Source organism: Paenibacillus sp. FSL R5-0475 (assembly GCF_038004585.1).
Classification (GTDB): Bacteria; Bacillota; Bacilli; order Paenibacillales; family Paenibacillaceae; genus Paenibacillus_AQ.
This window is the reverse complement of record NZ_JBBORK010000001.1, coordinates 5,015,557-5,246,242: the sequence shown is the minus strand read 5'-3', so window position 1 is coordinate 5,246,242 and position 230,686 is coordinate 5,015,557. Positions and strand designations below refer to the sequence as shown.

Here is a 230,686-nt window from a genome sequence, read left to right as displayed (position 1 = left end):
GGTTCACCGGTTATATGAAGGGAGGTGCCTTTTTCCTACTGGGTTTACTGATGTTAGGGGGCGGGGAGTGGCTATACCGGAAAGGAAAAGGGACGTTCGCTTTAGGGCTACTTGGCGGCGGGATTTCAGTGCTCTACGGCTCTATTTTCTATAGCTATTTTTTACTGGATATTATCAGTATCTATGTAGGGCTGTCCTTATCCGTGCTCGTCACATTGACTGCGGTGCTCCTGTCTTTAAGGTATGAATCACGAAGTATTTGTGCGTTGGGTTTAATCGGAGGGTACCTGCCGCTATATTCTTATCTTGGGGCTTTCGGGCTTTCAGGCAACGCAGTTTATGTGGCAATGGGCTACTTATTTCTTCTGAATTTATTCATTCTACTAATTTCCTTCCGCAAACGCTGGAACGTGGTCAATTACATCAGCTACTTATTTAATACACCCTCCATGCTGATATTAATAGCGTTATCGGATAGCAACGGAATGAATATGATTTATGCGGTGCTGACTTTTGCGATGTATTTGGGCATTACGTTATGGTACCCGTTCAAGTATCGCTCCAAGTTGTCTTGGTGGGATTTCTCTCTACTGGGATGCAACACGTTTATTAGCTGTCTTACCTTGTATCTTCTATTTCTGGATGCAGGGCTCAAGGATTACAATGGTGCGCTAGCGCTGCTCTTCTGTCTGCTGTATCTAGGGCTTGGACGAGGGCTTGAAAAACTGATGCCACAAGAAAAAGAAAGCATGCTGCTGTTCTACGCTACTTCGCTGACCTTTGGTATTCTGATGATTCCGTTCCAATTTGGAGCGGCTTGGTGGTCCATTGGCTGGTTGGTTGAAGGCGTTGTGCTTACCTTGTTTGGTAATCTGAATCGGTTTAAAGGGATGGAAAGGGCAGGCTGGGGGATTTTAACGCTTTGCCTTGCGGTGTTCTTCGGATTAAATGTACCAATGCAGCTCAGTATAGCCAATGAATGGTTGAATTCCGCAGACGTCTATTTTCCGCTAAAATATGTCTTCATTACTGCAGGCATGCTGATCATTGCCGTATGGTACGCCGTTCAGCATAATCGAAAGGATGTCCTACAGCGCAGTGAGCCTTACGAAATTACCTTAGCCCTGTGGTTTAAATACGCGGCATTATTGAATTTCTGGATCTATGGTTTGTATGAATCGAGAAGACTGTATCGTCTGGCTGTACCGGAGGATTTCTCGCATAGAACCTTCTATAATTTGCTGCTGTCCGCTCTGTTAACTATTGTTCTGGCCTATGTATTGCCAAAGTTGAAGGTGCTTTATGACACGATTGTTAAGTATTTTGTGAGACTTCTCTTTGGGATCGGCTACGCTATTTGTTTGGTGATTACAGTAGGCTTGCCAAGCCTGCAGAATGATCTTTCACGTAATACTGGTGCTGATTATATCGCGCTGAGTGTACTTATCATCTTCAATATCTTCGTATGGTTTAGTGGACGTGATCTGTTGATCACCTTGCTCAAACGTGAGTATAAAAGTATGGAGATCTATCCTGTTTTCATGGGAATGTATCTACTCGGAATCATCACCGCTTTTCTAGGGGTACAGCTGCAATTAAGCGATGCGGGATTAATATTTAGTCTTGTGTATCTGTTGATAGCAGTTCTGTTCATCATGTACGGCTTCCGCAAAAGATATGTGTATATCCGGCGCTTCGGCCTTGGATTAACGCTTCTGGCGACAGGTAAGCTGCTGCTATACGATCTGGGACTACTGAATACCGGAAGTAAAATTATCGCTTATGCCAGCTTTGGGATTTGCCTGCTCGGGATCTCCTATCTCTATCAAAAGGTGTCAAACAAAATGGAGGAGGGGCAGGCAGCGACGGAGAATGTGACTAAGGGGTAACTTACAATGTGAATCATGGGAAGGAAGACGGGGATGTATCAGACTTATATTTTCGATCTGTACGGTACACTGATTGATATTGAGACAGATGAGGAGCAATCTGAGGTATGGGAAAGGTTAGCTCTCCATTTCGGATATCAGGGACTCTCTCTATCAGGTGGTGAACTGCAAGAACGGTTTTTACGGGAGCGGGATCTTCAACTTGGTGAAGCCGCACGGAGCTGCGAGTATCCGGATTTCGTAATGGAGGAAGTGTTTCGGTCTGTGGCCCGTCAATTAGGTGGAGAACCGGATCAAAGGTGGTTATATGAAACCGTGAGGTGGCTACGGACGTTATCAATGGTCCATATCTCTCTATATGAGGGTGTGACTGAAATTCTACAAACGTTAAGAGAACGTGGCAAAAAAGTATTCTTGCTCTCTAACGGGCAGAAGACATTTATTGAGGCAGAGTTAACTATGCTCGGAATCATACATCTATTTGATGGCATTGCGATCTCTTCGGAAGCAGGGGTGAGCAAGCCTGATCCGCTATTTTATCGCTATTTAGTTGAAAGGTATGGAGCGGATTTGAGCTCAGCCATTATGATTGGAAATGATCCTCGTACGGATATTGAGGGTGCTCTGAAGGCAGGGATTGATTCCTGTTACATTCACACGGCTCCTTCACCGTCCGATATGGTTGTGAAGAGTACGTATTCTATATGGGATGGTGGTTTGCGGCAAATCCCAGGTTGGAACTCATAGTTGAATTAAAAAGTCCCCGTCCCCGGCTTCTTACTCACCGGTTACGGGGACTTCGTATGATCACAACGCCGTTTGTTTATGCTTGATTAGATTACGCCTTCAGCCAACATAGCATCGGCTACTTTCTTGAATCCAGCGATGTTAGCTCCTGCAACGAGGTTGCCGGACTGTCCATACTGCTCGGATGCATCTACAGACTGTTGATAGATGGAAACCATGATCTCATGCAGCTTCGTATCAACTTCTTCAAAGCTCCAGGACATACGCATGCTGTTTTGGGCCATTTCAAGCGCAGATACAGCTACGCCGCCAGCATTAGCAGCTTTGGCAGGCGCGAATAGCACGCCAGCTTGTTGGAACTGGTGAATAGCTTCAAGGGTGGATGGCATGTTGGCGCCTTCGCCTACTGCTTTAACACCATTCTCAATCAGTTTCAAAGCCATAGCTTCATCAATCTCATTCTGAGTAGCACTCGGAAGGGCGATATCACAAGGAATAGTCCAAATTTGTGTGGAATCTTCGGTATACACTGCGTTAGGGTGTTCATTCACATATTCACTAATCCGTTTTCTTTCGACTTCTTTCAGGCGGCGGACAGTTTCGAGGTTAATGCCGTTTTCGTCATAGATATATCCAGCGGAGTCACTACAAGCTACGACTGTTGCACCTAGCTGTACAGCTTTTTCAATCGCATAGATCGCTACGTTACCAGAACCGGAAACAACAACGCGACTTCCTTCAAAGGAAAGGCCTTTTGCTTTCAGCATCTCGTTTACGAAATAAACTGTACCGTAACCAGTAGCTTCTGTCCGAGCCTGACTTCCACCGTAACCAATACCTTTACCAGTCAATACGCCAGCCGGATATCCTCCGCGGATCCGCTTGTATTGTCCGTACATGTAACCAATCTCACGACCACCTACACCGATATCTCCTGCAGGAACGTCTTGGTCAGGACCGATGTAATTTTGCAATTCAGTCATGAAGCTTTGTGCAAAACGCATGATTTCGCCTTCGGATTTTCCTTTAGGATCAAAGTCGGATCCGCCTTTACCTCCGCCGATGTGTTGGCCGGTAAGAGCGTTTTTGAAGATTTGCTCGAAGCCGAGGAATTTGATAATACTAGCATTAACGGAAGGGTGAAAGCGAAGTCCACCTTTGTAAGGTCCAATGGCACTGCTGAACTGTACACGATATCCACGGTTAACTCTGACCTTGCCTTGATCATCTGTCCAAGGAACACGGAACATAATCAAACGTTCTGGCTCAACCAATCTTTCCAGAATGGCATTTTCCTGATACTTAGGTTCAGCAGCCAGGATTGGAAGCAAAGATTCAAGGATTTCCTTTACAGCCTGATGGAATTCGGGCTCGAAAGGATTACGCGCAACAACCTGTGCGTATACGTCTTCGATATAACGATGTGCCTTGTTGCTGTTTGTGTCTAATTGCTGGGAAGATACAGAGCTCATGAATTCAACCGCCTTTTCTAGTATTCAATTTGGTCCAACACTTTTTTTATATTTTGGCACAAGTCAATGTTCCTCACAACTGTTTTTATTAAATAACTTACCTGAAGTGGAATGTTGCAGAGCCTGTGATAGCAAGAAAAGTGTGAACAAACCGCGGTATACTTCGCGTAATGACGCGTTAAAGCGTGAAATATGCTACAATGGAGATGTAATAATTGTAGGGAGATGAAATTTGAAAAATGAGTGACAAATTAAACGAGCAGGAATTAGTAACCGTATTATCTGCCAAGACCAAAGTAGATCCTAAATTAATTCGTTTAGTATTGAAGCATGAACAGACCTTTATCAATAACGCCAAGGCCAATGCCAAAGGCGAGGTAGACATCGACAATGATGATCTGGTTGATTATGTTGTTGGCCAGCGTGATGTGAAGCTGGATGAAATCACAGTAGAGACGATTCTTGATGCGGAGATGGATTACTTAATGGATAAAGGGCTGGCAGGATACATCGATTAACCCTTGTGCATTTCCGGCTCTAAAGCCTTTAATATAAGAGGATATAGAGCCGGAATGAAAAAAGTAGGCATTTACATTGCATTCAATGATTTAGTGTGGTACAATGAAGTTAATCATAAATTTAACCCTTAATTCACATATTGTAAAAGGTTATCATTTGTGCGTATGAGTCCTTTTCCAATGTGTGAATTTTTATTTGTTCGTACACTACGTAGGAATAAAAGGACATGTGTTAAATAAAATATTGGAGGTAATATCATGCAAACAGGTACAGTTAAATGGTTTAATGCAGACAAAGGATTTGGTTTTATCGAGGTTGAAGGTGGAAGCGACGTATTCGTACACTTCTCCGCAATCACAGGCGACGGATTTAAATCTTTGGACGAAGGCCAACGCGTTGAGTTCAACGTAACTCAAGGCGCTCGTGGACCACAAGCCGAAAACGTTGTAAAACTGTAATTCGAAAATTAGGCTGCCCTTAACACAAGTTGAGGGCAGTTTTTTTATTTTTCATCTTATGAATCTGCCCCTAATAGGGTGGCGAAATCGTCTCGATTCGATCCAAGGAGGGGTACTTATGTATTTTCGTAAAAAAGCACTGGAGGATCTTCCGCAGGAAGACACAGCCATTTGGTCTTGTACCAAGGAAGGTTGCACCGGTTGGATGCGCGATAACTTTGCATTTCAGTACGTACCTACCTGCTGGCAATGTAACTCTCCCATGACGAGAAGTATGAAGATACTACCAATGCTTGTGAACACGAATTCAGATATGAAGGCTATGAAGAAAGGCATCACGATTAAGTAACAGCCTTTACTAAAACCATGCTAGAGATGGTTAAATAGAAGCAGCTAACATACTCAAACAGCTGGACCCTTGATGGTGGGCAGCTGTTTTTTGTTTGAGTATTTTTATTTATGGTCGAGCAATTTCTCCCACTCGGTTAAGATGATATTCTCTGAGAGATGCTTCAAATGTTCAGGAACCTCTACATGGCACATCAATTCCAGGCTGTTGCCGTCCGGGTCGTTGAAGTACACAGAAGCATTCCCTTGATAAGCTCGAATAAAAGGCTCAACGGAAGTTCGATTACGGAACGGAACAGCCTCTACCCCAATGGATTCCAGCCATTGCAGTGATTGCTTCAGATCCTCATAAGTTACGCGGAAGGCAATATGCCGTAAAGATGGGTGGTATGGCGTTGCTACTTCCTTTCCTTGCCAAATGCCGATCCAACTCCGACCTTCCTCCATCCAGAAGAATGCAGTTTCCTCATCCCGCCAGGCCATTTTTAATCCCAATTTCTCATAAAATTCGATAGATACCTCAAGATTACTTACAGGTAAATGTGCTTCGTATAGTCCTTTTATCATATTCTCGTCTCCTCGTGCAGGATTAGCCTGAATTCTTTCAATAACTACCAGGTTCTTCCATGTATTAGTTCCCATTCTTTCCAAGGTATCATTCCTAGCTCAGGCCTGGGCGGATCAGGCAGTACAGATAGGAACTCTAAGGAATGACCATCTGGATCACTGAAATACACGGATACGGCTGGCATCCAGCCAAATACATACAATTGTCCCTTATCATCATCGAGGAAGTTGGAGGCTTCAATCCCCTTGGCCTTTAGGCAGGATACTGACTGCTTCAAATCCTCAAGCGTTACTTGAAAAGCAAAGTGCTGACGCACAACCTCGGAAGGTGCCTTCTCCCAAATCCCCAGCATGGCCTGATTACGATCTTCTCCAATCCAGTAAAATCGCCGCTTGCGGCCTTCAGTATTCTCCGAATGTGCTAAGGGTAGTCCCAGAACATGTTCATAGAAATGAGCAGATTGTTCAAGGTTAGTCACGTTCAGATGGGTTTCAAACAGTCCTTTGATCATAGGGCGGCACCTGCCGGGCTATTGATTTTGCGGGCTAAATTTAGGAATGATTCTAAGACTAGGCGAATGCGATCTTCAATTTCTTGACCGCCCTCGTACCCGTCGTATTCAATCTCGAACCGCTTGCGCTGCATCCCGCCGATGGAGATCCAGTCTGGCGTATTAATCCCATGTAGATTGCGTACAACCGCCTGCAATTGAAGCAATGAGCTTACACCTACAGCTCCACCTGCAGAGCTAGCAGACAATACCACTTTGCCGTTGAAGTGCGTCTGGCCTAGATGGTCGAGAGCATTTTTCATCACGCCGCTCATGGAACCGTGGTATTCCGGGGTAATCAGGATGATTGCGTTCGCAGTTAGCATCTCTTGATGGAGGGCGCTTAGATGCTCATGCTCCGCGTAAGACTCATCTGGTGAATAAAAGGGCAGTGGGCGTTTATGGAGATTAAACAGGGTGACTTGTTCGCCTTGCTGATTAATAAAATGTGCGGCATGCTCTGCCAACTTTGTGCTGGTCGCTTCTTTTCGATTGCTGCCTGTCAGGATCATGACTTTCATCTGTATCCACTCCTATAAGGTCGATTGCTATAAACCAATGATAGCTGAATCGACATTTGTTGACGTCAGCACATGGAATGAACCTGCATAATAAAAACGCTCAGCAATTGTGCTGAGCGTCTAAGACTATAGTTGTAGATGAGCTGTGGCGCTAAGAGTTGTAGCCGCTTTTCAATGCAAAAATGGCAGCTTGAGTCCGATCCGATAAGTTCAGCTTTCCCAGTACATGACTGACATGTGTCTTAACAGTCTTCTCGGTGATGACCAGCTTACTGGCAATCTCTTTGTTGCTCATACCTAGTGCAATGAGGTCTAACACTTCCTGCTCTCGCGGAGTAAGAAGCTCAGATCCGGTGATTGTAACCGATGTAGTACTGGATCCATTCAGATCTGAGTTGCTAACATTCAGTTGTTCTGGTGTAGAAGCTGCCATTAGATCCATCAGTTGGCTGGCAGCTGCGGAATGCAGCTCAACTTGACCACTTTGTACCTTACGGATGGCGACTACCAGCGCTTCTGGTTCTATGTCTTTTAGCAAATATCCTTTGATCCCTACGCGGATAGCAGGGAGTACATGATCCTGATCTGAAAAGGAGGTCAACACAATGATTTTGACCTGTGGATGGGAGATCCGTAGCTGTTTAGCCGTCTCGATGCCATCCATAACGGGCATGTGCAAATCCATTAATATGATATCCGGATGGAGCTCAGCCGTTCTCTCTAGTGCCTCGCGGCCGTTCGATGCTTCTCCGATAACCTTGATGTCCGGTTGTGTCGAGAGAAACACTTGTAGCCCTCGACGAACCATTGCATGATCGTCAACCAGTAATAAACCTATTGTCATTTGTGATCACCCGACTTCATGTGGATTGGAGGGGCAAAGGGATGGTTACCTCAATCGTTGTGCCTTGGTGCTCCTCACTGTAAATATGAATATGGCCGTAGAGCGCCTCAGCTCTTTCCTTCATAATATGCAGGCCGAGAGATTCATTGGTGTCTATGTTACAGCGCCGTTTGGCACCGCCCTTGCCCTGATCGGCAATGCTCAGTATCACCTCGGTAGCGTTTAAATGTAGAGATACTTCAGCTTTAGAAGCTCCGGAGTGCTTACGTACATTATTAAGTGCTTCTTGACCAATGCGCAGCAGTCCTTCTTCCACATTGCGGGGAAGTTCGAGTACACCGCTGCGTTGAGTCTGTATCAACAGCCCTAGTTGCTGACCATGAGCCTGCAGCGCGGTCAATAACCCGGCTTCCAGTCCTGCAGGACGAAGCTGCATGATTAAAGCACGCATTTCTTTGAGTGCAGATTGAGAGAGCTCTTGAATATCGCGGACAGCCTCAGCAGCCGGATGTGAGGTATGCTCTTGCTGCAGCATCCTTTCTACACCTTTGGCCGTCATCGAGAGGGAGAACAGAATCTGGTTCACCGAGTCGTGGAGGTCACGGGCCAGTCGATTCCGCTCGTCCAGACGCGCGATTTCGCGGCGCTTCTCTCCGAGCTGTACACTTTCCAGTGTAGCTGAAATATGCTCAGCAATCGCTTCGAGTACTTCTCCATCTGCGGTTGCGGAGGCGAGTGCTTTAGGCGAGGTGATGAGTAGAATGGCTGAACCATGTGCAGTAATCTGCCGAAAGGGGACGGCAAGCATTACAACTCGCTCTGTAACAGGCTGTTCGGAACAGCATGAGTTCGTAATTTCCTGTTCTTCGTCAGAGGTTAATGTTGCGAAGCGCTGTCCTTTTGCAATATCCCTTAGACGATTCTTAAAGGAATCCGAGAGCTCAAAAGGAGCTAATTCAGGTGTTATATTAGCTGCATGAGCGGCTGCATGTACTTCGAATTTGCCCGCGTGTTGTCCAATGAACGCTGCAAAAGGCCAATCGAAATATTGACCAATCAGGGCGGTGGTTTTCTCCACCAGAATGCTTGGGGAGATGCATTCACTAGCCGTTATATTCAAAGCAGCGCTGAACTCCCCTAATTTGGCGTACAGATTGGCACGGCGCTGCTCGGTGCTATATAACTGCATGCGTTCAATGGCACTGCCAATTTGCAGGGCCACGGATTGTAGCAGAGCCAGCTCACTGTCGGGGTAATGTGCTTTGCCCGGTGCAGCTACATTCATAAGTCCTAGGTAGCGATCGCCTGAATGCAGTGGGATAGTGGCGTGGTGGGTGATCCCTAATGTATCGCCCCAGTTATTTTGCCTGGCATTACTCAGCCGCTTGCAGTTTAGAATGTTAACAGCATGCTCTAGCCGTCCGTCCCATAGGCGGTCTAAGCACCAGCAGCTTCCACACTGCATCGGCTGTTTATTGTCCCGCTGCAGCGCTGGCGGTAAACCCCGATCTGCGGCGAATTCATACTCCATTTTCTCTTCGCTCAGGAAGATCCAGCCTGCCGTATTTCCTGTTAGATCTAACAGCTTACCCATAACTGTATCGAGCATCGGTTTGAGCTCATTGGAACTGTTTAAGGTCTCCGCAATCGTCTTGAGCGTCAATAACTCGTGGATTCCGGTTTCTTCCGGCATGAGGTTCTCCCCTTTAGATTAATTACGTTCTATCTATTGTAACGTAGAATGCTTCATTCATTCTAATATTTATGTAATCATGAAGCGACAAAAAAGGTGGACCCTTAAGATCTGGTATGACCTTAGAGAACCACCTAAATAAATTCGTTAATTTACAGCTGCAGGGGTAGTGGAAGGCACGCTGTGTTCTACATCATCGTGCTGAATCAGTCCATGTTTCTCCCAAGCTCGACTCTTCCAGCGGAAATACATAATGACAGCTCTTGTCCACTCATCAGCCGCAGTGGCAATCCACACACCGGCTAATCCTAGGTTAAGCTGGAATACCAGAAAATAGCCAAGGGGTAAGCTCATGCAGACCATGGAGATCAGTCCCATATATACTGGGAACTTCGCATCGCCCGAGGCGCGTAGTGAGTTAATGATGACCAAATTAGTTGTGCGCCCGGTCTCTAGGAAGAAACTAAGCAGTATAACCTGAGCCCCCATCAGAATAATGTTCTCGTTGTCTGTGAAGAGGCCGAATAGTGGTACCCGGAAGACGATCACAAGAGCATCTATTACTACTGTGACCAGAAGTGCCCACTTCACACTGGTGAATACACGCGTATAGGCCTCCTTGGGGCGCCTAGCTCCCACCAGATGTCCTACGATAATGGAGGTTCCCATGGAGACGGCTACACTGAATAAATAAATATAATTGGAAATGTTGAGCGCGTATTGACGAGTGGCCATAGCCTCGGCGCCCAGATAGGTAATATACAGCGTGAATACGAGCTGACAAGATTGATAAATAATCGATTCAAACGCGGACGGGATGCCGATTTTGAGAATTTGCTGCACATATTTTTTGGAAAGATGAATGTAGTAGGTTAACTTTACCCGTACCTCCATCACTCTGTAGAGCAGTAAGAAGAAAATAATAAGACAGATAAACCGACTGACAACCGTTGAGATAGCTGCACCTTCGACACCTAACGCTGGAAGTCCAAAATGACCATAGATGAGTAAGTAGTTACCCACCACGTGAATGATGTTCATCAGCAAGGATACGACCATCGTCTGTTTAGTGAAACCGTGCGTACGGATTGTGGTCGCCAGAGCATTGATTAATGCTTGGAGAAAAATACCGCCCCCGACAATATGAATATAGGATTTAGCGTAAACGAGAATGTCCCCTTTTACATTCAGGGCAGTTAGTAGAGTCCCTCCGAATATCAGCAAAAATGTACTTAGGAGAATTCCTACTAACAGGTTTAGAGTAATGGCATTGCCGGTCACTTGAGCGGCTTCCAGAGGTTTTTTGGAACCGAGGTATTGGGAGACTACAATCGCTGCGCCGTTACCAATTACACTGAGAACTAAAATAGCCATCGCGATAATCTGATTCGCTGCGCCAACACCCGATACGGCATCGTCCGATACGGAGCTGATCATAAAAGTATCCACACTGCCCATGAGCATAAATAGGAACAGTTCCAGGAATATCGGCCAAGTTAGTTTTACAAGGTTAAATTCTTGGTGATTATTGTGCTTCATTGTACACCTTCTTACATCATGATTAAATTGCTGTTATTCCATAAACAAACTGTAATGTTAGCACAGCTTTCATGAAAATGCAGTACTTTTACAAAAATATGACAAAAGGTTGTTAATGTCTGCAAAGATAAAGCTGGCAGCAGCACATTAGTATCCTCCAGGTAACTACATCACAATAAAGTGCCTACTTCCCTTAAAGGATGTAAGGATCTACAATTTGTACATGACTTACTAAAATATATTAACAAGGAGTGCAAATAAATATGAAATTGCAATTAGCATTGGATCTAGTGGATATTGCGGGAGCGAAAGAGATTGTCTCAGAGGTTGCTGAATATATAGATATCGTTGAAATTGGAACACCTATCGTTATTAATGAAGGCTTGCATGCGGTGAAAGCAATAAAGGAAGCTTTTCCTGCTTTGACAGTATTGGCTGATTTGAAAATCATGGATGCTGGCGGATATGAAGTGATGAAGGCGGTAGAGGCTGGTGCTGATATCGTTACTGTGCTTGGTGTATCTGATGATGCTACCATTCGAGGTGCGGTGGAGGAAGCTAAGAAGACAAATAAAGAGGTTCTGGTTGACCTGATCAATGTGAAGGATATCAAAGCAAGAGCGGCTGAAGTGGACGCACTTGGTGTAGACTATATCTGCGTACATTCTGGATATGACCATCAGGCGGAAGGAAAAAATTCTTTTGCAGATTTGAATGCAATTAAAAGTGTGGTTAAACAGGCTAAAACCGCTATCGCTGGGGGAATCAAGCTAAGTACGCTTCCGGAAGTTATCGCAGCGAATCCTGATCTTGTTATCGTTGGCGGAGGCATTACGGGTGAGGCTGATCAAAAGGCCGCAGCGGCAGAGATGAAACGTCTAGTTAACCAGGCTTAAGATTACAATGGACACATTGAAATATGCGCAGCAAATTATAGAGGAGCTTCAGCGCTCCATTTCTCAGCTTGATCATCAAGAGGCTGAACGAATGGCTGAACTGCTTCTTCAGTCGAATAAGGTATTTGTGGCCGGGGCTGGTAGATCAGGATTGATGGGACGAGCTTTTGCAATGCGACTCATGCATGTCGGTAAAGAAGCGTACGTCGTGGGAGAAACGGTAACCCCGGGTATTGAGCCTGGTGATGTGCTTGTGCTCGGTTCGGGTTCAGGAGAGACTAAGGGGCTGATCTCTATGGCGGAGAAGGCCAAAGGAGTAGGTGCAGAGGTTATTGCCGTTACGATTGCGCCGGACTCGACCGTCGGACGTTTAGCGAGCTATGTAGTGAAGCTGCCGGGATCTACAAAAGATCAGACCAGCGGAGGCTACAGCACGATTCAGCCAATGGCTTCTTTATTCGAACAGACGATGTTAGTTTTTTACGATGCAGTGATTCTGCGGATGATGGAGAAGACGGGGCAGACGACTAAGCAGATGTTCGGCAAGCATGCTAATTTAGAGTGAGAGTACAGAAACGAATGCCTTCCTAGTAAGGAGGTTATTCGTTTTTGTGTTAGTATGACAACAGGAGAGAGGAGGCGCTTTAGTTATGGCGACCGAGATTAAAGATCGCATCAATTTGAAGGAAATTAACTGCGAGAAGGAACTGACGCTTGCGGTGATCGGAGGCAAATGGAAGCTGATAATCCTGTGGCATCTTGGGCTTGAAGGGACAAAGCGGTTCAGTGAGCTGAAGAAGCTAATTCCTCATATCACGCAAAAAATGTTGACCAATCAGCTTCGAGAGCTTGAAGAAGATCAGTTGGTTCTTCGGAAAGTGTATGCCGAGGTTCCTCCAAAAGTAGAGTATTCTCTGACTTCATATGGACAGAGTCTGCTTCCCGTCCTTCGATTGATGTATGATTGGGGTAAGAATTACGGGGAAAACGTGATCTGGAAAGACACGCCGCCGGAAGAAAGATGCTGATCGAATAGATTTTGAACATTAATAATCCCTGAGAGGTCTGAATCGACCTTTTCAGGGATTTTTTGTGTTCAATATGGAGTGACGTGAATTACGATTTAGGCTTTTTGTTCGAACAGCTTGGCGATCTCGACGATTACGTTCACCGCTTTTTCCATGTTGTCAGCAGAGGCGTATTCGAATTTGCCGTGGAAATTTTCGCCCCCCGTGAAAATATTAGGTGTAGGTAACCCCATGTAGGAAAGCTGTGAGCCATCTGTTCCCCCGCGAATCGGACGGATGATCGGCGTGATGTTCAGATTCTCCATCGCCTCATGGGCAATATCGACAATATGACGCACCGGTTCGATTTTTTCGCGCATGTTGTAATATTGGTCTTTCATTTCAAGCACGATGTTCTCTTCACCATGGATGCTCTTGAATTCATCTACGATGGCAGAAAGAAAGGCTTTACGTGCCTCGAATTTCTCGCGGTCGAAGTCACGAATGATATATTGAAGCTTGCTGAATTCCGGTGTGCCTTCTATGGAGCTAAGGTGGTAGAAGCCATCATAACCGTCTGTGAATTCTGGAGCTTCCTCAGCAGGGAGTCTAAGGTGGAGCGCCATAGCGATTTTTGCGGAATGAATCATTTTTCCTTTGGCAGTACCAGGATGTACATTGACGCCGTAAACCGAGATTTTGGCTGATGCAGCATTAAAGCTTTCATACTCTAGTTCACCGAGTGGGCCTCCGTCCACAGTGTAAGCATAGGAAGCATTAAAAGCAGCTACGTCAAATTTATGAGGTCCGCGGCCGATTTCTTCGTCCGGTGTAAAGGCAACTCTAATCTTGCCATGTTTGATTTCTGGATGCTGAAGAAGGTAATTCATAGCTGTCATAATCTCGGCAATACCGGCTTTATTGTCTGCGCCAAGCAGGGTGGTACCATCGGTTGTAATTAATGTATGGCCTTTATATTCTGCCAGCTCTGGGAAGCTCGCTTTAGACAATACAACATTTAATTCTTTGTTCAGAAGAATATCTTTGCCATCGTAGTTCTCCACGATCTGTGGCTTTACATTCGTTCCTGTGAAATCAGTTGCTGTATCGAGATGCGCCAAAAAACCAATGGTCGGAACATCCTTCTCCGTATTGGCTGGGAGCGTAGCCATGACATATCCATGCTCGTCCACCTGCACTTCATCCATGCCGATCTCCTTGAGCTCTTCGACCAGCTTGTGGGCCAGCACCATCTGTCCCGGAGTGGACGGACAAGTTTCATTATCCTCGTTCGATTGGGTATCCATTTGAGCATACGAAATAAACCGTTCTATAACCTCTTTTTTCACTGTGGGTCATCTCCTCATTACTGTTGTATCTATATAGTATCACTTTCCATATCCGGTCTCATCCCTGAGGAGGAAGATTAAGAGTTAAGATTAGCTTTAATGAGGCAATATTTCTTGCTTCACTAGCTTCGCTGTAAGTAAATACCGGTCCGGTGCTGATCCCACGTATGAAAAAGGATAACAGGTGATCAAGGTGAGAATAGCCTTATCGCTTAGTTTTATTGCGCCGCGTTCAGTCCCGTCTACAATCGTGCTGCCTGTCACTTCATAGGTGAACGTACCGTCCATGCTTTCCAGTTCGATCAGATCTCCTGCGACAAGTTCTCCTAGATTGCGGAATACGGTATCACGGTGTCCAGCAAGCACGCTATTACCGATGGCGCCGATGGCTGCGCTACCTATATAGTGTCCAGCTCCTTTTTTTAATTCAGGGCTTTCCGTACCCTCCAGAATAGCCACCTTCTTATTTAAGGTGGGGAAGCGGATTTCTCCAATCACTTCACCCTCTTTATAGGAGGGAGGAGAAGATGGTTGTTCTTTTGGAGAACTGACCATTCCCTTGGGGAGAGGGTTCTCTTCATTTGGAAGGGGGCGGGCGATGGCTTCCTCCCTCTTTTTTGCCCAATCATTTAGGGCCTGCTTGGCCTCGATGGGTGCTTTGACGACTTGAACGATCGAATAAATCAGCACAACCAAAGAGAGTATGAAGATTAGCTTCACGGTTAATAAGACACCATTACGCTTCTTCATACTCTCTCCTCCAGACTTAAATTACTAAACGTTATTCTTTCTTCGATTTCAATCTGCGCATGATGATCACGCTGAGTACCGCAATAGCTAAGCTGGCAAGAATTAAGTTATACCAAGGCTCGGCGGTATTTGGAAGCTCGTTGCCTGTCTCTGGTGCTCCCAAAGGAATGTCGCCGTCAGGTAAGGCTACCTCATCGCTTGGCTGAGGTGTTGCACTGGTGGTTTGACTACCAGCACCTGGTGACGCTGCAGGTGTAGGCTCATTACTGCTTCCGCCCATTGGAATCGGTTCTTCAGTAACTCTTATTTCATCGACTGCAGGCGGTGAAGCCGTAGGTGAAAGCGATGGTGTTGCTGTTGCTGTTGGTGGCACTGACTGACCTGGTGTTACGACAGCTGTAGGTGAAGCAGTAGTCGTTGGTGAATCTGTAGGTGTTGTGGTTGGTGCAACCGTAGGTGACGGTGAGGCTTCAGGTGTAGCTGCTGGTGTTTCAGTAGGTGTTTCAGTAGGTGTTGTAGTAGGTTCAGTTGTTGCTGTTGCTGTTGCCGTTGCTGTAGGTGATGGATCAGGTGTAGGTGCAACCGTCGCCGTTGGCGTTGGCGTTGAAGTAGGCTCGGTGGTTGGACCTGGTTCTCCGGAAGCGGAGAATTCAAAAGCTACGGTCGTGGCCTTCCCTTGATATTCGTTGCCGGCTTCCCATGGGAAGGTTACATCCATTTGAATTACACTCTTCTCTCCTCCAGCAAGTGAACCGATGGTTACTCTGCCAGCAGCCTCACTCATCACTCCCGAATAGATGATTACTCCCTCTTTTTCGAGTGTCATTTGGAGAATATTGTACAACTCTACGTCTCCAGAGATGAATTTAAAGTCCACAAAGTAATCAAAGCCTTCTGTGCCATCATTAATAATCGTGTACTCTGAGCTCATTTCGTCACCGGGCTTCATATTGTACATGGTGGCTGTGCTCGTGGTATGAGAATTCACAGTAAGCTTAATGGTATCCTGAGCGCTTACCCCTCCAGCGTGCCATATTACTCCTACCAGAATAATCAGAACGTAAGCAGCTATGAAGACTGAATGGTATTTCTTCTTCACTTTCTTTGCTCCTTTCTCCTGAGCCCATTGTAGCTGTTGAAAAACAAAATCTGCGGGCTTCCGGCAAAATCCTCCGTTTTAAACGATTATTCCATTCTACATTGTCGAAATAAGTGGTATTGTAAAGTACCACTCTTTCATTTGTGGGCGGAATCTTTCTGAATGAACGGAGAAAGAGGGCATAGCCAAAATATAAATCGTTCGTTATAGCGAATATATAAAGTATAATCAAAATGATATCCAAAGAAAAATGATGTATTACAACTAATTAGATCATATTTGCTTAAATAATAAGTATATGGTCTATTTATCTGTTGATTTCTCTCTATATCTCTTTATTTTTATGTTTTTTAATATCTTAGTAGTGTTTTATTAAGAACGGTTTCGAAAACAAAACAAAAAAGGCAAGACGCATATCTGAAACGGGAGAATTCCCGATACTCAGATAACGTCCTGCCTTGTTAAGACTGCAATCTTACAGTTCTTTCATAGCCTCAGCTACAATTTCATAGGAACGAAGACGAGCTTCATGATCATAAATCCCTGCGGAGATAATCAATTCATCTGCTTGTGTCTCTTTCAGAATGTCTTGAAGTCGTTCTTTAATCGCTGCTTTATCGCCAGAGAAAGAATAACGCTGCTTATCGAGCATGATTGCTTTTTCTTGTACCGTCCATAGCCCATCCATACTCTCAACGGGTGGTTGTAACTTGCCTGTACGCCCGCGGATGATATTGAGGAACTGCTGCTGCTGCGAGGTAGCTAGCTTTCTTGCCTCATCTACGGTATCGGCTGCTGTAACCCCTAGTCCGACCATAACATAAGGTTTGTCTAGTACTTCTGATGGACGGAAATTACTGTGGTATATGTGCAGCGCCTGAAGTAAATACTCAGGTGCAAAATGGCTGGCAAAGGCAAAAGGCAACCCTAGCTTGGCTGCTAGCTCAGCACTAAAGCCGCTGGAGCCTAAGAGCCAGATGGGAACATTTAAGCCTTCCCCAGGAACCGCGCGTACTCCAGCTGGGCGCGATCCTGCTCCTGCAGGGTCGAAGTAAGCTCTTAGCTCACTTAGCTGCTCAGGGAATTCACTGCCATCGCTTCCGAGCCCGCGACGCAGCGCACGGGAAGCTGGTTGATCAGATCCGGGTGCTCTGCCCAGTCCAAGATCGATCCGTCCCGGATATAGAGATTCGAGAGTCCCGAACTGTTCGGCAATAACAAGTGGTGCGTGGTTGGATAGCATAATGCCACCAGAGCCAACACGTATGCTTTGGGTGCCACCAGCAATATGTCCGATCAAGAGTGAGGTAGCAGAGCTGGCAACTCCGATCATATTATGATGTTCAGCGAACCAATACCGATGATAGCCCCACTTCTCAGCGTTCCGAGCTAAATCTAGAGAGTTATGAAAAGAGTCTGCCGCGGTCCCTCCTTCCACAATAGAAGCCAGGTCCAGTACGGAGAATCGAATGTCACGAGGTTGTTTCAATGTTATCCCTCCTATAATAAATGCTCTATGCTCATAGAGCAGTATTTGTAGCTACGAATATCGCTACTCGGATAGTATACCATGTAATAAAACTATATACACACTTTAAGTAAGTCGTTTATCTTCCAAGTGAAGAAAGAGGAGGAGAAGATGAATTTTTTAAAATAATGTAAGCGCTTCAAAAATTATATTGTTATTTCCAATCGGGCTTGCTATAATCACATCGAAAAGTTCCCTAAAAAAGGAAGTTATCATTATGAAGCCAACCATAAGAGATGTTGCCAGAATGGCCGAGGTGTCGATTAGCACAGTGTCACGTGTTATGAATGCACCGAATTCGGTAGTGGAGAGCAAACGGAATCGAGTGATGGAGGCTGTAGAACGATTGCGGTATCAACCTAATTCATTTGCACGTGGTTTGATTTACAAGAAGTCCTTTACACTGGGCCTGCTTATTCCGGATATTGAGAACCTGTATTTCGCAGGGGTGATTCGGGGGATGCAGGATGCTTGCATCAAGCTTGGGTATAGTCTAATGATCTGCAATACGGACCGCGACAAAGAACGACTACTGTCCTATATTGATAACTTCCATGAGAAGCAGGTGGATGGGATTGTATTCGCCAGTGATTTTCTTTACCCTGAGTATCATGACAAATTGGTCGGTTGTAGAATTCCATTTGTGCTAGTGTCGTCACATTCCGATGAGTTCGACATTCCAAGTGTGGAGGTGGATGATGAAGCGGCTGCCTATGATGCGGTAAAGTTCCTGATTGATTTAGGTCATAAAGATATTGGTATGATTGGTTTTAACCATGATAATTCGGTATCAGGACCACCACGCTATGAAGGGTTTGTAAGAGCACTAACAGAGTCAGGGTTACAGCAGAATATTGTGAAGAGTAAATATGCCAGTCACCGGTTTGAACATGCTTATCAAGCTGCGCATGAACTATTTACAGATTACCCTGAACTAACTGCTATTTTCTGTGTGGCTGATGAATTCGCGATGGGGACGATTTCTTATCTGAAGGATCGTAATATTCTTGTTCCGGGTCAGGTATCCGTGATTGGGTTTGATAATCTAAGGATGTCGGGTATGTTCATCCCGAAGCTAACTACGATTGCACAGCCAATTTACGAGTTAGGGTATCGTGCGGCCGAGAAGCTGCATGAATTGCTTACAACTGGTGAAGTGCAGGTATTGAATGAGAAGATGGAGCATAAGCTGATTGTGCGGGAATCTACACGAGAAAAATAGGGGTAGTTCACTTTTGTACCACCCTCTGAAAAGCTTTTCAAAATTCAGTGCTCGTCTTAAGCAACATTTGAATATTTGCTTAGACAATAAAAATAATTTTTACCAAAACATTTCAAATACAGATTGGAAACGCTTACTTCATGTGATACTATAACAAATGTAAGCGCTACAATTAATTGGAATTTGTGATTGGATTCTTTTTTAGTATAGATCCTTAGATTCTGAAAAGCTTTGCAAGGAGGTGATCTGCTACAAGCTGCTTATACATGCCAGGGTACCGGATGATTGAGTCAGAAGCAATCTCTAAAACCATTAAAGGGGATGTACAAAAGATGAAGAAAACCTCAGGACGTAAAAAGTCATTGGCTTTAGTGCTGTGTTTATCCTTCACTATGATGCTGAGCGCATGCGGCGGAGGCAATAACAACAATGCAGCGCCTACAGATCCACCTGCGGCGACTACCAGCCCAACAGCAGATAACACTGAGAAAGCTACAACTGCTCCTAGCACCGAGCCATCGGGATCTCCGCTAGAGCTAGCCATGAAGGGCGACTATAAAGGAACTAAAGTAACGATGTTTGGCCCCTTCGTAGATGCTGACCAAGTGAAATTTGAGAATAGTATTAAAGAGTTTGAAGAGAAGACAGGAATTGATATTCAATACGAGGGCTCAAAAGAGTTCGAAGCTACGATAAACATTCGAGTAGACGGTGGAAATGCTCCGGATATCGCTGATTTCCCGCAGCCGGGACTGCTAGCCTCGATTGCTAAGACTGGCAAGGTTATCGATTTAACTAACGTGCTGGATCAAGCCAAATTGACGGCTAATTACAACAAGAGCTGGCTTGATATGTCTAATATGGACGGGAAAGACGGCAAGATCATGGCGGGGATCTGGAACCGCAGTAACGTAAAGAGCTTGGTCTGGTATCCAAAAAAGCAATTTGATGAAGCGGGCTACAAGGTTCCTGAGACATGGGATGAGATGATGGCTCTGACGGAACAAATTGCGAAAGATGGTGATCCTGCTTGGGCTATTGGAATCGAGAGTGGTGCTGCAACAGGCTGGCCGGCAACAGACTGGGTAGAAAACATAATGCTGCGCACAACTACACCTGAGAACTACGATAAATGGGTAAAAGGTGAGCTGCCATTTACCTCTCCAGAAGTGAAGAATGCAGTTGAAACCATGTCGAAAATTTGGCTCAACAAGGATTATGTCTATGGTGGTGCAAAATCCATCGTGACGACATCGTTCGGGGATGCCCCAGCACCAATGTTCAATAATCCTCCTAAAGCATGGTTTAATATGCTCGGCAACTTTATTACAAGCTTCTTCCCTGAAACCGCAAAGGTTGATGTAGATTATGATTGGTTCTACCTGCCGCCTATTGACCCTCAATATGGTAAACCAGTACTAGTTGCTGGCGATATTTACGCGATGTTCAACGATCGTCCTGAAGTTCGTGCAGTTATGGAATTCTTTACTACAGGAGAATCCATTAAGAGCTGGGTGCAATCGGGCGGCGTAATTGCTCCAATGAATGATGCTTCCCTGGACTGGTATACCTCAGAATCCGATCGCCGGATGGCGAAGCTGGTTCAGGATGCTTCCACGCTGCGCTTTGATGGCTCTGACCTGATGCCGGGCAAAGTGGGCGCAGGTACCTTCTGGAAGGGCATGACCGACTACGTAAGTGGTACTGCGACGCTGGATCAGGCGTTGGAACAAATCCAGTCTGGCTGGAACAACTAACCTAATATTGAAAGCACACAGTTAAAAGAGGGGCAGCGAGATTTGAAGGTTCTCTGCCCCTCTTTTTGTTTTCCAAAGCGCGAGTATAGGAGGAGCTGGAGCTAATATGGGTGGACAATCACAACTACAACCACAAATGAAGCCACAATTAAAAGCCAAGCAGACGGTAAGCCTTAGGGTGGTATTGCTGTCTCTTTTAGTATTAATAGCCAATGTTGTTGTTAATGGCTCGATCTTTTTATTCTTTCGGGATTCAACGCTAAATCCGCTACTAACGGCGGTTCTGGCTGTTCTATGGGGGGTTCTGGGTGTTTATCTGATCTATTACACACTTACCTGGGCAGTCGAGCAATATCCTGATTACGTACGCCGAAAGGTATTGCCTTATATTTTTATTGGTCCGGCAGTGATTATATTGGGGTGGCTATTGGTGCTGCCTGCGCTGCGGACGCTGTATTTAAGCTTATTCAATGCTTCTTCAGAGAAATTTGTAGGTCTCAGCAACTATGCAGCGATCTTTAGCGACCATCTAATGGCGACGGCACTGCGTAACAACTTACTTTGGGTTTTCGTTGGTACACTGGCATGTGTAGCTTTTGGGCTCTTGATTGCAATTCTTGCCGACAGAAGCAGCTATGAGAAGCTAGCTAAATCGATCATTTTTATGCCGATGGCTATTTCTTTTGTAGCCGCAGGCGTTATTTGGAAGTTTGTATATTACTATCAACCCGGCGATGAACAAATTGGACTTTTGAACGCCATCGTTACTTATTTTGGGGGAGAACCACAGGCATGGACGAGTATGCTTCAGCCGTGGAATAACTTTTTCCTCATCATCATTCTGATCTGGATGCAGACCGGATTTGCGATGGTGATATTCTCGGCAGCTATTAAGGGAGTTCCTGACGACATATTGGAAGCTGCACGAGTGGATGGTGCTAATGAGGTGAAGATCTTCTTTGGAATCATGATCCCCTACATTTCAGCAACCATTCTGACTGTGACAACGACCATTATCGTCTTTACATTGAAAATATTTGACGTCGTCATGGTGATGACAGGAGGTCAATACGATACAGAGGTAGTGGCTACACAGTTTTACCGCCAATTCTTTATGTACCGGAATTTCGGTTACGGCTCCACGCTGGCTATTGTTCTGCTGATCGCGGTGTTACCTGTGATCATAATCAATCTACGTCAGTTCCGTAAGCAAGGGGGATTCTAATGGCCGGGAAAAAGAAGAGAAAAGGTAGCAAGACGATTGTTAATATCGTGCTGGGTGTGATTTGTTTCATTTGGTTGCTTCCGACCCTTGGGCTGTTCATTTCCTCCTTCCGTCCGGCTGCCGATATTCTGCAGACTGGATGGTGGAAAGCTTTCCCCCATCAGGAGTGGAAGGCTGGAGAGACCCTTCAGCTATCGAAGGATGTGGATCTGCGGGAGCCGATCGAGGTAAACGGTAAAACCTATACCGATGAGCAGCTGAAGGCAGGCGTGAAGGCCGATGGCAGTCGTTTGATGTGGGAGAACCGCAGAGCGCGTACCATAAATCAACAGGAACAAGGCTGGAAAATGACACCAGATCTCACATTGGATAACTACAATAACGTGCTCTCGGGCAAGGAATACAAACTCAAGCAAGCTGATGGCAGTGAAACGGTGCAAAAGGGTACCGGATTGTCGCAGGCCTTCTGGAATACACTGACGATTGCTGTTCCGGCGACGGTCATTCCGGTGTTGATCGCTTCTTTTGCCGCCTATGCTTTTGCTTGGCTACGTTTTCCTGGACGCCGCACGCTTTTTGTCATCATTATCGCAATGCTCGTTATTCCAATACAAGTGGCACTTATTCCAGTGCTTAAAGATTATACGGCTCTTGGGCTGAACGGAAGTTACTTGGGCATTTGGCTGGCGCATACGGCCTTTGGATTACCGCTGGTTACCTACTTTATGTATAACTTTATCAGTCAGCTTCCTAAGGATTTGTTTGAGTCAGCTTTTATGGATGGGGCGAGCCATTTCACTATTTTCAGTAGGCTGATTCTACCGTTATCTGTGCCTGCACTGGCTTCTATCGGAATCTTTCAATTCCTATGGGTGTGGAATGACTATTTAGTCTCGCTGATTTTTATCGGCAATCAACCGTCAGTGCAGGTCATGTCGATGAAGATCGCCGACTTAGTAGGCTCACGAGGCAACGACTGGCATTTACTCACCTCGGCTGCATTTATCTCCATGCTGATGCCGCTTGCGATTTTTTTCCTGCTGCAAAAGTATTTCGTCAGAGGGCTTATGGGTGGATCAATAAAAGGTTGACTTGAACATTGCAGGAATTATAAGGATAAAGTATAGCTAATTGAACAAAACTGTGTCAGGAGGAGCATAGAGAGATGAAGATGAAACCATACGTACATCCGGCTGCGGTGTATCCTTACCGGGAGTGGAGTCTTGATGAGGAGACTTATGATGAAGAGAACAATCAAAGAAGCGAAAGTGTATTTGCTCTGGGTAATGGATACATTGGCATGCGCGGTAATTTCGAGGAAGGTTACCATGGCCACTCGGGCTCATCTGTAATAGGGAACTACTTGAATGGATTTTTTGATTCCGAGCCTATTGTGTATCCAGAGGGAGCTTATGGGTATCCTTCCCGCAACCAAGCTATGCTGAACGTGACGGACGCCAAGATTATTGAACTCAGCATTGAAGGTCATACCTTTCAGTTGAACAGTGGGCAAGTGCACCGTTATGAACGGAAGCTGGATATGCGAAATGGGATCTTGCATCGGCAGGTAGAATGGGAATCTCCTGCCGGACACAGGGTACAGCTGAACATTCGTCGGATGGTGGCCATGCAGCATAAACATTTAGCGGCCATAGATTACGAGGTCAAGGCATTGAATTTTGAGGGAACCCTAACGATTACTTCATCGATCGATGGTGAGATCCAAAGGCCGGAGGTCACGGATGACCCCCGGCTGGGATCAGGGAGTAAGGAACCCAACTTGCTGCTAGTCGAAACCGGTCATGAGCTCGAGCAGTCCTTTTTGTGGATGAAACAGAGGACGCGGCATACCGGGTTTGCTCTTTTAACAGGGATTAGCCACAGTCTGAATTGTAGCTCTGGATATGAAAAGCTCCTGCGGCTAGAAAATCAGCGATTATCCATGCAATGGGTTGTACCAGTGGTGATGGGGGAAAGAATCTCTCTGACCAAGTACATTTCGTATCACACTTCTAAGGATTATATAGAAGACGAGCTGTTGAGCAGGTGCTTAGAAGTACAACGTTTGGCGGAGAATTGTGGGTTTGAGGCTCTTGTTCATGAACAACGGGCTTTTCTGGATCATTTCTGGGCACATACCGATGTAGAGATTCAGGGCGATCTTGCGCTTCAACAGGGTATCCGGTTTAATGCTTTTCAATTGCTGCAATCCGTAGGACGTGACGGGGTTACGAACATCGGGGCCAAGGGCCTGACGGGTGAAGGGTACGAAGGTCACTATTTCTGGGATACCGAGATGTATATGATACCCTTCTTTACATTTACACAGCCGGAGATTAGCCGGAAGCTACTCGAGTTTCGTTATGCTACGTTAGATAAGGCACGGGAACGGGCAGCAGTCATGTCTCAGAAGGGAGCACTGTATCCTTGGCGCACCATAGATGGGGCTGAGAACTCTTCCTATTTTCCGGCAGGAACGGCACAAATGCATATTAACGCGGACATTGCCTATGCCATTAAACAGTATGTACGGGCAACTGGCGATTATGAGTTTCTGGTCCTGGAGGGGGCGGAAATGATATTCGAGACCTCCCGCTTTTGGGTGGATCTGGGTCATTTTAATCCGGCTAGGGAGGGTGCGTTCTGTATTGACGCAGTAACGGGTCCCGATGAGTATACAGCTATCGTTAACAATAATGCATACACTAATCTTATGGTGCGGGATCAACTCTATTATGCATATGAGATAGCCAGACTGTTAGGAAAGCAGTATCCGGAGCATTTTGAACGTCTGAAGGGCAAGATTGGTCTGACTGAGGAAGAGCCTGGTGATTGGCTGGTCGCCGCAGAAAAAATGTATGTCCCTTTTGATGAGGAGCTTGGCATCTATGCTCAGGATGATACGTTTCTGACTAAGAAGAAGTGGGACTTTGAACATACGTCACCGGATAAATATCCACTTCTGCTTCATTACCATCCGTTGGTGATTTACCGCCATCAGGTGCTCAAACAGGCAGATCTGGTGATGGCCATGTTTCTGTTAGGTGATCAGTTCAGCTTGGCGGACAAGATCCGCAATTACAATTACTATGAGCCGCTAACGACACATGATTCTTCTTTGTCACCGTGCATTCACAGTATTATTTCTGCTGAGATTGGTGATTTAACGGGGGCGTACGCCTATTTTGACCGCACGGTACGGATGGATTTAGATGATATTAACCGCAATGTGAAGGACGGGCTGCATACTGCTGCTATGGCAGGATCTTGGCTGTCGATTGTGAATGGGTTTGGTGGGATGCGCTTATGTGGCGGTATGCTGTCCTTTAATCCTGCCTTGCCAGCACAATGGGACAGCTATCGGTTTAAAATAACAAGTGGTGGGCACTTATTGGATATTTATGTTGATAGTAAGGTAGTGATTTATACACTACTGACAGGTGAAGAGATTGAAATTCTACATAAAGGGAGCCTTGTGCAGTTAACTGTAAAGAAGCCGGTGACCCTTTCAAATGTGAAGCAGCTTGAAGCTGTTATTTTCGAGCTGGACGGGATTATTACCGATTCTAGTGAGTATCATTATCTGGCCTGGAAAGCCTTAGCCGATGAGCTGGCGATTTCTTTTGATAGAGAGAAGCATGTACGTCTGAAGGGCCATAGTCGAATGGAATGTTTAGAGATTCTACTGGAGGGAAGCGGTCTGAATTTACCCCAACCGGTAAAAGGAATGCTCTGCAACAAAAAGAACGAAAAGTATAAACAGCTGATTCAACAAATGACACCGGATGATTTGCACCCGGGTATCCATAGTCTTCTGACCGATTTGAAGAAAAAGCGGATCCCTGTCGGACTGGCTTCCGTTAATGAGAATGCAATGCTGATTCTTGAACGATTGAAGATCGGGCGCTTGTTTCAGGCGATTGCTGACCCTAAAAACATCCGTATGGGCAAGCCAGATCCGGAAATTTATTTACAGGTTACCGAGATGCTGGGCATATCACCTGACTGCTGCGTAGCTATCGAAGATACAGTGGAGGGGATAGCTGCCAGCAAAGCCGCTGGTATGAGGTCCGTTGGAGCCGGAAGTCCATCCTTGAAAGAGAGTGCTGAGCTATGGTTTCCTTCTACCGCGGAGTTGCATGTAGAGAAATTGGTACAGCTGTTTGAGTAGTGAAAAGTATTTCTCCCGATAAGCTTAATAAGCAACAAGCCTCCCGGTCATGGGAGGCTTGTTGTTTTGTCTACTTCAATACTTTACGCACTAGCTTGATCTTATTCCCATAGGGTGGGTACACAATCCCAAGGTCGATTCGTGTGCCTCTCTTAACGATGCTTTTGCGGTGGGAAAAGACTTCAAAGCTGTGCTTCCCGTGATAACCGCCGATTCCAGAGTTGCCTACCCCACCAAACGGCAAGCTAGCGTTCGCCACATGCGAGATCGTATCATTGATGCAGCCTCCTCCGAAAGAGACTCGGGAAAGCACCTCTTGTTCAACATTTTTATCCTCTGTGAATAGATAAAGTGCAAGTGGTTTTGGGTGCTCGTTAATACTCCGGATAGCTTCATCCAATTGATGATATTCCAATATGGGTAGGATCGGACCGAAGATCTCATCTTCCATAGAAGCGTCAGTCCAAGCCGCAGGATAGATTAGTGTAGGTTCAATATAACGTTCTTCTGAAATGACGGTTCCGCCCATAACCACCTTTTCCCGATCCCGTTCAATGAGACTGGCGAGTCTTTGCAGCTGGCGCTCATTTACGATCCGGCCATAATCTGTATTCGGCTGCGCATTTTGACCGTAGAATTCAGTAATCTGATATTTGATTTTGGTGATCAATTCATTAGCAATGTCCTTATGAACGAGCAAATAATCGGGGGCGATACAGGTTTGACCGGCATTTAATAATTTTCCCCATACGATTCGCTTCGCTGCAACATCAAGATTGGCTGATGTGTCGACAATGACCGGACTTTTCCCGCCAAGCTCTAAGGTTACAGGCACTAGATTCTTCGCAGCGGCTTCCATCACGATTTTGCCGACCGGAACACTGCCCGTGAAGAAAATATAATCAAACCTGGCATGGATCAGCAGATTGGTGGTCTCTTTCTCCCCCTGAACTACGCGAATATACTGGGGTTCGAAGGTCTCCTGAATGAGCTGCTCTATAACAGCCGTAATGGCTGGTGTGCTCTCCGATGGCTTGAGGACAGCGCAGTTTCCAGCGGCAATGGCGCCTATAAGCGGTTCGATCAGCAACTGAAATGGATAATTAAAAGGACCTATAATGAGCGCGGTACCGTAAGGTTCACTTAAGATATAACTCTTCGCAGGAAATAAGTGCAGTGGTGATCTAACCTTTACGGGCTTCGCCCAACGTCTGAGATGCTTCATCATGTAACCTAGGCTGTCCAAGGTGAAGCCAATCTCTGTGGCATAAGCCTCGAACTCACTTTTTCCTAAATCCTGTTGTAAGGCAGTGATAATACGACTCTCGTATCGTTTAATACTGTCTTTAAGTTTCTGAAGCTGACTAAGCCGAAAGGCAACCTCTTTAGTTGCGCCACGATTAAAAAAGTCCTTATGCTCTTCAAGCATCGCTTGAATGCTAGCCGTTGTATGTGTTGTCATAATACTCCCCTCCTTCATTGTAATAGCTAGATTATGGGAGCCGATAAAAAGCGAAAGGCTCGCCAAAGCGGAAGGAATCACTTGCCTCATCCAGCTTGCTCACTGTTTCTTCGTTAAGCTGAATGGAGGTACTATGCAAATTCTGTTCCAGCTGCTCCACGCGTGTAGCCCCAACAATAACTGTCGAGACGGCAGGACGATTCATGAGCCAAGCTAAGGAAAGTGCAGTAGAAGAGGCTCCCAGTTCTTCAGCGATCTGCCCCACTTTGTTCCCCAGTTCGATCCGTTCATGATTCAGGAATCTTTTGAAATTAGGATCGGTATCTGCTCTGGACCCTGAAGGTGCGGAACCGTTTGAATTATATTTGCCTGTGAGAATTCCGCCCGCCAGTGGAAAATAAGGAATAATCCCTACACCTTGATCAAGACAAAGGGAGAGAAGCTCATTCTCCGGGGTCCGATCTGCTAAGGAATAGCTACACTGAATTGAAATATATTTGGCGAAGCTCCGTGCCTCACTAATTCCAATCGCCTTCATTAATTGCCATGCTGTATAGTTGGAAGCCCCGATATAGCGTACTTTGCCCGAAGATACCATATCGTCCAGGGTCCGTAACGTCTCTTCGAGTGGCGTATTGGGATCGAAGGTGTGAATCTGGTATAGATCGACATAGTCCGTTTTTAGGCGGCGAAGACTATCTTCTAATTCCTGCATCAAATGGTGCCTCGAGGAGCCGCTTCCGTTAGGTCCGTCATGCTTAACTAAGCCTGCTTTAGTGGCGAGAACGGCCTCATGTCTTCTACTTTCCAAGGCCAAACCGATGATTCGCTCAGATTCGGAGCCGGCGTAAATATTAGCGGTATCGATAAAGTTAATGCCATGATCCAGCGCAGTATGTACGATCTGAATGGAGGTATCTTGATCTGCCCTTTTACCAAAAGCGTTTGTGCCCAGTCCCAATGCGGATACTTGTAGTCCGCTATTTCCAAGTCTTTTAAAGTTCATCTTCAGCACTCCTCATCATCCATTTTTTTAGGCTTAGTAAAAAGATCCAGAGCTGTGTCGATGAACATCTTTACAGCAATGGAAGTGTCGGTAAGCGAGCTGACTGCGATATGTATATCTCTGTAGGCGTCAGGCTGCAGTTCACGGGTTACTACATTTGGAGGTAAAGATAACAAAGATAACTCAGACATCACACCCACAGCCAGCCCCTCTTGAACCATATTAAGAGCTGTTGCATAGTTATTAACCACATATTTCACATTCAGATAGCTGCTGCTTCTGCGGAATAAATCTACCACCGGTGGTTCATAACCTGCTTTACAGATCAGCATAGGCTCACCCGCTAACTCTCTCACACCTATGACAGACCGTTTACGCAAAGGATGGTCATCTCTAATTACGGCGTACAGCTTTTCTCTATATAGTGGGATGGTTTCGAACGCCTCGCAAGGAGCGAGTAATAAGCCAACATCAATTTCTTTGGATTCCAGCCATTCTCTGACTTCGGCGATAGAGCCCTCCTGCAGGCTAATCGTAATATTCGGATATCTTTCAGTGATAGAGCTAATAATCTTCGGTAAAAAATAGGCGGAAGCCACTGGAAAAGCCCCAATTCGAATGCTTCCCTTCTCAAGCCCCCTCTCGGCGAAAATCTCCTGATTGACCTTATCAAAGCCCATTAGAATTTCACGAAAAATAACAAGGATACGCTTGCCGATGTCAGTAAGCATTAGACCGTTCCGTCGATCTCGAAGTAATAGCTTTACATCCAGTTCGGCTTCTAGAGAGGAAATTGCTCGACTGACAGCAGGTTGGGTCATATTCAGTTCTACACCAGCTTTGGTAAAACTACCGCTTTCCGCGATTTTGACGAACAAACGAATTTGATTATTGTTCATAACAAATATGATATGCCCCTTATGAGTATTATTCATTTTATTTATATTCTTAATTATTGTATCATTTGTGATGAATCTACACCAAGGAGTGAATACATGAATCAGCAGAAGAAAAGCATCATCCTTCTTATATTTTTGGTGATTGTATGGGGCATAAATTGGCCTATATCCAAAATCGCCTTAGACTACGCTCCGCCCTTATTATTTGCAGGTATCCGAACCGTCATCGGCGGATTCATTTTGATTCTAATTGCACTTCCTAAGATGAAGGAGCTTCGCTTCAAGCAGCTATGGCCGATCTATCTGACCTCGGCTATATTAAGTATCGTGTTTTATTATGGATTTCAGACAATTGGCTTGCAGTATGTACCCGCAGGATTATTCTCGTCCATTGTATTTCTGCAGCCGGTATTGCTAGGCATTTTTTCATGGCTGTGGTTAGGAGAGAGCATGTACGGGCTCAAAATGGCAGGTCTGTTGCTAGGGTTCATCGGAGTAGGCTCCCTCAGTATTGGAGGACTTAACGGAAGCATCTCTGTATGGGGAATTGTGCTTGCTTTAGCCAGTGCTTTGAGCTGGGCATTAGGAACGGTATATATGAAACGAAATGCTGTGCGCGTGGATATGCTATGGATGACCGCTATGCAAATAACGATCGGTGGTATCATTTTGCTGCTTTCGGGATCTGCTACAGAGAAGTGGTCGGATATCACCTGGAGTGGAACGTTTATAGCCGATACGCTGTTTATTGCAGTCTTTGTGATCGCTTTAGGCTGGCTGATCTATTTCAAGCTGATTAACGAGGGCGAGGCAGGGAAGGTCGGATCATTCACTTTTTTGATTCCACTGATCTCGATAGGTACTAGCGTAGTCTTTTTAAATGAGCAGATTACTTTGAATCTTGTGATTGGTCTACTGCTTATTGTTAGCAGCATTGTTCTGGTGAATGTGAGGATAGGACGTGCCGCGAAGCAGTCGGTTTAGTTGATTTATGTGGTGATTGTAGTAATCAGGGGCGTATGAGGGCATATTGATGAATAGGCAAGCATAAACGCCTTCGGCATCCTTATATTTGAACAAAAGGGACACTCCCGAAGCTTATAGCTTCTGGGAGAGTCCCTTTTTAATAAAACGTAAAGCGCGTGCGACTTCAGCCGTTGAGGGCCGAGTGGCTACAACATAAGTAGCAGATTTAGCCCGCTCTACTTCCTCCAACACCCGGTTTAAGTGACTGAAGACCGCACCAAGATCACGAATGCTTGATAGCGAACAATTCCCTTGTAGTTCAGAGAAACTAGCCAGTTGCAGGTCTCGAGCGTGCTCTATACAATCGGCAAGAGAACGTTGGCACTCGGCGTCTGATAAAGTTCTGGTTCCATAAAGCGCAATACAATCTGCAGTTGCTTCCAACACTTCCTTCATCCAGTCAGAAGAGGCATGATGCGCGGGTAGAAGGCGAATTTCGTCTGCAATTTCTTGGACGTAAGAATGAATGCTCTTCAGATGTGAAGTAGCTTGTATGAGTCCCTTCAGTTCACCACGGCACTGATAATGTGTGAGGGTATAGAACATTTCTTTCTGTTCCCGGCTGCTATTCGACAGGAGTTTACCTGCTTCCTCCAGCAAATTATCTTTCGGAGAATCACGTCTTACGCCTACAAGATCTTTTAATGCATCCGCAAGTAGAAGACTTCCTTCGAATGCCAATGCTTTTACCTTGACGAACCTGTTCGGCGGCACGATAATCATATTGATGGCCAGAGCGATCAGCACACCAATGAACGTTTCCCCTATTCTCCAAAGCACGTAGTCATTCTGGTAAAAAGTAAGAGCCAGGACGGAAGTAACACCCACCTGTGAGACAGCTTGAATGTTCATCTTACAGGCCGTAGCGATACCAATCCCGATGAGTAGAATGAGCAGGATAGAAAGTCCACCTACATCAAAAAACTGGCCAACAATTAGGCTAACGACCCCGCCAAGAATAATGCCGATCAGGCGGTAGATTCCTTTTTCTAGCGATGCTTTAACACTGGCTTGGGTGATGAGGATAGCCGCAAGGGGTGCAAAGTATAAATATTGGCTACCATATATGCTGTGTACGGCGACCCATGAAAGTGAAGCGGCCAGCGTAATTCGTATCATGTAAAGTGAGAAACCATATTTTTCAAGGCGGTCTTGTAACCCCTCGTTCATTATCATTCATCTTCTTTCGGAAAAAAATGAAAAAACTGTCTGGTCTTTCAGTTCGTTTTCATTATAACACCTTAAAAAAGGCCTGGAGGACTGGATATTTTACAAAGTTGTTAAGTTTACGCATTCCTTATCCATGTAAGCTATCGCATATAATGGTACAATCTAATATGCTATATCTATTGGAGTGTCGAATGAGAGGAGGAATTGTCGCTTATTAGCGCTGAGCATGCCCATTCGATTGTTCTCCGCGAGATGCGGGTAAAATAGTATTGTGATACTTTAGGCAGGGAGGTTGTTAGCTATAGCTATTCAGGAAGGCACCATTATTTCATTTGAAGAGGTTACCAAGCAATATGACGACGAAGATCCGGTGTTAAAAGGAGTCAGCTTTGAGATAGAGCGCGGCAAATTCTATACACTACTTGGTCCATCAGGCTGTGGTAAAACGACTATTCTACGATTGATCGCTGGGTTCGCAGAACCAACAAGCGGTTCTATCTATTTAAATGGTAAAGTGATTAACCACATTCCAGCCAATGAGCGGCAGGTCAATACGGTATTTCAGGATTACGCATTGTTTCCACACCTGAACGTATTCGAGAATGTGGCTTTCGGACTGCGCATTAAGAAGCTTAAGAAAGACGTCATCACGAAGAAGGTGCAGGAAGCGCTAAGTTTCGTTAACCTTGTGGGCTACGAGCAGCGTGCCATTAACGAAATGTCCGGTGGTCAACGTCAGCGCGTGGCTATTGCTCGTGCGATTGTGAATGAGCCGCAGGTTCTTTTGCTGGACGAGCCGCTATCTGCGCTCGATCTGAAGCTGCGAACAGAGATGCAGTACATACTGCGTGAAATGCAGCAACGACTTGGCATTACCTTTATTTTTGTTACACATGACCAGGAAGAGGCACTCGCGATGTCCGACTGGATTTTTGTCATGAACAAAGGAAAAATCGAACAAAGCGGAACACCTAATGATATCTATGATGAGCCAATTAACCGTTTCGTGGCTGATTTTATTGGCGAGTCCAACATTGTTCCGGGTGTTATGATTGAAGACTATCTGGTAGAGTTTAATGGGCGCCGCTTTGAATGTTTTGATGCTGGTCTTAAACCAAACGAATCTGTGGAGATTGTTATACGCCCCGAGGATTTGGAAATTTCAACGCTGGAACAGGGTAAGCTACGTGTGCGAGTGGATTCCCAGTTGTTCCGGGGTGTCCACTATGAAATCAGTTGTTATGATGAATCCGGACATGAATGGCTTGTGCATTCTACACGTAAGGCTACGGTAGGTAGTGAAATTGGCCTTTATTTTGATCCGGAAGCGATTCATGTTATGCGTTTTGGTGAAACGGAGGAAGAGTTCGACAAACGTCTGGAAGCTTACGGCGAGGTGGAGAGTCATGAAGAATAAGGGCAGATCGTATTATCTCATCCCTTATTACCTGTGGATCGCCTTGTTTGTAATCGCACCAGTGCTGCTTGTCATCTATTATTCTCTATTTGATCTGGATGGGCATCTTACGCTAGATAACTACGTGAACTTCTTTACACCTGTGTACTTAAAAATGACGCTGACCTCATTCTGGTATGCGTTTTTGATTACAGCATTCTCTTTGCTGGTCGCCTATCCGGCGGCATATCTGTTGACGAGAACGAAGCATAAGCAGCTATGGTTATTGCTGATAATTTTACCAACATGGATTAATTTGCTGCTAAAAACTTACGCTTTTATCGGCATATTTGGTACGTTCGGACCAATCAACAATTTCTTTGATCTGCTTGGAATCGGAGAACAGCAAATTTTGTTTACAGGCTTCAGCTTTGTATTTGTATCTGTGTATATCTTCATCCCATTCATGATCTTGCCGATCTACAGCGCTTTGGAGGATCTTAATTTATCCTTGCTGGATGCGGCACGTGATCTGGGTGCTTCAGGCTGGACGACGTTCCGGCGCGTTATTTTTCCATTGACCATTTCGGGTGTACGTTCCGGATGTATGGCGGTATTCATACCAGCGCTGTCCCTGTTTATGATTACTCGTCTGATTGCAGGCAACAGGGTCATTACACTCGGTACTGCGATTGAGCAGCATTTTCTGGTCACACAGGACTGGGGCATGGGCTCCACGGTTGCAGTGTTTCTGATTGCTATTATGGCGCTGTTCATGATTATTACCGGCGGATCGCGGAAAGGGGTGCGGAATGAGAAATAAAAACGGTTTCTCCAATCTGTACCTAGTGCTAGTGTTCGCTGTTCTGTATGCGCCAATCTTCTATCTGATGTACTATTCGTTCAACAGCGGGGGGACGATGCACAAGTTCGAGGGCTTTACGCTGGATTACTACCGTGAGGTCCTTCAGGATACCCGTCTGATTATCATCATGATCAACACGCTTGTAATCGCGCTTCTGTCCTCGGCTATCGCCACGCTTATCGCTATTATTGGTGCACTGGCCATTAAGAGTGTACAGAACCGCCGTGCTAAAAACACCTTGTTATCTCTGAACAACGTGTTGATCGTTAGTCCGGATGTCATTATCGGTGCATCGTTCCTGATCCTGTTCACCATTGCAGGCATCAAGCTTGGCTTCGTGTCCGTCCTGCTTTCGCATGTCGCGTTCAGTGTACCGATTGCCGTGTTGATGATTCTGCCGCATTTACAGGATATGAGTCCTTCACTGACGGATGCCGCACGTGACCTCGGCGCAAGCCGCAAGGATGTTCTGACTAAGGTTATTCTGCCGATTATCAAACCGGGGATCTTTAGTGGATTCTTCATGGCACTTACGTATTCACTGGATGACTTTGCAGTTACGTTCTTCGTAACGGGTAATGGTTATTCGACGCTATCGGTTGAGATTTATTCCAGAGCTCGGCAAGGGGTGTCGTTATCCATTAATGCGCTATCGACACTGATCTTCCTGTTCACGATACTGCTCGTTGTCGGTTATTACTTCCTGACCCTTAAGAAGAACCGTCAGAATACCTCGGAAGCTGTGGCGGAGCCAGTGGCGGAAGCGGGGGTGCCTAGATGAAACAGCTGGTAAATGCTTTTTTGGCGATCATGATCACGGCATTCGCTCTAATGTACTTGGGCTCCTGGATGAACTCGAGAGAGGGCTATTCCGGTGGGAATACACTGACTATCTATAACTGGGGCGACTATGTCGATCCTGATCTGTTGAAGGAATTTGAAAAAGAGACCGGATTAACGGTCATTTACCAAACTTTTGACTCTAATGAAGCTATGCTAACTAAAGTGGAGCAGGGTGGAACTACTTTTGATGTCGTAATTCCTTCGGATTACGCCATTGCTAAGATGAAAGAAGAAAATTTGCTCATACCGCTGGATCATAGCAAGGTTCCGAATCTAAAGAATATTGATCCGCGGTTTATGGACCTTTCCTTCGATCCTGGCAACAAGTATTCCGTGCCTTACTTCTGGGGAACCGTCGGAATTATCTTCAATCCGGAGATGACCAAAGGGATGGATTTCACCAGCTGGGATTCCCTCTGGGACAGCAGGCTGAAGAACAACATTTTCTTGGTGGATGGAGCACGTGAAGTGATGGGTATGGCTTTGAACAGCCTGCACTATTCCGTTAATGATCGGGATGAGGCTCACCTGCAAGAAGCGCTGACCAAGCTGAATAGGCTGTCTCCTAACGTTAAGGCGATTGTCGGAGATGAGATCAAGATGCTGCTTGCCAATGAAGAGGCTGCTGTTGGGATTGTGTGGTCCGGTGATGCTTCTGAGATCATGGATGAGAATGATAAATTGGATTATGTAGTGCCTGAGGAAGGCTCGAACAAGTGGTTTGATAACATGGTCATTCCACGAACTGCGGATAATGTGGATGGAGCTCATAAGTTCATTAACTTCATGCTTCGCCCAGATGTAGCGGCTAAGAATGCAGAATACGTAGGTTATTCCACACCTAACATCCCTGCGCTGGAGCTACTTCCGAAGGAAACTTCCGAGGATACCCGTTTCTACCCGCCTGCTGAGATTACGGATCGGCTTGAGGTGTATGATAATCTTGGCAAACGGATGCTTGCTCATTACAATGAGCTCTTCCTGAAGTTTAAGATGAATAAAAAGTAAGTCGTTTGGAGGTAAAGTCAAACGACTTCAAGAGCGTCTACATGCGGATTACCGTGTTAGACGCTCTTTTTTGAAAGATAAGAAAGTATAAGTTTTGCGCTTTCGTGAAACGATCATCACCCTTTAAATGATGCCGAAGGCGTTCCTTCTTGGCTGGAAGTATATTGTAGTATAATGGCTAGGATGGATAACAGGAAAAGAGGGTACGAATGCCTACTATACTAGTTGCTGACGACGACGCGAACATTCGCGAACTCGTCTGTTTATTTCTACGTAACGACGGATTTGATACAGCCGAAGCTGCAGACGGCAAAGAAGCGTTAGCCGTTTACGCCTCAAAGCAGGTTGATCTTGTTGTACTCGATATCATGATGCCGATTATGGATGGGTGGACGTTATGTAAAGAGCTCCGAAAAGCCAATCCGGATCTTCCCTTACTTATGCTAACTGCGAGAGGTGAAACCTGGGAGAAGGTGAAGGGCTTCGAACTGGGGACAGACGATTATTTGACGAAGCCATTCGATCCGCTGGAGTTGACGGTTCGTGTTAGATCCTTATTGAAGCGATACAAGATTGGTTCCACTCAGACGATCCAGTTCGGCAACGTCGTCCTTGATCGGCAAACCTATAAGGTGATGAGAGGAACAGAGTCATTCACGTTGCCACTCAAGGAGTTCGAATTGCTGTATAAGCTCGCTGGAACACCCGGACAAGTCTATACGCGCGAGCAGTTAATCGATCAGATTTGGGGGATTGATTACGCTGGAGACGATCGAACGATAGATGTGCATATCAAACGTCTGCGCGAACGGTTCGCGTCTACATCTGATTTTCGCATTGAGACGGTCCGTGGACTTGGCTACCGGCTTGAGGTATATGAATGATCAAATCGTTATATACACGTGTTGTTCTGACCTTTCTAGTCTCCGTGATCGGAGGCACACTGATTTCTCTATTTGTGACAACCTGGGTATTTCAAGATAAATTAAACGAAAACCTGCGAATTCCCTTACTTCGCTTTGGTCAGGACATCGCCCGGATATACGAAACCTTACCATCACGTGAAGCGGATGTTCTTATAAGTGGAATGAAGCAGCTTGATTCCTACCATATTCGAATTTACGATGAGAACGGTCAGTTTGAGTCTTACGGAGTGCTTAATGGAGAGAGCCCTGTTACCGTGACTAGGGAGCAACTGAAGAAAGTATTGGCTGGTGAAGCTGTTCAAGTTAAACCGAGTATAGGTTCTTCCAACCTCTTAGGACTACCTTTGAAAACTGAAATGGGAACGAAGGCGATGTTTGTGGAGCCGATTGTGCCTCCTACTTTGTCTTCTACGAGGAATCTGCTATTTAATTTTTTGGCGTATTCGTTAATAACGGGAAGCGTATTGATACTGGTCGCTTCTATGTTCTTAGTGAGACCGATCAAAAGGCTTACAAAGGCAACTAGGCGTATAGCAACTGGGGATTTTAATGTCGAATTGAATATTAAGCAGATGGGTGAGCTAGGTACCTTGGCTAATAGCTTCGAGGAAATGATGCACGATCTGCAGCACCTTGAGCAAATGCGTAGGGAGTTCGTAACGAATGTGTCGCATGAGGTTCAGTCTCCGCTTACCTCGATATCTGGTTATGCTATTGCGCTCAAGAAAGTAGCCCTCACAGAGGATGAACGGAATCGTTATCTCGACATTATTATTGCTGAAGCGGAGCGGATGTCCAAGATGAGCGATAGTTTGTTAAAGCTGAGCTTGCTTGAATCGCAATCCCAACAACTGCGGCTTATCACGTTCAGTCTTGACGAACAGATCAGACGTGTAATCGTGGCGATACAGCCCCAATGGTCGGCACGCAACATTAGTTTTGAACTTGATTTGAAATCAGTAATCGTATGGGCAGACCATGATCTGTTAAGTCAGGTGTGGACGAATCTCCTTGGAAATAGCATCAAGTTCTCCAAGGATGACAGTGTGATTAACGTCAGCATCAAACAAGATTTGGACAATGTAATCGTCCGAATATCCGACACTGGCATTGGTATTTCTCCCGAGGACCAAGAACGTATATTTGAACGCTTCTTTAAAGCTGATCGTTCTCACAGTCGCAAGTATGGCGGTAGCGGGATGGGACTAGCCATTGTTAAACAGATCGTATCACTTCATAAAGGGGATATCCGAGTGGAAAGCGAACCTGGCCAAGGAACGACCTTCATCGTCACCTTACCAATTATAGTGCCGACAGAATAATTATCGTTCAAGGATATTTTGCGAGGGGTTGAACGCGCGCCTCATTGTTCATACTACGGTAGCACAGGTAAGATTTCTTGCTTGGCTGCCGTAGTATTTTTTTTTGCCTATTCATATTTAGTTCATATTGTGGTCATGAGGAGTACATCATCGTTGGTTAAGATCTCATTAGCGAAACGTTAAGGCGACATAATAAATAGATTAGGACAGGAGAAGATGAGGGTGACACAAACAGAGGTAATAAAAACGGGGAATGAAAAGAAAAAGCATAAAGTACGTAACTTGTTGCTTAAAATATTAGGAGCAATAGTGATTTTGATCGTGCTTTTTCTAGCTGTTGTTTATACAGTTAATGTGATTAGCAACAAATCTGATCAGAAAAAAATACATCAATATGGTCAGTTAGTTCCTGTTGACGGAAAAAGTATGAATGTTTTGATCCAAGGACAAGGGAAGCAGACTATTGTACTTATCCCGGGCTTTGGAACTGGAGCGCCAGCACTTGATTTTAAGCCGTTGATTGATGAGTTATCACCATTTTACAAAGTGGTCGCGGTTGAGCCGTTTGGGTATGGATTAAGTGATGAGACCGATAAGGAACGAACTACAGCGAATATCATAAGTGAGGTTCATGAAGCCGTACAGAATCTAAACATTGACCAATATATTCTAATGGGTCACTCCATTGGAGGTATTTACGGATTGGAATATGCAAAGAAATATCCAAACGAAGTGAGTGCATTTGTAGGGGTTGATAGTAGTGTTCCTGAGCAAGGCGGTATGGATGTTAAATTCCCGATAAAAAAATTAAAGCTGCTCAAAGACTCAGGTATCATTAGATTGGGATTGCAATTAAGCGGTGACCCTTATGATGGACTGCCATTTGATGATGAGACCAAAAAACAAATGAAATTGATATCGCTCAAAAATATGAATAATTCCACTACCTTAAATGAAATGGAACATATATATCCTAACTTTGTCGCAGCCAGAGGGTTGAAATTCGACAAGAACCTTCCCATTATATTCTTTATACAAGCGAATAATACAACCGTGAAAGATTGGATTCCTCTGCATGAAGGGCAAGTTAAGGAATCTGTGCATGGAAAAGTGATGACATTCGAAGGCGGACATTATTTACACCATTCCAGATCTAAGGAAATCGTTGAGAACCTAAATTTGTTCATGGAAGAAGTCAAATAAAATAAGAAAACGCTCCGACTTTCCTCCTATAAGGAAAATCGGGGCGTTCTTTGCGCTTAAGGGCGGAAATTATTTGATGCCAATTCTCATTCGGTAGCTGATCAGTACCTCTAAGGTGCGTCCTTGAAAATGGTCTTCAACTGCAGCGCTGAAATCTGCAATGTCCTGATTGAGTAGGGTAGCGTCTTGCTTCAGAACGGTTCTTATACCCCCTTGGCTTAGAGCGAGTCCAACATAGCGCTGTGCATCGCAGGACTCAAGATTATGAAATACGATCTCTCTTGCAAAAGAGAAAGCTCCACTAGCCTGAATCCGTGACAAATGCCCTTCTTTGTCCCATTTATGTGCTCTCTCAGCATCAGGTAAGAGTGAGGCGAGCAGTTCCTCGGATTTGGAGATCAGTTGGTTGTAACGTTCTTCTACCTTCTGTTGAAGGGGGAGAGGCCAGTCGCAATCGTAGGCAGCGAAGACACCACCTGTTCTCAAGACCCGGGAGATTTCTCGAAGTGTGCTTTCAGGATCCATCCAGTGGAATGACTGTGAGCAGGTCACTATGTCTACGCTGTCCACTGCAAGTGGAAGCTGGTTAGAATAACCTTGTACAAAAGTGATGGATTGAGGATCTTCTATCCGGCTTAATTTATCGATTGCTTTTCCCAGCATATCTGGATTCGGTTCAATACCAATTACGTTGTCCGCGACATCCTTCCACAGAAAAGTAGACAAGCCCGTGCCGCAGCCTATATCTGCGACGACTGAAGGTGTGCTGCCTAAGTAGTCGGTCAGCAGCTTGATGATCATGCCAGGAGCTTCAGGACGGTAACGGTCATAGTCCTCTTGAAAGCCGAGAAATCGATCGATGTTTTGTTTGCTATTGTTTTCAGGTATCATGTGATCCTCCTTCATAGAACCTATTTATAGGTCTATTGTATAGCCATCGCTTCGCCATGCCAAATAATGGATCGAAGCAATCGCGGGGAATGTTACTCAGAACAAGCATAAATGCCTTCGGCGTCCTTATAAGGACGGCAAGTGTTTAAGCGAGAAATATAAGACATAAAGTATGGTGTGAAACTTATACTTTCTTATATTTCAAACAAAAATCCCCGGAGAACACCTTATGGTGTACCGGGGATTGTGGGTTATGTCTAGTTTTAAAGTGCGCTAAGAACGTCTAGCAAATGCTACCGAAGTAATGCAGGATCGATGGCAGGTACAAGTCCTTCTGCTGCAGCACGATTTAGTAAGGAGGTGATTGCAGCGTAGCCGTCATCGCCTAGATTCATCGAGAAGTCGTTCACATAGAGATCAATGTGTGATTTAGCCACTTCTGGAGCCAGCTCTTGAGCGTGGCTAAGCACATAATCTCTAGAATCGGTAGGATGATCCCACGCATATTGTAGAGAGCTGCGAATCCAGCCAGTGATGGCATCGGCATCCAGATCGCGGCGAGCAATGATCGCGCCGAGTGGAATCGGCAGTCCGGTATCGCTTTCCCACCAGCTGCCCAGGTCAGTCAGCATATTAAGACCATAAGATGCGTAAGTAAAACGGGCTTCGTGAATTACCAGTCCAGCGTCGATATGTCCATCGCGTACGGCAGGCATGATCTCATCGAAAGGCATGACGACGATTTCGCCAATCCCTCCCGTTATATGCTGTGCTGCCCATAATCTGAAGAGCAGATAAGCGGTAGAACGTTCGCTAGGTACGGCAATTCGGCGTCCAGCTAGCTTCTCGGGACGTTTAATCGCGGTTGGGCCACTTGCTGTAAGAAGCAACGGCCCGCAGCCACGACCCAGTGCGCCGCCGCATGGCAGCAATTTGTAGCGCTCAAGAACCCAAGGTAGAGCGGCATAGGAGATTTTAAGGACTTCAGGTCCCTCTCCATTAGCAGCAAGCGTGTTGGTAATATCAATGTCGGCATAGGTTACATTAAGCTGTGGTGCATTCGGGACAAGCCCGTGTGCCCAGGCATGGAATACAAAGGTATCGTTAGGGCAAGGGGAAAAAGCGATATTAAGCTCAGTTGTCATTACAGCACCTCCAATAGTATAGCGGCTGCCGCCGTTAATGCTTCCATTGCATCGCCGATCTTCCAGGCGGCCCGGTCGCGGGGACCGACCGGGTTCGAGATGGCGCGGAGCTCCAGTACCGGGAGCCCTAGCGCCTCAGCGGCCACGGCAACTCCGTGGCCTTCCATCGCTTCCGCGACGGCACCGGGATGCCGCGCGATGAGGGCGGCGGCCGTCTCCGCGGTGCCGGTCGCCGTCGAGACCGTAAGCACGGTCCCCGTGCTTACGGTCAGTCCGGCCGCTGCCAGCGCGGCCGAAACTGCCTGTACCGTGCCGTGGTCAGCCGGCACGGACACGCTGCCGAAGCCAAGCTCGGCAGCGCTGCGGAAGCCCTCCGGCGTCTCGGCCCCGAGGTCGGCGGCAATCATCTCGCTGGCAACGACCAGCGAGCCTAAAGGTGCCACCCCCGGGAATCCGCCGCCGATCCCGGCGCTGATTACGCAGCCGTAAGATCCGGCTGCGAGTGCCGCGGCGGTTCCCGCCGCCGCTGCTGCCGTACCTGCGCCGGCAGCAATCACATGGAACCTGTCGCTGCCTTTTAGGCCGCGCAGGACCGCGTCCCGCTCTGCGGCTACGGCTGTTACGATCAGCGCGCGCCGCGCACCAGCTTGTTCCTCCACCATCAGGTTGCCTCCTTTGAGAGATGTGAAATCGCTTACTAAATAGTCATTCGTAAAGACAAGAATACGCCGTTTTAAGGGTCAGGTCAAACTTAGAGTGATTTTCATCACGCTCCTAAAAAGTCGTAGAAAGAACATTAACAGCTCGTTAAGCACCTTATGTTATCTTTTTGGAGTGGCGAGGTTGACAAAGGTAGTGTGAGGAAGTATAGTTATCTTAACTTAAAGATATTTAATGTAAAGACATTTACTTTATATTGAACAACATCGCTGTCAAACTGGAGGTGGGCATGATGAGTAATACCGAAGAGAATGTTCGTAATACAGAGAATACTACGGAGATGGATCAGGCGTCTTCTTTAAAGTTATTTGTTGTATTATCTAAGGCTTACAGAAGCTTGATGGATCAAGCTGTGAAGGATATGAAGAGTTATGGGCTGGCATCTGCCGAGTTCATGGTGCTTGAGGTGCTGTATCACCGGACCCGTATTCCACTACAACAGATCGGGGAGAAGATTCTCGTTACGAGTGGAAGCATCACCTATAATATCGACAAGCTGGAGAAGAAAGGTCTGCTGAAACGTGTGCCGTGTAGTGAGGACAGACGCGTGACCTATGCGGAGATTACGGATGCAGGGCGTGAGCTGTTCGATAAGATTTTCCCGCGTCATGTGGCTTCGATTCATGATTTGATGCGTGGACTGGATAAGGATGAGAAGGGTCAGGCGATTGAATTACTGAAGAAGCTAGGCAAAGGTGTGTAGGAGCGCTGGAAGATCGTTATGTAGGGCGCTTCTGTAAGGTCGGAAGCAGCTCGCTGCTTCTTACCGCTGTAAGACAAAAAATTTTATCATATATCTTAATGTTAAGATAATTAAATCAAAGAAAATTGGAGTGGATTAACAATGATAAGTGTAGGAATATTATTGATGAGATTAGTGATCGGGATTGCGTTTATAGGGCATGGTGCCCAAAAGTTGTTTGGATGGTTTGGTGGTTACGGCCCGAAGGGTACAGGTGGCTGGATGGAATCCATCGGTATTAAACCGGGGGTTACTATGGCGGTATTAGCAGGACTAATGGAGCTGGTAGGCGGATTCATGTTCGCGGCAGGCCTTCTGACGCCTGTTGCAGCGGTGTTGATTGTTGCCACTATGCTGGGGGCTATCATTAAGGTTCACGCTCCAAATGGCTTCTGGTCTACTTCGAACGGAATTGAGTTTCCGCTTACGGTACTGGTAGTCGCTGCAGGTATAGCACTTACAGGGCCAGGTTCGATTTCTCTGGATGCATTGATTTTTAACTAAGAAGGGGGTTTATCATTATGACACTTCAAACTGCAGGAATCCATCATATTACCGCTTTTGTTGGAGATGCTCAGCGTAACGTTGACTTCTACGCCGGTATTTTAGGACTACGGCTTGTGAAGAAGACGATTAATTTTGACGCTCCGGAAGTTTATCATTTATATTTTGGGAATGAAGTAGGTGCTCCGGGAACGATTATTACCTTTTTTCCTTCACCTACCGGGCGTAAAGGCAGAATTGGGAGTGGGCAAGTTGGCGTAACAACTTACGCAGTACCAGTAGGCTCTCTGATCTTCTGGGAACAGCGTCTTGCGGCATATCAAATTCCGGTTACTCTTAAGCATAGAATCTCAGAATCTTATCTATCCTTTGCTGATTATGACGGTTTGCGCATTGAACTCGTGGAACGTGAGGAAGGACCGCTTAGCAAGTGGTCTTTCGGGGGAGTTCCCACGGGGCATGCTATCAAAGGGTTCGGCGGCGCTGTGCTCTACAGCAACAATCCGTCGCAAATTGCAGAAACGCTTGTCCATACAATGGGAATGAAGCATATCGCTGATGGAGACGGGTATAGCCGTTATAGAACTACTGGCGATTTGGGTAATATTATTGATCTGAAGACAACACCGGTTCCGCAAGGAGCAGGAGGTACAGGCACCGTTCACCATATCGCTTGGCGTGCACAAGATGACGCTGAGCAGCAGGAATGGGGGCTTCATGTGCAGAATCATGGGCATCATCCGACACCGGTTCAAGACCGCCAATACTTTAATGCGATTTATTTCCGTGAAAGAGGTGGAATCCTGTTCGAGATTGCTACGGACCCTCCGGGCTTTGCTCGTGATGAAGCGGTGGATTCGCTGGGTGAAAAGCTGATGCTGCCATCTTGGTATGAACCGCATCGTGCGGCTATCGAAGAAAATTTAAGTCCTTTTCAAATAAGAGAAATTGAGGTGAAGCAGGGATGATTCATGTATTCCATAAAGGTAAAGATGTAACGAAACCCACGCTTGTATTATTTCACGGTACTGGAGGCAATGAGCAGGACTTGCTGCCGCTTGCCGGGTTGTTATCTCCTGATTCATCGGTGCTGGGCATCAGAGGGAATGTGCTGGAGAATGGTATGCCGCGGTTCTTCCGACGGTTAGCCGAAGGGGTATTCGATGAAGCAGATCTAATCTTCCGTACTCACGAGATCAAGCAGTTTCTGGATGAAGCCGCAGCACAATACGGCTTCGATGCCAACAATCTGGTAGCCGTGGGTTACTCTAATGGTGCGAACATTGCGGGCAGCCTGCTGTTCCATTATAAGGATGTTTTCCGCGCTGCAATTCTACTGCATCCGATGGTACCGCTTCGGAATATTACGCTTCCTTCGCTGGAAGGAGTATCTATCTTCATCGGAGCAGGCACAAATGATCCGCTTATCGCATCCTCGGAGACTGAGGATTTGGAGATTATTTTACAGAAGGCAGGCGCAGAGGTTACAACACACTGGGGGAACCAAGGTCATCGCCTGAGTGTTGCTGAGGCTGAAGCCGCTAGAGATTGGTTGCAAATGCGCAGCACATCTACAAATGCATAAAACAATCAGAATAACCGCCGAATGGCGGTTATTCTTGTTATACAGGCACCTATAACCCTCCATAAAAGGATTGATCAATTCACTTCCTTTACGTTAGTATGAAGAATACAAAAAAAGGCCCAAGGGTTGCTTTAGAAAGGTTGAAGTAAGGATTATGATTGGAATTCAAAATGGTAATAAGCTTGCCGCAGATGGACCTTCACGGAAGCAGAGATTACAGCTGGCTGTGATTCTCGGCTCCATTACAACAATCGGCCCGTTGTCGATTGATATGTATTTGCCGGCACTGCCTACGCTTGTCGCGGATTTCGGTACGACCGCTGCTTTAGTGCAGCTTAGTCTGACCTTCTTTTTGCTGGGGCTTGCTTCAGGTCAGTTGGTCGCTGGACCGCTGAGTGATGTATATGGCCGCCGTCGTCCGCTGCTTATAGGTATGTTCATCTACGCCGTTTCCTCAGTGCTATGTGCTTTTAGTCCTTCGATTGGACTGCTGATCGTTTTGCGGTTTATTCAAGGTCTTGCTGGTTCAGTGGGGGTGGTTGTCTCTAGAGCGGCTGTTCGTGATTTATATAGTGGCTCTGAACTCACGAAGTTCTTCTCACTATTGATGATTGTGAATGGTCTCGGACCGATATTAGCTCCAGTTATTGGGGGCCAGCTGTTAAGGGTGACTACATGGCAAGGGATATTCCTCGTATTATTTGCTGCCGGAATTATTTTTTGTTTAACTATTTTATTGCGCTTGCCGGAGACGCTGCCGAAGGAGCGACGCTCTAAGAGTGGGCTGAAGGGTACACTGCTTACCTTCCGGGTATTGCTGGGCAATCGTAAGTTTGTGGGTTATGCCTTGTCTCAAGGTTTCGTTACGGCATCTATGTTCGCGTATATCTCAGGTTCTTCTTTTGTATTGCAAAATATTTTTGCGGTTACCCCGCAGGTATATAGTCTGATCTTTGCAGTGAATGGGATCGGGATTATTATTACTGGCCAAATAGCCGGTAGACTTGCTGGAAAGGTAAGTGAGACTAAGTTGTTACTTAGTGGACTATTGCTATGTACGATGGGGGGCATCTTGCTACTGCTGACGGTTCTGGTAGGAGGAGGACTGATCCCTATTCTGATCTGTCTATTTGCGGTTGTCTCCAGTGTAGGGATTGTCGGAGCGACCAGCTTCTCACTGGCGATGCAAGATCAAGGTGAAACTGCAGGCAGTGCCTCGGCATTAATCGGATTAATCCCCCTATTGCTGGGTAGCTGTGTAGCGCCACTTGTGGGTCTTGGGGGCGTTGAGTCTGCACTTCCGATGGCGATTGTGATGGCATGTACGGGAATCCTCTCGATTCTATCTTATGTGCTGCTTGTTAGACGAGGAAAAGCAAGCTCCTAGCAGTCTAGCATTGTAACCTGGCAAGTAGTACTTTCAGCAAACTTTCAGCGGGTCTTAACGTTCCTTACTTGCAAAAGGATTATATTGGAGGTAAGGAAGGGAGGGATAACCATGAGTATATCAGCAGTCTCAGGTTCCACATCGTATACTACCTCGACATCTAGCACTACAGATACCAGTACGCTTGAGAAACAAAAAGCGAAACTGGAAGCAGAACTGGACAAGATTAATGCCAGCTCAGACGATGACAAGACCAAGGAAACGAAAACGAAGCAAATTGAGCAACAGATTAAGACTATCGAGGCACAAATCTCACAGAAGTCTCAGAGCAGTGCTTCCTCCGCTAGCAGTGTTGTAGAGGCGCCTGCCAAACCTGCGAACAATACGCTTGCTGCAGCAAGTCCGCAAGAGATAGCTACCGCAACAACGGATAGTAAAGGCAGATTTGATATTCGAGTATAAACGCTAGTTAAACCCGTGCTACATAACAGAGAGGACATCCTTTGCCGTGAGGGATGTCCTTTTTGTTGTGCAATTTTATGTGTAAACTACAGTCTCAATGTTCTTTAGCTAAATAGAATTTCATTAACATTCTTTAACTATTGCAGGGATTAGGGCTGTGCTGGCAGTCTAATGTAGTAGGTGTTGATTATCATGGGTTTTTTATTCCAATAATTGTTATAATGAAATGGTTGTAAAAATTGTCTAGCACAACGTGTGTCGGCGGTAAGGGTAGGTGGCCTAATGCAATCAAAACAACAAACATTAGAAAGATTCAAAATTGTAAGGCTGTTCTTATCCATCTATCGGATTCGGGCGGTGAGAGCTCTCTTTCCAGTAGCTATCATAGCGCTGGTGTATTGGGAGGGGCAGCATGAGCTGAAGCAGGTTCATTTAGGACTTATTATGCGTGAGCTAAGAAGAGTGCCTACATCTGCCGTTTTGCAAATGATCGGATTTGCACTTCTCGCAGTAGCTGTAATGAGTGCTTATGATTATTTGATACGAGCACATTTTCGTTTGAAAGTAGGGCTGTGGGACACCTTCCGTTATGCTTGGATAGCTAATACATTTAATAATTTAATTGGTTTTGCAGGTCTGGCTGGAGTGGGTTTAAGGACGTTGATGTACAAAAAAAGCGGAGTGTCAACTTCCGTCCTAACGCCGGCAATCGTATTTTTATCACCACTCATGATTACCGGATTATCTTTACTTTCTTGGGCAAATATTTTTGGTTTACTCCCGGCAACGGCATTGCTGGAAGAGCATCATTGGTTAGTATTTGCGGTATGGGGGATGGCGCTTTATTTGCCGTTTTTTGTGTTTGTACAGCGCTCTGCTCTTTATGCAAAGTGGATTAACCGGGGACAAGGTAGAACACCCTGGCTTACAGTAGTTGCCTCTGTGGGTGCCTCCTTTCTGGAATGGAGTTTTGCTGGCGTAACGTTTTGGACAATCAGTAGTCATCTTTTGCACGAGGTACACTTTCCAGTCATATTCGGCATCTTTACGATTGCTGCCATCGCAGGCATCTTGAGTATGGCGCCTGGTGGTATCGGTGCTTTTGACCTTATTGCATTGTTGGGTCTTACGCAGCTTGGATTTAAAAGTGATCAGGCCATGGCAGTGCTTGTTATTTTTAGATTGTTCTATTATCTCATTCCATGGCTGATCGGATTGGTGCTGGCGGCACTGGAATTTGGTCTGCAGGGAAAAAAGGGTCAAGATCGTTCAGCTCCAGGGTTCGAACCCGCTCTTAACATTTGGCAGAGGATTTGGGGTTGGCCGGGTCAGTATACCTTTCTGAGCGATCTTGGTGTGTGGGCTCTAGGCAAGCTTGTACTAGCTAGCGGGCTTATTCTCTTACTATCAACAGCTACGCCCGGATTGTTGTACAGACTGAAGATTACAGAGGAAATATTGTCATTCTCGATCATGCAGCTCTCACATCATTTATCTGTACTTATTGGCTTTATGCTCATTTTGTTGTCGAGAGGCATTACATTACGGGTTCGTAGCGCGTACATCTGGACCAGCATTTTATTATTTTCCGGGTCGGTGTTTGCGGTGGCTAAAGGCTTTGATTATGAAGAGGCGCTGTTTCTGCTCCTAGTTGCACTCATTCTGTGGATCTCCAGATCTCGGTTCTACCGGATCAGTGCTCCCGTAAGCAGACAGAGTACGATTTGGTGGCTTGCGCTTACTTCAGTAATTGCCCTAAGCTATTATCTATTGGGCAGCCATGTCCATCGTGGATTTCTAAAGCATCTCCCGCCCGGTGTAGAGCCAGAGTGGCTACAGCGGCATAGTCATGTTGCTTTTACAGCCGTAGGGGGACTAGCTTTCTCTTGGATCATTCTTACTTTGCTGATCACCCTTAGACCCCATCGTAAACCGGAGGAGTTATTCGAAAATTTTGATATGGCAAGGCTGAAAAACTTCCTAGGTGAAGTTCAAGGCAATGCCCTAACTCATATGCTGTTTTTGGGTGATAAAAGCTTCTTCTGGGCGCAAGAAGGCAAGGTGTTGCTCGCTTTCGCTAGGGTTAGGGATAAGCTTGTAGTCCTTGGTGATCCATTGGGAGAGAGAAGTCTCATGAATGAGGCAATCAGTGAATTTAGACAAGCTGCAGATAAGTACGGTCTGGTCGTAGTTTTTTATCAGGCCACACCTGATTTCTTATCGATCTATCATGAACAGGGATATCGCTTTTTTAAGCTGGGGGAAGAGGCATTAGTAACGCTCGATACCTTTACGCTCAGTGGCAAAAAGAACAGTGATTTGCGAAGCGTATGCAACCGTTTTGAACGGGAAGGCTATGCCTTCGAAGTTGTAGAAGCACCGCACGCTGAAGAATTGCTACGAGAGCTGCGATCCGTTTCGAACGAATGGTTGAATGGGCGCACCGAAAAAGGGTATTCGCTGGGTTGGTTTAACGAGGCCTATCTACAGCTGGCTCCAATCGTGCTCCTGAGGAATGCCCAAGGGACGATACTGGCATTTGCTTCTATTGCAAATGGGTATGATCAGGGTATGACCTTATCGATTGATTTGATGCGCCATCGAAAGAATGTGCCAAACGGAACGATGGATTATTTATTTGTTCGTTTGCTAGAATGGGCGAAATCTAAGGGATATCATCGATTCAATCTAGGTAATGCCCCGCTGTCCAGTGTGGGTGAGAATGCTGGGGCCTTGAAAGAGGAGAAGCTGGCTCATCTCGTATTTAAAAGAGGGGGGCATTGGTACGGCTTTGTCGGACTTCGCCGCTATAAAGAAAAATTCAGCCCGGAGTGGGAACCGCGTTATTTGGCTTATCCGGCTTCTATAGCATTGCCGATCTTAACACTCGATCTGGTGAGGTTAGTATCCCGCCATCCTAGGGCGGAGGAATAGAGTGAGACGTGCGTGAAGTCTCTATGTACATTGACCTAACCAAAGAAGAGGGTGCCGTCTCAAAGTAGTTTTAGCTACTTGGGTACGACCCTTTTTTTGCGTTGAAGGTTAATTGAAGTTTCAAATGATGGTTTGAGTGAAACATCAACACAACAATTAGGGAATTTCTCCCTGAAATTCTAAGATTACTGGTCATTAGATTTATAATTAGGGAAAATATCCCTAAAATTCTTCTGATTCGGTGGGAAATCAAGGCATTACCCTAATTTAGTTGATTATAAGCGAATATCGAATATTTTTAGGGAGCTTTTCCCTAATTAGTGTTAAACCCACTCTGCCCACCGCAAAAACGTCCGCCGCACATTCCCGCTGCATATCCTCATCATCGTCTGCCATCATTACCCAATCTGAAAAGGTTTAATGGTTAAGTGAGATCTTTACTTGGACTATTCCATAAAATAGATGAAGCTGCCCCGTAAGCAGCATTCACTACTTTCGAGAGCAGCCTCATCTATTTTGAGTAACATAACCTTTATTTTTCGTCGGCTTTTTCATCAGGCAGAGCCCAGACAGATACGCTGCCACCGTTGACCGGGAAGGTCGCCCAGCCATCTTTTTCAATCGTTATAGTCGCCTTGTGATTATGAGTGAAATCTACCCATGCTTCACCCGCGCGTTGTTCCCCTACGAACATTCTTTTCTGACCGTTCTCACCGTTACTAATCACAACCGCACAGCCGGAGCGTTCGATGTCTTTCACGCCGAGTCGTGTCCAGCCAATCGTGTTAGGATGATCGAAATAATCCTTCTGCTCACCATAGGCTTTGTGATAGCGGGTATATAGCAGCGGGTCAATCGCCTCTTTTTTGCCTGCGACAGGTGTAGGTCCCTCGATCCCATAATAATCTCCATAAAAGACCACAGGATATCCGTCGCGTCGCAGTAGGATAAGTGCATAAGCACTTTGCTTAAACCAATCATCTACCCAAGATTCCAGAGCTTCATGGGGTTGAGAATCATGATTGTCAACGAACGTTACAGCATTGGTAGGATGGGTCTGCACCAGTGTGTCGTCGAGGATTTTGGTTAAATCAAAGTTTCTACCCCCCAAGGAAGCTGAATGCAGCTTGTAGTGAAGGGAAACATCGAAGAGGTCGATCTTATAATCGACGGTATTTAGAAATTGTCGGCAGGATTCTAAATCCGAATTCCAGAACTCGCCCACGATATAGAAATCCTTCTCACATTTATTAAACATTTCTACCGCGAATTGTTTCACAAACTCATGGTTGATATGTTTGATGGCATCTAAGCGAAAGCCGCTGCAGTGGAGCGTGTCCACCAGCCATTTTCCCCATTGGATCATTTCTTTTTTGACTTCTGGATGACTGTAATCAATATTTGCGAACATTAGATAATCGTAGTTGCCGAACTCGTCATCAACATTCTGGTTCCATGTTTTATTCTCGCCTGCGATACGGAATACACCTGTTCGCCCCGACTTGGCGTCGAAGTCAGTGCCGTTAAAATGATTGTGATTCCATTTAAAGGAAGAGTGTTCATCACCGCGGCCGGGGAAGGTGAATTTAGTCCAGCCCTCAATCTCGAAAGGCTTGGAGATTTCTTTCATCCGGTCATTAGGGTCGACCTCGATCACCTGGAAGACTTCCTTTTCATCCGCTCCTGCCTTGTGATTCATGACCAAATCAACGTACACGGCAATGCCGTTTTTTTGACATTCCGAAATGGCTTCAATCAGTGCTTGTTTGGTGCCATATTTGGTGCGTACCGTACCTTTTTGGTCATATTCGCCCAGATCGTATAGATCATACACGCCATAGCCTGTATCGTCGGCGGAGACGGCCTTTGTCACAGGAGGTACCCAAACAGAATCAATGCCTACGGCTTTTAGTGCGGAAGCTGTTTCTTTTAGGCGATCCCAGTGTTTCCCATCCGCAGCGACATGCCATTCAAAAAATTGCATCATTGTATGGTTCCTCATTATTTCTTGCGCCTCCATATCCATAAAGCGAATTTTTTCTACACTCTGATTAGATTTTCAGATAACTCTTATTAAACGTAAAAACAGACTATGAAAAATAAGGCAGGCTGATGAATGCGCTGGGAGGGACAAAGATGCGATTTATATAGGCTTGAAAAGTGTAATTTCTGATCTCTGGGAGAGGTGGACAGCATTGCGTCCGTTTCGTTTGGAACTGTACAGAGCATGGTCAGCCTCTGACAGTAGCTCTTCTAGAGTGGCTTTAGGACTTAGGGCTTCTACTACTCCGAAGCTGGCAGTCACGTTAATGGACCCGATGAGCGTATATAAGACACTTTGTTCAATATCTGCGCGGATAGTTTCACAGAGTTGTGCGGCTTGCTTCAGCGACGTATCTGGCAAACAGATCACAAATTCCTCACCGCCATAACGTCCGAAGATGTCACCCTCCCGGATATGTCTGTTGCATACCTCGACAATGTGCTGAAGGGCTTGATCTCCATATTGATGTCCGAATCGATCATTAATGCTTTTGAAGAAGTCTACATCCAGCAAAATAATCGATAGTGAACTCCGATTGCTCGCGGCCTGAACAAGAAGCCCTCGGCTCAGCTCCAAAAAATAGGTACGGTTATAAATCCCCGTCAGACTATCCATCGTAGCCAATTGACGCAGCTTATCTTGAAGCAGTATTCGTTCAGTTACGTCAATCAGCATGATCATTTGTCCTGCTAAGTATTCCCCTTGTTTCTGTACGGGAGAGGACCGAATTTGGTAGTAACAAATCTCGTCTCCTTTGATCCAAGCAACTTCCCGTTCTTCGCGTTGCAGTGGCTCTGTATCCATAACATAGGACAAGGCATCTTTGCCGGCATTAAGAAACAGTTGAGCCAGCGGTTTACCAATCGCCGAGGAATTAAGTCCTTCTATCATATCCGCGGCTGCGCGATTGTAATCGACGAGCATGTCCGAACGATCGGTGACAAGCACCCCATCTCGCATGCTTTCGAACAGATTCTCACGGGCGATAGGCGCAGCTGTTAGCATACCTCTTGATAGGATAGCCCAGATATATAGGGTGGAAGTGATACTCATAATGATGGGAACGGGATCCATCCCGTAGGGAGTCAGGCCCATTAAATATAAAAAAGAGCCTAACGTTGGAAGGCTTAGTCCAATTAGAATGGTAACGATTTGTCTCCGGTATACCCGTTTCATCCGGTTCCACTGCCATAACATAAGGCAGATAGCTGCCAGTAGACAGCCAAAAGTAAAGCTGCCGTGAACGATATACCAAGGTCCCATCACTACATCAACGAGTGGGGAGGGCGTATTGTCTCGCAAATAAATGGATTTATAGAAGAGGTGGTGGTAATCATTGGTCCACACCATCAGTGTTGTGATGAACGGTATTATATATAGCGCTGCTCGCATGCCCTTTTTAATTAGACTCTCCAGCCCTACGAAATGCATCACCATAATAAGGCTGGCGGGCGCTATAAAAGGCATCCCCAGGTACTCTACTTTAATCCAAAAACTCATTTCCTCCAGTGTTTTCCCCGACAGTTCTAGTGCGAAGCCGAAGGTATAAATCGCGGAAGTGAAGGAGCTTATAACAAAGGCTCTAATTCCTAAGAAATCCGTTTTTTTATAGTAGGCGAAAAGGGCTAGTAAAACGCTCAGGACACCAGATATAGCCACAATAACAATATAATTCGAAATTACAGATCCCATGGGTCTATTGTCTCCTACTGAGGAAAGATATGGATAAATATTACCACAAATCTACAAATATTTAAAAATCACTTCATTTGAAACTTGAATAAATGTCCCCCTAGACAAAATGACGTGATTTAGCGGGAGCTATTTTACTAATTGTCTAATGAGAGTCCAGTGAGCAGCGTGTAACATGTTAGTTAATACTACACAACAGAAGATTTTAACTCGACACACTCTCTAGTGAGTCAGATTAATTAACATTAATTGCATAGCTTATTTTGATAAGGGGGGCTGAGGATGTCATTACTCGCGACAAATATTCCTGAAATTCAGCTGGAAAATGTTGAAATGCGCTATAGGGCAGAAGCTGCGGAAGTGCTTGCACTGCATCAGGTGAGTCTTGATATTGCAAAGGGGGAGTTCGTCTCACTGCTCGGACCTTCAGGATGTGGCAAAACAACGCTTTTGAGACTGATGGCCGATCTCATCGCGCCAACGGGCGGGAACATTGTAGTCGCTGGAAAAAGTGCTAAAGAGGCAAGGCTGGCGCAGAAATATGGCATTGTTTTTCAAAGTCCTGTGCTGTATGACTGGCGGAAGGTGAAGCATAACATCACATTGCCACTGGAACTGATGGGAGTTAAAAAGTCGATCCGTGAAGAGAGGGCGCTGGAGCTTCTTGATCTAGTGGGCTTGCAGAGCTTCGCGGATAAATACCCTTGGCAGCTTAGTGGGGGGATGCAGCAAAGAGTAGCGATTGCCAGAGCGCTATCGATGGAGCCGGAAATTCTACTGATGGATGAACCGTTCTCTGCACTGGATGAGTTTACACGTGAGCGTCTGAACGAAGAACTGTTATCTGTCTGGAGCAAGGTGCAGAACACGATTGTCTTCGTAACACATAGTATTCCTGAGTCGATATTCCTCTCTGACCGGGTGTTTGTTCTTTCCCCGCATCCAGGTCGCTTATCCGCTGTGGTTGAAATTCCTCTGCCACGTCCGCGAACGGCGGAAATGAGAAACAGCCCAGAGTTTTTCGAACTGATCGCAAGTATTCGCGACAGCTTTGAAGGGGTGTAGGGATGAAAGGGGGCAGTATCTTTGTACGGGGTCGCCTGCTGCCGTTGTTTGTCTGGATATTTGGTTTGCTGCTAGTTTGGGAAGGAGCCTCCTGGATGCTGCTCCATGTAGTGGAGACACCGTTAGCTCAGTCCAAGTTGCCCTACGTTCATGAGGTGCTATCCACGCTGTGGAAGTATAGTGGCACGCTTCTGAAGGAGGGGGCTGCCACCTTTGGCAATGCTGGTGTTGGCTTCCTGATTGGTGCGGTGGCTGGTGCTTCACTGGCGGTGCTAATGAGCTTGTCGAAGACGATAGAGCAGTTAACTTTTCCTTACGCTATCGCCTCGCAGATGATTCCGATCCTGGGGCTGGCGCCGATCATTTATGGGATTGTGAGAGATGAGCAGACTTCACGGATTATTATTTCGGGTTATATTACATTCTTCCCAGTGGCTCTCAATATGCTGCGCGGCTTGCGAAGTGTGGATCCTTCCGCGCTGGAATTAATGCATTCTTATGCGGCAAAACCTTGGGCGGTCTATTGGAAACTCAGATTTCCAGCGGCCCTGCCGGGTTTGTTCGGAGGGCTTAAGATTGCTGCTCCGCTCGCAGTGACTGGTGCTATCCTGGTAGAGCTCATGGGTGCGCAGCACGGGATTGGCGTAATCATGCTGCGTAATCTCTACTACGGCAGCTCTCATACCTACATGTTCTGGTCTACGGTGATTGTCGGCGCTTTGTTGGGGATTGTAAGTTACTGGTTGATCAGTCTGATAGAACGTTTGGTGGCGCCGTGGCAGCCTGAATTTCGACCGAAAGGAGGTAACCGCTAATGGAAACCAACTCCGTTCGGGAGACTTCATTTATAGGCTCTACTAGTAAAGAGGTGGCCCAGCCGGTATTAACGGCTACGCAGAAGAATGTTGCAACAGGCTCGAAGCCTGCGGTAATTGCCAAGCGTAAGGGTGGCTCGCATGGCCTGAAGAGGATATTTAGCGCAGGGGTGCTGCTGCCTGTATTGGCGGGGGTGTTGTTTCTTGGGCTATGGGAGTTCGAATTCTTTCATAAGATCTTTGATCTGAAGAAATATCAGCTGCCGTTGCCCACAGCAATTGCCACGACCATGAGGGATAATTTCAGCATGTTGCTATCCTATACCGGATACACCCTTACTGAGGCTGTGCTGGGAATGTTGGTTGGTTCTGCTATCGGATTTCTGATCGCTTTAGCTGCTACGGCGTGGCCGCGTTGGGGAAGTGGAAGTTTAACTTTGGTTGCTGCTCTAAATGCTGTGCCTATCGTCGCCCTCGCGCCCATTATGAATCTGTGGTTCGGGGATGGGATAGGCTCACGAATTGCCATAGTAACAGCAACTACAATGGCAGCGATGGCGATCAACGCCTATAAAGGCATGGCGGCGATTGATCCATTGGCGCTGGATCTGATGCATTCTTATGCGGCGGGTAAACCGGCACTGTTTCGTTATCTGCGGATTCGCAATAGCTTACCCTATGTATTTACAGCACTGAAGATCAACGCAACGGCCAGTATGATTGGGGCGATTGTCGGCGAATTCTTCTTTTCCTCAAAAGGGCTTGGGTACCTGCTCTCCAATTCCATTAAAGTTGCCAAAATGCCACTAGGCTGGTCCTGTATTGTGCTGGCTGCAATTGCCGGCGTGCTCTTCTACCTAGTGGTTGAGCGGCTTGAGAAAGTGTTCATCAAGTGGCATCCTTCGCAACGTAAATGAGCCCTATAACATCATTACATCCGGTCCTAGTGGGAAGGGAAAAGAGAAACCGCCCACGGCTGTATGCATACAACGCACCACGATGATTGTCCATACTGTGCTGCTTGAAATATAAGGATTTATAAGTTTCACACTATACATCATCCTTATATTTCTCGCTTAAATGCTTATCGTCCTTATAAGGACGACGAAGGCGTTTACGCTTGTTACAAACAAAATTACGATAGGGGGAGTTCGATTGATGAACGGGAAAAAACACAAATTTCGTGGTGGTTTGTTGGCGATCGTGATGATGTTGAGTGTTTCTTTAATGGCGGGTTGCGGTGGTAACAATAATAACTCGGCAGCTGAAGCTACGACTGCCCCTGAAGCATCAGCAGCTCCTGACGCAAGTGCTGCTACTGAACCGGCTGCTGATCCAGTTACAGTGAAGCTGCAGTTGAAATGGGTGCCGCAGGCACAATTCGCTGGATATTTTGTGGCGCAGGATAAAGGATATTACAAGGAAGAAGGATTGAATGTAGAGATTTTGCCGGGAGGTCCGGATATTGTTCCGGAACAGCAAGTAGCAGGTGGCTCCGCAGATATCGGTGTGGGTTGGGTAGCCAGCTTGCTGCCGAGTCTTGAAGAGGGAATGCCGCTGGTGCAGATCGCGCAAATCTATCAAAAGAGCGGATTGGTCCTGGTCTCCAAAAAATCGGCGGGCATCAACTCAGCCGCTGATCTTAAGGGTAAAAAAGTCGGTAATTGGATGGGCGGCAACGAGTTTGAACTATTAGCGTTATTCGATAAATATAAGTTCGATCCGAATAAGGATCTAAGTTTTACGAAGCAAGGGTTCACGATGGATCAGTTCTTGGGCGATCAGATCGATGCGGCCTCAGCGATGACTTACAACGAGTACCAAGTAGTGCTGGAGTCAGGTGTTAAGGCTGAGGATCTGAATGTCATCGATATGAATACAGAAGGCGTAGCGATGCTAGAGGATAATCTGTTCGCTAATAAGGAATGGCTTGCGGAGAACAAGGAGACTGCGGCAAAGTTTGTACGTGCCTCCCTGAAGGGCTGGAAAGATGCAATTGCTGATCCTGCGGCTGCGGTGGATAGTGTAATGAAGCAAGCAGAAGACGGCAGTACTACTAAGGAGCATCAATTGACGATGATGACCGAGGTTGCCAAGCTGATTCTGCCTGAGGGCTTTGATAGTGCGAAGATGGGATATACCGATGCAGCGGCGTTCCAGCAAACGGCTGATATTTCGCAAAAGTTCGGTGTTATTAAAGAGCCTGCTAAGGTAGATGAGGCTTATACGAACGAAATCGTAGAAATGGCAGCAAAATAACCAACTGAGCTTAATGTTATAGTGGATGGCCGCCTGATCTGGCGGTCATCTATTATAATCAGCAGTCCATCAGTGCATCTGAAACAGAGAAAGAGGTGCGAGCTATGTCTCTCCTAGTAACGCAGGCTGAAAGAGTTAAGAATTATGTGAATGGAGCTTGGGTAGAATCGTCGTCCGGGCGAGATGAAGAGGTATATAATCCGGCGACGGGTGAAGTGATTGCTTATGTGCCCATTTCCAGTAAGGAAGAGCTGAGTGCGGCGGTAGAAGCGGCTGCTGTGGCATTTCAAGCGTGGAAAAGGGTCGCTGTGCCGCGTCGCGCCCGCTACTTTTTTCAATATCAACAGCTGCTGGTAAAGCATTGGCATGAGCTGGCCCTGCTGATTACGCTGGAGAATGGAAAAAGTCTGGAAGAGGCGCAAGGTGAGGTGCAGCGTGGAATTGAGTGTGTGGAGTTTGCCGCAGGCATCCCCACGTTGATGATGGGCAGCCAGCTTCCGGATATTGCTACCGGAATTGAATCCGGAATGTACCGCTATCCATTGGGGGTTATCGGGGGGATTGCCCCGTTTAATTTTCCGATGATGGTTCCTTGCTGGATGTTTCCGCTCGCCATTGCTTGCGGGAATACCTTTGTGCTGAAGCCTTCTGAGCGTACGCCTCTGCTGGTCAATCGGTTAGCTGAATTATTTGCTGAAGCGGGCTTTCCACCAGGTGTGCTGAATGTGGTTCATGGAGCGCATGAGGTGGTGAACGGGCTGCTGGAGCATGATGAAGTGAAGGCGATTTCGTTCGTCGGTTCGCAGCCGGTTGCGGAATATGTATATAAGGCGGGGACGGCGCAGGGGAAGCGGGTTCAGGCATTGGCAGGCGCTAAGAATCACTCGATTGTGTTACCTGATGCGGAGCTGGATAATGCGGTGAAGAATATAATTGCCGCTGCGTTTGGCTCAGCGGGTGAGCGGTGTATGGCTTGCTCGGTTGTAGTGGTTCATGAGGATATTGCTGACGAGCTAGTGAGTCGTCTGGCTGCGGCTGCAGATGAGCTTAAGATTGGTAATGGTGCCGATGACGGGGTGTTTTTGGGTCCAGTAATTCGCCAGTCGAATAAGGATCGGACTCTTTATTACATTGAGACTGGTGAAGCTGAACAAGCCGAGTTAGTGAGAGATGGGCGGAAAGATGCTGTTGTGGGCGGTGTGGGTTATTTTATCGGACCAACGATATTTGATCATGTGCAGCCGGGAATGACCCTCTGGAAGGATGAGATTTTTGCACCGGTGTTGTCTGTGATCCGTGTGAAGAGTTTAAGTGAAGCGATTGCGGTAACGAATCAGTCTCCATTCGCGAATGGGGCGTGCATTTACACAGATAGCGCTAAAGCGATCCGCGAGTTCCGGGAAGAGATTGATGCAGGGATGTTGGGTGTGAATCTGGGTGTGCCTGCGCCCATGGCCTTTTTCCCCTTCTCAGGTTATAAGAAATCATTCTATGGAGATCTGCATGCCAATGGGCGTGATGGGGTGGAATTCTATACGCGTAAAAAGATGATCACTGCCCGTTATTAGAGAAAATGAGCTGCTGAGAGGAGAAGATGTTATGCAGAGTCTGGGGAATGATAGTGAGCTTGCGGTGAGCAAGGATCGGAAATATTTATGGCACAACATTACACCTTATAGTGAAAAAAATCCGCCTATGATTGCCGCCTCGGCAAGTGGGTCGTGGATCACGGATATACAAGGCAATCGATTTTTGGATGGGATGTCTGGCCTGTGGTGTGTAAATGTGGGATACGGGCGCAAGGAGCTGGCGGAAGCTGCTTACAATCAGTTGCTGACCCTGCCTTATTTTCCTCTGACACAAAGTCATCTCCCGGCGATTGCGCTGGCGGAGAAGCTGAATGAATGGCTCGGAGACGAGTACGTGATCTTCTTTTCCAATAGCGGATCGGAAGCCAATGAGGCTGCTTTCAAAATGGCCCGCCAGTACCAGCAGCAAATCGGCCAGCATTATCGCCATAAATTCATTGCCCGTTATCGTGGGTACCATGGCAGTTCACTTGGGGCATTATCTGCAACGGGCCAGGCCCAGCGCAAATATAAATATGAACCGTTGGCGGGTGGTTTTCTGCATGTAGCTCCCCCGGACAGCTATCGCCGCCCGGTCGGGATGACTGTGGAAGAATTCAACCTCCAGTGTGCACAGTCCATAGAGGATATGATCATCTGGGAAGGCGTGGAGACGGTAGCTGCGGTGATTATGGAGCCTGTAATTACGGGTGGTGGCGTCATTGTACCGCATCAGGTTTATTTGGATCGGGTGCAGGAAATCTGCCGTAAGCACGGTGTGTTGCTCATTATGGATGAGGTGATTTGTGGATTCGGACGTTCTGGACGTAAGTTTGGTCATCACAACTTTAATGTGAAGCCTGACATCGTAACGATGGCTAAAGGACTGACTAGCGCTTATCTTCCTCTATCTGCCACTGCTGTTCGTAAGGATATCTATGAGGTATTTAAGGACAATAGCGATGACTATGGGCATTTTCGCCATGTGAATACTTTTGGTGGTAACCCTGCTTCCTGTGCGCTGGCGCTGCGTAATCTGGAAATTATCGAGCAGGAGAAGCTGGTGGAACGTGCGGATCTTTTAGGTAAAAGAATAAATACAGAATTTACTGAGCTGCTTGATCACAAGCTTGTAGGTGATGTCCGCAGCTTTGGTTTGGTGACAGGGATTGAGCTGGTTGAAGACAAGGTCAGTAAGAAACCGGTTGATCTGAATATTGTGAAGGGGATTATTGCCGAATGTAAGTCCAAGGGGCTTATCATCGGTAAAAATGGCGATACCGTAGCTGGGTTCAACAACGTGCTTACCTTCGCCCCGCCGTTATCCTCCACGGATGAAGATATAGAATTTATTATCGATACCTTTAAATCTGTGCTGAACGGGGGCTAGGTAAAGTGATTTTGTCTGGATATAGAAATTGGTAAGCGCGCAGGGCGACTTGAATGGAGATCCGATTCTCTGGCTGCATGAAGTCTTCACCCAGTAGCTCTGTTATTTTGTCCAGGCGATAATAAAGGGACTGTCTGACAATGAATAGGTTTCGAGCGGCAATTTGTTTGGAACCATCATGATCCAGATAAACACGAAGGGTAAGCAGCAGCTCGCTGCCTTTGGTTTGGTCGTGGTCGATTAGCGGGCCGAGATAACTGCGAATGAAGTTCTGCAACGTTTTTCCGTCATTTAAGCTCAACAGCAACTGGAATACACCCAGCTCTTCATAGAAGAGTAGTGACTTCTGGTAACAGGAGTATAACGACAATGCCTGTAGGGCTTCCTGGTAACCGGAATAGGCTCGTTTTAGGCGCTTATGCGATTTGCTGACTCCAATGACGAGCTGCAAATCCTTGAGCTTCTCATCGGAGCGGATGTTCTGCAGGGCTTCAAGTGCTTGTTGAAGTCGCATTTTTCCAGGCATTTTCGATTGGATATCGAGGGCGATGACGGTGAGGCGATTGTTCTTAAGGGTGATCAGCGGACGTAAAGAATATTTCTCAAAGATGGAACGCAGGATGAGCGAAAGGTGGAAGGTAATGGACTCCCATTCGTTCTCCGAGCTGTTCCATTTTACATCTCTGGGGTTCTTGATCTCTATAAGGCATACACGGTAAGGGAGCTCGTTGACCACGTTGAAATTGGAGCCGATCAGGCCCTTTAAGCGGTTATCATCTTCGATGCGGCCATTGATCAGCTCGTCGACCCATAGATTTTCTGAAAAAAGCTTACGCTCCTCCATATACCGCGTCCGCAGCAGCTCTTGTGCAATGGACAAAGAGGCGGAATCCAGCAGCAGACAGTCGAACTCCTGTGGTTTGTGATTGCATACCATCAGAATGTAAGCCCAGGTTTGATCCAGCGCACCTACAGGCTTGAGCGCGATGGTCTTCTGTCCATATTCCCGGATATAGGGGGCAACGTCAGGTTGAATTCCTTCCAGCTCGTCGCCGAAGGCGGTGAAAAAATTCAGCAATGGAGCCTGCTCTTCCGGCGGAAGTGCCGGGAAAAATAAGGGTTTGCCTTGCAGCTGCATATAGACTATTTGTGTGCGGGTACTTTTGCACAATAATTGCAGCACTTTCAGCGTTCCTTGTGAAGTTAAGGTCAGGCGGTGGAATTCACGTGAGATGCTTTCGAGTTCTTGCAGCATCCGGTGATGCCGATTGATGATGATGGAATGGAGGTCTAGGGTGATATCGACGAAGCGAACCGTGCGGGTGAAGATAATTAGCGGAAAGTCATGCCTGTCGGCTAAGTCGATCATCTCTTGCGGGATGGTGCTGAAATACGTACCTAACTCAATACATAGGCAAGCTGCATTTTTGTCGATCAGGTTCTGCATAAACTCCAAGGAGGAAGGGAGATCGACACTTGCACCAATCCCCGTAGTCAAAATCATTTCTTCGCCATGAATTAGAGTCTCGAAGTTGGCACTTTCCAGTACATGCACCCAGCGAATGGCACGGCTTAGGCCGCTTTTCCCGCCGATCACCTCGGCTTCTGCGAATAGTGGTCTTTTTAAAGCGTCACGAATGGTTAATACAAGCTCCCAGTCCATAGTTACTCCCCCTCGATCTTCTGTGCTCTGGCCTTCGGCTAATGCCCTGTTATTCTCAGCCTATTCTCATACGTAAAAAATACAGTTTTGAAATTAGACAAAGTGTCTAATGCAACGAAAATTCGAAATGACTATAGTTTGATTAACGAATGTCAGTATATATAACCCAATCAGGAAGAGTGTTGAGAGATAATTTCTGTTAATGCTTATATTACTACAATAATTCAATGATGTAAGCAAAATATTCAGAAAAAACTTGGAATAATGTTATATTATATAACACAAATATGAAAAATTACCCATAAGGAGGGACTAGTGATGGAGCATTCATCTCCGTTAACAGCATTTACACCTGATATGTTCAGGCGCAATTTCACCGAGGCTGAGCCGCCTCTGACCCATAAGGGTGCCATGGATGAGTCCAATCGCTGTCTATATTGCTACGATGCCCCATGTATAAAAGCATGTCCGACCAGCATTAATATTCCCTCCTTTATCAAACGGATCGCTACTGACAATTTGAAAGGCTCGGCACAGACGATTATGGATTCCAATCCTGTGGGTGCCAGCTGTGCTCGTGTTTGTCCTACAGATGAGCTGTGTGAAGGAGCCTGTGTGTTAAATGATGCCTCGGCGCCGATCCAAATCGGACTGCTGCAGCGTTATGCGACAGATTGGGCAATGAACAGCGGAGTTCAATTATTTAAGGCTGGCACCCCTAATGGGAAAAAGGTAGCCGTTATCGGCGGTGGTCCTGCGGGATTGTCTGCGGCTAGGGAACTCGCCCGTGAAGGTTTTGCTGTTGTGATCTACGAAGCTAAGGCGTTAGCGGGTGGGCTGGATACACATGGGATTGTATCGTTTCGGCTCCCACAGTCTGTATCTCTTTGGGAAGTAGAGCAGGTAGAGAAGTTGGGTGTGGAAATACGTACAGGTGTAAAAGTCGGAGTGGATGTTTCTGTAGATGAGCTGAAGTCGAACTATGATGCCATCGTTTTGGCAGCGGGTATGGGTTATGTGCCTCCGATAGGGATTGAAGGTGAAAAATTGGCTGGCGTATACGACGCCATTGCACTCGTAGAATCCACTAAGACTGGCATTCCTTTGCTAGAGCTGATGGGTCAGCGGGTCGCTGTCATTGGTGCGGGTAATACAGCTATTGATGCAGCTACATGCTCAGTGCGGCTGGGGGCCTCAAATGTAAAAATGGTCTACCGCCGGACCCGCGAAGAGATGACGGCTTATGAGTTTGAATATGAATTTGCGAAGCAGGAAGGTGTGGAGTTCAACTGGCTTACCTTACCGAAACGTATCGTGGGTGATGAGTTTGGGAACGTAACCGGACTGGAATGTGTGCAGATGAAGCTGACAGAGGAGCTGGGCAAAGATGGACGTCCAGTACCTATGCCGATCGAGGGTTCTGAGTTCTTGATTCCTGTAGATGCGGTTGTAATAGCTATTGGTCAAAAGCGTCGCCTAGATCTAATAGATTCCTTAGGCCTTGTGCATGACCGTGGGGTTGTAAAGGTGGATGAAGCCACCTGTCAAACCTCCGATCCGCAAATTTATGCCGCTGGCGATATCATATTTGGTTCAGGCAAAGGCGAGGCCATGGTTGTATCCGCGGCCCAGCAGGGAAAAGATGCGGCCCATGCGATTGTTAAACAATTCTCAGGTCAGCAGGATGCCGTTATTAGATCTGCGGGTTGAGCGTAGAGATCAAATTGGATTTTACATGACAGGAGGGAACATCAATGGCAGATTTAAGTATTAATCTCGCAGGAATCAAATCACCGAATCCGTTCTGGCTGGCCTCTGCGCCCCCTACGAATACAGGCTATCAAGTGCAGCGGGCCTTTGAAGAAGGTTGGGGTGGTGCGGTGTGGAAGACGCTCGGTGATCCGATCATTAATACCTCATCGCGTTTTGCGGCAGTAAATTTCAATGGGCAACGGGTTGCGGGCTTTAACAATATTGAACTGATCACCGACCGTCCGCTTGAAGTTAATCTGAAGGAAATTTATGAAACGAAGAAAAGATTTCCGAATCATGCGATTATAGCCTCCCTGATGGTAGAACCAACGCAGCATAAATGGCATGAGATTGTTAAGCGGGTAGAGGATGTGGGTGTAGACGGTCTGGAGCTTAACTTTGGCTGTCCGCACGGGATGGCTGAGCGTGGAATGGGTGCTGCTTCCGGGCAGCAGCCTGATCTGGTGCAGGCACAGACCACCTGGGTAAAAGAAGTTGCGACGACCCCAGTGATTGTGAAGCTGACGCCCAACATTACGGATATCACCGTCGTTGCCCGCCATGCGGTTAAGGGTGGAGCGGACGCGATTAGTATGATCAACACGATTAACAGTCTTGCTGGTGTAGATATTCATAGCTGGAACACAATTCCGAATGTTGGGGGTCAGGGTGCGCATGGCGGTTACTGCGGGCCGGCTGTGAAACCAATTGCGCTTAGTATGGTGGCCGAGTGTGCCCGTGACCGGGGAGTTGGCATTCCTATCTCCGGTATTGGAGGGATATCAACCTGGCAGGATGTTGTTGAATTCATGTTGATGGGTGCTACGGGCATTCAAGTATGTACAGCGGTCATGCATCATGGCTTCCGGATTGTGGAGGAAATGATCGATGGCCTGAACAACTATTTGGATGACAAAGGTTTGGCTTCCGTAACAGAGTTAATCGGCAAATCGGTATCCAGATACTCCAACTGGGGTGATCTGGATCTCAACTATAAGGTCGTTGCCCGTATTAATGAGAACAACTGCATCAACTGTAATAAATGCCATATTGCCTGCGAAGATGCTTCACATCAATGTATTGATATGTTAACTAATGCAGATGGGAAAGCTATTCTACAGGTCCGCGAGGAAGATTGTGTAGGTTGTAATCTTTGTTCTATTGTCTGTCCAGCAGACGGCGCGATTGATATGGTTCCAGTGGATACCGGGGCAGCCCCACTGACTTGGAACCAGCGGCAGAAAGTGATCGGCAGTTTGAATGGCACCTATTCGGAAGTGGAGGTGGTGTAAGGATGAAAAAGATTATTAAAAATGGCATCATCGTTACCGCAGCAGATACTTATACAGGCGATGTGGCGATTGAAAACGGGGTTATTACGGAGATTGGCCTTCATTTGGATGTCCCTGGTGCGGAAATTATTGATGCCTCGGGGTGTTATGTTTTTCCTGGAGGCATTGATCCTCATACGCATCTGGATATGCCTTTTGGCGGCACGGTTACAGCCGATGATTTCGAGACGGGAACCATTGCGGCTGCATATGGCGGAACGACCACAGTCATTGATTTTTGCTTAACCACCAAAGGGCAACCGCTACAGCAAGCCGTAGATACATGGCATCATAAGTCGCAGGATAAAGCGGTGATTGATTACAGCTTCCACCTTATGGTCTCAGAATTAAACGATAAAGTACTGGGTGAGCTTCCGGAGATAATTGAGAATGAAGGCATTACCTCGCTCAAAGTATTTATGGCTTATAAGAATACTTTTCAGGCGGATGACGGCACACTTTTTAAGACCCTCCAAGCAGCGAAAAAAGAAGGTGCACTCGTTATGGTGCATGCGGAGAATGGAGATGTCATTGAATATCTTGTAGAGCAGGCTTTGGCCGCAGGCAATACCGACCCGATCTTTCATGCGCTGACCCGCCCACCGGAGCTGGAGGGTGAAGCTACGGGACGCGCAGCTTATCTAACCGAACTGACAGATTCTCAGCTGTATGTTGTACACGTGACCTGTGCGGAAGCTGCTTGGAAGATTGCTGAAGCGCGTAAAAAGGGACTGCGCGTCTACGGCGAGACTTGTCCACAGTATTTAGTGCTGGATCAAACGGCGCTGGAAAAGCCTAATTTCGAAGGTGCTAAATACGTTTGGTCTCCGCCCCTGCGTGAGCAGTGGAATCAGGATGTTTTGTGGGATGCGCTATGGAGCGGCAGCTTGCAGACGATTGGCTCTGACCAGTGCTCGTTTGATTTCAAAGGACAAAAGGATCTGGGGCTAGGCGATTTCTCCAAAATCCCGAACGGTGGGCCGACCATTGAGGACCGGTTTACGATTCTATATTCGGAAGGTGTGCAGAAAGGCCGGATCTCATTGAACAAATTCGTAGACATTATTGCTACCTCTAGCGCCAAGCTGTTTGGCTTGTATCCGCAAAAAGGCACGGTCGCGGTAGGCAGTGACGCTGACCTGGTTATTTTTGATGCTTCTGTTGAAAGAACCCTTTCTGCGGATACGCACCATATGAATGTCGATTATAATGCGTTTGAGGGCTTTGAAGTAAAGGGAGAGCCTGTTTCCGTCCTCAGTCGAGGCGAGTTTGTGATTCGAGATAAGCAATTTGTTGGTAAACCGGGGTCGGGAAAATATTTAAAGCGCAAGCGTTTTGCAGCGGAGGCTCCTCTTCCTTCCAAGGCGGAAATTAGCGGAGGTGTTGTCTGATGTCTGCTTTTGCGGAATATGCCAAAGAACAGCAGGAGATTGATGGGCTGCTTTTTAAAGGATATACGATTGCCAGCATCCAAGAGGATTTGGACGGTGCGCGAATAAAGTTTGTTAGAGGGGAACCGGCTAAGGGCTCGATGGAGTTATTATTGCTGACAGCAGATGCCCGTAAGTACGTGACAACCCTTGTAGTTGCGGGGCTGAGGGTGGAAGGTGAGCAGGCTAGTTGTTACAGTGGAGAGGTTTGAAGTGAGGGGATTTGAAGCTGAGTAGTGAGCCTGCGCAGGATAGGGGGCCTACTGCTCGGCTTTTTATTGTGCGCATGAAAGGGGCTTGGAGATAACTTCCCTGAAAATAGCCGATTATCATCGCGGAATACACTTTTTAGGGAAATCCTCCCTAAAAAGTAGCTGATTATGGTCCCGAATAGACGTTTTAGGGAAATCCTCCCTAAAAATCCCTGAAATACGCCGATTTTGCTCAAATTCGCTCAATATTAGGGAGGTTTTCCCTGATTTGCAGTTATAGGCACCTGAAAGACCAAAAATCAGGGAGGATTTCCCTAATCTATTGCTGTCGCTGCTACTCACGCTCCATATACTCATGCCGTAATATGGACATGATATGCAGAGATTCAAAGTGTTCTCCTACTTTTATACAGTCACGTAGAGTACCTTCCAGTGTAAAGCCACAGCTTTCATAGACATGGCGTGCCCTGTGGTTATGGTCTCTAACATCTAACCATAGGCGATGTGATTCAGTGTGGCGAAAGATCCAGTCGGTCACGAGACAAAGCGACAGCTTACCATACCCAAATCCCTTGGAATGGATGACGATTCTTTTAATACAAACGGTAAGATGAGTGTCTTGAAGTCCTGTAATGATGATATAACCGACTCTTTTTCCTGAACTATCCCAAATTGTAAGATGTAGAATATCTGGGTCTTGGAGGGCTGCAGCGTGTTCCGCTTTAGTCCATTGACCAATATAGATGCGGTTTAGTTCACTTTGTTCGATGGCTAGAACGAACGCTAAATCCTGCACGGTGGTACGTTGTAAATCCAAGGCTTCTGAATGGATGATCATAACCATGCGCCCCTGTCTCATATGTATTTTCTATCTATGGTAACTGACGGTCTGCTCGATGTCATTCATGTAGTTCTAGCTTGTTTTCTTTATATTGGAAGAGCTGTAGGAATGCTCGCAACTTCGTGTATAATTGAGACCAGGTGTTAAGAATTCCAATCGGATGAGGAGATCAGCTGGTTATGTACTTTCTTGATATTATGTCTTGGCTGACAGAGGATAATCTGCGGCATCTGCTTGAACAATATCGTTCGTTTGGGCCCTTTCCGGGCATTGTGTTAACGTTTTTGAAATCATTTATACCACCACTACCAACTATTGCGATCGTCGGATTAAACGGGGCTGTATATGGTTTATGGTTAGGTTTTTTGTATTCTTGGATCGGCTTGGTTGCGGGCTGTGTGACAACATTTTGGATTATTCGCAAAGTAGCTTCGCATCGGTATCTGCGAAAATGGGCAGAACGGCCAAAGGTAGCCAAAAGTATGACATGGGTGCGGCAAAGCGGATTCAGTTATGTATTTCTGCTTAGTATATTCCCGGTAGGCCCCTTCGTTGTAATTAATATGGCTGCTGGTCTTGCTGGGATGAGATTTCGATCGTATCTTCTTGCGCTCACTGTCGGCAAAGCGATCATGGTATTCGCTGTTTCATATATTGGAAATGATCTGGAACGATTTATCCGCCAGCCGTGGGAGATCATCTATATCTTGGTGTTTATTGGATTGTCACTATGGGGAGTTAAAGCCATCGAGGCGCGGTTCGCTAGAACGGTGGAAGATGGAAACAAGGCCGCTTAGTACTGTGAATGGACTATTTTAATAGAACAAAGGAGGAAATGATGATGAAATATCGTAAACTTGGCAGTACAGGGATGAATGTATCGGTGATCGGATTGGGTACTTGGCAGTTCGGTGGAGAGTGGGGCAAGGATTTCACTCAAGCAGAAGTCGATGCCATGCTAGATAAGGCTGGAGAGCTCGGTATTAACCTGATTGATACGGCAGAATGTTATGGAGATCACTTGTCAGAGAAGTTCATCGGGGGTTATCTGGCTCGCCGGAAACGTGAGGACTGGATTGTAGCTACGAAATTCGGTCATCATTTTCAGGGACATTTGCAGCGGGAACAGTTATGGCGTGCTGACGATGTGCTGAAGCAACTGGATGATTCCCTGCGTGCACTTCAGACTGAGTACATCGACCTCTATCAATTCCATTCCGGAACGGATGAGCAATTCGATAATGACAAGCTGTGGAGCATGCTCGACAGACAGAAGCAGGCAGGGAAAATCCGTCATTTAGGCGTCTCGATAAGTGCATCAGGCTCAGGCGTACATCAGACCTCTGCAGCAGCGGATGTGCAAGCAGAGGCCATACAAGTAGTATATAATCGGCTGGATCGTCAACCTGAGGAAGAGATTCTTCCACTCTGCATCGAGCATAAATTAGGTGTGTTGGCGCGTGTTCCGTTAGCGAGTGGTTATTTAAGCGGCAAGTACAAGCCGGATGCGGTATTTGGTCAGGGTGATGTGCGTGCTAACCATAAAGAGGATGTAAGGCAAAAACAGCTGCGCGCTGTAGCTGAAATTGCTGCCAATGAAGTCCCTTCTGGACTCGATATGGCGCAGTGGGCTTTGGCGTGGTGCCTTCAGCATCCCGCAGTAACCAGTGTAATTCCAGGTTGTAAGAATGTAGAACAGGTTATCTCCAACGCTAGTGCTGCCGATCTGGACATGGTGAAGGACATTACACAATAAGCTGGAAACTACACCGAAAAAAGTGCTTTGACCTTCGCCTCAGCGGGATCCTCATTGTAGATATGGGTCCAACTGTTCGTAGAAGCATCATAAAAATAGTCCTGTTTCCATTGTTGGAAATGGATCACGATATTTCGTACAGCGGATACAATTCTCTCTACCTCCTGATTCGTCATAATGGGGTGTAGAGAGATGCGGATCCAACCCGGTCTAAGCGACTGGTCTCCTACAGTAATTGCCTCAGCGATCTGAGCAGATTGCGCCCACCCTAATTCAAGTAAGTAATGCCCATAAGGACCTGCACAAGAGCAACCACCCCGGGCTTGTATACCAAAGCGATCATTTAGTAGTTGAACTGCAAGATTATAATGAATATCACGTAGTGTAAAAGAGACAATGCCATGACGTTCTGTATGATGTCCAGCTAGCAGCGAGCATTCGGGTATGCTACGGAGCCCGTTCATTAATTGCTGGCATAGCTCGTGCTCTCTAATCACCATATATTGACCGTTTCCATTCATCTGTTCCTTCAGCTTCACGCAAAGTGCTGTCCGAAAAGCTTGCAGAAACCCCGGTGTTCCCCCGTCTTCCCGCATCTCTATTTCGTTGGTGTAGCGGCGTCCTCCCCAAGGATTGACCCAAGCCACTGTACCTCCACCCGGTTCGTCAGGAATACGTCCATTACTTAGAGCCTCATCAAAAATTAGAACGCCATTCGTGCCCGGTCCACCCAGAAATTTATGCGGAGAAAAAAAGATTGCATCCAGCTTCTCCAGCGGTGAGACAGGATGCATATCGATAGGCTCATAGGGTGCACTGGCGGCAAAATCTACAAAACATAGGCCTCCGTGGCGGTGCATAATCGCGGCAAGCTTCTGGTAGGGAGTCTGAATTCCGGTCACATTGGAGCAAGCCGTAAATGAACCGATTTTCCAGCGGCGATGCTGATACAATTTCAACTGGGCTTCAAGCTGCTGAAGATCTATATTTCCGTTTTCTCCGGGAGGAACAGTCACAACATCACCAATCCCCTCCTGCCAGGGAAGGATATTGGAATGATGCTCCATATGGCTGGTGAAGATCACAGGACGTTCCTCCATCGAATGGGAGCTATAGTCCTGAATCCACTCAGGGAGTCTTAAGCCCATGATACGCTGCAGCTTGTTTATGGCTCCCGTTGTTCCATTTCCGCAGAAGAGCAGGATGTCCTGAGGGCCAGCATTTACATGCTTTTTAATAATTTGTCGCGCTTCATTATAAGCCAGTGTCATGGTTAAACCGGTCGTGTTGGAGTCTGTATGTGGATTACTAACATATGGACCGAAGGCTTCCTGCAGCTTCCGTTCAATCGGTTCATATAAGCGTCCGCTGGCGGTCCAATCGGCATACAGCAGTGGCTGTCTACCATAGGGTGTGGTGATCTGATGCCGAATTCCAATGGTGTGCTCACGAAAAATCTCGAAATGGTTTTGTAGTGAAGCGGGCGTCTCTGCAGAAGAGGCGTGGATGATGTTTAGCACGGATTTCCCTCCAGCCCGTACGCCGATAGTGGTAAAGTCATAGTTTATTTTCGGCGTGCCAGTAGTTTCTATGGCATCAGTATATGCTTGCTTGGAGAATTGGGTTAAAGCCTATGTGGAGTTTATAGGAATAACAAATAAAGGAGATAGAGGTGAATGGTGTAATTAATATACAACATTGTTTTTTATTTACTTATAATGAAACTTTTTGAGATCTACTGCGTCAAATAATACGATTTGAAATAATGAATGTACCATGAAGCAAAAGCACTGTCTCGTTATATAAGAGGAAGGTAAAGTTAGGGGCCACTTATATTCACAAATGGAGCAGAGGAGTCAAATCATGCATTTAAAAAAACTATCATTAGTTGTACTATTGGCCGTATCTCAGACTGCTGCGGCAGTGCCCGTTTTTGCTGAAGCTGGAAATATTACCTCCAGTAACACCAGTGGAGTAAGAGTGGCTACTACATCTGTTGCGGAAGTAATTCCAGAAGCTACTGATCCATTGCCATCATTGACACGTCCGGTAGCAGAAGGGGCAACAGCAACACCAACACCAACACCAACAGCGACAGTAACGCCAATTACAGGGGTAACAACCGATTCTACTTTAACAACGTTACCATCCCCCACACCGAGTCCAAGTCTTACACTTATACCTGCGACCACCACACCACCGATTACAACTGATATAGTTAATGCAGGGGCTAGCAATCAGCTTGTACTTATGATGAATAGTAACAAAATGTATCAGAATGGCATTGAATATTTGGCTAATCAGCCAATGGCAGTAAAGAATGGCGTTTCCTACGTTTCGATTAGAGCTATGGTTGAACGTGTAGGTGTGAAATACATTTACGATTATAAGACGAAAGAGACTATTGTTACTAAAGGCAGCGACGTTATGCGGTTCAAGACAGACAGTAAGATTTATTCCGTAAATGGTAAGAATGTGACAATGAAAGGTCCAGCATATCAATTCAAAGGAACCTTTATGATTCCATTGACGTCCATTACTGGGGCGCTGGGCATTCCGTATACCGTGGATAATGTGCAAAAACGAGTCATTCTTTCGCTAAATTTGAAGCCTAAAGCTTCTTTTACAGTACCGGCTATAATTTATGCTGGTGATCCAGTGAATTTCCTGACTTCTAGCTCTTCACCGATTGGTTCAGCCATAGTTGAAGAGAAGTGGGAAGGGAAGCAGGATATCTATGATACACCTGGGCAATATGTAGTATCCTACTCTGTTAGGGATGCTAATGGACAATGGAGTGATCCTTACTCCACGACGATCACGATTCTAAAACCGAATACACCGCCGGTTGCAAATTTTACGACCGATAAGAATTCCTACAAAATGGGTGAGATGATCACTTATACGGATATGAGCACCGACCCAGACGGAGATACAATTAAAACAACGACCTGGACAAATAAAGCGGAAGCTTTCTTCACGCCTGGTCCTGCAACAGTTTCTATTCAAGTAGAAGATTCACATGGCGCAATCAGCACTTTTGAAAAAGTCATTAATATTACGGGTGAAGTCTTGTACAGTAAGGAAGATTTCTATAGATTGTTCGCTTCTCCGGGTAGTGTATTTGATATTGACGGATCCAATGTTCCAAACTGGCAGAAGGTAGCTTATACGCTCACTTCTGAGCCTTATAATCTTATTCGCGCTAACAGTCCAGAAACCGTAAATATGGAAGGGATTACTTATCGTGAAACATCGTTCGGTGGAACCCGCTTTTTGATTCACCACAAGAATAATATGAATACTAAAATGAAGGTATATGTGATAGCTAAGAACAACAATCTATCCCCTACGACGATCACAACAGAATATTTAGGAGTTGGAGGCCCACATCCCTTTCCGGAAGCTACGGGTAAACTCTCAGTGCAACGTTACTGGGAATCCATGCAAACGAAAAAAGATTACAAGACAACGGTCCTGCAACCTGGTGAAAGCGTCTCTATCCTGTCTGATCTGAATAATATTGCAATAAAACCGAGCGAAATCGTTTCACTCCAAGCGGACTTATATAGTGATTATCCTATTGAATACAATGTTATGATGATTGATGCGAATAAAGATCCGTTAACCACACTTCCTATGCTTCCAATACTGGATCGTGATGGCGTGCATAACCGAGGGACTTATGCTGATTCTACACGTATCATGACTGTTACGGATGAAGTGGGGAGAACACCTGCGAGACTTCTCATCGGTGATAATTCAAGTGATTTGAATTTGATGGGCACCGACCCTATGTCAGGAACTGGTGCATCCAATGCAGGCAACTTCGGAGTACTATACAAAATCAAATTTGAACATGTTGCTCCAAATTCATTAATTACCTTTAACCCGCGTGGTGGTAATTATATGGGACCTGTTATGGTGAATGGTCAAATTGTTCAAATGCCAAGTACCGGCAGTATTACAAATGCAAACTTGAATAGTGTGGTTTATCGTACAGGTGATGAAGGGGGCTCTGTTGAGATATTGTTCACTGCAGCGTCTGGTAGTAATTTGCCGGTTAACTTCCTGATTACACCGCAACCACCGAAGAGATAGTTATGCAAAGTAATCATTAGGGGGACCAAAAGGCGAGATTCCATTCAGCTATGAATGAGAATTCGCCTTTTTGCTTTTCATTTCATGTGATCTTTTCGATACTCCCTTGCGGTCATGCCTAGATGCGTCTTGCAGTAGGTAGAGAAGTAGGCAGAGGAAGCAAAGCCAAAGATATCACTAATATCCTGAAGCGCCATATTTGTATGGATCAGGAAGTTCTTGATCGCATCCATTCTTTCTTTATGGATGAAGTTGAGGACAGTGCTCCCTGTTTCTTGTTTGAATAGCGTTGCGAGGTAATTCGGATGCAACTGCACGATTTCCGCAACCCGCTCTAGCGTAGGCTTCTCTTCAATGTGCTTTTTAATATAGGCGATTGTCTTATTAATGATGGGTCCATACGAATACGAACGATGGGTTGAGATGACACTAATAAAGCTATTTAGCATGAGGTATTCAATCTCAACGGTCTTCACGATCGAGTCGCTCTCATCAATTAAGTTGATGTAATGGTCACTGAGAATGAACGCGGACTCGGAATCGACTCCCGCCTCAATGATCGCACGCGTAAAAATGGTGCAGCTAGCGACTAGAGAATATTTCAACGACTGCAAAGGCTTCGGTGACAGGTTGGCTCGTTCCAGCAGGTTGATTTCATTCAATATTTTAACAGCACCTTCACGATCAATGCGTTGGATTGCATAGACGAGCTTCTTTTCGTGCTCATAGGAAGGGTGCATATAGTTCTGATAGCGATTCTTCGCCATATTGCGTTCGAGGACGGCAGTAATGTCTAGCATGGATAATCTCCTTTAGGCTACCTGTTTAAGGGAGGATTTTACAATATAATCCGTATTTATAAATCGAAACTAATGTTAAGAATTTATAATTAAGTGTTATATTATCGTGTAATATCAGTTTTGTAAAGGCTTTCAATTTTAGAAATACAAATAAAAATTATGAAATCTTCAGAAGAGGGGTATTGCAGATGAAGAAAAAAGTAGGGGCAGCATTATTATCTGTAGCTATGTTATCCACGTTAGTCGCTTGTGGAGCAAAAAGTGATGATGGAGCAAACAAGGCAAATAGCGCAGACACAACGTCTAAAGGAACTGGTAAAAAAGCGGTTATTACAATCATTCAGAATAAAGTAGAAATCCAAAGTGCACTAGAGGATGCAGTGAAAGAATTCAATAAAACTCAAGATAAATATGAAGTACAAGCATTAGGAGCAGCAGGCGACAACCTGATGACGGTGCTCCAGACACAATTCAGCTCCGCCCCAGAAAAAGCACCAACCATTTTCACAACAGCATCTGGCTCAGAGTTTCAAAAATATCTTCCATATATGGCACCCTTGGATGATATGAAAGCGGCTAGCAAAATTGTTGAAGGACAAGATACAGCAGCGCGTAATGATGGTAAATTATATGGCTTGCCAGTTGCGCTTGAAGGCTTCGGACTTATCTACAATAAGGATATGTTCAAGGAAGCAGGCGTGAATGCGGATGATATTAAGACATGGGATGATCTTGTAGCAGCAAGCACGAAGCTAGAGCAAGTGAAAGGCGTGAAGAAGGCCATAGCGTATGCACAAGAGTCTTACTTCCGTTTCATGCATCCATTTAACTGGCCATTTGCATTAATGAAAGATACATCGGGTACGATTGCTAAGATTAATGCTGGCGAATTGAAGCTTCAAGATATTCCTGAATTGAAAGAGTACGTTGCTGATCTGGACAAGATCAAAGACCATACGAACTTGAGTAAAGATACGTATGATGAACAAGTTGCAGGCTTCGCGGCAGGACAATATGCGATGATTCACCAAGGAAATTGGGCACAAGGTCTCTTGAACGATTATGATGTGAAATTTGAATACGGTTTCTTGCCAGTACCGTTCGAAGGTAATCAAGGTATTGCGGTAGGTAACAGTAACTTCTTCCGCGTGAACAAGCATGCATCGGAAGATCAACAAGCGGGTGCGAAGGCGTTCTTGGATTGGTTGCTAACAGATCCAGCGGGTCAGCACTATGTAACGGATGAGTTTAACTTTATCCCTGTGTACTCCGGTTTTGATACTAGCAAAATGGATCCGTTATCCCAAGAAGTGAACCGTTATGCAAGTGAAGGCAAGACAGTGAAATGGGTATTCGATCAATTCCCAGCGGGAGCAGATCAAGAGTTTGCGAACCAAATGGAAAAATACTATGCAGGAAAATTAACGGGCGAGGGCTTGTTAGAAGCACTTCAGAATGTTTGGATGACTGCGGTTAAAAAATAATCGTATGGCTATGGAGGCTGCTTCTCGAATATTCGTTAAGCGGCCTCTTCCTGTTTTGTAGAAATGGATAAGAGGTGAAACCATTGAAGAAAAGTGTAAAGAGAAATTTAATAGCCGCAGCTTTTATTGTTCCATCATTATTCATCTTTATAAATGTAGTCATCATTCCATTCGTTATGGGGATTGTGTACTCTTTTACAGATTGGGATGGGTTTAAATTTGCAGGTTCTAACTTTGTAGGCTTCGATAATTATGTACGGGTGTTTCAAGATTCAGATTTTCTTACATCCTTCGGCCTGACATTTAAATATGCCGTATGCATGATTATTCTCGTTAACGTTATCGGACTTTCACTCGCGATGCTGGTGACTTCCAAAATTAAGTCGCGTAATCTTTTACGCTCAATATACTTCCTGCCGAACTTGATCGGTGGTCTGATCCTAGGTTTCATCTGGAAGTTCGTATTCACGAAATTCTTCGTACAGGTTGGAGAAGTAATGGGGAATAGCTCGATCTTCTTCAATTGGTTGGATGATCCGACGGCTTCCTTCTGGGCGCTGGTCTTCGTAGGAACATGGCAAATGGCCGGCTACGTCATGATCATCTACATCGCAGCTATTCAAGGTGTTTCGGATGAGGTGCTGGAGGCAGCTGATATGGATGGCGCAGGCGGATGGATGCGATTCCGCAAAATTATGTTCCCACTCATTATGCCAGCCTTCACGATCAGCTTGTTCTTGACGCTGTCGAACGCATTCAAACAATATGATACCAATATCTCACTAACGAACGGTGGTCCTTACGGTACAACCGAGCTTGTTGCAATGAATATCTTTAAAACCGCGTTTAGTATGAATCAATATGCGCTCGCGCAATCCAAGGCGATTATTTTCTTCCTCGTCATCTTAGTTGTGACGGTTACGCAGGTCGTTATCTCGAAGAAAAGGGAGGTTGAACAATAATGAAACGTCGCAATAAATCAACTTCAATATTGCTTGAAGTTATAGCTTGGGTTAGTGGACTTCTTATGCTGTTGCCTATGTATATTATGTTTGTGAATTCGTTCAAAGGACGTGCCGAGATATTCACCGATACGTTCGGCCTACCGAAATCCTTTTCCTTCGAGTACTATGCTGCGGCAATGGACAAAATGAACTTTTTGTCAGCATTTAAAAACTCGCTCTTAGTGAGTGTCATTAGTATTGGGCTTATTATTATCTTCTCAGCGATGACATCTTGGATGCTTGTTCGCATGAAGAATAAATTGTCCAATGGCATTCTCCTCTTATTCGTAGGTACGATGCTCATCCCGTTTCAATCGGTGATGATTCCGTTAATGCAATATTTAAACAAATGGGATATCCCATCACTTAATTTCTCTATGATTAATACACATTATGGCCTAATTTTCATGTACATCGGATTTGGGCTAAGTATGTCGGTCTTCCTCTATCACGGTTTTATTAAAGGGGTACCGATTGCTCTTGAAGAAGCGGCAATGATCGAAGGCTGTAATACGTGGCAGACATTCTGGAAGGTTGTATTCCCAATGCTTACGCCAATTACGATGACTGTAGGAATCTTGAATCTGTTGTGGATTTGGAATGACTATTTGCTTCCATCGTTGACCTTAACAAGCCCGGCGCTTCGTACCATTCCATTATCAACATTCTTCTTCTTTGGAGAATTTACAATTCAGTGGAACCTTGCAATGGCAGGACTTGTCGTATCGATTATTCCGGTTATTATCTTTTATCTGTTCGCACAGAAATACATTATTAAAGGCGTTATGGCAGGTGCTGTGAAATAAAATTGGATGAGGGGGCCTTCATATGAAGTCGGGCTGGATTATTGAGAATCATAGGGATATGCAAGACCTCGGCGTTAGTGAGAGTATTTTTAATGTGGCTAATGGTTATGTAGGTGTTCGAGGTAATTTTGAAGAAGGTTATGAAGGTGACGAGCCAACGGTTCGTGGAACATATATAAATGCATTTTATGATATTACACCGATGCTATATGGGGAGAGCGCGTATGGCTTTCCCGATACACAACAGAAACTTGTGAATGTGATGGATGTACAGGATGTGACCATTCATATCGGGGAGGAGAAGTTCAGTCTTTTCACAGGAACGGTCGTTTCCCAGCGTCGTTATCTCGATATGCGCGAAGGTAAGTACGTACGGCTCGTGCACTGGATTTCACCACAAGGTAAAGAGGTCGAAATTTCATTCACACGCATGGCGTCATTGACAACACTCGAATTGTTCACGATAGATATTGAGGTAACTCGTATCAATTGTCAGGATGAAGTGACGATTACCTCTGGCGTGAATGGCGATGTGAGTAACTATACGAATGCGAAGGACCCTCGTGTTGCATCGGGTCATGCCAAGCTATTGGATATGAAGAATATCGAGGTGTTCGACGAGACCTCCTTACAAATCGTGCTTGAGACAAATACATCGAAGCTACAAGTGGCGGCAACAACAGTTCATCAGACAACGCCTGCGGTGAACGGTGAACTGATCAAGGGTGAGAAAAGTGTAATGGTGCGGTATGCGTTCCCAGCCGGTAAAGATATTGTTCAATTCACAAAATTCAACGTATTTACAGATACACGTCGACACGAAGATCCAGCTGCTCACGGACGTGAGTTGATGGCTTTGGTATTAACGCAAGGGATTCAAGCGGCTTACATGGCACAAGAAGTATATTTACAACATTTTTGGGAAATTGCAAATATCGAGATCCAAGGTGATGAGGTACTTGAGCAAGGTCTTCGATATAACGTATATCAGTTGCTGCAATCTGTGGGCAAAGATAAATACAGTAACATCGCAGCCAAAGGCTTAAGCGGTGAGGGCTACGAGGGACATTATTTCTGGGATACCGAAATCTATATCCTGCCGTTCTTCATCCTCTGTCAACCAGAGCTGGCGAAGCAGTTGCTTCGTTACCGTTATACGATTCTAGGTGAAGCGAAGAAGCGTGCGCTAGAGCTAGGCCACAAGAAGGGGGCCGCTTACGCATGGCGTACCATTACAGGGGAAGAGTGCTCGGGGTACTTCCCAGCTGGTACGGCACAGTATCATATTAATGGTGATATTGCTTATACATATATTCAATATTATCTCGCGACAGGCGATAAAGATTTCATTGCGGAATTCGGTGCGGAAGTCGTATTTGAAACTGCAAGAACTTGGATGGAGCTAGGTCATTATCATGAAGGTCTATTCAAGATTGATGATGTAACAGGTCCGGATGAGTATACGGCCATCGTAAACAATAACTATTACACGAATGTACTTGCAAAATATAATCTAGAGTGGGCTGCATCGTGGTATAAGCAGCTGGCAGAAACTCATCCTGCGGCATGGGAAGCTTTGTGTAGTCGCATTGGCTTAACAACAGATGAGATTACAGCATTTGAAGAAGCGGCTGCGAAGATGTATCTGCCTTTCGATGAGAAGTTGAACATTCATGCACAAGATGATTCTTTCTTAGCGAAGAAGGTGTGGGATTTCGAGAACACACCGGAAGAAAAACACCCACTTTTGCTTCACTATCACCCGCTACACATCTATCGTCATCAGGTGTTGAAGCAGGCCGATACGGTGCTGGCGCATTTCTTGCTCGAGGATGGCATTTCAACCGATGTCTTGCGGAACTCCTACGATTATTACGAGAAGCTGACAACTCATGATTCGTCCTTATCCTGCGCGATCTATAGCATCATGGCTTCGAAGTTAGGTTACTCGGACAAGGCGTACGATTATTTCATTGAAACGGCACGAATGGATTTGGATAACACTCATGGCAACACGAAAGACGGATTGCATATGGCGAACATGGGTGGTACATGGATGTCGATCGTCTATGGCTTCTCGGGTGTAAGGATCAAGGATGATCATTTGGCATTGAACCCGACATTGCCGAAGCAATGGAAGGGATACACCTTCACGATGCGTTACCGTCAAGCGACGATTACCGTGGAAGTGAATCATTTGAAGACGCAATTAATCGTGGATGCACAAGAGCTGATTCATATCAAAGTAATGGAGAAGAGCTTCAAGATTCCAATGGGCAAGACAATCATAACGGTATAATTTATATCCTTTCAATTGAAATCCGAAGCGGCATGAGAAATTCTCCATGTCGCTTTATGTTTTCTTATATTAATTAATTTCAACCGCTAAATGAACAGCTGAACATCACTCTCCAAAGCATCTTTTAAATACGCCGCAGCATCGATAATCTCGACCTCTGGCAGCAGTTCTTCTGTTTTAAAGCCCATGATTTCGACGGAGAGCTTACAGGCATAGAACTTGATGTTTTTTTTACGAGCTCCTTTTAGAAAATGAATCAGCTTCGGCGCGCCTTGCTCCTCCATCATCTCCTCTAGCATCATCCGGCCCAGCCCGCTGAAATTCAAATGGGAGAGTGGCAGCTGCCCAGGGCCCTTTGGCGTAATGACATCCATCAGCTTCTCATAAATACTTTTATCCTCTAGCGTCATCTTCTCCGGATCACGCACCAGAAACAAACCCCAGAAAGAGAAAAACATCGTAACCTCTACATCAATATCTCTTGCGGCATTCGCTAGGATCAATCCCGCCATGGCTTTGTCGTATTCTCCGCTGAACATCAGAAGATTTATTTTTTTACTCACCTGGATAGTCCTCCCGTTACTTATATTGAATTATAAGAAAGTATAAGTTTCACGATATACGTTATCCTTATAATTCTCGCATAAACGTTTAGCCTCCTTAAGAGGACGCCGTAGGCGTTTTAGCTTGGAATGTCATTAGTATGGTTATGGAGGGGAGAAGTATGCGAAGGGACCTTCCGAATTCACAAAAAAAGCCCCCTTACGGGAGCTTCATCACCTTTATTTTGTTACCTAGCTTCTACTAATGTACTTCAGAATCTTTGGATTCTGGATCTAAGGTGCTGCGGATGTCATGGTAACGGGCGGAAAGCCAAATGCTTCCGGTAAATAATACGATGAGTCCAAGAACGATAGAAAATCGCCAGTCGCCTGCTTTGAAGTTCAGCTGAAGTACCGTTAGTACAAGCGAAACCTGGGTCCAGACCAGTGTTCTTTTGCGAAAAGCCGCAATATCTCCAGACATCTTTGGGATATTCCGAATGATCAAATAGGCAATAACTGCGAGAATAAGCGCAAATATAGCGGTTACGGCTAATTCAGAAGAGGATAGGACATGCATGGTCTCAGGCATCCTTTCGGCTTGCAAAAGTTAGGATTCAAAAAAGGTGAATTACTATTTCTTGAAAATACCTAGCGGAGCTCCGATCGGTAAGAAAGTGCGTCCGAAATGAGCGTTTAGCACAGAAGCGCCACATCCGTATAAGGATACGATACCAATTCCAAGTTCGGCACAAGCAGCAAGCTTATGGAAGAATTCTGGAGCGACACCAAAGGAATCGAAGGTTAGTCCAATAAAAAGGAAATCTATCAATACAAAAATGATAAGCAAAACTCTATTAGCCTCAACCGCGCCAATGGTCATAAAGATTGTAAAGATCAAGTAACCCAGAAATACAAATCCGAGCTGCTTAGGATCTACAGCCTCTGCAAGCGTTGGGCCGAATACGCCGAGCTTGATCAGCCAGCTGCTAGCCATGCCGAACCAAAAGAAAGCGTAGGCGCCAAAGGCAGTCATACCAAAGGTGTTGTTGTGCTTAGCATCTTGAATTGCGGCGAATAGTTGAGCAAATGCTCCCAGGAAGATAGCCCAAGGAATGACGTAGCTAAGTCCTGTTGTAAACTCAAGCTTCTGTGAAGAAGCAACCAATGTGACAATAGCCAGTCCGAATAGCCCGATGGCGCTAGGGTCTGCGGTGACGATTTTGACAGATTGGGTGTTAGGGGATTGCGCTGACATGACAGTAAAAGCCTCCATTATTATATATAGTTTTACGCTCTTAAAAACAGCACTCAACGAGCGCTGTTCATAGGCTTGCCTATCATATCATATCGGTATGTGCTTGCCTATAAAACAGCGCTCATTTTTTGTTGTAAAAGGGTGGCCTTATGTCCAATAAGAGGTTATTTACATTTTTAGCTTCAACGAAGAAACCTTTTAGCCAAACAAACCGCGGTATTATGTCAAGATTAGACATTATATGCAGTGATAATCTTCACAATCTGTTGAAAATTGATGTATAATAGTCAGTGATAATTATTATCAAGTCATAATGAAAAGGCGGTAAGCTTGAAGTGAGCAAATGGACATTATTTACGAAGGCGACCCGGTTTTGGAGTTTTTCAGTTATGCTTATCCCGATTGTTTTAGGTACAGTTGGGGCATATGTATGGGAAAGGTCATTCCATCCGGTCTTATTTATTCTAACCTTAATAGGGGCGATTTCGGCGCATCTGTTTTCCAATATGGTGAATGATCTGTGGGATTATCGCAACGGAACAGATACAGAGGCGAAGAATTCCGCTGGTGAAATCAGCACAAACTCCGGGCTACTGACAGGTGGAATCCTCTCGGAGTCTTTTTATGCAAAGATGACCTGGAGTATGTTGGCGATTGCCCTCATCTGTGGTGGAGTCCTAAGTATATATAGCGGTTGGAATATCCTCTGGTTTGTACTTGTAGGTGCTTTAATCGCTTATTTCTATGTAGCCCCACCCCTGCGGTATGGCTATCGCGGCAAAGGTTACAGTGAGATGGCTATCTTTATAGCTTTTGGGATCATGCCTGTGTTAGGTTCCTTTTTCGTACAAACCGGTCATTTTAGCATGAAGCCTGTCATCCTTTCATTGCCGGTTGGATTCTTGACTACATTGCTATTGTTTAATCATCATTTCTTACATTGGAAAGCGGACGAGCAGGCTGGAAAACTTACGCTTGTTGTAGTGTGGGGTGAACAGAAGGCCCTTGTCTTCTCGCGTGTGCTTCTCTTCACCGGTTATGCATCTGTGGTGATCTGTGTGCTAATGGGCGTACTTCCAGTTTATGCACTATTGGCTTTGGTTACGGCCTTCTGGCCGATTCGTATTTATCGTGGACTGAAGCCGCATAATGCTTCACCAGCCTATATCCCGCTCATGGGTGCTTCACAAAAAGCCTCCGTTCGTTGCGGAGTAGTGATGGCAGCAACCTTACTAATTCAAGGATTATTCTGAAAATATAAGAATATATAGGTTTCACGCTATACATTATCCTTATATTTCTCGCATAAACGCTTACCGTCCATTAGGGACGCTGAAGGCGTTTTTGCTTGTACTAATAATTACCATACAGAAGGAGTGAGCTTTCATGGAAAAGAAGGACAAGGAACTGTTGAAGGAAGAACCAAATGTTAAAGGCAATCAAATGGTGCTTGGAGATTTCCACTCCATTTTAGAAGAAGGAAAGGTCTGGAAGACAGGTGGATTTACACTGCCTGATGGATCCTTTTGGGCTTATCGTGAACCGGAAGCGGTAGTTATCGTTCGTAATGATACGCTGTATGTGCGTGCGAAATTATCCCGCGAGAACCATCAAGTACAAATTCTAGACAATGCTAAGCATATGTATTACTCCGCGGAGCCAGTGGTAATTCCTGAGACCGGAGAGATTAGCTTTGAGCTGCAAATTCGTAGCCGTACACAAGGAACAGCACCTGGAGATTTGTACGATGGTTATGTATCGCTGAACTTGCTTGATTTTACGACAGGTGCGGCGCTAGACTTTTTTGCGGGAAATGATAAATATGCTAGTGTATATGGTATTTTGCCGTTCCCGGGGGTACAAGTACCAGAGAGCAAAGGAACGAAATATTTCTGCATCTTTAAAGAAGATACGGATTTCAAACCACGTGAATTTAATACCTACCGCATAACGTACCACCGTGGCAACGATGAGGCTGTATTCTATTTGAATGGCCAAGAAGTGCGCCGTGAGAAAAATATTCCGATCAAGTTCAACAACTTTACAGTCGCGCTTGGAATTATGACAGAGAAGGATCTGAGTCCTGAAGGCAGTGTGTCTGTGCATGGACAGACAGTTATTGCAGAATGGTCCCCAGTGAAGATTACAACGATAGAACAGTAATACCTTGCAGGCTCAATTGATAAATAAGGGTGTATGGTGTGAATATTAAAAGCTTTCTAAGATTTGTGGAGCTGCCGACAAAAGTAGCCAGTATGATCCCCTTTCTGATGGGAACGCTGTATGCCCTGTATCGGTTTGAGGATTTTTATGTGTTGCGTTTTGGTCTGATGTTCGTTTCCCTGCTTAGTTTTGATATGGCAACGACGGCGATTAACAATTATTACGATTTCAAAAAAGCTTCCAAAACCCACGGCTATGGCTATGAGACGCATAATGCGATTGTGCATTTTAAGCTAAAAGAGAGCACCGTCGTGGCGACGATTGTTATTTTGCTGGCTCTGGCTGCAGGGGGCGGGATTGCGCTTGTTACGCAGACGGGTTTACTGGTCTTTTTGCTGGGTGGGCTGTCGTTCTTGATAGGGATCCTTTATTCGTTCGGGCCGATCCCGATTTCGCGGATGCCGTTAGGTGAGTTGTTCTCGGGTTTGTTTATGGGCTTTGTCATTATTTTTATTTCTGCCTATATTCATACGGACGAGCATGTGGTATCGCTGTTGCTTCAGAACGGTTGGGTCAGCTTGAATATCAATATTATGGAAGTGCTGTACCTGTTCTGGTTCTCTGTTCCTGCCATTCTGGGGATTGCAGGGATTATGCTCGCTAATAATATTTGTGATATTGATGAAGATGTGGAGAACCGCAGGTACACACTTCCGGTCTACATTGGCCGACGTAATGCGCTTGTGCTGTTTAAATATCTATACTATGTCTCTTATCTGGATCTTGTAGTGCTGCTGATCTTGGGGATTAACCCTATTCTTGTCTTGGCGATTCTACTTACACTGATCCCATTGCACCGAAATATCGATTTGTTCAAACAGAAGCAGGAGAAGGCGAGTACCTTTATTCTTGCTGTCAAAAATTTCGTGTTGATGAACGCGGCGCGAATTGCTGTACTTGGTGCGGCTGTGCTGTTAAATATGATAATGTAATTTTTCCACTGGATTAAAAAGCAGTATCTATCGGAGTCGAATCTCCTTTGGGTGCTGCTTTTTGCGCTCTGAATGTACTTTTCTATTAGTGATGAGTTTCATTCTATGATAAGGTGTCTTAAAGTATAGTAACTAATCCAAGGGAAGAGGTGTAGCCATTATGGTACAAAAACTTCGGTGGGGAATCATAGGCTGTGCGCAGATTGCGACTGGCTCAGTGATGCCAGCTATCATGAATTCAGATTCGGGAGTGATTACAGCGGTAGCGAGTCGTGGCTTGGAAAAAAGCAGCGCTGTAGCCGCAGAGTTCGGAATAGAGAAAGCATATGGCAGTTATGAAGAGTTACTTGCGGATAAAGAAATCGATGCGGTGTATGTTCCGCTCCCTAATCATCTTCATCGAGAATGGGTGATCCGTGCGGCAGAAGCAGGTAAGCATGTGTTATGTGAGAAACCGATCGCACTGAACAGTGCAGAGGCTGCAGAGATGGTGAAAGCATGCAACGATGCAGGCGTCCACTTAGCAGAAGCATACATGTATCGACATCATCCACGGATTGCTGAACTCCAGGAAATTATCGCTAGCGGTGAAATCGGAGAATTACGCTCGATTCGAGGTACATTTACTTACAATGATGCTACAGACACTTCAAATATTCGTTTTAAATCGGCTTGGGGTGGCGGCTCGCTTTATGATGTTGGCTGTTATCCTTTAAGTGCGGCACGACTGTTATTTGGGACGGAGCCGGAAGCTGTGACCGTGCATGCGAAGTTCTCCCCTGAGCATGATAATGTAGATATGATGGCTTCAGGGCTGGTGGAGTTTCCAAATGGTTTAAGCTTGATCTTTGATTGCGGAATGTGGGCATATAACCGCCAGCTCTTAGAGATTCTTGGGACCGAGGGACGAATTGAGGTGCCTATGCCTTTCAACGCTAGAGACGAGGATGCGGAATTCTTTGTGTACACTGGTGATGAGGTGAGACGGGTCGATGCCACAGGGGCTAATCCATACATTCGGCAGGTGGATGATTTTGCAGCCGCTGTGTTCACAGGTAAGAGACTCATTGCACCGGAGGATCCGGTACTAAGTATGAGGCTGGTTGAAACCTGCCTTGCTTCAGCTAAACAACGGCAAAGAATTAGCATGGTGTAACAGCGAATCTAATATGGATCTACGTTAAAAAAACCTCCGGCTTGCTGCATAAGCAGCTGCCGGAGGTTTATTTGTTTGCATATTCGGATTTTAAACTGTGCTCAAGAGAATATCATCTTCGTCATCATTGCTATTAAAGGCTTCGCGGTCAAATTCACCTTCTGAATTCGCGACCAACAACGCGGTTACAGCTGTTCCTGTTGCATTTACAGCGGTACGACCCATATCGATGAGCGCTTCTACACCTGCAACGATAGCGATTCCTTCAAGCGGCAGGCCAAGAGCGGTTAAGACCACCGTAGTGGAGATTACGGCTGGTCCAGGTACGCCAGCTACACCAATAGAAGAGATGATACTTACTAAGACCAGCGTAATATAGTCAGTCCAGTTCAGATCAATACCGAATACTTGGGCGGTAAACACAGCCACAATCGCCGGCCAAATGCCACCGCACGCATTAAAGTTGACCGATGCTCCTAACGGCGCAATAAAGCTCGCGATCCGCGGGGAGACATGAAGGCGCTTCGTAATCACTTCAAGATTGACAGGAAGTGTTGCGTAGCTGCTTCTAGTCGTGAAGGCAACGGTAATGGTTGGATAGATTTTGCGGAAGAAACGAATTGGATTCACCTTCGCTACTAATAGAACCAACCCGCCAAAGATAAGAACAAAATGTATAATCATTGCGACATATGAGGTAATAATTACGCTGCCCAGCTCCTGCAACGTTTCCCAGCCATAACGTGCGGTAATTCCTGCAATCAGTGCGAAGACACCGTAAGGCGTCAAGCGAATAATGAATTTCACGACCTGATGCAGTATCAGTGTCAGGGATTCAATAAGATCACGTACAGGTTTCACGGCTTCCGGTTTCTTGGAGCCAATTTTGATTATAGCTACTGCTAGGAAGATAGCGAAAATGAGCAGAGGCACAACCTTACCCGTAGCTGCTTCATTCACAGGGTTAGATGGCACAAGGTCTAGAATAACCTGTGAGAAGGTCGGAATTTCCCGGGCGGCGAAATCTGCAGGTACATCCTGTTGTATCCCTTGACCAGGATTGAACAGCAGCGCAACCGATAGGCCGATAATAGAAGCGATACCCGTCGTTCCGAGGAACCAGGCGAAGGTTTTGATCCCTATTTTGCGCAGATACTCCAGATTAGTTAAGGAAGAAATACTGTTTAATACGAGTATGAATACTAAAGGGATGACGAGCATGCGAATCAAGCTGACATAAATGCTGCCGAACGTACTGATAGCTTTGGTCTCTAAATCGAAGTATTGAAAGAATATTCCGGCAATAAGTCCGATGCCAAGTCCGATGAGTACCCGAGTACCAAATCCAATGCGTTTACGTGCCAGTAGAAACAAAATTGCAAAAACAAATATGGAAGCTACAAATCCATACCAGTTCGTTTCGATGGCGGATAACAAGTTGTTATCTATGTTCACTACCAATACCCCCTTAAACCTAGTTTTTTAATGTGATTAATCCTATTGAGATCAATCTATATAGAATTTATAGTAAAGTCAATGTAATAATATGTTAAAAATAATCAATCCCGATAAAAACCATGTGAAAAATAAAAATTGATTGACAAGGCGCATCGTCATGAATAATATGGAACTTAATCACAAGCCAATTGGAATCGACTGGACAGCCGGAGATTCAACGAAAGACGCGTATTTTGCGTCTCGTTGAGTCTCTTTTTTTATTTTAGAGAAGGGAGAGGTAATGGAGGTAAAGTGCAAAAATGTAGTGAAGTGGCATGGATCGACTGGACAGCCAGAGATTCAACAGGTACGTAATACGTGCCGTGTTGGGTCTTATTTTATTTGAAAAGGATGGTACACATTATGAAAAAACTTACGATATCTTTGGTTGCTGCAACTGTTGTCTTTTCCGCACTGACATATGCCGCAGTATCCGCTAATAAAAAAACAGCAGAGGCAGCATCCATTGAAGCAAGCAGTAATACAGCAGTATCCGTTTCAGCAGCAGCGGCACCCGTAGCTACTTCTGCAGCCGTAGTCGTTGTTCAGGCAGAAGCCACTTCGGCTCCTGTTACAGAAACGGTTCAGCCGGAATCTTCAGCTCCAGCAGTGGAGACTGTCTCCGCAAAAGCGACTGCTGCCCCAGAAGCAACCGTTGATTCTGCGGAGAAGGCTGTTGCCTCAGCAGCTCCAGCGGTGGGTGAAACTCAGCCTAAGGCGACCGCAGCTCCAGCCGCGGAGACCGCTAAGGTAGCTACAACTACAACCACGGTAGCTGCGACTGTCAAAACGCAAACTCAAACAGCTACACCGGTTCCAACGGCTGCGCCTACGGCAGCTCCCAAAGCAATCGTAACTGCCAAAGCAGCTCAACCGACATCTGCTCCTGTCGTATCTGCTCAGCCTAAGGCCACTGTGGCTCCTGTAGTAACGGCAACGGAAGCACCTTCGAAATCGAAATCCATTACTTTCTCCACAACTGAGGTGGTTAAAGCGACAGCCGCTCCGGTCGTTGAGTCTGCCCAACCGAAGACATCGTCTTCTGCACCTGCATCATCCACGGTCAGCGCACCAGCAGCTGCTCCAGCGGAAACGGTTCAGGCACCCGCACCGGCACCAGCCGCTGAGGAAGAGGTTTGTCCTTGATGAGCGGCAGGCTCATTCAGGATTCCTTTCAGCCCATACATCACATAAACCTATTTAAGGCGAGGTGCACATAATGATACGACCATTAACCTTTAAAAAAATTCTAACGCTGCTGCTGGCAGCCTCCCTGCTAATTCTGCCTACTCAGGCAGGAAGAGCTTATGCTAATCCGGATAACGCAGAGGCGCTAACTTCTTTTGGCTCAAGTAGTGGTGTAAGCCACTTTGATTATTTCAGTCATGTCTATGACCGTCTGAATGATCCTAACCATGTATTTAAAACGGCAACCTATGAGGATATCGTTCATCTTTTTGAGAGTGAAGGCACTTACGCTGTTCTGGTTGGCGGCGCTTGGAGCGAGAATACACAGGCCGACATCGGCTTTATCAATGAAGTAGCTAAAGAATATGGCATCTCTACGATTTATAACTTTGATACTAAGCTGGACGGTGACACGCTCCAGATTGCAGACAGCAATAATAAATTTGCTTACAAATACGTTGACCTGGTAAACAAATATTTAAAGAATTTGAATCTGTCCTCGAAGGATGTTCCAGAACGCAATGTTAGCTATACCAATAAAAACGGGGATGTCGTAACTGCTAATAAGATCGAATCTCCATTTCTCTTGGTATACAACAAGGATCACAAGGATGCACAAGGAAATATCGCTCCTGTTGTATCCTATCTGGATAAAAGCTACTCGTGGAATGAGTTCCTGACGAACGGAACACTTGATGCTACGAAGGTTAATGCGTATAAAGCATCAGTAAGAGAGGTACTTAGTGCCGCTTCTGGGTATAACACGATCGATGAATCTGCTTATATCAAGGCGGCGTTTAACAAGAACTACGAGGGCGAAAATGAGGGCAAACCTACGATCTTCAACGAATCGGACGGTACGCTCGTGTATGAACATGTGACCTACCATCAGCTGAAGCAAATTTTGGCGAGTGATGGCAACTATGCGATTTTGTTAGGTGGATCATGGTGCCCCAACACGCAAGCGGTTATCAAATATATTAATGAGTATGCCAAAAAGCATAATATCGATAAGGTCTACTTCTTCGATACGAAGCTCGACTCTGGGGTGACGGTTGCTGAACCAAGCAACAACAGCGGCACCAAGGGCAATGCCAATCCGCACAATAATAATGAGCTTCAGATTAGAACAACCAATCACCCATATGCGAAGTTGTATGTTGATTTGGTCCGTACTTATCTGACTAATATCAAGACCGAGAACAATACAGCAGCCAAACCATCTGTGATTAGTTATGTGAATGAGCTTGGAGATACCGTGATTGGAGATAGACTTCAGGTTCCATATCTGTTCACGTACAACAAGGATAACAAAGATGCAGACGGCACTAATGCACCTATTCTAGGGCATATTGAGCTTATGTACAGCTGGACGAACATCCAACCGGATTACGTGCAGGCGAATTACCCAGTCGGAGCCAGATACACTAACACTACAACAGCTCTGGATAAGCTATTCTCTAAACTGGAAGCTGTGCCCGCTGGACTTACAGGTGTTGCACCAACCGCAGCAGACAGTAAGGATGGGCAAATCTTGGGCACAAGTTCGGCCTTGGAATATAAGCTGGCTGGAGATACGGCATATACGCCAGTATCAGGATCAGCAATTACAGGGCTTGCGCCTGGTGTTTATAAAGTAAGATATGCGGCTACATCAGGATATCAAGGACCAACGAACGCAGCGGGACCGACGATCATTCCTTATAATGCTGGAGAAGATGTAAGTGTGGAGGTGCCTGCTTATATCCATCAACAAGCAGCTCCAACAGGTCTATTAGGCGTAGCTCCTACTTCTGAAGCTAACGATGATGGGCAAATTACGGGCTCAGCTGAAGGGCAGGAATATAAGGGTGTTGGAGAAGCTGATTATAAGCCTGTAACAGGCGTAGCCATCACAGGTCTTACTCCGGGCTTTTATAATGTGAGATTTGCGGCAAAAGAAGGATACAGCGTAGGTAAAGATGCTACTGTTGAAGTTCCGGCCTATGGCGAGCAAGCAGCTCCTGTAGGGCTAGTAGGGGTGGCACCGACTACTGCAGCCAATAATGATGGCAAAATCACAGGGACTACGAAAGCGTTGGAGTATAAGCTATCAACAGTTACCGATTATGTCTACGCAACAGATGTAGAGATCGTTGGACTGGTACCGGGGACGTATCAGGTAAGATACGCAGCCAAAGAAGGATTTAATGCAGGCAGAGCAGCAGAAGTGATTGTTCCAGTATTCACTGCAGAGCAAGCAGCGCCATCCGGTTTACAGGGGGTAGCACCTACCTCTACTGCGAACAATGATGGGAAAATTACAGGAACCACAACAGCCTTAGAATATAAGCTGTCCAGTGTGACTAATTATGTGTATGCACCAGATAAAGAGATTACAGGTCTAATACCAGGTACGTATCAAGTTCGATACGCAGCGAAAGAAGGTTATAAGGCGAGTCCAGTAACTAATATTATTGTCCCTGCTTATGTATCTATTTCAGACCCAGGAACAAGTGGGCCTGGCGGCAGCAATCCTGCGCCGAGCACGACCACACCAACACCAACAGCAAGCCCTCAACTGGTTGCTACAACAACAACCGGTAACACTGTGAATTTATCATCAACAGCAGCAACTAAAACGGATAAAACCACAGGAGTAACCACAGCAACAATCACGAAGGAAGCGGCTACCGAGCTTGTGAATCTTGCTAAAAAGGCAGAAGCGGATGGGAAGAAAGCCGTACTTGAAATTAAAGTAGCAGCTACTTCTGAAACCCAAACAGCCGAGCTTACGCTACCGAGAAGCATAATTAACGAGTTGGTCTCTGGTACAAAGGCCGAGATTACCATTCATTATGAGAATGTAGGTACGATTACGCTTGATGCTAAATCTTTGGCAAGTATCAGCTCAGCCTCGGATGCAGGGGATATTGTCATAACCATTGCTAAGGTTTCGTTAACGGCAGAAGGTAAGGCCGTTCTCGGGGACAGACCGGTTTATGATTTGTCGGTAAAAGCAGGTCAGAGTACCATTTCCACCTTTGGTGGGGGCATTATCCATATCAGTGTGCCGTATACACTGCAAGCAGGAGAACAGAAAGATGCGGTCATCGTATACCATATCAATACCAACGGAAGCTTGGAGAATGTACGCGGGAATTATAACGCTGCCAAGGGAACCGTAGATTTTGTTACCACACATTTCTCCCAATATATTATTGGATATAACAAGGTAAGCTTTGCGGATGTTTCAGAAACTTCGTGGTATAGCAGTGCAGTAGGTTATCTTGCGGCACGCAGTATCACATCCGGTACGGATGCAGAGCATTACAGTCCGAATGCTGCAATAACTAGAGGGCAATTCATAGTCTTGCTCTTGAATGCTTATGGCATCACACCCGACGCTACCGCAACTGATAATTTTGCGGATGCGGGCAATACGTATTACACGAACTATCTCGCGACTGCTAAGCGCCTTGGGGTAGCCACAGGTTCTGGAGATAATCAATTCCAGCCAGAGGTTCAGATCACTAGACAGGAGCTATTTACACTCTTGTATCGCTCACTTGTAGCGCTAGGTGAACTGCCATCCGAGAAGAAGGCTGTAGCTCTTTCTGATTTTGGTGATGCAGGGGAAATTGCTGGCTATGCACAGGAAGCCCTTCAGGCGCTGGTGGAAAGAGGTGTAGTAACCGGAGCGAATAGCAAGCTGAGTCCTAAAGAAGTTACTACAAGAGCGCAAGCGGCACAGGTCATTTATAATCTATTATCGAAATGATTGGCGGTAGCTGAATATAACAGTAGAACCCCCCTGCTTTTTTACAGGGGGGTTCTACTGTTAAAACTTAATGCAGATTTTTCCGAAGTGTGTACCCTTAGCCAAGTATTGCAATGCTTCAACAGATTGTTCAAATGGAAATACAGCGTCAATGATAGGGCGAAGTCCATTTTGTTCAACCGCACGGTTCATCGTCTCAAACATGTCACGGCTTCCGACATTGATGGCTTGAAGGCGTGCTTTTCTCAGAATTGCAGGGATGATTTCAAAGCCCTCGACTTGGAAGCCCGACAGACCGCCTACCAGACTGATCCTTCCACCCACCCGCAGCGCCACGATTGACTTATTTAATGTGGATGATCCACCGAGATCAACAATATGGTCTACCCCACGTCCCCCTGTCAGCTCAAGAACAGCCTTATCCCATTCAGGGGTCTTTAAATAATTGATACCAATATCCGCTCCCAATCCCTTTGCACGCTTAAGCTTCTCATCGCTGCTTGATGTGATGATCACCTGTGCACCGTGAAGCTTGGCAAATTGAAGCGCGAATAGTGAAACTCCACCCGTTCCTTGTATCACTACAGTCTCTCCAGCCTTCACCTTTCCTTCTTCAACAATAGCATGCCAGGCTGTAACACCAGCACAAGGAAGTGTTGCCGCTTCTTCATCAGTTAATAGATCTGGAACACGAACCAATCCCTCCTCGGGAAGCACAACATATTCTGCAAGCAACCCATCAAGCGGACTTCCCAATGAGCTCACCCAATTTTCTTGTGTAGGTTCTCCCGAAATCCAGCTTTGAGTAAAAATACCGCTTACCCGATCACCAATCTTGAATCTGGACGTATGCTCACCTAAAGCAACAACTTCACCAACACCGTCCGATACCGGAATTAAAGGAGAGTTCAAAATTGGGTTATAAAAACCATCAATGACACCTAAATCTCTAGCGTTAAGGGAAACTGCCCGCATTTTTATACGAACTTCACCAGAACCAGGATTAGGAATTGGACGTTCGGCTACCTTCAGTTGATCGAGCCCAAATTGACTTTGAATTTCGTATACTTTCATGTGCAATCTCTCCTTCTTGAAGTGCATAGACATACAATAATCCATAAATTACACTTAAGTAAGGAGGCACTTTATAGTGTCCAGGGAACCAAAAAGTGCATGGGAGGACTTTATATGAACAATCCATTTTCGACGAATACCGTAGAGCCTGATATCTCGCTATCGATTTGTGGGTACAGTAAGGTCCTTGACATTATCTCTAATAAATGGACAGCTTTGGTCATCTATGCCATGGAAGATGGAATCATTCGTTACAGTGATATCAGAAGACGAATCGAAGGCATCTCTAAAAAAATGCTAACTCAAACTTTGCGGCAACTGGAACGAGATGGGTTGGTAAAGCGTGAGATTACACCTTCCGTTCCACCCATCGTAGAGTATTCTCTAACACCCCTAGGGGTATCTTTACTTGAGCCTATGAGAGCGTTAAATCGGTGGACGAGTCAAAATTATGTATGGGTTGAAAAGGCCAGAGCTTCATATGATGAAGTGGATCAAACAGAATAATTTGTGTGGGATAGATCTCTACACTCTAAGGGGGAACCAATGGTTCTCCCTTTTGTGTTGAAAAGGGCATTAGCATTCATAGATATAAGATTAGTGAGTTAAATTATGGAGTGGGATTCAGTTGAATGATACAATTATTGTAATTTTATGAAATAGTAATTTTTAACATCGTCAATTAGTCGCTAGAGAGGGGATTAGGATATGGGCCTTGCTGATGATCCAGTCATTGCGATTTCTGGTTTATGGATGAACTACACGGACCGAATGGTGCTAAAGGGCATTGACCTTAAGGTATACAGAGGACAAATTATTGGCTATATCGGCCCTAACGGGGCAGGAAAGAGTACAACTGTTAAGATTATGCTCGGTCTGGTAGAAGGCTATAACGGCAAAGTAGAGATTTTCGGTAGGGATATTGCTGATGGAGATGTTTCTTACAAAAAAAGAATAGGTTATGTGCCGGAAGTAGCCGAATTATATGATAGCCTCACCGCTAGGGAGTATCTAACTTTTGTAGGTGAGTTGTATGGCATGAAGCGTAGTGATGTGGATTACAAGGCTGGAAAATTAATGGCCTTGCTAGGTCTTGAGAAAGCTTATGATTCGCGGATCGCAACCTTCTCCAAAGGGATGAAACAAAAGGTACTGCTGATCTCCAGCATGCTTCATGATCCCGATATTCTGTTTCTAGATGAACCGTTGAGCGGTCTGGATGCCAATAGCGTAATGGTGGTAAAGGAGATTTTTGCATCTTTGGCGGCAAGGGGCAAGACCATTTTCTATTCTTCACACATCATGGATGTAGTTGAGAAGATCAGTAGCCGGATCGTTTTGATCGATGGTGGAGATATCGTGGCGGATGGGAGCTTTGCTGAGCTAAGAGAGAAAGGCCGCGAAGGGTCGCTTGAGGATATTTTTAATCAATTAACTGGATTTGATAAATACCTTGATATTGCTGGGGAATTTGTTGCGGTCATGCAAGAGGTATCTTCTCATGACTGATTTCTATGTGCTGAAGCTTCTGGATAAGCTGCGAGGTGGGTTTAGCCGAATCGGAGTTGATTATGATGTGATGCGGAGTATTCTGCAGGTCAAACTGACGATGGACGGAAGAAGAACACCGACAGTGCTCGCTGGAATGCAGAAGAAGGAGGAGAAGAAAGAGGGCTCGCCGCTGCGGGTGCAATGGATTTATTTACTTTTTGGCGTCATGTTAATTCCTCTTATGATGTTAACGGGGAACTATATGCTGCAGATGAGTCTAGTGTTTGGTGTAGTGATGTTTATGATTACGACCACACTGATCTCTGATTTCTCTTCCGTGATGCTTGATCTTCGGGACAAAAACATACTGGCTTCAAAGCCAGTGAACCGCCGTACCTTAAACATGGCGAAGAGCATCCACATTTTCATTTATTTATTTTCAGTGACGCTGACATTGACCGGACCTTCGCTGATTTTGTGCCTGTTCAAACAGGGAGTACTATTTTTTCTAATATATGCTGTTGAGATCATTCTGATGGACTGCTTTATCCTCGTCATTACGGCGCTGCTTTATTTACTGATCATGAAGTTTTTCGACGGGGAGAAGCTCAAAGATATTATTAATTATGTACAGATCATTTTGACTATAGGGATTACAGTAGGGTATCAGCTCGTTGTTAGACTGTTTGATATTGCTGAATTGAGCCTCTCTTTTAAGCCGGCATGGTGGCAGTATTTGATTTCTCCGATTTGGTTTGCGGCTCCATTTGAGATGTTGATTGGCGGGGCGAGAGATACACACTTCGTGGTGCTTTCAGTGCTAGCTTTAGTAATTCCGGTTCTGCTGATTGTGGCTTATATTAAGCTGATGCCTTTATTCGAAAAGAGCTTACAGAAGCTTTCAGAGCAAGGGAACGTTGGCAAAAGTAACGCCCGAATGGTGGACTGGTTGTCGAAAGTAACTTGTAAGAACCCGGTAGAGGGCATGTTTTTTCGTTTTAGCTGGTCAATGATGAAGAATGAGCGTGACTTCAAGTTAAAGGTATATCCGGCAATCGGTTATTCCATTGTCTTCCCGTTCATTTTTATATTTGGGATATTTTGGGATGGGAATGCATCGTCTATCAAGGATTCGAACACATACCTGATGATTTATTTCGGTGCGACGTTACTTCAGACGGTTGTTCTAATGCTAAGGTACTCTGCGGGTTATAAAGGCTCTTGGATTTATAAGCTGATTCCTCTGCCAAACACCGCACCCATCTATCGTGGAATGCTTAAGGCAGCGATAGTTCGCCTGCTATTACCTTTATTCGCTATAGAAGCGATAGTGTATCTTTGGTTGTTTGGGCTGCGGATTGTGCCAGACTTGGTAGTCGTGCTGTTTGCAATGCTGATCTATGCGGTCATTTGTTTCCGTTCTTATCCCCCGGTACTACCTTTCTCAGAACGTTATGAGGCAGCTAAACAGAAGGATTACACCGCAAACTCCTTTGGGTTGTTATTTTTGCTGATGGGGATGGCAGGCATTCATTATGTCTTCACTTTGTTTATGGGTGGAGTTTATATCTACCTGTTGGTTTTGGTAGTTTTGAATCTATGGATATGGCGAATTACCTTTCCCAAAAATGTATCATCAACAGGTCATGGTTCAAGTTTTCCGGGTTGAGTGATTGTGTCAAATATGGACATTTTTCGCGTAATAAAAAAGGGTATAAATTCCAGTATTTACTTAGACAATCTTCTGAATACAGAGTAGAATACATCTAAAGTTTCTTTTTATGGATAACCTATAATCTTTACGCACTCTTCCATATCTGATATTCGTGTACTGATTTTTTACTTGAGAAATACGCTGAGCGATTACGGGATTCAAAACCGGTGAAGAGGTTAACTAATGGATAAAATGGGAATCCACTATAATGTTTGGATTGTTTTACTATCATTTGTGCTAGCGGCGACAGTTACTTATTCTGCACTGAATCTGATTTCGCAAGTTTCACGTTCTACTGGCAAAATCCGACGTCTGTGGTTGATCTCGGGAGCTTGTGTGTTAGGCTGCGGTATTTGGGCAATACATTATGTTGGGATAATGGCGGGTCGCTTTCCGGCAGAGGTCAATTATTATCCAGGCAGATCTATAATATCACTATTAGTTGGTGTGTTATTCTGCTATTTGGCATTCCGGATCACATCTGTTCCTCAGTTAAAGATATGGAATTTAGTAGTAGGTGGTATTCTCTTGGGAAGCGGCTTTTCGGCTATGCATTATATCGGAATGTCTTCTATGAAGATTGCGACGAGGATTCATTATGATATATGGATTCAAGCCGTTGCTGTAATTCTGGTTTTGGTTTCGTCTTATATCGGATTATTGATGTTTCAAAAGTTTAAAGAATGCGCAGGGTTTCAGCGATGGAAGCTATACTCGGCGTTGTTTATCGGATTTTCAGTTACCGGATTGCATTACACAAGTGTAAAGGCTTGTCATTTTGAATATAACAACTTACCTGGAAGCAACCCTTTTTTTGTAGAGACTGATGTTATACTGTTAATGGCATTTTCGCTGGCAGCGCTACTTATGCTCGCAGTTTCTGCTGGCGCCGTATTTCTGGATCGCCATGTGCTTGAACGAATGGCTTATCAAGATCCGCTAACAGAGCTGCCGAATCGACATGGACTAGAACGCTATTTTAAAGATGAATTTTTTGAAAGTAGATCTGGTGCTGTTTTTATTGTAGATCTAGATCGCTTTAAGTCGATTAATGATACGTTGGGACATGATATAGGTGATATGTTACTACAGGAGGTCGCTGTTAGATTAATTCGTTCTGTAGGGGATAAAGGAAAGATATTCCGTTTAGGCGGTGACGAATTCCTGATTGCTCTTCCAGATTGCACGCTGGAGGGTGCGCAGGAAGAAGCAGGGCATATTATGCATGAACTTAAGGAATTCTATCGTATTCAGGGCAATGAGCTATATGTTACTGCAAGTGTTGGAATCAGTATGACTCCTATGCATGGGACTGATCGCTCAGCGCTAATGAAGGCTGCGGATACGGCTCTTTATACCTCTAAGGATTCAGGTAAGAATAAATGCAGTGTGTTCGACCAGGAAGTAAATCGCCATCAGTTACGGCGGATGTCGCTAGAGAAGGATCTTCGAAAAGCTTTGGCTCGTTCTGAGTTTATGGTTGTGTATCAGCCGAAATGGGATTCATATATGAATGTTACGGTGGGTCTTGAAGCGCTGCTGCGCTGGAGACACCCAGAGCATGGGATCATTTCGCCAGCGGAATTCATTCCTATTGCAGAGGAGACCGGACTGATCGTTCCGATTACCTATTGGATGCTACATGATGTGTGTAGCCAGAACAGGTTCTGGCATAAGGAAGAGATAGCTAACGTACCGGTCTCAATTAATATGTCCGCACGGATGTTTGAGGATGGGAGTCTATACGATGTTGTAGCGGAAGCACTCACATGTGCAGAATTAGAGCCACACTTTCTCGAACTGGAGATTACAGAGTCCATTGCGATGCATAACATGAAAGAGACGGTTGCACAGCTGTCTAGACTTCGATTGCTTGGGGTAAGAGTATCGCTGGATGACTTTGGGACAGGCTTCTCCTCCCTTGGTAATTTGGATGAAATCCCAGTGAACACACTCAAGATTGACCAAGTATTTATTCGTAACAGCAAGATGCACTCCAAGAAAGCTATTATCAGCAATATTATTGCGATTGCGACTCATCTTAATATGGAAGTCGTGGCAGAAGGTGTGGAGACACCAGAGCAGATTGAATTGCTGAAATCACTGGGTTGTAGAGTCATGCAGGGTTATTATTACGGTCGGCCGATGCCTGTACATGAGCTGGGTGAGTGGTTTATAGCGAATACGGCAGCGTCGTGATCTCAATACATAGAAGAGGGGCTAGCGACCAAGCAGAATTTCTCTGCTTGGTCGCTAGCCCCTTTAAGTTTAAGAACTTACATGAATAAGAAGAATTATACTTTGAAACGTTCAATTAGAATCTGTAGCTTCTCAGCTAGCGAGGACAGGAAACCTGCAGCTGACTCCACTTCTTCCATGGCTGCAAGCTGCTCTTGTGAGGAGGCGGATAATGTTTCCGCACCGCTTGCTGTCTGATTAGCGACGTCTACAATATTCTGTAGAGTAGTAACGAGACCATCGGAGATGGAGGCTAGCTCGCGGACTGTTCCGGAAATCTGCTGACTTTGTGAAGCCATCCCAGAGACGGACATCTCAATCTCGGAGAAGGATTGACCTGCCGTTACGATTAATTCCCGGCCTTGATCCATCTCTTCTGTAGAGCGCTTCATGGTTTCTCCTGCTTGGTCCATCTGATTTACGATGATGCTTACGAGTTGTCCGATTTGAGCAGCAGATTGGGCGGATCGCTCGGCAAGCTTGCGTACGGATTGTGCAACTACCGCAAAGCCTCTTCCCTCTTCTCCGGCTCTTGCAGCTTCAATGGCTGCATTCAGCGACAGCAAATTGGTTTCTTCTGCGATGCTCGCAATCGTGCCCACAATATTCTCAATTTCCTTGGAGTAGCCACCCAAGGTTTCAATAATGACAGCTAAATCAGTGATGCTGTCACTGACGATGCTCATCTGTTGTGTAGTAGAGTCCATTGCTTCTCGACCTGTACGAGCCTTTTCGGCGTTACTGGTAGCATTATTCATTGCATTATCAGCATTTCCTGCAATCTCTGTAATGAAGTGTGACAAGTCTTGTACAGACTTATATCCACCCTCCAAATTTTGCAATTGTGTATTAGCTCCATCGGCAAGTTCAATCGAAACGTTGACACTGTACTCACCAGCACGGTTAGTTTCCTGTGCGCTGGCAGAGAGCTCTTCGGATGAAGACGCCACCTGCATGGAGGTTTCATTAACTTCGGTAATGAGCATGCGCAAGCTCTGCGTCATGCCGTTGAAATTTCGAGCTAGTGTACCAATCTCATCCTTGCTGTTGAATGAAATAGGATCATGAGTAAGATCACCCTGTGCAACAAGATTTACGCCTCTGGATAGCTTCGTTAGTGGACTTACCATTCGGCGGATTAAGAGATATGCTGCCACAATAGCAATAACTAGAATGGAAGTCCCGATAATAAAAGGCTGAACAATGATGTCTCGGGTCCGTTCTTGAATTAATGGGCCATCGAAGTTAATAGCCATTAGAGCAACTATAGGCTTGGACGGATCATGATCCTGATAGATGGGGCCGTAACCCGTCTTAAGTGAGGTACCTTCGTATGTATAAACCTTGGAGTAAGCGGAATGCTTAGATTTAGTGATCATTTGTTTCTCTTCATCTGAGAAATAAAAAGTGTCGCCTGCTTTATAACCTCTTGCTTTGAAGCTTGAATCTGCGGCGAGGATCTTTCCGTCTAGCGATAAAATGAACGCCTCTTTAAAAATAGCCTTATGTGCCACAATCCAACCGATCCGGTCTTCGACAGCCTCCAATTTGCTTTGATCTCCTGCAATTAACGCGGTAATATCTGATGGGTCAATCAGCCCGGTTGTAATATTGGCGCATCCTACCAATTCGATACCTGCTGCTTCGTCTACTTGCTTATACGCAGTACGGTATCCGAAGAACCCGATGGATGATCCAACAAGAAGTAACACGATGAACATCATCCAAGTTAATTTAGTTGCCAATTTCATTCTTTGCACCAACCTTGACAAAATATGTTTTCGGAGACAATCGCTCTCACTGCTACGATTATAGCGTATCGTTAAGCCTATGACCTTACATAGAATATAGTATTTTTGTGTCGGATATTGTAAATTGATGGAAAAATTATGGAAATAAACGTGATTATGAAATCTTTAGTAGACAAAAGCATTGAATCCTGACCAGTTCTAGTGGTACGCTTGTGTTATTAAAAAACGGATTGGGAGTTGAAACAAGGATGCCGCATCAATTAGATCCGTTAATAGAGCGTCTTGGATTATCCATGTGGAGAGTACAGCGTAAGATCATGTCTCAAAGGACTTTGCATAAAGAACTCGGACTTACCGTACCTCAGATGGGTCTGTTAAATATAGTAGCGAAAGAGAAAAAGTCGCGGGTGGTACAGCTGGCGGAGTCTATGGAGGTCAAATCCAGTGCCATTACCGTGATGCTCGATCGCCTGGAAGCGCTGGGTTTTATTAAGCGTGAGACGGATGGATCGGACCGGAGAGCGGTTGTGGTGACCATCACCGAGCAAGGTCAGCAAATACTTGAAGAAGGACATTTCCGTTCAAAACAGCTGCTTGCTGAGCATTTATCTATACTGAAGCCGGATGAGCTGCAAAAGTTTGCGGAGTACTACCGTATGATCGAGGATCAGGAACGGTAAATCTCTAGCTTTAGCTTATAGATACAGAAAGAAGGCCACCTTCTCCGGAGAGAAGGTGGCCTTCTTTGAAATATAATAATGATAAGTTCTAAGGTTCAATTGGTTTGTCTGGCAGCTGCGTAATATAGCTATGGGAAAGCTGTAGAAGTCTCAATGCTCGGTTGTATTCATCCTCAGTAGCAGCCGGTGCTTTTCCATTATAAATAGGGTATTGGGTATTATCTTCAAAGCTGTTACCCGGAATAAGCAGTCCTGAGCTGGAAATGAAAGATCCAGAAGGTAAATAATATCTTTCTGGCAGCAAATTATAAGTCTGACTGAGTAGATCTTGACCGAAAACTAGGTTATTCTCTAATGAAATTCCAAGAAGACCAGCAGCAGTTGGCATAATATCCACTTCGCCACCGACTTGCTCTAAGGTCTGTGATGCTGTGCTGTCTCCTGAATGAATGAGCAGAGGAATGTTTAACATATCCGCATAGGAATATTCATGACCATAAATTTCAGTCATTAATTGCTTATCATCATGATCGAGAGAATAAATAGGCAGTCCCATATGGTCTCCATAAATCATGATCACGCTGTTATCCCATACGCCATTCGCTTTAAGCTCTTCTACGAAATGTCCGAAGGCATCATCCGCATAGTTCTGGGAACGGATATAGTCACCCACAAAAGTACCTTCGTAACGCTCTGGTAGCTTCATGCGGTATTTTTCCTCAGGAATTGTGAATGGATGATGCGCTGACATCGAAATGATCTGAGCGTAGAAGGGTTGACCCTCGTTGCTCATTTCTTTCAGTTTGTCAGCAGTTTTACTATAGAGCGTATCATCAGAAGCGCCGAAGAAGAAAACATCATCTTCACCAAAGAATGAGCGATCATAATAATGATCGAAGCCCAGTGAGTCATACAGCTCACCACGGTTCCAGAACTCTACGACATTAGTGTGGAAGGTTGCGGTTTGATACCCATTGTCTTTAAGCAAGCGTGGCAGACTTGGTAGCACCTTATCCACATAGGACATCGTTGCCGCACCACGTGGAGGGATGTAGGCGGATGTGTTCACTACAAATTCTGCATCCGACGTATTCCCTTGACCTACCATTTGATAGAAATTAGGGAAGTAAAGACTATCCTTCATTACCTTGTTCAGATTCGGTGTAATCTCTTGCCCGTCTAGCTCAAGACCCAGCAAGAAGTTCTGGAAGGATTCCAATTGAATGATAATAAGATTTTTGCCTTTAGCCGTGCCATGAAGTGGAGAACTAACTGCAGTATTAATCCCCTTCACTTGGTTGATGGCATCTTGTGTAATGTCACTTGATTGCACAAGCTCTGGTTCTTCTTTTGCAAAGATCGTATAGGCTTCGTAGTTAAGAATACCCATCTCCTGAGCTTTCTTAATTTCGTTCATACTAGCCTTATTAGGCAAAATGTTGAACAAGCATAAACCAAGTGAGACTGCGAATAGAACACTATATTTTATTTTTCCGTTACGACGGTTGATATTCTCTTTTTTATAGACACGGCCTTTCTTATTAAAGAAGAAATAGCCTCCTAGGACAATTATATCTGTAAAGATTAACAGGTAGTAAGGATCCATCAGTGAGAATACGCTGTTGCTGACGGCTGTGACTTGATTCACCTGTTCCGCGGCATGGTAAGTTACAATGACACCATAATATTTAAAATACATAATGGCTGCGAAAAAGATGGCTGTTACTAATAAATTGACTGTCATGTAATATCCAAGCTTTCGTTTGGAGGCGAACCGCTCAATAATACAGAAGAGCGCCCAGGCAAAAGGGATTTCTGTCAGTAATGATTTCCAAGGCAGCACATCATCAAAAATGACGCCCCAAGCCAGAAATGCTTTTAGGATAAAAAGTATTGTGAAAAACACAAAAGGTTTAATGATCCAACGTTTAATATTAAAGGATGACACAGCTTCCCCCTCTTTCTACATGATAAAACGCCATTTCTCAAACAGGACGAAACAGCACCAAGACAAAATGACTCCATAGTAATAAAATTTATTATGCAGGGCTAGCAGAAGAAAGTCAAAAACCGAAAGCGTAAGTATAAGCTTTGTGGAGTGCGTAAAGTTAAAGACGCATAGGTGAAAGATAATGTTTATGCTATCCCATGGGGTTATACAGCGATTAAAGGACCGAAATAGACATTGGGAACAAAAAGGATATATGGCTAATTAAGGGAGGCGAGAATAGTTGGATCATACTGTAACCCTATCCGTTAGAACTCTCGTCGAGTATGTTTTTCGCAGCGGTAGTATTGAGCCTGGATTTCATGGTACTTCCTCTATGGTTGAAGGAACACGAATTCATCAGAAAATCCAAAAGCAATATAAGGAAGGCGACCGCAAGGAGGTCTATCTGAAAACAGAGATCCCTTATGGTAGCTTACTTTATATAGTAGATGGGCGCTGTGATGGACTGCTTGTTTCGGAGGATGGGAGCCTAATCGTCGAAGAAATCAAATCAACCTCCGGACTGCTGGATATGCTGGAAGAGGGACATGAGGTTCATTGGGCTCAGGCGCTGATGTACGCATATATGGTATCGCTGGAGCAGGAGCTTTCTTCTATTCAAGTAAAGCTTACCTATGTCCACCGGGCTACTGATGAGCAAAAAAGCTTGTACCGAACGTTGTCTTTAGATGAACTGATCTCATTTGCTAATGATACCGTAGCCAGATATGCTCCGTACGCTGAGATGATGGTTCGTCATGATGCTAAGAAAGAGCAGAGCCTTCGAGAGTTACAATTCCCGTTTCCTTCTTATCGAAAGGGACAACGGCATTTTGCCGGAGCGGTGTACAAATCCATCGTAGAAAAGGTCAGTCTGTTCGCTCAGGCGCCCACAGGTATTGGGAAAACAATGTCAACGCTGTTCCCGGTCCTTAAAGCAATGGGCGAAGGACAAGCTAAAGGATTGTTCTATTTAACGGCTAAGACGGTTACCCGTTTTGCCGCACAGGAAGCAATCTCGTTACTGCTGACGCAGGGACTCCAGCTGCATGTCATCACACTTACTGCTAAAGAGAAGACCTGTTTTCATGATGAAGGGATTTGCGGTAAGGATTTCTGTCCCTATGCGGAAGGCTATTATGATCGGATTAATGATGCGGTAATGGATCTGTTAGAGCATGAAACGCTGGTGAGCAGAGACACCCTAGCACTGTATGCTCACAAACATAAAGTGTGCCCGTTTGAGTTCTCGCTGGATGCAGCCTATGCCTGTGATGCGGTGATCTGCGATTACAATTATATATATGATCCTCGGATCAGCCTGAAACGGCTAACAGAGGAGAGAAAGAGAGAAACGGTGCTTCTGGTAGATGAAGCACATAATCTGGTAGACCGGGGACGAGAGATGTTCTCTGCCTCTTTGCTGAAGGCCCCCTTTCTAGAAATCCAGCGTCAGTACAAGGAAGTAAACCGTAATTTGAGTACTGCAGCTAAATCGGTGAATGCTTTTTTCATCTCCCTTCGCAAAATTTGTAATGAAGAGGGGCAAGGGCAGTGGGCTTCGTTCCCGGAGGAGCTGCCAGCCTTGCTTGAGATATTTTCTTTGGAGGCGGAACAGGAACTTATTCACCCGAGCGCCAGCATTGTTCCTCAGAATGGAGAAGGAGAGAATGTTCTTCTGGATACCTATTTTGCAGTTCAAGGGATGCTTCGCACCTTTAAGACCTATGATGAACGCTACATAACCTATGCTGAGGTTCGGCGCGGCGATGTGTACTTGAAGTTATTTAATTTGGATCCATCGCATTTACTCCGACAAATGTCTAAGAGCTTTCGAAGCCAGATTCTGTTCTCTGCTACGCTTTCTCCATTATCGTACTATCGGGATATGATTGGTGCGGTGGAGGAAGATTACAGTTTAACGGTCTCATCTCCTTTTCAGAAGGAGCAATGGGAAGTGACCGTGCTGCCTGTCTCCACACGTTATCATGACCGGGAAGCTTCCCTCATCCCGTTAACTCAGGCATTGAATCAAATGGTTTCAAAGAAGGGCAATTATCTGGTGTTTTTTCCTTCATATCTCTATTTACAAAACGTATATCAGGCCTTTACGGAGAATTACCCCGAAGTACGGACTTTGATACAGGATACAGGCATGAGTGAGCAGGCTAGAGAAAGTTTTTTAGCAGCATTTAGTCCAGATAATGACGAGACGCTGTTAGGATTTGCTGTACTCGGAGGGATCTTTTCGGAAGGTGTAGATCTGCCAGGAGACCGTCTCAACGGGGTAATGGTTGTTGGAGTTGGCCTACCACAGCTTGGTCTTGAGCGTAATCTACTGCGTCAGTATTTTAATGCCAGAGGTAAAAATGGCTTTGATTATGCTTATGTCTACCCAGGAATGTGCAAGGTATTGCAAGCTGGAGGCAGACTGATTCGAAGTGAGACAGATACAGGCATTATTGTACTTGCGGATGATCGCTTTTTGCAGAGTCCTTATATGCATTTGCTTCCCGAAGAATGGAGAGATTATCTTATCCGCTCATAAGAGGGTATAATCTATGAAAAGGTATTCATAATCAATCGGCAGGAGGAAAAAGAATGACATTAAAAGTGGGTATTGTGGGTACGGGTTGGTTCTCTAAGGTACATGCTGATTTACTGGCAGAGATGGATGATGTCCGTTTGCAGGCGGTCTGCGGAAGCAGTAAGGCTAAAGGCGAAGATATGGCACGTCCATACGATGCTGCTGGATATGGTGATATTACGGAAATGCTGGATGCTGAGAAGCTCGATGCTGTTTATATTTGTGTGCCTCCACAATCTCATGGTGCGATCGAACGATCATTAATCAAGAGGGATATTCCCTTTTTTATAGAAAAACCGCTTAGTATGACTACTGAAATTCCTGCAAGCCTACTTCAGGATATCAAAGAACATAATTTGTTAACCTCGGTAGGATATCATTTCCGCTATCAGGAGAACATTAAACGTCTGAAAGAAACTTTGCGTGGTGACAAGGTCGGTATGATTATGGGGCAATGGATGGGCGGCATGCCAGGCGTAGCTTGGTGGCGTGATCAGAAGCAATCCGGAGGACAATTCACAGAGCAGACTACACATATCGTCGATTTAGTGCGCTATCTAGCGGGAGAAGTAAAGGAAGTCTACGGTATGTTCGGAAACCGGATTATGCATGAACAGCATGAAGGTGTGAGCGTTGCAGATGTAGGCACCGTATCCCTGAAACTTGAAAATGGAATTGTTGCTAATATTTCAAATACATGCGTTTTACCTGATGAGGTGGGAAGTGTAGGTCTTAGCTTCTATAATGATCGGGGACTTTTGGACTGGAACCCGGATCGTCTCTTGGAAGTGAGAAGCGGCAATAGCACCGAATTTGCGAATACAGGAAACCCATATTTAGTAGAAAGTGAAGCCTTCATACATGCTGTACGGACGGGGGATCGCTCGCGCATTTTATGCGATTATGAGGATGGATACAATACCCTAAAAGTCACCTGTGCGGCCTATGATTCAGCGCAAAGCGGATTGCCTGTTAAGTTCTAAGGTTCAATTCATAGAAAAAGGACATGCTACTTTAGATGTACTAAAGAGACATGCCCTTGGCCCAAGCTGGGTTAGCCTAGTGGAGGAATATCGCGAGCAAAGCTGGCGCCACACCTATAGATAACAGCGCGGACAGAATCATCGCAATACTGGAGATGGTTCCGGTCAGTGAACTAAGCTCGAAGGCTTTGGATGTTCCTGTACCATGTGCAGCGGTTCCCAGAGATACACCGCGCGCAATTTCATTCTCAATGCGGAAGATGCGAAGTACAGTAGGGCCCATCATTGTACCAAGTATCCCGGTAATAATGACGAAGACTGCCGTAATACTCGGTACACCGCCGATACTTTGCGAGATGCTCATAGCGATCGGTGTAGTTACCGAACGCGGGACCAGACTAGCTGCCAGATCGCCGCTAACATGCAGCCATTTGGCGAGCAGAATGGAAGAGATCACCGCAACTATCGTCCCTGATAGCACGCCTGCCGCAATTTCGGCGGCGTGCTTTTTGAGTACCTTGAAGTTCTTATGCAAAGGGATGGCAAAGGCCATGGTTGCTGGTTGCAGCAAATCCGTCAGCCATTTTCCTCCCGCATTGTATGAGTCATAAGTAATGCCTGTTATAAGCAGAAAAATGATCATAATCACTGGTGTGATGATTAATGGAGAGGTGTAGACTTTACCGGTAGAAGCATAGATACGTTTCGCGAGTAAATACACCGCGACCGTGAGGCCAAAGAACAGCAGAGCGTTTAACATGATTCTTTCCGCTCCTTCGCTTTATAAATTCTACTGGTAAGTAATCCGGAACTAGCCATCACAACAAATGTGCCTAAGACAACAACGGCAAGAATGCGTAATCCATCCGTTTCCAGAATATTAGCGTATTTCATTACACCTATAGCAGATGGAATGAAGAACAGTAGGAGCTCGGCGAGTAGCCAAGAAGCACCAACCTCTACCCAATTCAGACGAATGACACCGAACTCAAGCAGGAGAAACAATATAATCATTCCGAGTATGCTTCCGGGAATAGGGATATGCAATAATGGGGTCACAGCATTGATAAGTAAAGAGAATAACATAAGTCCCGCTACCTGCAGCAAGCCTATAACAATCTTTTTCATAAGGCTTCGCTCCTTTCATGATAATGAAAGTTTACATCAATTGTTTTCATAGGTAAAATGAATAGATCGAATAAATGACATTCCTTTTGTCTATGGATTAGGGGGAACATAAATGGATATCCGACAATTAGAATATTTCGTTCAAGCGGCACGAATGAAAAGCTTTACCAGAGCTGCTGAATCATTATATATAACACAGCCCACGATCAGTAAAATGATTCGGAATATGGAGGTCGAACTGGAGGCGGACTTGTTCTACCGTGAAGGGAAGAGTGTAAGGCTTACAGACGCAGGGGAAATTTTGTTCACCAAAGCGCAAAATATCGTGGAGTCTTTCGCCAGCTTGTCTTCCGAATTGGATAACTTACGGAATCTGGAGCAGGGTCACATCCGCATCGGCCTGCCTCCAATGGTAGGAGCGAGCTTTTTTCCATCGGTGATTGGTCAATTTCATAAACGTTATCCGCAGGTTACGATTCGTCTCCATGAGGATGGAGCCAAAAAAGTGGAGGAAGATGTAGAAACGGGACTGCTGGACATTGGAATGGTCGTGTTGCCTGTAGATACGGCCAAACTTCATTGTTTTACCTTTGTTGAAGAGAAGCTGAATCTTATTTTGCCTATGGGACATCGGCTGGCCGAGGCAGAGCTTGTTCCGCTAAGTGAGCTGGCAGAAGAGGAGTTCGTGCTATTTCGAGAGGATTTCACGCTGCACGATCGGATTATTACGGAATGTGTAAAAGCTGGATTTCAGCCGAAGGTTATATATGAGAGTTCACAATGGGACTTAATCAGCAAGATGGTAGCTGCGGGAATGGGGATCGCATTATTGCCGGAAACCATTTGCCGTGACATGGATCGCTCGCGATTGGTAGTCATTCCTTTGACAGATCCGGTAATTCCTTGGCAGATCGCTATGGCATGGCGTAGAGACCGTTATTTATCTTTTGCAGCACGTGAATGGATTTCTTTTGCAAAGGGACTATTGAGAACAGTACCCAAATGAGCTTCCCCACGAGCCTATAGAACATCCGAATAAATATCTGTTTTATTTTTGTGGATGTTCTGCAAATTTTTCTTTTTTTTTGAAAATATGTTTTTTGGTATCATGGATTATGATAGGAAGAGATGTTGATAGAGAGAAGGAGAGAGTTGTGACACTATATCAAGGTTCTTCCGAGAAAGCTTATAGAAGAGACTACAGAGAAGATGAGCTGTTTGTGACTATAGAGAGCCTTAGATGCGAATTGCTGGAAGTCGCGGAGCAACGGAGTCTTAGTGACCATGCTGTCCTAGAGCTAAGCGAGCGATTGGACGGTTATATTTTGCTGGCACAACATAAGATGATGGAGAACTTGCGCAGTCGCAAGGCAAGTGCAACAGCTTACTGCTGAAGCTCAAAAGCCGCTATTACAATAAATTAAACTCGATACATCCATAGAATTACACTATTACAAAGATCCAACCGATAAAGAGGAGAGAAATACGCTCCTCTTTTTGTCGTACAATCTATAAGTTGTACAATCCATAACTTTCACCTATAATGTCAATTAATAGGATCTTTTCAAGTCAAACTTTGGGGGTGCCGAGTGGAGGGAAAGTTAACAACTATACGCTCAGAAATTGAGAAAAATCTGTCCCGCTCCGGCCATAATCTCGCCTCATTCGCAAAAATTTGTGGCCTGAATCGTGGAAGTCTCAGCGCAATCCTGCATGGGAATCCACCGAAGCCTATGTCCCTGGGACAAATAGATGCAATTATTAAGGCCTTTGGTTTTCCGGATGGTTGGTTGTATCCACTGTACGTTGATGAATGCTTCAATGAGGAGAAGGTCTCACGCCGCAGGGTGGAGCCTTTTTTAATACGTTGCGCTGAACTGGGTAAGCAGCAATGCATTGATGATACCTTAAACAGATTGTTGGAATATCCGAAATCGCTAGATATCGTTTATTCGGTAGCTGATAAATTGTTTAATAAAGGTAAAGTAGATGAATCAATATATTTTTATAAAACCGTGACTGAGAATGAGTCCGATAGCTACTCTGAGAGATTGGCGATCAGTCATTTTCGTATATTTAGATCGATGCAATCGATAGTTGATACAGATGAGAAATTACGTGCGGTAATCACTTTTGGACCATTTAGAGGCCGTCTTCCTGAGGATATGCAATTGGATGGTCTGCTAATGCTATCACAACTATGCTACAGTCTACGTAGATGGGCAGAGATGGAAAGCTTTGCTGATGAACTAAGAACCTTGGCAAACGCGGTGTATCGTGACCAACTTCGAAAGAGTGTAGGTAGAAGAGCGGAAGATCTTCGGACGGAGCGTCCGCTCATCGTCTATTATGGTCATGGATATTTGCTTAAAGCGACTGCTCTGACCAAGCAAGGCAAGTATGAAGCAGCGAAAAAATATACTGCAGGCTACGCTGATCTAAGCTGGTTTGAAATGATGGATGATGAAGGTCGTGAAGCTTTAGAGCATTTCCGGTTATTTGCAACGGCCAATAGCTTTACGTTGGAGATGTTAGCGGGTAATGTAGCTGTTCTACCTGAATATACAGCTTTTTTGGCTGATCATCCTGGTGAAATTTTGGTAGGGCTTATTACTATTATGGATGCAGCGAACCGCCATGGCTTCTCAGCCGACAGTGTGCTTTCACGTTTCTCGCGTGAGATGCTGCGATTTGAGGAGTTTCAGGAGCCCAATAATGTGGATCGTGTGTATCGTCTAAACTATCAAGTTGCGATGTATCTTATAACCCGTAAACAGTACAGTACAGGCGTAGATTATATTATTCAATGTTTGGAGTTAGCCATTAAGCAGAACAATGGTAAAGATTTCATTAATTGCGTAACCTTATTTGAGACTAATAGGGATTATGCTACTACTGATCAGCAGACCAAATATAGAAATTTGATAAGGGAGGTGAGACAGCATGAAAAAATCACTATTGATGATGGTAAGTGTGTTAGCATTGTTTAGCTTCATCATTATCGGACCTGTAGGCTCTGGAAGCCATGGAGGTATCACGACTTTAGAGCACGGAGCTAATTGGTAGGATTGAAACGATCTATTCAGTATTCTTATAATACAGAGTAATACATATACGAAATTGGACTCCCTTGCCATTGTGCTGGGGAGTTTTCTTTTTCGTAATAATTGATACCGTATTCAAAATTTGACAAAGCGTTGCACCGAAAATATAATTAGGTAGCCTAAATAATACAGTGTTTAATAATTAGCTGACCTAACTAAATTAGAGGTGAAAGAAATTGGGATAAACGGAGGAAATACAGAAAATACTGAAAATTCAGTCGCACACGAGCTTTTTGCGGCGATGAAACGGCTGCATAAAGGCCAATGGCAAAAGGGTGTTGAAGGCCATAAGCCGAGTGAGATGACTTTAATGATATGCATTGAAAAATGGAATCATTCTGATGATGAGGGTCTAAAGATATCTGAAATCAGCCGACTACTCGGATTCACACCTCCAACTATTACGCAGTTGATTAATAGTCTTGAGGCGAAACAGATGGTGGAAAGACACGCAGATCCTTCGGACCGAAGAGTCGTACGCGTGAAATTGACGGAGAGTGGAAAAAAACTCACACGAAGAGCAGAGCAATACAGAGACGCAATGCTGGATGAGCTCGTACGTTACTTAGGTGAAAAAGAGACTAAGCAGCTCACAGAACTGTTGCTGAAAGTACATGCATTCGTTGAGGATAATCCACCACCTAATTGGGATAGGCTACAAATGAACGGAGATGAGAAGCTTGATTAAATTATTTAAACAACTGAAGCCATTTCGAGTAGCTATTGGTGCTGTATTAATTCTTGTGTTCTTGCAGTCCATGGGCGACTTATACCTCCCTACGCTGATGTCCGACATTGTCGACAAAGGTATTGTTCAGGGAGACCGTACTTATATTTGGAAAATAGGTAGCTTCATGCTTTTAGTAGCAGGGGGCGGGGCCTTATGTTCAGTCATTGCCAGCTATTTATCAGCAAAAGTGGCAGCAGGGTTCGGTAAACTTACCCGTGCTCGTGTGTTTAACCACGTAGAGAATTTCACGCTGCATGAATTCGATAAGCTCGGTACCGCATCATTAATTACCCGTACAACGAATGATATTACGCAGGTACAGACTGTACTTACTATGATGCTGCGTATGATGATCGGTGCACCGATGATGATGATTGGTGGTATCATCATGGCGGTATCTGAAGATGCGAAATTATCATTGATATTTGTAGTAGTTATTCCGGTACTCGTTGGTGCAATTTTCTTTATCGGTATGAAGGGATTACCACTGTTTAAAGCGATACAGGTCAAGCTGGATAAATTAAATCTGGTTCTACGTGAACATTTGACGGGTATCCGTGTTATCCGTTCATTTAACCGGATTGATCATGAGAATAAACGCTTCTCCGAGGCTAACCGTGATCTGACAGACACGGCGATCAAAGTAAATAAAATCATGGCCGGTTTGATGCCTCTTATGATGATTGTTATGAACTTTTCCATGATCGCAATTCTTTACTTTGGTGGGATTCGAATTGGCGATGGCGATTTGCAAGTCGGCTCACTGATGGCATTTATTCAATATGCGATGCAAATCATGTTCTCCCTGATTATGGTGTCGATGATGTTCGTGCTGATTCCTCGTGCTTCAGCTTCAGCCTTGCGTATCAATGAAGTGCTTGATATGCGGCCGGAGTTCACAGATCCATCAGAGAGTGAATTACACACAACGGCTCAAGCAACTAAAAAAGACGGCCGTGATCATATGCGTGGTTTTGTTGAATTCGATAATGTCTCCTTTTCTTATCCTGGCGCGGAACAACCTGCACTTTCGAAAATTAGCTTCAGTGCTCGCCCAGGTGAAGTTACTGCGATTATCGGGGGTACTGGTTCAGGTAAATCTACGCTGCTTAGCTTGATTCCAAGGTTCTATGATGTTAACGAAGGTGCTGTACGTGTTAACGGAGTAGATGTGCGTGAGATGACTCAGGAAGAGCTACGGAGCAAAATTGGTTACATCCCTCAAAAAGCGGTATTGTTCTCAGGTACGATTAACGAAAACATTCGCTACGGTAAAGAGGATGCTACCGATGAAGAAATCATTCATGCAGCCAAGGTAGCTCAGGCCTACGATTTCGTGTCAGCAATGAAAGATGGATTTGATTCGGAAATTGCTCAAGGCGGCAGTAATGTCTCTGGTGGTCAGAAACAGCGGCTGTCCATTGCACGTGCGCTTGTGAGAAAACCTCAAGTTTATCTGTTCGACGACAGCTTCTCTGCACTTGATTTCAAAACAGATGCCAAGCTTCGTGCGGCACTCAAAGATGAAACCACGGAATCCACTGTTCTAATCGTAGCTCAACGGGTTAGTACCGTTATGGATGCCGACCGGATTATTGTTATTGATGAGGGTGAAATCGCCGGAATGGGCACTCACCGTGAACTGCTCGCGAGCAGTGATGTGTACCGCGAGATCGTATCCTCGCAGCTGTCAGAGGAGGAAATAGCATGAGCGAACAAAACAATAAACCTGCTGCTCCGCGCGCCCATAAAGGTCCTGGACCTGGTGGCGGCCCTGGCATGCGGATGCCTGCAGAAAAGGCTAAAGACTTCAAGGGTACACTTCGTCGTCTGATTAAGTATTTAAGACCTCGTATGGTTCAATTGATTATTGTTCTTGTAATGGCAATTGCCAGTACTGTATTCAGTATCTTCAGTCCTAAGGTTATGGGTAAAGCAACAACTAAGCTATTCGAAGGTGCTTACGGTAAATTAATGGGTGTTGAGGGAGCTTCCATTGATTTTGGATACATTAATGATATCCTGATCATACTTGCGGGACTGTATTTGCTTAGTGCTCTATTTAGCTATATTCAGCAGTACGTAATGGCCGGCGTAGCTCAGAAGGTCGTCTACGACATGCGTGAGCAGATCAACAGCAAGCTGGAACGTTTGCCTTTGAAATATTTTGATTCCCGTACCCATGGGGAAATTCTAAGCCGTGCTACGAATGATGTGGATAACATCAGTACTACATTGCAGCAGAGCTTAACTCAATTGATTACTTCTATTGTCACCATTATCGGTGTCATCGTAATGATGCTTACCATCAGCCCATGGCTGACGTTGATTACAATTGTTACATTGCCACTCAGCTTCGTTGTGATTATGGCTATCTCCAAGCGCTCGCAGACTTATTTTGTCGGACAGCAGAAGTCACTCGGTCAGTTGAACGGTCATGTAGAAGAAATGTATACAGGTCACCGGATTATTAAAGCTTTTGGTCGTGAACCGCAGTCCCTTAAGGATTTCGATGAAATTAACGATAAGCTTTACGACTCTGGCTGGCGTGCCCAATTCATGTCCGGTATGATTATGCCGCTCATGATGTTTATCGGTAACTTGGGTTATGTAATGATTTGTGTAGTCGGCGGTATCTTTGTTACTAAAAAAATGATCGATGTTGGGGATATTCAAGCTTTTATTCAGTACTCCCGTCAGTTCACCCAGCCGATTGCACAAACGGCTAATATAGCGAATATTATTCAATCCACTATTGCTTCCGCAGAACGTGTATTTGAACTTCTGGATGAAGAAGAGGAAGTTAAGGAAGTTAATACTACACTTGCGAAGCTTGATGAAGGTACTCCGGAAGGTTCCGTTGAGTTCCGCCATGTGAAATTCGGATATAAAGAAGATGCGATTCTGATTGAGGACATGAATATTGAGGTTAGTCCAGGTCAGACTATAGCCATTGTCGGTCCTACTGGTGCTGGTAAAACCACTCTGATTAACCTGTTGATGCGCTTCTACGAGCTTAATGATGGGGAAATTATCATTGATGGCGTAAATATTACCAACATGAGACGGAGTGACCTGCGCAGCAAATTTGGTATGGTGCTTCAGGATACCTGGCTGTTCAATGGTACGATCCGCGATAACATTGCTTATGGACGTGAAGGTGCCTCAGAAGCTGATGTGGTGCGTGCTGCCAAGGCTGCTCATGCCGATCACTTTATCCGCACACTTCCGCTTGGCTATGATACGGTGTTAAATGAAGAGGCTTCTAATATTTCTCAAGGACAGAAGCAGCTGATTACGATTGCGCGTGCGATTCTGGCTGATCCATCGATCCTCATTCTTGATGAAGCAACGAGCAGTGTCGATACACGGACAGAATTGTTGATTCAAAAAGCAATGAAAGCATTGATGCAAAACAGAACCAGCTTCGTAATTGCTCACCGTCTTTCGACGATTCGAGATGCCGACCTTATCCTTGTTATGAATCAAGGTAGTGTAATCGAGAAGGGAAATCACGAGGAACTGCTTGCACAAGGCGGATTCTATGCTGATCTTTACAACAGTCAGTTCTCCGAAGGAGATTTGGACGCAGGCTAAGTTGAAGTGAAAGAAAAAGTATAGCAAACCATAAACCCCTCTTTTCACATGTTGCTGATTTTATATGTGAAGAGAGGGGTATTTTATATGTGATGAGGTGTTTTGATTTTTCAGAAAAATAAAAAAAGTTTGATTAAAAATTAAAGCATATATATGATAGAATTAAAAATGACCCGCGGCTCATTTTTAAGGCGGGAAGGTAAAGGAGAGGATGAAGGGAATGTCAGGCTACGGTAAATGGGTGGCAGGAAAAAAGACGAAATGGATTACTCTTCTCGTATGGATAGTGCTAGTAGGTGCACTTACCCTATTATGGCCTGCAGTGAATTCTCAAGTTGCTAATAATGCGCCCAATCTCCCAGATGATGCACAATCAATACAGGCAACAGCAATTGCAGAACAAGAGTTTCCAAGTGGAAGCGGAGTACCTGCATTGCTCGTATGGCATAGAGAAGGTGGGCTTTCGCAAGACGATTTAGTACATATCACTGCTGTATACAACAAGTTGGAGCAGCAACCGTTACCCCATCAGAACTTTGTTCCCCCACTAGGGAAGCTGCCGCCGCAGGCACTGCAAGCCTCATTATCTGAGGATCTTAGTACACTGGTAACCCCGGTGCTTTTTGATAAAACGGCAGATAGTGATCAGCTCGGTGAAGCTGTGACAGAAATGAAGAAGATCATAAACACAGAGACGGGTGGAGACCCCTCCGCGGCTAAGGTAGGTGGAAAAGACCTGAGTTTACGTGTTACGGGTCCAGTGGGCATCTCTATAGATGCTTCAGGCCTGTTTCAGAACGCTGACGTTTCCTTGTTAATTGCTACGGTTATGCTTGTTCTGGTGTTCTTATTAGTGATTTATCGTTCGCCGATCTTGGCGTTTATTCCACTTATTGCAGTTGGATTCGCTTATGGTGTAACTAGTCCGATTCTTGGAAAAATGGCGCAAGAAGGCTGGATCACCGTGGATTCACAGGCAGTATCCATCATGACAGTTCTGTTGTTCGGTGCGGGTACGGACTATTGTTTGTTCCTGATCTCACGGTTCCGGCAGTTGTTGAAGGTAGAAGAGAGTAAGAGTCGTGCGCTTCTTCGATCCATTACCGAATCTTCAGGCGCCATCGCTATGAGTGGCTTCACCGTCGTGCTCGCGCTGTTTGCGTTATTGCTGGCTAAGTATGGAGCTTATCATCGTTTTGCAATACCGTTCAGCGTGTCGATTTTCATTATGGGAATTGCTAGCTTAACGCTTGTACCTGCACTTTTGGCGATCTTCGGACGGACCTCGTTCTTCCCATTCATTCCGCGCACGCCGCAAATGGAGGTTGAACGGGCTAAGGCTAAAGGAAAACCAGCTCCAGAACCCAAAGTCTCCCATAAAAAAGGGATTGGCGGATTTGTAGTTTCCAGGCCTTGGGCTATCGTAGGAGTGACTGTCATCGGACTGGGGATTCTGGCTTCATTCTCTAGTGGAATCAAGTTTACGTATGATATCCTCTCTTCTTTTCCTAAAAATATGGAGTCCCGCGAAGGGTTCGACCTCATCGGTAAGCAGTTTTCTCCGGGAGAACTAGCACCCGCTAAACTGATTATTGATACTAAGGGGCAAGCGAGTGGAGAGGATCTTAAAGTCATTCTAGGAGGGCTCACGTATGTGGACACGGTTTCCGATCCGCAGCAGGGCGCTGTGAACAAGGATATTCTGGGTTATGACATCGAATTTAAGAACAATCCTTATTCACTTGAAGCGATGGGGCATATTCCAGCCCTTCTAGCAACAGCAGAGCAAGCGCTGATTGATGTAGGGGTAGAGAATCCTTCAGATCATGTGTGGGTAAGTGGTCAGACAGCGACGCAGTATGATACCAAAAAAATCGGAGATCGTGACACCGATCTGATTATTCCTGTTGTTATTGGATTGATCACGTTGCTGTTGTTGATATATCTGCGTTCGATAGTGGCGACTATTTATCTGGTCGGAACGGTCATTCTCTCCTTCTTCTCTGCACTTGGCTTAGGCTGGATTATCATTCACTATGTGATGGGGGCAGATGCCATTCAGGGAGCGATTCCGCTCTATTCCTTTGTATTCCTAGTGGCGCTTGGAGAAGATTACAACATCTTTATGATCTCGAATATTTGGAAAAAACGTAAGACCATGCCGCTTAAGCAGGCCATCGCGGAAGGCGTGAATGAGACCAGCTCGGTAATTACCTCTGCGGGCCTCATTCTGGCAGGTACTTTTGCTGTATTAGCTAGCTTACCGATTCAGGTGCTTGTGCAATTTGGTATCATCACCGCTCTAGGTATTCTACTTGATACCTTCGTAGTACGTCCGTTCCTTGTGCCCGCTATTACGACACTTTTTGGTCGATGGGCATTCTGGCCGGGGAAACATCAAGAGGTGGAGGAAGCTCTGCCTCGTGGTAGTGAGCAATAAGCGACACACTGTAAAAATAAACAGGGATGTCTCAAAGCCATATTGGCTTAGGGCATCCCTGTTGTTAATGTCGTGGCAGTCGAACTTTTATTCATTGTACGATTCGGCCTACCTCACTTAATTGCTGGTGCCGGGTATTCGGCTGACCATCAGCTTATATTTGTCGATCGAAGCACCAAGAATGGCTTCATTTCCACCAGCACCGCGGTGTGATTGACGGAAGGATTCACTGGATGTCCAGCCTTTAAATGCCTCCTCATTCTCCCACATGGTACAGATTTTTAATTCCTCAACACCTTCTTTGGCACTTCCTTGCCAAACCTCCATGCGGACGAATCCTGGCATATCCTGTACACCATTATTTCCTCCGAAACGTTGAGCGATGGCTTCACCATGACCTTCTTTAACCTTAATAGTATTAGTTACTACTAGCATATTAGGTAAACCTCCGTTCAGTAGTGTGATATCCATACATAAACAATAGGTTGAATATATAATTGCACTTTATACACTTAAAAGTTCTGTTTCGTTAAAAACGAAGGCGATAAGTGTATTCTCTGCAACTAAATTCCATGAATTTGGCGAATGGTTGAAAATTGCCTGCTTTTAGTTGCACAGAGTGCAATTAAAGTGTGAAGGATCCTCTAATTACGCTGAATAGATGTACAAAGTGCAACTATCGTCTATTCGAACGCCAAGTAGTATTCAGAGCCGAAGCGCCCAGCGTAACTACAATACTCAACTACAACACCCAACACCCAACACCCAACACCCAACACCCAACACCCAACACCCAACACCCAACACAACGTAACTATAAGTATCTATAATTAAATAAATACTTAATCTCTATTTACCTACTCTGGCGTTAAAGTAACCTACTCTAGCTTAAAGTGAAGTTTGATTGCAAAATGTGCAACAGAATAGCCAGGAACTAGTCTACAAAAGGTATTCTGTTGCACTCTGTACAATTGAATTAAGGTTAAATCGCCTAAAGTAGTGTTTTTCCCCAGTTTGATTGCACAAAGTGCAATCAAACCAAGTTTTAGCCGCCACCAGAGACATTCTATTGCACAAAGTGCAATCAGAGCATCGAGAGGAGTTAGAGCCTGAGGGATTATCGATCACAAATTGCAACAAAACAATCCAAGCTTCTTCCTCCTACATCCAGCCCCATTCTCCTGAACAAGTGCAATCAGAGCATGGCGTAGAACCAACTGCTCCCTTTTATTGCGGATTAGTGGTCCAGAGTCCAGCTGTTTTTAGGAAGACACGATCCGGCAGCTTCAAGGCTGTTAAAGCCAATTCAGCTACATCCTCAGGCTGCATCATACGGTCTTCGTCACCGATCTTAAGTCCAGCGTTGGAAGCTAATCCGGTGTTAACAGTGCTTGGAGTCAAGGCTACGACGCGGATGTTGTGCTTACGCACCTCTTGTGCGAGAGCTTCGGTCATGCCCATCAGTGCGAACTTGGATGCGCAGTAAGCCGAGCCTGTCGCGAAACCGCGTTCTCCAGCGGTAGAAGAGATATTGATGATATTTCCACCATTTTTCTCAATCATAGCTGGCAGTGCAGCGCGAGTTACATAATACGTACCGTAAAGATTGACTTGGATATGACTTTCCCAATCGGCAGGGTCCATTTCTACTAAAGTGCCGAATTTTGCAATTCCGGCATTGTTGATTAATGCGTCAAATGTTCCTAGCTCGTTTTGCAGGTAAGCAACCGCACGTTCCGCTTCTTCGCGTACAGCAATATCCGCTACGGCGATGCTGACTTTCACGTCGTATACTTCCGTTAAGGCTGATTTTAACGCTTCGAGATCGCCTGAAGTTCTGGAGATCAGGCCCAAATTAGCACCTTCCTTAGCTAGTGCCATGGCTAAGGCTTTGCCGATCCCTTTGCCTGCACCAGTAATCACAACACTCTTTCCTCTCAAATCCATCTCTAACGTCACGCTCCTTTAAACATTTTTGAAGCTAATGCTTCGTTCATGTCCTATTATACCTGAATGCTATAGGGCATTCACAATCGCCGAAGGAAAACGATTTGAAAACTTCCATGTATAGCGATGTTATTTTCCATGAATCCATCATTTGTTTCCACGAATGAAATGATTTATTCGTAAAGCTTCGTCAGCGGCACGGATGCAGGTCCCTCTAAGACTTCTCCATCATAGGAGAAACGGGAGCCGTGGCAAGGGCAATCCCAAGAACGGTCGCCATCGTTCCATTCGCATTCACAGCCCATATGTGTACAGGTTCTGTCTACCAGATGAAGCGTCCCTTCTGGATCCTTATAAGCTCCCACACGTTTACCGTCATGGAAGACAACAGCCCCTTCGTCTGCCTTCAAATCACTTGTCTTTTTATGGACAATTTCTACTTTGCCCGCTACAAGCTCTTTTGCCACATTGGCATTTTGAACGAAGAAGCTTTTTAGGCTGGCGCCAGCTTTGAAGCGGGATGGATCGTATAGCTCTGTGTATGGATTATCCTTACGCTGAATCTGATCGGAGATAATTTGAGCGGATAAGGTACCGCTTGTCATGCCCCATTTTCCAAATCCGGTAGCGATATAAATCTCTTCGCTGTTCGAAATCTTGCCGATGTAGGGGACCTTGTCCAGCGTAATTAAATCCTGTGCTGACCAGCGGTAAGGGATCGATTTGATGCCCAGCAAGTGGCCTGCGAACAGCTCCAGATTCTCATAATGACCTATCGTGCAAATGCCTTGGCCCGTCTTATGATTCTCACCCCCGACGATAACCAGATTCTGGCCTTCCCACTCCACTGCACGCAGAGAACGGGTTGGTTCGCTGGCGCTTAAATACATTCCACCCTCAAAATCCGTTTCAGGCTGGATCGCCAGACAGTAGGAACGTTCAGCATGCAGTCGCGAGAAATATAACGCACCTCCGTCGTAGAAGGGGAAATGAGAAGCTGACACAGCGTAACGGCAGGTGATGCGGTAGTCATTCTTTTCCGTATAAAGCGTAAGCGTATCGTTCTTCTCCACCTTGTCCGCCATCATCGTATGCTCATAGATCACGCCACCTTTTTCCACGATAACCTTCAACAAGGCCTTCAGATATTGCAGGGGGTGAAAGCGAGCTTGTCCTGGTAGTTTAATCGCACCGCTCGCCATTAGAGGGATAGAGACGTTATCCAGCCATTCACCGGGCAGGCCCAATTGTTCATAGGCTTGATACTCTTCTTCCAACTGTTTAAGCGTTTTATGATCTTCAGCATCTGCGTATAAATAGGCCGCTTCACGTTTCATGCCACAAGACACTTCCAGTTCTTCAGCCGTACTTAAGATCCAATTCATAGCCTCATTGTTCGATTGATAATAGCGCCGGGCATTCTCCGCCCCAAAATGTTTCAGCAAATGATGATAGATTAATCCGTGCTGAGTGGAGATCTTGGCGCTTGTAAAACCCGTAGTACCGCTGAGGATTTCCCCTGCCTCCAAGAGTGCGACTTTGTATCCGGCTTTGCTTAAGAGATAGGCTGTTGTAATCCCTGTAATACCGCCGCCCACCACAGCGACATCTGTAGAAATATCTTCAGTCAGCTTTGGAAAGGTCGGTAAATCTGTAGTGTCACGCCATATTGATTCTGGAAATTGCGGAAGACCTTGCGTTATTTTACGGTGTGGATCCATCTTATTATCCCTCCATCTGTACAATGCTCATTTCATTTATTACCACAGTCCCGTTAAAAGAAACTCTGTATTCATATGTGCAGTGCATGAATTCAGAGAAATAGTGCCAAAATAAGGTGGCATCCGGGAAGCGCAGGATAAATAGGAGGGATGATCCATGTCAGTTCAACAGGATAAGCACAATGTTTCTCTGGAATGGATCAAGGATCAGTTAAACGGATTCGCCGATTTAATCGATCGAACGCTCGTTGCACCTTTTGGGCAGATCAACTTAATCTATATTAAAAGCGTTACAGATTCGCAGACGCTCAGTCGCCATGTGATTACGCCGTTCTATGAGATGGGGGATACTAACGCTTACCTTGATTACATTACGACGTATCCGGGCACGGAAGAGGAGACTACGAAGGAAATAGCGATCGATCTTTTGCTTAGTGGCTACGTTCTTCTTAGCATAAATGATGTGATTTGTTTTTTTGACGCGATGAGTACAGAGAGCAGCGGTGTTAGTGAAACGTCTGCAGAAAGCATTTCACAGGGACCTTCAGATGCACTAACGGAGGATATTGCGGTTAATCTGAACATGATTCGCCGTCGCTATCAATCCACTAATCTCAAAATGGAAACCATGATCATCGGCGATGTCTCCAAAACAAAAGTGGCCATCCTATACGACATCAGTCGTGTTGATCATAATGTATTAGCGGAATTAAGGGAGAAGATGAATACCCTAAAGGTTGATATTTTACAGGCTACGGGAGAACTTGAGAAGTTTATAAGCAGTGATAAATTGAGAATTCTCCCTAAGTCTATTATTACTGAAAGACCTGATAGAGTTGTGTTTAATTTGTCTGAAGGAAAAGTAGCGATACTCCTGGATACAACGGGATATGCGATAGTGTTGCCCTCCATATTTAACGATTTTTTTACATCCATGGATGATAAGATCCAATTTCCTATTGTGGGCCGTTTCTTAAAGCTACTCCGAATTATCGGTGTGTGCATGACGTTATGGCTGCCTGCGATCTATGTAACACTTACCTCTTATAACCCAGAGATTATTCGTGTGCAGGTTGCACTACTCATTTCGGGTAGTCGCGCGACCGTGCCTTATCCATCTTTTGTGGAAGTGCTCTTAATGCTTATGATGATGGAATTTCTGACCGAGGCGAGTTTACGGCTGCCCAAAGCGATTGGTCCTACGGCCACGACGGTCGGAGGTCTAATCTTAGGTCAGGCAGCTACGGCGGCAGGGCTTGTAGGTAATATTATGATTATATTGGTCTCTGCCGTTGCGATATCCAATTTTCTGATTCCTCTGAATATGATGAGCTTGTCGATACGCGTGCTGAAGTACATTTTTCTTATAGCTGCCGCTGTTCTAGGAATGGTTGGTGTAGTGGTCTGTGTTGTAGGATTCGCGATGTATTTATGCAATCAGCGTAGCTTTGGACAACCTTATTTCAGATTGTTTTTTCTTGATAACCTTGGTAAGAAGAAGGGCGGGGAACATTGATGGCCAAAAGCCGTTATTTCTACTGTCTTTTTCTGATGAACAGCTTGATCAACATCATTAATTTTGTTCCTAGGGAACTAATAGACAGACGCTTTGACGGTGCTTTGTTCTCCATACTAATTGCAACGGTCCTTGGCACTTTGTTTGTCTATATATTTACTGTATTGATTGCTAAATTTCCTGGAAAGGGGTTTCCGGAAATATTTAACCCTCTTCTTCCTAAGCTGCTAGTCAAACCCTTACTTGTCTTTTTTGCGGGTTTATGGTGTGTGGCTGGGGGGGTTACCTTGCTTTCTTTTGTAGATATTACGCTGAGATATGTCAGTCCGAATTCAAGCCCATATACTGTCGTGATCGGTTTTCTGATATTGGTCTGTATCTGCTGTCGCTTTGATTCACTATCACTTTTGTATGGTCTTGAAATCATTCTTTTCGTTACATTACCGTTAATTGTCTATGGCATTGTAAAGGCGCTGACCAATCCGGATTTCAATTGGGATTCTGTTCTGCAGATCACTACATACATCTGGCATAAGCCGGATCTGATGAGTCTTTCGGCAGCTACCTTTTCTTTTAGTGGTTATATTAATCTAGCCATCTTTAATCGGGTATTTCATGGGTTAAAGCTAAAGCATGTCTGGATTTTAGGGGTGGAAGGACTTCTCGTACTGCTCATAACCTTTTTGGTCCCTATCGGTTATTTCGGTACTGTTGCGATTGAGAGACATGTATATACGTGGTTCTCGACGGCAGACAGTATCCGGATAGAATCCTTTATTATTGAACGGATGCTATTTATTTTTTATTTTGCCTACATGACTTTATCTCTGGTGAGTGTAATTGTTCATTGGCATGTAGGGTTAGGGTTATTCAAAGGTGCTATTTCATCTACGAAAAAAAAATCCCAGAAGGCAGAGCAGTGGAAAGAGTGGCTCATCCTGTGCTTGTTTAGCGGAGTGGTCCTCTCCTTAATATGGATGGATCAATATCAGCTCAACGTGTTGGGCATTTGGTTTCTACAGATCCGCTGGTTTGGTGAGATGTTCTTAATCGCTCTGCTGTTTTATTGTTATCGCAAAGTAAGGAGGCAGAGGTTGTGAGAAAAGCACTTAGTGCAATAGGAATTGTGTTACTGCTACTCCTTGCCGGCTGTGACTTCAAAGAAATTGATTTACGGATATTCGTACTGGCGATCGGTGTTGACCCTGGTGAAGAAGAAGGGACTTTCAAGATCAGCTTGAAACTGGCCATCCCACAGGGGGAAGTTACCAAGATTGATGAGAAGATGCAGATATTAACCGAAGAGTCCCCTAGTATTTCGGAAGCGCTCCGCAGAATGAAGTCAAAAGTGGAGAAGGAGCTTGATTATTCCCATTGTAAATCGATTATTTTGGGAGAAGGGATCGCACGCAAAGATATTCAGCATGTTATGGATTGGGCCGTGCGGCGCAGAGATGTCCAGCTTATTGTAAATTTTGCAGTCGGGCGTCCGGAGGCACTTCAAGTGCTGCAGGTACGACCCGAATCGGAGCGAATTCCATCGAATTCTCTTATTCTGGCGATGAGTGGTCAGGGAACGGAGTCTCCTTTTATTGCTAGTGTGTATTCCTTTCAGTTGATGAGAAATATTTATGAGAAGGGTATTGATCCGATTTTGCCGATTATCGAGGCCAAAGGGAAGAGTGAGTTCTTAATTGATAAAATTGCTCTACTGGATAGCGAGAAAATCAAGATGGTGCTTACACCGAACGAAACCCGGCTATACAATCTGCTGTCGCGCTCCAACTTACGGACCAATTTGCCAGCCTATATCGAGGGGGTCATGTATCAGTATTACACAGAGAGATCATCCTCGGACTACAAGATATTAAATACGGAGAGCGGAAAAGCAACTATTCGATACTATATTAAGATTAAAGGGATCCTCGAAGAGAGTAGCAGCCAGGATTTGGTGACACATAGCTTGTTGAAAAAAATTCAGACGGCCGGCGAGAAAGAATTGGAAGATGATATCTTAGCATTACTGAAAAAAATTCATACGAGCGGTTTGGATCCTTTTGGGTGGGGGCTGCACTATGGAGCTAGACATTTTAATAATGATACCGAAATGGAAGTGTGGAAGGAGCTCTATGCTGGGCTCGATTTTCAGGTCAAAGCTGATGTTAACATCAAATATTCAGGATTGATTAAGTAACTGAGAAAGTAATGAGTGGATAAAAGTGGGATTGACGTTCTTACATTCACGATTTATACTTGATCTAAAAATAAGTTAGAGGATGATAGCAATGAAAAGTCTAAATTTGACTTCCCAACGTCAAGCCGTTTACGATATCGTCCTTAATTCACATGACCATCCCACTGCTGCGGAAGTAATGAACCGGCTAGTAGAACAAGGTCATAGCTTAGCATACGGTACTGTATATAACTCTCTTCGTTATCTTTCAGATAAACAAATGATTCGTGAGCTTAAGCTTGGTGAGGCTGCCAGCAGATATGATGCCCGCATGGATGATCACCAGCATATCATTTGCGAGGTTTGCGGTGCGGTTGATGAGGTAATGAACCAAGTTCCACGAGACTGGATGAACACAGTGGCCAAGGATACAGGTTATACCATTGGTCATGCTCATGTGGTATTCGGAGGCGTCTGCCCGAACTGCAAGAACAAGAACGTGAACTAGGATGAAAGAACCGGAGCCTTTTGCTACGGTAATAATAAGAAATAGGCTTATTTGAGTAGATCGCTCTCTTTGAGGCGGTCTTTTTGTTGCGTTTATATGACAATTTTTAAGAATGATGAGAAAAATGAAGAAAGATAGGAGGAAAATCGGTTCCAAAGGAGGATATATAATTATATAGTAAGTCTGGTAAATAAGTCCTTCTTTAAGACTCGAAGAGAGAGAGTGTGATGACAACTATGAACAAAAAAGCAGGTATGAGTATCCGAACCAAATTAATTCTTACATACCTATTAGTTCTACTGTTGCCCAGTATCATTATCGGTTGGCGAACCTATCAATCTGCTAGCCATGAAGTGGAAAATCAACTGGTGAACAATGCTACCGAAAGTGTTGAGGCAGTAGATGCAATCATCAACTCGAATATTCAATCGAAAATAGATACTATTTCTTATTTTGCTGCTGAGTTCACCGCTGAGGGGACCAACAGTGAGGCAAATGGAGAGACGGTAGCATCTATGAAGGACAGATTAAAGGAATATGCTGTGCTACATCCTGATGTGTTAGATATTTATGTTAGTACAAGCAGAGGGCAATCGATCCATGCTTCGGAAGCCAAGCTGCCCGAAGGCTATGATCCCAGGCAGGAAAGTGCCTATATTAATTCTCTGAAGCACGGGAAAGGTGTTGTGATTTCTCCGGCCTTTCAAACTGTGAATCAGGAAACGGCGATCGCGATATCAACGGTCCTGAAGAGCGGTGACGGGGTGATAACCCTGAATCTCAATCTATCTGCATTAGGAGAATTGACCGCGTCCAAGGTGGGCAAGGAAGGATATATTATTATCCTGGATAACAGCAAGAAATATCTTGTTCATCCAACAGAGGCTATTGGGCTGGAGTCATCCGATGACTTTATAAAGAAAATGTTCGAGGAAGATCAAGGTACTTTTGATTATGTCTACAAGGGTACGCACAAAAAGATGACGTTTATGGTAAATGAGCTTACGGGCTGGAGAATCGGAGGCACGATAAGCATAGATGAAGTGACTTCAGTAACGAGTGGAATCCGCAATACAGCACTGCTTGTAATTGTAGCTTCCGTTCTGCTTGCACTGATCGTAATCTATTTTAATATTCAATCTATCTTGAAGCCTCTGATCCGTTTGCGGAAAGCAACTGCCGTGATAGCCAAGGGGGATCTGTCCGAAGACATGGGGGCTTTCCGCAAAGATGAAATTGGCATGCTAGCCGAGAACTTTCAATTAATGGTGCTCAGCCTGCGCGAGATGATCATAGGTGTGCAGGAGATGACGAGTAATGTCTCCTCTTCAGCCGAAGAGCTGACTGCCAGTGCGGAGCAGAATGCCCAAACGATCGAACAAATGACAATAGCGATTCAAGAGGTAGCGACAGGTACGGAACGGCAGGTGATCGGTGTACGCAAAGGAATGGAAAGTACAGCGGCGACAACAAGCGAAGTGGATCATATTTCCGTATATATGGAGCAGGTGTCTGCGATGATGGACAAGACTTCACTCTCTGCTTCGGAAGGAAATGATTCCGTCATCAGCGTGGTGGATAAGATCAATGGTATCGATAGAACGGTGGGAGAGCTTGGCAGTGTAATCGACAAGCTGAACGAAAGAACCGGTCAAATTGAGGGCATTGTCGGCGTCATCACAGGGATTGCCCGTCAGACCAATCTGTTAGCTCTCAATGCTTCTATTGAGGCGGCCAGAGCTGGAGAGCATGGCCGTGGATTTGCCGTTGTCGCTGCTGAAGTACGTAAGCTGGCAGAGGAATCAGAGAGATCAGCGCATTTGATTGCAGAGCAGATTACCGCCATTAATAGTGAGATGACGCTGGTGACTCATACGATGGAAGACACAAAGCAGCGCGTAACCGAAGGGATAGAGGCCGTGGATACTTCCGGACGTTCCTTCTCCCGTATCCGTAGAGCGGTCAAGAGTGCCGCAGAGAAGATTGAGGCAATGGGTGGGGCTGTACAGACCTTATTAGTGGAATCAGATCACATGGAGAAGGCTATAGGAGAGATTCGTGGCATCTCTGAAGAAGCGGCTGTGAATACAGAGACCATCGCGACGGCAGCGCAAGAGCAGCTTGCTTCTGTTGAAGAGATGGCGTCTTCGTCTACCGACCTTAGCCGTCTTGCGGAGGAACTGCAAAAGCTTGTGAGTAGCTTTAAAATACACTCTTCCTAGTAATAATATATATTTCATATAGGAAAACGATGCTTTTATCTTCCCTTTTGCAGCCCTTTGCAAGTATACTGATAAACAATAATGTTGGGTTAGGCAACGGAGAGAGGAGAGATAATAGTACATGGGAGAGCAACTGAAAGGGTTCACGGTCGCCTTGGCGGGTCCGCGCAAATCGGAAGAAATGGCCAAGCTGGTGCAAAATATGGGGGGGACGGCGTTATGTCGACCTGCTCAAGGTACTGTCTTTCTTGATGATGAGGCATTGGAAGAAGGATTGAATTCATGGATCAGCCATCCGCCTTATTTGGTGATCCTTACCACAGGCATGGGACTGGATGCTCTCTTCCAAACGGCTGAACGCCTTAATATCGCTGAGCGTTTCTTAGAGGTCCTTTCTGGTTCTATTATTGCTGCACGGGGTTATAAGACAGTGAATGCTTTGAAAAAAAGAGGACTTACGCCGGAGGTTCGTGACGACGACGGAAGTACGATCGGATTGATTCGTGGGCTTCAATCTCTGGATTTGAAGGGCAAGGAGGTCGTACTGCAGCTGCATGGCGATCCAGCTCCTCGTATGCTCGCATGGCTGCAGGAGGCTGGGGCGAATACCCGCCAAGTGCTGCCGTATCGTCATACTCTACCAGAACCGGGTGAGCTTGAAAGATTGCTTACAGAAATCATAGAAGGTAAGATTGATGCCGTAGCTTTTACAAGTGCGCCACAATTTCGTTTCCTCTCTCAATTTGCTCGGGAACAGGGCAAGCTGGAGGAGATGCTAAGGTCTTTCGAGGATAAAGTGCTTGCTGTTTCTGTAGGGCGTATTACCTCTGAGGCTCTAAAAGAAGAGGGCCTACAACGTATCATCATGCCTGAGCATGAACGGATGGGAAGCATGATTGTAGAGTTGGGCAAATATGTGGCGGCGAATCGCTAGACCACAGTGTGCGGAAGCTTTACAAGATTTACGTTACTATTCAGAAGCATTCCCGCCGGATTCAATGGGTGGGGATGCTTTTTTACCCGGAAGAGGATGCCTTAAGAGTAGTAAACCTGCCATCTGCATGGACATTCGCAGCAGTTTTCCTTAGAATATAGGCAACATGTGATGAATAATAACAATGAATAAGGAGGAGGATCCCCATGGACAAAAGAAAATGTCTGTTACTTGGTGATTATACCCATCCCCGTTTCCATCCACTTCAAGGAGTGGACCAACAAATTAGCGAGATCTTAAATGATTTATTAACCGTTCAGTGTTCAGAAAATAAAAAAATGATGCGTATTGAGCATTTGGGAAGTTATGACTTATGCATTGCCTACAACGAATTATGGAATGAAACTGTATCTCCTCAGCAAACCGCTGGCCTACTCAGCTATGTGAGCGGTGGTGGAGGACTGATTGTTCTTCATACAGGTGCTTCATTGACGAAGCGTAACGAACTAGCTCAGCTGATCGGTGGACGCTTTAATGGTCACACTGCTTACGAGCCAATGAATTTTAAGGTGCTAGAGCATGACATTACTGAGGGCGTTGAAGACTTTCAGCTGGATGAAGAGCCTTATCATTTCGAATTTGATCCGTTCACAGATCGGACTATTCTTCTTCAGTATGAATCGGAGGGTCAATGGCTTCCAGCTGCATGGTGCCACAGCTATGGTTTAGGACGAGTAGTGTTCCTTATGCCTGGGCATCATGAACCATCCTTCCGCCATCCAGCACTACGTAAACTGATCTTACAGGCAGCTACTTGGGCTGCACGTATTCCGGTAAGTAACTAAGGGATATTGCGTTTTTTTGAAATACGCACACAGTGAGGTATACTTTAATCATCAACTCCGTTTGTAACGAAACGGAATCTTTGGGAGGAAGTACTATGAGTGATTTGTTTAAAAAAGCGATCTCTTTAGGAGTGGGCCTCACCATTGTTAGTAAGGAAAAAGTAGAAAAGGTTGTTGAGGAACTAGTGAAGCGTGGGGAGCTTGCTCCTTCGGAGTCTAAGGCCCTTGTTGACCGTCTGATTGAACGCGGTGAGGAAGAGCGAGGTATGCTCAAGTCTGTTGTACAAGAACAAGTACAACGCGTGTTGAAGGAAATGAAGGTTCCTGTACAAAGTGATATTGACGAGCTGGAAGGCCGAATTGCTGTATTGGAGCGTCGATTGGCCGAGCTGGAGGGCATTTCCCATCTAGAAGGAACATCGGCGGAAACGCGTACGGACTAAATGGCAGTACGTATCAGACATGCCGGACGATACCGGTCCATTGCCATGGCGCTTATGCACCATGGTTTTGGCTATATGGTGGAGGAGCTGGGGCTCTATCATTTATTATCCCTTCCACGCCGTCTTGTAACGCAAGAAGCTCATACAAGTCTTACACTCGGGGAGCGGATTCGGCTCGTATTGGAGGATTTGGGCCCAACCTTTATTAAGCTTGGACAACTCGCCAGTACCCGTTCGGATCTGCTGCCTGATTCTATTATTCAAGAATTGGTAAAACTACAGGATAATGTGCCCCCGTTCCCTGTGGAGCGAGTGCGCACGATTGTGGAGCATGAACTCGATCAACGGATGGATGAAATCTTTAATTCCTTTGAAGATACTCCCCTTGCGGCTGCGTCGATCGGTCAAGTGCATAGAGCTGTTCTTCACAGTGGGCAGGTCGTGGCTGTTAAAGTTCAGCGCCCTGGTATACTGCGAACGATGAGTAGGGATTTGGAAATTCTCAAAGATCTGAGCGCCCTTGCTGAGAAGCAGCTAGGTTGGGCGAGGCAATATCAGTTGTCCCGTATGGTAGAGGAATTCTCGAAATCTCTGCTTGGCGAGCTGGATTACGGCCAAGAAGGACGCAATGCAGAGAAAATTGCTCAACAGATGGATTATGACGGAGTATACATCCCGGATATTTATTGGGACTATACGTCTGCACGAGTGCTGACGATGGAATATGTGGTAGGGATTACGCTAAGTCGTCGCGATGAACTACTGAGTAGCGGCGTTAAGCTTAAGGTTATTGCTCAGCAGCTCGTGGAAATGATGCTAAGACAAATTTTCATTCATGGCTTTTTTCATGCAGATCCGCATCCAGGGAATGTTATGAGAATGGCTGATGGGAAGCTGGCTTTGATTGATTTTGGCATGATGGGGCGGCTGAACGAAGAGATGAAAGAGCAGCTGTCTGCGCTTGTCATCGCACTAATGCGCAAGAATACGGATGCGATGGTCCGGGCAATTTTGCGTCTCGGCGTCATCCCTGAGGATGCTGATCGAGCAGCGTTGCATAATGATATGGATCGACTTCGCGAAGAGTATTATGATGTTCCGTTCAGTAAGATGAGCATAGGCAAAGCGCTAAATGATCTGTTTGGCATTGCTCGCAAGCATCGATTAGTTCTTCCCCCGGATCTAACGATGCTTGGTAAGACGATGCTGACGCTTGAGGGTGTCATTAGCAATTTAGATCCAACGATTAGCATTTTAGAGATGGCAGAGCCTTTTGGACGTGAACTTGTGAAGCAGCGATTTAGTGGTCCCCGATTGCAGCGCAAGTTCCTTGGAGGCGTAGCCGATTTAACGGAGAGTCTTTTAGAGCTTCCTGGGCAGGCAAGGCAGTTATCTGCGCTAATTACTAAGGGAAAGCTAAAGGTAGAGATTGCGGCACCTGAGCTCGAGCATCTGGAGCGAAAGCTGGACCGAGTTGGGAACCGCTTAGCATTTAGTATTGTGATGCTTGCGTTCAGTATCATCATGGTTGGACTCATTATAGGCACTGCGATGCGGGGTCAGCCTTCAGTGTTATGGAATTTTCCTACAGTGGAGATTGGCGGCGTAATAGCGCTTCTGATGTTCCTATGGTTGATCTATGCGATTTTTAAATCGGGAAGGTTCTAACCTGCAGGATAGAATAATTATTATTCTGCAGGTTCACACAAATGCCGTTCTATCAAGTACAATATAAAAGATAACTTTCTAAGCTTAACTTTACTTCTATTGTATAAAGTGGAATGGAACGCAAATGGAGTGCCGTCTAAACGTCCGGTGGATCGCTGCTGCCCAGAAACCGAACTTTGACCGCACTCTTTTAACGGGTCAAGGGATACATGGGACGGAAGAATGCCGGTGACGGGGTTCTTCCGCTTTTGTTTGAATATAGCTGAATCGGAAGCATACGCCCCCAAAAGGACAGTCGGGTTAGGGCTGCCTGAATAGGGCTTTGGAAGACGGAAGTTAAGTAAGAGATGTAATCAAATTTAACTGAGAAAATAGTGAGGTGGAGAATTTGCCGGGATTTAAAGAATTAGGTGTTTCAGAATTACTGTGTACATTGCTTCAAGGTCAAGGCATCGTTAAGCCTACACCAGTGCAACAGGAAGCAATACCGCCATTGGTGCAGGGTTTGGATGTAATTGCAAGAGCGAAGACAGGTACAGGGAAGACATTAGCTTTCTTGCTGCCAATTATGGACAAGATCCACACGGAGCGAGCTTATCCGCAGGCGCTAATTATGGCCCCAACACGTGAGTTGGCTTTGCAGATTACAGAAGAGGCACGTAAGCTGGCGCGTCATACGGATATTAAAATCTTGGCCGTTTATGGTGGTCAGGATGTTGAGAAGCAGCTGCGTAAGCTCGAAGGTGGCAGACATCTTATTATCGGTACACCGGGCAGACTGCTAGATCATATGCGCCGGGAGACGCTCGATCTTAGTGGCGTTAAGATGCTCGTTCTGGACGAAGCGGATCAAATGCTGCATATGGGATTCTTGGAGGATGTAGAGACCATTATTACGGCTGTTCCTTATCGCCGTCAAACGATGTTGTTCTCTGCGACGATGCCAGATCCGATTAAACGTCTCGCAGCTAATTACATGAAAGAGCCTCTGGATATCATTATTAAGAGTGGTTCTCCGATTCCGCTGGATAATATCAAACAGCAAGTCGTGGAAGTCTCGGATCGTAATAAAGAAGAGGCACTCAAAACATTGATTGAACGGGATCGTCCTTACTTGGCTATTATTTTCTGCCGGACCAAACGTCGGGTGTCCAAGCTGAACGAAGCACTCCAAGCAGCAGGTTATGATTGTGATGAGCTGCACGGTGATTTGTCTCAAGGTAAACGTGAAGGTGTAATGAAGAGATTCCGTGATGCGAAGCTGCAGCTTCTTGTAGCCACAGATGTAGCGGCTCGAGGGCTGGATGTCGAAGGTATCACTCATATCTTTAACTACGATATGCCACTTGATGTGGATAGCTATATTCACCGGATCGGCCGGACAGGCCGTGCCGGAGGCAAAGGGCTTGCAATTACGTTCACTTCTCCACGTGAGCAAGATGGACTAGACTTGATCGAGCACGGCATTTCGCAGCGCCTGGATCGCCGTCGTTACGACAAGGATGAATTCGGCGTTGGCGAATTCGTTGCAGTACAAGGCGGCGGACGCCACGGCGGTCGTCAAAGCGGCGGCGCTGAGGCAGCGCGTACGGGCCGCGGACCAAAGACCGGCGGCTCTGGCCGCGGCGGTGCTCCGCGCGGCGAAGGCGGAGCGCGGCAAGGTGGCCGCGGCCGCGGTAAGGAAGCAGGCGGCTGGGGTGCGCCTGCAGAAGGTCGCCGCGGCGGTCGTTCCGATGCGGCAGCTGGCAAGCGTGGCGGCAGCGGCTTTGACGCTGGCGCACCTAAGGGCGGCGGCAAGGCTGCCGGCGTAGTACGAGTAGGCGGCGGCTATGGCGCCTTCGCCTCCAGAGGCGATGCACCTGCTAGCGGCAACGCAGCAGCGCCTAGCAGTGCCGGTTCGCGCGGTGCGAACCGGAAGGGCGGCCCAAGCACTGGCTACAGCGAGAATGTAGCCAGAGGTGCAGACGGCGGCGCTTACGTTGGCGGCACACCACGAGGCGGCTTAGGCAGCGGCTACGGTACGGGCCCGTCTAGAGGCGGCGGCAAAGGTGGTAAAGGTAGCAAAGGCAGCTATAGCGGTGCCAAGGGTGGCGCTGGTAAAGGCGGCCGCAACAGCGGAAATACGGGTTCCTCACGGGGTGGACGTGGTAGCTCCGGCGGCTTTAAAAGCGGCGGCAGAGGCACATCCAGATAATGTGAGTGGAATTTCATAACTAAAACTTGTTACCATAGGGAAGTTAGCGGACAAGCTAACTCCCTATGGTAACTTTATTTTGTAGGCACAATTATCCGAGCGATATTTGTCTAAAAAAGGATCTTAGTGTAACATTTTTGAAGGAAAGCTTGTCTAATAGATAAATAGAGTGTTTCGACTTCGAGGAGGAAGATCTTGCAGATGTCTAAAAAATTGAAAATAATAATCTTGTTAATTGTCGTTATTGCTGTTGGGTGGGGGATTGGGAAATATACGACGCCTTCTCCTTCTGCTTCAGATAGTAGCGGTTCCAATATAAATGTGCAGGATGATCTTCAAGCTAAGCCTGGTGAGGATGGTGATAGCACCGAAGAGGGTATAACAGACCCAGTGGTAGCCAATCCAACTAATACAACGGATCCCTCTGATCCGTCCGAACCGGATAGTAACGGCAAGGGAAATAGCACTGATGATTCTTTTAAAGAGCCTGACAGCATAGCTGTGATGGTGAATAAGGAGTATGGATTGCCGGGGAACTATAAGCCAACGGATCTAGTCTACCCGGAAGTGCGGTTTACATTTAAAGAGAAAATCGAGAAGCGTATGATGCGTAAGGAAGCTGCCGAAGCATTAGAGAAACTGTTCGCAGGCGCAGAGGAAGACGGGATTTACTTGGCTGGCGTTTCAGCCTACCGTTCTAAGGAAACCCAAACGAGGCTGTTCAATCGTTATGTTGAGAAAGACGGAGAAGAACTGGCTCGTACTTACAGTGCCGTGCCTGGCTATAGCGAGCATCAGACAGGGCTTGCTATCGATGTCTCAGGAAGTGACGGGAAATGTGCTGCGGAGAGCTGTTTTGGTGGAACGAAGGAAGCGGAGTGGCTAGCGCAGCATGCAACCGAATATGGTTATATCATCCGCTTTCCAGAAGGAAAGCAGGACATTACAGGATATAAGTATGAGCCTTGGCATATCCGTTATGTGGGCAAGGATATAGCTACTTATATTGCGGATAAAGGGATTACGCTGGAAGAATATTATGATGTCGTACCCGTATCCAAATAACAGAGTGATAGAGAGCAGTCCTAAGAAATACATAGGGCTGCTTTTTTTTATCTTAGTGTTTACAGAAAGTGTCGATAAGTTGCATTCTGTTACAATTCGGGTAAGATACGTAGTGTAGTCTAAGTACATGGAAGGAAGGGGAATTAGGATGTCGATCTACAATTTTTCCGGCGTTACGCCTTCGGGTAAAGAAGTGTCATTTACAGAGTATGAAGGTAAGGTAGTGCTGATTGCCAATACGGCTAGTAAATGCGGACTTACACCGCAGTATGGGGATCTCCAGAAGCTATACGAGCAGTATGGGGATCAGGGACTTGTAGTATTAGGATTCCCCTGCAACCAATTTGCGGGTCAGGAGCCGGGTACAAGTGAAGAGGCAGAAGAATTCTGTCAGATTAATTATGGCGTTACATTTCCTGTGTTTGCCAAAGTGGATGTGAATGGACCGGATGCCAGCCCTCTTTTCAATTATTTAAAAGAGCAGCAGCCGGGTACTGGCGACAGCAGTGATATCAGCTGGAATTTCACGAAGTTTCTTATTGATCGTGGCGGTAATGTAGTAGCTCGTGTGGAGCCAAAGGAATCGCCAGAAACGATGTCAGAACAGATTGAGTCCTTACTGTAGATCATTTAGGGACTGATGAATTGTTATTTTACAAGTATCCTTTCGACCTCGGTCTTTGGCCGAGCCTCGACGGGATTTTCTTTTTTTACATAGGAATATAGAATAGGCGCCTTAAATTTTGTTGTGATAAATTATACTTGACGCTTTACAGAGACCATGTATTCTTTGAAGAGAATGTAATGCCCATGCAAAATATGCATAAAGCGTGGAATACAGCAGGATAATAACGGCAGGAGGGTTCAATACAAGCATGAAGTTAATTACAGAGGTAGCAGCACAAGCGGGAATTGGCGAAGAGCATCTGGAACTATACGGCAAATATAAAAGTAAACTTTCACCGTCCTTATGGGAAGACATGAAGAACAAACCAGATGGTAAGCTGGTATTGGTCACTGCGGTGAATCCAACCCCTGCTGGCGAAGGGAAGACCTTAACAACCATTGGGCTGGCACAGGCATTGAACGCAGCAGGAGTAAAGACCGTGGCTGCCTTGCGCGAACCATCCCTCGGACCATGCTTAGGCATGAAAGGCGGTGCCACGGGCGGCGGCAAGTCACAGATCATTCCGGCAGATGAGATTAATTTGCACTTTACGGGTGATATTCATGCGGTGACTTCTGCACATAATTTATTGTCTGCGATGATTGACAATCATATCTTCCAAGGTAATGAGCTGGGTCTTGATCCGCAGCGTATCGTTTGGAAACGCGTGATGGATATGAATGATCGCAGTCTGCGGAATATAGTGACAGGGCTCGGAGATGGAAATGGAGCCGTGCGGGAAAGTGGATTTCAGATTACAACAGCTTCTGAGATTATGGCTGTATTATGCCTATGCGATAATCTGAGTGATCTCAAAAAGCGTCTGAACCGTATTTTGATTGGGTATGACCAAGAGGGACAGCCTGTAACGGCCGAGCAAATAGGGGCAGTTGAAGCGATGACAGCGCTGCTGAAGGAAGCAGTTAAGCCTAATCTGGTGCAGACCTTGGAGGGCACTCCTGTTATTGTACACGGTGGTCCATTTGCGAATATCGCCCATGGCTGCAGTAGTGTTATCGGTACTCGTTATGCACTCAAGCTGGGGGATGTTGTTGTTACGGAAGCAGGCTTCGGAGCGGATCTTGGTGCAGAGAAATTCATGGATATCAAATGCCGGCAAGCGGGTCTAACCCCTTCAGCGGCAGTGCTTGTCGTGACGGTGAAATCCTTGAAATATAACGGTGGTGTACCTAAGAATGAGCTCCAAACGGAGAACCGGACGGCGCTGCGCTCTGGATTGTCTAATTTGGAGCGTCATGTAGAGAATCTCGGCAAATTTGGGGTACCTGTTCTTGTTGCCATTAATCATTTTGAAGGCGATAGCCCAGAAGAGATTAATGACGTTGTGGAGGCTTGTCGCCGATTGAACGTTCCTGCGGCAATATCCAAGGTATGGGCAGAAGGTAGTGCGGGCGGACAAGAGTTGGCTTCGGAACTAAAGAAACTTCTGGACCATAGCGACACTGAACGTTTTGCTCCTTTGTATGAGAATGAACTCGACATCTCTTCCAAAATCACCAAGATTGTTCGCGAAATTTACCGTGGTGCGGAGGTTAACTTTTCCCCTGCGGCCAAACGCAGCCTAGCGGTGATTGAGCGTCTTGGGTTAAATGATCTTCAAGTATGTATGGCGAAGACCCCTTATTCCTTCTCAGATCAGCCTAGATTGCTTGGCGCTCCAGAAGGTTTCACGGTAGGTATCCGTGATATTACCCTTTCGCTTGGTGCAGGGTTTGCTGTAGTGATTACGGGCAATATCGTTACGATGCCAGGTCTACCGGCTAAGCCAGCTGCTGAGGCACTATGGATGGATGAGGATGGCGTGATTCACGGTTTGGTGTAGATACAGTTATGATCAGGCTTTTCCCTGTTGGTTTAGGGGGAAGCCTTTTTTTGCGCGTTATAAGAAAGTATATCCTGAGGGGGTAGAACATAATGTCCTACGCCCATGGCAAAGCTAACGAGGTCGCAATCGGCAGCAGTGACGGAAAATGCTTAAAATTGTGAACAATCTGAGAATATAGGCGAAAAGACTTGTAATGTGATAAATATCACAATATAATCAGTTTATAAAGTGAAATAAATCACAATTAACTCATCGGTGATCAGATATCTAATTTGGTCAGTCAAGCAATTCGAATATATAACCAGGTTGTCCATTTGAAGGAGGAAGAAAATAATGAAAGTAGCTGTCATTGGATGTACCCATGCCGGAACTGCCGCAATTGTAAATACTGCCAAGCTTCACCCGGAAGCCGAGATTACGGTGTATGAGCGTAATGATAATATTTCTTTCTTATCTTGTGGAATTGCTTTATACGTAGGTGGAGTGGTCAAGGACCCACACGGGCTGTTCTATTCTTCCCCTGAGAAGCTTGCTGAGCTTGGTGTAAAGACCAACATGCGTCATGAAGTGACCGTTGTGGATACGAAGTCCAAAACATTGCGTGTTCGCAATTTGGTAACCGGACAGGAGTTTGACGATACCTACGATAAGCTGATTATGACTACGGGATCATGGCCGATTGTACCGAAGCTCGAAGGGATTGAGCTGGAAGGCGTCTTGCTTTGCAAGAACTATGATCATTCCAATACCATTATAGAAAAAGCTAAACAAGCGAATAAAATCACAGTCGTAGGCGCTGGATATATCGGCGTTGAGTTGGTGGAAGCCTTCCAAATGAACGGAAAGCAAGTTACGCTGATTGATGGTGAAGATCGTATTTTGAATAAATATTTGGACCCAGAGTTTACTGCGCCGATCGAACAATCCTTTAAGGATCATGGTATTAAATTAGCGCTGAATGAGAAGGTAAGTTCTTTTGCTGGTGAAGGTGGCAAAGTTACCAAGGTTATCACAAGCGAAGGGGAGCATGAAGCGGATCTTGTAATTCTCTGCATCGGCTTCCGTCCGAATACTGAGCTGTTAAAAGGTCAAGTGGATATGCTGCCAAATGGCGCAATTCTGGTCAATGATTATATGCAGACTAGTTGCCCAGATGTGTATGCCGCTGGTGACAGCTGCGCGATTCATTACAACCCTACGGGTAAGCACGCTTATATTCCACTGGCAACCAATGCAGTACGGATGGGCACTTTGGTCGCACGTAACTTAGTGAAAGAGACGATTCCTTATATGGGTACTCAAGGGACTTCGGGCATTAAGATTTATGAAGATAATATCGCTGCTACCGGTCTTACTGAAGAAGGGGCTAAGGCTGAAGGAATGGACGTAGAAACTACCATGATTATTGACAACTACCGTCCAGAATTTATGCCAACCTTCGAGCAGGTGCAATTAAAAGTGGTATTTGATCGCGCCACACGCCGCATTCTCGGAGCACAAATCTTGTCCAAGACGGATTTGACGCAATCGATTAACACAGTATCTGTATGTATTCAAAATAAAATGACAATCGATCAGCTTGCCTTTATCGATTTCTTCTTCCAACCTCATTACAACAAGCCTTGGAACTTCCTGAATACAGTAGGACTCGAATCGCTACCGGCATCAGTACCAAGCAAAGAGGCAGTAACCGTATAATTTAATTGCCTGTGAACAATAAAGTTGGGTAAACCGGAGCCATATATGGCTCCGTTTTTTTTGTGATTGATGCTGGTACTATTTACCTTTAAAATAATATGGAGCCTATTCTTACAATTGTAATTATGGATGCGCTTCGTTAAATTTGACATGTCAGTGAAAAGTTTCACTTAGTTTTTCATTAAGTGATAATTATCACGTTAATGTGTTTTATGACACGCTACAATGGTCGTAAATGAACAAATTTTAAGTAAATAGATGAAGGGGATAGGAATCATGGCTTATAATAAACCGCAGCAGATTGCCGCAGTCACGGTCGAGAACGGCATAAAAAAGGCGCATAATCCTTTAAGCACCGTACTAATTCTGGGCTTTCTGGGAGGAGCGTTTATCGCGCTCGGATTTTTACTGGATATTCGCGTCATTGCTGGCGCACCACATGAATGGGGATCCATCGCTAACTTTATTGGGGCAGCTGTCTTCCCTGTCGGATTAATTCTAGTACTGCTTGCAGGAGGAGAACTGCTGACAGGCAATATGATGGCTGTGCCACTTGCTTTTATGGCGAAGAAGATATCCTTCTGGGAAGTGGTTAAGAATCTCGTATTGATTACCCTGAGCAATCTAGCGGGAGCTTTGTTTGTAGCTTACTTTTTCGGTCACGTGGTTGGTTTAACCTCTGACGGTGTGTATTTGGAAAAATTAGTGGAGATGGCAGGACATAAGCTTGAGGCAGACTTCTTGCCGGCATTTGTTTCCGGTATCGGTTGTAACTGGCTCGTAGCTTTGGCGGTATGGCTCTCCTATGGAGCAGATAACTTCAGTGGCAAAATCCTCGGTATCTGGTTCCCAACGATGGCTTTTGTAGCTATCGGCTTCCAGCACGTTGTAGCCAACATGTTCTTAATTCCTGCAGCTATTTTTGAAGGTTATTTTTCATGGGGAGAGTACTTCAACAATTTTGTTCCGGTATGGCTAGGAAACTTGACGGGCGGTGCGATCTTTGTTGCGGCAGCTTATTGGATGGCTTACCTGCGCAAAGAGTCTGCATCTATTCAGTCCGTGGACAGCATGTCCGGCAGCGGTGTAAAAAAACACGCCTAAACCTATCTTATAAAGCACTCCTTAGAATAGTTGAGGGGTGCTTTTTGCTGTATAGACAAATAAAATCCGCCGTGATGTATCCGAACTCGGGGGAACGAATTCGGATGCACAGCGAATTTTAAAAGGGGGAGTGTTTCTAGGCTCTATTACCCCGACTTTGTAATAACGAAACACTTCATTATTGTTTAGTCTACTTTACGGACGACAGCGGCAACTATAAAATATAAATAGATAGTAGAAATAGGGAGGACTGCGGACGTGAAAGGTGCTACTTTTTTCTCAGCTACGGCAGAAGTTAGTCCTAAATAAGAGGTGAAGTATACTCGGACTTTATCACGATAGCACGTCAATGCGTCTGCTTGCCCTGAACCCTGTTTTGGGATAATACTGGATGGAATAATGACACATATATTACAGGGGATGTACACTACTTATGAAGTTTTTACAGAATTATCCTAAAGAAGTTAAGATATTTTTAATTGCTAGTCTTATTAATGCAACGGGTAGTGCACTGATGTGGCCATTGGTTACAATGTATGTTTTTGATGAGCTTGGACGCAGCATGTCGGATGCTGGATTAGTGATTCTTATTCAATCAGTTGGAGGAATTGTGGGTCAACTACTCGGGGGCTCACTCTATCATAAGGTAGGCGTTAACCGGCTGATTGTTGGAGCGCTGGGCATGAATGCACTTGCTCTGTTCACTTTGCCGGCAGCAAGTAACAACTGGACGTTATTTATGGTCGCGATGGGACTGGTAGGGCTCTTTAATTCACTGTCCTTACCTGCGATTCAGGCATTTATCGGCTTTCGTTTTACGAAGCAGCGCGGAGAGTTGTTTAATGTTATTTATGTCGCTAATAATATTGGTGTAGCACTGGGTACGGCGTTAAGTGGTTTTTTGGCCGATATTTCTTATATGCTCAGCTTTGTGATGAACGGCGTAACTTCAGCGGTATTTGCGGTATTCTTTTTTGTATATCTCAAGAAAGTCGGAGGAGATTCTTCACAGGAGGTCGCAGAACACCAGAAGGCTGGTCCTGACAAACAATCTACCTGGAAGCTAATGGGGCATACACGAATTTATCTTTATATGGGTATTGCCTCGATGTTCCTACTATTAGGGAACTCTATCTGGAATACAGGGGTATCTCCGTTCATTATTTCTGAGGGCTGGCCTAAGAAGACTTATGGTTTTCTCTGGACGCTTAACGGAATTCTCATTTTTGCGGCTCAGCCGCTCGTAACAGTAATTAAACGCTGGTTCGCATCTACCTCAACGGCACAAATGACAGTAAGTGCTCTATTTTATTTGGGTGGGTATGCTGTTCTTTTATGGATGCCGACTTATTCAGGTCTAGTGCTTGGGATGGTACTCGCTACGCTTGGGGAAATGCTGATATCTCCGGCCATGCCTTCCTTTATTTCGGACCATGCAGGTCGCAGTGCTCCTTTCTATTTAGGGCTAAGTGGAGGCATGGGGGCAGTCGGTAGGGTGATTGGACCATACTTAATGGGTAGGTTATACGATAGTGGAGGCTTAGCGCCTACCGCATGGTTGGCATGTGCGATGGCACTGCTGTCCGTAGGATTCTTTATCGTTCATGCGTATATCAACCGCCGAGGAAATTCATTGGAGCGGTCAATAGGATAGTTGAGAGTTGAGCATAGTGGATTCAAATGATCTACTGTGAATTCTATAGAGGTGCAAGGCAAGGGGTGTTCATCTTTATGAAACTTAGCAACAGGGATAGGTTTATAATAAGGTTCTCAGAGATTAAAGACGTGCGGGAACTGATTCATCTGGATCATATGATCTGGACGGAGAACACTAGCCCGGGGCCATTACTGTGGCGTTCCCAAGAGGATTATCTACTGAATGCTCCCCCGGGTTCGCAGCTAGTAGCGCTAAAGGATGACAAGCTATGCGGATATGTTGGGTTTGGCTGCCCTAGTCGAATGGAGAGTAACAGGCATGTGTGCGAGGTCAATATTGCTGTTCATCCGGATTATCAACGTTTAGGTATTGGCCGGCAGCTCATAGAGGCTATTAAGGAACATGCCGCAGATAACGCCATTCGTAAGCTGCGTCTACGCGTATTATCCTGTAATGAATCAGCGCTTTCTTTTTATCGTAAATGCGGGTTTGTGGAAGAGGGACGTCTGCGGGAGGAGTTTTATCTTGGCGGTCGATATGTGGATGAAATCTTTATGTGCTGCATGCTGACAGGAGGAGAAGGATATGGAGATCATCTCGCTTAATGTGGGGCGGCCGATAACAGTGGATTATCGGGGGAAACCTTTGGAGACTGGGATTTATAAAATGCCTGTCGAAGGATCAGTTCAGTTAAATACTAATGGTTTTATCGGAGATGGTCAGGCGGATCTGAAACATCACGGGGGCCCTGACAAGGCAGTTTGTGCCTACCCCATCGAGCATTATCCCTACTGGGAGCAGCAGCTTGGGAAGAAACTGGAATACTCTGCCTTCGGAGAAAATATAACAACTGCCGGCTTATTAGAGACAGATGTGTGCATTGGCGATGTGTACGAAATAGGTACCACTGTGCTGCAGGTCAGCCAGCCACGTTATCCTTGCTTCAAAATCTCACAAAAGCATGGCCCGGCAGATCTCCCGGCTCAAGTGCTGGACACTAGATATAGCGGATTTTACTTGCGTGTGCTTCGTGAAGGAAAGATCTCAACCGGAGATGCAATTGTCAAAAAAGAAAGTGGAGCTGGCGGTGCGTCCGTGGCGCATGTACTACATTTAATGCAAGTAGGGCTGCAAGAGGAAGCTGCACTGGCAGCTCTTGCGGAGCTAGAAACTCTCTCCGCCGTAGTGCGGAACAAGTTTCGAAAACAGCTGGGTCTGCCGGAGAGTTAAACACTATCTACAAACCAAAATAAGCCTGGAGGCGTGTGCCTTCCAGGTTTATTTCTATTTATGAGCTTATATGTGCTGCTTGCTTAGCCTAACTTAGCCGAGCAGCTGCCATTCACTACGCAATAAACCGTATACGGCATGGTTGACGTAGCCGTCAGGCAGTTTCTCTGACTGTCTAATCACACCCTCAAGGACAAAACCAAGCCGTTCCGGGATCGCCCGGCTGGAAACATTTCCGGTCGCGCAGCGAATTTCTACACGCTGCAGCTCCATTTCCAGTAGTGCATAGTCTACTAGCACCCGACAGGCACTGGTCATATACCCTTTACCTTCATATCCTTCACCCAGCCAGTAGCCGATCCCAACAGATCGGTTATGCCAGTCAATCTGGTGATACCCAATAACACCGGCGAGCTCACCGCGAACCCATAGTCCAGCGGTAAAAGCACCATTGTCAGTGCTTTGTTTAACCGCATTTTTGATGAAATTTAGAGTGTGGGCCTGTTCCGTAACGGCATCCACCCAAGGGAGCCATTGTCGTAGTCGTTCCCGTGAGTGCTCTACTAACGCAAACATGTGCCGAGCGTGCTCTGGCATTAGCGGCTTTAACATCAGCTCTTCATCGATGACATAATTAAACAAGCGGTTGCCTCCTTTTCGGCACAAGGCCTTATGTATGATTATGGATTATTTCTTATGATTATCATGCTACTCTATCGCCCTGACAGAAGTCAAAAGGTCTAAAGACACTAAAAAATGATCCGTGCCTTGTGCCCCCTTTTATTGAACAATCTACGGTTAACGGGTATATTAGTAGGAAACATGTTTATACAAGAAGTAGTGTAACACTACAGAATGAAAGGTTGATAGCTGTGGAGAACCGTAGCACCCCCTCCAATTTTATTAAGAATGTTATTACCGAAGACCTCCGTACCGGTAAAGTAAAGGAAGTTATCACACGCTTTCCGCCGGAGCCGAACGGTTATTTACATATCGGACATGCCAAGGCGATCTGGATTAACTTTACACTGGCGGACGAGTTCGGTGGCAAGACTAACCTAAGATTTGACGACACGAATCCGGCTAAAGAGGATACGGAATATGTAAACTCGATTCAGGAAGATGTAAAGTGGCTCGGTTATGAATGGGAAGAGCTGCGTTTTGCATCTGATTATTTTGAGGAAATGTACAAACGTGCCGAATTATTAATTACAAAGGGCAAAGCCTATGTCGATGACCTCAGTGCGGATGAAATTCGTCAATTGCGTGGAACGCTGACGGAACCAGGAAAGAACAGTCCGCATCGTGATCGTAGTATCGAAGAGAATTTGGATCTGTTCCGGCGTATGCGTGCAGGCGAATTCAAGGACGGTGAGAAGGTTCTTCGTGCCAAGATTGACATGGCGTCACCGAACATTAACCTGCGTGATCCTGTAATTTATCGGATTACACATGCACATCACCATAACACAGGCGATAAATGGTGTATCTACCCAATGTATACCTTCGCTCATCCGTTAGAAGATGCTATTGAGGGGGTTACTCATTCCCTTTGCTCGCTCGAATTCGAAGATCAACGTCCATTCTACGATTGGGTTGTAGCTGAATGTGAGATGCCAGCTGTCCCTCATCAATATGAATTTGGGCGTCTGAATCTGGCTCAAACGATGACTAGTAAGCGTAAGCTGAAGCTGCTTGTAGACGAAGGACATGTGGATGGTTGGGATGATCCACGGATGCCTACGATTTCTGGTCTACGCCGTAGAGGATATACGCCGGAAGCGATTCGTAAATTCGTGTATGAAGCGGGTATCTCTAAGAGTCAGGGTCTGGTGGACCTGCAAATGCTGGAGCACTTTATCCGTGAGGATCTTAAGCTAACTGTACCGCGTACTATGGCTGTGTTACGACCGCTTAAGGTTGTTATCACCAATTATCCAGAAGGTCAAACAGAATGGCTTGAAGCGGAGAATAATACAGAGAATGAGGAAATGGGCGTACGTCAAATTCCGTTCTCGCGTGAAATTTATGTTGAGCGTGATGACTTTATGGAGAATCCGCCGAACAAATATTTCCGGTTGTTCCCTGGTAATGAAGTACGTCTGAAGCATGCTTATTTCATCAAATGTAATGAGGTTATTAAGGATGAGAATGGCGAGGTAGTGGAGCTGCATTGTACGTATGATCCAGAAACGAAGAGCGGAAGTGGATTTACAGGCCGCAAGGTAAAAGGTACGTTGCACTGGGTAGAAGCTAGTCAAGCGGTTCCTGCGGAATTCCGTCTATACGAGCCTCTGATTTCTGCTGAAGAAGCGGATGAGGCTGTGGAGGTTGAAGGTTTGGATTCCTCGGTAGAGAAATCGGAGCCTAGCTTCTTAGATCAGCTTAATCCTAAGTCCATAGAAATCCTGCAAGGGTTTGTTGAACCTGCGCTTAAGGATAGCGTGGCTCAGGATAAATTCCAGTTCTTCCGTCATGGCTATTTTAATGTGGATAGCAAATATTCGGCGCCTGGACATCTCGTATTCAATCTTATCGTTTCACTGAAGAGTTCATTTCAGCCTCCTAAACAAGGCTAAACAGATAAATTAATCAAGGTAACAGCAAAAAGCAGGCTCAAACGTCCCGAATAGGTACGTTTGAGCCTGCTTTTTGTTGATTATAATGCTTCGATGTCGAAGATCTCTTCATCTTCCTCTGAAGGGGGGCGATACCCTCCACGGCTAACAAAGAGCCACATGAAACCAAAGCCAAGCGTTCCAATAAGCGTCAAGAATACACCCGTCTGATACATGCTTTGTGCACCCAGATACTGATACATCCAACCTCCGAGAATACCTCCAATGAAACCGGATATCCCACTCCAGCTTAGGGTGTAGAGCGCTTGTCCGGAAGAGCGATAAGGCCGTGGAATCAGGAGCATCGTCAATTGGGTACCTACATAGAAAAAGCCGCCGAACGTTATGCAGTGTAAAATTTGAATGAACACCACTTGAAGGGCAGTAGTCGCATCAGCCATAAACCACCAACGCAGAACGAACAAACCACTGACCAATGCAAGCCAGCCGAGCAGAACAGAAATTTTACGTTTCAGGAACCGGTCACAGAGAACGAATACGCCTACCTCCAAAATGGAGGAGAGGAATACGGCAAGACCAATCATTTTTTTAGAGCCGCCCAGATCCGTAATATACAAGGATATAAATGTGGTGTTCATAGTGTTTGGAATGGATACCAGAATACCAAACAATAAAAAACACAAGAAAAAAGGATTGAAAATCAACTTACTTAAGCCCTTATACGGCATCGGAGCTCTCATAATGGTATGGTTAATTTTAGGTAATACAAGAACGGATAGGATTGATGCACCTAGTAACGCTGTAAGCAGATAGGTCAAGATGGATACATCAGCCCAATCCAGGATAAAGCCGGCGACAATCGCAATCAGTGCCCACCCTATTGAACCCCAAAGCCGGAAAGAACGGAAGCGCTGATTAGTTCCGTCAATATAGCTGAGAATCATCGTGTTGCTTTGAGCAAATAGTGGTCCTTGGAAGAAATAGAACAAAATAATGGCGTTGTAGATCGTTTCATATGTATTTGCTCGAAACATAAACTGTGAGAACACTAGCGTTCCGAATAACATTAGCAAAACGATACGCCGTATATTCTGAGAACGGTCTGTTAAGAACGCCCAAAATGGATTTGCAAATATGGATACTAGCGCTCCCATAGAGAATAAGACACCAATCTCTAATTTGTTCATCCCTACATCCAGCAGGTATAGTTGAAAGAAGCTGGTGAAGAGGACCATGGTTCCATATACAAAAAAATTGAACCATTTTAAAGACGTGATAGAAGATGGAATAACGCCTTTTCGCAAATGGTTCACTCCTTTCTCACTAAATATCTTGCATGGAGTAGAGTGGCCAATAGTAGGCCCTTCTATCACTGTAACACGTGTTGAAAAGGGATACAAACACCCTTTTTTACTTTTTTACATTATTTTGGGTTTTATTTATGTTTGAGACGATAAGCGACAAAAAATGCGTGAACGCGTGCGTAGAAGGTACAAACGCTAAGTGTAACGGGCGTTATTTTGGCCTATGACTATTCCCGCAGGATGGGAATGACAAGGCAGTATTGTCTGATCGGCGCGTTTAACTTCAGTTTACAATCTGCAGATAGGATGGGTGTAAGGCGAGAAAGATATTACTAGCTTTTCTCGTAGAGCTATTTAGAAAAGGGGAGTCATTGTCATGAAGAAATCCGAATCCAAGCGAAAGATGGCGCTGAAGCCGTTCTTATCGCTACTAAGAGAAACCAAGCCTTCATACGGCTTATTGGCTATAGCCATTGCGTTAAGCATGATATCGACATTGGTTAGTCTAGTCATCCCGATGTTCACTAAGAACTTAGTGGATGGCTTCTCCCTGGCCTCCGTGAGCAAGCTGCAGATTGCGGGTATAGCAGCTGCGTTTATTGCGCAGACCATTGCGGGAGGGATCTCTATCTATCTGCTCAATTATGCAGGTCAGAAGATGGTTGCAGGTCTGCGGGACCGACTGTGGCGTAAATTTCTAGTTCTGCCTGTGGCTTATTATAATGACAACAGAACGGGAGAAAGTGTCAGCCGCATGACGAATGATACAGGGATCATCAAAACGCTGATTTCTGAACATCTAGCCAGCTTATTTACCGGAGTGATCTCCATTGTAGGTTCGATCTCAGTTCTGCTATTTTTAAATTGGAAAATGACACTTGTTCTATTCACTGTTCTTCCACTTTCGGCGCTGATACTAGTACCACTTGGGCGGCAGATGTACAAAATTTCCAAGGGAATGCAAGATGAGACCGCTTCTTTTACTGCTACACTTAGTGGTGTTTTATCTGAGATCCGTCTGGTCAAATCCTCAGGCGCAGAGAAAAAAGAGTACGAGGCAGGCAAGACTGGAATTATGAACCTGCTTTCCTTTGGTATTCGTGAGGGCAAGATTAGCGCGATGATCAGTCCACTCGTCTCCTTTGTTTTTATGATGCTGCTTGTGGTCATTATCGGTTATGGTGGGATGCAGGTATCTTCCGGCGTCTTGACGGCTGGAGAACTGGTCGCCTTTATTCTTTATCTTATTCAGATTATTATGCCACTTACTCAGCTGACTACGTTCTTCACACAGATTCAGAAAGCTAAGGGTGCCTCAGAGCGTATTATTGAGACCTTGGCAGCAGAAGAGGAAGTATATGAGGGACAGGAAGAGGCAAATGGCGCAGAAGGTCCGATCTCAGTAGAGGGATTAAGCTTTGGATATAAAAATGGTGAGAAGGTATTGAATGATGTAAGCTTCCAGATGCTTCCTGGTCAGGTAACGGCTATTGTCGGACCGAGCGGGGGCGGCAAGACCACTTTGTTCTCGTTGCTAGAACGTTTTTACGAGCCTCAGTCAGGTCTGATAAAGCTGGGTGACAAGCCAGTGTCTACATTCTCATTGCGTTCGTGGCGGAAGCTTATAGGGTATGTCTCACAGGAAAGTCCACTGTTGGCTGGTACGATTGCTGAGAATTTAACCTATGGATTGGATCGTGACGTTAGCAGGGAGGAGATGCACGCAGCAGCAGCAATGGCTTATGCAGATGGTTTTATTGATGCACTTCCTGAAGGATATAATACGGATGTCGGCGAAAGAGGCGTGAAGCTGTCTGGTGGACAGCGGCAACGGATTGCTATTGCTAGAGCACTGCTGCGGAACCCGAAGATTCTTATGCTTGATGAAGCCACTTCCAGTCTGGATAGCCAATCAGAAGCCGTGGTGCAGAAGGCACTGTCCAATCTGATGAAGGGTCGGACTACGATTGTAATTGCGCACCGTTTGGCTACTGTTGTAAATGCAGAGCAGATTATTTTTATGGAAAAAGGTCAAATTACCGGAAAGGGAAGTCATGAGGAACTACTGGAAAACCATGAGCTGTATCGTGAATTTGCCACCCAGCAGCTACAGATGAATAACCCCGAGGTTCAGGACATTGAAGAGGAGGCTCCAGTGCTACATGACAAAAATACTAGTAGTGGACGACGATCCGCACATTCGCGAATTGGTAGAAGTATTTCTGAGAGCTGAAGGAATGGATGAGATCTATGGAGCTTCCGATGGACTGGAGGCTCTTCGGATTCTGGAAGGTAATAACATAGATTTAGCTATTATTGATGTGATGATGCCCAACATGGACGGCTGGGAGCTATGCCGGCGGATGCGCCAGAACTATGATTTCCCGATTTTAATGCTGACAGCCAAAGGAGAAACCTCACAAATTGTAAAAGGCTTTGAGCTGGGTAGTGATGATTATTTGGTCAAGCCGTTTGAGCCGGTTGTACTTATTGCGAGAGTAAAGGCGCTGCTTAAACGATATCAGATTTCTGCCGCGCAAAGTGTGACCGTAGGCCGATTGCGTATGAATCGCAAAACCTACGAGGTCTCTTCAGATTATGGGGAAATTACCTTGCCGCTTAAGGAATTTGAGCTGTTGTTTAAGCTGGGCAGCTATCCGGGGCAAACATTGACAAGAGACAGGCTGATCGAAGAAATTTGGGGTTATGATTTTGAAGGGAATGAGCGGACACTCGATGTGCATATCAACCGTTTGCGTGAACGGTTCAATCAGGATAACTATGGATTCGTTATTCGTACGATCCGTGGTCTAGGGTATCGGTTGGAGGGGCATGCATGAACTTGTTTAAAGATATTGTGAAGCATGTTTTGATGTTTATTCTCTTTCTTGCTGCAGCTGCGCTTTGCTGGACTGCGGCTTATTTTCTAATGAACCAAGTGAATGCTGCATATGGCTGGCCTTCCTCGAAGTATGTTTTGCAATTGGTCACCTTTCTAGTTGGCTTTGTGATTTTACTGCTGGTCTTTTTCTTATTTTCTATTTTCTTTCGTGGCTGGGAACGTGTCTTTTATAAATCGGTTATTGAAGGAATTCGCCGTATTTCCAAGGGAGACTTTGATGTTGTACTTGAACAAAATAGGGAATACCGTGAATTCGGCGAAATTGTAGAGAGTATTAACGAAATGGCCAGTGAACTGAGCCAGATGGAGACCATGCGCCAGGATTTTATCTCCAACGTATCGCATGAAATTCAATCTCCACTAACCTCCATTCGGGGGTTTGCACTTGCGCTGCAGGACGAAACTTTAAGTATGGAGAGTAAGAGGCACTATATTGATATTATTGTGGCTGAGAGTACCCGCGTATCTGGGCTCAGTGATAATTTATTGAAGCTGTCCGCGCTTGAATCAGGCAATTTTCCGTTTGAAAATCAGGTTTATCGTCTGGATAAGCAGCTTAGAGATACAATTTTGGCTTCTGAGCCACAGTGGCTGGAGAAAAATATAGAGGTAGAGGCTGAATTGGAGGAAGTGAATGTAACTGCGGTAAAAGATTTAATGACCCAGGTCTGGACCAATCTTCTTCATAACAGTATTAAATTCACTCCCCGGAATGGATGTATTCATATCAAGCTTCGAACGATAGATGAGCGGGTAGAGGTGGAGATTCAAGATAGTGGAATTGGTATCTCTGAAGAAGACTTACCTCGCATCTTTGATCGCTTCTATAAGGCAGACAAAGCTAGAACAGCGAGCGGGGGAGGTAGTGGCCTGGGCCTATCACTGGTTAAGAAGATCGTTGAGCTACATAAAGGTAAAGTAACCGTAGCCAGCCGACCTGGTGAAGGAACGGCTTTTGTAGTGAGCTTACCAATGCCAAAGAAATAAATCGGCAGTGTTTATGTAAATATGAATATTTACATAAACATGCAACAAAATCCGACATGTCTTTACAATTTTCTACTATTCTAAATATAGAATCTACGAAAATCCAAAAGACATCGGAGGATTAATCATTTTGAAGAAGAACAAAATTCGCGTTTTTCTAACTAGTTCGCTTGCCGTATTATTGTTAGCACCCAACTTTTCATTACAGACAGTCTATGGTGCTTCAGGTGAATCAGCGCCTGATATCACATCTACTGCTTCTGAACATTCAGGAAAATGGATGACAGGTGAATACCATGCACATACGTATGAATCGAACGATGCTCAGGAGTCATTGATAAGTGTGCTCGATGCTGCATTTGAACAAAATGGTTTTGACTGGATGGCATTGGCAGATCACCTTCGGGTATCTGACCGGGATGACGAAGGGGTGAATCTACCTGGCGGCTCCATTCCGATGTCTCAAGGTATTGTGGATTATCAGAATGAGAAAATTAAGAAGTTACAGGCAGAAGGCAAATATGCTGGAAAAATTATTTTTTCCGGCTTTGAGTGGGATATGCCCCAATACGATCATGCTGCAGTTGGGATTGTTACAGATCATCCAGGGTCCGCAGAAGCTTTGAAGGCTATTAATCAATTTGAATATTTATTTACTAATCGTGATGTAAGTATGTTCGATCCGGCAGATGTGGCTAAGTGGAGTGCGGCGGATACCAGAGCTTTTTCTACAAAAGAAGATACTCGCACAGCTATGAAATGGCTCAGTAGTCATTATCCAGATAGCTATGTACTGATCAATCACCCCTCCAGAAAAAATGGTACAAGCTCGGAGCTTAAAATAGAGGATATCCGTGACTTTAACAATATCAATCCGAATCTTGTCTTCGGCTTTGAAGGTATGCTGGGCAATCAGATGGCGAGTGACCGGGGAGAGACGCCTGAGACTTACGGAGGTACAGACGTCAAGGTTGCACAGCTTGGAGGAATGTGGGACGCACTGCTGGGTGAGGGCCGCAGATTTTGGAATTTTGCTAACTCAGATTTTCATTTCAAAACAAAAAATGATCAATTTTCCAGCGGTTACTGGCCTGGTGAGTATTCCAAGAACTATACCTGGGTGGATGGCTCCGATATTAACGCTGTCGTAGATGGCATGCGGTCAGGGAAATCATTCTCTGTTTTTGGGGATCTCATCAACGTATTAGAGTTTAACGTGTCTGGAGATGGACAAGAGGAAGAAATGGGTGGAGAACTGGACGTAAAACAAGGGGACGACCTAGAGCTTACGATCCGTTTCAAAAGTCCACAGCAAAATAATAATGGCGACGCCGTTAAGGTAGACCACGTAGATTTGATCTCCGGTGAAGTCCATGGCAAGGTTGATCCAGGTACACCTGATTACACCAAAGCGACTAACGATACAACAAAAGTGTTGAAACGCTTCACAAGCGAGGACTGGACTACAGATTCCGAAGGCTACAATGTCATTAAGTATAAGGTAGAGGCAGCGGACAAGGATCGTTATTTCCGGTTAAGAGGGACTAACCTTGGAACTGATGTTGCGGGAGAAACGGTTAACGGTGAACCGCAGATTGATCCGAAAAATAATACTGTCGATAACTTAACTCGTTTCGAAGAAATCAACGCCCGTAATTATAGTGATATGTGGTTTTATTCCAATCCGATTTTTGTGGATGTGGAGTCGTACAGCGATCAGCAGGCAGTTAACGATACTATGACTGCATTAGATCTAGGAGACACAAGCGCAGTAACTTCTGATCTAACGTTGCCTACCGAAGGCAAACACGGGACAAGTATTGTGTGGAAAAGCTCCAATCCGGTTCTAATGACGAACGAAGGTAAAATCATCTACCAACCTAAGAAGGATACGAAGCTGACCTTAACAGCTACAATTCAGCGGGGATTGGCTACGGAAACGAAGGCTTTTGAAGTAACGCTAAGCGGAGATGATAGTATCACCCCATTGGCGCTTCATAGCACATTAAAGACTGAGAACGGACAAGCTTATTTAAGTGGTGACTGGACGAATCAGAGTGTTTCGGTAAGCGTGTATGCTAGCGTATATATTCCTGGTGCGGATGTATCCATTCAATTAGCGACTGATGTAAACGGAAATTTCCTGCCCTATGAAAGTGGGAAAGTGGTTGAGATTTCGGAAGAAGGCCAACATCAACTGCAATTCAAGGCAACGGATTCTTTAGAAAATAAGACAACATTGCCGCTTGCTGTGAATATCGATCGTACAGCACCTGTGATTACCCTGAAGGGGGATAGCCGTCTTAGTCTGACCCAAGGGGATGACTTCAAGGACCCGGGCGCAGACGTTACTGACAAGGTTGGGATTGCAGGCTCTATCCTGGTGACGGGAACAGTGGATGTTCAGACTCCAGGAACCTATACACTGAAGTACAATGCGACAGATTTGGCTGGCAATGCAGCTACTGAGATTGTACGCACAGTAGTTGTAACTGCGGGCACTAGCAGTGGAGGGGGGAATAATAACGGAGGAGGCAACGGACCAGTTGCAACTCCAGCTCCTACCGCGACGCCATCTCCTACAGAGCAGCCTTCTACAACTCCGCGTGTGGAATTGGAGGTAAAAGCACAGCAGGGAGGAACGGGCACACTTAAAGATGTGGGCAGCTTTACGATTCCGGCTGGAGCGTTGTCTGGTAACAGCGAAATTGCCTTTTCGGTTATTGCTGCTGATGAGACACCAGCAATGGGCGCTCTTCAGGCTGTGAGTGCAGCAGTAGAGCTTACTAGTGACAAGGCAGGCATGCTCAATAAGCCTGTGGAACTGTCCCTCAATTACGATGCGGCCAAGATTACATCGGGGCATAAAGCAGCTATCTACTATTACAACGAGCAGCTTAAAAAGTGGATTTATGTTGGTGGTCAGAGTCAGACGGGTGGGACTATAACTGCAAGCTTAAATCAGCTTGCCCAATATGCTGTGTTTAATTATCAGGCCCCATTGATTACCGATTTGAATACTCATTGGTCCACGGCGTTTACAGACCGTCTAATCGGTATGGGCGTCATGAAAGGGTACGAGGATCATACCTTCCGTCCGAATGAGGATGTTACTCGGACACAGTTCGCTTCTATGATTGTACGGGCACTTGGTTTGCAATCAACAGGTAGCACAGTGAAATTCACGGATCAAAGTGCGATTCCAGCTTGGGCTGCAGATGATGTAGCAGCGGCGGTAAATGCCGGAATCCTTCGTGGATATGATGTGAACGGCAAAATGTTCTTCGAGCCTTCAGAAAAGATTACCCGTGCAGAAATGTCAGTTATGCTCGCCAATGCTTTGAAGGCTAATGCTCATAAGCAAACGGATGAAGAGGGGAACTTCGCGGATCTTACCTCCATTCCACAATGGGCACAGGCATCTGTAAAAGCGGGGGTTGAAGCGGGTATTTTGGGTGGATTCGAGGATAACACGTTCAGACCAGAGAACAATGCTACAAGAGCGGAGGCAGCAACGACGCTTTACAAGCTGCTCGAGGCTCTATATCTATAATAGTGGATGGCGAAGGCTATCCTTCAATTTCTAAATGAAACGCCGCTTTTCCCAGATGGCTTGGGGAAAGCGGCGTTTTTAATGAGACAGACTAGCCTCCAATTTGAGACATACGCCGAGCCGTCGGCGTGTGGCTTTGTGCTTTTTTCTCCAAGGCTAATGCCATTTCGTGGTTATGTGGCTTGTTACCCAGAGCTTTGCGGAATAAGGCCTGCACTGCTGCGGGATCGCTTATTAGGGGGCGGACATTGTACTCATCTTCCCAATACAGACAAGCTTTGATATGGCCATCTGCTGTTAGTCTTAGTCGATTGCAGTTATCGCAAAAGTGATCGCTTACGGGATGGATTAATCCGAACGTTCCTTGCGCTCCAATAACCCGCCGATTCTGGGAAGGGCCATTACCAGATGGCATCTCAGCTTCCTCGGTTTCCCAACCAGCTGAAGTACAAGCTTCTATTACAGTTTCCAGCGGCAGATAGGATTGGCGCCAAGAATCAGTAGCACTTCCGATGGGCATATATTCAATAAAACGTACATTTAGTGGACTGTTCAACGTAAGGGAGATGAAGTCTTTGATCTCGTCATCATTAATCCCTTTCATCAATACAACGTTAAGCTTGATCGGCTCCAGCCCGGCAGCTTGTGCTGCCTCGATCCCCTTTAGTACCTTGGAGACCTCACCGCCGCGTGTAATCATAGAGAAGCGATCTTGCCGTAAAGAGTCCAGACTGATATTCACCCGTGACAACCCGGCTTCTTTTAGCAGCGCTGCTTTAGCTGGAAGCATTAATCCGTTCGTAGTCAGTGAAATATCGTCGATCCCCGGAATGGCGGATATCATAGTTAATAGCTTCTCCAGGTCTTTGCGTACAAGAGGTTCTCCACCTGTTAGCCGTACCTTGCGTAATCCAAGTGGTGCTAGCGATTCCACAACTGCGGTGATTTCCTCATAGCTCAGAATCTCGTCCTGCGGCTGGAATTCCATCCCTTCCGCTGGCATACAATAAATGCAACGCAGGTTGCAGCGGTCGGTAACCGAAATGCGGATGTAGTCATGTAAACGTCCAAAAGGGTCCGTCAGCGGCTCCATAGCGTTGCTCCCTTCATTTGTTGGTGTTTTGAATGCTTCCCGTCTTAAGAGGAGGCGAAGGTGTTTATACTTGTTTAGAATTTTAAAGATCGCTCGCGGGTACGTCAATGAGCAAACTATTGAACGGGTTAAACTCCCCCTATTTGAATAAGGAGGGTTGTGATTTAATTGCATAATAATGGACAAACTAAATAGAATGACGAAGCCGAAATAGACTTGCGAAAATGTGACAAAAGTACGACAAATGAAGTGATTAGTCATAGAATGCTCACGGAAAGCGTTTTTAATATCCGATATAATCTAGGTGCGGATTACTTTTACGTTCACTTTTGCGAAAACAGAAAGGATACCGGAAATTGCACGTCGATCTTGTGACGGTGTGTGACCGGGAAACCCAATGAGGAGGATTTGCAAAATGACTATGCAAACTGTTCCATCGCTCGCCGTGCCGGAGGCATTTAGCCATTGGTTGGAAAGTCGGGGATTAATATATCAGCTTTTAGTGGATTTTTTGGGTAGAAAACCATCACTCTCACTTGTGGCTCAGTGGAGCCGCAATCGCAAGATGAGTGTTGCTGCAGAGATGACGGAAGGCGGACGGGAACTGAAGCGCTATCTGAGTCAGGAACCGAATAAGTTACCCCATATATGTGAGAAAGAGACTCAAGAGTATAAACGGCTTATGCACGAACAGACAGTAAGCTCTTTTAAATTACGTGAAGCTGCTATTCTGGGTCGTTCTGAAGATTTCTGCAACGTGCTTGCTGATGTGTATACTTCCGCAGGAATTGTATTTAACAAATGTAATGGTGAAGCTGATGATCATATTGCTATTGAGCTGGAATTTATGGCAGTAATGCATGAGCGGATGTTGTACAATAGTTTCTCAATTAGAAGTGCTATGGATCTACTTGATATTCAGGTAGCCTTTTTGGAAGATCATTTACTGCAATGGACTCCACAGTTTTGTGAGAAGTTAAATGCAGCAACGAATAGTACGTTGTATTTGGGGCTTTCCCATATGCTCGCTGAGTTTCTACCCCTTGATCTGCAGATGCTGCGTTCCTGGAGAGCTTCGCTGGAGAGCAGTGCAACAGCAATGGTATAACAACACTATTATGCAGAGCCCGGCCTATAAATTAGGTCGGGTTTTTCTTGCTGTGGAAGTGTAAATAGTGATTTAATTGAAGCTCTAAGTGGAGCGATGAAATGAAGATCTGAGTGAAGTCCCAAATGACGATCCAAGTGAAGCTCTAGAAGAATAATTAGGGAATTTCTCCCTAAAACTCTGAAATTATTGGTCATAAGACATGTAATTAGGGAGAACCTCCCTATAATTCACCTGATTTGGCGCTAAATCAGGTGAATTAGCTATTTTTTAGGGAGGAATTCCCTAATTTCGTACATTTAGAGTGATTATCGGAAATTTTTAGGGAGTTTTTCCCTAATTAGTTTAGACCTACTGTCCACCGCACAACTACCCATCGCAAATCATGCACCGCCTACCGCACAACCGCCTATCGTCAATGCCCCGCCCGTCCAACCACTCATCTCCCACCTACAAAAGTCTACTGGGTTACTTTGCCCATTCCATAAAAAAGAAGCTGCCCCATAAGTAGTATTCACTACTTTGTAGACAGCTTCTTCATTTAGCATGTTTACTTGATATGCATCAAGTGTTCTAGTCAATTACCTTTTTACTGCGGAATTTCATCAGGAATTCATACACGACTGGCACTACTACAAGTGTCAGCAGCGTGGAGCTGATCAAGCCGCCGATAACGGTAACGCCTAGCCCCTTGGAGATGATCCCTGCACTGTTTTCAAGTCCTGTAACCAGTGGCAGCAATGCACCAATCGTTGCAAGTGCAGTCATCAGGATTGGACGTAAACGTGTGCCGCCTGCTTCAAGCAAGGCTTGACGTGTGGTCATTCCTTCTTTTTCCTTATGAATAACGCGGTCGATGAGGACAATGGCATTCGTGACTACGATACCAATCAACATCAGCGCACCCATGAGGGAGGAGACGTTTAAGGTTTCCCCAGCGATCAGAAGGGCTACGAGTACCCCGATAATGGTGAAAGGAAGTGAGAACAGGATAGCAAATGGAGCTAATCCACCGCCAAACGTAACCACAAGCACGAAGTATACGATGGCAATAGCAGCCGCCATAGCAATACCTAATTGACCAAATGTGTCATTGATCTGCTCGGTTACACCACCGAAGCTAACCGTCACGCCATCTGGTAATTCCATAGCATCTATTTTTTCCTTCACGAGGTTTGAAGCACTATTGACGTCACTTGAAATAATCTCGGCAGTGACATCCACCTTCATCTTACCGTCCATCCGAGTAATCGAGTCAGGGGAAGAGCCGTTTTCAATTTTAGCGACTTGCCCGATTGGCACGGAAATGCCTAGTGGTGAAGTCAATGTAGCCTCTTCCATTTCTTTAATGCTCTTATACGTTTCTTTATCAGTTTCGATATAGACTTTGTAGTTCTTGCCGTCCATTTCTACTTCTGTGAGTACTGGACGTGTACCTGCAGGAGCAAGCTTCATCGCAATTTGTCCCGCTGTAAGTCCAAGGGAGCTAAGCTTTTCTTGATCCGCTACAATCGTATATTGATCGTAAGCTTCTTTGAGACTTGTTTCGCCATCCTTGAAATTAGTGGTGTCAGCCTGTACGATCTTGGCGATCTCATCCGCTACCGGCTTAATTTGATCTAGTTCGTCTCCGAATACATTCACGGTTAACGTGCTTCCACCCATACCTCCGCTCATCATCGCGGACATATCGCCCCACACACCATCTGGGACTTCTGCGGTTAAACCTTCGATCAACTTCTCTTTTACATTTTCGAAATCAGGAGTATTACTATCGTAAACGATGAAAAAGAGTCCTGAGTTGCTGGATCCGCCCATACCCATCGGGCCGCCGCCACCAATGGAATATTGCATTTTATCTACATGCTGCTGCGCTAAAATATATTTCTCAGCTTTCAGGCCTTGTTCTTGAACTTCTTCAGTTCTTTGTCCAGCCTTCGGTGAGTAGGTTAGCATAACCGTTTTATCCTCTTGGGAAGGCATAAAGCTAACGCCGATAGGCTTGATCAGGAACAAGCTGCCCGCCAGGAGCAGAACCGCTACTCCGAACGTAACGAGTTTATGGGAAAGACACCAGTTCAGAATCTTTTGGTAACCGGCAGACATTCTGTCTGGTTTCTCACTATGCGTCTTCTTACCTTTCAATCCGTTGCGGAACAGGGAGTGTGCCATTGCAGGAACCAGGGTAATCGCAACTACCAACGAAGCGAGCAGGGCGAAGACCATAGTTAAAGCGAAAGGCAAGAACAGCTCTCCAACCATACCACTTACTAGAGCAAGCGGTAAGAATACCGCGATGGTTACAATCGTAGAGGACATGATTGGTACGAACATTTCACGAGTGGCTGCACTGATTAATTCCCGGCCTTTTAGCTTCTCGCCAGATAACGAGAGTCGCCGGTATATGTTCTCTATGACTACAATCGAGTCATCGACTACCCGTCCGATGGCAACGGTCATCGCACCAAGGGTCATCATATTAAGCGTAATGTCCATTTGACGCAGACATAACACTGCGATCAGCAATGATAAAGGAATAGAGATGATAGAAATGATTGTCGAACGAATATTCCGCAGGAAGACCAAAATGATAATTACTGCGAAAAGGGCGCCAAATACAGCTTTTGACAACATTGTATTTACGGAGTCCTCAATGGGCTTACCTTGGTCAAGCAGAACTGTAAGGTCAATGCCTTTATATTGTGCTTTTAATTCTTCAGTTTTGTCCTTAACACCATTTACGACATCAACAGTGTTGGCATCGTTGGCTTTGACAATCTGGATACCGATCGATTCTTTACCATTCGTACGGGAGATCGATTCAGAATTACCAACAACCTCAATTGTAGCAAGCTCTCCCAGCTTCACGGTTGGCAATCCCATATTTGCAGCTCCGCCAGCAGCGCCTGCACCAGCAGCACTTCCAGCACCTGCATCGGCAGCGCCAGCTCCAGGAGCCCCAACGCCAGCAGCGCTCGCTGCACCAGTTGGCATAACTGGAATGGTCACATTTTTAAGATCTTCAACGGTGGTGATGTTGCCATCCACGACAACTGCCTTTTGAGCTTTGTCCATCTCGAACAGTCCTAGTGGAACACGGAGGGAAGAGCCTTGAATGATCCCTTTAACCGTATCTTCGGTCAGTCCGTATTGCTTGAGCTTCTCTTGATTGAACTTAAGCGAAACTTCTTTGACGTATTGTCCAGAGATTTGAATAGAAGCAACACCCTCAACATCTTCAAGGGCAGGGCGAATATCGTTCTCGGCAATACGGGTTAGTTCCTCGAGATCTTCTGAATCTCCATTCGATAAACTAAGGGAGACGACAGGCATTGAGCTAAGGCTAAAACGTGAAATGGAAGGCTTTTGCACATTGTCTGGCAATGAGACCTCATTCAGCGCTTCGCGAACAGCTGCTGTAGCATTATCCAGATTCGTTCCATAATCAAACTCGATTTGGATACTGGAGGCATTCTCCAGAGAAGTGGAGGTGATTGTCTTTACACCATCCACATTGCGCAGCTTTTGCTCCAACGGTTTACTGACATCATTAACGACGCCTTCTGGTGCAGCCCCCGGATAAATAGTTGTTACGCTAAGATAGGGTATACTAATATTAGGTAAGGTTTCTTGCTTCATTGTCAGTCCGCTATACAAACCGGCAAATACAATAATTATCGTCAGAAGCCAAATGGCAAATTTGTTCCTGAGCGAGAAATTAATTAAGCTTTTCATAAGTGTTGTTTCTGCTCCTCTCGGGCCTTTTCTTTACGAAATAGGGCGCCATTTTGAAAATTTATAATACTCGCTATCCATGTTCTTCTCTCTCATGAACTCTTTATAGAGCAATTAACGAAATACGCATGAATGATTTGAAAAAGAGGTAACCAGCTTCCTCAATTCTTCCAATGGTGTAGTGAGCTCTGAGCAGGATTGGAGGTTGGACAACATCCCCTGTATGATTGCTTTGCGTGGGTGTGGTAAGAGAACTTCACCTTCTAGAATGTTGAGTGATTCCAGCAAATCGGCTGACTCTTCGGGTTCTATACTATCTAATTTACTGACCGCAGTCTTCATGGCCTTAATGATCTGCAGTGGATTCTTGCGCTTACTCTCCTCATTCTCCTCCATCCAGCTTGCAAGAATGGTAGAGTTGATGAGAGGAGCCTGCTTACTTTTAAGAAGACCAGCTACAATAATATCTAGCAGATTCATTAGATGATCAGCCATAACGGCAAGGGACAAGTGGGTATCCTGACGAAAAATAACCGCAATATATGACTTGATTAGTCCATGACCTACGATACATAAATCTCCGGTATAGGGGATGATGTCTTTTCCATAAAGGGTCTCCATCTTCACCTGAAACCAGCGCAAGAAGGAAGCATTGTTTCTACGCAGCCATTCCGGTATCTCAGTATCAAATCCTTTTCCGGCAACTTCCTGAATCTGACGCTGTAAGAACTCACGTAATTCGTACACATGACTCAGTAGAATTTCTATTTGATTTCTAAGCTTCTCACGCGGTGTTCTTTGGGTTTCTTGCTCTTCACGTAATAAGGGATCACGAATCATTCGGTAACAATAGAGAAAAATACTGCGTTCCAGTTCTTCTTTGGATTTGAATACTAGATACAAGCTTCCCTTCGAAATTCCACATAATTCGGCGATCTCTTGCATGGACGTGGAAGAGGAGCCTTTCACAGCGAATAATTGCATGGCGATCTTAATAATCTGTTCCTGCTTGTCCACAGTTTTATCGCTCATTGGGGGGATAACCTCCTTTCTGACTACCCAGTTCTATAATTGACTAATCGGTCAAAATAATTATATTCGATCCATCTTGTCATTACAAATTTCAGAACAGAAGGGTTACAGTTTTGTTGTAAATAGATTTTTACACAGTAATTGTCTAGGAAGATATAGGTTCTTCATGTAATATATAAAATGTGTCATTTTGGTGTTGCTTTTATGAATAAGAAGGTAGGTACAATATGAGAAGAGGACTTCAATCTATAATTATTATTGGGGCTTTCATAGCATTTTATTATTTTGGTTTTGGTATTTTTGGGAGTACTGCTGGAACAATTATTAGTATTTTCTCCACACTGACAGTCGTTTCAATTAGCTTAGCTATTTTTATGGAGAACCGTAATCCTTCTACTACGATGTCATGGATTCTTTTGCTTGCGTTGATCCCGGTGCTCGGTTTGGTCTTTTATTTTCTATTTGGACAGAATGTATTTAAACGTCGTAAATATGATAAAAAAGCACAAAGAGATCTTATGGCCTATGAGCGGATTGAGAATGACGCTTTGCGTACGCATCAAGATTGGTCGGTCTTTGACCCCTCGCGTCAAAAACTACTATTATTATCCAAGACTCTAGCGCGTACTCCTATTTCCTTTGCTTCAGAGACGCGCATCCTTACCAATGGTGAAGAGACGTTTGGAACATTACTGCTAGAGCTGCGACAAGCGAAGCACCATATACATATGGAGTATTACATCTTCCGTGCAGATCACATTGGAACGCGTATTCAACAGATTTTGATCGCAAAGGCGCGTGCGGGTGTATCTGTCCGATTTATGTATGATGCTGTGGGGAGTTTTCAGCTTTCTAAAGCTTTTTTGAAAGAGTTGCTTGATGCTGGAGTACAAGTGGCATCGTACGGTAATTCCACCTCCTTTTTCTCTAGCCGGGTTAATTACCGGAATCACCGAAAAATCGTCGTCATCGACGGTGATGTCGGGTTCATGGGTGGACTGAATGTGGGGGATGAATATTTAAGCCGCAGCAAAACTTATGGATTCTGGCGTGACACCCATATGTTAGTTAGAGGTGAAGCGGTACGGACGATGCAAATCATCTTCTTGCAAGATTGGATGCATACTACGGGTGAAAAAATACTGGAGCAGGATTATCTAACACCACAGCTACACTTTATGACAGGGGACGGAGCAGTACAGATCATAGCGAGTGGGCCGGACAATGAACGCCGTGCACTCAAAAATATATTTTTCTCCATGATCACCTCAGCTGAGAAATCAGTTTGGATTGCCAGCCCTTATTTCATTCCGGACGAGGATATCCTGACTGCGATACGTGTAGCGGCTATATCTGGTTTAGATGTTCGCTTGTTATTCCCTGCTAAGCCAGATAAATGGATTCCGTTTCTGGCTTCGCATTCTTATTTCCCGGCATTGCTGGAGGCTGGAGTGAAGATTTATGAATACGAGAAGGGCTTTATACACTCTAAGCTGTTAATCGTGGATGGTGAAATAGCGACTATTGGTACAGCAAACATGGACATGCGGAGCTTCCATCTTAACTTTGAGGTAAACGCATTGCTTCTTCAGACAGAGAGTGTTACACGAATCGTTGCTGATTTTGAACGCGATTTATTGTCCACCACTCAGATTGTGCATGAGACCTTTATGAATAAACGCATGGTGGTACGTATACTGGAATCTGCCGCCAGATTAATGTCTCCACTGCTATAACTTCATTACAGATTAAACCACCGCGGAGGGTGCTGCCTTCTCTGCGGTGGTTTTTGTTTAAAAAGTAGTAAAGCCCAGGTTAGTCTGCAGCCGGAACAGGATGTACTTGAACCAGGTCACATCGCTCTGATAGGCCTCAAAAGGTAAAGTGAACGTATGACCCTCGTTATTCCATAGCCGATAAAAGTAGGCTTCCATATCTTTGAACAGAGGCTGATCTCGCTTCATAGAAATCCACAGATCATTCTCTAGATTGTAGTCATCTAGATTGCGAGTGGTGAAATTGGTGGAACCGCCAAGAACGATGGAGCTGCCGGTTTGTTTGGCGATAAAGAGCAGCTTTGGATGATATTGCTCTTTGGTTGTATTGTACCAACGAATAGAGATTTCACCGTTCGTGCGTTTGTTCAGATCCATGGCAACTGGACGGTTGGGGATCCCGATTTTATCACGCCCGAAGGCGTTCTGATTTGGATCCAGGATTAGGTTTACCTTAGCCCCGCGTGATGTAGCCTCTACCAACGCATCCAGAATGGCATCATCAGCAAGATAAAACATCCCCATCCATACGGTATCCCCCTTCCGGGCGAACCTAATGCCTTGCAGCGCATATTTGTATACCTTTCCTTCTGTTAAATAGCGAACTTCTAGAGCTTCCGCTGATGGTAGGTTCTTTTCTTGGGTGAAATTGGGCTTATGAAGTAGCAATGGACCTGCATCTGAAAGATTGGCTGCCGCCTGCTCGGTCTGGAGAATATCGGCAATAATTGGACCTTGTACCTCCAAAGCAATATTGGAGTGGTAGGCGCTGGCATCGTGAACATTTCCAGAGGAAATTAGTGCAGTGTTCTCACTGACAATTACTTTGCGATGGTTCGCCTTCACATTCAGCAGCTTTAGATAAGATCTAGCGGTAATATCCGGTCCACCACTGGCCATAAGATTGGGGATAAAGCCCTTACCGGATTGTCCGAACCATTGAATGAAGGTGCGCCAGACGGCTGAATAGGCAGGTGTAGAATCTCGCAGCGCATTAACATCGGTCATGATGACTCGGATCCCCACGGCCTTCATTTCTTCCAGAAGATGATTGGGCGCTGAGTTGTAATTGGTATTGACCTCATCGGTGATGAAGACAATCTCCATTTCGGGATAGGTTTGCTTTTGTGAGATTAATTTATCTGTCAGCATTCGACTGACTGGAGGGAATGACTGATCTTTATGGGTATAATCATTGAACAGGAACAAGTCGATGACTAAGAACTCCCTTGACTCCTCGATAATATGTAGCATTCTCGGAAGAATTTCACTCTCCTGCTTACCTGTGTCCGTACCGTCTGGATAGGTTAGGTCATGCCAGAAGGATATATTATTCACTTTGTATATGGGACTTTCATAGGAAATCCCAACGGGTAGAGGTTTATGTGTCTGGTATATCATGACGCCGATTAACCAGAGAATTAGAATGACGCAAGCCCATATCACTCGTTTGCGGCGTCGTGAAGAGGTGCGTTTCTTTGGAGCAAAAGCATGGGTTCTATCTTGTATCACTTGGGGCTGAACGGGTTGTTCACGATCTGATCTCATCGGAAGTTCCTCCTGAAAGTATTGCAGAGCACTTCCTTTATAATTATTATGCTCCGGCGTGTACCAACCTATTAACACCTAGTGGGTAGAAATGAAGCATCCCTCGTATTTCACTCACTTCATATTGTAAATTCATCTGGAGGGATATGTTATAATAAGTACAGTTTAGGAATAGGAGGAACGGAGCATGAATCATACGCCAGAAGAGGCCGTACCATATGATGCGAATAGGCAGTCTGGCGCGGATCATGGCAATGGCCTACCAATTGTAGAGGTTTCAGACAAGAATTCTTTATTGCCTGCATCAAGGACAGGTGAACGCAAAATAGAGCATGTACGCCTTTGTCTAAATGAAGAAGTCGGTGGCGTCGGTGTGACTACGGGGTTTGAACATTACCGATTTCGGCATAATGCTCTTCCAGAGCTGAATTTCGATGATATATCATTGCAGACCACGTTCCTGGAACGTGAACTGCGTACACCGCTGCTGATCAGCTCGATGACAGGCGGCAGTGCAGCTACAGGAGCCATCAATGCCCGACTAGCAGAGGCAGCACAGCGTCGTGGATGGGCGCTGGGGGTTGGTTCTGTGCGAGCGGCGGTGGAGCGCTCTGAGCTAACCGAAACCTTTTATGTACGGGACAAAGCACCTGATATACCGGTTATCGCTAATATTGGCGCCGTACAGCTGTCCTATGGTTTCGGGATTGAGGAGTGTCGCCGGGCTGTGGATATTGCTGGTGCGGATTTTCTTGTACTGCATCTCAATGGTCTTCAAGAGGTCTTCCAACCGGAAGGGAATACTGGCTTTGCTTCCTTACTATCGCAGATAGCAAAAGTATGCCGTGCACTTGAGGTTCCTGTAGGTGTAAAAGAAGTCGGCTGGGGCATTGACGGTGATACAGCAGCACATCTTTATAATGCAGGGGTAGCTTTTGTTGATGTAGCGGGTGCAGGTGGAACATCCTGGAGTCAGGTCGAGAAGTTTCGGAGTAGAGACCCTATACGGCGCGCAGCGGCTGAAGCTTTCGCTGACTGGGGTACTCCAACCGCAGATTGCATTGCAGAGGTACGTGCTGTCTCCCCGAAGGGGGCATTGATTGGCAGCGGCGGCTTGAAGCATGGTGTGGATGCGGCGAAGGCATTGGCCCTCGGTGCTGATTTAGCAGGCTTTGGACGCAATCTTTTAGGACCGGCAGTAGATTCTGAAGAGGCGCTAGATGCTGCACTGGCTCAGGTAGAGCTGGAGCTTAAGATAGCAATGTTCGGCATCGGAGCTCCCGATTTAGCAACTTTACGTGGGACTTCCCGTTTAATACGTAAATAAAAGTATATGGTAAATATAGAAGTGAGGAAGTGAAAAAAGATGATGATTAAATTGGTTCATATGGATGAGTCTGCTTTTCAATTTTTCTTAGGTCAAGCTACTCGTGATTACGCTGAAGATAAGATTAAAGCCGGCGCTTGGGACCCTGAAATCGCGATGAAGCTGTCTGAGGAAGCTATAACACAGTCACTGCCCAAAGGATTGAACACAGATGGCGCTTATCTATACTCTATAGTAGAGCTAAGTAGTGATAGCCAGGTGGGATATATCTGGTTTAATGTAAGTGAAGGTCGCAGCGGCCGAGAGGCTTTCATTTATGATTTTTACATTTTTGAACCGTATCAGAGCAAAGGCTATGGCAAGCAGGCTCTGATCGCACTTGATGAAGAAGCCCGTGAGATGAACGTCACCAAAATCGGGTTACATGTCTTCGGTCAGAACAATCGTGCATTTGAGCTGTATAAAAAAATGGGATATACCGTAACTGACATTACGATGTCTAAAGATTTGTAATACTTAACGTGGAGACCTCGAAGGAGGTCTTTTTTGTGTTGTTCTAAGAAAACCAATGTAAATAATTGTGATAAATATATTTGAATTAGGAGGAATAGAAAAATATGATTATTAAATAAATTCCTGAAAATGGATTCAGCTATATGGAATATTGGAAGGGGGATTAAGGTGAGACCAAGGTTTGTATTACCAGCGGCTTTATCTGTAGCTGCAATACTGTTACTGGTTAGTTGCAACCGTGGGGATTCGCCAGGGAAAAAGCAATCTGCGTCGGGGCAAGTTCAGGCAAGTCCGGTTGCGCCGGTAGCCTCTTCAAAGGTAGCGGAAGAACAGCTAGAAGCGGCGTTGTCTCCATTGACAGTGGAACAAAGATTAGAGGATTTTGATTATATGTGGAAGATTATTGAGGAGAACTACCCTTTCCTAGAGGTAAATAAGCGTCTAAATGGAGAGGATTGGCTTGCGAACAAAGAGGAGTACCGTAATGAAATTGCAGCAGTGAAGACAGATGATGAGTTTTTTAGACGAATGAAATTCGTACTTAGCAGGTTAAATAATGGGCATACCAATTTTTTATCTAAGGAAGAATATCCATGGTTTCTAAACGCCTATGTTCAGGCAGGTTTTGGTTATGAGCCTTGGATCAACGTGTTTCAACAGCCAAATGTGTTGGCTCGTTACAACCAGAAACCTTTAGCGGAGCAGCAAAGCTCTAATGGCATCGTTAACGATATGAATAGTGGTGAGGCAGGGAGTCAGACAGGAAAGACTTCCGGGAATGTAAAAAAGGTTATTATAGAGCCAGAGCAAATAGCGTATCTAGGCATGCGAAGCTTTGCCGGAAGTCTCATGGAGATGGATAGTTCGGAGATTCGTGATTTTTTAATAGAAGTTAAAGATTATAAGACATTAATTCTAGATATCCGCGGAAATGGAGGAGGAAACAGTAATTACTGGAGAGCTCATATTGCTCCTCTGCTGATCAATAAACCTATCGAATACAATACATACTTACTTTATACAAGAGGCAACTATGCTGAGACCTTTATGCAGGCACGTCAGATCACAAGGGGGCAGCAGCCTATTACCAACATCAAAGACGAACAGTTGCCTAATTTACCATCGGAAGCATTAAAAATGTTCAAGACATATAGTAAAAATACAGATGTAGTAATTCCTCAAGAATCCGTTGGTTTTAAAGGAAAGATCTATTTGCTGGTAGATAGCTCTGTGTATTCATCAGCGGAAGGTCTTGCAGCCTTTGCAAAAGGCACCGGGTTTGCAACGGTTGTTGGTGGCAGAACAGGTGGGGATGGACTAGGGATGGATCCACTTGTCGTTGCATTGCCTAATAGCGGTTATGTATTCAGATTTTCCTTTGAGATGGGACTTAACTCTGATGGAAGCTGCAACGAGGAAGTGAAGACAGTCCCTGATGTGGAGGTTGATCCAGATACTTCTAAGCCCCTATTGGATCAGCCGGCGGTGCAAAAAGTATTGGAACTTGCCAAATCCTATTGAAATGGGTTCGCTTGGATAAGGCTGGATTGACACAACTGTAAGACATCCGGTGTTGCTGGAGAATATGTTCTAATATATAATGGTTTAGATCGTATTACTTATTCGGATGATCAATTTAGCTGAAAATAGGAGTTGTCATATAAATGGCTTTGAAAGCGGGAATCGTCGGTCTTCCTAACGTAGGAAAATCCACATTGTTTAATGCAATAACGCAAGCGGGAGCAGAATCCGCAAACTACCCTTTTTGCACGATTGACCCTAACGTTGGTGTCGTTGAAGTTCCGGACGAACGTCTTGATAAACTGACTGAGCTGGTACAACCTAACAAGACTGTACCTACTGCTTTTGAATTTGTTGATATCGCTGGTCTTGTGCGCGGTGCGAGTAAAGGTGAGGGACTAGGCAACAAGTTCCTAGCTCATATTCGCGAAGTAGACGCTATCGTTCATGTCGTTCGTTGTTTTGAAGATGAGAACGTTACCCACGTGGATGGAAAAGTAAATCCGATCAGCGACATTCAGACCATTAATTTGGAACTGATTCTTGCTGACATTGAGAGCATTGAGAAGCGGATTGAGCGTTCCCGTAAGAACATCAAAGGCGGCGACAAGAAATACGCTCAAGAAGTTGAACTGCTTGAACGCGTCAAAGAAGTGCTCTACGAAGATAAACCTGCACGTAGTATAGAATTGTCCGATGACGAGAAGGTTATTATCCGTGATCTTCATTTGTTAACATTGAAGCCTGTGCTGTATGCAGCGAATGTAAGTGAAGAAGAAGTAGCAAGTGCTGAGAATAATCCTTATGTGCAGCAAGTACGTGAATTTGCAGCAACTGAAGGTGCTGAAGTTGTTCCGATCAGTGCTAAAGTAGAAGCTGAAATTGCCGAGCTTGAGGGCGAAGATAAAGCGATGTTCCTAGAAGAACTTGGGCTAGAAGAATCTGGTCTGAACCGCTTGATCAAAGCGGCTTACAAACTTCTAGGCTTGTATACGTATTTCACGGCAGGCGTTCAGGAAGTTCGTGCGTGGACCATTCGTAAGGGAACTAAAGCACCCGGAGCTGCTGGTGTAATTCACACAGATTTTGAACGTGGATTTATCCGTGCTGAGGTAGTGGCTTACGCAGATCTTTTGGCAGCAGGCTCAATGAATGGTGCCAAAGAACGTGGTCAACTGCGTCTAGAAGGTAAAGAGTATTTGGTGCAGGACGGCGACGTTATGCATTTCCGTTTCAACGTTTAAGAGGACTGAAGCATACTAATGATAAGAGGGTCATCTCAGTCGGTAGAGGGTATCTACTGCTGGGATGATCCTTTTTTTAAAATATAAGACATTTATTAAGGGATTTACGCGTACAGAACTGTAGCCATTTCACAATATCTTTGGTATAATATAAAGTCGTATATCTAATTTTATGACATATGTTTTAATCGCTTTATTTGCGAATTTGAAATTGAACTAGGAGAGGTGAATTCCCTTGTTGGACCGATTGCAATCCCTGGCGGACCGCTATGAGAAGCTCAGTGAACTGCTTTGTGATCCGGATGTTGCAAACGACAGTAAGAAACTGAGGGATTATTCCAAAGAACAATCAGACCTACAGCCTGCATTTGAGGCGTATACTGAATATAAGAGTGTAATGGAAGAGCTTGAAGCTGCTAAGCAGATGCAAGGCGAAAAGCTTGATGATGAGATGAAGGAAATGGTCAAGATGGAAATTGACGACCTTTCCAAACGTCAGGTAGAGCTGGAAGAGCAAATCCGTGTATTGCTACTGCCTAAAGACCCGAATGATGATAAGAACGTAATCGTCGAAATTCGTGGTGCAGCGGGTGGAGATGAAGCTGCATTGTTTGCTTCCGACCTTTATCGGATGTACACCCGGTTTGCAGATTCACAAGGCTGGCGCGTGGAGCTAATGGATGTCAACGCGAGCGATCTTGGTGGATTTAAAGAGGTAATCTTCCTTATTAACGGCCGCGGTGCATACAGTAAGTTGAAATACGAAAGTGGTGCGCATCGCGTACAACGTATCCCAGCGACTGAATCCGGTGGACGTATTCATACCTCTACTTCTACAGTATCGGTGATGCCGGAAGCTGAAGCATTTGAGATTGAAATCCATGATAAAGATATTCGTGTGGATACCTTCTGTTCAAGTGGTGCAGGTGGACAGTCTGTAAATACGACCAAGTCTGCAGTACGTGTAACCCATGTACCTACGGGCATCGTTGCTACCTGTCAGGACGGTAAGTCACAGAACTCCAATAAGGAAAAGGCGCTTCAAGTGCTTCGTGCCCGTATCTCCGATATGAAGCGGCAGGAAGAAGAAGCAAAGTATGCTGGTGAACGGAAGAGCAAAGTAGGTACGGGTGATCGTAGTGAGCGTATCCGGACGTATAACTTCCCGCAGAGCCGGGTTACAGATCATCGCATTGGCTTGACACTGCACCGTCTGGAGCAGGTTATGAACGGAGAAATCACTGAAATTATTTCGGCTCTTTCAATTGCTGAACAAGCTGATTTGATGGATAGTATGGACAATGGATAATAATGCTTTGAACGATGGCGTATTTGTCATGTCGGAAGTGAAAAGCATCCGGGAAGCCTTTGCGGAGGCTTCTTCTTTTTTGAGCCAGAGCGGTTGTAATGAACCGCAACGCAGTGCGCAATTACTGCTTGAGCATGTGCTAGGCTTGTCCGGGGCTGCGTATTATATGGCACTGGCGGATTCTTTTCCAGCTGCGGTCAAGGAACAGTGGGAGGCGGGAGTTACCCGCCGGAGTAAGGGTGAGCCGGTGCAATATATCATTGGCGAGCAAGAGTTCTACGGGCGTCCTTTTGAAGTGACGCCTGATGTGCTTATTCCACGGCCGGAGACGGAGCTGCTCGTCGAGGCGATTTTGCGGTACGGCGCGGAGCTTTGGCCGGACGGCATGGTTGCGCCGAGTGAAGCGGCGCAGGAAGAAGGCGCTGCTTCGTTAGCAGCAGCGCAAGATCGTGCGGGCGGCGCGGAAGGTGGACGCGCCGTACGGCCGCTGACCGCCGTCGATATCGGCGCCGGCAGCGGAGCGATTTCCGTCACGCTGGCGGCGGAAGCGCCGGCGTGGCGGGTCTGCGCCGGCGATATTTCGCCGGCGGCCCTAGCTGTGGCGAAGCGCAATGCGATGCGCTCCGGCACAGCCGTGGACTTTCGGCTCGGCGATCTGCTCGAGCCGTTCGCGGGGATGGAGACGGATATTCTCGTCTCCAACCCGCCGTACATTCCCGGCGAGGATATCGCCGGGCTGCAGCGTGAGGTGCGCGACCATGAGCCGCGCACTGCGCTGGATGGCGGAGCGGACGGGCTGGACCCGTACCGCCGCATGATGGGGCAGCTGGCGCTGCTCCCGGCACCGCCGCGCCTGATTGGTTTTGAACTCGGCTTCGGACAAGCCGAGCAGGTGGCTGCGCTACTGGAAGCGGCGGGTCATTGGAAAGAGATCATCACCATTAATGATCTGGCTGGAATTCCACGTCATGTGCTAGGTATAGCACGATAATACTGCATGCTGTGCAGGGGACTCCTGTTGATCAGGGAGTAAAATTGTATTTTCAACCTGACTTCCTTTACAATAGAATTTAACCGGACTTCTTGGTGAACCATAAAAGAAAGCCCAGATTTAGAGTAGGGAGGCAGAACGTGCTTCAGAAGATTAAAAAAATTGATGGTGCTATCGTAGTCGTTCTGTTATTGCTCATGACTGTCAGCATCTTCGCCATATATAGTGTGACTCATGGAAGAGAAAAGCTGGACGGACATCATATCCGTATGATGATGTATTATGCAATTGGCTTTATTGCTTTTATTGGAATGACCTTTTTAGATTACAGAATTTTAGTGAAATACGCGCTATATATTTATTTGTTTGGAATAGGTATCCTGGTACTCGTCAGCTTTTTGGGCGAGACCAAGAATAATGCCCAAGGCTGGTTGTCCCTCCCTGGAGGACTGAGCCTTCAGCCTGCCGAGCTATTCAAGCTAATATTGATTCTATTTCTGGCAGCGATGCTTGTTCGTAAGAATAAGAGTAAACTCTTGTTTTGGCGGGATGTTGTGCCGCTCGGCCTATTAACCTTATTTCCGTTTCTTATTGTCCTTACACAGAATGACCTTGGGAATGCCTTGTCTTACATCGTGATTCTTGCAGGTCTGTTGTGGATTGGAAATATTAAGTACACTCACGCATTAATCGCTTTGGTGATTGTAGCAAGCTCTGCGATTGCCGGAATTATGAGTTATATCCATTATCATGACGAAATTAAAACGTTTCTTAACGATATTGGCCGTTCGCACTGGATTGAACGTTTCGACCCATGGCTTGTTCCGGATAAAGCGACAGCGAAAGCTCTTTATCATACCAAAAACGCCAAGCTTGCGATTGCCTCAGGTGGGATGAGTGGAGAAGGCTATATGAACGGTAGCTCTGTTCAGACGGATCGGGTGCCTTATACGTATTCAGACTCTATCTTTGTGCAGATTGCCGAGGAATTTGGCTTTGTCGGTTCTGCATTTGTGCTGCTACTGTATTTTATACTGATTCACCGAATGATTCTGATTGCGCTGGAAGCCAGAGATCGAGCAGGTCCATTTCTGATCGTCGGCATTGTCGCGATGATGCTGTATCAGATTTTTGAGAATATTGGTGCGTTTATTGGTCTGATGCCTTTGACAGGTATCACATTGCCATTCATCAGCTTCGGAGGTACCTCCCTGCTTATTAACATGGCCAGCATTGGGCTGGTAATGAGCGTGCGTCTGCATGGTCGAGATGTAGAGGAAGATTTGCCTAAGCCTACTCCTTATGCAGCCGCCAAACAGGTTTAATCACTAAATCAAAAGATAACCGTCAGAAACTCATCTTTTAAGGATGGGAACTGGCGGTTTTTTATTTTGGGATGTGAATCTCTGATATCGGGTGTATTACATAAATTTGGAATTCTGGCCTTGAATGCTCTACAATAGAAAGGAGAGACTTTCCTCAGGTGAGGGTGGTTGGAACCTTAATAGAGTAAGGGGTTTGCGTATGCTTAAAAAGCTCAAGAAGATCGATAGCGTGATTCTTATTGTTCTAGTTATGCTGATGGTGATTAGTATTCTTTCGATATACAGCGTGACTAATGGTAGATTAGTTCAGAAACTAGATGGGTTCCATCTACAAATGCTTAAATACTACATTGTAGGGTTTGTAGCGTTTTTTGTGCTTACCTTCGTGGACTATAGGATATTTGTTAAATATGCTCTTTATATTTACATCTTGGGTATTGGTCTCCTAGTGTCGGTTAGTTTTTTTGGTAAGGTAAAGAACGGTGCGCAATTAGGGCTAGAGATAGGTGGACTTAGCTTTCAACCTGCGGAGCTTTTTAAGTTGATATTGATTCTTTTACTCGCGTCCATACTGGTCCGTAAACAAGGAGCCACGCTAACCTTCTGGAAGGGAGTCGTTCCGCTGGCGCTTCTTACATTGCTCCCTTTTGCCATAGTTATTGTACAGAATGATCTCGGAAATGCGCTAAGCTACATCGTAATATTAATCGGTCTTCTATGGATCGGGAATATCAAAATTTCACATGCACTCATCGGATTACTAATCGTTGGCGGATTGGGTCTTGCAGGAATTCTGAGCTATATTCACTATCATGATGAAGCGGTATATTTTTTTGAGGAGACCCTTGGCAGGAAGCATTTAGTGGATCGTTTTGATCCTTGGCTCGTACCTGATTTGGCGTCAGATGATGCAAGCTATCACACGAAAAATGCTAAAGTGGCTATTGCCTCCGGAGGGATGAGCGGCGAGGGGTACATGCAAGGAAGCTCTGTGCAGAGTAACCGTGTTCCATATACCTATTCGGATGCCATATTCGTACAGGTTGCGGAGGAGTTTGGGTTCGTAGGTTCAGCGCTGCTGTTATTACTCTTTTTTATTCTTCTTCACCGGATGATACTGATTGCTCTAGAGAGTAGGGAGCGTAGTGGCCCGTTTTTGATTATTGGAATTACGGCAATGCTGCTATATCAAATCTTAGAGAATATTGGAGCTTTTATCGGCCTAATGCCGCTTACGGGAATTACACTTCCGTTCATCAGTTATGGAGGCACATCTCTTTTAATTAATATGGCCTGCATGGGGATTGTAATGAGTGTGCATCTTTATGGTCGGGATGTTGAGGAGGATTTGCAGTTGCCTAAGGCGCTTGCTGTAAAATTATAGATTTAATAGATTCATAGGTTTGCAGTCTCTCATCTCTGGACATACTACTAGCATGAGAGTTAAGAGGAGAGGGGCTGCGACAAATGAACGATAATCATATGGATAAAAGAGATTCCTTACGTGTAACTTTTAAGTATACTGCCATTTTAATTTGTTTTTTTATGATCGTTATCATGGCCTGGGAAGGTCAAAAAACCGATGCAGCAGTAGCCGAAGTATCGATTCCGCAGGATTCTATCCGGCTGCGTATTCTGGCGAATTCGGACGGAACACAAGATCAACTAGTGAAGCGGCAAATCCGCGATACAATCGTAGAGCAAATGAACCAGTGGGTAACTGCACTTGAGGACCCACAGAGTTTAGAGCAGGCACGCGCTTTAATTAGAACTCATCTTCCAGAGCTTAATACACTGGTTGGATCGGAGCTAGAGAAACGCGGCATTCAATATTCATATAAAGTTGAGCTGGGTGTAGTTCCTTTTCCGACCAAATTATACGGTGGAACAGTCTATCCGGCCGGAGAATACGAGGCTGTGCGGGTTACGTTGGGCGAAGGAAAGGGTCAGAACTGGTGGTGTGTACTGTTTCCGCCGCTGTGCTTTATCGATGCGGGCTCCGGAGATGCAGCAGCGCCTGCTGCTAATAAAGGGGCGAAGACCGTCTCGGCTGCCGGGGCAGATAGCGGAGTTAAGGCGCAACCAGCAGTAGGAACAGCTGTACAAGCAGATTCTTCGGCGAAGGATGTTGCGGCAGCGGATTCCGCAGAGCCAGAGGTACGGTTCTTCGTTTGGGAACTGCTGCAAAACCTTTGGAACTGGATTAGCGGATTATGGTCGTAATGCTGATGTTAGCCCTTTGGTTTTGTGGAAATGGTCTATAGTTTTGAATCTAGATATGTTACTATTTCATAAGCAGATCGACTGCGGCGCCTTCATTGGGGCCGCTTTTTGGTAGGATTAGAGTTAATGAACCTCCAGAGTATTTATCCTAAGATTGCAAGAAAAGCTATTGTTCAATATATATCCTGTAGAAAGCCTGTGATGAGAATGAATGAACCACACGACCCTTTATTCGCCGTTCAGCGGCGGAGTGGAAATAGAAATGAGACTGTATATTGGGAACTGGATTTGATGGAAGATGCAGCTTCGGATTCCGGTGTACTTCAGCCAAGTGAGGAGAATAAGTTAGCCATCGTGGAGGCGGCAGCCATGCTTCGTGAAGGTGGAACGGTCGCTTTTCCAACCGAAACGGTCTATGGACTTGGTGCGGATGCACGGAATACTGCGGCAGTTGAGGCTGTTTTTGCGGCAAAAGGGCGACCGTCTGATAATCCCCTTATCGTGCATATTGCCGATCCAGGTGCTCTGGACGAGCTGGTTACAGAAGTGCATCCTACGGCTGCGGTATTGATGGATGCTTATTGGCCAGGACCGCTGACAGTTGTTCTTCCTGTTCGTGAGGGTGTTTTGTCACCCTGTGTAACGGCAGGACTGGACACGGTAGGTGTTCGTATGCCTGATCATCCGGTAGCTTTGGCGCTGATCAGTGCAGCGGGCTGTCCCGTTGCGGCACCTAGTGCTAACCGTTCCGGTCGTCCGAGTCCGACCTTAGCTTCACATGTGATGGAAGACTTGGCCGGATACATTGGCGGTGTACTTGATGGCGGCGCGGCCGGAGTTGGACTGGAGTCAACTGTGGTGCAAGTGCAGCCTGATGGAAAGGTTGCCGTGCTTCGTCCTGGTGGGATTACTTTGGAGCAGTTAGCTGCTGTAGTGGGAGCAGAAGCCATTGCTGCTGAGCCAGCTGTGGTTAAAGAATTTGGAGCTTCCGCAGCAGCGGAAGCTCCAGTAGTCACTGCACCGAAGGAGCGCCACGGTGCAGAAGCTGTTTCCGCCAGCTCGGCGCCACGCGCGCCGGGCATGAAGTACACGCACTACGCGCCGCGCGGCTGGCTCGGTGTGGTGAGCGGATCTTCTCCGCAACGTGTTGCGGATGAAGCCGCGAGTCTACTTCAGGCGGCACAGCTGAACGGCGAAGTAACGGGCTTACTCCTCTTCGAGGAGCATAAGCCCCTCTATCCCGCCGATCCTGCCGCCTGCGTTCTTTCCCTCGGCTCGTTATCCTCGCCGGAGGAAGGGGCGCGCTCCCTATATGCCGCGCTGCGGCGCTTCGATGAAGCGGGAGCGACTTACATCTTGGCCGAGGCTTGTCCGTATACGGGCCTCGGCGTAGCTATTATGAACCGGCTTATGAAGGCAGCCGGTGGTTCCGTCATTGATGCCGGATAGCCACGGCGACCTTTCTATCCAGCTATAGTATAGGTTCTTCGAATCTGAAATCTCCTATGAAGTCATGATTACCCCCTTGTCCGCATATCGTTGTTGTACAAGATATTTCGGACTTGGGGGGTTAAGCATGGGCATAGGAGATGTATATGCCGGTTGGGGACAGACAGTTACTATTGCTATAATGGCGATTGCATTAGGGATGGATGCCTTTTCGCTCGGAGTAGGGATCGGGATGAAAGGGATTCGTCTGCTGCATATTCTGCAAATGAGTGTGCTCATTGCTTTTTTTCATATGCTGATGCCTCTTCTAGGTTTATTGACTGGAAGTTATGTCGGACATTTGCTAGGTCAAGTAACAACTTATGCCGCAGGAGGGCTACTTGTGCTGTTAGGCGGACATATGGTGTATAACTCCTTTCGTCCGGAAGTGGTAGGTACGCGAGCTATGAATCACCGAACCTTATGGGGAATGCTGCTTCTATCACTCAGTGTAAGTGTGGATTCTTTTTCCGTTGGGGTATCCTTAGGGATGTTTGTGAATGGTGTACTTCTGACTATACTAGCTTTTGGTGCCTGTGGAGGTCTGATGTCAATTATCGGCCTGCTTCTTGGGCGGCATGTCAGTCGTGGACTCGGGGAATATGGGGAAGCACTGGGTGGGGCTATTTTATTGGGGTTTGGCTTGCTATTCATCTTTTGATACAATAACGGCATTACAATATTTTAATTTCATGGGGGTGCAAAAGCATGCTGCATATTTTATTCGTCTGCACCGGTAATACATGCCGTAGTCCTATGGCTGAGGGGCTTTTACGAAAGCTTGCGAAGGAACGTGGAATCGACCTGGAAGTGCGGTCTGCAGGTGTATCTGCCATTTCTGGTACTTCTATATCGAGACATGCTGCAGCTATTTTGCAAGAAGAAGGCATTCATGATCATTTAGAGTCGTCGCAATTAACGGGGCAATCCGTCGCTTGGGCCGATCTTGTGCTTACCTTAACCAGTGGACATAAACAGCATTTGCTACAGTATTTTCCGGATGCCGTAACAAAAACATATACATTGAAGGAATACGTGCATAACGAAGAAGCTGTGACTGAGGATATTAAAGAATTGGACAGCCTTTATGCAGATGCTGAGTTAAGCATAGCTCTAGGTGGTGAACCCAACGCAACGGATCTACAACGAATGATTGAAATCCGCCAGCGTATCCCAAGCTTTGATATTTCTGATCCATTCGGGGGTACGCGTGAAGATTATGAGCTTACTGCTGCTGAGATTCGCACTTCGTTGTTTAGTTTATTAGATAAACTGGAATCCTTACGCCATTTGTAAATGGTTGATTTTCAGTCGGCTTTGCTTTAAGATGAAAGTACAACTAATCGGTTCCGATGTAACTGGCGACAAATGTGGATCAAACCACGATGGAGCATCGGAATAAACGGCCGGTCGCCTGGGCAAAAGAGCAAATCCGCAGCTACCTGCGGACTGCTCTTTTTTGTTTAAATGAAGCTTGTTTGAAGCTTGAGGAGGTAGGGTGATGGACAAAGTTGTGGAGTTATCTTTAACTGAAGCTACTGTCACTGTGTTAAGGGAGTTGGCGGAAGCTGGTAACCTTGGATCTGGTAAAATTGTTGTCCTAGGAGTTAGCACAAGTGAGGTCGCTGGTGTCCGTATTGGAACCGGTGGTGCGCTTGAAGTCGCACAGCAACTGCTTGAAGGGGCTCGTTTGGTCGCAGCGGAAAAAGGATTTCATCTCGTTTATCAGTGCTGCGAGCATCTGAATCGTGCGCTTGTAATGGAACGCTCTTTGCTAGAGTCGCTTGGGCTAAGTCAAGTTTCAGCTGTACCTATACCTGGTGCTGGCGGTTCGATGGCAGCGGCTGCTTATCGCTCTATGAAAGATCCTGTTCTGGCGGAAACGATAGAAGCGCATGCTGGCTTAGACATTGGTGAGACTCTTATAGGTATGCATTTGCGCCGCGTGGCAGTTCCTTTTCGGCCGACCTTACGGTACATTGGAGCAGCTAGAGTGAACGCGGCATGGGCCAGACCTCCGCTTATTGGCGGCGAACGTGCGGTTTACCGTACTCTTGAACAGAGTGATTCACAGGTTTGTGATTGATGGACTTAGATTTATGTTTTTGCAGAAACGTAGACCTAAAGCTTTTTCGTGGCGGGCAAATCGTTTCTATTTAAATACAACATATCTACACACACTAGGGAGGAAATAAGAACATGGAACAATTACGTAAGAGTGACCCGGCAGTACTGGAAGCAATGGAACTGGAACTGAAACGTCAGCGTGCCAACATTGAGCTTATTGCCTCAGAGAATATCGTTAGCGAAGCCGTAATGGAAGCCATGGGCTCAGTGCTTACGAACAAATATGCAGAAGGCTATCCAGGCAAACGGTATTATGGTGGCTGTGAAGATGTGGATATCGTTGAGAATCTGGCTCGTGATCGTGCAAAAGAATTGTTCGGTGCGGAACATGTCAACGTACAGCCTCACTCTGGAGCACAAGCGAATATGGCTGTATATCTCGCTGCACTTAACCCGGGCGACACGGTTCTTGGCATGAACTTGGCGCATGGCGGACATTTAACGCATGGTAGTCCAGTAAATGCTTCTGGATTACTCTATAACTTCGTAGCTTATGGTGTACAAGAAGATACTTTCCTAATTGATTATGACGAAGTACGCAAAGCAGCCTTCAAGCACCGTCCTAAGTTGATTGTTGCTGGTGCAAGTGCGTATCCGCGCATTATTGATTTCGAAAAACTTGGTGCTATCGCCAATGATGTCGGCGCGTTGTTTATGGTAGATATGGCCCATATCGCAGGTCTTGTTGCTGCTGGTCTTCATCCGAGCCCGGTTCCTCATGCTCATTTCGTTACAACTACAACACATAAGACTTTACGCGGTCCCCGCGGAGGTATGATTATGTGCAGACAGCCATGGGCAGCTGCTATCGATAAAGCCGTATTCCCTGGTTCCCAAGGTGGACCGCTGATGCATGTCATTGCGTCAAAAGCAGTCGCATTCGGTGAAGCTTTGCTGCCATCCTTTAAGACCTATGCTGAGAATGTAGTGAAGAATGCAAATGTTCTTGCAGAAACACTGATTAGCGAAGGGGTTAACATTGTATCCGGTGGTACAGATAACCACTTGATGCTGCTTGATACACGCAACCTGAACATTACCGGAAAAGATGCGGAAAAAGTACTAGATTCCATCGGAATCACTGTGAATAAAAACGCAATTCCATTTGATCCTACAAGTCCTTTCGTAACAAGCGGTATTCGTATTGGTACACCTGCGGTTACTTCCCGTGGTATGGACGAGCAAGCTATGGTGGTTATTGGCCGCATTATAGCTAATGTTCTGAAGAATCCGAAGGATGAAGTGAAATTAGCTGAGGCAGCTCGTCAAGTTGCTGATTTGACGGATCAGTACCCACTTTATCCAGAACTGAAGTACTAGTTCTTATTCTCGTATTCATTAATAAATTCACCTCCACCGAGTCCTGATTTTAGGGTTTGGTGGAGGTTTTTTGTTGTTTATTGTTCACAATATTATCTGGGTAAATTGATGGAAAATCATGAAATCAATCATGAAAGTTCATGGAACTTTCATAAACAATAGTGAAAAAAATGTGAATAGTATGAAAAATGCAAATTTGCACAACCTAATCTAGGTTTTATTCCAGAAAAGGCAATGGAATTACCAATCCTTACCTTTATAAGCGAAGGAAAATACAGGGGTAGGGGTTCAATATGGATACATGTGCCTTTCTAGGTGAAATGCGGCGATGGGAATGCTATAATAGACAGGATTTAGCCATAGAGAAGCAAAAGTGCTTTCTAGGGTTATAGACACGACTTACAATTACCGGAGGGACAGGAAATGGGAAAATTGGTGATTTGCGATCATCCTTTAATTCAACACAAACTAACATTTATTCGCGACGTAAGAACAAACACGAAGGATTTCAGAGAGCATGTTGACGAAGTTGCCACATTGATGGCTTATGAGATAACACGTGATATTCCTCTAGAAACCATTACAGTACAAACACCGGTCACTGAAACGGAAAGCAAAGTGATTTCTGGAAGAATGCTTGGGCTTATCCCTATTCTTCGTGCTGGTCTGGGTATGCTTGAGGGCGTTCTGAAGCTTCTTCCTGCTGCTAAAGTAGGACATGTTGGCTTATTCCGTGATCCGGACACGCTTCAACCGGTTGAGTATTACATCAAGCTTCCTACAGATGTACAGGAACGTGAGCTGATCGTAATTGATCCAATGCTAGCTACGGGGGGATCTGCGATTGCTGCTATTACCTCGCTGAAGAAGCGTGGCTGTACACAAATTAAAATGATGAACCTGATTGCAGCTCCAGAAGGTGTTGCTGCGGTTCAAGAGGCTCACCCAGATGTTGATATTTATGTAGCTGCGCTGGATGATCATTTGAATGAGCATGGATATATCGTTCCGGGACTTGGCGATGCTGGAGATCGTTTGTACGGAACTAAGTAAATAGTAATTCATAATAGGATATAAGAAATTTGTTTATTTTTTGATGAGAGGGTAGGGGTTATGTCCAAAATTAAAGTGATGACTATTTTCGGAGTGCGCCCCGAGGCGATCAAGATGGCTCCTCTAGTTCTTGAACTGAAGAAGCATCCTGAGCACATCGAGTCAATTGTATGTGTAACAGCACAGCACAGGGAGTTGCTCGATCAAGTGTTGGAAGTGTTCAATATCACTCCTGATTACGATCTGGATGTGATGAAGGATCGTCAGACGCTTAATGAGATTACTATTCGAGTACTTGAAGGCCTGGAACCTGTACTCAGAGAGGTTAAACCTGATCTCGTATTGGTGCACGGGGACACATTAACGACGTTCCTTGCAAGCTATGCCTCTTTCCTGCAGCAAATTCAGGTTGGGCACGTAGAAGCAGGACTTCGGACATGGAACAAATTGTCTCCGTATCCTGAAGAAATGAACCGTCAGCTTACAGGTGTATTAGCAGACCTGCATTTCGCTCCAACGGATTGGTCAGCTAGTAATCTGAGACATGAGAACAAAAAAGAATCAAGTATTTATATCACAGGCAACACTGTAACCGATGTGTTTCAATATACCGTACAGCCTGATTACCGGCATCCTGTTTTGGATTTTGCTTCAGGAAAAAAACTTATTTTGATGACTGCTCACCGTAGAGAATCGCAAGGTGAACCACATCGGAATATCTTCCGGGCTGTCAAAAGAATCGCTGATGAATTCGAAGATGTAGCCATTGTTTATCCTGTGCATCCGAGTCCTGCCGTTAAGGAACCTGCACATGAAATTTTGGGTGGACATCCAAGAATTAAGCTGATTGATCCGCTGGATGTCGTGGATTTGCATAATTTTTATCCGCATACCCACTTGATATTGACCGATTCTGGCGGTTTACAAGAGGAAGCTCCTTCATACGGAGTACCAGTACTTGTGCTTCGTGATACGACGGAGCGTCCTGAAGGGATAGACGCTGGAACGCTAGAACTTGTGGGCACGGACGAGGAGAAGGTGTATGCACGGACACATGCTCTTTTGACTGATAATGAGCTCTATCAGTCGATGAGTCGGGCCGCCAACCCGTACGGAGATGGCAAAGCCTCCCAACGAATTGTCAATGCGATTTTGCACCATTTTGGTGTAAATAAGGAGCGTCCTGAAGAGTTTCACAGAATGTTCACAAAAAAATAAATAATTTCATTTAAAGTAATATCTGATCTGATTAAAATCAACATACAGTGAAACTGTACGGTTTATATGGTTTTGGAACATTTTGCTGTGATTATTTTCATGTTTTCAAGGGTTTTTGGGCAATGTTCAATGAATTGACAAAGACTCCAGAAATTCAGTAAAATTAGTTGGGATTGTAGCCATGAAAGAACAAAATAGCAGGGACAGCTTGTTACAGACCGCGCTTATCATTGGAAGTGCAGGCACTATACTCGCCGCTTACATTGTTATTGGTTTTTTTGCGGCAAGGTGGCTGAAAGACTTGATGGAGGGGCCGAAATATTGGCTCGCTATTGGCACTATAACCGGAATGATTCTGGGAATTGTGAACGTCGTCCTGTTAATTAAAAAATTTTTGGGGGAGCAGAATGGATAATATGACTCCCATGATCAATACCGTCACTAGAGTTACGCTCGTCCTTATGGCAGGACTCTTAATGGGCTGGGCGCTTCATCATGAGACCAGGGATTTTACACTGGGCATGACTCTGGGTCTGGTGGCGGGATTGGTAAACTTTCGTTATCTGGCCGTCAAGGTTCGACGGGTAACGCAGTCGATTGCGAGCAACGAAGGGAATGCCTTCAGCCTCGGTTTTGTTACACGGATTAGCTTCGCAATTTTGGTCACTATGTTCGCGGTCAAGATTGAGCATTTCTCCCTGGTAGCAACTATTTCGGGCGTATTCATTCCTCAGCTTCTCGCCATTCCTGCGGGGATATATCTGAGTGTGAAGAACAAACTTTAACCAGATTAAAGAGAAAGGGGGATGATACTATGCATGAGATGCCGAAAATCTTTGTCGGGGGAATACCGATAGATATATCAGCCGTATTGATGCTTCTGATCAGTTGTACAGTAGTATTTGTACTGGTGATGCTGTCGGTTCGTAAGCTTTCGGTTGAGAATCCATCTAAGCTTCAGAATTTTATGGAATGGGTTGTAGAATTTGTAGAGGGTGTCATAAGCAGTGCCATGGACCTGAAGAAAGGAAAACCTTACATATCTTTGGGGCTAACGTTGATTCTGTTTATCTTTGTTTCCAACCTTCTTGGATTGCCCTTCTCAGTTGTAACTGAAGCACATGGACCTGTAACCGTGTTTGGCCATGTGATTGAAGCAACCAGGAACTTGGCGCATGGTGATCATGTTGAGATCTTATGGTACAAGTCGCCGACTGCTGACATTAATATCACTGCAGGATTGGCAATTATTGTGTTTATACTGATGAACTTCCTGGGCATTAAGCTCAATGGCAAGCATTATTTCAAACACTATATTGAGCCGTTTCCAATCTTTTTGCCACTGAACATTATCGAGAACTTGGCAAAACCAGTAGCTCTGGCAATTCGTCTATTTGCTAACATCTTTGCCGGAGAAGTACTGATTACAGTCATTTTGAAACTGGGGATTCTCAGTATTCCTTTCCTGGCTGTATGGCAAGGCTTCAGTATTTTCGTCGGGGCACTACAGGCGTTTATCTTTACGATACTGACGATGGTTTATATCGCACAGATGACGATTCACGAAGAAGAAGCACATTAATGAACTGCTGCGAAGGGAACGGTTATCGTCTGATTTTCTTTCGCGGGAGATATCTTATATCATTAAACACAATATGAACCAAAATTAAAGGAGGATATTTACAAATGGAATATTTAGCAGCAGCAATAGCGGTTGGTTTGGGTGCACTTGGTGCAGGTCTTGGTAATGGTATGATCGTTAGTAGAACAGTTGAGTCCATCGCTCGTCAACCAGAAGCTCGTAATGCGCTTCAAACAACAATGTTTATCGGTGTAGGTATCGTCGAAGTTATTCCGTTGGCAGCAACAGTTATCGCATTCCTAATCATGTTTTCATCTTAATAAACCGTATTTACGGTTTGGCGGGGACGGCCGATGCCATCCGCGCCTTACTTTTGTATACGTCCGCATGACGCGGTAATGGAAGGGAGTGACCTCAGTGGAAATTGTTTGGACAAACATCTTATTTTCAATTGTAGCCTTTGGGATTCTATATTTCTTGCTCAGTAAGTATGCGTTCAGCAAACTGTTCGCAGTTATGGAGAAACGCCGTGAGCTGGTAATGCAGCAAATGGATGAAGCTGCGAAGACTAGAGAGCAAGCGGTCGCGTATGTGGAAGAGCAGAAGCAGGCGCTGAACAGTGCACGCCAGGAAGCTCAACAGATTATTCAACAATCGCAAATTACTAGTAATCAACAGGTAGAACAAGCTTTGGCGCAAGCTAAAGTTGAAGCTGCACGCGTCAAAGAAGAGGCCGTGCGCGATATCGAGAACGAGAAGAATAAAGCAGTGGAAGAGTTGCGCAGCGAAATTGGAACGGCATCTGTTCGTATTGCTTCTAAACTTCTTAAGAAAGAAGTTAGTGCTAGCAGTGAGCAGGAGCAGCTTGTGAACCAATACCTCAATGAGGTAGGAGGCCGATCATGAGCCGCGATACGGTAGTTGCCAAGCGCTACGCTAAAGCATTGTACAGTGCAGCGGTAGAGAAGGGGATTACCCTTGAAGTAGAAGAACAGCTCAAGGCAGTGGTCGAAGTTTTACATTTAGACCAAGAGGTACAGCGGTTTATTCTTGCACCACGTATCTCGGAGTCCGACAAGCTGAAAGTGCTGCGCACAGCACTTCAAGATAAGCTCTCTCCTATTGTAATGAACATTGTAGAACTGTTAGTAGAGCGAGGCAGAACCGATATTTTTGCCGAACTGCTGGATACGTATATCAAGATTGAAGGAGACGCTCTTGGCATTGGTGATGCTAAGGTATACTCCGTTTATTCTTTAAGTGAAGAAGAACAAGCGGCTGTAGCTGCAGAATTCGGCCAGCTAGTAAACCGTAAAATTCGGGTTACGAATGTGGTCGATCCAAGCCTGCTGGGAGGACTGAAGGTTTATATCGGCGATACGCTGTATGACGGAAGTCTTTCTAGTAAATTGGAACGTCTCGAGAAATCCTTTAATGATAAGCATAGAAGATAGGGGTGAGGATATTGGGCATCAGACCTGAAGAGATCAGCACTTTGATCAAAAGTCAAATTGAGCAATATAAAGCCGATATCGAAGTTGCCGAAGTGGGCACCGTCATTCAAGTCGGAGACGGTATCGCTCGTGTCTACGGTCTGGAAAACGCAATGGCAGGCGAGTTGCTAGAGTTCTCCAACGGTGTAGTGGGCATGGCGCTCAATCTGGAAGAAAGCAACGTCGGTGTTGTAATTCTGGGTGAGTACAAGGAAATTCGTGAAGGCGATCAAGTAAAACGTACTGGACAAATCATGCAAGTTCCAGTTGGAGAGGCCCTTCTGGGTCGTGTTGTTAACGCACTCGGTATGCCGCTTGACGGTAAAGGCCCAATTCAAACGACGGAGTTCCGTCCGGTTGAGAATAATGCTCCTGGTGTTATCGACCGTAAATCGGTTCATGAGCCAATGCAAACTGGTCTTAAAGCGATTGATGCGATGGTACCAATTGGTCGTGGACAACGCGAACTTATCATTGGTGACCGTCAAACAGGTAAGACTGCAATCGCAATCGATGCGATTATCAACCAAAAAGGCAACGGAATGAAATGTATTTATGTTGCCATTGGACAAAAACAATCCACAGTAGCACAGGTTGTAGAAACTCTCCGCCGTCATGGCGCGTTGGAATATACAATCGTTGTAACTGCTTCGGCTTCAGAGCCATCCCCACTGTTGTATATTGCTCCATACGCAGGTTGCGCAATGGGCGAGTACTTTATGTACAAGGGCGAACACGTATTGATCATTTATGATGACCTTTCAAAACAAGCTTCGGCTTATCGCGAATTGTCCTTGCTGCTTCGTCGTCCACCGGGTCGTGAAGCGTTCCCTGGTGACGTGTTCTACTTGCACTCCCGTCTTTTGGAACGTGCGGCTAAGCTTAGTGATGAGCTTGGTGGTGGTTCATTAACCGCGCTTCCGTTCATCGAAACACAAGCATCTGACGTATCGGCTTACATTCCTACGAACGTAATCTCGATTACAGATGGTCAAATCTTCCTTGAATCCGATCTGTTCTACTCTGGTCAACGTCCGGCGATCAACGTCGGTATCTCCGTTTCCCGTGTAGGGGGCTCCGCTCAGATTAAAGCGATGAAGAAGGTAGCTGGCTCGCTCCGTTTGGATCTTGCTCAATATCGTGAACTTCAAGCTTTCTCACAGTTCGGCTCAGATCTTGATAAATCCACGCTTGCTCGTCTGAATCGCGGAGCACGTATGATGGAAGTTCTGAAACAAGGTGTAAATCAGCCGTTGTCTGTTGAACATCAAGTGCTTAGCTTGTACACAGCTGTAAAAGGATACTTGGATGATATTCCTGTTAAAGACGTAAAACGTTTTGAAAAGGAATTCCTTGCTTACATGGACAGCAGTGCTGCTGAAGTTGCTCAATCCATCAGAGATACCAAGGATTTGACAGCAGATAACGAAGCCGCTCTTAAAGCAGCGATTGATAAATTTAAAAGAGGCTTTGCTACTAGCTAATATAGATCGTACCTAAACGATTCTTACTAAGTGAGCTTTGGCTATGCCGAAGCTCAGGCTATTACTTATAAAGTTGGCTTTGAATTCGTCAAAGCTAAGAAGATGCTTACGAAGTTAGCTTTAACTCCGTTAAAGCTTTAAGGTGGTGAAATCATGGCAAGAAGCATGCGTGATATTAAACGTCAAATTAAGAGTGTTCAAAACACAAGACAGATCACAAAAGCGATGGAAATGGTAGCCGCCTCCAAGCTGAGAAAAGCCCAGGAGAAGGCAATTGCCGCCCGTCCTTATGCTGAGAAGCTGAAAGAGGTTGTATCGAGCATTGCTGCCGGTACAGAAGGCGTTCAGCATCCCATGCTGGTCAGTCGCCCTGTGAAAAAAACTGGTTATCTTATCGTGACCTCTGATAGAGGGCTTGCGGGAGGATACAACGCTAATATTTTACGTAAGGTGACGATGCTCATCGCGGAACGACATAAATCCAAAGATGAGTACGCCTTGTTCGTTATCGGTCGTAAAGGCCGTGACTTCTTACGCCGCCGTGAATATCCGATTGTACAGGAAGTTACTGAGCTATCGGATGCGCCGAAATTTGCTGACATTAAGTCTATTGCTAATTCGGCAGTACAACAGTTTGTAGATGGTACGTATGATGAGTTGTACGTTTGCTACAACCAATTCGTCAATGCGATTACCCAGATCCCAACCGTTGATCGACTGTTGCCTATGGAAGGCGTAGGAAATCATGAGCATCATGAAGCGACTGCAAATTACGAATATGAACCTTCACCAGAAGGCGTACTCGAAGTACTACTTCCGAAATACGCCGAAACTTTGATTTATAGCGCAATTCTGGATGGCAAGGCCAGTGAGCTGGGTGCGAAAATGACAGCGATGGGCAGTGCAACAAAGAACGCGTCGAAAATGATCGGAGAACTTACCCTTACGTACAACCGTGCCCGTCAGGCGGCAATTACGCAGGAAATTACCGAGATCGTGGCCGGAGCGAACGCTCAGTCTTAAAAATACAAGAACAGTTAAGCAGCGTGCTTGACTTGCCTTGTATTTTACGAGAAACAGTGCCGCATGGAGCGATACATAGTATCGCCCGCTTCTGGAGTATGGCTCCTTAAGAACGGCACTGCAGTTCTTCTTAAAATATAAGTAAGTATAGGTTTTACACTATACAAAATGCTTATATTTCTACGAGAAACGGTTGTCATCTTTATATGACGACAACGTCGTTTCTTCTTGATGTAATAGCTTTCGAGGAGGGAAATGAAGATGAACAAAGGACGCGTTGTAAGCATTATGGGTCCGGTTGTCGATATTGAATTTGAACGCGGCCAATTGCCCGAGATATTCAACGCTATCAAAATTGAAACCGTCTTGGACAATGGTCGCCAGATTAACCTAACACTTGAGGTTTCCAATCACTTGGGAGACAATTTGGTACGTTGTATCGCGATGTCTTCTACAGATGGTCTGGTTCGCGGACTGGATGCGATTGACCAAGGTGGTCCTATTTCGGTTCCTGTTGGGGAAGCGACATTAGGCCGGGTATTTAACGTACTTGGAAATCCAATTGATAACGCTGGTGAAGTTGTTGCTGAAATAAAGAACCCGATTCACCGTTTGGCTCCGACATTTGATGAATTGTCGACACAAGCCGAAATTTTGGAAACGGGTATTAAAGTTATCGACTTGCTTGCACCTTACGCTAAAGGCGGTAAAGTTGGTCTGTTCGGCGGTGCCGGTGTAGGTAAAACAGTAACGATTCAAGAATTGATTAATAACATTGCCCAAGAACACGGCGGTATTTCCGTATTCGCGGGTGTGGGTGAACGTACTCGTGAAGGTAATGACCTTTATCACGAAATGACGGACTCCGGCGTTATTAAGAAAACAGCAATGGTGTTCGGACAAATGAATGAGCCCCCAGGCGCGCGTCTGCGCGTAGCTTTGACCGGTCTTACTATGGCGGAATATTTCCGTGATGTAGAAGGTCGCGATACGCTGCTATTTATCGATAATATATTCCGCTTTACCCAAGCGGGTTCCGAAGTATCCGCTCTTCTCGGACGTATGCCGTCCGCGGTAGGTTACCAACCAACCCTGGCTACTGAAATGGGTCAGTTGCAAGAGCGTATCACTTCTACCAAAAAAGGCTCCGTTACTTCCATTCAAGCAATCTACGTACCAGCGGATGACTACACTGACCCTGCTCCGGCAACTGCGTTTGCTCACTTGGATGCAACAACTAACCTTGAGCGTAAGATTTCCGAGAAGGGGATTTTTCCAGCGGTTGATCCACTGGCTTCCAGCTCGCGTCTGCTAGCTCCGGAAATTGTTGGTGAAGAGCATTATAATGTGGCACAAGGTGTTAAACAATTGCTGCAACGTTATACCGAACTTCAAGACATCATTGCCATCTTGGGTATGGATGAATTGAGTGAGGATGATAAGGTTATCGTAGCTCGTGCTCGTAAAGTTGAGCGGTTCCTGTCACAGCCTTTCCACGTAGCTGAACAGTTTACCGGCTTCAAGGGTAAATACGTGCCAATCAAAGAAACTGTACGTAGCTTTAAGGAAATCCTGGATGGTAAGCATGATGATCTTCCAGAAGCAGCGTTCCTTTTTGTGGGTACAATCGAAGAAGCGGTTGAAAAAGCGAAATCGATGTAACACTGAGCTTATTGAATGCTTTCGAAGCGTGCTTTACTTCGTAAAGCTAAGTGTATGCTTTCGATGAGAGCTTTACTTCGTAAAGCTTTAAGGAGGAATGGAAGTGAATACCTTTTTGTTGGAAATTGTCACGCCGGAGCATCTCGTCTATTCTAAACAAGTGAATAGCTTGACAGTACGGGGAGTCGAAGGCGAGTTGGGTATTTTGCCGGGACACATTCCGCTTGTGACTCCACTTCAGGTTGCTCCGTTATCCGTCAAATCGGACGGTGTTACGATCTCCATCGCCGTTCATGGCGGTTTCGTTGAAGTGCATAAGGACAAAGTAACAGTGCTGGCCGAAAGTGCCGAACTGCCAACGGATATTGATGTTGAACGCGCCGAGGCTGCTAGAGAACGCGCTCAGCGCCGTCTCCAGACTCGTAGCAAACAAGATGATATCGATCACCGCCGTGCGGAGTTGGCGCTGCAACGCGCTGTTACACGGATTAAAGTGTCCACTGGTAAAGGACAACAGTAGGATATAAGCGGTCAAGCTCTAAGCTTGACTGCTTTTTTTGTTATAGTAATCTATGTAGTAAAGGTTAAGATTTCTTCATTTTTTTGGATATTGGCATTGAATTGTTTAAAAATTTGTAAAAGTACTGGATTCTTTTGCCCTGCACAAGTATGATATAAGAGTCGATTTCCGAGTAATACGAACACGGAGGGTTAGCATGGGGGATATATTGTCCAATGGATGGTCTAGTGCCGCTGGAACCAGCAGCATGATCTCAATGATTGTTTCTTTGCTCAGTGTTGTATTATCTTGGTGGGCATTGCAGAACCTTAAGCTGGATTTGGTCATAAGATATCCCAAGAGTCCTCAAGGAAGGCTGCTGCACTTGCTTCTGGCTATTGTACTTGGTCGTTTTGTTGCAGGATTCTTTCTGGATTACCTTAGCTGGAGTGGGATGATCCGCTATATGTTTTAGGAATATGTAGTTTGGTTATAAGTGTCATAGGTCGCAATGGTCAAAAAGTGTCGAATAATAAGGTTTTATTATGTCAACACTGAACTTTAAGGAACATGCCCGGCTGAATGGGCGTATTGATGGAGTATGCGAATTTTTTTGCAATTACTTTTAATCTAAAAAATAATTTAAGAAATAATGGACGCGGAGGGAAACCGAAAATGAGCAAATTTATCGTCCGCGGTGGCAACAGATTGACCGGGAGCGTGAAAGTTAGCGGCGCAAAAAATTCCGTATTACCGATCATAGCCGCCTCTCTATTGGCAGAAGAAGGAGTAAGCGTCATTGTGGACGCACCTCCGCTTGATGATGTAATGACGATTTCAAAAATGTTGGAATCTCTGGGTGCAGGGGTTACATATCAAAACGATATTATCCAGGTGGATGCTACAAACATCACTTCCTGTGAAGCACCTTATGAATGGGTACGGAAAATGCGGGCATCTTTTTTAGTCATGGGTCCTCTGTTATCACGGCTTGGTCATACAAGAATTTCTTTGCCTGGTGGCTGCGCCATTGGCACACGACCGATTGATCAGCATTTGAAAGGATTTGAAGCGCTTGGTGCGGAGATTAGTCTCGGCCAGGGCTACATTGAAGCGAAAAGTAACGGTCGCCTGCGCGGAGCCAAAGTGTATTTGGATGTAGCTAGCGTGGGTGCGACCGAAAATATAATGATGGCAGCGGCACTCGCCGAAGGTGTGACCGTGATTGAGAATGCGGCTAAGGAGCCTGAAATTGTCGACCTGGCCAATTATTTGAATGGTATGGGCGGAATCGTTCGCGGTGCGGGTACAGGTGTTATCCGTATTGAAGGCGTAGAACGTCTGCATGGCGTTAAACATCATGTGATTCCTGACCGTATTGAAGCTGGTACCTATATGGCTGCCGCAGCAATTACAGGTGGGGACGTATATGTGGAAGGTGCAATCGCTGATCACTTGGGACCTGTTATTGCTAAGATGGAAGAGATGGGTGTAACCATTATTCCTGATGAGAATGGGGTTCGTGTAATTAGTGACAAACCTCTTAAAGCTGTTGATTTGAAGACTTTGCCGTATCCAGGCTTTCCAACGGATATGCAGTCACAAATGATGGCATTATTGCTGCGCTCTGAAGGAACTAGTGTCGTTACAGAAACTGTATTCGAGAACCGGTTCATGCATGTGGATGAATTCCACAACATGAATGCTGAGATTAAGATCGAAGGTCGCTCAGCAATCGTTACAGGTAATGCGCAATTGGTCGGAGCCAAGGTTTGTGCTACGGATTTACGTGCGGGAGCTGCGCTTATTTTGGCAGGTCTTGTCGCTGAAGGCACTACTGAGGTAAGTGGAACTCATCATATCGACCGTGGATATGTACATTTGGCTGAGAAGCTGTCTGGACTAGGTGCGGAAATATGGCGTATCTCCATGGAAGACACAGCCGCGCAAACGGTGAAGGACGAAACTCTTAAACCAGAAGTAGCCAAGAGCGAATCAAGCAAAAGCGATGAGGTTAAACCTCGCTTTCAGGTTCAAGCAACTTGGGTATAATATCAGTCATTAGGCGAGAACAGGCTGCAGTGATGCGGCCTGTTCTTTTTTTAAATATAAGAGTTTATATGTTCTACGCTATAAATTATCCTTATATTTCTCGCATAAACGCTTACCGTCCTTATAGGGACAGCGAAGGCGTTTTTGCTTGTATTATTAGAAAGTAAATCTGAATCCTCATCTAATGAGGATTTTTTTTCGTTTGTGATTTTTTAACGCGGGGCATAGTGATAGATACGAGAAAGCTAGTCTCTTTCTCTCAAATATTGTTCTAGTATTTGCTGTAAATTCATATCTATAAGAATCAACAGTGACTCACGGAAGGAGCCATAGAGATGAAAGATTTCCGCTACTTGCGACGTAATAAGTCAACGCGCTGGCACTCGCGTCCCCTTGCTCCCCGGCTCAGGCGCCTCGGTCCCGCCGCCTGGATCGCAGCGCCTATCCTGGCGGCGCTGCTGATTCCACTGGCGGTTGTCCCGCTGCACCGGGGACAACCGGCGCCTCCGGCCTTGCCGACGGTAACGACCTCGCCAGCCGCACCAGCGGGGCCGGAGGCGGCTGCGCAGGAAGCGCCGCAGCCGAAGGTCTCCGTCTATTTGTCGCGTAGCGGACAAATAGAGACGTTGCCGCTGGAGGAATACGTCAGCGGCGTACTTGCGGCCGAGATGCCGGCCAGCTTTGAGCTTGAAGCGCTCAAAGCGCAGGCCGTAGCGGCCCGCACCTTTATCCTTCGCCGCCTGCTGGCTGGCGACAGAAGCGGCGTCCCCGTTCCGGGGGCGGATGTAACAGATACGGTAAGCCATCAGGCTTACGTATCTAAGGATACGCTGGAACGGAAGTGGAAGCTCGGCGGAAGAAGCGCCGACCTTGCAAAGCTTCAGCGCGCGGTCCTTGAGACGCGCGGTGTCATTATGACCTATAAAGGGCAGCCGATTACGGCCTCCTTTTTCGCCTCCAGTGGAGGATATACCGAGAACTCGGAAGAATACTGGAATGCAGCGATTCCCTATCTGCGCAGTGTAACTAGTCCTTGGGAGAAAGAGATTACCCCAAACTATGCGGTGACATCTACATTCACCATCTCGGAAATACTTACTAGACTTGGGCTAAACGACAGAGTAATTCCTGCTTCAAAAAATACTACCCAATCAGGCATGACAAAAAATATCTCTACTTCCTCTGAATTGCCGGTAGAAGTGTTGTCTCTCACCACTGGACATCGGGTTAAGGAAATCTCTATTGGAGGTACTATTTTTACTGGAAGAGAAGTGCGAGAGAAGCTAGGGTTACGTTCCAGCCAATTCAGTTGGGGGCGAAAAGGGAATAAAATCTATATAACTACCTTCGGAAATGGGCATGGTGTGGGAATGAGTCAGTGGGGAGCTAATGGGATGGCGAAGGAAGGCGGAACGGCTACTCAAATTCTCAAACACTATTACAGTGGTATCTCTTTTACGCAAATCTCAACTCTTCTGAAAAAATAACTTGAAAGATACGTATAAAAGATAGAAGCCCGGTAACACTGGTTACTGAGGTGATAACCATATGAATGAACAAGACAAAAACAAAACAAACCATGATGAATCTCTCAAAAAATCGCAGGGAGATTCAGGTGCTAAACCTTCTTCATGGAGCAAGATGTTATCTAAACGTTGGGTGTTCCCAGCAGTCTACACGGCGGCAGCGGCAATTATACTAACTTTGGTGTGGGTCTATCAGGATGCCGGCCAAAAACCGCTGGACACCGCCGCCACATCACAGCAAGTAGGAGCTTCAACTAACGAAGCTGGTACTGCAAACAGTAATCCAGATGCCCTTGAAGTTCTTGCTTCAGCGGAAAGCTTGGTTTGGCCAGTAGCCAATCCAGGTGAAGTAGAAGTGGTCAAACCGTATTATGATGAGAATGGTACAGAGGACAATCACGTTGCCGCAATGGTGCAGTATAACGACAAATTTATTCCTAATGTCGGTATCGATCTTGCCCGTGAAGACAACAATACGTTCGACGTCAAAGCAGCGCTTAGCGGTGAAGTTACTAGAGTGGACGATGTTGCAGTGTTAGGTAAGGTCATTGAGATTACCCATCAAGGTAATATGAAGACCGTCTACCAAAGTCTTGGCGAAACGAAAGTTAAACAAGGCGATGTTGTGAAGCAAGGAGATACGCTTGCAACCGCAGGTCGCAGTGAAATCGAGAAGGACCTTGGCAATCATGTACACTTTGAAGTGTATAAGGATGGCAAAGTAGTTAATCCATCTGAGTTACTGCCAGGTCGATAAGAATATTTACTGCAGGGGGCTAACGCCCCCTGTTATGCTTGTATGTAAATAAGGCTCTTCGTAAGCAGCATGCTTATAAAGAGCCTTATTTTTCTATGAGAAACGGTTATTGTCTTTAAAGGACTAATGACATTCCGCCTTGCTAATAACAAGGCTTCTTGGGTTGTCCATTAAATAAAATGAGCCTTCATAGGCTTGTCATGTCTTGAAAGCGCGAATATATAAGCCCGCCCCTCATATAATGTACCAAACTATCCACAGTTGGGAGGCGGGAGCGTGCACGATTACATCAAGGAACGTACGATCAAAATCGGACGCTGCATCGTGGAAACCAGGCATACGGTCCGGACCATAGCCAAGGAATTTGGCGTTTCAAAGAGCACGGTGCACAAAGACTTGACGGAGCGTCTGCCAGAGATCAACCCTGATCTGGCCGATCAGGTGAAGCACATTCTTGAATATCACAAATCCATCCGACATCTTCGGGGGGGAGAAGCCACAAAAATTAAATATAAAAAAACGACGGGGAAAAAACGTGAGGTTGCTGTAGCATCAAAGCCATAAGATTTTCGGAAATTTAAGGAAATATCCAGCTTTAAAACATTGTGTAGTTCCCCTAAAGTATGTTATTTTTAAATTTAGTACTAACTGCTGTTTTTTCAATTAAAATAACACTTTGGGGGCTCTTTCATTATGTTTAGCAAGGATATCGGAATCGACCTCGGCACGGCCAATGTGCTCATACATGTTAAGGGAAGGGGAGTCGTTCTGGATGAACCTTCCGTGGTCACACTTGAAAGTGATACGAAGAGAGTCCTTGCGGTGGGAGAACAGGCACGTCGCATGGTTGGACGTACACCCGGAAATATAACAACTATCCGTCCTTTACGGGATGGTGTCATTGCAGATTTTGAAGTCACGGAAATGATGCTGAAGTATTTTATCGACCGTGTTGGCGGTCGCACCTGGTATTCACGGCCTCGCATTCTGATATGCGCCCCTACAAATATTACATCTGTGGAACAAAAGTCCATTCGGGAAGCGGCAGAACGTAGCGGGGCTAAGGAAGTATTTATGGAAGAAGAGCCAAAGGCCGCTGCGATTGGAGCGGGAATGGATATTTATCAGCCAAGTGGAAACATGGTCGTCGATATCGGTGGCGGAACGACGGATGTAGCCGTACTTTCTATGGGCGACGTCGTTACCGCTTCTTCGATTAAAGTCGCTGGAGACAAGTTCGATGAGGCCATTTTAAGATATATTAAACAAAAGTATAAATTGTTGATCGGTGAACGGACAGCAGAGGATATTAAGGTTACTATTGGTACGGTTCGACCTGGTTTGATGAAGTCCGAAATGGATATTCGTGGCCGGGACATGGTAAGCGGACTTCCCCAAACGCTCACTATTACGGCGGCTGAGGTAAAGGAAGCATTATGGGATCCGGTTTCTTCCATTGTGGCTGCAGCAAAATCGGTACTGGAGCGTACACCACCAGAATTGTCTGCGGACATTATTGACCGGGGTGTTGTTCTTACTGGTGGAGGCGCTTTGCTTAACGGATTGGACGAGCTACTCTCAGAAGAATTACATGTACCTGTTTGGGTAGCGGAAGACCCTATGCACTGTGTGGTAAAAGGAACAGGAATTATGCTGGACAATTTGGACAAGGTCGTTAAGAAAAAGTTCTAAGCAGCCGATATAAAAGGTAGCATTAGATTCGGAAGGAGACTACCTTCATGATAAGAGGATTATATACGGCCGCTGCAGGTATGGTTGCGCAGCAGCGTAGACACGATACGGCAACACAGAACATCGCTAACTTAAATACAACGGGATATAAGCAGGTTGACAGTGTTAATCATGCTTTTCCGGATGTCTTGATCTCGGCTATGATTAATGGCAATACCACGCCGGTGGGGCGCCTTAACACGGGAGTTTTTGCAGAACAGTCAATATCCCAATATTTACAGGGTGATTTAAGGGAGAGCGGCAAGTCTATGGATTTTGCTTTATCTACAGATTTGCAAGTCGCCGACCCTGTGACGGGTCAAAATATAGCCTTTGATGGTTCAGGGAAATATGTAAGTCCTGAGGGTGAGGTTATTTACCGTCCACAGGCTTTCTTTACTGTTCAGGATGCTGAGGGCAATAACTTATTTACCCGAAATGGAAACTTCTCAGTAAACGCGGCTACGGGAGAAGTGTTGAGCAGTGGAGGCTTCAAGGTTCTGGATTCCACTGGCAAGCCTCTTGTCTTGACAGGAAATCAGGACACCCTTAAAGTGGACGGGCAGGGGAATGTACTAAATCCAGTAACAGGACTTCCGACAGGGACCAAGATTGGTGTGAGTGTAGTTACAAAGCCGCAGGAGCTTGTGCGTGATGGTAAAGGTGTGTTTCACGCTGATGATATAGCGGCGGCAGACATTCGTTACTCCAATGCAACTGATAACTTACAGGTGCGTCAAGGATATTTAGAGGGCTCCAATGTTGACCCTACTCAGGTTACTGTTGATTTGAATGCCGCATACCGGGCGTATGAAGCGAACCAAAAGATCGTCCAATACTATGATAGCAGCTTGCAGAAGGCTGTAACTGAAGTCGGCAGGGTATAAGTGCTGCTTATGAAATGGTTTTACAGGTACAGCTTATAGGAGGTTTGATCTATGAACAACTCAACGATTAGTGCAGCAGTCTCCATGTCCAGCCTTCAGCAGCGGCTTGATATTATAGCGGATAATCTAGCCAATATGGATACAAATGGTTATAAGAGCAAGAAAGGTTCCTTTGAGGATGTGCTGACTCGTGTGCAGCAGCAATCGGATGACTATGATCAGCCGGGCCGCGCTACACCTCTAGGCTTTAATATCGGTTTTGGGACTTATGTGCCTTCGATTACGACTAATTGGGAAGAAGGCCCCCTTAAAGAAACAGGTAATCCAACCGACTTGGCGCTTCAGGGTAATGGGCTGTTTGGAGTTCAGGTCAATGGAACTACAGCTTATACAAGACAAGGTGACTTTCACTTTACGCCTGACACCACCGATGCAACGAAAATGGTCCTTGTAGATAATACGGGGAATCCGGTACTGAATACAGCAGGTAATCCTTTAACGGTCCCTGTGGGCGTGAATGCAGCTATCGATGAATCCGGTCGTGTATTAACGAAACAGTCAGAGAATGGACCTGTTCGGGTAGCAGGTACTATAATGATTGTAGAACCTAAGACACAGAATGCTTTAAAGGCAGTGGACGGGAATTTCTATATGCTTGCCGATGGAGTTACAGCACAGCAGGCTTTTGTACAAAGAGCGGCAGGTGAGGCGTCTGGAATTGGAGTACGCTCAGGGTGGCTGGAGCAGTCAAATGTCGATATGACCACAGAAATGACAGAAATGATGCAGATTCAACGTACGTATCAACTCGCAGCTCGGGCGCTTTCTTCCAGTGATCAGATGCTAGGTCTGGCCAATAACATGCGCGGGTAGAGGTGAAGGAATGGAACGTCAGAAAAAGGTGAAGTCGGAAGACAAACCAGAAGACAAGAAAGAGCCGAAGCGGCGAGGATTATCAAAATGGACACTCATCCAGTGGATTCTTATTCCTTTGCTTCTCATAGCTGCACTTGGAGGCGGACTGGTTGTCGGTTACGTTGTCCTTGGCAAAAAAGAGTTTAGCGATGTTCTACAATGGAGCACGTGGAAACATGTCTATGATTTGGTTTTTGCTCCATAATTTAAGATGATAACGACTCCCTTCTTGCTTAAGGGAGTTTTCTTTTTTATACGGATAAATGTATAATGGTGGGGGGCCTCGGGCAGCAAAAAGGGCCCTCTCCGCCATGCTATCGCATCCGGTGGAGAAAGCCCCTTATCTCAACCTCCACTTCTGCAGGTGGTGAAGGATATATATAGTTTTTACCGAAGCTGCCTAAATTTATGCAGTTCGGCGAAGAATAAATGAAGTAACATCCGAAAGGAGTTTTGTTAATAATGCTGGATATCAACCAAATTCAAGAAATCATCCCCCATCGGCCTCCATTTCTGCTGGTGGACAAGATCACTGAGATTGAAATGGGTAAACGAGCTGTTGGCATTAAAAACGTAACGATCAACGAACCTTTCTTCGCAGGTCATTTTCCAGGTTATCCGGTAATGCCGGGCGTACTGATTACAGAAGCTCTTGCACAAGTTGGTGCGGTTGCTATTCTAGGGGTAGAAGCGAATCGCGGTCGGATTGGCTTTTTAGCCGGGCTCGATGGATTCCGTTTCCGTGGTCAAGTCGTACCGGGAGATACGCTCACTCTTGAAGTGGAGATTACTCGCCTTAAGGGCAGTATTGGAAAAGGACAAGCTACTGCGTCGGTTGAGGGGAAAGTTGTTGCCTCTGGGGAAATTATGTTTGCGCTCAGCTAATATTAATTAGCGAATATATATTATACATGGAGAAGGAGAGATTCTAAATGACTCAATTAAGCCCAAAAACGGCAGAAACCTTATCTCGCTGGCTGGAGAACGCATCTGTTGATGAGTCTACGAAGGCGGAGCTGCGCGCTCTGGAGAACGAGCCACAGGAGCTCGAGGAACGATTTTATAGAGATCTAGAATTCGGTACAGGTGGTCTACGCGGTGTAATTGGTGCAGGTAGTAATCGTATCAATCGTTATACGGTAGGTAGAGCTACACAAGGTTTCGCTAAATATATTCTGGAGACGCATACTGGAGAGGAAAGACCTTCTGTTGTTATCGCTCATGACTCCCGTCGTTTCTCGCCTGAATTCACACTTGAGGCTGCTCTTGTATTGGCTGCTAATGGCATTGAGGCTCATTTATTTACTTCTCTGCGCTCAACACCCCAATTGTCGTTCAGCGTGCGCCATTTGAAGGCAACGGGCGGTATTGTTATTACTGCAAGTCATAATCCGCCTGAATATAACGGGTATAAGGTTTATAATTCTGAAGGTGGACAGCTTGTCCCTGACGAAGCCGAAAAGGTCATTTCTTACATATTAGGGGTTGACACTTTTGATGGTGTGAAGCGGATTTCCCAAGAAGAAGCGGAGCGTCAAGGTCTGCTGCACTGGCTTGGTGAGAAGGATGACGAAGCGTTTACCGATACTGTCGCTGCGGTTAGTCTTGCAAGTGAAGAGATCGCCTCTACGCTTGGAAAAGACTTCAAAATCGTATACACTCCGCTACATGGTACTGGTAACCTGCCAGTCCGCCATGTGCTTGAGAAAATAGGTTTCACACAGGTGCATGTTGTACCTGAGCAAGAACAACCAGATTCCGAATTTTCCACTGTAAAATCACCGAACCCAGAAGAACGCGAAGCCTTTACACTGGCTATGAAGCTGGGCGAAGAGTTGAATGCAGACCTCTTAATTGGCACGGATCCCGATGCAGACCGTATGGGGGCAGTGGTTCGTGACAATGAAGGTAAATTTGTTGTTTTGTCGGGCAATCAATCTGGAGCTTTGATGATTCATTATTATTTGAGCCGTTTACAGGAACAAGGTAAGTTGCCTAGCAATGGTGCAGTAGTGAAGACTATCGTGACGAGCGAGATGGGGGCAGCTGTAGCCTCTCATTATGGTGCAACTGTATTTAATACGCTAACGGGCTTCAAATATATTGGGGAAAAAATGACTCAATTTGAACAATCCGGAGATTACACATATCTTTTCGGTTATGAAGAAAGCTATGGTTATCTTGCAGGTAACTATGCTCGTGATAAGGACGCCGTTCTTGCGGCTATGTTGATCGCTGAAGCAGGTGCTTATTACAAAGCTCAAGGCAAAACATTATATGATGTTCTTCAGGAATTGTATGAGCAGTTCGGATACTTCTTGGAAAGCCTGGAGTCCCGTACATTGAAGGGTAAGGATGGCGTTGCGCAAATTCAAGGTATCATGAATGATTGGCGTACGAATGCACCACAAGAAATTGCGGGATCTACCGTTACAGAGGTGCTGGATTATTCGCTAGGTTTGAATGGTCTGCCGAAGGAAAATGTACTAAAGTATTTGTTGGCTGACGGTTCATGGTTCTGCCTGCGTCCTTCCGGTACCGAACCAAAGATTAAAGTTTATTTTGCGGTTGTGGGTGAATCCTTGCAGAATGCTAAGGATAAGGTAACTACACTATCCAAGCAGGTTATGGCTCGTGTTGACGGGGAACAATAAAATAAGAATATAGATTGCGCTCTATATTGTGAAATTATATTTTTTACGTAGAAACGGGTACCGTCTCTAAAAGGATGACGATCCGTTTCTACTTTTGTAAAAAGAGTTTTGAAGTGAAAGAGGAGGTACTTTTGGTGCAGCAAAAATGGCAACGTTGGAATATTTCTTCCCGAAAGTGGCTGTGGATCATAGTTGTGGTTGGCGTTTTAGCTGCCTTGCCAGTTGTCTATGACCGTCTGCAGACGGAGAAGTCTTCCAAGACAGTGGAATTTGTATTTGATTACCGTGATTTAGTTGAAGTAGCAAGCTATCGTGCAAATCCGCAGGATTATATTTCCGAACAGTTAGATCGTCTAAAAGATGCTGGTGTTCAGAGTATGGCGATTTACGAAAGCACGCTGGAAGATTATCGGAAGGCGCGTCGTCTAATGATGTGGGGTGCGGCTGATATCGCTAATCTTACGGATACAATCATTCCGGTGAATGAGAACTATACTTATGTTCTTTTTACTAATCCTGATTACTACCAGGCCCTGGCGCCTGTCATTAAAGAGGCATTCGGTAATCTTGGGATTACTTCGAAGGAATGGAGTTTCCGCGGACAACAAGGTCTTATTATTGAGACTCCAATAGAAGATGCTACACTGAAGCCACTTCAGCCGGATCCATTTACACTGGAGATGCTGCATGACAAAGGGTTCACCATTGTACCGCGTCTTGTGGATTCTTTGACTTATAATAAAGCAACAGTTAAGAAGCTGTTAGATCGTTATGAAGAATTGGGTGTAAAACGAATCCTATTCGAGGGAGAGTCCGTTAAAGGGTTTAATGATGATGCCGATACGGCTAGTATCACTGACTTTGCAAATCTCCTTAAGGAACGTGGAATCGGAATTGCAGCAATTGAAAATATTAAGAAGCAGCAGAAGGGCTTTAACAAGCTTGCTTATTTGCTGGACTATAACGTAACACGGTTATACTCCCTTAGCGAAGGGGACTCTGCCTTAGATCCAAAAGTGATCTCAGATCGTTTTGCGCTGGCAACAAAGGATCGCAATATCCGCATGATTTATTTAAATACGATTCCTTCACGGAATACAGCTAAGGCACAGATTACAGATACGCTAGACAACCTTGTCACGAGTCTGAGTGATCCTGGTGGTGCCGTTGAGCAGATCAAAGACAATGGGTTTAAGTTAGGACAAGCTACGGCTTTTGAGGTTGTAGATTCGTCTTATCAGCGTTACTTCAAGTTAGTTGCGGTAGTTGGCGCAGTCTCTTTAGTAGCGCTGCTGATTTCTTACTTTATTCCTTGGCTTACGATCCCGGCGTGGGTGCTAGGATTACTGGGAAGTGCAGGCCTGCTGGTCTTGAAACCAGAGCTGTTTGAGCAGGCACTGGCGCTAGCGGCTGCGATAAGTGCACCAACTCTGGCAGTTGTACTTGCCATTCGTAAGGTCAATGAAATGGGACCTCCTCTACGGAGCAATACCCTTACCTATAAGGCTATGAGCCCGCAACGTCGGTTTACGCATAGTCTGGTGCTTTATTTGAAGACTTCATTAATTTCTTTGAGCGCTGTGCCATTCGTGATCGCACTGCTCAACAACATAACCTACAGTCTCGTGCTGGACCAGTTCCGTGGTGTTAGTCTGCTCCATATGGCGCCTATCGGCCTTGTAGCACTTTATGTACTCCTCTATCGTGGAGAGTTTGTCTTTAACAAGACAGGTAAGCTGCTGCGTACACCAATCACATTAGCTATGGTTCTTGCCGCTATGGTTCTTGGGGTCGTAGGTATGTATTATTTAAGCCGTACTGGAAATGGTGGTAACGTAACACCTCTAGAAATGGCCTTCCGTACATTCCTAGAGAATACGGTTGGTGTCCGGCCGCGTAATAAAGAGTTTTTGCTCGCACATCCGTTATTAATTCTTGGTGCATTCCTGGCCTTTAGATATCGGAATGCAGCATTTATCATGATCATTGCCGTAATTGGTCAGCTCTCCATGGTGGATACCTTTGCGCATATTCATTCACCTGTTCTGATCTCGCTGGTTCGTGGATTGCTCGGTCTTGGACTCGGACTGATCATTGGTATAATTGCCGTAATCGTATGGCAGATTGCAGAAGGGTGTTGGAAACGATGGTCGCCACTCCTAAAAAGATAGTTATCTCTGGTTACTATGGTTTCCGTAACAGTGGAGATGAGGCGGTGTTGCAGTCTATTCTAATTGCACTGCAGAAACAGTCTCAAGCTTTGGGTATATCCATTGAGCCTATAGTGCTGTCCATTGATCCTGAGTGGACGAGCGCCACATACGGAGTGAAATCCGTGCACCGGATGAAGCTTGTTGAAGTCCGTCAAGCGATTTATGAGAGCGCTGGTCTGATCAGCGGTGGGGGCAGCTTGCTGCAGGATGTCACAGGTAGCAAGAGTATTCCTTACTATTTAGGTATTATCAAGCTTGCGCAGTGGATGGGGAGACCAACCTTTATCTATGCTCAAGGTATCGGGCCAGTGAATCGCAAGCTTTTTCACCCTTTAATCAAATCCGTGTTTCGTAAATGTACTTATATATCTGTGCGGGATGAACAATCCCGCGAGCTTCTCCTATCTATGGGACTGGAACAGAAAAAGATAGAGGTTGTTCCCGACCCGGTTATGGGCTTGTCTTTGCCAGAGGACACGGATGCTACTACACAATCTTCAGAATTATCTGATTCACTTCCGTTGATTGGGATATCGGTACGTTTTTGGGAGCAAGACCGCAGAGAACTGGAGGCTCTTGCACAAGGCTTGATTAAGGCCAACCGTGAGGTTCCGTTACATTTGCGATTCCTCCCTTTTCACACCCCTTCGGACAATGAGGCTTCACGTTATCTGATGGATAAGCTGAAGGGAAGTATAACCGAGCATGGTGGGCAGGTCAGTATTTGTGAGGATGCCATTCACCCGCAGCATATGCTACGGGAAGTGGGACAATGCGATGTTCTGATTGGTATGCGACTTCATAGCTTGATCTACGCAGCTGGAAGACGTGTTCCACTGATTGGTATTTCTTATGATCCGAAGATCGATCATTTTCTGGACAGAATTCAGTGCCACCCTGTTGGAGCAACGAACACACTTGATGCTGAACATGTTGCTGCCGAGACTGTCCATCTTTTGAATACAGGGCAGGAATGGAGAGTGGCACGGGAAGATGTCATTTCCAAGTTGATTCAAGAAGCAGAGGCACCAGCTCGGCAAATCGTAGAATATTTTCACCATAAAGGATGATCTAAAGTGAAAGCAGAAAGCGCGGTACCTACAGTTCCTATTTTTGGAATTAGAGTCTCGAAAGTTGATATGGCAGCAACAGTTGCCTATTTGACGGAGGCTGTTCATACCCGTATCCCGCATCAAGTGATTACAGCTAATCCAATTATGGTTATGGCTGCACTGGAAGATCCAGCTTATATGGATATTATGAAATCGGCTGAATTGGTTGTCCCCGATGGGACAGGCGTTGTATGGGCTGCTAATTATTGTAATGAGCCGGTATCAGAACGGGTAGCAGGTTATGATCTGTTACATGAATTGATGCGGCAGGGTGAAAGATATAGTTGGAAGGTATATCTCCTAGGTTCTACGCCTGAAGTGATTCGGGAAACCGCTGAAAGGTTACAATTGCAATATCCGGGTGTTATCATTGCAGGATATCACGACGGTTATTTTGGCCCGGATGCAGATGAAGAAATTGTTGCTGGAATTGTTAAAGCTAATCCTGACTTATTATTTGTTGCCAGAGGTGCAGATAGTCAGGAACCTTGGATTGCTAAATATAAGTCCAAACTGGGCGTTCCGATCATGATGGGGGTCGGCGGCAGCTTTGACGTGATCTCTGGGAAGAGCAAAAGAGCGCCAATAGCCTTCCAAAAAATGAGAATTGAATGGTTGTACCGTCTCCTAAAAGAACCTACACGGTACAAACGAATGCTTGCACTGCCGAAATTCGCATTAAAAGTGGTGCGTGAGAAAGATAAAGTAACAAAAGTCTAGCAAAATGCCGATATTCACCTAGAAAATGAGATAAATAGCCTAAATAAAGGATTGGAATTTGTTTTTGTAACAGCGTATAATTCAATGCGGTAGAGAAATGGGGGTCGACTGATCAAATGTTAATCATATACATCGCTGGATTTATCGTATGCATGGGACTCGCACTTGGCCTCACACCTTTGGTGAAGAAATTCGCCATTAAGATTGGTGCAACAGATGTGCCGAATGCTCGTAAAGTGCACACGAAAATTATGCCCCGCCTTGGCGGATTAGCTATTTTTCTAGCGTTTGTGTTAGGCCTGCTTGCCGTATTGCCGATTATTCCATACGAGTTCACTCCGCGGGAGGTCAACTTCATCAAAGCGCTGCTGTGTGGTGGCGGACTGATTGTACTTATCGGGGCACTCGATGACCGATTCGAATTATCAGCAAAAGTGAAGCTACTGGGCCAAATTATCGCAGCCTGTATCGTTGTTTTCGGCTTTGGTATTACTGTAGATTTTGTGAATATTCCATTTAACAATACGTATTCCTCACTGGAGAGCTGGATTGCTATCCCGCTAACGATTTTCTGGATTGTCGGTGTCACCAATGCCGTTAATCTGATCGACGGGCTGGACGGGCTTGCGGCTGGTGTATCAGGAATTGCAATTGCTACGATTGCGGCAATGGCTTTCGTGATGGGAAACACCATGGTGGCAATGCTGTGTCTGTTGCTTCTGGGTAGCATCATCGGATTCCTGTTCTTTAACTTCCATCCTGCTAAGATTTTCATGGGTGATACGGGTTCGCTGTTCTTAGGCTTTTGCTTGGCATTACTTGCTTTGCTAGGATTTAAACAGATTGCAGTGGTTTCGTTTATTACACCTTTGCTTATTATCGGTGTACCATTGTCGGACACGTTCTTTGCGATCGTGCGCCGTAAGCTGCAGAAGAAACCAATCTTCGCACCAGATAAAGGTCACTTGCATCACTGTCTACGCGAGCTTGGCTTTAGCCACCGCCAGACTGTACTCATTATTTATGGTATTGCTGCGTTTTTCGGTATTCTAGCTGTCATTCAATCATCCGCAGCTCTATATGAAGCGAACTGGGTTACGTTCGTAGTCATCTGCATCATGCTATTCTTCCTGCAGATAGGTGCTGAAATTACTGGTTTGATTGGTAAGACTAAGCGTCCAGTAATTAATTTCTTTTTAAGAATGCGCATGAAAGTGAGTCAGGAACGCGGATCTAAGCTGTAAGCTGCACTTTATAATAATTATAGAAACAACTAGTTCTCATTACGTAAAAGCCTATCCTGTTACAGGATGGGCTTTTACGTTCTTAAAATTAGCTGAAAAATGTTTTTTCTATAAAATTATTAAGCAGTATTCCTTCAAATTATCATCTTATGTACCGATAAAATAGTTAACGTCAACAAAAGGGAGAGATTAATGACATGCAGCGCATGAGAAAGACATTTATATGGTCGCTACTGTTTGCTTTGGTAGTAACTTTAGTCCCCACTGGACTCATGAACACCGCAGAGGCGGCAGATAAGCCCACCAGTTATTTTACACCAGATAATAAAGTTTTACGAAATACAGTTGATCTGACACTATTACCGTCAACAACTACAACTACTCAAATCTCCAGAACTAATGTATTGCAAGTAACCGATGCGAGCTTGAAGGTTTCAGGAACCTATACAAAGGTAACCAGCTCTACACTGGGAGCAAATGTACAACTATTGAGCTGGGATCAGCAAGCTGGAAAGTGGGTTGAAGACCCTACACATGTGATGCCAGGTGTTGTTCAGTTGGATGTTGATAGCCCGGATAACCGGTTTACCGCGAATTTGACTCTGTATCCGGGAATTAATCGGATTACGTTGACCGGGTCGCAGGGAAGTAACGATCGTTCTGAGGCTTTTTATGTTCTTTTTGATAAGGTACCTTATGTTGAGAAGCTTCAAGTATTAGGCGGTTCAGATAAGCTTGACCTGAACGAAGGTGCGCAGCTTGTAGTAGCGAACTCAGAAATCACTTTGGAAGGTAAAGCACAAAATGCAACAAAGGTTACTGTTTCCATTAACGGTGAGGGCGCATCAGCTACCTCTCTATTGCAGGACGGAACCTTCTTCTCACAGCGGATGCAACTTAAACCAGGTGTGAATGAGCTGAAGTTAGTCGTAATGAACGGCTCTGATACGCTGTCCTTTCAATATACGATATTTTATTTTGATGAGAAGAATCCCATTGTTAAATTATACTTAGGGGATTCGTCTAATTATGTACAGGATCTGCTTGGCAAAGATCAGCCGATATTTACGGAGAAAGCGGATACCGCCAAAGTATTTGTTCAAATGATGGTTCCGGACAATGCCGGGATTCCATTTGCTGGATCTGCAATTGTAAAGCTTGATAATGCGGTTGTTACCCCTTCTTATGGAAGTGGGATGACTATTGATTCTAGTGGTAAATTGTCTTTAACTACTGGGTCTGAAATTTTGGTCCCTTCTCCGAAGAAAGATTCGCCTTCATATCGTCTAGTTACATTCAGCATTCCACTCACTATGGTGAAAGACACGGCAGCCAATATTTTAGTAGATCAAGTTCACGCTCTTTCGGTCGCTTATGGGACTAAAACAATAAATCGTTCCGTGGATTTTCAATATATGCAGGGGAAAACGGTTATCACTGATATGAGACTGTTAGAAGGATATAATCCCGCAGATACTACTATTCCACCAGGCGTATCGCTAAATGGAGCAAAGGTGAACTCCAGTGAGTTCTATATTCGGGTCAAAACTAATAGTTTACCTAATGATACTACGTTACTTGCTAGCTATTTACCTTTATCCACTAAAAGCCTAGCCCCTGAGTTGGTTAAGACAATTTCAGATACTGAATATATTTACAAAATAAATGATTTTCAAAATGGTAATCAGACAGTCCGCTTTAATTTTAAGGGTTCTACCGCAAATAAAGATGTTAATATTTCCTTTGCATCAAAGAACTACATCTATGTCGCTAACCTCACTGATGGAGAGACTTATACTATTGATTCAAGCGCAAACAAAACACTCACGGTTAAAGGGCAGTACATTGATTTCCAAAATCTAAAAAGTACTTTTTTTGTAGCTGAAATGTATGTTAATGGACTAAAAGTTAAATCAAGCACCGATGCTTGGGTGGACAAACAAACAGGTAATTTTGAAGTTCCACTAGCGGTTAACGCTACAGCAGGTCCGTTGGTATATGGAGAGAACAAAATCATCTTTACTGCAACAGGTATTGATGACAAAGGACAGACAAGAGAAGTGCGCAAGGAATTGCGTATATATATTATTGATGAGAATGTGTCAACGATTAGTAAGTTCCAACCTGCTGTTGGTACAGGAAGACCGGACTTTCCGTCTCGTGATTTTACATCTACCGATACAGGACTCGCCAAACTTTTTAATTTAACACCAGATTTCATTTATAAAGATAATATATATACAACAAGTTTGAAGACGTATGATTTAGTTCTTCGAGGAAGCGGAGCTGTTAAGCTTAATTTGAATTTGGGTACTAAAAATATTGTTTCTATTGATATTCCTACAAATTCACAAACGCCTGAGACTCCTACTTTTCCTCCAGGTACCGCATACACTTATAGCTTTGCAGGAAATCAAAAGGACTTTATTATGCGAATACAAGATCTCACTAATGATGCACCAGGAACGTATATATACACACTTGAGCTGATTAACAGCACAGGAGCTAAGACCAGTCGGAAGCTAGAGATTGTTAGAGAAGTAAGTGCGTATCGCCTTCTTTCACCTCAGCCTTCTGTAGGTACTCAATATGTTGTGAACAAAAACTTCATTCACTTCGATATTGAGGCTGAAGGAGCTACAGATGTTATCGTAGATAAGGAACGCGCGGTTAGACGTACTGACTTGGGGGCTAATAGATTTGTATTAGATTATGTGGGCTTAAAACAAGATAAAGCCAATCCTATTAAGATTTCAATTGTTCGCGGAGGAGCAACCACGACAGATACCATTTCCGTATTCTATACGGGGACTGTAGGTGTCGATTCACAGTACATGGCACCTAAGGTAGCGGATAAATACAGCGTGTTTAACAAGGCATTAGAATTAAATTTCCCTAAAGGAACGGTAATGCAAAGTACAGATAGACGGAACCTCACGAAATATTATCCTGACACGAAGTTGCGTTTTGGGATTGCAGAGCCGAAGACAGGTGTAGTAGAACGCCGTAATGATTATGGAAATGTTATTGGTTTCCCTGAGACGTTTGAGGACAGTGGTATTCCTACATGGAAGATTCCTGATGAGTTTACTCTTCGTTTTAGCTCCGATTATGAGACTAATAACTTTGGACGCATTTCGGAAATGTACTGGATTAGTGGTGGATTAGGAGAGTTGGGCACAGTCTCAACTGCAGGATACATTCCTGCTACAAACGGATTAGCTCCATATTCTGTAGATGGTTTGTTTGGTGATCCGCAGATTCCCGCTGAACGCAGAATTACACCATCCAAACGCGGTACACTGACCCTTTCGTTTGACTCTAATGTAGTAGTGGAGGCAGGTACCCAAGTTACTGTATTCAAATATAATGATAAACGGGAATGGGAAAATATTGGAGGTACTGTAGATACCAATAAACACACAATCACCGTTCCGTTTGATGAATTTGGATACTATACCGTTATGAAGATGAGCCGAGGATACAACGATGTTACGAATCATGCTTGGGCCAGAAATATTTTGAATGCTTTGTACTCTAAAGGAATTATGAATAATCTTCGGTTTGAGCAATTCGGAACAGATGATCAGACGACAAGAGGAGAGTTCGCAACACTTCTTGTTAAAGGATTGAACCTTCCGCTTAATTATGATGATAAGAAGACATATGCGGATCTTGTACCCGGAGCAAGCTCAATAACCTGGGACTATGCCCATATTGAGACAGCGGCAAGAGCAGGTATCGTTACTGGACTCTCTGATGGTGTATTCGGACCAGATCAGCCGATTACCAGGGAACAAGCAGCTGTAATGATCGCCAGAGCACTTAAATTGAAGCTGGCAGTGAATGATCAGAAATTAAAAGACAATGTCGCCAAGTCATTCATGGATTCCGGTAAGATAGAATCCTATGCATTGTCTGCTGTTCAAGCAGTATCGAAAGCCAAAATCATGAATGGAACTGAAGTGAACACTCCAGGACAGAAGAAGCCTTCATATAACTTTAATCCTAAGTCCAACATGACCAGAGCTGAAGCTGGGAAAATTGCTGTTGAACTATTGAAAAAGAGTACTACTATATTCCCTAAAAACCTGAGCTAGAGGGAAAGCTTCATATTGTATGATTTTATTACAGAGGGCTGTTTAGTCGCCCTCTGTTTGTTCATTTATCAGCCACTATATATTCGGTATACTTTATATCTGATTACCATTTGGGTATAATGAAAAAAGAAAAATGCAAAGTTTTGAAGAGCACGTGGATGTATACAGCTTAAATTACCATTTAGACATCTTTGTAATCTGCGCCGATTTACGATACAATAACGTAGAAAATATTATTTTCTGAAAGGTGAAAGCCAACCATGAAACCGATTTTAGCAAAAGCACAGTTGGATTACATGAAAGCCAAGAATATGTTTGAGAATAGAGCAAAAGTGTTAGAAAAGGAAATTGCGGCTAAGCGGGCACTACAGGAGATTACGCAGGAGGTTATGGAGGAGCTTGTTCAGGCTACAGGATTCCATGATTCTTACAATGAGCTTGTCGTTGCTGAGAACGCTTTGATCGAATGGTCTCATACTACAATTAAACATGAGAAGAGCTACCGCGAGAATCGCGCAGCTATTGATGCAATGTATGACAATGTAAACTCAAGTCCTGAAAAGCGTCAGGAATTGATCCAGTTATCTATGAAGATTCGTTAGACCCTGCTGTAATAGAAGTAAGCGCCGGCAACGGCGCTTTTTTGTTGCGTTCAGCATGGATGTTATCTGTATGGGAAGCATCGAATGGTGAAGGTAAATAGTAGCCATTAGCTTACGAATCATCAAAGCAATGAACCAGGAGGCAAACCAAGGAAGAACATGTTTGATCAAACCTATAAGTGAAGGTTTCTAGGTTATAGCTTTAAGAGCCAAGCTCAGAAGGGGGAGCCGCCATATAAACAGCCTACGGTGAATGTGAGAAATCAGGTCTTCCCGCCCCTTTATACTCAAATTTTGTAGGAATGTTTAAATAAATGGCACTAGTGTTAATGATACTTAGTAAATATTGCATAATGACGTTTAGAAAACGACTATGGTATACTATTTTCCGTGGCAACCCATGATTAACAATAGTTAGTAGAACATACATATGTATCTTCTATTGGGATTGTACCGGGAAACAAAAAAAGAAAAGATTTTTTTGAGAAACCGCAACTTTTCCAAATCTTCTGCGTTTAAGGTGTAGAGTCATTTACACAGGCAGTTGAAATTAACCGGTGGTAAAGCGAATTTAACAAAATGGAAAAATTAGCTTTACGTGACTTGAGGCACATTGTATAATACTTAGGTATAATTAGGAATCTAGTATTGTCATGTCCTGATCATTGTTTACCAGTTTCTGTGATACCCGTCACAGACATTATTTATACTTAATTTGCTCAACTCTGGAAAGGGGGTGCATCGGCTAATGAGTGACACGAGCTACTCAACTAAAGAAAAATCTCAGTTTATGAACGTCCAAGGAGGAGAAAAAAAGGTTATGAAGAAAATTTTATCCGTAGCATTATCTACAGCAATGGCATTCTCGATGTTTGCCTCTGTAGCGTTTGGTGACGCAGCAACAACCCCGCAACAAAAATTTGACGCTTTGGCAGCAAAAGGTATTCTCAATGGGTACCCAGATGGTCAAGCTCACCTTGAAAAAGATCTTACTCGCGCTGAATTCGCGAAGATCGTTACTAAATTGTTCGATCTTACTGAAGTAACTAACAAATTGTCTTACAAAGACAAAGGTTACAACGCTAAGAACTGGGCAGTTCCTTACATCGAAGCTGTTACTGCAGCTAACTTGATGCAAGGTAAAGATACTGTTAAAGGTATCTTCGACTACAATGGTAAAGTAACAGTTGAAGAAGTAGCGGCTGTATTGTTCCGCGCTTTGAAACTTGAAACACCAGCTACAACTGACAACACTGCATCTGCATGGGCTAAAGGTTATGCTCAAGCAGTAATCAATGCTGGTCTGATTGCTAAAGACACTAACTTCAAAGCTAACGCTAGCCGTTCTTTGGTAGTTGAAACAGCTTATGCAGTTGATCAACTGACAGCAGCTCCTACTGTAGCTTCTGCTGAAGCAGTAAGCCCAACTAAAGTAGTTGTTACTTTCTCTGACAAAACTACTACAACTGTTGAATTGACTACTGCTCTTGTAGCAGGCGTTGAAACTACAATCAACTTCAAACACAACAACCACGATTACACTACAAAAGTAACTTTGGCAGCTCCTAAGGTTGTTTCCGTAGAAGCTCCAAATGCTAAGCAAGTTGTAGTTAAATTCAACCGTTCGATCGATACTGATACTTTGGCTGAGTCCAGTAAAGTTATCGATGGCGTTGTAAAAGTAACTAAGGTTGGCAACAAAGAAGATGAAGTTGCTAATGCAAATGTTTCTTTCAATGCAGACAACACTGAAGCTGTAATTACTTTGCCGGGCGTTAAAGCACTTAAAGGTAACTACACAGTTGTTGTAAGTGACGCTGTGGCTACTACTGCTGGCGAAAAGATTCCTGCATTCACTTCGTTGTTGACTGTAGCTGATACAGTTGCACCAACTGTTGCATCTGTTAGCTCCACTGCTAAAGCAACAACTAAAGATGTTTATGTTAAATTCAGCGAGCCGGTTAAAACAACTGGTATTATTGCTTACGTAAATGGTAAGAGTGCTTCTGTATCTGTTCAAAATGACACTTACACTGAGTTCAAATTGACTGCAGATACTTTGGAAAGCGGTAAGACTTATGACGTATCGCTTACAAACGTTACTGACTATGCTGGTAATGTAGCTAACCCTAACCCAATCAAAACTACAGTAACTGTAGTGTCTGATGTAGCTGCTCCAGTAATTAAGAGCGTAACAGCTATCAGCGACAAATTTGTCGAAGTTGAATTCGATAAAACCGTTGAGCGTGCTTCCCTAGTTGGTAATGTTCGTTTGCTTAATGCTGTAGGCGAAAGCCAAGGTACTTTCCGTGTAGTTACTTCTGACAATGGTAAGAAGTTCACTTTGGAAACTCCTTTGAGCAGCTTCCCTAGCTCTGGTACATTTACTGGATCAGTTCTTTTCGGAGCAACAGTTAAGGATACTCTGGGTAACATCCTAGGTACTGAAACTAAAAAAGATATCACCTTTACTAAGGATACAGTAGCTCCTACAGTAACTACTGCTACTTACACAACTACTGCAACTAATAAAGGTCTTGTTCTTAAATTCTCCAAAGATGTCGTTTATGCTGGTAAAGGTGATGTATACCTGATCAACGAAAAAACTGGTGAATCCACTAAATTGACACACAGCGCTAGCAGTGTAGTAGGAAGCGGTAAAACATTTACATTGACTGGCGTGAATGTTCCTGCTGGATCGTACTCCGTACGTCTGCCACAAGGACTATTCAAAGATAAGTCCTTCTCGGCTAATGAGTCCACTGCAACTGTATTGACTGTATCTATCGGTAGTGCTTCGAATGATACTACTGTACCAGCATTGTACAGCTTCAATGCTGATAACAGTGGCATCGTGTTCAAAGATAGCCAACTGACTGTAGGAACATCAACTTATGGCGACATCACAATCGAAGTTAATCTGTATGATGCAGGTGGCTTGAATAGTGCTTCCATTAGAGAAATTAATAGTTACACATTAGGTAACAAAGGTCTTCCTAATGGATCTTTCGTAACTATCGATACTTTAAATGCTAGTGGTGCGAAGATTGAAAGTGCAACTAACCCAACATATGCTCGTGCATATGTACACATTCCAAGCTCCAGTGTTGAGAAGACTGATAACTATGAATTCGTAGTTAACGGTGTTACTGATGTAGCGGGCAACCCGATCGATGCTTCCGCTGCTAAGAAGACAGGTAAGTTGACTAGCAGAATTGCTCCAGTATTCAACTCTGCTGTAGTATCCAGCGGTAGTTCTACTGAACTGATCCTCGGATTCACTAAGGATCTGAACGAGAAGACTACTCAAGTTGATATGTTGAGAGACCTGAAATTCTTCATCAACTCCGATACAACTGCTGTTGATCAAAACGATATCGTTTCAATCACTAAGATTGAGTATGGTTCTGACAAAGGCAAATGGTCTGTTAAGTTCAAAAAACATGCCATCGACAACAAAGTAACAACAAATGAAGTACTTGACCTTAATAGTAATGATGTTAACAGAATCGTAGTTAAAGTCATTAAAGACGCTAAACTTATTGATACTGATTACAACGTTATCAAAGGTGAAACAGAAATCTCCGCTAAGTAATCTCCGATTACCGAAGCACAGAATAGCCTCTTCGGAGGCTATTCTTTTTTTATAGGTTTTTACCCCCATAAGAGGAGGAATTTCATTGAAATCTGTATGGAAAGTATCAACAGCAGCTGTATTGCTGGCTGGTGGTGTATGGGCTGGATCACTGTTGAATGTTACTGCTGAAGGTGCAGGTGTGGGTTCACAGCCTGGAACGGCAGATGACCCAGTGGTTACCAAAAGCTATGTTGATCAGCAAATTCAGAAGGCACTTACAGGTGGTACAGGCACAACTCCAGTAGCTACAGCTACTCCGAGTCCAAGCTCAGCTCCAACAGCTACAACAAATCCGACTACTAGCAGTAATGAATCCGTAATTGTCGATGTGAAACCAGGACAAACTTTAATTGCTTCCGCAGGTGCTGAATTTATCGTTCGTGCGGGTAAAGCGGTTATCTACTCACAGGATGCAAATGGTGTTGCTGATTTAACGGATGGTAAAGACCTTGCCAATGGAGTAGCTGCACCGACTAACCATTTATTATCTTTCCCTCGTGATGGTCGTGGTATTACTGTGCAATCAGGACAAACTCTTGGCCTTGTTGTCATGGTTCGTGGTGGATATACACTAAAATAATTTGTAATAATATATATTCATAATGCCCGTAAAAGTACTTAATCATACCTTCAAACTGATTTCCAAAGTTACAAATCATTGGCGCGATTGAAGAGTAGATGTTGTACGCACAATATTCCTGTAATCTTACAAATTCACAGGAGGTGCTGTAACATGGCACGTAACAATCGTACAGTGGTACCGGAAAGTCGGGCAATGCTGAAGCAAATGCAATATGAAATTGCAGCTGAATTTGGTTTATATGGAGCGCATTATGGAGGCGGAGCAGACACGGAGTTTGCTTCTGAATTAGGAGCAATCGGAGGTAGTGGTTCTGGCCGTAGCCAGTATCTTGGACATCTTAGCTCAAGAGATAATGGCTCTGTTGGCGGAGAAATCACGAAGAGACTCATTAAGCAAGCAGAACAGTCTCTTCTTTAATAATATCAGGGGTGAAAGAATTCTTATTAATCCTATCTGATATTTCTTTTTAATACCGTGGAATCAATATTTATACTGTGATGGAGGGGCTTCGGAGTAATTGACACCACCTCCCAAATAAGATAATATGACTTTTGAGGAAAGCCTTAGACCTTTTCCATATGGGAAAGGTTCATTTTTTTGAAGAGTTTAGTGAATATAAACATGAAATACTGCAATCATCCTTCATAAAAAGAACAGGCCCCTGAGTTTCTTTGTTTTATATTTTTTTATTAATTTGGCCTGTGATTATTAAGGAACTCCTTATACAGTGTCAGACTAACCATAAGGGAGGTTGTTATACTTGTCTATTAAAGGGCGTCATTTGTTTACTTCTGAGTCCGTGACGGAAGGGCATCCGGATAAAATCTGTGACCAGATTTCCGATGCGGTACTCGATGCATTTTTAGCTAATGATCCAAATGCACGTGTAGCCTGCGAAGTAGCAGTAGCAACTGGTCTTGTTTTGGTGATCGGGGAAATCAGTACCAAATCTGAGTATGTAGATATTCCTGCCATCGTACGCAATACCATTAAAGAAATTGGCTACACACGTGCAAAATATGGTTTCGATTATAATACTTGTGCAGTGTTGAGCTCACTTAATGAACAGTCAGCTGATATTGCTCAAGGCGTAAACTCTGCTCTCGAGCACCGTGATCCAGCACAATTGGCTGAAGAAACGGCAAATATTGGCGCGGGTGATCAAGGCTTAATGTTCGGTTTTGCTACGAATGAGACACCTGAACTGATGCCGTTACCGATCGCATTGTCTCACCGTATTGCTCGTAGATTATCTGAAGTTCGTAAGAACGGAACTTTGGAATATTTGCGTCCTGACGGGAAGACACAAGTTACGATCGAGTATCAAGATGAGAAGCCTGTGCGCGTGGATGCTATCGTAGTATCTACACAGCATGCGGAAGAAATTTCTCTTGAACAAATTCAAGCAGATATTAAAGAGCATGTAATTATGCCGGTTGTTCCTGAGGAACTGCTTGATACTGAAACTAAATATTTTATTAACCCAACAGGACGATTTGTGATTGGTGGTCCTCAAGGGGATGCTGGTCTGACTGGACGGAAGATTATCGTTGATACGTATGGCGGATACGCTCGTCACGGCGGCGGCGCATTCTCTGGTAAGGATCCAACTAAAGTGGACCGTTCTGCGGCTTATGCTGCTCGTTATGTGGCGAAGAATCTTGTAGCTGCGGGTCTAGCTGATAAATGTGAGATCCAGCTTGCTTATGCCATTGGTGTGGCTACTCCTGTCTCGATTAATGTGGATACATACGGAACAGGTAAAATCAGTGAGGAAAAGATGGTTCAACTGATCAGCAACAACTTTGATCTTCGCCCTGCGGGTATTATCTCCATGCTTGATTTACGTAAACCAATTTATAGACAGACTGCAGCATACGGCCATTTTGGACGGACTGATGTTGATCTTCCTTGGGAACGCGTAGATAAAGCGGAATTACTCAGAGGTCAAGCAGGATTGTAGTTAATTATATGTTCTTATAATTCGTTAAGCCCGCAAGTTGGCACTTAGTGTCAGCTCTGCGGGCTATTTTTATGTAATGGGCAGAATTAGGATTGATTCTAATCATAGAGAAGTAGACTACTAAACTTTGTAAGCCCTTTAACCGAAATATAAGAATATACATAAAGACGTTAGTATGGTTTGAGAGGAGTCTATCACGGCATGAAAAGAAAAATTTCAATATGGACGGCAATTTTTCTAGCGGGAGAACTGGTACTTGGAGCAGGGTATCCTTCTATCGGAATTGGAATATCGGCAGTACATGCTGCAGCGGAATTTGGCATTAGTGTGTCGCCAGCACCTGGAGCAACCTATGTAAATATCGGGTCATCTCTTAAATTAAGCTTTGATCGTCAAGTAAACCCACAGGCTGGAGAAATTACCATCACGGGTCAGGGTGATAGTACACCTTTTGTGACGATTCCTATTGGTAGTTATGGTTTAATTGGTAGTTCAAAAGATTACGAGCTTAAATTAGGGCCAAACCAACAATTCACTCCGAATAAGGCATACACGGTCACAATTCCCAAAGGATTGTTCAAAGATAACGAGGGTAATGAATCAGGACTTACTTCATGGGTATTTACCACCGCTCCCGAGAGTAATACGGCTATCACGGCAGGCAACTTTTCACCGGCTAGTAATGCAAGAGTAGATGCCGGGAGTTTAAAGGAACTTAGTCTGACACTAAATAAGCAGCTGTTAAAAGGTGGGGGCTCTATTAGAATCTTGTCCTCAGCAGATAATACAACCGTGCAAGAGTTCAGAATAAAGGATGATGACACTAGAGTTAACGTTCTGACTGATGCAAACTCTACCACAGTTAAATTAACGTTGGAGAAAGCTTTGGCAGCCGGAGGAAGTTATTATGTTCTAATAGATGCCTACGCTTTTAAAGATGTTGATAATCGAACGTTTGCTGGTATTTCTAGCGGGAATGTATGGAGTTTTTCTACGAAAGGTGTAGCTGAAATTCCAGTAACCCCATCACCGGCTAACGGTTCAGGTGGTATATCTACCACAGGAGCGCTACAGCTCACTTTTGACCGTCCTATGATGCCTGCATCAGGTTATATTACGGTGTCCCCAGGGGCTGCTAACGATGCCAGAACGAGATGGCTTGATGTGAACTCCCCAGCCGTTACTGGAGGAAGCAGCAGAACTATAACATTGAATCCAGCGTCATCAGCCTCACCTCTGCTAAATGGCACGCAATATACAGTTACGATCCCCCAGGGTGCTTTTTATGATCAAGATGGAAATGTATTTCCTGCCTCGGGCCCGTACACTTGGACCTTCACAACGGTATCTTTGACTGGACTTGGCGTAAGTGCTTTGAATCCATCTGATCGAAGTGAATCTATTGCTAACAACAGATCCTTTTCGATCGCTTTTAATCGGGATGTGAATTACAACAGTGCAGTGGCCAATGGTGTGGCTCTATATAAAAGCGGAGGATCTCAGTTGCCGGTTAACGTTACTCGGAGTACCACTACAGCTAAAGAATTTATAATCACACCTTCTGTAGTGTTAGATAGTGATTCAACTTATTACATTGATATCGCTAAAGGGGCTTTTGTAGACGCAAGTGATGCCAACGTTCTATATGAAGGATTAAGTGGTAAGAATTCATGGAGCTTCAAGACCTTGTCTCTGGACAAAACTGCTCCACAGCTCACATCTGCACAGCTTGAGAATAACCGAACGATTCGTCTGAAATATAATGAGTCGCTCAATTCATCCATAGCGTTGTTGACCTCAAGCTTTGGAGTTACGGTGAATGACGAGAATCGAGCGATTGAAAGCGTCTATATTCAGGGAGACAGCGCTTATCTGGTGCTGAGTACAGGAGTAGCTGTTGGGCAGATTGTAAAGGTCAGCTATAATGGCGGACTGCGGACGATTCAGGATCCAAGCGGAAATGCGGCGAGCACTTTTAGCTCTAAACAGATCACGAACTCCATCGAGTCCTCCATGCCGACACCTAAAGATGGGAGAATCACAGGGAGATCCGTAGTATTAAATTTTAACGATACACTAAAATCAGTTTCCTATTACGCTCATAACCAGTTCTCAGTGACTGCAGATGGAAGCTCACTTGGGGTCAACTCGATCAGTTCCAGTGGTAATACAGTATATTTAACATTGGCTAGTGAAGCATCAAATGGACAGAATGTTCGGGTATCCTATTATGCAGGTTCTTATCCTTTGCAAAATTCTTATGGACAAAATATTGCGGACTTTACTGATTTCAATATCCGTAACAGTAACGATACGATTGCGCCAGTGTTTCAAAGTGCAACCGGAGGCGGCACTAAAATCATTTTGAATTATAATGAAGGCTTGTCTACAACCAATCTCCCACTGAATAGCCAATTCTCTGTTTTAGTGGGCAGCACGCCTAATTATGTAACTAATGTATCGGTCAGCGGCACTCAGGTTACTTTAACGCTTCAGAAAGCGCTGACGTTGAATCAGAATGTGACCATATCTTATGTGCCGGGTTCTGCCGGGGTGAGCGATTTGAATGGAAACCGAGCGGCGTATATTAACTTGCAGCCTGTATCCATTTCGGAGAATAGCGGCACCACTGTTCCGGAGATTAATTCAGCGGCCGTGTCGGGTGACGAGCTAACAGTTACTTTTGCAAAAAATATGCAGGCATCCGGTTCCCTCTTCACCAATCAGTTCGGAGTTAGAGCAGATAGCAGCAGCGTAGGAGTGCAATCCTACTATATCTCAGGCAATATTCTGAAGATAACATTATCCTCAGCTGTAAAAACCGGGCAAGCTGTCGACTTATCCTATATGTCTGGTAACGGTATGATTAAGGATTTGAGTGGGAATATACTATCCTCATTCTCAGCATTATCAGTTCAGAATCTAACCGGCGTGACCACCGGATCTGGAAGTCGTCCATCCTATCTGGGAACACTTGCAACGAGTGAGTTTGGAAAAGAGTATCTACTGTTAAAGAGCGACTCCTCACAAATTGTGGATGACCGTTCTTTATACAATCAATCCGTAAAAAGATATACTATAAACGCAGATCGAATAGCTGCAAGTTATGAATATCTGAATAAGATGAACAATGATATATTAGCTTTTGAAGTTCCTTCCACCGAGCAAGCAGCTTTTGTATCCGTTCCGCTAAAACCATTGCTCGATGCGGTAAATCGTAATAAAAATACTAAGTTTATGATTCGTCATGGAGATAACCTATTTAGCGTAGGGCTCAATGATATGGATATGAACGGGCTTGCAAGCAGCCTGAACTCGGAAAGTAAAAATATTTCGCTCGTGTTTCGCTTGGATAAAGTTCCAGCAGGCACGTTTACACCTTTTGAGCAAAAGCTGCAAACGTTGGGAATGCGAACCGTTACTAGTCTCATGGATGTTCGTGTGACGGCGATCGTTGGCGGCAGTAATTCGAATTCCAAGGCACTGGCTGTACCAGGAGAATACACCGTACGTACTACTTCCTCGTTAAATAGTGCGCAGACATCTGTAGTCAGATTAGATCCTTCTTATGACGATGCAGCTTATCTACCCACAAAAATCAGTACGGTAGGCAGCTATACGATTATTCGTGCTCGAACCAATGGTAATCAGGTGCTAGGGACCTTCTTGTCCCTCCGGACTTTCACGGATATGAGTAAGCACTGGAGTAATGCGATTGTAGCTGAGCTTGGCGCTAAGAGTATTATCGATAGCAGCTACGGCAATGCGTTTAATCCGGAGAAAAAAATTACCCGCTCTGAGTTTGCTGTTATGCTTAGTCGGGGTCTGGGTTTGCTTGGAGATCGTGAGACAGCACAACGCTTCCGAGATGTGCGGCCTTTCACACAAACAGGAGATTATATTGGTGCAGCGGCTAAGGCAGGAATTATTACAGGGAATACGGATGGTACTTTCCGTCCGAATGATAATATAACACGCGAGCAGATGGCGATCATGATGATCCGTGCGATGGAATATACCAATCATCCTATTACACTAAGCGGTACTTCTGCCTCAACACTTGCAAGATTCAAGGATAAGGCAAAGATTCAGAATCAAAGTGCGGAGTTCGTCGCAAAGGCAGTGCAATCAGGGATTATTTTGGGCATGACAGTAAGTGAATTTGGGCCCCAAGGCAATGCCACCCGTGCTCAAGCTGCCGTGATGCTACAACGGATGCTGAAACAGGCTGATTACTTGTAAACAACTCTTATATATAACCAAACAATTGGTAAAGCCCGGCAATTATGCCGGGCTTTTTTTGTCGTCTAATTATGACAGTTTTGACTCTATAAAGCTTGAAATCTCTCAATTTCGCAACTTTTTGGCGTATTTTCAGTCTATTAAAAGAGTACTAGAAAAATAGGAACCAGTTTCCAGACATTGATATGGACTGATAGAGTACAAAAGAGATGGGAGAGTTACGTTGAAATGAATGAAGTTTTCATGGAGAAGAAGAGTAGCGAGGTTGTACGGGGAATAAGATTATCTTCCACTAAAAAGTGGATTGCCGCTTCATTGGCTGGTGTGTTATGGATTATGCCGGTCATCGGCAGTGAAGGTATGATGCTGTTTGGTCAGGGGTCTGCACCAATCGCAGCTGCAGCCACAGCTCCTTTTAAAGTAAGTAAGCTGGGAGAAGAAGTGATTACTTCGGGCGCCATTATGATGAAATATAAATATACTACTACACGTTCTGGAGCGAGTGCTTCTGGGCTTGCGGATGTCATTCGTGTAGATCTTAACAATCCATATGTTTCTTTAGATGTAATGACTGGTAAAGGTGGAAACCTGACTACGCGGCAAAGTACTGGCGGGATGGCCAAGGAAACTGGAGCCGTGGCCGCAGTAAATGGCGATTATTTTAATACAGGTGGAGAGGGTGCTCCGATCGGTGGACAAGTATCAGGTGGAGTCCTGGTGTCTACCCCTTCACAATTAGATGGAATGTATGCCTTTGCAGTGACAAAAGATCGCAAACCTATTATTGACGAGTACAGCTTTGAAGGGATGGTAACCGCGCCAGATGGCGCACAGTTTGAGATCTCCGGTATCAATAAAGGCGCTTATAGCCCTGAAGGCGGCAGCTCGACTTATAGTCATGCTAATGCTATGTATATCTACACAGATGTATGGACTGCACTCGACCGCCCTAAAAATAGCTCTACCACTCCAACAGAGGTACTTGTTGAGAATGGTGTAGTTACTCAAATCTCAGAAAATGCTGCACTCCCTATGGCGGTTCCAAAGGGAGCTTATATTTTGCGGGCACATGGCTTAGCCGCACGATATGTTACTGCCCATTTGACGGTAGGACAACCTGTAACAAGTGTGTATTCCCTGAAATCTAAGACTACACAGCAATCGCTAGATCCTGCGAGTCTACAAACAATGATTGGCGGACATACGATTCTAGTAAATAACGGAAAAGCAGCAACGTTCTCTCGTTCTACTAGCAGCATTGGAGGCTATCGTGCTCGTACGGCTTTAGGATATTCCCAAGACGGACGTTATGTATATATCATAGCTACTGAGAAAAATGGCAATAGTTCAGGGATGTCTCTAACCGAATTGCAATCATTTATGACCAATATCGGAGTCTGGAAAGGTCTTAATCTCGATGGAGGCGGCTCTACAACGATGGTAGACCGGCCCCTCGGTGAAACCTCTACTACACTCACTTTTAATACAGAGTATGGCACAGAGCAACGCAGCATCGTTAACGGGCTTGGTGTCTACACTAACGCCCCGCAAGGTGAAGTCAAAGGAATCAAAATTAGCGGAAGTTCCGCACTGCTGGTTGGACAAAAGGCAACATATTCTTTAAAGGGTTATGACACTTACTACAACCCTATTGATGTAGCAGCAGGTAATCCTACATGGGTATCAAGCGGCGGAAGCGCAACGGTAAGTGCAGGTGAAGTAACGGCAGTGAAGCCAGGTACCGTTACCTTAACGGCTAAAAGCGGTTCTGCAAGCGCCTCTACAACTGTTACAGTTCTGGGTGGTAATGATCTATCCAGTATGAGTGTAGGTACAGCTACAGCGCCACTGACAGCCGGAACTACTGTGTCTGTCCCTGTTACAGCGGCAACGAAGAGTGGAACAACTATCAATGTTCCGGATTCAGCACTGAAGTGGGAGTTTGTAGGCTTTAAGGGAGCCGTGAAAGATGGCAAGCTTACTGTAAACGCCGTTGATGCAGGGGTTACTACAGGTTATGCTATTGCCCGTTATGATGGATTTAGTGCAGTGGTTGTATTATCAACAGCAGCAGCTACAACATGGGAAGATTTCGAAAAGGTAAGCTATCCAATCGACTTTACTACCAATGTTCCAGCGGTACAGGGTACTGCAACGATAGTGGATGGAACGGCTGAAAGAGTAGGCTCCAAGGTGCTGTCACTCAGTTATGATATGACGGCTGGCAGCGGCAAAATGTATGCTTATGCTCAGCTTAATGGTACAAGCGGCAAAACAGTTCCAGCGCTTGCAACTTCGATGTCGGTTGATGTGATGGGCGATATGAGCTTGAATTGGCTGCGTGCTGAATTTGTAGACAACAGTGGAGCTACAGCTTATGTGGATCTTGCGAAGATCATCGATTGGAATGGTTGGAAGAACATTAACATTGACTTGTCAGGCTCAGGCATTAAATTCCCAGCAACGCTGAAGAGACTCTATGTAGTCAACGTAGAGGAAGGCCAGGATGAACGGGCGAAGACGGGTACAGTTGCCTTTGATAATATCACCTTTACAATGCCTTCACTTTCCAGTGATGCAGGCTTACCAAAAGGGACAGCTTCTATGAGCATTGGCTCGAAGGCAATGACCGTAAACGGAAATAAGAAAGCTATTGATGTAGCTCCAATTGTAAAAGACGGCAGTACTTATGTGCCAATTCGGTATGTCCTTGATGCTTTCGGAGGCAGTGCTAGTTGGGATCAGGTGAACAAGAAGATCATGGTATTACGCGGGGCCAAGGCACTGGATCTTACCGTAAATAAAAAAGAATATCTGCTGAACGGTAAACGTCAGAGTGCTGAAGTAGCACCAATCATTTTACAAGGTAGGACTTTAGTACCGTTAAGACTAGTTTCTGAACAGCTAGGATTAACTGTAAAATGGGAACAGAAAACGAAGACCGTAACTATCGAATCGTGATATGTTAATATAAAGGAAAACCTTTAAAACGATTCGATAGAAAAGGGGCAAGCATCCGTGGAATTTCAAGCCGATGCGATTGATCGCGTCATTAAAAATACCATCGACGTGATGGAGAGCAGCAAGTATCAGATTTTTGAAATATTGCAGGTTGCGCGTGATGAACTTGCTGCACTCAACAAAGAACTGCAGCGGGTCATGGACGAAACGGATGAAACATTGAAAAAAGTAGACAAGCTGGAGCTGCAGTATCACCGCTCCAGAATCCGGCTGACAGAGGTCAGCCGGGACTTTGTCCGCTACTCGGAGAAGGATATCCGTATTGCCTATGAGAAGGCAACGGAGCTACAGCTCGAACTCATGATGACGCGTGAGCGAGAGGTCTATCTTCGATCAAGACGTGATGAATTACAAATGCGAGTGCGCAGTGTCGAAAATTCTGTAGAGCGCGCAGAGTCAATTGGTTCACAAATGAGCGTAGTGCTCGAATATTTGTCAGGAGAACTAGGTCAGGTGACGAGAATTGTCGAATCTGCGAAGAACAGACAGATGATAGGACTCAAGATAATCCTGGCTCAAGAGGAAGAACGGAAGAGAATTGCCCGGGAAATTCATGATGGTCCTGCTCAAATGCTGGCGAATCTAGTCCTTAGGACGGAAATTGTAGAAAGAATGCTGGTAAAGCAGGAATTTGGGTTGGTGCAGGACGAAGTAATAGATTTGAAAGGACAGGTTCGATACAGCCTGGAAGAAATGCGTAAGGTCATCTTTAATTTACGACCGATGGCTCTCGATGATTTGGGATTAATTCCGACTTTGCGGAAATATGTGCATGATTTTGAGGAGAAGACGAAGCTGAGGACGACCTTGGAAACCAGAGGTCAGGAACATCGACTATCTTCAGCCATGGAGGCAGCGGTATACCGATTGGTCCAGGAAGCTTTGTCTAATGCAGCTAAACATGCCTACCCGAGTTTCGTATTGGTAGAGATTACTTACCAAGCGCAGTTAATTAAGATTGTGATTAAGGATAATGGATTAGGTTTTAATGTGCAGAAATTAAAAAATCCGCAGGGCAATCGTGAAAGCTTCGGGCTAGTAGGTATGCGGGAACGTGTAGAGCTGCTTGAAGGCAGAATGGAAATCATATCAGCCGAGAATCAGGGGACAACAATCGTGATCCACATTCCGACGAACGTGGAGAAAGGGAAGGAGTAATGTGATGGAGAACTTAAACTCTACTAAAACGCCCATTAAAGTTCTTTTGGCGGATGATCATCAGCTTTTTCGTGAAGGGCTGAAACGTATTTTGAATATGGAGGAGGATATCGAAGTCATCGGTGAATGTGGTGACGGTATCCAGGTATTAGAGTTCTGTAACGGAACTAAACCAGACATCGTACTGATGGATATTAATATGCCTATTGAGAATGGCGTGGAGGCCACTCAAAAACTGCGGGAAATGTTCCCGGAGGTTAAGGTAATTATTTTATCGATTCATGATGATGAGAGTTATGTGTTTGAAACCCTTCGTAAGGGTGCCAATGGTTATTTATTAAAGGATATGGAGGCTGAATCCCTTATTAATGCGATCCGTTCGGTCTGTGAGGGACACGCTTTTATTCATCCAAAGGTTACCGGAAAGCTAATCAATCAATTGCGGCGCATGACTTACCTTAATGAGACTGGAGTAGCTGCTGATACGGTAGTGAAGGAAGCCGGTGTTAAGTTTGTGGCCGGTGACAACAATCCTCTAACACGTCGTGAAGCAGAAGTACTGCGGCTGATGGCGGAAGGTAAGAGTAACAAAATGATCGGTGAGTATTTGTTTATTAGTGAAAAAACGGTCAAAAACCATGTTAGCAGTATTTTGCAAAAAATGGAAGTGGATGATCGTACGCAAGCAGTAATCAACTCGATCAAATATGGTTGGGTAACTTTATAAAAATATCTACAGATTTACGTTACATATAGGAATGAAATCAAGGAGAGCTCAGCTTGTTTCTTTAAAATATAAGAAAGTATAAGTTTCACATCATACTTTATGTCTTATATTTCTCGCTTAAACGCTTACCGTCCTTACAAGGACGCCGAAGGCGTTTATGCTTGATAGGAACTCTGGGCAGTCACCGACCTTTTAAAGCCGGCATATAGTGTTGGTATACAGAGGAGGTGCATCTCCATGGTAGCCCAGTTGATATGGATTGCGGCTGTTTATGTATCCGCTGCAGTGATTATTCATATGCTGCATAATCGGCAGAAGGTGCGGCAGACACCGCAGTCCGTGAAATGGATTCATTATATTTTGATTACCCGCAATCATGCATCTGTTGTGGAATGGTACATTCGGGCGCTGACATTTCAAGCATTTTTAACCGGAAAACGATTTCGAGTAACGTTCATGGATGATGGCTCGAGCGATGGAACCCTTGGAATTGTTTCCAGGCTGGCTGATAGTGGCTGCTCTATCGATCTTGCAACATCTATGTACACTTTTCAGGTGAGTGAAGAAGAGTTGCAGCAACAAGGGATTGTGGTAGACTTGCGGTTGTCAGGGCAGTCTGTTTCGTTGCCTTTTATGGGGATGGCAGGAAGTAGGGGATGCGAATCAAAGCGCGACAGATTTTAAGTGAATATGTGAGTAACGGGTGAAGCACACTCTCCAAGAAATGGAGGAGTGTGCTTTTTGCGTTAGAGGCTGGGAAAGTGGTGTGGGCAAGAGTGATTAATGGTGAGACTTAAAGGAGGCCGATTTTATGCGAGCTGCTGTATATGCCTTGGAATGTAGGGGGATCTGGAGTGTTTGGATTTCTTTAGATCTTACAGTAGATAGATGGTGGTGGTCTGGCGCTGGGCTGGAGAGTCAAGGAAGAGGCTTAGTAACGGAGGACAAACTGGTCTTATTATCTCCTGCGCTGCCGCTGGGGTGGGCGGTGAAGCTGCGCGATTATTTTAAACAAAGGGACGGAATGAGGAACTGGGGGGCAAAGGAGTGGGGGCAATACGTAAGCAGTGTTCTTGAGCCTGAGTTGAAGGAGGAAAGGGAAGCAGGAGGAACGGGAAAGGAAGGGTGGCTTAGTGATGGGGTATCGCTATGGCGACCTTATGAATTAGGTTGGGTAATAGAACAGGGTAAGAAGAACATTGATAGCAGAAGTTACAGTAGAAGAAATGATCTCGATTATGCTTTGCTTGAATCGGAGGCAGAACAACTATCGTGGGCTGTGGCCGGCCGCTCTTTACTGCAGCCGGAAATTGAGGCGCTGCTGGCAGAAGGATTGCCAGAGCTGACAGGTCGTTGGCGCCAGGCGGCACAACTGGCGCATTTGCAGGGGCGGCTTACGTTTGCCGCCGCCGTTGGTAGTCACGCCCCGGCTGCGCCCGGGTCGCGGGCCCGCCAACTTCCTGCGGGCGCTGGCGCTCTGGCGCGTGCGGCGGCTAGGCTACCGCACGTATTGTGGCGCGGCGCTGTCGCCCGCCGCGCGGTTTCGCGCTGCCTGCGCTGCGGCAGCGCTCCCACCGGCCGCACGGCATGCGCCGCGTGCGGCCTTATGGGCTGCGCCTATTGCGAGGCCTGCCTCGCACTTGGGCGCAGCCGGGCTTGCGCGCTGCTGCTGCGCAGCGCAGCGCTTCCGGCCGTGCGGTGCACGGCCGCCCTTGACCCCACCGCGGCCGCAGGCCGGTGGGGGCTAAGCCCAGCGCAGGCGGGAGCCGCCGGCGCTGCGCTGGGTTTTCTGGCGGAGCGGCGCGAGCGCTCCACCAAACTGTGCCCAGAGCGGTTCCTGCTCTGGGCGGTGACGGGAGCCGGGAAGACGGAGATGATCTTCCCGCTCCTAGAGGCCGTGCTTGCCGCCGGTGGGCGGGCGCTCGTAGCGACGCCGCGACGCGATGTCGTACTTGAGCTCGCTCCGCGGCTCGCCAAAGCTTTCCCGGCGGAGACTCTCGCCGTGCTTTACGGCGGCAGCGCAGAACGCTGGGTGAGTGGTCGCTTAACGCTCGCGACCACCCATCAGCTGCTGCGCTTCCATCGAGGCTTTGATCTCGTAATCATTGACGAGCTGGACGCATTTCCCTATCACAATGATCCTATGCTGGCTTATGCCGCTGAACAAGCCTGTAAGGTAGATGGCTCTTTTATCTACTTATCAGCTACTCCACCACAAGAAATGCAGCGGTTGGTCCGGTTAGGCAGACTTCCACATGCCAGAGTACCTGTTCGCTTCCATGGTCATCCCTTGCCTGTGCCACAGCATCTGACCATGACATCCGTTCAAACATGCCTAAAGCGTGGGATGTTACCTAGATCTCTCATACATACGCTTCGTAAGTCGCTCGAGCGCGAGGCGCAAATCTTTTGTTTTGTGTCGCGTATTGCACATATTGAAGGATTACTGGTTCTGCTTCGTCGGAGCTTTCCCGGCGTAGTTATCGAGGGTACTTCCTCCAAAGATTCCTTCCGGGCAGAGAAGGTAACTGCTTTTCGCGACCGGGCTATCTCCCTATTAGTAACGACTACGATTCTGGAACGAGGAGTTACAGTCCCACGCAGCGATGTATTTATTTTGGATGCGGATAGCGATCTTTTTGACGAAGCCTCCTTGGTTCAGATGGCGGGGCGTGCCGGGCGATCTAAGGATGATCCTGCTGGGCGTGTTGTATTTGCCTCTCCCCAATGGACCCGATCACAGCGAGGAGCGATCTCTCAGATCCGTACTATGAACATCATCGCTCGCCGCAAAGGATACATTAGCAAGGAGGCGCCGAGATGAGCTCTCTGTTCACATGGTTAACCAAATCTCGGGCACTCTTGTCACCTTCCGTAACTCCATGCTTAACCTGCGGCAAGCGTATTCCTGGATCCTCACAATTTCCTGGAGTTTGCAGAATATGCGTAGAATCCATTCCTTGGATAAGTTCCCCTCGTTGCATGAAATGTGGTCGGCATGTGGGCTGTCCTGACTGTACCCGCAGTAGTGAACCATCACCGATTATTTGTAATCGGAGTGCAGTGGCCTACACTAGTGTTATGCGAGAATGGTTGGGTCAGTATAAATATCGCGGGAATGAACGGTATGCCCCTTTACTAGGCCTCATGCTGGATAGAGCCTATCTAACCCTTAAAAAAGAGAAGCAGAGCGCTCTTTTATCACGAAAACCATCCAACATCCATCGTTCTTGGTCTGCTGATTTGTTAGTGCCAGTGCCTGTCAGTGCTTCCCGGCTTATGGAGCGGGGGTTTAATCAAGCAGAAAGATTAGCTGATGTGCTATCTAGACGTAGGAAGGTTCCACAGCTTCCGCTACTGATCCGCACACACCATACGGGAAAACAGAGCTTTAAGAGTCGGGCAGAACGACTAGTGGATATGAAACACGCTTTTGCAGAGAATCCGGCAGTAACAGCACAATTTGCAGATTGGATGAAAAGGAAGGTACCTCTAAATCGTCCTGTCCGGATTATTATTGTTGATGATATTTATACAACAGGCAGTACCATTCGTGCATGCGCTGAGATCATACAACAAATAGGCTCAGATTATGGTTATGCGGTAGAGATATATAGCTTAACTTGGGCACGTTCTTAAGTGGGAACAAAATGCATAATTGTGAACACTACTATTCACTTTTTGAAGAGGAAGCTACCCTTAATAGGGTTTCTTCCGTCCCATAGACGAATTCCCTGCAATCATGTAATCTAGGAGCATAAGAATATTATGCGTTGTACAGAATGTACGGAGAGGAGCGGCTGCTTGTTATGAATCTAGACAATTGTCCAAGGTGCGGCCGGTTGTTTGTTAAGAATCTTATGGGGTTGTGCCAGCCCTGCATCAAAGAGCTGGAGCATGAATATGAGACCTGCGTGGAATATTTGCGGGAGAACAAAGGAACCAACATTCAAGAGCTGTCCGATGCTACGGGAATTTCGATAAAAGAGATCACCCGATTTATTCGAGAGGGCCGGATATCTATAGCAAATGCTCCTAATATGATGTATCCCTGCGAGGTGTGTGGAACGCTGATTCGCGATGGGCATATGTGTGATAGCTGCCGTTCTCGGCTAAGGAAGGATCTCTCCAATGCCGCCAAGGAAAGTGCTGCTGAGGATTCTACCAAAAAGACAACAGACGGTGCATATCGTGCCATAGACAAGTTGCGTGACCTATAAAATCTGCAAAAAAACGTTTGCAGCTATAAAGAATGTTTCAGTCTACGCCGATAAACTTAGTAAAGATTATCGGCTTTTTTATATTAGAAGGAAGGTGAAGTTATGAAAATTAACGAGACCGGACGAATTAACGCAATGAATCC

189 protein-coding genes and 1 riboswitch (2 of these 190 running past the window's edge) are annotated in these 230,686 nt (G+C 45.3%); of the genes, 146 read left to right on the top strand and 43 right to left on the bottom strand.

The features are described from left to right. Window positions 1-1,889, top strand: the 3' portion of a protein-coding gene (locus MKX41_RS23475; protein WP_340973372.1) for a DUF2339 domain-containing protein. 679 nt of this gene lie to the left of the window's left edge; the window shows 1,889 of its 2,568 coding nt (coding positions 680-2,568); the start codon falls outside the window, past its left edge; the stop codon is at window positions 1,887-1,889. A 33-nt stretch (window positions 1,890-1,922) separates the two neighbouring features. Next, window positions 1,923-2,636 (top strand): HAD family hydrolase, encoded by a 714-nt coding sequence (locus MKX41_RS23470; protein ID WP_340973370.1) that lies wholly within the window; start codon window positions 1,923-1,925, stop codon window positions 2,634-2,636. An 86-nt stretch (window positions 2,637-2,722) separates the two neighbouring features. Here the strand turns inward: MKX41_RS23470 and gdhA are convergent, their stop codons facing one another. Further along, window positions 2,723-4,108: an NADP-specific glutamate dehydrogenase gene (gdhA, locus tag MKX41_RS23465; RefSeq protein ID WP_042192743.1), complete on the bottom strand. Its 1,386-nt coding sequence runs from the start codon at window positions 4,106-4,108 to the stop codon at window positions 2,723-2,725. Between the two features lie 239 nt (window positions 4,109-4,347). Between gdhA and MKX41_RS23460 the strand changes: the two genes are divergently transcribed. From MKX41_RS23460 to MKX41_RS23450, 3 genes are all read left to right on the top strand, one after another. Further along, on the top strand, window positions 4,348-4,626 hold the full coding sequence (locus MKX41_RS23460) for a hypothetical protein (RefSeq protein ID WP_042192741.1): 279 nt from the start codon (window positions 4,348-4,350) through the stop codon (window positions 4,624-4,626). Window positions 4,627-4,884: 258 nt separating this feature from the next. Beyond that, entirely contained in the window at window positions 4,885-5,085 is a 201-nt protein-coding gene (locus tag MKX41_RS23455) for a cold-shock protein (protein WP_019914790.1), read from the top strand. Between the two features lie 118 nt (window positions 5,086-5,203). Then, window positions 5,204-5,434 (top strand): cold-shock protein, encoded by a 231-nt coding sequence (locus MKX41_RS23450; protein ID WP_042131520.1) that lies wholly within the window; start codon window positions 5,204-5,206, stop codon window positions 5,432-5,434. Window positions 5,435-5,538: 104 nt separating this feature from the next. Here MKX41_RS23450 and MKX41_RS23445 read toward each other — a convergent pair whose 3' ends face one another. From MKX41_RS23445 to MKX41_RS23420, 6 genes are all read right to left on the bottom strand, one after another. Next, window positions 5,539-6,000 carry a VOC family protein gene (locus MKX41_RS23445; protein WP_340973367.1) on the bottom strand — a complete coding sequence of 154 codons (462 nt, stop codon included), beginning with the start codon at window positions 5,998-6,000 and terminating at the stop codon, window positions 5,539-5,541. A 44-nt stretch (window positions 6,001-6,044) separates the two neighbouring features. Next, on the bottom strand, window positions 6,045-6,512 hold the full coding sequence (locus MKX41_RS23440) for a VOC family protein (protein WP_340973365.1): 468 nt from the start codon (window positions 6,510-6,512) through the stop codon (window positions 6,045-6,047). After that, the gene (locus MKX41_RS23435) at window positions 6,509-7,072 is read right to left on the bottom strand and encodes an NADPH-dependent FMN reductase (protein ID WP_340973363.1); all 564 of its coding nucleotides are present in this window, start codon (window positions 7,070-7,072) and stop codon (window positions 6,509-6,511) included. Before MKX41_RS23435 ends, MKX41_RS23440 begins: the two co-directional genes overlap by 4 nt. A gap of 151 nt (window positions 7,073-7,223) precedes the next feature. Then, window positions 7,224-7,916: a response regulator transcription factor gene (locus tag MKX41_RS23430; protein ID WP_340973362.1), complete on the bottom strand. Its 693-nt coding sequence runs from the start codon at window positions 7,914-7,916 to the stop codon at window positions 7,224-7,226. A gap of 16 nt (window positions 7,917-7,932) precedes the next feature. Beyond that, on the bottom strand, window positions 7,933-9,609 hold the full coding sequence (locus tag MKX41_RS23425) for a GAF domain-containing sensor histidine kinase (protein ID WP_340973361.1): 1,677 nt from the start codon (window positions 9,607-9,609) through the stop codon (window positions 7,933-7,935). A 147-nt stretch (window positions 9,610-9,756) separates the two neighbouring features. Continuing rightward, window positions 9,757-11,148, bottom strand: coding sequence for an MATE family efflux transporter (locus MKX41_RS23420; protein ID WP_042192729.1), 1,392 nt, complete (start codon window positions 11,146-11,148; stop codon window positions 9,757-9,759). Between the two features lie 263 nt (window positions 11,149-11,411). Here MKX41_RS23420 and hxlA point away from each other — a divergent pair, with 263 nt between their 5' ends. The 3 genes from hxlA to MKX41_RS23405 all read left to right on the top strand — a co-directional run bounded on the left by hxlA (window position 11,412) and on the right by MKX41_RS23405 (window position 13,072). Next, window positions 11,412-12,044 (top strand): 3-hexulose-6-phosphate synthase, encoded by a 633-nt coding sequence (gene hxlA / locus MKX41_RS23415; protein ID WP_340973359.1) that lies wholly within the window; start codon window positions 11,412-11,414, stop codon window positions 12,042-12,044. A gap of 7 nt (window positions 12,045-12,051) precedes the next feature. After that, entirely contained in the window at window positions 12,052-12,609 is a 558-nt protein-coding gene (gene hxlB, locus MKX41_RS23410) for a 6-phospho-3-hexuloisomerase (RefSeq protein ID WP_076284915.1), read from the top strand. Between the two features lie 85 nt (window positions 12,610-12,694). Next, window positions 12,695-13,072: a winged helix-turn-helix transcriptional regulator gene (locus tag MKX41_RS23405; protein WP_036682121.1), complete on the top strand. Its 378-nt coding sequence runs from the start codon at window positions 12,695-12,697 to the stop codon at window positions 13,070-13,072. Window positions 13,073-13,167: 95 nt separating this feature from the next. Here the strand turns inward: MKX41_RS23405 and pepT are convergent, their stop codons facing one another. From pepT to MKX41_RS23385, 4 genes are all read right to left on the bottom strand, one after another. Then, complete coding sequence (gene pepT, locus MKX41_RS23400; protein ID WP_042192723.1) at window positions 13,168-14,400, bottom strand: peptidase T; 1,233 nt, start codon at window positions 14,398-14,400, stop codon at window positions 13,168-13,170. A 96-nt stretch (window positions 14,401-14,496) separates the two neighbouring features. Beyond that, window positions 14,497-15,150: a sortase gene (locus MKX41_RS23395; protein WP_340973356.1), complete on the bottom strand. Its 654-nt coding sequence runs from the start codon at window positions 15,148-15,150 to the stop codon at window positions 14,497-14,499. Between the two features lie 31 nt (window positions 15,151-15,181). Continuing rightward, window positions 15,182-16,249 carry a hypothetical protein gene (locus MKX41_RS23390; protein WP_340973355.1) on the bottom strand — a complete coding sequence of 356 codons (1,068 nt, stop codon included), beginning with the start codon at window positions 16,247-16,249 and terminating at the stop codon, window positions 15,182-15,184. Between the two features lie 475 nt (window positions 16,250-16,724). Continuing rightward, complete coding sequence (locus MKX41_RS23385; RefSeq protein WP_339267762.1) at window positions 16,725-17,738, bottom strand: LLM class flavin-dependent oxidoreductase; 1,014 nt, start codon at window positions 17,736-17,738, stop codon at window positions 16,725-16,727. A gap of 256 nt (window positions 17,739-17,994) precedes the next feature. On the opposite strand from MKX41_RS23385, the gene MKX41_RS23380 reads away from it, so the two are divergent. From MKX41_RS23380 to pgmB, 5 genes are all read left to right on the top strand, one after another. Next, complete coding sequence (locus tag MKX41_RS23380) at window positions 17,995-18,999, top strand: LacI family DNA-binding transcriptional regulator (protein ID WP_339267760.1); 1,005 nt, start codon at window positions 17,995-17,997, stop codon at window positions 18,997-18,999. A 332-nt stretch (window positions 19,000-19,331) separates the two neighbouring features. Then, a complete protein-coding gene (locus MKX41_RS23375) occupies window positions 19,332-20,756 on the top strand; it encodes an ABC transporter substrate-binding protein (protein ID WP_076285069.1) in 1,425 nt (474 codons plus the stop codon). Window positions 20,757-20,892: 136 nt separating this feature from the next. Then, window positions 20,893-21,981 (top strand): carbohydrate ABC transporter permease, encoded by a 1,089-nt coding sequence (locus MKX41_RS23370; protein WP_340975036.1) that lies wholly within the window; start codon window positions 20,893-20,895, stop codon window positions 21,979-21,981. After that, window positions 21,981-23,072, top strand: coding sequence for a carbohydrate ABC transporter permease (locus MKX41_RS23365; protein WP_094868352.1), 1,092 nt, complete (start codon window positions 21,981-21,983; stop codon window positions 23,070-23,072). Before MKX41_RS23370 ends, MKX41_RS23365 begins: the two co-directional genes overlap by 1 nt. Window positions 23,073-23,146: 74 nt before the next feature. After that, window positions 23,147-26,152: a beta-phosphoglucomutase gene (gene pgmB, locus MKX41_RS23360; RefSeq protein WP_340973351.1), complete on the top strand. Its 3,006-nt coding sequence runs from the start codon at window positions 23,147-23,149 to the stop codon at window positions 26,150-26,152. 70 nt (window positions 26,153-26,222) lie between these two features. On the opposite strand, the gene MKX41_RS23355 is transcribed toward pgmB, so the two are convergent. Genes MKX41_RS23355 through MKX41_RS23345 form a run of 3 tightly spaced genes read right to left on the bottom strand, consistent with a single transcriptional unit; the run spans window position 26,223 to window position 29,519 of the window. Continuing rightward, the gene (locus MKX41_RS23355; RefSeq protein ID WP_340973349.1) at window positions 26,223-27,614 is read right to left on the bottom strand and encodes an aldehyde dehydrogenase; all 1,392 of its coding nucleotides are present in this window, start codon (window positions 27,612-27,614) and stop codon (window positions 26,223-26,225) included. A 31-nt stretch (window positions 27,615-27,645) separates the two neighbouring features. After that, window positions 27,646-28,620 carry an aldo/keto reductase gene (locus MKX41_RS23350; RefSeq protein WP_340973348.1) on the bottom strand — a complete coding sequence of 325 codons (975 nt, stop codon included), beginning with the start codon at window positions 28,618-28,620 and terminating at the stop codon, window positions 27,646-27,648. A 2-nt stretch (window positions 28,621-28,622) separates the two neighbouring features. Further along, window positions 28,623-29,519 carry a LysR family transcriptional regulator gene (locus MKX41_RS23345; RefSeq protein WP_340973347.1) on the bottom strand — a complete coding sequence of 299 codons (897 nt, stop codon included), beginning with the start codon at window positions 29,517-29,519 and terminating at the stop codon, window positions 28,623-28,625. A gap of 96 nt (window positions 29,520-29,615) precedes the next feature. On the opposite strand from MKX41_RS23345, the gene MKX41_RS23340 reads away from it, so the two are divergent. Then, window positions 29,616-30,503: a DMT family transporter gene (locus MKX41_RS23340; protein WP_339799311.1), complete on the top strand. Its 888-nt coding sequence runs from the start codon at window positions 29,616-29,618 to the stop codon at window positions 30,501-30,503. A gap of 114 nt (window positions 30,504-30,617) precedes the next feature. Here MKX41_RS23340 and MKX41_RS23335 read toward each other — a convergent pair whose 3' ends face one another. After that, window positions 30,618-31,715 (bottom strand): FUSC family protein, encoded by a 1,098-nt coding sequence (locus tag MKX41_RS23335; RefSeq protein WP_340973346.1) that lies wholly within the window; start codon window positions 31,713-31,715, stop codon window positions 30,618-30,620. 307 nt (window positions 31,716-32,022) lie between these two features. Between MKX41_RS23335 and MKX41_RS23330 the strand changes: the two genes are divergently transcribed. The 7 genes from MKX41_RS23330 to MKX41_RS23300 all read left to right on the top strand — a co-directional run bounded on the left by MKX41_RS23330 (window position 32,023) and on the right by MKX41_RS23300 (window position 39,278). Further along, complete coding sequence (locus MKX41_RS23330) at window positions 32,023-33,132, top strand: ABC transporter ATP-binding protein (RefSeq protein ID WP_042194671.1); 1,110 nt, start codon at window positions 32,023-32,025, stop codon at window positions 33,130-33,132. Further along, window positions 33,122-33,934: an ABC transporter permease gene (locus tag MKX41_RS23325; RefSeq protein ID WP_042192705.1), complete on the top strand. Its 813-nt coding sequence runs from the start codon at window positions 33,122-33,124 to the stop codon at window positions 33,932-33,934. The genes MKX41_RS23330 and MKX41_RS23325 overlap by 11 nt, the downstream gene beginning before the upstream one ends. Continuing rightward, on the top strand, window positions 33,924-34,757 hold the full coding sequence (locus tag MKX41_RS23320) for an ABC transporter permease (RefSeq protein WP_042131492.1): 834 nt from the start codon (window positions 33,924-33,926) through the stop codon (window positions 34,755-34,757). The genes MKX41_RS23325 and MKX41_RS23320 overlap by 11 nt, the downstream gene beginning before the upstream one ends. After that, a complete protein-coding gene (locus MKX41_RS23315) occupies window positions 34,754-35,827 on the top strand; it encodes an ABC transporter substrate-binding protein (protein ID WP_076284904.1) in 1,074 nt (357 codons plus the stop codon). Before MKX41_RS23320 ends, MKX41_RS23315 begins: the two co-directional genes overlap by 4 nt. Before the next feature lie 209 nt (window positions 35,828-36,036). Further along, window positions 36,037-36,711, top strand: coding sequence for a response regulator transcription factor (locus MKX41_RS23310; protein WP_340973343.1), 675 nt, complete (start codon window positions 36,037-36,039; stop codon window positions 36,709-36,711). After that, window positions 36,708-38,075, top strand: a complete 1,368-nt coding sequence (locus tag MKX41_RS23305) for a sensor histidine kinase (RefSeq protein ID WP_340973342.1) — start codon at window positions 36,708-36,710, stop codon at window positions 38,073-38,075. The genes MKX41_RS23310 and MKX41_RS23305 overlap by 4 nt, the downstream gene beginning before the upstream one ends. A gap of 222 nt (window positions 38,076-38,297) precedes the next feature. After that, the gene (locus tag MKX41_RS23300) at window positions 38,298-39,278 is read left to right on the top strand and encodes an alpha/beta hydrolase (RefSeq protein ID WP_042192697.1); all 981 of its coding nucleotides are present in this window, start codon (window positions 38,298-38,300) and stop codon (window positions 39,276-39,278) included. Window positions 39,279-39,347: 69 nt separating this feature from the next. Here MKX41_RS23300 and MKX41_RS23295 read toward each other — a convergent pair whose 3' ends face one another. The 3 genes from MKX41_RS23295 to MKX41_RS23285 all read right to left on the bottom strand — a co-directional run bounded on the left by MKX41_RS23295 (window position 39,348) and on the right by MKX41_RS23285 (window position 41,976). Continuing rightward, window positions 39,348-40,169 carry a class I SAM-dependent methyltransferase gene (locus MKX41_RS23295; protein WP_042192694.1) on the bottom strand — a complete coding sequence of 274 codons (822 nt, stop codon included), beginning with the start codon at window positions 40,167-40,169 and terminating at the stop codon, window positions 39,348-39,350. A gap of 293 nt (window positions 40,170-40,462) precedes the next feature. Beyond that, window positions 40,463-41,314 carry a 1,4-dihydroxy-6-naphthoate synthase gene (locus tag MKX41_RS23290; RefSeq protein ID WP_042192692.1) on the bottom strand — a complete coding sequence of 284 codons (852 nt, stop codon included), beginning with the start codon at window positions 41,312-41,314 and terminating at the stop codon, window positions 40,463-40,465. Then, window positions 41,314-41,976 carry a futalosine hydrolase gene (locus MKX41_RS23285; protein ID WP_340973341.1) on the bottom strand — a complete coding sequence of 221 codons (663 nt, stop codon included), beginning with the start codon at window positions 41,974-41,976 and terminating at the stop codon, window positions 41,314-41,316. Before MKX41_RS23285 ends, MKX41_RS23290 begins: the two co-directional genes overlap by 1 nt. A gap of 290 nt (window positions 41,977-42,266) precedes the next feature. Here MKX41_RS23285 and MKX41_RS23280 point away from each other — a divergent pair, with 290 nt between their 5' ends. The 7 genes from MKX41_RS23280 to mprF all read left to right on the top strand — a co-directional run bounded on the left by MKX41_RS23280 (window position 42,267) and on the right by mprF (window position 49,648). Continuing rightward, window positions 42,267-42,737, top strand: coding sequence for a MarR family winged helix-turn-helix transcriptional regulator (locus MKX41_RS23280; protein WP_081393105.1), 471 nt, complete (start codon window positions 42,267-42,269; stop codon window positions 42,735-42,737). A gap of 141 nt (window positions 42,738-42,878) precedes the next feature. Next, window positions 42,879-43,280 carry a DoxX family protein gene (locus tag MKX41_RS23275; RefSeq protein WP_042192683.1) on the top strand — a complete coding sequence of 134 codons (402 nt, stop codon included), beginning with the start codon at window positions 42,879-42,881 and terminating at the stop codon, window positions 43,278-43,280. 17 nt (window positions 43,281-43,297) lie between these two features. Next, window positions 43,298-44,248: a ring-cleaving dioxygenase gene (locus tag MKX41_RS23270; protein WP_340973339.1), complete on the top strand. Its 951-nt coding sequence runs from the start codon at window positions 43,298-43,300 to the stop codon at window positions 44,246-44,248. Beyond that, a complete protein-coding gene (locus MKX41_RS23265; RefSeq protein WP_339799300.1) occupies window positions 44,245-44,865 on the top strand; it encodes an alpha/beta hydrolase in 621 nt (206 codons plus the stop codon). Before MKX41_RS23270 ends, MKX41_RS23265 begins: the two co-directional genes overlap by 4 nt. Window positions 44,866-45,019: 154 nt before the next feature. Next, window positions 45,020-46,252, top strand: a complete 1,233-nt coding sequence (locus tag MKX41_RS23260; RefSeq protein WP_340973337.1) for a multidrug effflux MFS transporter — start codon at window positions 45,020-45,022, stop codon at window positions 46,250-46,252. A gap of 111 nt (window positions 46,253-46,363) precedes the next feature. Continuing rightward, window positions 46,364-46,714: a FlxA-like family protein gene (locus tag MKX41_RS23255; RefSeq protein ID WP_042192675.1), complete on the top strand. Its 351-nt coding sequence runs from the start codon at window positions 46,364-46,366 to the stop codon at window positions 46,712-46,714. A 282-nt stretch (window positions 46,715-46,996) separates the two neighbouring features. Further along, the gene (gene mprF, locus MKX41_RS23250) at window positions 46,997-49,648 is read left to right on the top strand and encodes a bifunctional lysylphosphatidylglycerol flippase/synthetase MprF (protein WP_340973335.1); all 2,652 of its coding nucleotides are present in this window, start codon (window positions 46,997-46,999) and stop codon (window positions 49,646-49,648) included. Between the two features lie 532 nt (window positions 49,649-50,180). Here mprF and MKX41_RS23245 read toward each other — a convergent pair. Beyond that, window positions 50,181-51,653 carry an alpha-amylase gene (locus MKX41_RS23245; protein WP_042194667.1) on the bottom strand — a complete coding sequence of 491 codons (1,473 nt, stop codon included), beginning with the start codon at window positions 51,651-51,653 and terminating at the stop codon, window positions 50,181-50,183. Window positions 51,654-51,791: 138 nt separating this feature from the next. Beyond that, on the bottom strand, window positions 51,792-53,384 hold the full coding sequence (locus MKX41_RS23240; RefSeq protein ID WP_340973333.1) for a histidine kinase N-terminal 7TM domain-containing diguanylate cyclase: 1,593 nt from the start codon (window positions 53,382-53,384) through the stop codon (window positions 51,792-51,794). A 282-nt stretch (window positions 53,385-53,666) separates the two neighbouring features. On the opposite strand from MKX41_RS23240, the gene MKX41_RS23235 reads away from it, so the two are divergent. The 6 genes from MKX41_RS23235 to MKX41_RS23210 all read left to right on the top strand — a co-directional run bounded on the left by MKX41_RS23235 (window position 53,667) and on the right by MKX41_RS23210 (window position 60,481). Next, the gene (locus MKX41_RS23235) at window positions 53,667-54,449 is read left to right on the top strand and encodes an ABC transporter ATP-binding protein (protein ID WP_076284892.1); all 783 of its coding nucleotides are present in this window, start codon (window positions 53,667-53,669) and stop codon (window positions 54,447-54,449) included. A gap of 2 nt (window positions 54,450-54,451) precedes the next feature. Next, complete coding sequence (locus MKX41_RS23230) at window positions 54,452-55,264, top strand: ABC transporter permease (protein ID WP_340973331.1); 813 nt, start codon at window positions 54,452-54,454, stop codon at window positions 55,262-55,264. Beyond that, a complete protein-coding gene (locus MKX41_RS23225) occupies window positions 55,264-56,181 on the top strand; it encodes an ABC transporter permease (RefSeq protein ID WP_340973330.1) in 918 nt (305 codons plus the stop codon). Before MKX41_RS23230 ends, MKX41_RS23225 begins: the two co-directional genes overlap by 1 nt. A gap of 241 nt (window positions 56,182-56,422) precedes the next feature. Continuing rightward, entirely contained in the window at window positions 56,423-57,523 is a 1,101-nt protein-coding gene (locus MKX41_RS23220) for an ABC transporter substrate-binding protein (RefSeq protein WP_340973329.1), read from the top strand. A 104-nt stretch (window positions 57,524-57,627) separates the two neighbouring features. Next, on the top strand, window positions 57,628-59,091 hold the full coding sequence (locus MKX41_RS23215) for a CoA-acylating methylmalonate-semialdehyde dehydrogenase (RefSeq protein ID WP_340973328.1): 1,464 nt from the start codon (window positions 57,628-57,630) through the stop codon (window positions 59,089-59,091). 31 nt (window positions 59,092-59,122) lie between these two features. Next, window positions 59,123-60,481, top strand: a complete 1,359-nt coding sequence (locus MKX41_RS23210) for an aspartate aminotransferase family protein (RefSeq protein ID WP_340973326.1) — start codon at window positions 59,123-59,125, stop codon at window positions 60,479-60,481. Here the strand turns inward: MKX41_RS23210 and MKX41_RS23205 are convergent. After that, a complete protein-coding gene (locus MKX41_RS23205; RefSeq protein ID WP_340973324.1) occupies window positions 60,456-62,144 on the bottom strand; it encodes a PucR family transcriptional regulator in 1,689 nt (562 codons plus the stop codon). The two genes, MKX41_RS23210 and MKX41_RS23205, sit on opposite strands and share 26 nt — an antisense overlap. Window positions 62,145-62,462: 318 nt before the next feature. On the opposite strand from MKX41_RS23205, the gene MKX41_RS23200 reads away from it, so the two are divergent. Genes MKX41_RS23200 through MKX41_RS23185 form a run of 4 tightly spaced genes read left to right on the top strand, consistent with a single transcriptional unit; the run spans window position 62,463 to window position 66,869 of the window. After that, on the top strand, window positions 62,463-63,854 hold the full coding sequence (locus MKX41_RS23200; protein ID WP_340973323.1) for an NAD(P)-dependent oxidoreductase: 1,392 nt from the start codon (window positions 62,463-62,465) through the stop codon (window positions 63,852-63,854). A 44-nt stretch (window positions 63,855-63,898) separates the two neighbouring features. Continuing rightward, window positions 63,899-65,188 carry an NAD-dependent dihydropyrimidine dehydrogenase subunit PreA gene (gene preA, locus MKX41_RS23195; RefSeq protein WP_339267715.1) on the top strand — a complete coding sequence of 430 codons (1,290 nt, stop codon included), beginning with the start codon at window positions 63,899-63,901 and terminating at the stop codon, window positions 65,186-65,188. 2 nt (window positions 65,189-65,190) lie between these two features. Further along, window positions 65,191-66,618 (top strand): dihydropyrimidinase, encoded by a 1,428-nt coding sequence (gene hydA / locus MKX41_RS23190; protein WP_076284884.1) that lies wholly within the window; start codon window positions 65,191-65,193, stop codon window positions 66,616-66,618. Then, window positions 66,618-66,869, top strand: a complete 252-nt coding sequence (locus MKX41_RS23185) for a hypothetical protein (protein WP_340973321.1) — start codon at window positions 66,618-66,620, stop codon at window positions 66,867-66,869. The genes hydA and MKX41_RS23185 overlap by 1 nt, the downstream gene beginning before the upstream one ends. A 334-nt stretch (window positions 66,870-67,203) precedes the next feature. Here the strand turns inward: MKX41_RS23185 and MKX41_RS23180 are convergent, their stop codons facing one another. Continuing rightward, complete coding sequence (locus tag MKX41_RS23180) at window positions 67,204-67,707, bottom strand: GNAT family N-acetyltransferase (RefSeq protein WP_339243882.1); 504 nt, start codon at window positions 67,705-67,707, stop codon at window positions 67,204-67,206. Between the two features lie 182 nt (window positions 67,708-67,889). Between MKX41_RS23180 and MKX41_RS23175 the strand changes: the two genes are divergently transcribed. Both MKX41_RS23175 and MKX41_RS23170 read left to right on the top strand, forming a co-directional pair. After that, entirely contained in the window at window positions 67,890-68,507 is a 618-nt protein-coding gene (locus MKX41_RS23175; protein ID WP_340973318.1) for a TVP38/TMEM64 family protein, read from the top strand. 44 nt (window positions 68,508-68,551) lie between these two features. Further along, window positions 68,552-69,466: an aldo/keto reductase gene (locus tag MKX41_RS23170; RefSeq protein ID WP_340975033.1), complete on the top strand. Its 915-nt coding sequence runs from the start codon at window positions 68,552-68,554 to the stop codon at window positions 69,464-69,466. 8 nt (window positions 69,467-69,474) lie between these two features. Here the strand turns inward: MKX41_RS23170 and MKX41_RS23165 are convergent, their stop codons facing one another. Then, window positions 69,475-70,986: an aminotransferase class V-fold PLP-dependent enzyme gene (locus tag MKX41_RS23165; protein WP_340973316.1), complete on the bottom strand. Its 1,512-nt coding sequence runs from the start codon at window positions 70,984-70,986 to the stop codon at window positions 69,475-69,477. Between the two features lie 343 nt (window positions 70,987-71,329). On the opposite strand from MKX41_RS23165, the gene MKX41_RS23160 reads away from it, so the two are divergent. Further along, entirely contained in the window at window positions 71,330-73,567 is a 2,238-nt protein-coding gene (locus MKX41_RS23160; RefSeq protein WP_340973315.1) for a copper amine oxidase N-terminal domain-containing protein, read from the top strand. A 77-nt stretch (window positions 73,568-73,644) separates the two neighbouring features. On the opposite strand, the gene MKX41_RS23155 is transcribed toward MKX41_RS23160, so the two are convergent. Further along, complete coding sequence (locus MKX41_RS23155; RefSeq protein WP_042192637.1) at window positions 73,645-74,367, bottom strand: helix-turn-helix transcriptional regulator; 723 nt, start codon at window positions 74,365-74,367, stop codon at window positions 73,645-73,647. A 188-nt stretch (window positions 74,368-74,555) separates the two neighbouring features. Here MKX41_RS23155 and MKX41_RS23150 point away from each other — a divergent pair, with 188 nt between their 5' ends. The 4 genes from MKX41_RS23150 (at window position 74,556) to MKX41_RS23135 (ending at window position 79,960) form a co-directional block, all read left to right on the top strand. Then, window positions 74,556-75,851, top strand: a complete 1,296-nt coding sequence (locus MKX41_RS23150; protein WP_076297952.1) for an ABC transporter substrate-binding protein — start codon at window positions 74,556-74,558, stop codon at window positions 75,849-75,851. A gap of 83 nt (window positions 75,852-75,934) precedes the next feature. Beyond that, window positions 75,935-76,813 (top strand): carbohydrate ABC transporter permease, encoded by an 879-nt coding sequence (locus MKX41_RS23145; protein ID WP_231573358.1) that lies wholly within the window; start codon window positions 75,935-75,937, stop codon window positions 76,811-76,813. Beyond that, complete coding sequence (locus MKX41_RS23140) at window positions 76,813-77,661, top strand: carbohydrate ABC transporter permease (RefSeq protein ID WP_076284877.1); 849 nt, start codon at window positions 76,813-76,815, stop codon at window positions 77,659-77,661. Before MKX41_RS23145 ends, MKX41_RS23140 begins: the two co-directional genes overlap by 1 nt. 22 nt (window positions 77,662-77,683) lie before the next feature. Then, on the top strand, window positions 77,684-79,960 hold the full coding sequence (locus tag MKX41_RS23135; protein WP_340973311.1) for a glycoside hydrolase family 65 protein: 2,277 nt from the start codon (window positions 77,684-77,686) through the stop codon (window positions 79,958-79,960). Window positions 79,961-80,046: 86 nt separating this feature from the next. On the opposite strand, the gene MKX41_RS23130 is transcribed toward MKX41_RS23135, so the two are convergent. From MKX41_RS23130 to MKX41_RS23120, 3 genes are all read right to left on the bottom strand, one after another. After that, window positions 80,047-80,523, bottom strand: a complete 477-nt coding sequence (locus MKX41_RS23130; RefSeq protein ID WP_042131456.1) for a DsrE/DsrF/DrsH-like family protein — start codon at window positions 80,521-80,523, stop codon at window positions 80,047-80,049. 241 nt (window positions 80,524-80,764) lie between these two features. Beyond that, window positions 80,765-81,082: a hypothetical protein gene (locus MKX41_RS23125; RefSeq protein WP_076297950.1), complete on the bottom strand. Its 318-nt coding sequence runs from the start codon at window positions 81,080-81,082 to the stop codon at window positions 80,765-80,767. 54 nt (window positions 81,083-81,136) lie between these two features. After that, on the bottom strand, window positions 81,137-81,760 hold the full coding sequence (locus tag MKX41_RS23120) for an acetate uptake transporter (RefSeq protein WP_340973307.1): 624 nt from the start codon (window positions 81,758-81,760) through the stop codon (window positions 81,137-81,139). Between the two features lie 335 nt (window positions 81,761-82,095). Here MKX41_RS23120 and MKX41_RS23115 point away from each other — a divergent pair, with 335 nt between their 5' ends. The 4 genes from MKX41_RS23115 (at window position 82,096) to MKX41_RS23100 (ending at window position 86,071) form a co-directional block, all read left to right on the top strand. After that, window positions 82,096-83,013, top strand: coding sequence for a prenyltransferase (locus MKX41_RS23115; protein ID WP_340973306.1), 918 nt, complete (start codon window positions 82,096-82,098; stop codon window positions 83,011-83,013). A 133-nt stretch (window positions 83,014-83,146) separates the two neighbouring features. Further along, window positions 83,147-83,923 (top strand): DUF6081 family protein, encoded by a 777-nt coding sequence (locus tag MKX41_RS23110; RefSeq protein ID WP_340973304.1) that lies wholly within the window; start codon window positions 83,147-83,149, stop codon window positions 83,921-83,923. 38 nt (window positions 83,924-83,961) lie between these two features. Beyond that, complete coding sequence (gene menA, locus MKX41_RS23105) at window positions 83,962-84,915, top strand: 1,4-dihydroxy-2-naphthoate polyprenyltransferase (RefSeq protein WP_149645390.1); 954 nt, start codon at window positions 83,962-83,964, stop codon at window positions 84,913-84,915. A 160-nt stretch (window positions 84,916-85,075) separates the two neighbouring features. Continuing rightward, window positions 85,076-86,071 carry a Gfo/Idh/MocA family protein gene (locus MKX41_RS23100; RefSeq protein ID WP_340973302.1) on the top strand — a complete coding sequence of 332 codons (996 nt, stop codon included), beginning with the start codon at window positions 85,076-85,078 and terminating at the stop codon, window positions 86,069-86,071. A gap of 90 nt (window positions 86,072-86,161) precedes the next feature. Here the strand turns inward: MKX41_RS23100 and MKX41_RS23095 are convergent, their stop codons facing one another. After that, a complete protein-coding gene (locus tag MKX41_RS23095; protein ID WP_042194660.1) occupies window positions 86,162-87,520 on the bottom strand; it encodes a dicarboxylate/amino acid:cation symporter in 1,359 nt (452 codons plus the stop codon). Between the two features lie 411 nt (window positions 87,521-87,931). Here MKX41_RS23095 and MKX41_RS23090 point away from each other — a divergent pair, with 411 nt between their 5' ends. Further along, window positions 87,932-88,714, top strand: a complete 783-nt coding sequence (locus tag MKX41_RS23090) for a hypothetical protein (RefSeq protein WP_340973300.1) — start codon at window positions 87,932-87,934, stop codon at window positions 88,712-88,714. A gap of 73 nt (window positions 88,715-88,787) precedes the next feature. Then, a complete protein-coding gene (locus tag MKX41_RS23085) occupies window positions 88,788-92,516 on the top strand; it encodes an S-layer homology domain-containing protein (protein WP_340973298.1) in 3,729 nt (1,242 codons plus the stop codon). Window positions 92,517-92,576: 60 nt separating this feature from the next. Here the strand turns inward: MKX41_RS23085 and MKX41_RS23080 are convergent, their stop codons facing one another. Continuing rightward, window positions 92,577-93,590, bottom strand: coding sequence for a zinc-dependent alcohol dehydrogenase family protein (locus MKX41_RS23080; RefSeq protein ID WP_340973297.1), 1,014 nt, complete (start codon window positions 93,588-93,590; stop codon window positions 92,577-92,579). A gap of 114 nt (window positions 93,591-93,704) precedes the next feature. Here MKX41_RS23080 and MKX41_RS23075 point away from each other — a divergent pair, with 114 nt between their 5' ends. The 4 genes from MKX41_RS23075 (at window position 93,705) to MKX41_RS23060 (ending at window position 98,994) form a co-directional block, all read left to right on the top strand. Continuing rightward, entirely contained in the window at window positions 93,705-94,097 is a 393-nt protein-coding gene (locus MKX41_RS23075) for a winged helix-turn-helix transcriptional regulator (RefSeq protein WP_340973296.1), read from the top strand. 201 nt (window positions 94,098-94,298) lie between these two features. Further along, window positions 94,299-95,099, top strand: coding sequence for an ABC transporter ATP-binding protein (locus MKX41_RS23070; RefSeq protein WP_340973295.1), 801 nt, complete (start codon window positions 94,299-94,301; stop codon window positions 95,097-95,099). Further along, the gene (locus MKX41_RS23065; RefSeq protein ID WP_340973294.1) at window positions 95,092-96,750 is read left to right on the top strand and encodes a hypothetical protein; all 1,659 of its coding nucleotides are present in this window, start codon (window positions 95,092-95,094) and stop codon (window positions 96,748-96,750) included. Before MKX41_RS23070 ends, MKX41_RS23065 begins: the two co-directional genes overlap by 8 nt. Before the next feature lie 228 nt (window positions 96,751-96,978). Continuing rightward, window positions 96,979-98,994: a bifunctional diguanylate cyclase/phosphodiesterase gene (locus tag MKX41_RS23060; RefSeq protein WP_340973292.1), complete on the top strand. Its 2,016-nt coding sequence runs from the start codon at window positions 96,979-96,981 to the stop codon at window positions 98,992-98,994. 95 nt (window positions 98,995-99,089) lie between these two features. On the opposite strand, the gene MKX41_RS23055 is transcribed toward MKX41_RS23060, so the two are convergent. Then, entirely contained in the window at window positions 99,090-100,784 is a 1,695-nt protein-coding gene (locus tag MKX41_RS23055; protein WP_042192597.1) for a methyl-accepting chemotaxis protein, read from the bottom strand. Window positions 100,785-101,032: 248 nt separating this feature from the next. Here MKX41_RS23055 and MKX41_RS23050 point away from each other — a divergent pair, with 248 nt between their 5' ends. Continuing rightward, window positions 101,033-101,464, top strand: a complete 432-nt coding sequence (locus MKX41_RS23050; RefSeq protein ID WP_339267683.1) for a MarR family winged helix-turn-helix transcriptional regulator — start codon at window positions 101,033-101,035, stop codon at window positions 101,462-101,464. Between the two features lie 88 nt (window positions 101,465-101,552). Here the strand turns inward: MKX41_RS23050 and MKX41_RS23045 are convergent, their stop codons facing one another. Next, complete coding sequence (locus MKX41_RS23045) at window positions 101,553-103,412, bottom strand: LTA synthase family protein (protein WP_340973289.1); 1,860 nt, start codon at window positions 103,410-103,412, stop codon at window positions 101,553-101,555. Between the two features lie 283 nt (window positions 103,413-103,695). Between MKX41_RS23045 and MKX41_RS23040 the strand changes: the two genes are divergently transcribed. Together MKX41_RS23040 and MKX41_RS23035 are read left to right on the top strand one after the other, a co-directional pair. Further along, window positions 103,696-106,002 (top strand): helicase C-terminal domain-containing protein, encoded by a 2,307-nt coding sequence (locus MKX41_RS23040; RefSeq protein WP_340973287.1) that lies wholly within the window; start codon window positions 103,696-103,698, stop codon window positions 106,000-106,002. Between the two features lie 53 nt (window positions 106,003-106,055). Continuing rightward, window positions 106,056-107,024 carry a Gfo/Idh/MocA family protein gene (locus MKX41_RS23035; RefSeq protein ID WP_340973286.1) on the top strand — a complete coding sequence of 323 codons (969 nt, stop codon included), beginning with the start codon at window positions 106,056-106,058 and terminating at the stop codon, window positions 107,022-107,024. Between the two features lie 76 nt (window positions 107,025-107,100). Here the strand turns inward: MKX41_RS23035 and MKX41_RS23030 are convergent, their stop codons facing one another. Both MKX41_RS23030 and MKX41_RS23025 read right to left on the bottom strand, forming a co-directional pair. Beyond that, window positions 107,101-107,784, bottom strand: a complete 684-nt coding sequence (locus MKX41_RS23030) for a CidB/LrgB family autolysis modulator (protein ID WP_042192587.1) — start codon at window positions 107,782-107,784, stop codon at window positions 107,101-107,103. Continuing rightward, a complete protein-coding gene (locus tag MKX41_RS23025) occupies window positions 107,778-108,152 on the bottom strand; it encodes a CidA/LrgA family protein (RefSeq protein ID WP_042192585.1) in 375 nt (124 codons plus the stop codon). Before MKX41_RS23025 ends, MKX41_RS23030 begins: the two co-directional genes overlap by 7 nt. A 112-nt stretch (window positions 108,153-108,264) precedes the next feature. Between MKX41_RS23025 and cidR the strand changes: the two genes are divergently transcribed. The 7 genes from cidR (at window position 108,265) to MKX41_RS22990 (ending at window position 118,023) form a co-directional block, all read left to right on the top strand. Then, entirely contained in the window at window positions 108,265-109,158 is an 894-nt protein-coding gene (cidR, locus tag MKX41_RS23020; protein ID WP_339243845.1) for a cidABC operon transcriptional activator CidR, read from the top strand. Window positions 109,159-109,306: 148 nt separating this feature from the next. Next, a complete protein-coding gene (locus MKX41_RS23015; RefSeq protein ID WP_042192581.1) occupies window positions 109,307-109,546 on the top strand; it encodes an aspartyl-phosphate phosphatase Spo0E family protein in 240 nt (79 codons plus the stop codon). A 195-nt stretch (window positions 109,547-109,741) separates the two neighbouring features. Continuing rightward, window positions 109,742-111,142 carry a DNA-binding protein gene (locus tag MKX41_RS23010; RefSeq protein ID WP_340973284.1) on the top strand — a complete coding sequence of 467 codons (1,401 nt, stop codon included), beginning with the start codon at window positions 109,742-109,744 and terminating at the stop codon, window positions 111,140-111,142. Between the two features lie 355 nt (window positions 111,143-111,497). Continuing rightward, a complete protein-coding gene (locus MKX41_RS23005) occupies window positions 111,498-111,944 on the top strand; it encodes a MarR family winged helix-turn-helix transcriptional regulator (protein WP_076298122.1) in 447 nt (148 codons plus the stop codon). Beyond that, entirely contained in the window at window positions 111,937-113,697 is a 1,761-nt protein-coding gene (locus MKX41_RS23000; RefSeq protein WP_340973283.1) for an ABC transporter ATP-binding protein, read from the top strand. Before MKX41_RS23005 ends, MKX41_RS23000 begins: the two co-directional genes overlap by 8 nt. Continuing rightward, window positions 113,694-115,583, top strand: coding sequence for an ABC transporter ATP-binding protein (locus MKX41_RS22995; RefSeq protein WP_042192571.1), 1,890 nt, complete (start codon window positions 113,694-113,696; stop codon window positions 115,581-115,583). The genes MKX41_RS23000 and MKX41_RS22995 overlap by 4 nt, the downstream gene beginning before the upstream one ends. A 211-nt stretch (window positions 115,584-115,794) precedes the next feature. Then, window positions 115,795-118,023 (top strand): MMPL family transporter, encoded by a 2,229-nt coding sequence (locus tag MKX41_RS22990; RefSeq protein WP_340973281.1) that lies wholly within the window; start codon window positions 115,795-115,797, stop codon window positions 118,021-118,023. Window positions 118,024-118,140: 117 nt separating this feature from the next. Here MKX41_RS22990 and MKX41_RS22985 read toward each other — a convergent pair whose 3' ends face one another. From MKX41_RS22985 to MKX41_RS22975, 3 genes are all read right to left on the bottom strand, one after another. Then, entirely contained in the window at window positions 118,141-118,458 is a 318-nt protein-coding gene (locus MKX41_RS22985; RefSeq protein ID WP_340973279.1) for an antibiotic biosynthesis monooxygenase, read from the bottom strand. Window positions 118,459-119,250: 792 nt separating this feature from the next. Continuing rightward, window positions 119,251-119,970: a 3-ketoacyl-ACP reductase gene (locus MKX41_RS22980; RefSeq protein WP_042131427.1), complete on the bottom strand. Its 720-nt coding sequence runs from the start codon at window positions 119,968-119,970 to the stop codon at window positions 119,251-119,253. Window positions 119,971-120,143: 173 nt separating this feature from the next. Further along, window positions 120,144-121,691 carry an FAD-dependent oxidoreductase gene (locus tag MKX41_RS22975; RefSeq protein WP_340973277.1) on the bottom strand — a complete coding sequence of 516 codons (1,548 nt, stop codon included), beginning with the start codon at window positions 121,689-121,691 and terminating at the stop codon, window positions 120,144-120,146. A 157-nt stretch (window positions 121,692-121,848) separates the two neighbouring features. Here MKX41_RS22975 and MKX41_RS22970 point away from each other — a divergent pair, with 157 nt between their 5' ends. The 18 genes from MKX41_RS22970 to MKX41_RS22885 all read left to right on the top strand — a co-directional run bounded on the left by MKX41_RS22970 (window position 121,849) and on the right by MKX41_RS22885 (window position 143,461). Beyond that, window positions 121,849-123,207, top strand: coding sequence for a spore germination protein (locus MKX41_RS22970; RefSeq protein WP_340973276.1), 1,359 nt, complete (start codon window positions 121,849-121,851; stop codon window positions 123,205-123,207). After that, the gene (locus tag MKX41_RS22965) at window positions 123,207-124,307 is read left to right on the top strand and encodes a GerAB/ArcD/ProY family transporter (RefSeq protein WP_076285621.1); all 1,101 of its coding nucleotides are present in this window, start codon (window positions 123,207-123,209) and stop codon (window positions 124,305-124,307) included. Before MKX41_RS22970 ends, MKX41_RS22965 begins: the two co-directional genes overlap by 1 nt. Then, window positions 124,304-125,401, top strand: a complete 1,098-nt coding sequence (locus tag MKX41_RS22960) for a Ger(x)C family spore germination protein (RefSeq protein WP_340973275.1) — start codon at window positions 124,304-124,306, stop codon at window positions 125,399-125,401. The genes MKX41_RS22965 and MKX41_RS22960 overlap by 4 nt, the downstream gene beginning before the upstream one ends. A 91-nt stretch (window positions 125,402-125,492) precedes the next feature. Next, window positions 125,493-125,888, top strand: coding sequence for a Fur family transcriptional regulator (locus MKX41_RS22955; RefSeq protein ID WP_042131422.1), 396 nt, complete (start codon window positions 125,493-125,495; stop codon window positions 125,886-125,888). Window positions 125,889-126,115: 227 nt separating this feature from the next. Next, complete coding sequence (locus MKX41_RS22950) at window positions 126,116-128,110, top strand: methyl-accepting chemotaxis protein (protein ID WP_340973273.1); 1,995 nt, start codon at window positions 126,116-126,118, stop codon at window positions 128,108-128,110. A 121-nt stretch (window positions 128,111-128,231) separates the two neighbouring features. Then, window positions 128,232-129,044 (top strand): uroporphyrinogen-III synthase, encoded by an 813-nt coding sequence (locus MKX41_RS22945; protein WP_340973272.1) that lies wholly within the window; start codon window positions 128,232-128,234, stop codon window positions 129,042-129,044. 206 nt (window positions 129,045-129,250) lie between these two features. Beyond that, window positions 129,251-129,889, top strand: coding sequence for a ThuA domain-containing protein (locus tag MKX41_RS22940; RefSeq protein WP_042192549.1), 639 nt, complete (start codon window positions 129,251-129,253; stop codon window positions 129,887-129,889). 95 nt (window positions 129,890-129,984) lie between these two features. Beyond that, the gene (locus MKX41_RS22935; protein ID WP_042131416.1) at window positions 129,985-130,332 is read left to right on the top strand and encodes a phasin family protein; all 348 of its coding nucleotides are present in this window, start codon (window positions 129,985-129,987) and stop codon (window positions 130,330-130,332) included. After that, the gene (locus tag MKX41_RS22930; protein ID WP_340973270.1) at window positions 130,333-132,000 is read left to right on the top strand and encodes an ABC1 kinase family protein; all 1,668 of its coding nucleotides are present in this window, start codon (window positions 130,333-130,335) and stop codon (window positions 131,998-132,000) included. Window positions 132,001-132,388: 388 nt separating this feature from the next. Further along, a complete protein-coding gene (locus MKX41_RS22925; RefSeq protein ID WP_445671325.1) occupies window positions 132,389-134,194 on the top strand; it encodes a DEAD/DEAH box helicase in 1,806 nt (601 codons plus the stop codon). 201 nt (window positions 134,195-134,395) lie between these two features. Then, window positions 134,396-135,259 carry a M15 family metallopeptidase gene (locus MKX41_RS22920; protein ID WP_340973267.1) on the top strand — a complete coding sequence of 288 codons (864 nt, stop codon included), beginning with the start codon at window positions 134,396-134,398 and terminating at the stop codon, window positions 135,257-135,259. A 148-nt stretch (window positions 135,260-135,407) separates the two neighbouring features. Then, on the top strand, window positions 135,408-135,884 hold the full coding sequence (locus MKX41_RS22915) for a glutathione peroxidase (RefSeq protein ID WP_339243824.1): 477 nt from the start codon (window positions 135,408-135,410) through the stop codon (window positions 135,882-135,884). A 250-nt stretch (window positions 135,885-136,134) separates the two neighbouring features. Continuing rightward, window positions 136,135-137,769, top strand: a complete 1,635-nt coding sequence (locus tag MKX41_RS22910; protein WP_340973266.1) for a formate--tetrahydrofolate ligase — start codon at window positions 136,135-136,137, stop codon at window positions 137,767-137,769. Between the two features lie 336 nt (window positions 137,770-138,105). Then, window positions 138,106-139,470 (top strand): FAD-dependent oxidoreductase, encoded by a 1,365-nt coding sequence (locus MKX41_RS22905; RefSeq protein WP_076297929.1) that lies wholly within the window; start codon window positions 138,106-138,108, stop codon window positions 139,468-139,470. Between the two features lie 276 nt (window positions 139,471-139,746). Next, window positions 139,747-140,574 carry a formate/nitrite transporter family protein gene (locus MKX41_RS22900; protein WP_340973265.1) on the top strand — a complete coding sequence of 276 codons (828 nt, stop codon included), beginning with the start codon at window positions 139,747-139,749 and terminating at the stop codon, window positions 140,572-140,574. A gap of 433 nt (window positions 140,575-141,007) precedes the next feature. Beyond that, window positions 141,008-142,228, top strand: a complete 1,221-nt coding sequence (locus MKX41_RS22895) for an MFS transporter (RefSeq protein ID WP_076118992.1) — start codon at window positions 141,008-141,010, stop codon at window positions 142,226-142,228. A 77-nt stretch (window positions 142,229-142,305) separates the two neighbouring features. Continuing rightward, complete coding sequence (locus tag MKX41_RS22890; RefSeq protein ID WP_340973263.1) at window positions 142,306-142,836, top strand: GNAT family N-acetyltransferase; 531 nt, start codon at window positions 142,306-142,308, stop codon at window positions 142,834-142,836. Next, window positions 142,817-143,461 (top strand): MOSC domain-containing protein, encoded by a 645-nt coding sequence (locus MKX41_RS22885; RefSeq protein ID WP_340973262.1) that lies wholly within the window; start codon window positions 142,817-142,819, stop codon window positions 143,459-143,461. The genes MKX41_RS22890 and MKX41_RS22885 overlap by 20 nt, the downstream gene beginning before the upstream one ends. Before the next feature lie 93 nt (window positions 143,462-143,554). Here the strand turns inward: MKX41_RS22885 and MKX41_RS22880 are convergent, their stop codons facing one another. Beyond that, entirely contained in the window at window positions 143,555-144,103 is a 549-nt protein-coding gene (locus MKX41_RS22880; protein WP_076285633.1) for a GNAT family N-acetyltransferase, read from the bottom strand. A 230-nt stretch (window positions 144,104-144,333) separates the two neighbouring features. Between MKX41_RS22880 and MKX41_RS22875 the strand changes: the two genes are divergently transcribed. Beyond that, complete coding sequence (locus MKX41_RS22875; RefSeq protein ID WP_340973260.1) at window positions 144,334-146,040, top strand: glutamine--tRNA ligase/YqeY domain fusion protein; 1,707 nt, start codon at window positions 144,334-144,336, stop codon at window positions 146,038-146,040. An 80-nt stretch (window positions 146,041-146,120) separates the two neighbouring features. On the opposite strand, the gene MKX41_RS22870 is transcribed toward MKX41_RS22875, so the two are convergent. Then, window positions 146,121-147,353: an MFS transporter gene (locus MKX41_RS22870; RefSeq protein ID WP_371915739.1), complete on the bottom strand. Its 1,233-nt coding sequence runs from the start codon at window positions 147,351-147,353 to the stop codon at window positions 146,121-146,123. A gap of 367 nt (window positions 147,354-147,720) precedes the next feature. On the opposite strand from MKX41_RS22870, the gene MKX41_RS22865 reads away from it, so the two are divergent. The 4 genes from MKX41_RS22865 to MKX41_RS22850 all read left to right on the top strand — a co-directional run bounded on the left by MKX41_RS22865 (window position 147,721) and on the right by MKX41_RS22850 (window position 154,786). Beyond that, window positions 147,721-149,577 carry an ABC transporter ATP-binding protein gene (locus MKX41_RS22865; protein ID WP_340973259.1) on the top strand — a complete coding sequence of 619 codons (1,857 nt, stop codon included), beginning with the start codon at window positions 147,721-147,723 and terminating at the stop codon, window positions 149,575-149,577. Further along, window positions 149,507-150,184, top strand: coding sequence for a response regulator transcription factor (locus MKX41_RS22860; RefSeq protein ID WP_340973257.1), 678 nt, complete (start codon window positions 149,507-149,509; stop codon window positions 150,182-150,184). Before MKX41_RS22865 ends, MKX41_RS22860 begins: the two co-directional genes overlap by 71 nt. Then, complete coding sequence (locus tag MKX41_RS22855; protein WP_340973255.1) at window positions 150,181-151,233, top strand: sensor histidine kinase; 1,053 nt, start codon at window positions 150,181-150,183, stop codon at window positions 151,231-151,233. The genes MKX41_RS22860 and MKX41_RS22855 overlap by 4 nt, the downstream gene beginning before the upstream one ends. Before the next feature lie 130 nt (window positions 151,234-151,363). Continuing rightward, window positions 151,364-154,786: an S-layer homology domain-containing protein gene (locus tag MKX41_RS22850; protein WP_340973254.1), complete on the top strand. Its 3,423-nt coding sequence runs from the start codon at window positions 151,364-151,366 to the stop codon at window positions 154,784-154,786. A 91-nt stretch (window positions 154,787-154,877) separates the two neighbouring features. On the opposite strand, the gene moaA is transcribed toward MKX41_RS22850, so the two are convergent. Continuing rightward, window positions 154,878-155,879, bottom strand: a complete 1,002-nt coding sequence (gene moaA, locus MKX41_RS22845; protein WP_340973253.1) for a GTP 3',8-cyclase MoaA — start codon at window positions 155,877-155,879, stop codon at window positions 154,878-154,880. A 415-nt stretch (window positions 155,880-156,294) separates the two neighbouring features. On the opposite strand from moaA, the gene MKX41_RS22840 reads away from it, so the two are divergent. Then, on the top strand, window positions 156,295-156,987 hold the full coding sequence (locus tag MKX41_RS22840; protein WP_042192508.1) for a TorD/DmsD family molecular chaperone: 693 nt from the start codon (window positions 156,295-156,297) through the stop codon (window positions 156,985-156,987). 383 nt (window positions 156,988-157,370) lie between these two features. Here MKX41_RS22840 and MKX41_RS22835 read toward each other — a convergent pair whose 3' ends face one another. The 3 genes from MKX41_RS22835 to MKX41_RS22825 form a co-directional block, all read right to left on the bottom strand. Then, window positions 157,371-157,568 (bottom strand): hypothetical protein, encoded by a 198-nt coding sequence (locus tag MKX41_RS22835; protein WP_340973251.1) that lies wholly within the window; start codon window positions 157,566-157,568, stop codon window positions 157,371-157,373. Beyond that, the gene (locus MKX41_RS22830) at window positions 157,561-160,722 is read right to left on the bottom strand and encodes an efflux RND transporter permease subunit (protein ID WP_340973249.1); all 3,162 of its coding nucleotides are present in this window, start codon (window positions 160,720-160,722) and stop codon (window positions 157,561-157,563) included. Before MKX41_RS22830 ends, MKX41_RS22835 begins: the two co-directional genes overlap by 8 nt. Before the next feature lie 114 nt (window positions 160,723-160,836). Further along, complete coding sequence (locus MKX41_RS22825; RefSeq protein WP_340973248.1) at window positions 160,837-161,754, bottom strand: TetR/AcrR family transcriptional regulator; 918 nt, start codon at window positions 161,752-161,754, stop codon at window positions 160,837-160,839. A 227-nt stretch (window positions 161,755-161,981) separates the two neighbouring features. On the opposite strand from MKX41_RS22825, the gene cls reads away from it, so the two are divergent. Continuing rightward, window positions 161,982-163,490 (top strand): cardiolipin synthase, encoded by a 1,509-nt coding sequence (cls, locus tag MKX41_RS22820; RefSeq protein ID WP_340973247.1) that lies wholly within the window; start codon window positions 161,982-161,984, stop codon window positions 163,488-163,490. Window positions 163,491-163,547: 57 nt separating this feature from the next. Here cls and MKX41_RS22815 read toward each other — a convergent pair whose 3' ends face one another. After that, on the bottom strand, window positions 163,548-165,077 hold the full coding sequence (locus tag MKX41_RS22815) for a phospholipase D family protein (protein ID WP_340973246.1): 1,530 nt from the start codon (window positions 165,075-165,077) through the stop codon (window positions 163,548-163,550). A gap of 187 nt (window positions 165,078-165,264) precedes the next feature. Between MKX41_RS22815 and fni the strand changes: the two genes are divergently transcribed. From fni to flgM, 56 genes are all read left to right on the top strand, one after another. Next, on the top strand, window positions 165,265-166,404 hold the full coding sequence (fni, locus tag MKX41_RS22810; protein ID WP_081951229.1) for a type 2 isopentenyl-diphosphate Delta-isomerase: 1,140 nt from the start codon (window positions 165,265-165,267) through the stop codon (window positions 166,402-166,404). A gap of 39 nt (window positions 166,405-166,443) precedes the next feature. Further along, window positions 166,444-166,917 (top strand): GNAT family N-acetyltransferase, encoded by a 474-nt coding sequence (locus tag MKX41_RS22805; protein WP_340973244.1) that lies wholly within the window; start codon window positions 166,444-166,446, stop codon window positions 166,915-166,917. Window positions 166,918-167,085: 168 nt separating this feature from the next. After that, window positions 167,086-168,438 (top strand): S41 family peptidase, encoded by a 1,353-nt coding sequence (locus MKX41_RS22800; protein WP_340973243.1) that lies wholly within the window; start codon window positions 167,086-167,088, stop codon window positions 168,436-168,438. Between the two features lie 143 nt (window positions 168,439-168,581). Then, on the top strand, window positions 168,582-169,682 hold the full coding sequence (gene ychF / locus MKX41_RS22795; protein ID WP_060625988.1) for a redox-regulated ATPase YchF: 1,101 nt from the start codon (window positions 168,582-168,584) through the stop codon (window positions 169,680-169,682). A 235-nt stretch (window positions 169,683-169,917) separates the two neighbouring features. After that, entirely contained in the window at window positions 169,918-170,991 is a 1,074-nt protein-coding gene (gene prfA / locus MKX41_RS22790) for a peptide chain release factor 1 (protein WP_042192496.1), read from the top strand. Then, on the top strand, window positions 170,984-171,982 hold the full coding sequence (gene prmC / locus MKX41_RS22785; RefSeq protein ID WP_340973241.1) for a peptide chain release factor N(5)-glutamine methyltransferase: 999 nt from the start codon (window positions 170,984-170,986) through the stop codon (window positions 171,980-171,982). The genes prfA and prmC overlap by 8 nt, the downstream gene beginning before the upstream one ends. Before the next feature lie 140 nt (window positions 171,983-172,122). Beyond that, entirely contained in the window at window positions 172,123-173,307 is a 1,185-nt protein-coding gene (locus MKX41_RS22780; RefSeq protein ID WP_076285646.1) for an FtsW/RodA/SpoVE family cell cycle protein, read from the top strand. A 199-nt stretch (window positions 173,308-173,506) separates the two neighbouring features. Then, complete coding sequence (locus tag MKX41_RS22775) at window positions 173,507-174,691, top strand: FtsW/RodA/SpoVE family cell cycle protein (protein ID WP_076285647.1); 1,185 nt, start codon at window positions 173,507-173,509, stop codon at window positions 174,689-174,691. An 83-nt stretch (window positions 174,692-174,774) separates the two neighbouring features. Further along, complete coding sequence (spoIIR, locus tag MKX41_RS22770; protein ID WP_340973239.1) at window positions 174,775-175,530, top strand: stage II sporulation protein R; 756 nt, start codon at window positions 174,775-174,777, stop codon at window positions 175,528-175,530. A gap of 207 nt (window positions 175,531-175,737) precedes the next feature. Further along, window positions 175,738-176,979: an L-threonylcarbamoyladenylate synthase gene (locus MKX41_RS22765; protein WP_340975031.1), complete on the top strand. Its 1,242-nt coding sequence runs from the start codon at window positions 175,738-175,740 to the stop codon at window positions 176,977-176,979. 127 nt (window positions 176,980-177,106) lie between these two features. Next, entirely contained in the window at window positions 177,107-177,679 is a 573-nt protein-coding gene (locus MKX41_RS22760) for a manganese efflux pump MntP (protein WP_042192488.1), read from the top strand. A 47-nt stretch (window positions 177,680-177,726) separates the two neighbouring features. Further along, on the top strand, window positions 177,727-178,314 hold the full coding sequence (locus MKX41_RS22755) for a low molecular weight protein arginine phosphatase (RefSeq protein ID WP_042192486.1): 588 nt from the start codon (window positions 177,727-177,729) through the stop codon (window positions 178,312-178,314). Between the two features lie 48 nt (window positions 178,315-178,362). After that, window positions 178,363-178,445: riboswitch (ZMP/ZTP riboswitch) on the top strand. Window positions 178,446-178,519: 74 nt separating this feature from the next. Continuing rightward, window positions 178,520-179,104 (top strand): TIGR01440 family protein, encoded by a 585-nt coding sequence (locus tag MKX41_RS22750; RefSeq protein WP_340973238.1) that lies wholly within the window; start codon window positions 178,520-178,522, stop codon window positions 179,102-179,104. 113 nt (window positions 179,105-179,217) lie between these two features. Next, entirely contained in the window at window positions 179,218-180,465 is a 1,248-nt protein-coding gene (glyA, locus tag MKX41_RS22745; RefSeq protein ID WP_042192482.1) for a serine hydroxymethyltransferase, read from the top strand. 423 nt (window positions 180,466-180,888) lie between these two features. Then, on the top strand, window positions 180,889-181,518 hold the full coding sequence (gene upp / locus MKX41_RS22740) for a uracil phosphoribosyltransferase (protein ID WP_042131376.1): 630 nt from the start codon (window positions 180,889-180,891) through the stop codon (window positions 181,516-181,518). A gap of 60 nt (window positions 181,519-181,578) precedes the next feature. Beyond that, window positions 181,579-182,736: a non-hydrolyzing UDP-N-acetylglucosamine 2-epimerase gene (gene wecB / locus MKX41_RS22735; RefSeq protein ID WP_340973235.1), complete on the top strand. Its 1,158-nt coding sequence runs from the start codon at window positions 181,579-181,581 to the stop codon at window positions 182,734-182,736. Window positions 182,737-182,917: 181 nt separating this feature from the next. Further along, window positions 182,918-183,151 (top strand): AtpZ/AtpI family protein, encoded by a 234-nt coding sequence (locus tag MKX41_RS22730; RefSeq protein ID WP_042192476.1) that lies wholly within the window; start codon window positions 182,918-182,920, stop codon window positions 183,149-183,151. Continuing rightward, window positions 183,144-183,521, top strand: a complete 378-nt coding sequence (locus tag MKX41_RS22725; protein ID WP_076285650.1) for an ATP synthase subunit I — start codon at window positions 183,144-183,146, stop codon at window positions 183,519-183,521. Before MKX41_RS22730 ends, MKX41_RS22725 begins: the two co-directional genes overlap by 8 nt. 29 nt (window positions 183,522-183,550) lie before the next feature. After that, on the top strand, window positions 183,551-184,318 hold the full coding sequence (atpB, locus tag MKX41_RS22720; RefSeq protein WP_042192471.1) for a F0F1 ATP synthase subunit A: 768 nt from the start codon (window positions 183,551-183,553) through the stop codon (window positions 184,316-184,318). Window positions 184,319-184,422: 104 nt separating this feature from the next. After that, a complete protein-coding gene (atpE, locus tag MKX41_RS22715) occupies window positions 184,423-184,638 on the top strand; it encodes a F0F1 ATP synthase subunit C (protein WP_060625974.1) in 216 nt (71 codons plus the stop codon). Between the two features lie 97 nt (window positions 184,639-184,735). Continuing rightward, window positions 184,736-185,224, top strand: a complete 489-nt coding sequence (gene atpF, locus MKX41_RS22710; RefSeq protein WP_060625973.1) for a F0F1 ATP synthase subunit B — start codon at window positions 184,736-184,738, stop codon at window positions 185,222-185,224. Further along, window positions 185,221-185,772: a F0F1 ATP synthase subunit delta gene (locus MKX41_RS22705; protein ID WP_042192468.1), complete on the top strand. Its 552-nt coding sequence runs from the start codon at window positions 185,221-185,223 to the stop codon at window positions 185,770-185,772. The genes atpF and MKX41_RS22705 overlap by 4 nt, the downstream gene beginning before the upstream one ends. An 11-nt stretch (window positions 185,773-185,783) precedes the next feature. Further along, window positions 185,784-187,295 (top strand): F0F1 ATP synthase subunit alpha, encoded by a 1,512-nt coding sequence (gene atpA / locus MKX41_RS22700; protein WP_042131369.1) that lies wholly within the window; start codon window positions 185,784-185,786, stop codon window positions 187,293-187,295. 153 nt (window positions 187,296-187,448) lie between these two features. Then, window positions 187,449-188,318 (top strand): ATP synthase F1 subunit gamma, encoded by an 870-nt coding sequence (gene atpG / locus MKX41_RS22695; RefSeq protein ID WP_042131368.1) that lies wholly within the window; start codon window positions 187,449-187,451, stop codon window positions 188,316-188,318. A gap of 261 nt (window positions 188,319-188,579) precedes the next feature. Further along, window positions 188,580-189,980, top strand: coding sequence for a F0F1 ATP synthase subunit beta (gene atpD, locus MKX41_RS22690; RefSeq protein ID WP_042192466.1), 1,401 nt, complete (start codon window positions 188,580-188,582; stop codon window positions 189,978-189,980). 103 nt (window positions 189,981-190,083) lie between these two features. Next, window positions 190,084-190,500 (top strand): F0F1 ATP synthase subunit epsilon, encoded by a 417-nt coding sequence (locus MKX41_RS22685; RefSeq protein WP_042131365.1) that lies wholly within the window; start codon window positions 190,084-190,086, stop codon window positions 190,498-190,500. 196 nt (window positions 190,501-190,696) lie between these two features. Beyond that, the gene (locus MKX41_RS22680; RefSeq protein WP_076285651.1) at window positions 190,697-190,954 is read left to right on the top strand and encodes a DUF1146 family protein; all 258 of its coding nucleotides are present in this window, start codon (window positions 190,697-190,699) and stop codon (window positions 190,952-190,954) included. A 200-nt stretch (window positions 190,955-191,154) separates the two neighbouring features. Beyond that, a complete protein-coding gene (gene murA / locus MKX41_RS22675; RefSeq protein ID WP_042192464.1) occupies window positions 191,155-192,531 on the top strand; it encodes a UDP-N-acetylglucosamine 1-carboxyvinyltransferase in 1,377 nt (458 codons plus the stop codon). Window positions 192,532-192,866: 335 nt separating this feature from the next. Next, the gene (gene spoIID / locus MKX41_RS22670) at window positions 192,867-194,018 is read left to right on the top strand and encodes a stage II sporulation protein D (protein ID WP_340973231.1); all 1,152 of its coding nucleotides are present in this window, start codon (window positions 192,867-192,869) and stop codon (window positions 194,016-194,018) included. A gap of 61 nt (window positions 194,019-194,079) precedes the next feature. Next, complete coding sequence (locus MKX41_RS22665; protein WP_042192459.1) at window positions 194,080-194,814, top strand: M23 family metallopeptidase; 735 nt, start codon at window positions 194,080-194,082, stop codon at window positions 194,812-194,814. Between the two features lie 276 nt (window positions 194,815-195,090). Beyond that, complete coding sequence (spoIIID, locus tag MKX41_RS22660; protein WP_019915029.1) at window positions 195,091-195,378, top strand: sporulation transcriptional regulator SpoIIID; 288 nt, start codon at window positions 195,091-195,093, stop codon at window positions 195,376-195,378. A 129-nt stretch (window positions 195,379-195,507) separates the two neighbouring features. Continuing rightward, window positions 195,508-196,506, top strand: coding sequence for a rod shape-determining protein (locus tag MKX41_RS22655; protein WP_042192456.1), 999 nt, complete (start codon window positions 195,508-195,510; stop codon window positions 196,504-196,506). 47 nt (window positions 196,507-196,553) lie between these two features. Further along, window positions 196,554-197,432 carry a flagellar hook-basal body protein gene (locus MKX41_RS22650; protein WP_340973229.1) on the top strand — a complete coding sequence of 293 codons (879 nt, stop codon included), beginning with the start codon at window positions 196,554-196,556 and terminating at the stop codon, window positions 197,430-197,432. Between the two features lie 51 nt (window positions 197,433-197,483). Further along, window positions 197,484-198,305, top strand: a complete 822-nt coding sequence (locus MKX41_RS22645) for a flagellar hook-basal body protein (protein WP_076285654.1) — start codon at window positions 197,484-197,486, stop codon at window positions 198,303-198,305. Window positions 198,306-198,315: 10 nt separating this feature from the next. Next, on the top strand, window positions 198,316-198,552 hold the full coding sequence (locus MKX41_RS22640) for a DNA-directed RNA polymerase subunit beta (RefSeq protein WP_042192450.1): 237 nt from the start codon (window positions 198,316-198,318) through the stop codon (window positions 198,550-198,552). Between the two features lie 257 nt (window positions 198,553-198,809). Then, window positions 198,810-199,232 carry a 3-hydroxyacyl-ACP dehydratase FabZ gene (fabZ, locus tag MKX41_RS22635; RefSeq protein WP_042192447.1) on the top strand — a complete coding sequence of 141 codons (423 nt, stop codon included), beginning with the start codon at window positions 198,810-198,812 and terminating at the stop codon, window positions 199,230-199,232. Between the two features lie 47 nt (window positions 199,233-199,279). Then, window positions 199,280-201,001 carry a phospho-sugar mutase gene (locus tag MKX41_RS22630; protein WP_340973228.1) on the top strand — a complete coding sequence of 574 codons (1,722 nt, stop codon included), beginning with the start codon at window positions 199,280-199,282 and terminating at the stop codon, window positions 200,999-201,001. Window positions 201,002-201,135: 134 nt separating this feature from the next. Beyond that, window positions 201,136-203,172, top strand: coding sequence for a DUF5693 family protein (locus tag MKX41_RS22625; protein ID WP_340973226.1), 2,037 nt, complete (start codon window positions 201,136-201,138; stop codon window positions 203,170-203,172). Beyond that, entirely contained in the window at window positions 203,148-204,284 is a 1,137-nt protein-coding gene (gene csaB / locus MKX41_RS22620) for a polysaccharide pyruvyl transferase CsaB (RefSeq protein WP_340973225.1), read from the top strand. The genes MKX41_RS22625 and csaB overlap by 25 nt, the downstream gene beginning before the upstream one ends. A gap of 6 nt (window positions 204,285-204,290) precedes the next feature. Continuing rightward, window positions 204,291-205,046 carry a WecB/TagA/CpsF family glycosyltransferase gene (locus MKX41_RS22615; RefSeq protein ID WP_042192439.1) on the top strand — a complete coding sequence of 252 codons (756 nt, stop codon included), beginning with the start codon at window positions 204,291-204,293 and terminating at the stop codon, window positions 205,044-205,046. A 116-nt stretch (window positions 205,047-205,162) separates the two neighbouring features. Beyond that, window positions 205,163-206,290 (top strand): glycosyltransferase family 4 protein, encoded by a 1,128-nt coding sequence (locus tag MKX41_RS22610; RefSeq protein WP_060625958.1) that lies wholly within the window; start codon window positions 205,163-205,165, stop codon window positions 206,288-206,290. 197 nt (window positions 206,291-206,487) lie between these two features. Next, window positions 206,488-210,390, top strand: coding sequence for an S-layer homology domain-containing protein (locus MKX41_RS22605; protein ID WP_340973220.1), 3,903 nt, complete (start codon window positions 206,488-206,490; stop codon window positions 210,388-210,390). A gap of 260 nt (window positions 210,391-210,650) precedes the next feature. Further along, window positions 210,651-210,992 (top strand): hypothetical protein, encoded by a 342-nt coding sequence (locus MKX41_RS22600; RefSeq protein WP_042131350.1) that lies wholly within the window; start codon window positions 210,651-210,653, stop codon window positions 210,990-210,992. A gap of 820 nt (window positions 210,993-211,812) precedes the next feature. After that, a complete protein-coding gene (locus MKX41_RS22595; protein ID WP_340973219.1) occupies window positions 211,813-214,587 on the top strand; it encodes a hypothetical protein in 2,775 nt (924 codons plus the stop codon). 85 nt (window positions 214,588-214,672) lie between these two features. Beyond that, entirely contained in the window at window positions 214,673-215,209 is a 537-nt protein-coding gene (locus MKX41_RS22590; protein ID WP_340973218.1) for a hypothetical protein, read from the top strand. 153 nt (window positions 215,210-215,362) lie between these two features. Continuing rightward, window positions 215,363-215,629 (top strand): alpha/beta-type small acid-soluble spore protein, encoded by a 267-nt coding sequence (locus tag MKX41_RS22585; RefSeq protein WP_076285662.1) that lies wholly within the window; start codon window positions 215,363-215,365, stop codon window positions 215,627-215,629. A 343-nt stretch (window positions 215,630-215,972) separates the two neighbouring features. Further along, window positions 215,973-217,175 (top strand): methionine adenosyltransferase, encoded by a 1,203-nt coding sequence (metK, locus tag MKX41_RS22580; RefSeq protein WP_340973217.1) that lies wholly within the window; start codon window positions 215,973-215,975, stop codon window positions 217,173-217,175. 201 nt (window positions 217,176-217,376) lie between these two features. Then, window positions 217,377-221,417, top strand: coding sequence for an Ig-like domain-containing protein (locus MKX41_RS22575; protein WP_340973215.1), 4,041 nt, complete (start codon window positions 217,377-217,379; stop codon window positions 221,415-221,417). Between the two features lie 228 nt (window positions 221,418-221,645). Next, complete coding sequence (locus MKX41_RS22570; protein ID WP_340973214.1) at window positions 221,646-224,378, top strand: stalk domain-containing protein; 2,733 nt, start codon at window positions 221,646-221,648, stop codon at window positions 224,376-224,378. 57 nt (window positions 224,379-224,435) lie between these two features. Further along, window positions 224,436-225,596: a sensor histidine kinase gene (locus MKX41_RS22565; protein ID WP_042131343.1), complete on the top strand. Its 1,161-nt coding sequence runs from the start codon at window positions 224,436-224,438 to the stop codon at window positions 225,594-225,596. Window positions 225,597-225,600: 4 nt separating this feature from the next. Continuing rightward, a complete protein-coding gene (locus MKX41_RS22560; protein ID WP_042131342.1) occupies window positions 225,601-226,323 on the top strand; it encodes a response regulator in 723 nt (240 codons plus the stop codon). 237 nt (window positions 226,324-226,560) lie between these two features. Further along, window positions 226,561-227,007 carry a glycosyltransferase family A protein gene (locus tag MKX41_RS22555; RefSeq protein WP_076285666.1) on the top strand — a complete coding sequence of 149 codons (447 nt, stop codon included), beginning with the start codon at window positions 226,561-226,563 and terminating at the stop codon, window positions 227,005-227,007. A 127-nt stretch (window positions 227,008-227,134) separates the two neighbouring features. After that, window positions 227,135-229,147, top strand: a complete 2,013-nt coding sequence (locus MKX41_RS32340) for a DEAD/DEAH box helicase (protein ID WP_445671324.1) — start codon at window positions 227,135-227,137, stop codon at window positions 229,145-229,147. Then, window positions 229,144-229,962, top strand: a complete 819-nt coding sequence (locus tag MKX41_RS22545; protein ID WP_340973212.1) for a ComF family protein — start codon at window positions 229,144-229,146, stop codon at window positions 229,960-229,962. The genes MKX41_RS32340 and MKX41_RS22545 overlap by 4 nt, the downstream gene beginning before the upstream one ends. 170 nt (window positions 229,963-230,132) lie before the next feature. Beyond that, window positions 230,133-230,543 carry a TIGR03826 family flagellar region protein gene (locus MKX41_RS22540; RefSeq protein WP_340973211.1) on the top strand — a complete coding sequence of 137 codons (411 nt, stop codon included), beginning with the start codon at window positions 230,133-230,135 and terminating at the stop codon, window positions 230,541-230,543. A gap of 102 nt (window positions 230,544-230,645) precedes the next feature. Then, window positions 230,646-230,686, top strand: the start of a protein-coding gene (gene flgM, locus MKX41_RS22535) for a flagellar biosynthesis anti-sigma factor FlgM (protein WP_042192418.1). 244 nt of this gene lie beyond the right edge of the window; 41 of the gene's 285 nt are visible here — the first part of the coding sequence; its start codon is at window positions 230,646-230,648; the stop codon falls past the right edge of the window.

Coding starts and splice junctions, on each gene's coding strand:
- MKX41_RS23230 (WP_340973331.1), top strand. CDS start 54,452: ATGAAAGGGGGCAGTATCTTTGTACGGGGTCGCCTGCTGCCGTTGTTT.
- MKX41_RS22765 (WP_340975031.1), top strand. CDS start 175,738: ATGAATGAACCACACGACCCTTTATTCGCCGTTCAGCGGCGGAGTGGA.
- MKX41_RS23170 (WP_340975033.1), top strand. CDS start 68,552: ATGAAATATCGTAAACTTGGCAGTACAGGGATGAATGTATCGGTGATC.
- MKX41_RS23325 (WP_042192705.1), top strand. CDS start 33,122: ATGAAGAATAAGGGCAGATCGTATTATCTCATCCCTTATTACCTGTGG.
- MKX41_RS22975 (WP_340973277.1), bottom strand. CDS start 121,691: ATGGATCCACACCGTAAAATAACGCAAGGTCTTCCGCAATTTCCAGAA.
- csaB (WP_340973225.1), top strand. CDS start 203,148: ATGGTCGCCACTCCTAAAAAGATAGTTATCTCTGGTTACTATGGTTTC.
- atpB (WP_042192471.1), top strand. CDS start 183,551: ATGCATGAGATGCCGAAAATCTTTGTCGGGGGAATACCGATAGATATA.
- spoIID (WP_340973231.1), top strand. CDS start 192,867: ATGAAAGATTTCCGCTACTTGCGACGTAATAAGTCAACGCGCTGGCAC.
- atpG (WP_042131368.1), top strand. CDS start 187,449: ATGGCAAGAAGCATGCGTGATATTAAACGTCAAATTAAGAGTGTTCAA.
- MKX41_RS23275 (WP_042192683.1), top strand. CDS start 42,879: ATGATAAGTGTAGGAATATTATTGATGAGATTAGTGATCGGGATTGCG.
- MKX41_RS23090 (WP_340973300.1), top strand. CDS start 87,932: ATGAAAAAACTTACGATATCTTTGGTTGCTGCAACTGTTGTCTTTTCC.
- MKX41_RS32340 (WP_445671324.1), top strand. CDS start 227,135: ATGCGAGCTGCTGTATATGCCTTGGAATGTAGGGGGATCTGGAGTGTT.
- MKX41_RS23450 (WP_042131520.1), top strand. CDS start 5,204: ATGTATTTTCGTAAAAAAGCACTGGAGGATCTTCCGCAGGAAGACACA.
- MKX41_RS22540 (WP_340973211.1), top strand. CDS start 230,133: ATGAATCTAGACAATTGTCCAAGGTGCGGCCGGTTGTTTGTTAAGAAT.
- cls (WP_340973247.1), top strand. CDS start 161,982: ATGAGAAGAGGACTTCAATCTATAATTATTATTGGGGCTTTCATAGCA.
- MKX41_RS23270 (WP_340973339.1), top strand. CDS start 43,298: ATGACACTTCAAACTGCAGGAATCCATCATATTACCGCTTTTGTTGGA.
- preA (WP_339267715.1), top strand. CDS start 63,899: ATGGCAGATTTAAGTATTAATCTCGCAGGAATCAAATCACCGAATCCG.
- MKX41_RS23455 (WP_019914790.1), top strand. CDS start 4,885: ATGCAAACAGGTACAGTTAAATGGTTTAATGCAGACAAAGGATTTGGT.
- MKX41_RS22860 (WP_340973257.1), top strand. CDS start 149,507: ATGACAAAAATACTAGTAGTGGACGACGATCCGCACATTCGCGAATTG.
- MKX41_RS22650 (WP_340973229.1), top strand. CDS start 196,554: ATGATAAGAGGATTATATACGGCCGCTGCAGGTATGGTTGCGCAGCAG.
- MKX41_RS23265 (WP_339799300.1), top strand. CDS start 44,245: ATGATTCATGTATTCCATAAAGGTAAAGATGTAACGAAACCCACGCTT.
- mprF (WP_340973335.1), top strand. CDS start 46,997: ATGCAATCAAAACAACAAACATTAGAAAGATTCAAAATTGTAAGGCTG.
- MKX41_RS23085 (WP_340973298.1), top strand. CDS start 88,788: ATGATACGACCATTAACCTTTAAAAAAATTCTAACGCTGCTGCTGGCA.
- MKX41_RS23425 (WP_340973361.1), bottom strand. CDS start 9,609: ATGCCGGAAGAAACCGGAATCCACGAGTTATTGACGCTCAAGACGATT.
- MKX41_RS23405 (WP_036682121.1), top strand. CDS start 12,695: ATGGCGACCGAGATTAAAGATCGCATCAATTTGAAGGAAATTAACTGC.
- MKX41_RS23075 (WP_340973296.1), top strand. CDS start 93,705: ATGAACAATCCATTTTCGACGAATACCGTAGAGCCTGATATCTCGCTA.
- ychF (WP_060625988.1), top strand. CDS start 168,582: ATGGCTTTGAAAGCGGGAATCGTCGGTCTTCCTAACGTAGGAAAATCC.
- MKX41_RS22970 (WP_340973276.1), top strand. CDS start 121,849: ATGTCAGTTCAACAGGATAAGCACAATGTTTCTCTGGAATGGATCAAG.
- MKX41_RS23335 (WP_340973346.1), bottom strand. CDS start 31,715: ATGAACGAGGGGTTACAAGACCGCCTTGAAAAATATGGTTTCTCACTT.
- MKX41_RS23175 (WP_340973318.1), top strand. CDS start 67,890: ATGTACTTTCTTGATATTATGTCTTGGCTGACAGAGGATAATCTGCGG.
- glyA (WP_042192482.1), top strand. CDS start 179,218: ATGGAACAATTACGTAAGAGTGACCCGGCAGTACTGGAAGCAATGGAA.
- MKX41_RS23380 (WP_339267760.1), top strand. CDS start 17,995: ATGAAGCCAACCATAAGAGATGTTGCCAGAATGGCCGAGGTGTCGATT.
- MKX41_RS23320 (WP_042131492.1), top strand. CDS start 33,924: ATGAGAAATAAAAACGGTTTCTCCAATCTGTACCTAGTGCTAGTGTTC.
- MKX41_RS23080 (WP_340973297.1), bottom strand. CDS start 93,590: ATGAAAGTATACGAAATTCAAAGTCAATTTGGGCTCGATCAACTGAAG.
- MKX41_RS22760 (WP_042192488.1), top strand. CDS start 177,107: ATGGGCATAGGAGATGTATATGCCGGTTGGGGACAGACAGTTACTATT.
- moaA (WP_340973253.1), bottom strand. CDS start 155,879: ATGGAGCCGCTGACGGACCCTTTTGGACGTTTACATGACTACATCCGC.
- MKX41_RS22950 (WP_340973273.1), top strand. CDS start 126,116: ATGACAACTATGAACAAAAAAGCAGGTATGAGTATCCGAACCAAATTA.
- MKX41_RS22840 (WP_042192508.1), top strand. CDS start 156,295: ATGACTATGCAAACTGTTCCATCGCTCGCCGTGCCGGAGGCATTTAGC.
- MKX41_RS23125 (WP_076297950.1), bottom strand. CDS start 81,082: ATGCATGTCCTATCCTCTTCTGAATTAGCCGTAACCGCTATATTTGCG.
- MKX41_RS23240 (WP_340973333.1), bottom strand. CDS start 53,384: ATGGGATCTGTAATTTCGAATTATATTGTTATTGTGGCTATATCTGGT.
- MKX41_RS22945 (WP_340973272.1), top strand. CDS start 128,232: ATGGGAGAGCAACTGAAAGGGTTCACGGTCGCCTTGGCGGGTCCGCGC.
- cidR (WP_339243845.1), top strand. CDS start 108,265: ATGGATATCCGACAATTAGAATATTTCGTTCAAGCGGCACGAATGAAA.
- MKX41_RS22755 (WP_042192486.1), top strand. CDS start 177,727: ATGCTGCATATTTTATTCGTCTGCACCGGTAATACATGCCGTAGTCCT.
- MKX41_RS23220 (WP_340973329.1), top strand. CDS start 56,423: ATGAACGGGAAAAAACACAAATTTCGTGGTGGTTTGTTGGCGATCGTG.
- MKX41_RS22990 (WP_340973281.1), top strand. CDS start 115,795: ATGAAGGGAATGTCAGGCTACGGTAAATGGGTGGCAGGAAAAAAGACG.
- MKX41_RS23050 (WP_339267683.1), top strand. CDS start 101,033: ATGCCGCATCAATTAGATCCGTTAATAGAGCGTCTTGGATTATCCATG.
- MKX41_RS23460 (WP_042192741.1), top strand. CDS start 4,348: ATGAGTGACAAATTAAACGAGCAGGAATTAGTAACCGTATTATCTGCC.
- MKX41_RS22610 (WP_060625958.1), top strand. CDS start 205,163: ATGTTAATCATATACATCGCTGGATTTATCGTATGCATGGGACTCGCA.
- MKX41_RS22730 (WP_042192476.1), top strand. CDS start 182,918: ATGAAAGAACAAAATAGCAGGGACAGCTTGTTACAGACCGCGCTTATC.
- MKX41_RS23120 (WP_340973307.1), bottom strand. CDS start 81,760: ATGTCAGCGCAATCCCCTAACACCCAATCTGTCAAAATCGTCACCGCA.
- MKX41_RS23135 (WP_340973311.1), top strand. CDS start 77,684: ATGAAGTCGGGCTGGATTATTGAGAATCATAGGGATATGCAAGACCTC.
- MKX41_RS23470 (WP_340973370.1), top strand. CDS start 1,923: ATGTATCAGACTTATATTTTCGATCTGTACGGTACACTGATTGATATT.
- MKX41_RS23030 (WP_042192587.1), bottom strand. CDS start 107,784: ATGTTAAACGCTCTGCTGTTCTTTGGCCTCACGGTCGCGGTGTATTTA.
- MKX41_RS22655 (WP_042192456.1), top strand. CDS start 195,508: ATGTTTAGCAAGGATATCGGAATCGACCTCGGCACGGCCAATGTGCTC.
- MKX41_RS22910 (WP_340973266.1), top strand. CDS start 136,135: ATGAAGTTAATTACAGAGGTAGCAGCACAAGCGGGAATTGGCGAAGAG.
- MKX41_RS23355 (WP_340973349.1), bottom strand. CDS start 27,614: ATGACAACACATACAACGGCTAGCATTCAAGCGATGCTTGAAGAGCAT.
- fni (WP_081951229.1), top strand. CDS start 165,265: ATGAATCATACGCCAGAAGAGGCCGTACCATATGATGCGAATAGGCAG.
- upp (WP_042131376.1), top strand. CDS start 180,889: ATGGGAAAATTGGTGATTTGCGATCATCCTTTAATTCAACACAAACTA.
- MKX41_RS22750 (WP_340973238.1), top strand. CDS start 178,520: ATGGACAAAGTTGTGGAGTTATCTTTAACTGAAGCTACTGTCACTGTG.
- MKX41_RS22600 (WP_042131350.1), top strand. CDS start 210,651: ATGAAACCGATTTTAGCAAAAGCACAGTTGGATTACATGAAAGCCAAG.
- MKX41_RS23375 (WP_076285069.1), top strand. CDS start 19,332: ATGAAGAAAACCTCAGGACGTAAAAAGTCATTGGCTTTAGTGCTGTGT.
- spoIIR (WP_340973239.1), top strand. CDS start 174,775: ATGAACGATAATCATATGGATAAAAGAGATTCCTTACGTGTAACTTTT.
- MKX41_RS23255 (WP_042192675.1), top strand. CDS start 46,364: ATGAGTATATCAGCAGTCTCAGGTTCCACATCGTATACTACCTCGACA.
- MKX41_RS22890 (WP_340973263.1), top strand. CDS start 142,306: ATGAAACTTAGCAACAGGGATAGGTTTATAATAAGGTTCTCAGAGATT.
- MKX41_RS22640 (WP_042192450.1), top strand. CDS start 198,316: ATGGAACGTCAGAAAAAGGTGAAGTCGGAAGACAAACCAGAAGACAAG.
- MKX41_RS23295 (WP_042192694.1), bottom strand. CDS start 40,169: ATGATACCTGAAAACAATAGCAAACAAAACATCGATCGATTTCTCGGC.
- MKX41_RS22985 (WP_340973279.1), bottom strand. CDS start 118,458: ATGCTAGTAGTAACTAATACTATTAAGGTTAAAGAAGGTCATGGTGAA.
- MKX41_RS22940 (WP_042192549.1), top strand. CDS start 129,251: ATGGACAAAAGAAAATGTCTGTTACTTGGTGATTATACCCATCCCCGT.
- MKX41_RS23395 (WP_340973356.1), bottom strand. CDS start 15,150: ATGAAGAAGCGTAATGGTGTCTTATTAACCGTGAAGCTAATCTTCATA.
- hxlA (WP_340973359.1), top strand. CDS start 11,412: ATGAAATTGCAATTAGCATTGGATCTAGTGGATATTGCGGGAGCGAAA.
- MKX41_RS22885 (WP_340973262.1), top strand. CDS start 142,817: ATGGAGATCATCTCGCTTAATGTGGGGCGGCCGATAACAGTGGATTAT.
- MKX41_RS23350 (WP_340973348.1), bottom strand. CDS start 28,620: ATGAACTTTAAAAGACTTGGAAATAGCGGACTACAAGTATCCGCATTG.
- MKX41_RS22705 (WP_042192468.1), top strand. CDS start 185,221: ATGAGCCGCGATACGGTAGTTGCCAAGCGCTACGCTAAAGCATTGTAC.
- MKX41_RS22995 (WP_042192571.1), top strand. CDS start 113,694: ATGAGCGAACAAAACAATAAACCTGCTGCTCCGCGCGCCCATAAAGGT.
- MKX41_RS22955 (WP_042131422.1), top strand. CDS start 125,493: ATGAAAAGTCTAAATTTGACTTCCCAACGTCAAGCCGTTTACGATATC.
- MKX41_RS22825 (WP_340973248.1), bottom strand. CDS start 161,754: ATGAGCGATAAAACTGTGGACAAGCAGGAACAGATTATTAAGATCGCC.
- MKX41_RS22855 (WP_340973255.1), top strand. CDS start 150,181: ATGAACTTGTTTAAAGATATTGTGAAGCATGTTTTGATGTTTATTCTC.
- MKX41_RS23205 (WP_340973324.1), bottom strand. CDS start 62,144: ATGGACTGGGAGCTTGTATTAACCATTCGTGACGCTTTAAAAAGACCA.
- MKX41_RS22645 (WP_076285654.1), top strand. CDS start 197,484: ATGAACAACTCAACGATTAGTGCAGCAGTCTCCATGTCCAGCCTTCAG.
- MKX41_RS23150 (WP_076297952.1), top strand. CDS start 74,556: ATGAAGAAAAAAGTAGGGGCAGCATTATTATCTGTAGCTATGTTATCC.
- MKX41_RS23155 (WP_042192637.1), bottom strand. CDS start 74,367: ATGCTAGACATTACTGCCGTCCTCGAACGCAATATGGCGAAGAATCGC.
- MKX41_RS22545 (WP_340973212.1), top strand. CDS start 229,144: ATGAGCTCTCTGTTCACATGGTTAACCAAATCTCGGGCACTCTTGTCA.
- MKX41_RS23180 (WP_339243882.1), bottom strand. CDS start 67,707: ATGATCATCCATTCAGAAGCCTTGGATTTACAACGTACCACCGTGCAG.
- MKX41_RS22725 (WP_076285650.1), top strand. CDS start 183,144: ATGGATAATATGACTCCCATGATCAATACCGTCACTAGAGTTACGCTC.
- MKX41_RS22920 (WP_340973267.1), top strand. CDS start 134,396: ATGTCTAAAAAATTGAAAATAATAATCTTGTTAATTGTCGTTATTGCT.
- MKX41_RS23110 (WP_340973304.1), top strand. CDS start 83,147: ATGGAAAAGAAGGACAAGGAACTGTTGAAGGAAGAACCAAATGTTAAA.
- MKX41_RS22895 (WP_076118992.1), top strand. CDS start 141,008: ATGAAGTTTTTACAGAATTATCCTAAAGAAGTTAAGATATTTTTAATT.
- MKX41_RS22560 (WP_042131342.1), top strand. CDS start 225,601: ATGGAGAACTTAAACTCTACTAAAACGCCCATTAAAGTTCTTTTGGCG.
- MKX41_RS23345 (WP_340973347.1), bottom strand. CDS start 29,519: ATGAACAATAATCAAATTCGTTTGTTCGTCAAAATCGCGGAAAGCGGT.
- MKX41_RS22935 (WP_042131416.1), top strand. CDS start 129,985: ATGAGTGATTTGTTTAAAAAAGCGATCTCTTTAGGAGTGGGCCTCACC.
- MKX41_RS23290 (WP_042192692.1), bottom strand. CDS start 41,314: ATGACAACTGAGCTTAATATCGCTTTTTCCCCTTGCCCTAACGATACC.
- MKX41_RS22570 (WP_340973214.1), top strand. CDS start 221,646: ATGAATGAAGTTTTCATGGAGAAGAAGAGTAGCGAGGTTGTACGGGGA.
- MKX41_RS22980 (WP_042131427.1), bottom strand. CDS start 119,970: ATGGATTTGAGAGGAAAGAGTGTTGTGATTACTGGTGCAGGCAAAGGG.
- MKX41_RS22915 (WP_339243824.1), top strand. CDS start 135,408: ATGTCGATCTACAATTTTTCCGGCGTTACGCCTTCGGGTAAAGAAGTG.
- MKX41_RS23440 (WP_340973365.1), bottom strand. CDS start 6,512: ATGATCAAAGGACTGTTTGAAACCCATCTGAACGTGACTAACCTTGAA.
- MKX41_RS22680 (WP_076285651.1), top strand. CDS start 190,697: ATGGGGGATATATTGTCCAATGGATGGTCTAGTGCCGCTGGAACCAGC.
- MKX41_RS22575 (WP_340973215.1), top strand. CDS start 217,377: ATGAAAAGAAAAATTTCAATATGGACGGCAATTTTTCTAGCGGGAGAA.
- MKX41_RS23060 (WP_340973292.1), top strand. CDS start 96,979: ATGGATAAAATGGGAATCCACTATAATGTTTGGATTGTTTTACTATCA.
- MKX41_RS22905 (WP_076297929.1), top strand. CDS start 138,106: ATGAAAGTAGCTGTCATTGGATGTACCCATGCCGGAACTGCCGCAATT.
- MKX41_RS23005 (WP_076298122.1), top strand. CDS start 111,498: ATGAAACGGCTGCATAAAGGCCAATGGCAAAAGGGTGTTGAAGGCCAT.
- MKX41_RS23340 (WP_339799311.1), top strand. CDS start 29,616: ATGAATCAGCAGAAGAAAAGCATCATCCTTCTTATATTTTTGGTGATT.
- MKX41_RS23200 (WP_340973323.1), top strand. CDS start 62,463: ATGGAGCATTCATCTCCGTTAACAGCATTTACACCTGATATGTTCAGG.
- wecB (WP_340973235.1), top strand. CDS start 181,579: ATGTCCAAAATTAAAGTGATGACTATTTTCGGAGTGCGCCCCGAGGCG.
- MKX41_RS23025 (WP_042192585.1), bottom strand. CDS start 108,152: ATGAAAAAGATTGTTATAGGCTTGCTGCAGGTAGCGGGACTTATGTTA.
- atpD (WP_042192466.1), top strand. CDS start 188,580: ATGAACAAAGGACGCGTTGTAAGCATTATGGGTCCGGTTGTCGATATT.
- MKX41_RS22595 (WP_340973219.1), top strand. CDS start 211,813: ATGAAGAAAATTTTATCCGTAGCATTATCTACAGCAATGGCATTCTCG.
- MKX41_RS22965 (WP_076285621.1), top strand. CDS start 123,207: ATGGCCAAAAGCCGTTATTTCTACTGTCTTTTTCTGATGAACAGCTTG.
- MKX41_RS23215 (WP_340973328.1), top strand. CDS start 57,628: ATGTCTCTCCTAGTAACGCAGGCTGAAAGAGTTAAGAATTATGTGAAT.
- MKX41_RS22900 (WP_340973265.1), top strand. CDS start 139,747: ATGGCTTATAATAAACCGCAGCAGATTGCCGCAGTCACGGTCGAGAAC.
- MKX41_RS23035 (WP_340973286.1), top strand. CDS start 106,056: ATGACATTAAAAGTGGGTATTGTGGGTACGGGTTGGTTCTCTAAGGTA.
- MKX41_RS22555 (WP_076285666.1), top strand. CDS start 226,561: ATGGTAGCCCAGTTGATATGGATTGCGGCTGTTTATGTATCCGCTGCA.
- murA (WP_042192464.1), top strand. CDS start 191,155: ATGAGCAAATTTATCGTCCGCGGTGGCAACAGATTGACCGGGAGCGTG.
- MKX41_RS23065 (WP_340973294.1), top strand. CDS start 95,092: ATGACTGATTTCTATGTGCTGAAGCTTCTGGATAAGCTGCGAGGTGGG.
- MKX41_RS23210 (WP_340973326.1), top strand. CDS start 59,123: ATGCAGAGTCTGGGGAATGATAGTGAGCTTGCGGTGAGCAAGGATCGG.
- fabZ (WP_042192447.1), top strand. CDS start 198,810: ATGCTGGATATCAACCAAATTCAAGAAATCATCCCCCATCGGCCTCCA.
- MKX41_RS23445 (WP_340973367.1), bottom strand. CDS start 6,000: ATGATAAAAGGACTATACGAAGCACATTTACCTGTAAGTAATCTTGAG.
- MKX41_RS22665 (WP_042192459.1), top strand. CDS start 194,080: ATGAATGAACAAGACAAAAACAAAACAAACCATGATGAATCTCTCAAA.
- MKX41_RS23430 (WP_340973362.1), bottom strand. CDS start 7,916: ATGACAATAGGTTTATTACTGGTTGACGATCATGCAATGGTTCGTCGA.
- MKX41_RS23435 (WP_340973363.1), bottom strand. CDS start 7,072: ATGAAAGTCATGATCCTGACAGGCAGCAATCGAAAAGAAGCGACCAGC.
- MKX41_RS22865 (WP_340973259.1), top strand. CDS start 147,721: ATGAAGAAATCCGAATCCAAGCGAAAGATGGCGCTGAAGCCGTTCTTA.
- MKX41_RS23160 (WP_340973315.1), top strand. CDS start 71,330: ATGCATTTAAAAAAACTATCATTAGTTGTACTATTGGCCGTATCTCAG.
- MKX41_RS23305 (WP_340973342.1), top strand. CDS start 36,708: ATGATCAAATCGTTATATACACGTGTTGTTCTGACCTTTCTAGTCTCC.
- atpE (WP_060625974.1), top strand. CDS start 184,423: ATGGAATATTTAGCAGCAGCAATAGCGGTTGGTTTGGGTGCACTTGGT.
- MKX41_RS23070 (WP_340973295.1), top strand. CDS start 94,299: ATGGGCCTTGCTGATGATCCAGTCATTGCGATTTCTGGTTTATGGATG.
- hydA (WP_076284884.1), top strand. CDS start 65,191: ATGAAAAAGATTATTAAAAATGGCATCATCGTTACCGCAGCAGATACT.
- MKX41_RS23100 (WP_340973302.1), top strand. CDS start 85,076: ATGGTACAAAAACTTCGGTGGGGAATCATAGGCTGTGCGCAGATTGCG.
- MKX41_RS23310 (WP_340973343.1), top strand. CDS start 36,037: ATGCCTACTATACTAGTTGCTGACGACGACGCGAACATTCGCGAACTC.
- MKX41_RS23365 (WP_094868352.1), top strand. CDS start 21,981: ATGGCCGGGAAAAAGAAGAGAAAAGGTAGCAAGACGATTGTTAATATC.
- MKX41_RS23280 (WP_081393105.1), top strand. CDS start 42,267: ATGAGTAATACCGAAGAGAATGTTCGTAATACAGAGAATACTACGGAG.
- MKX41_RS22830 (WP_340973249.1), bottom strand. CDS start 160,722: ATGAAAAGCTTAATTAATTTCTCGCTCAGGAACAAATTTGCCATTTGG.
- MKX41_RS23370 (WP_340975036.1), top strand. CDS start 20,893: ATGAAGCCACAATTAAAAGCCAAGCAGACGGTAAGCCTTAGGGTGGTA.
- prmC (WP_340973241.1), top strand. CDS start 170,984: ATGGATAATAATGCTTTGAACGATGGCGTATTTGTCATGTCGGAAGTG.
- hxlB (WP_076284915.1), top strand. CDS start 12,052: ATGGACACATTGAAATATGCGCAGCAAATTATAGAGGAGCTTCAGCGC.
- MKX41_RS23420 (WP_042192729.1), bottom strand. CDS start 11,148: ATGAAGCACAATAATCACCAAGAATTTAACCTTGTAAAACTAACTTGG.
- MKX41_RS23235 (WP_076284892.1), top strand. CDS start 53,667: ATGTCATTACTCGCGACAAATATTCCTGAAATTCAGCTGGAAAATGTT.
- MKX41_RS22815 (WP_340973246.1), bottom strand. CDS start 165,077: ATGAGATCAGATCGTGAACAACCCGTTCAGCCCCAAGTGATACAAGAT.
- MKX41_RS22630 (WP_340973228.1), top strand. CDS start 199,280: ATGACTCAATTAAGCCCAAAAACGGCAGAAACCTTATCTCGCTGGCTG.
- MKX41_RS22930 (WP_340973270.1), top strand. CDS start 130,333: ATGGCAGTACGTATCAGACATGCCGGACGATACCGGTCCATTGCCATG.
- pgmB (WP_340973351.1), top strand. CDS start 23,147: ATGAAGATGAAACCATACGTACATCCGGCTGCGGTGTATCCTTACCGG.
- MKX41_RS23260 (WP_340973337.1), top strand. CDS start 45,020: ATGATTGGAATTCAAAATGGTAATAAGCTTGCCGCAGATGGACCTTCA.
- MKX41_RS23315 (WP_076284904.1), top strand. CDS start 34,754: ATGAAACAGCTGGTAAATGCTTTTTTGGCGATCATGATCACGGCATTC.
- MKX41_RS22585 (WP_076285662.1), top strand. CDS start 215,363: ATGGCACGTAACAATCGTACAGTGGTACCGGAAAGTCGGGCAATGCTG.
- MKX41_RS23140 (WP_076284877.1), top strand. CDS start 76,813: ATGAAACGTCGCAATAAATCAACTTCAATATTGCTTGAAGTTATAGCT.
- MKX41_RS22605 (WP_340973220.1), top strand. CDS start 206,488: ATGCAGCGCATGAGAAAGACATTTATATGGTCGCTACTGTTTGCTTTG.
- MKX41_RS22805 (WP_340973244.1), top strand. CDS start 166,444: ATGATGATTAAATTGGTTCATATGGATGAGTCTGCTTTTCAATTTTTC.
- MKX41_RS23285 (WP_340973341.1), bottom strand. CDS start 41,976: ATGGTGGAGGAACAAGCTGGTGCGCGGCGCGCGCTGATCGTAACAGCC.
- MKX41_RS23225 (WP_340973330.1), top strand. CDS start 55,264: ATGGAAACCAACTCCGTTCGGGAGACTTCATTTATAGGCTCTACTAGT.
- MKX41_RS23185 (WP_340973321.1), top strand. CDS start 66,618: ATGTCTGCTTTTGCGGAATATGCCAAAGAACAGCAGGAGATTGATGGG.
- gdhA (WP_042192743.1), bottom strand. CDS start 4,108: ATGAGCTCTGTATCTTCCCAGCAATTAGACACAAACAGCAACAAGGCA.
- MKX41_RS23055 (WP_042192597.1), bottom strand. CDS start 100,784: ATGAAATTGGCAACTAAATTAACTTGGATGATGTTCATCGTGTTACTT.
- MKX41_RS22775 (WP_076285647.1), top strand. CDS start 173,507: ATGCTTAAAAAGCTCAAGAAGATCGATAGCGTGATTCTTATTGTTCTA.